The sequence below is a fragment of the Pseudomonas uvaldensis genome, assembly GCF_021271205.1.
GTDB lineage: Bacteria > Pseudomonadota > Gammaproteobacteria > Pseudomonadales > Pseudomonadaceae > Aquipseudomonas > Aquipseudomonas uvaldensis.
In genome coordinates, this window is the sequence record NZ_JAIWKS010000009.1 from 1 (window position 1) to 227,107 (window position 227,107).

Genomic DNA, 227,107 nt, shown 5'->3' on the forward strand with positions numbered 1-227,107 from the left:
TTTCGACCGAGAAGATCGAACCGTCGACTGAGCCAAATACCTGCTCCGCTGACGCCTTCCGCGCTTCGATGACCTGAAGCCCTGCATCGCCGAAACCTACTTAACTCATTGAATTTCAAGAAGTTTTCCGTTTCGACTGCGCCGGAAGTGGGGCGAATTATAGAGACTCAGAATCTGCCGTCAACCCTTAATTTTACTTTTCTATCAATAAGCTGCGTTATCGGGAAAAACCTCTTCTACGCGCGCCGCCTCTATATAGAAAGAACAACTCAGAGAACTCCTGCCTCCCCAAGCGCGATCAATGCGGCCTCATCCAAACCCAACACGCGTTGCAGGACCCCAACCGTATGCTCACCTAGTAAAGGTGGCGCGCTGCGATATTCCACTGGCGTCTCGGACAGTCTGATCGGGCTCGCAACCTGTGGCACTTTACCGGCCAGGACATGAGGCAGCTCGAGCGCCAATCCACGGGCCTGTACTTGTGGATCGGCAAACACTTGGGCCAGATCATTGATAGGCCCGCACGGCACACCCGCCTGTTCCAACAGAGCAACCCATTCGGCCGTCGTCTTGAACACCGTCGCCTGGCGAATCAAGGGAATCAATAACGACCGGTTCGCCACCCGTTGCTTGTTTGTCGCGAAACGAGCGTCATCCGCCCACTGCGGCTGACCTGCCACCTCGGCAAACTTGCGGAACTGTCCATCATTGCCCACGGTAAGAATAAAGTTACCGTCAGCCGTAGGAAAATCCTGATAAGGCACGATGTTCGGATGAGCATTGCCCAGCCGCTTCGGCGCAACGCCTGTGGTCAGATAGTTCATCGCCTGGTTAGCCAGGCAAGCCACCTGGACATCCAGCAAGGCCATGTCTATATGCTGCCCGCCACCGACATGATCACGATGAGCCAACGCTGCCAGGATGGCGACGCTTGAATATAACCCTGTAAGGATGTCCGTCAGCGCGACCCCGACCTTCACCGGCCCCGCGCCCTCATCGCCTTCAGGTCGCCCGGTAAGACTCATCAGCCCACCGAGCCCCTGGATCATAAAGTCATACCCGGCACGCTTGGCATAAGGGCCCGTTTGACCGAACCCGGTGATCGAGCAATAAATCAACTGCGGGTTGATGACTTTCAGGGAGTCATAATCCAGGCCATAAGCCGCCAGCCCGCCCACCTTGAAGTTCTCGATCAGGATGTCGGACTTGGCCGCCAGCTCTCGCACCAATCTCTGCCCTTCGGGTCGCGTGAAGTCGATGGTGACCGATTGCTTGTTGCGGTTGGCTGACAGGTAATAAGCCGCCTCGGTGGTGTTCTCGCCGTCTGCGCCCTTCAGGAAGGGCGGCCCCCAGGCTCGCGTATCGTCGCCGTTGCCGGGACGCTCGACCTTGATGACTTCAGCCCCCAGGTCCGCCAGGATCTGCCCGGCCCAGGGCCCGGCCAGAACTCTAGATAAATCCAGTACCCGCAGGTGCGAAAGCGCGCCCATGACCGCCTCCTATTAATAGAATGCCTGGATACCGGTCTGCGCACGCCCAAGAATCAGCGCATGGATGTCGTGGGTACCTTCATAAGTGTTCACCACCTCCAGGTTCACCAGATGACGAGCGATACCGAACTCATCGGAGATTCCGTTACCCCCCAACATGTCCCGCGCCATACGGGCAATCTCCAAAGATTTGCCACAGGAGTTGCGCTTCATGATCGAGGTAATTTCCACCGCTGCCGTGCCTTCGTCCTTCATGCGCCCCAGGCGCAAGCAACCTTGCAACGCAAGGGTAATCTCGGTCTGCATGTCGGCCAGCTTCTTCTGGATCAATTGGGTCGCCGCCAGCGGACGGCCGAACTGCTGACGATCCAGGGTGTATTGGCGAGCGGTATGCCAGCAGAACTCGGCGGCACCCAACGCACCCCAGGAGATTCCGTAGCGTGCGGAGTTCAGGCAGGTAAACGGACCTTTCAGGCCGCGTACATCCGGGAAAATGTTCTCTTCCGGAACGAAGACGTTGTCCATGACGATTTCGCCGGTGATCGAGGCACGCAGCCCAACCTTGCCATGGATAGCCGGCGCACTCAGCCCCTTCCACCCTTTCTCCAGCACAAAGCCACGGATATCGCCAGCGTCGTCCTTGCCCCAGACGACAAATACATCGGCAATCGGACTGTTGGTGATCCACATCTTGCTACCCGTCAGGCTGTAACCACCCTCGACTTTGCGTGCACGGGTAATCATCGCGCCCGGGTCCGAACCATGGTTCGGCTCGGTCAGACCGAAGCAACCAATCCACTCACCAGAGGCCAGCTTTGGCAGGTACTTCTGTTTCTGGGCCTCAGTACCGAACTCGTTGATCGGCACCATGACCAAGGAGGACTGCACGCTCATCATCGACCGATAGCCAGAGTCGACACGTTCCACTTCACGGGCGATCAGGCCGTAACTGACGTAGTTCAAGCCGCTGCCACCGTATTGTTCGGGAATGGTCGCGCCAAGGAGCCCTACTTCACCCATTTCACGGAAGATCGCCGGATCGGTTTTTTCATGGCGGAACGCTTCCAGTACTCGCGGCGCGAGCTTCTGCTGGGCGAACTGCTCAGCAGTGTCGCGGATCATGCGCTCTTCTTCGGTGAGCTGCTGGTCCAGCAGCAATGGATCGATCCAGTTGAAGCTCGCTTTACCGGCCATGAAAAATTCCTCGTCAATCGATGAAAGAAATGTGGATTGATCCTAGGCGCGGTTTCCTACGAGGGCAAACGAGGATTGCGCACGGTGTTGTGCTAATTTCTCACTCCGTAAACGCCATAAACCCCGTTTACGCAGACAATCAGTGAGGTGCCTGTACATGCGTCGAAAGATTCCCAGCACTGCGGCCCTGGTCAGCTTCGAGGCGGCCGCACGCCATGAGAGCTTCACCAAGGCCGCACAGGAGCTGTCCCTCACCCAAGGCGCCATCTGCCGGCAGATTGCCAGCCTGGAGGACTTCCTCAGCGTGGAGCTATTCCGACGCTCACGCCGCGGCGTCAAACTGACCGAAGCGGGTCTTTCCTATAGTCGCCGGGTTGCCACCCAGCTGGACGCCGTCGAGCGCGACACACTTTCGGTTATGGGCCATACCGGCGCTAACGTGATCGAGCTGGCGGTGGTGCCTACCTTCGGCACCCAGTGGTTACTGCCGCGCCTGAAGGATTTCCAGCAGCAACATCCGGAAGTCACCGTCAACCTGACCAACCGCACCCGGCCTTTCCTGTTTGCGGATACGGAGTTTGACGCAGCCATTTACTTTGGCGATGCGGACTGGTCCGGCACCGAATCCCACAAGCTCATGGGCGAAAATCCGATGCCGGTCTGCAGCCCGTCCTTGTTGAATAATCAGAGTCACCTGACAGCGGATGCAATCGCCGAATTACCGCTGCTTCAGCAAACCACCCGCCCGTACGCCTGGCGCCAATGGTTCAACGCCCAACATCTGAATGTGGCTCGCGACCTGACAGGCCCACGCTATGAACTATTCTCCATGCTTGCCCAAGCGGCCATGCATGAAATGGGGATCGCCTTGATCCCGCCTTTTCTGATCCAGCGCGAGCTGGCAGAAAGAAGATTGGTCGTCGCCAATCGGAACGCGCTGTCGAGCATCAAGGCTTACTACCTGATGATTCCCGAGCGAAAGGTGGAATCCGCGTCCCTTCGGGCTTTCCGCGATTGGTTGATCAAACAAGCCCATGGCTATGCTCTTGATAAATAAGAAAAAGCTATATAACCGACTCCGGTAGTAAGCTAACCAAAAGCGCTACAGATATAAGTTTTTGTCGCATACAGTCAATCTGTTATGGAATCGGTACAGTAGTCTCAGAACCGTTCAAATACGTGGCTTTGAGCCATATTGCGCCAGCCATGGCGGCTTATTCACGCAGCCGATGTTAATTTTTATCGATTTGCGCTTTAAGCCTTGTAATGCACGGCCTGCAAGGGATCAGGCCTGACAGTTGCGACATTCGGTCACAGGGTGACTTGTAGTTAATTTTCCGTCACACGTCATAATTCCTTGAAGGGTCGAAATTTCGCCTGCAAAATGCCGCGCCCCGCCTGATTCGGCGGGATCGTGCTGATCCGCCGCCCCAGTCGCGCCATCCGAAGTGCCTGGGTTTACTCAATAAGATCACGCAGGAGATTTGACGTGCACATTGGTGTCCCTCTCGAAACCCAGACGGGTGAAACACGGGTTGCTGCTACCCCGGAAACCATCAAGAAACTGATCGGCCAGGGTCATAAAGTCACTGTTCAAAGCGGTGCCGGCATCAACGCCAGCGTTATCGACAGTGCCTACGAGGCGGCAGGCGCGACCATTGGCAGCGCCAGTGACGCGTTTGGAGCCGAGTTGATCCTCAAGGTGGTCGCGCCCAACGACAGCGAGTTGGCGTTGATCAAGAGCGGCACCGTCCTGGTAGGCATGCTCAATCCGTTCAACAACGAAATCATCGCCAAGATGGCCGAACGCGGCATTACAGCGTTCGCCCTCGAAGCCGCGCCACGCACTTCCCGGGCCCAGAGCCTGGATGTGCTGTCCTCTCAAGCCAACATTGCCGGCTACAAGGCGGTGCTGTTGGCAGCTCACTACTATCCACGCTTCATGCCGATGCTGATGACAGCCGCTGGCACCGTGAAAGCGGCGCGCGTGCTGATTCTCGGTGCCGGCGTGGCCGGGTTGCAGGCGATTGCGACAGCCAAGCGTCTGGGCGCGGTAATCGAGGCGTCGGACGTGCGTCCGGCGGTGAAGGAGCAAATCGAATCCCTCGGCGCCAAGTTCGTCGACGTGCCTTATGAAACCGATGAAGAGCGTGAATGCGCCGTCGGCGTCGGCGGCTACGCCCGTCCAATGCCCGCGAGCTGGATGCAGCGCCAGGCCCAGGCCGTACACGAGCGCGCCAAGCAGGCTGACATCGTCATCACTACGGCACTGATTCCGGGCCGCAAGGCACCGACCTTGCTCAGCGCGGAAACCGTCGCGCAAATGAAGCCCGGTTCGGTGGTGATCGACCTCGCGGCAGCCCAGGGTGGCAACTGCCCGCTGACCGTGGCCGACCAAGTGGTGGTCGAGAACGGCGTGACCATCGTCGGCCCGACCAATCTGGCCGGCGAAGTCGCAGCCGATGCCTCGGCGCTGTATGCCCGTAACCTGCTGGACTTCCTGAAGCTGGTCTTCACCAAGGAAGGTCAGTTCGACGTGAACCTGGAAGACGACATCGTCGCCGCGTGCCTGATGTGCCGCGACGGCCAGGTCATCCGCAAAAACGCCTAAGCAGGGATTCAGACAATGGAAGAGCTTATCTCCCCCGGTATCTACAACCTGATCATCTTTGTACTGGCGATTTATGTCGGTTACCACGTGGTCTGGAACGTGACACCCGCTTTGCACACCCCATTGATGGCGGTGACCAACGCCATTTCGGCGATCGTGATCGTCGGCGCCATGCTCGCCGCAGCGCTGACCGTGACGCCGCTGGGCAAGACAATGGGCACGCTCGCCGTGGCCCTGGCAGCGGTGAACGTGTTCGGTGGCTTCCTGGTCACGCGCCGGATGCTTGAGATGTTCAAGAAAAAAGCCCCGAAAGCCGTAAAAGAAGAGGCGCCCAAGTAATGAGCATGAATCTGGTAACGACGCTCTACCTGATTGCGTCCGTTTGCTTCATCCAAGCCCTCAAGGGCCTGTCGCACCCCACCACGTCCCGCCGCGGCAACCTGTTCGGCATGCTGGGCATGGCGCTGGCGGTGCTCACCACCGTCGGCCTCATCTATAAGCTGGGCGCTGAGCTGGCCACTGCGGGCATCGGCTATGTCATCGTCGGCCTGCTGATCGGCGGCACCGCCGGTTCGATCATGGCCAAGCGCGTCGAGATGACCAAGATGCCGGAGCTGGTGGCGTTCATGCACAGCATGATCGGCCTGGCCGCCGTGTTCATCGCCATCGCCGCCGTGGTAGAGCCGCAGTCCCTGGGCATCGTCAAGCAACTGGGGGATTCGATTCCGGCCGGTAACCGCCTGGAGCTGTTCCTCGGTGCGGCCATCGGTGCAATCACCTTCTCCGGCTCGGTGATCGCCTTCGGCAAGCTGTCGGGCAGGTACAAGTTCCGCCTGTTCCAGGGCGCACCGGTACAGTTTGGTGGACAGCATAAGCTCAACCTGATCCTGGGTCTGGCAACACTGGGCCTGGGCGTAACATTCATGGTCACGGGCAACTTCGGTGCATTCGCCCTGATGCTGGCCCTGGCGTTCGTGCTTGGCGTGCTGATCATCATCCCGATTGGCGGCGCCGACATGCCGGTAGTGGTGTCGATGCTCAACAGCTATTCGGGGTGGGCGGCGGCCGGTATCGGCTTCTCACTGAACAACTCGATGCTGATCATCGCCGGCTCCCTGGTAGGTTCGAGCGGTGCGATTCTGTCCTACATCATGTGCAAGGCCATGAACCGTTCGTTCTTCAACGTACTGCTCGGCGGCTTCGGCAATAGCGCCGATGCGGGCGGGCCGGCCGGCTCGAAAGAAGCGCGCCCGGTGAAATCCGGCTCCGCTGACGATGCGACCTTCCTGCTGACCAACGCCGACACCGTGATCATCGTTCCGGGCTATGGCCTGGCCGTGGCGCGGGCGCAGCATGCGTTGAAAGAGCTGACCGAGAAGCTGACCCACCATGGCGTGACCGTGAAGTACGCGATTCACCCGGTGGCCGGACGCATGCCCGGCCACATGAACGTCTTGCTGGCCGAAGCCGAAGTGCCTTACGACCAGGTGTTCGAAATGGAGGACATCAACTCCGAATTCGGCCAGGCCGACGTGGTGCTGGTGCTCGGCGCGAACGACGTGGTCAACCCGGCGGCGAAGAACGATCCGAAATCGCCGATTGCCGGCATGCCGATCCTCGAGGCCTTCAAGGCCAAGACCATCATCGTCAACAAACGCTCGATGGCCAGCGGCTACGCCGGCCTGGACAACGAGCTGTTCTACCTGGACAAGACCATGATGGTGTTCGGTGATGCCAAGAAGGTGATCGAGGACATGGTCAAAGCAGTGGAATAAACCTGCTCGATTTACCCAGAACGCCCCGACTTGTCGGGGCGTTTTGATTTGTATCAAGCCCCCCTGTTACCGATCCGGTAATAATGTTTTGCCTGAAACGCCCGTAATAGACGCCTCAAATGCGACTTTTGTAGCGGGACGGGCAAGGAGTGAATTCACTAGACTGCGCATCCTGCTTCCAGCCCGAGATAGCCCTGTATGTACCAAGATCGCATCCGCCTGCCTTCGTTGTTGAACAAAGTGATGAGCGCTGCCGAAGCAGCCATGCTGATCCAGGACGGCATGACCGTTGGCATGAGCGGCTTCACTCGCGCCGGTGAAGCGAAAGCAGTGCCCCACGCCCTGGCCGAACGGGCCAAAGTCACGCCGTTGCAAATCAGCCTGATGACGGGCGCGAGCCTGGGTAACGACCTCGACAAGGAGCTCACCGAAGCTGGCGTGCTCGCTCGGCGCATGCCTTTTCAGGTCGACAGCACGCTGCGCAAGGCCATCAATGCGGGCAAGGTCATGTTCATCGACCAACACCTTTCGGAAACAGTCGAACAACTGCGCAACGGTCAGCTCAAGCTACCTGACGTTGCGGTGATCGAAGCAGTGGCTATCACCGAACAGGGCCACATCGTGCCAACCACATCGGTGGGTAATTCGGCCAGTTTTGCGATCTTCGCCCGACAAGTAATCGTCGAGATCAACCTGGCCCACAATCCGAATCTGGAAGGTCTGCACGACATCTATATTCCGACCTATCGCCCAACCCGCACACCGATCCCCCTGGTGAAGGTGGACGACCGCATCGGCAGTACCGCCATTCCGATTCCACCGGAAAAAATTGCAGCCATTGTCATCACTAACCAAGGCGACTCGCCGTCCACCGTCACACCACCGGACAGCGACACCCAGGCCATTGCCGATCACCTGATCGATTTCTTCAAGCAAGAAGTGGCGGCCGGACGAATGACCAATAAGCTCGGCCCATTACAGGCCGGTATAGGGAACATCGCCAACGCCGTGATGTGCGGGCTGATCGACTCGCCGTTCGAGCAATTGAGCATGTATTCCGAAGTGTTGCAGGACTCCACGTTCGACCTGATCGACGCCGGCAAGCTGAGCTTCGCCTCGGGCAGTTCCATCACGCTGTCGGATCGTCGCAACGCCGATGTGTTCGGAAATCTGGAAAAGTACAAGGACAAACTGGTCCTGCGTCCGCAGGAAATTTCCAATCATCCGGAAGTGGTGCGTCGCCTGGGTATCATTGGCATCAACACCGCGCTGGAGTTCGATCTCTACGGCAACGTCAACTCCACTCACGTCTGCGGCACCCGGATGATGAACGGCATCGGTGGCTCAGGGGACTTCGCGCGCAATGCGCACCTGGCGATTTTCGTCACAAAGTCGATTGCAAAGGGAGGGGCGATCTCCAGCGTCGTGCCGATGGTCAGCCATGTGGACCACACCGAGCATGACGTCGACATCCTCGTCACCGAAATCGGCCTGGCCGACCTGCGAGGCCTGGCGCCACGGGAGCGGGCACGGGTGATCATCGACAATTGCGTGCACCCATCCTATCGCCAGGCGTTGAACGAGTACTTCGAGGCCGCGTGTGCCTTGGGTGGACATACACCTCACATCCTGCGCGACGCACTGAGTTGGCATCTGAACCTGGAAGAGACCGGGCGCATGTTGGCGGTTTGATACAGCTAGAACACCGTTACCGCACACACAGTTTTGATCATCCAGGCAAGCACGACCCGTTTCGTCAAAAACTGTATTGCTGTACCGGTGTTTTCCGTAGGATATTCCTTTCTCCGCGCCGTTAAAACGTGACAAATGCACCAAAACAGCGCAGACAGGTACAGTTGCTTCAATATGGACCAGCACACTGCGGTTTAACAGTTAACTGGTCGCGCACAATACAGGTGAACTGTATCTACAGTGACTGGCCAAACGAGAGGATCATGGGCACCAGTTAAACCACTACCTGATCCCGCCACAAGCGGAAGGATGTCAACCATGGAACGTACACTCAGTTCCGAGCTGTTTTTCGAAGACAAAGCTGCAAAAAACCAGGCTTCCCTGCCTCTTCGCATTATCGCCAACCTGATGCTGTGGCAGCGCCGCATCGCCAGCCGCCATCAACTGGCTCGTCTGGACTCGCGCCTGCTGGCCGACGCCGGTATCAGCGAAGCACAGCGCTACGAAGAGCTGAGCAAGCCGTTCTGGCGCTAATTCAGCGTCGCTGGCCCTGACCCACCGGGTCCACCGCCAGCACCGAATTGAACAAGCAAAACCCGTCGCGGGAAACCGCGACGGGTTTTGTCGTTTCAGGATGATGCTTTCAGAAAGCGCCGAGATAACAGTTATAGAAAACAACCAAATCAACCAGTACAGTTTATTTGAGGCTCCTCCAACTCACTTCATAAAGCTGTCTTCCTTCACGTTCTGACTTAATATCGGATGAACGTGGCGAAGCGAGTCGAGTACGCGTCTCCTCTTTCAGCTACCTGCACCGGCACCACCTCATATCCAAGGAGTTTCATCATGAACCGACTTCGTCTGCTCAGCGCCGCAACCCTGCTGGCCGTCGCCGCCCAAGCCAATGCCAGTAGCTTTATCGTTACCACCGACTCCATCGTAGGGGCGCTCAAGGCGACTTCCGACGTGACGTCCGATGCCACCTCGTCGCTGCGAGACAACAAAATCGTCCAGGCCGCCCGTGACGACGCCGCCAGCTTCGTGGCCAGTGAAGGTGCCATCCGTGGTGTGAAACTCGAAAGCGCCCTCGATTACATCCGTCAGCAGGCTCCCCAGTTGCAAGCCACTGACGCGCAACTGGCCCAAGCGATCCTGGTGATCTGATCCAACATGAAACATCGGACACCCAATGGTGTTCCGATGTTTCAGCGCTGGCTCTGGCCCGCAGGTTTGCGCTAGCCTTTGGACTCGCCATCAACTGTCGAGTCCCATGCGTTTTCACTTCGATCTGTTCATCGCCGTTTTCTTCCTTGCCGGCTGGTCCGTTCCAGCTCATGCCTTCGATGTGTCCACCCAGCAACTGGTTGCCAGTGGCTATGCCACGAGCATGGTGACCTCCGCGCCCTTCGACCATAAAATAGTCGCCGTCGCCCGCGACGACGCTGCGGCATTCGTTGCCAGTGACGGACAATTGCGAGGTGCACGATTGGAGTCGGCCCTGGATTACCTGCGCCAGACCCGGCCAAAACTTCATGCCAGTGACCTTGAACTGGCACAGGCAATTCTCGTCCAATAGTTATCCCTATATTTCGGAGTCGTTCCATGCGTAGCCCGCTGATTGCTGCCGCCCTAGGCCTGTTGGTATTGGCCGATGTGGCCCAGGCACATACCCTGGTAGCCACCAGTAACATCATCGTTCGCGCTTCCCAGCGTTCGATCGATTTCACCTCCGATACCACCACTTCCATCCGTGATTCGAAGATCATTCGTGAAGCCCACGACGATGCGGCCAGCTTCGTTGCCAGCAATGGTGAAATCCGCGGCGCGCATCTCGAAGCCGCTTTCGACACCTTGCGTACCCGCGTGCCGGAAGCTCGCGACGCCAGTGACCAGGTTCTCGCCGAAGCCATCCTCGCATTGTGAGGCGGCTCGCCGCCTGGCTGACCGCCGGGGTGATGCTGCTCATGGGCAGCACCGCCCAGGCCGGTTTGCAACTGCACCTCATCGACGAAGGCCTGAGCCCGGCACAACAGCAGGCCAGCCGGGCACTGCTCGATGAAGCCATGCAGGCCCTGCCGCCACGCTTCATCGAGCGCCTGGATCGACGCATCGATGTCGGCTGGACCGACCAGATGCCGGCCAACGCCTACGGCCAGGCCTCGCTCGTCTCGGAACTCGATCTCAACCGCAACCTGCTGGACAGCCTCACCAACGGCAGCGCCGCCACACAGAAGACCCATCGCCCCCACGGCACCGTACGACGGGAACTGCTCGCCACGGTCCTGCACGAACTGACTCACATTTACGACCGCGCACGCCTCTGGCCGGATGCCGAACGCACACTGATCCAGCGGTGTACCCGGCGCAACAGCAGCGCCGGCTTGATTGGCCTCCCCGACGAGTGCCGGGGCCAGAACGACCGGCGTTTCACCCTCAGCGACGATCCCCGCCTGCTGGATCTCGCCGGCTGGCCGCAATACGTCGGCCGTCGTGGAGAACGGGAACAGCATAACCGGCAGGTCGCCCGCAGCCCGGATCTTTACGAGACGAGCAGTCCGAAAGAGTTCGTTGCGGTCAACATGGAGTATTTCCTCCTCGATCCGAGCTACGCCTGCCGACGCCCCGCCCTGTATCGCTACTACCAGGAACATTTCGGTTGGGCTCCCGCCGCCAAGGACACTTGCGCCAAATCGTTCGCGTTCCTCAACGCCGGTAACGACTTCGCCCGGACGCCACTGGGCAAGGTCGATCCCGAGCGGGTCTATGCCGTCGACTACTTGCTGGCCGAAGCCAACCAGAACTGGGTCAGCCGCTGGGGTCACAGCATGCTCCGGCTGGTGATCTGCGCGCCGGGCCGTCCCCGTGGGCCGGATTGCCGGCTGGATCTGGATCAACACTTGGTGCTGTCCTATCGCGCCTTCGTGGGCGATGTGCAGTTGTCGAGTTGGGACGGGCTGGTGGGCAAATACCCGTCGCGCCTGTTCGTCCTGCCACTGGCCCAAGTCATCGATGAATACACCAAGACCGAATTGCGCAGCCTGGCATCGGTGCCGTTGAACCTGTCGCGTACCGAGATCGAAGAAACAGTTGAACATGCCGCCGAGATGCACTGGAGCTACGACGGCAATTACTACTTCCTGTCCAATAACTGCGCGGTGGAAAGCTTGAAGCTGTTGCGCAGCGGCAGTAATAACGAGCAACTCAAGGGCCTCGACAGCATCATGCCCAATGGTTTGCTGGAGGTGCTCAAAGGGCGGGGCCTGGCGGATACCAGCGTGCTCGACGATCCCAAGGAAGCCTTGCGCCTGGGCTACCGCTTCGACTCATTCCGCGAGCGCTATCAGGCCATGTTCGAAGTCCTGAAAAAACACCTGCCCATCAAGCAGCAAACGGTTGAAGACTGGCTCGCCCTGGACGCTGCAGAACGTCGCATCTGGTTCGAACAGGCAGACCTGCGCACCAGCGCGGCGTTGCTGCTGCTGGAACAGGCCAGCTATCGCCAGCAACTCCTGCTGGCTCAGGATGAAGTCAAACAGCGTTACCTCGGTGCCCGTGAACTTCAAAACGGCGGCATGGAAAGGGCCAACGCGACACTGCAGCAGATTCTCGTCAACAGCGGTTTCCTGAGCCGTCCCGCCGAGCTGCTGGGCAGCAGCGGTTATGGGTTGCCACAGCCTGGCGAATGGCAGCGACTGGAGTCGGAAAGCAGCCTGCGACAGAAACAGCTGCAAACCTTGACCGGTGATCTGGATAAGGAAGTCCGGGCTCTACTGGAGCCGCGTCGCGCCGCTGAAATAGCCGCCTGCGAGGCCAACGTCAAAGAGATCGGCGAACACTTGCGCAAACTGCACAAGGCCGGCGGCGGATTGGTGCTGCCGTAATGCAAAAAAGGGGTTCAAAACCTGGTTCTGAACCCCTTTTTTTGTACAGCTCGATCAGATGCGAGCCTTGCGCACGCCCTCCGCCAAAGCGGAGCACAGGCTCAACACCCCGTCGATCGCCTGCGCTGGCGTGTCGGCACTGGCGATATGGTCGATCAACGCCGAGCCCACCACCACTCCGTCAGCCAACCGTGCAATCGCGGCAGCCTGCTCCGGCGTGCGGATGCCGAAACCGATGCTGATCGGCAGGTCGGTATGGCGACGCAGACGCGCCACGGCTTCTTCCACATGCTCCAGCGTCGCGGCACCGGCGCCGGTCACACCCGCCACCGACACGTAGTACACAAAGCCCGAGCTACCATCGAGCACGGTCGGCAACCGCGCATCATCAGTGGTCGGAGTAGTCAGGCGAATGAAATCCAGGCCAGCAGCCTGGGCCGGTTCGCACAGCTCGCTGTTGTGCTCGGGCGGCATGTCCACGACGATCAAGCCATCGACGCCAGCGTCCAGCGCCTCGCCAATGAAACGCTGCACCCCATACCGATGGATCGGGTTGAAGTAACCCATCAGCACCAGCGGTGTTTCGGTGTTGTCCTGGCGGAACTCGCGAACCATCTGCAGGGTTTTCGCCAGGTTCTGCCGCGCGCCCAGCGCACGAATGTTAGCCAACTGGATCGCCGGACCGTCGGCCATCGGATCGGTAAACGGCATGCCCAACTCGATCACATCGGCACCGGCCGCCGGCAGGCCCTTGAGAATCGCCAGTGAGGTGTCGTAGTCCGGGTCACCGGCGGTGACGAAGGTCACCAGGGCGGCGCGGTTCTGTTCCTTGAGTTCGGCAAAACGGGTTTGCAGGCGGCTCATCAATGTTTCTCCTGCTGGGACTGTTCCATGTGATGCATCACGGTTTGCATGTCTTTGTCGCCACGGCCGGACAGGTTGACCACCATCAAATGGTCCTTCGGCAGATTCGGGGCGCGTTTGAACACTTCTGCCAGGGCATGGGAGCTTTCCAGGGCAGGAATGATCCCCTCCAGGCGGCAGCATTTATGGAACGCATCAAGGGCTTCGGCATCGGTGATCGAGGTGTACTGGACACGGCCGATGTCATGCAACCAGGCGTGTTCCGGGCCGATGCCCGGGTAGTCGAGGCCGGCGGAAATCGAATGGGCGTCGATGATCTGGCCATCTTCGTCCTGCAACAGGAACGTGCGGTTGCCATGCAGCACGCCAGGCACGCCACCGTTCAGGCTGGCGGCGTGCTTGCCAGTCTCGATGCCGTAGCCCGCCGCTTCGACGCCGATGATTTCGACGCTTTTATCGTCCAGGAACGGATGGAACAGGCCCATGGCATTGGAACCGCCGCCGATGCAGGCCACCAGGCTATCGGGCAGACGACCTTCCTGGGCTTGCAACTGATCGCGGGTTTCCTTGCCAATCACGGCCTGGAAGTCGCGAACCATGGCCGGGTACGGGTGCGGGCCGGCCACGGTGCCAATCAGATAGAACGTGCTGTCGACGTTGGTAACCCAGTCACGCAAGGCCTCGTTCATCGCATCCTTCAGCGTGCCGGTACCGGCGACCACCGGGATCACTTCGGCACCCAGCAGCTTCATGCGAAACACGTTGGCCTGCTGGCGCTCGATGTCGGTGGTGCCCATGTAGATCACGCAATCCAGACCAAAACGCGCGGCCACGGTAGCGGTCGCCACGCCGTGCATGCCGGCGCCGGTCTCGGCGATGATGCGTTTCTTGCCCATGCGCCGCGCCAGCAGGATCTGACCGATGCAGTTGTTGATCTTGTGGGCGCCAGTGTGGTTCAGCTCCTCGCGCTTGAGGTAGATCTTGGCACCGCCGCAGTATTCGGTCAGGCGCTCGGCGAAATAGAGCGGGCTTGGGCGACCGACGTAGTCACGCTGGAAGTAGGCAAGCTCCTCGATGAAGGCAGGATCTTCCTTCGCCACCTCATATTCACGGGCCAGATCGAGGATCAACGGCATCAGGGTTTCGGCCACATAGCGGCCACCGAATGCGCCGAACAGGCCGTTGGCGTCAGGGCCACTGCGCAGATTGAAGGGGGTCGTAGACTGGGTCATCGGGCGCTCCAGGCAAAATGCTCACAAGGACAATGAAGGTCACTCTACCCCTGACACTCGCCCCTGAAAACCGATAAGATCGCCATAACCTGTCAGGAAAACTCACATATCAGATGAGCCACGATCTTCCACCGCTCAATGCCCTGCGCGCCTTCGAAGCGACCGCCCGCCTGAACAGCGTAAGCCAGGCGGCGGAACAACTGCATGTCACCCACGGTGCCGTCAGCCGTCAACTGAAGGTGCTTGAGGAGCATTTGGGCGTCAGTCTGTTCGCCAAGGACGGTCGCGGCCTGAAACTCACAGATGCCGGCTTGCGGCTGCGTGATGCCAGCGCCGAGGCTTTCGATCAGTTACGCAGCGCTTGCGCGGAGCTGAGCCAAAGCACGGCTAACTCGCCGTTCGTGCTGGGCTGCTCGGGCAGCCTGCTGGCACGCTGGTTCATTCCGCGCCTGGGCCGGCTCAATGCGGATCTGCCGGACTTGCGCCTGCACCTGTCCGCCGGAGAGGGCGACCTTGATCCCAGACGACCGGGGCTGGACGCGCTGCTGGTGTTTGCCGAGCCTCCGTGGCCGGCGGATATGCAAGTGTATGAGCTGGTCGGCGAACGGATCGGTCCGGTCATGAGCCCGCGTTATGCCGGATTCGTGCGCCTGAAAAGCGCACCAGCCGATGCGTTGCTGGGGGAACCACTGCTGCACACCATGTCCCGCCCCCAAGCATGGCCAACCTGGGCACGGCAAAACGACCTCGATCCCCAAGAACTGAAGTCAGGCCAAGGCTTTGAGCATTTGTATTATTTGCTGGAGGCCGCTGTCGCAGGGTTGGGTGTGGCCATCGCTCCCGAGCCATTGGTAGCCGAAGACCTGCGCGCCGGCCGCCTGGTCGCGCCTTGGGGCTTCGATGAAACCCCGGCGCGACTGGCGTTGTGGCTACCCAAGCGCGCCGCGGACGGCCGCGCCCGGCAACTGGCCCAATGGCTCAGGCACGAGCTGGGCCAGCCGACTCAGTGACCGCGCTTGCACAGCAAGTAGGCAGCCAGCAAACCAATGGCGCCCACTGCTACGCCGGCGGTGGTCCACGGGTGTTCCTGAGCGTAGTCGCGGGTAGCAAGCCCGGTTTCGCGGGTTTTCACCTTGACCTCTTCATACGCATCGCTGAGCAGATGCCGGGAATGTTTCAGTGCGTTCTCGGCATTGGCCTTGAGCGCCTTGAGGGTCTTACGCGACTCGTCCGACGTATCATCCTTCAGGGTCTCCAACGACTTGAGCAGATTCTCGATCTCCGCTTCCATGCTTTGCAACGAGGCTTTACGTAACGAAGTGCTTGCCATGGTGGCTCTCTCCTGCAGTGGTTGAGTGCGTGTGAAAGTTGGGACTCCAGCCGTTTGTGAAAGTGCAGTAAATCTGAACTTTCAAAGCGTAAACAGCGACACACGTAAGGCGAACAATCGCTGCTAGTCTGTTTCAGACAACCTCAGGAGGAACGTCATGAGTGATCACCACACGTACAAGAAGGTCGAGCTGGTCGGCTCGTCTCCTACCAGCATCGAAGACGCCATCAACAATGCCCTGGCCGAGGCCAGCAAAAGTCTCAAGCATCTGGAATGGTTTGAAGTCACCGAAACCCGTGGGCACATCGAGAATGGCCGGGCGGCGCACTTCCAAGTGACTCTCAAAGTCGGGTTCCGGATCGCAAACAGCTGATCGCGATGAACTTGCGCGCTGGCGGAGTGCCATAGGGAATGGCGATGCGCTATTGTCTGCGCGTCACGATTGTCCATACCTGCCTTATTCGATCCGACCAAGGAGTGCGAGCGATGAAAAAGTTGATGGTAGCCCTGGGCTTGTTGAGCCTGGCGGGCGGTGCATTTGCGGCCGGCAAGCCTTGTGAAGAACTGAAAAGTGAAATCGCCGAGAAACTGGATGCCAAGGGCGTGCCAAATTATTCGCTGGAAATTGTCGATAAGGGTGCGGCAGCTGACGGAGACGTCGTCGGCACCTGCGAGGGCGGCACGAAAGAAATCGTTTACAAAAAGTGATGCTCCAGAAACGAAAAAGCCGACGCATGCGTCGGCTTTTTCATGGGCGCGATTCAGCCTTTCATGACCTGCGCCAGCAGTTCATAAGAGCGCAGGCGATCCGTATGCTCATACAGATCGCTGGTAAAAATCAGCTCGTCGGCCTGGGTTTTCTCGATCAACACCTCGAGCCGGGCACGGATTTTCTGCGGGCCACCTACCATCGCCAGCCCCAGGAAGTCGCCCACCGCGTCTTTCTCGTGGGGCAGCCAGAGGCCGTTCATGGTCTCGACCGGCGGACGTTGCACCAGGCTCTGACCACGGATCAGGGCCAGGATCCGCTGGTACACCGAAGTCGCCAGATAATCGGCCTGCTCGTCCGTGTCCGCTGCCACCAGCGGCACCCCGAGCATTACGTAAGGCTTGTCGAGTACCGCCGACGGTTGGAAGTGATTTCGATAAATGCGGATCGCCTCGTGCATGTAGCGCGGGGCAAAATGAGAGGCGAAGGCGTAGGGCAAGCCCCGCTCACCGGCCAGTTGCGCGCTGAACAGGCTTGACCCCAGCAGCCAGACTGGCACGTTGGTTCCGGTGCCGGGCATGGCAATGATGCGCTGGTCAGGAGTACGCGGGCCGAGATAACGCATCAGTTCGGCCACGTCATCGGGGAAATCGTCCGCACTGCCTGAGCGCTCGCGACGCAAGGCCCGGGCGGTCATCTGGTCGGACCCGGGAGCCCGCCCCAGTCCCAGGTCGATTCGGCCTGGATAAAGGCTTTCCAGGGTGCCGAACTGTTCGGCGATCACCAACGGCGCATGGTTGGGCAACATCACGCCCCCGGAGCCAACGCGAATGGTCGACGTGCCCCCCGCCAAGTAACTGAGCAACACGGCCGTTGCGGAACTGGCGATGCCATCCATGTTGTGGTGCTCGGCCACCCAGAAGCGGGTGTAGCCATACTTCTCCACGTGTTGCGCCAAGTCCAGTGAGTTGCGCAGGGACCGGGCGGCGTCGCCGTCCTCGCGTACAGGCACAAGGTCTAGGGTCGAAAATTTCACGTCGGACAGCTGTTTCATCGGCTGGGATCTCCAACGGCATTCCGGGCTTTTCCTACGGGCAAAAGCCTGCCGTTTCTATGGGTGTGTTCCATGCAATGTGGGCATATACCCGAGTTTCAATGGCCGCGTCGAATTTTCCTACTAAATTCGTCAGCTAATCGACAGGATGAACTTTATTTGCCGGTCTATCCTCACAACCCTGACAGCGGAAAACACCCAGGCGCGACTACCTCGCGCCAGCTCTTGAGGAGGAAGACATGGCTATTGTCAAAAAAGCATCGGCTCACTGGGAAGGTGATCTGAAAACCGGTATCGGCTCCATCTCGACGGAAACCGGCGTGCTGCGCGAAGCGCCTTACGGCTTCAAGGCGCGTTTCGAAGGCGGTCGGGGCACCAACCCGGAAGAACTGATTGGCGCGGCCCATGCGGGCTGCTTTTCCATGGCATTTTCGATGATCCTCGGCGAGGCCGGACTCAAGGCCGAGCGTATCGACACCCAGGCCGAAGTGACCTTGGATCAGGTCGATGGCGGCTTTGCGATAACGGCGGTCAAGCTGATTCTGAAAGCGAAGATTCCCGGCGCCACCCAGGCGCAATTCGAAGAATTGAGCAAAAAGGCCAAGGAAGGTTGCCCGGTTTCCAAAGTGTTGAATGCGAACATCACCCTGGACGCCACACTCGAAAGCTAATCCATGAGGAAGATCGCAGCCCCCGCAAGCATTGCCGGAGGCTGCGATCTACCCCTGTCACCCCACCTCCCATTTATGGTCGAATGATGCATGCAGTTTCAGCGCAAAGGCGTTGCGCGCTGCAAAGAGGAAGTCGAGCATGAAACGATTTGCCGTGATGGTCATGGGTTGCGCATTGGCTACATCGGTTCTCGCGGCGCCCAAATCCTGCGAGGAGCTGAAAGAGGAAATCGAAGCGAAGATTCAGGCCAACAACGTGTCGTCCTACACGCTGGAAATCGTCACCAACGATGAAGTCCACGACCGGAACATGGTGGTGGGCAGTTGCGAAAACGGCACGAAGAAAATCATCTACCAGAAGAACGATCGCTGAACGCTAGGCTCTGTACGAAAAGTCTTGAGACGAAGGTCAGGCAGTTTTCAACGCAGCATGAACGAGTATCAAGGCTTTTCGTACAGAGCCTAAGGCAGGCAGTTGGCCCGACGATCCTCTGCAACGACTTCTCGCTTGGCGTTGTAGAGCCGGGCACTTGGTGTGAACGCGAGGTTGCGCGCTTCCAGCCGATAACGCTGGCCGGCCTGGAACTGATCGTAACGCACTAGCAGGTAGCACATCCGCTCTTGCGGCTCGGCTTGCATGCCCAGTCCACCACCGCTGATGACCTCGAAGTCAAAACGGACCTCCAGCTCATGGCTGCCGGGCGGAACCTGGAAGAATCGCCCGTCCCGCAAGCGCTGGCCGTCCAGGCTTTCAGCCATCAATACCTTGCCACCCGGCGCTGGCATAGCGAACTCTACCCAGGCCATGTTCGGGTCTGCCTCGGGTAACGGGCTTGTTGCACAGCCGCCCAGGGAGACGAAGGCAAGTATCAGCATGTTTAGGCGCATGGTGGTTTCCTGAAGTCAGGTCCTGAGCATAGCGCCGATCAGCTTTGCTGGCAGCCCGCCGGGGTCGCCAGACCCACTACTTTGCGCTGCTGATCATAGAGCTTGGCCCAGGGCCGGAACCCAATGTTGCCAGCCTGCAACTGGTAGCGCTGGCCTGCGTTGAAGTCCTTGAACTTCACATTCAACCGGCAATCACGCCACAGCGGCTCGGCGTTGGGACCAATGTTGCCGGGCTCTACGGCAAACTGGTAACGCACCGTCAGTTCATGGCTGCCGGGTTGGACTTCGAAGTAACGTCGGTCAACGGAGGTCTTGTCATCGACTTCCAGCGCTTGCAGCGCCGTGTTTTGATGGTTTCCAAGGTCGATCCACGCTTGCGATGGATCAGGGTCAGGCAAACCGGCACAACCGGTCAGCAACAACAGGCCACTCGTCAGCATCAAGACGCGCATAGCGAAGCTCCGGGCAGGCGGGATAGTCTTGTAGGCAGACTTTTTCCCAAGGTGATTGCAATTGATCAGGCCGCATTCAAGCCATCGGTTACTCGACCGTGTTTTCCGGTTTTTGTTTCCAGGCCTGCTGCTTTTGTTACTCAACGGTTGTTCCAGCGCCGCTTACTACAGCCAGCTTGTCGATGGCCAACTGCGACTGCTGAAGGCTCGGGAACCCATCGACCAGGTCATCGACGACCCCGCCCGCGATCCCGCATTACGGGCCCACCTGGCCCAGGCCCGTGAAGCTCGGACGTTCGCCAGCGTCCACCTGCATCTGCCGGACAATGAAAGCTATCGCCTGTATGCAGACATCGGTCGACCGTTCGTGGTCTGGAATGTCTTCGCCACGCCGGAATTTTCCCTGGCAGCGCAAAACCATTGTTTCCCGATAGCAGGCTGCGTTGCCTATCGCGGCTACTACAACCAGGGCGCGGCCCGTGGCGAGGCTGCGTTGCAACGTTTGAAGGGTATGGACGTGGCGATCGGTGGCGTAGAGGCGTACTCGACCCTGGGCTGGTTCAACGACCCGATCCTCAGTTCGATGATGCATTGGGGTGACGAACGCCTGGCGACGCTGATTTTCCACGAGCTGGCGCACCAGCGTTTCTACGTAAAGGACGACACGGAATTCAACGAGTCCTTCGCCACGTTCGTCGAACAGGAAGGCACACGGCAATGGCGTGCAAGCCGCGGCCTGGCGCCGGATACGGGCTTGCGGTGGCGCCAAAGCGAGCAATTCATCCAACTTATCCTCGACACTCGCCAGCGTCTGGAACAGCTTTACGCCCAGCCCCTGCCGGCCGACCAGATGCGCCAACGCAAGGCCCTGGAATTCGAACGCCTGCGCGCCGATTATCGACAACTGCGCGATAGCCAGTGGGCGGGCGACAAACGCTACGACGCCTGGGTCTATGCGCCCCTCAACAACGCGCGGTTGTTGCCGTTCGGTTTATATACCCGGCGGGTGCCGGCGTTCACGGCGCTGTTCAAGCGGGTGAACGGGGACTGGATTGCCTTTTATGCCGAGGTCGAAAAGCTCGGCCGGCTGCCGGTCGACAATCGCCAAGCGGCGTTGAAGACGCTGGCTGAATCACGTCCCTCGATGCCGCCTCAATGAACGAAAATACAAACCGGCACCGTACAAGCCCCCTGCTTGCCCGTTACGGTGATGTATTTGATAGGGCTGCTTTCCGGAATCATGATGTTGATGGGGACCTGTGGATAACTCAGGCTCTTAAAGCTCTGCGTCGGCTCGATGGGCTCCTGGGCCCGACCTTTCTGGCTGACGACGATAGGTACTTTGCTTTTGTTCCAGACCTGCGCCGTCACTTCTGTCGCCGGCGCCGCGGGCACTTCGCCCTCGGGTGCAACGGCGGGTTGCACCGTCGTATCGGCATGCGTGGGTTGCAGGTAGAACGCAAAGAGCAACACCACCCAACAGAATCTCTTGGTGTCCATTTCCGGTGCCCCTAGTCAGGTTGCAAGTCAGCGAAGCGGAAATCTTTAGTGACGTTGATTTAACCGTCCGTGTAACCGGGTGTCACCTGTAAGGACTAACAGGGCAGGGCTGTTCAGGGCGCGGGCGAATGCACCAGCCCCGTTAACCAACTGCGAAAAGCCACGATCTTTTTCGAGTTGGCATATTCCAGTGGCGTCACCAAATAGAAACCCAGGTCGGACTTCAACTTGAGGTCGAACGGCGCCACCAGCCTCCCGGCTTTCAGATCGTCATCGACATAGGTAGAGCGACCGATGCACACCCCCAACCCGTCGATGGCGGCCTGTACGGCCATCATCGCCAGATCGAAGGTCAGTCGTGTGCCTTCGGCGAGTTTCATCGGTTGCCCTGCCGCGCTCAACCATTTGCTCCAGTCGTTATTGGTCATGCCGCTGACCTGCAACAGCGTGTGACTGGCCAGATCGGCCGGACTCTTCAACGCCTCAGGACTGGCCAGCAGCTTGGGACTGCACACGGGGAAGATCTCATCGGACATGAGCCAGTCCGCCCGCATGCCTTTCCAGGTGCCGGAACCATAGCGGATCGCGGCGTCGATCCCGCCCTTGCGGAAGTCGACCAACTCGGTGGACGCCGTCAGCCGAACATCGATGTCGGGAAATGCCTTCTGAAAGGACGGCAAACGCGGTAATAGCCACTTGGATGCCAGGGAAACCAGCGTACTGACGGTCAACGTGCTGTTGTTGCTCGATTCGTGCAGCATTTGCGTGGAATAGCGCAACTCCTGAAACGCTGCGCGAACGCCCGGAAAATATCCCTGGCCTTCAGTGGTCAATGCCAACCCATCCTTGAGCCGAAGAAACAGACGAACGCCCAGCTCATCTTCAAGCCGGCGGATCTGATGGCTAATCGCAGTCTGCGTGACATTGAGCTCGTCGGCGGCCTTGGTAAAACTCATATGCCGGGCAGCCGACTCAAATGCTTTAAGTCCATTGAGGGAGGGGATTCTGGCGACCATCAGGTTTCGAAAGACTCATGAAATTTTGTCATAACCTAGCATTCGACAAGTCCTTTGCAAAAGGTCAGGTCGGTCGCGGATCCTTGCTTCGTTCTTCAGCCGCAACGGCTTAAACCAGGAGCTCTCCATGAAACTCTACTTCGCCCCAATGACCTGCTCCCTGTCTCCGCATATCGTGCTGCGCGAACTGGGGTTGGCTTTCGAACTGATGCGGGTCAACAACAAGACCAAGGCTACCGCCGACGGCCGTGATTTACGTGACATCAATCCAAAGGGTTATGTAGCTGCGCTGGTGCTGGATAACAGCGAAGTGCTCACCGAAGGTCCGGCCATCATCCAGTACCTCGCGGATCTGGTTCCCGGCAATTCCCTGGCAGCGGCCAACGGCACCTGGGAACGCTCTCGCTTGCAGGAGCTGTTGAACTTCATCGCCACAGAAATACATAGCGGCAGCGCTCCGTTGTTCAACACCGAAATTCACGAGTCCGCCAAGGCAATTTTCCGGCAGAAACTGTTCAAGCGCCTGGATTACCTGAACACAGGCCTGCTGGGCAAAAATTACCTGCTGGGCGACTTCGGCCTGGCCGATGCCTACCTGTTCACCGTGCTCAAGTGGCTCCCGTTCTTCAATATCGAGATCAAGGACTGGCCGGAACTGGCGTCGTTCATGGAGCGCGTCGAAGCACGTCCAAGCGTACAAGCCGCCATCGCCGCGGAAGAGGCAACGCAGGCGGTTTAAAGGAACTGGTCGATGCCGGCGCTTATGAGGACCGGAAAAAATTCAAGACTGTGGGTGACTGAGGGACCTCATCGCGGGCAAGCCTTGCTCCCACAGAGTGAACTGCACCCCACAGGAATGCATCCAGCATGAACAACTGCCTGTTCATATTCCAGGGAGAAGAACCCTGTGGGAGCAAGGCTTGCCCGCGATGAGGCCAGTCCAGACACATCCTGCTCCAACATTCCACATCCGATCCGCTCTTGCTGTCCTAGCCTTGAGATGGAGCCAGATCAAGGAGGATCAGACATGACAACATTGCCCCATTCCCATCGGTTACGGTTCGGGCGCTATTCGCAGCCCGGCCAGATCTACCTGCTGACTGCGATTACGCTGGACCGCGATCCGGTTTTCAATCGCTTCGAGACGGGGCGTCTGGTGGTCGACGCTTTTCGAAAGGCTCAGCAAGAGCAATTTGCTCACTCATTGGCCTGGGTGGTTATGCCAGACCATTTCCATTGGCTAATTGAACTTCAGGGGATAGAGCTTTCGAAATTGCTTGCACGAACGGAGTCCCGGACCACCGTAGCCTGTAATCGACTGATGCAACGTCAAGGGCCGCTTTGGCAGAAGGGCTTTCACGATCGAGCCATTCGTAAGGAGGAGGATTTGCAAACTGTTGCGAGGTATATCGTGGCAAATCCGCTGAGGGCGGGTTTGGTGAAACGGATCGGGGACTATCCGCTGTGGGATGCGGTATGGGTTTGAGTTGGCTCTGATGGCGGCCATAAGGGCCTCATCGCGGGCAAGCCTTGCTCCCACAGAGCTTGCTCCTAAAGAGCTTTGTTCCCATGGAGCCAGCGCCCAAGAGGGGTAAACTCTGTGGGAGCAAGGCTTGCCCGCGATGACGGTGTAACTAACCCCGCAGAAACGCCTGATGCAACTCATCCACCGTCTGGAAGTGAAACGCAGGGTTCTCGGCGCTCAGCTCTTCATAACTGCCAAACCCATACCCCACCGCCGCCGCATCCAGGCCATTGCTACGGGCGCCGATCAGGTCGTGTTTGCGATCACCGATCATCAGTGTGTTCGCCGGGTCGAGCCCTTCTTCAGCCACCAGATGAGCGATCAGCTCGACCTTGTTGGTGCGGGTGCCGTCCAGTTCGCTGCCGTAGATCACTTTGAAATGCCGGGCAAAGTCGAAGTGGCGAGCGATTTCCCGGGCGAAGACCCAAGGCTTGGAGGTGGCGATGTACAGCTGCCGCCCTTGACCTGCGAGGGTTTCCAACAGCGGCATCACGCCGTCGAAGACGCGGTTTTCATACAGCCCGGTGACTTTGAATCGTTCGCGGTAGAAGTTCACCGCTTCCCAGGCCTTGGCTTCATCAAAATCGTAGAACTGCATGAAGGCCTGCAACAGCGGTGGGCCGATGAAGTGTTCGAGGCGGGTGAGGTCGGGCTCGTCGATGCCCAGTTTGCTCAAGGCGAACTGGATCGAACGGGTGATGCCCTCGCGCGGATCGGTGAGGGTGCCGTCGAGGTCGAACAGTACAGTGGGGTGATGCATGGCAGTTCCAGGACTCAAAATGAAGTGTGTGACGAACAGGCCCTCAAATGAACATCAGGCCTATGGCTGGTCGTAGCCTTCAGCCAAGTGCAAATCCTTGAGCTTCACATAGTTCGCCGCACTGTAGGTGAAAAACGCCCGCTCTTTGTCGGTCAGCGGCCGGGCCTGTTTCACCGGGCTGCCCACGTACAGGAAGCCGCTTTCCAGGCGTTTGCCCGGCGGGACGAGGCTGCCGGCGCCAATGATCACGTCGTCCTCGACCACCGCGCCGTCCATGACAATGCTGCCCATGCCAATCAGCACCCGGCTGCCGACGGAGCAACCATGGAGCATGACCTTGTGGGCGATGGTCACGTCGTCGCCGATCAATAGCGGGAAGCCATCGGGGTTGAACGGTCCGGCATGGGTGATGTGCAACACGCAGCCATCCTGGACGCTGGTCCGGGCGCCGATACGGATGCGGTGCATGTCGCCACGGATGACCGTCAGCGGCCAGACGGAGCTGTCTTCGCCGATTTCAACGTCGCCGATCACCACTGCGGTGCTGTCGACGAAAGCGCCCCGGCCCAGCCGTGGCGTGTGGTTCTGGTACGTGCGAAGGGTCACGATAGGCTCTCTCTTTTCCAGTGATAGTCGCTGCTAGCTGCGGTGAAGGTCGATTGTAATTAAGATGGGCCAATGTTTCTTCCAGCCAAGGTGCCCACCGTGAGCGTGAACAACCCTCTTTTGCAGCCCTACGACCTTCCGCCATTCTCGGCGATCCGTGCCGAGCACGTGCAGCCGGCCATCGAACAGATCCTGACTGACAACCGCGCCGCCATCGCTGAAATCCTCAAGACCCAGGGCAGCCAGCCTACCTGGGCCGGCCTGGTGCTGGCGATGGACGAACTCAACGATCGCCTGGGCGCCGCCTGGAGCCCGGTGAGCCACCTGAACGCCGTGCGCAACAGCCCGGAACTGCGCGAGGCCTACGAGGCCTGCCTGCCGGCGCTGAGTGCCTACTCCACCGAGCTGGGCCAGAACCGTGAGTTGTTCCAGGCTTTCGAAGCCCTGGCCAACAGCCCCGAAGCCGCCGGTTTCGACGTGGCGCAGAAAACCATCCTCGAGCACTCCTTGCGGGACTTCCGCCTGTCGGGCATCGACCTGCCGCCCGACCAGCAGAAGCGCTACGCCGAAGTGCAGAGCAAGTTGTCCGAGCTGGGCAGCCGCTTCTCCAATCAACTGCTGGACGCCACCCAGGCCTGGACCAAGCACGTCACTGACGAAGCCGCCCTCGCCGGCCTCACCGATTCAGCCAAGGCGCAAATGGCCGCGGCCGCCCAGGCCAAGGGGCTGGACGGCTGGCTGATCAACCTGGAATTCCCCAGCTACTACGCGGTGATGACCTACGCCGAAGATCGCGCCCTGCGTGAAGAAGTCTACGCCGCCTACTGCACCCGAGCGTCTGATCAGGGCCCGAACGCTGGCCAAAACGACAACGGCCCGGTGATGGAGCAGATCCTCGATCTGCGCCAGGAATTGGCCGGGCTGCTGGGTTTCGCCAACTTCGCCGAACTGAGCCTGGCGACCAAAATGGCCGAGTCCAGCGATCAGGTCCTGAGCTTCCTGCGGGATCTGGCCAAGCGCAGCAAACCGTTCGCCGCCCAGGACCTGGAACAGTTGAAGGCATTTGCCGCCGAACAGGGCTGCCCGGACTTGCAGAGCTGGGACAGCGGTTTCTATGGCGAAAAACTGCGCCAGCAACGCTACAGCGTGGCCCAGGAAGCCCTGCGCGCCTACTTCCCGATCGACAAGGTACTGAGCGGCCTGTTCGCTATCGTGCAACGCCTGTACGGCATCGAAATCGCCGAGCTGAAGGAATTCGATAGCTGGCATCCCGACGTGCGCCTGTTCGAGATCAAGGAAAACGGCCAGCACGTCGGTCGTTTCTTCTTTGACCTGTATGCCCGCGCCAACAAGCGCGGCGGTGCCTGGATGGATGGCGCCCGTGACCGTCGACGCACCCTCGATGGCGTGCTGCAAAGCCCGGTCGCCAACCTGGTCTGTAACTTCACCCCGGCTGACAGCGGCAAACCCGCGCTGCTGACCCACGACGAAGTCACCACCCTGTTCCACGAGTTCGGCCATGGCCTGCATCACCTGCTGACCCGCGTCGAACACGCCGGCGTTTCCGGCATCAACGGCGTGGCCTGGGACGCAGTGGAGCTGCCAAGCCAGTTCATGGAGAACTGGTGCTGGGAGCCGGAAGGCCTGGCGCTGATTTCCGGTCACTACGAAACCGGCGAACCGTTGCCCCAGGACCTGCTGGAAAAGATGCTCGCGGCAAAAAACTTCCAGTCCGGCCTGATGATGGTTCGTCAGCTGGAGTTCTCGCTGTTCGACTTCGAGCTGCACGCCACCCACGGCGACGGTCGCAGCGTGGCGCAAGTGCTCGAAGGTGTGCGCGACGAAGTCTCGGTAATGCGTCCGCCCGCCTACAACCGCTTCCCCAACAGTTTCGCCCACATCTTCGCCGGCGGTTACGCGGCGGGCTACTACAGCTACAAATGGGCGGAAGTGCTGTCGGCCGACGCGTTCTCCAAGTTCGAAGAAGATGGCGTACTCAATGCCGACACCGGCCGCGCCTTCCGCGAAGCGATCCTGGCCCGTGGCGGTTCCCAGGAGCCAATGGTGCTGTTCGTCGACTTCCGTGGCCGTGAGCCGTCGATTGACGCACTCTTGCGCCACAGCGGCCTGAGCGAGGACGCGGCAGCATGAGTGAGGGGCCTGTGATCACCAAGAAACGCTTTATCGCCGGGGCGGTCTGCCCGGCGTGCAGCGAGCCGGACAAGTTGATGATGTGGAATGAAGACGGCGTGCCGCATCGCGAGTGCGTGGCCTGCGGCTACTCCGACACGCTCAACGAACAGGGCCTGTCAGTGCCCAAGGAGCTGGGCACCCGGGTCAATACCTCCGCGCCCAAAGTGCCGGACGCCAAGGTCCAGGCGGTGCAGTTCTTCCCCAATCCCAAGTTGAAGAAAAAACCCGACTGACATCGGCGGCATCACCTTCCGGGCCGTCCGGCCCGGAAGCGATATTTATATACCGCCCGCCTTGTCGCCTTCCTGCCCAGACTGACCCTCCAGTCCAGACAGGAAGCGATCCCATGCCCGACGATGATAATCCGCTCTTGCAGGCTTATGACCTGCCGCCCTTTTCGCAGATCCAGGCCAGACATTTCCTGCCGGCGCTCGAACGGATGCTTGCCGAAAGCAGCGATCAGGTGGCGGCAATCATCAAGACTCAACAGCCCTTTCCTACTTGGGATGATCTGGTGCTGGCCATGGACGAAATCCATGCCCGGCTGAAGCGTTTCGATTATGTACTGGACTGCCTGACTTCGACCCGGACAGGAAAGGCCTGGACCCAGGCCTCACTGGACTGTCACCAACGATTGCAGGATTTCCAGCAGTCGTTGGCGCGCAACCCCGATCTGTTTCGGCTCTACCAGCAGTTGGCAGGCAGCCAGATCGCCCGGCATTTCGAACCGGCGAGAAAACGTGTCCTGGAAAAAATTCTGCAACGTTTCCGCCGAAACGGTTTGAACGGGTTACCCGATGCGGTCCAGACAGACCTGAACCTACTGAAGCGACGTATGCAAGGAGCTCGGCAACTCTTCCTGGAGCACCTGCAGGCAGCCAACAAGGCCTGGAGCCAATCATTCGATGATGAGCGGCAGTTGAGTGGTCTGCCGCCCCCCTACAAACAGCAGATGGCCAACCAGGCACGGGAAGCGGGGCGTACGGGGTGGTTGCTCACGCTCAGTGACGAATCGTTCGGCATCGTGACGAGCTACGCCGACAATCGCCAACTGCGCGAAGACATCTACATCGCCTACAGCACCCGGGCCTCGGATCGAGGCCCCCATGCCCACCAGTTCGACAACGGTCCCGTACTCTGGCAATTGCTGCAGGATCGTCGTCGTTACGCCAGCCTGCTGGGCTACTCTGACTTCGCTCAAATGGCCATCGAACCGGATCAAGCCGAGTCCACCGCTCAGGTCATCGCCTTTTTGCAGGACCAGCTCCAACAGCACCAGGACGTTTTTATCCAGGACACGGAACAGCTGAAGGCGTTTGCCAGGCAACAAGGTTTCAATGAACTTCGTCCTTGGGACTACCCCTACCTGACGGAAAAACTTCGCCAGCACACAGCGGGGTTTTCAATGCACGCAGCCAGCGCCTGGTTCCCCCTGGAATCCACCTTTTCCCAACTGCTGCTGATGGCGAAACAGCTGTTCGCCGTGGACCTCATCGAACGCCGGGACGTCGCGACCTGGCACCCGGAGGTACGGCTTTTCGAGGTCCGGGAACGGGGAGAAGCCATCGGTTACCTCTATTTCGATCCCTTCGAGGACGCCAACGCAGGCGGCTACCCCAGCACCACCGTCTTGCGAAACCGCCACATCACCGCCGAAGGCCGGCCCCGTCACCCCATCGCCGCCCTGCACGCCTGGCTGCCACGCAGCGCCGACGCGAAACCCGTCCTGCTCAATCATCTGCAACTGCGCGTGCTGATGCATGAGTTTGGCCATTGCCTGCATCACCTGTTGAGCCGGGCGGAATATCGCGACGTGTCGGGAATCATGGAGTTGTCCGGCGATACGTCCGAGTTTGCCGGCGTGTTGTTCGAGCAATGGTGCTTTGCCAAAGAGTGCCTGGTTCGCCTGTCCGGGCATTACCAGACCGGCAAGCCCCTGCCTGACGAAACGGCCGACCAGCTGCTGACCTTCGTCAATACCCAGGCCAGTTGGGAAACGGCCGCCCTCTTGCGCAACGCTCTGTTCGATATGGAACTGCACCGCAGCCACAGCGACGGTCGTACGGTTCAGCAAGTGTTCGATCAGGTCAGCGCGCAGATCGGGCACCTGCCCGTGGCCGGTTACGAACGCTGGCCCAACGCGCTGGACTACATGGTGACCGGCTATGCAGCCCGGATCTACGCCTACATCTGGTCGAAGGAACTGGCCCTGAATGCATTTGAGAGATTCAAGCGCGAGGGATTGTTCAACACGGCCACCGGCCGGGCGCTGCGCGAAACGGTCTTCGGCCCGGGCGATTCGCGACCACTGGCCGAATCCATTGCAGCGTTTTCAGCCACACCGGCGGTCATTGCCCGGGAGACGTGAGGTGCGCGTCGAAGTGATGGCTGTCGCCAAAGCCACCACCTTCGATCATTTCGTTCAATGCGTCCTCCTTGCTCCAGCCTTGCATAGTGGGTGCGATAGGACAATTGCACCCGCTCGATGCCGGGCGTGGACAGGCATTGCGCATCCGAGTCCGGCAGAAGGTGATAGCGGGGAATTCGAGTCGCCCAGTGTCGGCTCGATCCGGTTAAAACCCGTCGGCGGGATGTCAAAGCGCCGTGAACGGCCAAACCAGACTGCCGAATGGCACTGGCCTGAATTACAGATAGCGAATACTGTATACCCATACAGCATTCGGAGCATATCCATGTCAGCCTCTCTTCCGCCTCGCGGTCGCGGCACGGCCGCCAACCCGCACAACCGCTTTGCCCCAAGTCGCTCGGTGGTCGAGGACGACGGCTGGTATCAGGAAGTACCGCCGACCCAAGGCACCGAAGTACGCATCGAAACGGCAAAAACCATCATCACCCGCAACACCTCGCCGGACATCGGTTTCGACCGCTCGATCAACCCCTACCGGGGCTGCGAACACGGTTGCATCTACTGCTACGCGCGACCCAGCCACGCCTATTGGGACATGTCGCCGGGGCTGGATTTCGAGACGAAGCTGATCGCCAAGACCAATGCCGCCGATGTGCTGGAAGAACAGTTGTCCAGGCGCGGCTACCAATGCGCGCCGATTGCCCTGGGCGCCAATACCGATCCCTACCAGCCCATCGAACGCGAACACGGAATTACCCGACAGATCCTTCAGGTGCTGCTGCGCTATCGCCATCCGGTGACGATCGTCACCAAAGGCTCGCTGATTCTGCGCGACCTGGATCTGCTGACCGAATTGGCACAGCAGCGCCTGGTCAGGGTCATGATCAGCCTGACCACCCTGGACGATGAACTCAAACGCATTCTCGAACCGCGCGCGGCGGCACCCAAGGCGCGGCTACGGGCGATCCGGGTGATGCGCGAGGCGGGTATTGCGGTAGGGGTGTTGTGTTCGCCGATGATTCCGATGATCAACGACAGTGAGATCGAAAGCCTGCTGACCGAAGCCCATGCCGCGGGAGCGCAAAGCGCCTCCTATATCATGCTGCGGCTGCCGCTGGAGGTCGCCCCGCTGTTCGAGGAGTGGTTGCAGGCCCACTACCCGCAGCGCGCCGCCCACGTCCTGAGCCTGGTTCGCCAGAGCCGAGGCGGCGAGCTCTATGACAGCCGGTTCGGTACGCGAATGCGCGGCGAAGGGCCGTTCGCCGACCTGCTGGCCCAGCGGTTCACCAAGGCCCTCAAGCGCCTCGGGCTCGAGCGACGCGGCGGTTACGATCTCGATTGCGACGCCTTTTGTCCGCCGGGCCGACAGATGTCGTTGATTTGATTAAAGTTGACCTTGTGACATGGGCCCGAAATGATCGCACCTGTACTTTAGGCCATGCCTGTAATCGTTGTTCTAGAGCCATCGATTCAGTTTGAGTTAAGTTTCGGTCGCTACCTTGTTCATCGAGTGACTGACGGGTCGAACCCTTCGACCTGGATGTTTTTTAACCAGCCACTGGCGTTATGAGGATGAATCATGAGTGACAAGGATAAACAGCCGTTGGCTGCGTCGGCTTCAGCCCAACCGGAGGCGGAAACCGCCGATGCAGCGCTGCAGCATATTGTTGACGGCTTTTTGCATTTCCATCACGAGATCTTTCCGCAGCAGGAAGAACTCTTCAAGAAACTCGCCACTGCCCAGAAGCCCCGGGCAATGTTCATCACCTGCGCCGATTCGCGCATCGTGCCCGAGCTGATTACCCACAGCTCACCCGGCGACCTGTTCGTGACCCGTAACGTGGGCAACGTCGTTCCACCCTACGGACAGATGAACGGTGGTGTTTCCACCGCCATCGAATACGCCGTACTGGCCCTCGGCGTGCAGCACATCATCGTCTGCGGCCACTCCGATTGCGGCGCCATGCGCGCAGTGCTCAACCCCGATACCCTGGAAAAAATGCCCACGGTCAAGGCCTGGCTACGCCACGCCGAAGTGGCCAAGACCATGGTTCACGACAATTGCCCGTGCGGCGATGAAAAACAGACCATGCCCATCCTCACCGAAGAGAACGTGATCGCGCAGCTGCACCACTTGCGAACGCACCCTTCGGTGGCCTCTCGCATGGCCAGCGGCCAGTTGTTCATCCATGGTTGGGTGTACAACATCGAGACCAGCGAGATCAAAGCCTTTGACGCGGACCGGAACTGTTTCCTGCCGCTCGATGGCAGCCATCCGATTCCGGTGGCGACGCCCAAAGCGCGCTTCTAACCGCTCCTAAACATCTGCGTGGTACAAGCCCAGTCTGCTTTCGAGCGGCCTGGCCTTGCCATGCCTGAAGAATCTCGGGAGAGTCGCCATGCGTGCTGCTCAATTGAAAGCTGTTCTGCCACGGGAGCTGCTGGCTTCGGTGGTTGTGTTTCTGGTGGCATTGCCCTTGTGCATGGGCATTGCCATCGCGTCCGGCCTGCCACCTGCCAAAGGGTTGATCACCGGTATCGTTGGCGGCCTGGTGGTGGGTTTTCTTGCCGGCTCCAAGTTGCAAGTCAGCGGGCCGGCCGCCGGCTTGGCGGTGCTGGTCTTCGAACTGGTGCGCCAGCATGGCGTAGGGATGCTCGGGCCGATCCTGCTGCTGGCGGGTTTTCTGCAATTGCTGGCCGGGCGTTTTCGCCTGGGCTGCTGGTTCCGGGTCACCGCGCCTGCGGTGGTGTACGGGATGCTGGCGGGTATCGGCGTGCTGATCGTCCTGTCCCAGGTCCATGTGATGCTCGATGCGGCGCCCAAGCCGTCGGGACTGGATAACCTGGCGGCGTTCCCTGGCGCAGTGTCCCAGGCGTTGCCGTCATTCGGCTGGCAGGCCGGTTTGCTCGGTTTGTCGACGATTGCAGTGATGTGGTTGTGGGAGAAGTTTCGTCCGCACAGCCTGCGCTTCATTCCTGGCGCCTTGCTCGGCGTGGGCCTGGCAACCGTTGCCAGTCTGTTATTGGCCTTGCAGGTCAAGCGCGTGGAAGTGCCGGACAACCTCGCCGAAGCCATCGACTGGCTGCGCCCGGCGGACCTGCTGAACCTGGCAGACCCGAGCGTGCTGATCGCGGCGTTCGCTGTGGCCTTCATCGCCAGCGCGGAAACCCTGCTGTCGGCGGCCGCCGTGGATCGTATGCACAGCGGCGAGCGCGCCGACTTCGACCGGGAACTGTCCGCGCAAGGTGTCGGCAACATGCTGTGCGGCTTGCTCGGCTCACTGCCGATGACCGGCGTGATCGTACGCAGCTCGGCCAACGTCCAGGCTGGCGCCACCACGCGCATGTCGACGATTTTCCACGGCCTGTGGCTGCTGCTCTTCGTGCTGATGCTGTCCAGCGTGCTGCAAAGTATTCCGGTGGCGAGCCTGGCAGGCGTGCTGGTGTACACCGGTTTCAAACTGGTGGATATCAAGGCGTTCCGTAACCTGGGCCGTTATGGCCGGATGCCAATGTTCACCTACGCCGCGACGGCGCTGGCGATCATCTTCACCGACCTGCTGACGGGTGTGCTGATCGGCTTCGGCCTGACCCTGGCAAAACTGGCCTGGAAAGCCTCGCGCTTGAAAATCAGCCTGGTCGACCTGCCCCAGGAAGGCGAAATGGAACTGCGGCTGGTAGGCGCGGCCACCTTCCTCAAGGTTCCGGCGTTGACCCAGGTTCTGGACACCATCCCTCCAGGCGTCACGGTGCATGTACCGCTCAACAACCTGAGCTACATCGACCATTCGTGCCTGGAACTGCTGGAAGAATGGAGCCGGGCCAATGCCAGCAAGGGCTCGAAGCTGCTGATCGAATCGCGCGGGCTCAAGCGCCGGTTGGAAGGGCGGTTGCGGACGAATGTTGGGGTTGGCGCGACAGCAGGATAGTCCGCGATCCTGTGGGAGCGGGCTTGCTCGCGAAGGCGGAGTGTCAGGCAACATGTCTGTTAGCCGATACACCGCGTTCGCGAGCAAGCCCGTTCCCACAGTATTTGGTGTTTGCTGTCATTTCCCACTGGGTTCTGTGTGTACCTGGGATGGTTCAGGCCACCGGCTGTTCCAGCTCCAGGCCCACACCCAAGCGGCGGGACATACATGGCCAGCGCTTCCAGGCCTCGCCGGTTTGCGGGCTGCTGAGTTTCTCGCGGTAGGTTTCTACCGACTCCAATGCAAACGTCTCGTCATTGAGCATTTCATCGAAGGCGTGGTGCACCACTTCATCGAGCTGGTTGGCAAATTCCTCACCGATCAATTGATGGGCAATCAGGTTGGCGACCGTCATGTCCAGGGGGATCAGCGGCTGGCCGAAATGCTTGATGTACAGGTCGTTGACCTCTTCCACGAACCGGTGCGCCAGGTAGGCCTCGTCCAACAGGCTGTCGAGCCCGACATGGCCGTCCATGATCGAGGGCGGCTGTAGGAAATACTGCTCGGCAATTTTCAATACCGGCTTGATCTGCGACTCGATGCCCGCCTCCCGGGCGACCTCGTTGGCCGCGTCCAGCAAGTCAGGCACCTCATCGATGTAGGCGGCGACGAAGCGCGTCAGGGCGTCGTTGGCATTGGCGTCCGGCAATTGGATCGCTCGGTGCAGGTTCGGCAACTGGGCTTGCAACTGACGGGTCAACTGGCCGGTCTCGGCCTCGTGTTGTTGGGCTTTTTGGATCTGCTCGCGCAATGCGGCGGTGTTCATGAAAACTCCAGGAAACGAAAGGCAATGAAATAGGGAAGACATAACTTAGCTGGCGTAAAAAAACGCCTAAGACCTATTTGTAATAAATCCTTCGTCCTTGATGCCTGAGCGTTATATCTGTTTGCCATCACTCAGGCTGCATCCTTCTCCATTCGCGGGCTTGAGCGCAAGTCCCGGTCTGTTTCATGTGATTTACGTCATCGCGTTGCGAGGTTGAAGTCGCTGTCTATACTCGGGTTGGAATGGAGTTAGCTGATGAACCCGATGTAAGGCAGCAAGGCACGGCGGTTCGAGTTCGTAGTCTGGTGTAGCCGCTCCCTTGCCGCAGGCGTTAGGCCTACGGGATAACAAGAACGATAAGGGGAACCCGCAATGATGCGACATCCACATGTATGGATGGGCCTCCTGTTGTGTTCGATTTTCAGCCAGGCGCAAGCCGCCTGGACTGTGAATATGGCGCCTGGAGCGACACAGATCAGCAATGCAGTATTCGACCTGCACATGACCATCTTCTGGATCTGTGTGGTGATCGGCATCATCGTCTTCGGGGCCATGTTCTGGTCGATGATGATGCACCGCCGCTCGACGGGCCAGAATGCGGCCCACTTCCACGAAAACACCCGCGTCGAAATCCTCTGGACCATCGTGCCCTTCCTGATCCTGGTGGCCATGGCGATTCCCGCCACTGCCACGCTGATCAAGATGTACGACTCCAGCGAATCGGAGATCGACGTCCAGATCACCGGTTACCAGTGGAAGTGGCACTACAAATACCTGGGCCAGGACGTCGAGTTCTTCAGCAATCTGGCCACGCCTACCGATCAGATTCATAACCAGAGCGCCAAGAGCGAGCACTACCTGCTGGAAGTCGACAAGCCGCTGGTGCTGCCGGTCGACGCCAAGGTGCGCTTTCTGGTGACCTCCGCCGACGTGATCCACTCCTGGTGGGTGCCGGCCTTCGCGGTCAAGCGCGATGCGATCCCTGGCTTCGTCAACGAGGCCTGGACCAAGGTCGACAAGCCCGGCATCTATCGCGGCCAGTGCGCCGAGCTGTGCGGCAAGGACCATGGCTTCATGCCCATCGTGGTCGAGGTCAAGAGCAAGCCCGACTATGAAAAATGGCTGGGCGAACGCAAGGCCGAAGCTGCCCAGCTCAAGGAGCTGACCAGCAAGGAATGGACCCTCGAAGAACTCAAGGAACGCGGCGACAAGGTCTACCACACCACCTGCGTGGCCTGTCACCAGGCCGAAGGCCAAGGCCTGCCGCCGATGTTCCCGGCGCTCAAGGGCTCGAAGATCGCCACCGGGCCCAAGGCTGACCACCTGAACATCGTCTTCCACGGCAAGCCCGGCACATCCATGGCGGCCTTCGGCAAACAGCTATCGGAAGTCGATATCGCGGCGGTCGTGACCTATGAACGCAACGCCTGGGGCAACAACAAGGGCGACATGGTCACACCGAAAGAAGTGCTGGAACTCAAACAGGCGCAAAGCCAATGAGCCGGCCTGACGTGTGTTCCCGCAACCGGGCGGGGCTCGTTGCCCCGCGCCGTCCAGCCCATTCGTTCGAAGGAGACAGGACATGAGTGCTGTGATCGATGACCACGGTCATGCCGGCGCCGACCACGCCCACGGCCCCGCCAAGGGCCTGATGCGCTGGGTGCTGACCACCAACCACAAGGATATCGGCACGTTGTACCTGTGGTTTGCGTTCTCCATGTTCCTGTTGGGCGGCTCGTTCGCCATGGTGATCCGCGCCGAGCTGTTCCAGCCCGGCCTGCAGATCGTGCAGCCGGAATTCTTCAACCAGATGACCACCATGCATGGCCTGGTGATGGTCTTCGGCGCGGTGATGCCGGCGTTCGTCGGCCTCGCCAACTGGATGGTCCCGCTGATGATCGGCGCGCCGGACATGGCCCTGCCGCGCATGAACAACTTCAGCTTCTGGCTGTTGCCGGCGGCGTTCCTGATGCTGGTGTCGACCCTGTTCACCCCTGGCGGCGGGCCGAACTTCGGCTGGACCTTCTATGCGCCGCTGTCCACCACCTATGCGCCGGAAAGCGTGACGTTCTTCATCTTCGCCATCCACCTGATGGGCATCAGTTCGATCATGGGCGCGATCAACGTGATCGCCACCATCCTCAATCTGCGCGCCCCCGGCATGACCCTGATGAAGATGCCACTGTTCGTCTGGACCTGGCTGATCACCGCGTTCCTGCTGATCGCGGTGATGCCGGTTCTGGCCGGGTGCGTGACGATGATGCTGATGGACATCCACTTCGGCACCAGCTTCTTCAGTGCCGCCGGTGGCGGTGACCCGGTGCTGTTCCAGCACGTGTTCTGGTTCTTCGGCCACCCCGAGGTGTACATCATGATCCTGCCGGCCTTCGGCGCCGTCAGCTCGATCATTCCGGCGTTCTCGCGCAAGCCGCTGTTCGGCTACACCTCGATGGTCTACGCCACGGCGGCCATCGCGTTCCTGTCGTTCATCGTCTGGGCGCACCACATGTTCGTGGTGGGCATTCCGCTGGTGGGCGAGCTGTTCTTCATGTACGCGACCCTGCTGATCGCCGTGCCCACCGGGGTGAAAGTGTTCAACTGGGCCAGCACCATGTGGCAAGGCTCGCTGACCTTCGAGACACCGATGCTGTTTGCCGTGGCGTTCGTGATCCTGTTCACCATCGGTGGGTTCTCTGGATTGATGCTCGCCATCGCACCGGCGGACTTCCAGTACCAGGACACCTACTTCGTGGTCGCGCACTTCCACTACGTGCTGGTGCCCGGTGCGATCTTCGGGATCTTCGCCTCGGCCTACTACTGGCTGCCGAAATGGACCGGCCACATGTATGACGAAACCCTCGGCAAGCTGCACTTCTGGCTGTCCTTCGTGGGCATGAACCTGGCCTTCTTCCCGATGCACTTCGTGGGGCTGGCGGGCATGCCACGGCGGATTCCCGACTACAACCTGCAGTTCGCCGATTTCAACATGGTCTCGTCCATCGGCGCGTTCATGTTCGGCACCACGCAGATCTTCTTCCTGTTCATCGTGATCAAGACCATCCGCGGCGGCGAGCCAGCACCGGCCAAACCGTGGGATGGGGCTGAAGGGTTGGAGTGGAGCGTGCCGTCACCGGCGCCGTATCACACGTTTACCACGCCGCCGGAAGTGAAATGAGATGACTCAGAGGCCCCGTGTGGGAGCGGGCTTGCTCGCGAATCAGACGACGCGGTCTAACAGAAACACCGCGTCATCGTTCTTCGCGAGCAAGCCCGCTCCCACAGGGTTCGGTGCAAGGAGCCGCGTCCATGGCTGATTCAATTTCGATGAAGAAACTCGTCACCCGCCTGATGATCGTGGTGGTGGCGATGTTCGTCTTCGGGTTTGCCCTGGTGCCGATCTACGACGTGATGTGCAAGGCGTTCGGCATCAACGGCAAGACCGGCGGACAGTACGAAGGCGAGCAGACCGTCGACGAGTCGCGGCAGGTGCGCGTGCAGTTCCTGTCGACCAACGCCGTGGACATGGTCTGGGACTTCTACCCCAGAGGCGATGAGCTGGTGGTCAAGCCCGGGGCGGTGAACGAAATGGTCTTCGTGGCCCACAACCCCACCGACCGGCCGATGAGCGCCCAGGCTGTGCCGAGCATTTCACCGAGCAACGCGGCGGCCTATTTCCACAAGACCGAATGCTTTTGTTTTACCCAGCAAGTGCTGCAACCCGGCGAACGCATCGAAATGCCTATGCGCTTCATCGTTGACCGGGACATGCCCAAGGAAGTGAAGCACCTGACGCTGTCCTACACGCTGTTCGATATCACCGCTCGTCATCCACCGGTGGCTCAAAACACTGAACGATAGCGTGCCCGATAAGGAGAACAATAAATGGCAACTCATGAGCACTATTACGTTCCGGCCCAGAGCAAGTGGCCGATCATCGCCACGGTCGGGATGTTCGTCACGGTGTATGGCCTGGCGACCTGGTTCAACGACCTGAAAGCCGCGCGCCCGGACTCCCACGGCCCGCTGATCTTTTTCGTCGGTGGCCTGTTGCTCGCCTACATGCTCTTCGGTTGGTTCGGCGCGGTCATCAAGGAAAGCCGCGCTGGCCTGTACAGCGCGCAGCTCGACCGCTCGTTCCGCTGGGGCATGAGCTGGTTCATCTTTTCCGAAGTGATGTTCTTCATCGCATTCTTCGGCGCCCTGTTCTATGTGCGCATGGTGTCGGCGCCGGGCCTGGCCGGCGAAGGCAGCAAGGGCCTGTCGGAGATGCTCTGGCCGAACTTCGAATACGTCTGGCCGCTGCTGAACAACCCCGATCCGAAACTCTTCCCGCCGCCCAAGGACGTGATCAGCCCCTGGGGCCTGCCGCTGCTCAACACCGTGTTGCTGGTCAGCTCCAGCGTCACCGTGACCATCGCCCACCATGCCCTGAAGAAAGGCCATCGCGGCGCGTTGAAACTCTGGCTGGCGATCACCGTGCTACTGGGGTGCGCGTTCCTGGGCTTCCAGGCCGAGGAATACATCCACGCCTATAAAGAGCTGGGCCTGACGTTGGGTTCGGGGATCTACGGTGCGACGTTCTTCATGCTCACCGGTTTTCATGGGGCCCACGTGACCATCGGCACGATCATCCTGTTCGTGATGCTGATGCGCATCATGCGCGGGCACTTCGACAACGAGCACCAGTTCGGCTTCGAGGCCGCGAGCTGGTACTGGCACTTCGTCGATGTGGTGTGGATCGGCTTGTTCATCTTTGTTTACGTGCTCTGAAACAGCCGTCACCAAGGCACGTGAGACACCAACTGGCCGCTGAAGAAACCCCAGGCGATCAAGCCGACGGTGACAGCGGCCAGGCTGACCCGCACCGCCAGGGCGATGACCAGGCGATTGGAATCGCTTTCGTCCTTGACCAGAAAAAACAGGCCACTGAACAGGCTGGCAATCGTGGCAATCAGCATCAGGACGATGGCTGCTTTGAGCATCAGGAACACTCCGGGGGGACGCGATGCACGTGAGTATAGCTATCCCGTTGAACCGCTTTCGGACGGCGCCATGAAGGGCTTCCGGCCGGGCATCGTGCCGTCTTTGGTGGTGGCCGTGCTAGTGCCGGTGATGGTGTGCCTGGGGTTCTGGCAACTGGGCCGGGGCGAACAGAAACGCATGCTCATGGAGAACTATGCCGAGCGCCGCGTAGCGCCGCCGCTGGACAGCACCGAGCTGCAGCACACCGCCGACCCGGCGTTTCGTCCGGTGCAGCTCAACGGCCAGTTCGACGCCGAGCACAGCATCCTGTTGGACAACCGCCAGCACGACGGCAAGGTCGGCGTCGAACTGCTCCAGCCGTTCCTCGATCACGCCAGTGGCCTGTGGCTGCTGGTTAATCGCGGCTGGCTGCCGTGGCCCGATCGCCGCACCCCGCCGGTCTTCGACACCCCCGAACGCCCCGTCAGCCTGCAGGCCTGGGTCTACGTCGCGCCGGGCGCCACCTTCCAGCTGCACGCCGACCCGACCAACGCGCCCTGGCCACGCCTGGTCACGGCCATCGAACCGGAAAAGCTCTGGGCCGAACTGGGCCGCAGCGGTTTCGCCTATGAACTGCGCCAGCAAAGCGGCCCCGGTGCCTACCGCACCGACTGGCCGGTGGTGAGCATGGGCCCGGAAAAACACCTCGGTTATGCCGTGCAGTGGTTCGCCATGGCGACGGCACTGTTCGGCCTTTTTCTTTATCTCGGATGGCATAACGCAGGGAGACACCATGGGAAGCGCCATGAATCCAACCAACACGTCTGAGGCACCCTCGGCCCACAGCCGCCGCAAGGGACGCCTGCAATTGCTGCTGATTGTGTTCGGGGTCGTCGGCCCGATGATCCTCGCCACCGGCATGTATAAATTCCAGTTCTGGGTGCCCGACAGCCGCAGCTACCACGGCGAACTGATCGGCACCGGCCAGACCCGCGCCGAGATCGGCGTGCAGGCCGATGAAAAGCGCTGGCAGCTCCTCGTCACGGCGCCCAAGGACTGTTCCGTAGACTGCCGGCAACTGGTCTATCTTGCCCGCCAAGTGCAGATCGGCCTCGGTCGCGATGCCTCCCGCGCCAGCCACGCCCTGGCCATCGCCCAGCCGCTGGATGCCGAGTACGACGCCCAACTGCAACGCGAATACCCGCAACTGCAACGCTACCCACTGGACCTGCCCGCCTATGAAAAAGGCGCTCAGGGCTCCGGCGGCGCCCAGCTGTGGATCATCGACCCCCACAGTAACCTGGTGCTGCGCTACGACGCCCGCGTCAAAGGCAAAGACCTGCTCAACGACCTGCGCCACTTGCTGAAACTGTCGAACATCGGATGAGGGCATCGACATGGCCAAACCAGGATTTCGCCTCGCGCTGTTTGCCACATTGCTGGCACTGATCGTCGTATTGCTGGGCGCCTACACCCGACTGACCCACGCCGGCCTCGGTTGCCCGGACTGGCCCGGTTGCTACGGGTTCATCAGCGTGCCCAAGAGCGAAGCCCAACTGGCCCATGCCGAGCTGCATTTCCCCGACACCCCAGTGGAAGCCCACAAGGGCTGGAACGAGATGGTCCATCGTTATTTCGCCGGCGCGCTGGGCTTGATGATCGTAGCGTTGGCGGCACGGTCCTGGATGAACCGCCATCGCCCGGGCCAGCCGCTGAAGCTGCCACTGTTTCTGCTGGCGGTGGTGTTCGCCCAGGCGGCGTTCGGCATGTGGACGGTGACGCTCAAGCTCTGGCCGCAAGTCGTCACCGGACATCTGCTGGGTGGGTTCGCCACCTTGAGCCTGCTGTTCCTGCTCACCTTGAGATTGTCCGGCGTACTGCCGGCGCTGACCGTGCCCAAGCGCCTGCAACACTGGGCCACCGCCGGGCTGCTGCTGGTGATCGGCCAGATCGCCCTCGGCGGTTGGGTCAGCTCCAACTACGCCGCCGTGGCCTGCATCGATTTCCCCACCTGCCACGGCCAATGGCTGCCACCGGCGGACTTTGCCAACGGCTTTCACCTGACCCAGCACATCGGCCCGAACTACCTGGGCGGGCAACTCGATAGCGACGCCCGCACCGCCATCCACCTGACCCACCGCATCGGCGCGTTGCTGGTGACGCTGGTGTTGCTCGGGCTGGCCTGGCAGTTGAAAAGAGTGGGCATGACCCGCTTGGCAGGGCTGGTGCTGATTGCTCTGGCCGCGCAAATCACCCTGGGCATCAGCAACGTGCTGTTCCACCTGCCGCTGCCGGTCGCCGTCGCCCACAACGCTGGGGGCGCCGCGCTGCTGCTGACTCTGGTGCTGGTCAACTATCACGCCCGCACCAGCCTGGTCCGGGTCAAGCATCAGGTCCCGCTGCGCTGGCGGTTCAACCCGCATAAACACGGCGTCGCCCCCATCACGATAAAAGGAGAGATGCCATGGCAACCTTGACCGGTGAACGCCACAGCCAGGCGATCTGGCGCGATTACCTGGAGCTGACCAAACCCAAGGTCGTGGTGCTGATGCTGATCACCTCCCTGGTGGGCATGTTCCTCGCCACCCGCGCCGGCGTACCGTGGACGGTGCTGGTGTTCGGCAACCTGGGCATCGCCTTGTGTGCCGGCGGCGCGGCGGCGGTTAACCATGTGGTGGACCGGCGCATCGACGCAGTGATGGCCCGCACCCATAAACGCCCCCTGGCCGAAGGCCGCGTCTCCCCCGCCGCCGCCTTGACCTTCGCCCTGGCGTTGGCCGTGGCCGGGCAAGCGCTGCTATTGGCCTTCACCAACCCGCTGACCGCCTGGCTGACCCTGGCATCCTTGCTCGGTTACGCGGTGGTCTACACCGGCTTCCTCAAGCGGGCCACGCCGCAAAACATCGTCATCGGCGGCCTCGCCGGCGCCGCCCCGCCGCTGCTGGGTTGGGTCGCCGCCACCGGCCACGTCAGCGCCGAACCGCTGTTGCTGGTGCTGATCATCTTCGCCTGGACCCCGCCGCACTTCTGGGCCCTGGCGATCCACCGCAAAGAGGAATACGCCAAGGCCGACATCCCGATGCTGCCGGTGACCCACGGCGAGCACTACACCAAAATCCATATCCTGCTCTACACCCTGGTGCTGCTGGCGGTGAGCCTGATGCCCTTCGTGATCCAGATGAGCGGCTTGCTCTACCTGATTTGCGCCCTGGTACTCGGCGCCCGGTTCCTGCAATGGGCCGTGGTGTTGTACCGTGGCAGTCGGCCGCACGCGGCGATCAACACCTTCAAGTACTCTATCTACTACTTGTTCCTGCTGTTCATCGCCCTGCTTGTCGATCACTACCTATTGTTGAGCCTATGACCCGAACCCAGAAAACCGTCTTCATCCTCGTGGCCGTGATCGCGCTGATCCTCGGCCTGACCATCAACAAGGTGCTGACCGGCAAAGGCCAGGGCGACCAAACGGCCCTGATCGACGCCGGCATCATCCTGCTGCCGCAAAGCCGCACCCTGCCGAACGTGAAAATGACCGACCAGGACGGCCAGCCCGTGGCCGTGAACGCGTTGAAAGACAAATGGAGCCTGCTGTTCTTCGGCTACACCTTCTGCCCGGACATCTGCCCCACCACCCTCGCCCAACTGCGCCAGATCAAAAGCGAGTTGCCGCCCGAGGCGGTGAACAACCTGCAAATCGTCCTGGTCAGCGTCGACCCGAACCGCGACACGCCCAAACAACTCAAGCAGTACCTGGGCTACTTCGATCCCCAATTCAAAGGCCTGACCCCTTCCTCCATCGAAGACCTGCAAAAACTCGCCAACGCCGTGAGCATTCCCTTCATCCCGGCGGACACCAGCAAGCCCAACTACACGGTGGATCACAGCGGCAACCTCGCCGTCATCGGCCCGGACGGCAGCCAACGCGGCTTTATCCGTGCGCCGCTGAACAACCAGAAACTGGTGGCGCAGTTGCCGGAGATGCTCAAGCGCAAATAGCACCCCCAGGGCATGCCGCTCAACCAAGCCATGCCGATCCCTTGTGGTGAGAAAATTCATTGTTGTAGGGAACCTCATTGTGGCGAGGGGATTTATCCCCGCTGGGCTGCGCAGCAGCACCCCAAAAGCTGAATGCGATCTACATGGCACAACGCGATGGCCGGGTTCAGGGCGAGGGGCGAGAGACTTCAGCTCCCAATCTCTCTGTGGGAGCGGGCTTGCTCGCGAAAGCGGCGGGTCAGCTTGCATCAATATTGAATGTGCCGCCCTGTTCGCGAGCAAGCCTGCTCCCACACCGGATGCTGGTGAACACAGTCTCTGCAACAGCCCCCAATCCCGGTGGGAGCGAGCCTGCTCGCGATGAAATCGACACGGTTCCAGACCAAACCAAGTCCCCCGCATCGCCGATAAACCCGGTTCCTACAGCCCCCACCTACACACCTCCACCAACCCACGAATCCTTGCGCCTTTGCCTACAACTGCGCCAGAATCCGCCCGCTTGTGCGCCTTGTCCCTGGGTTCTATTGTCGTTCCTGCCACTGCCCATCAGTGGTCGGGTTTAGTAGCTCGGATGACATCCCGGTTGCATGAGTCTCATCAGTCAGGCGTTCGCCTGCACTTGATGGTGGCTGTGCGCATGGCGCCCTCGGGCGCGCCGGTTTTAGGTATGTCACCGGTCTACTAACCTGCGCACAGCCGCCACCCTATCGTTTAGTAGCGGGATGGTTGCGGCCTCATTGAGGACGACATACCTATGTTCAAAGTAACGCCAAACCCACCAGAAACAGACCCCACCACACAATCCGCAAAAGCCAGAGCCAAGAAGCAAGAAGAAACCACCAAACGCGTGCTCGATCACTACTTGCTGCCGAAGCCGGATCAATCCAAAGACGAACCGAAACCGGGGCAGGTTTTCAGCGTTGTGAAGGGACTCGATAACGAATGTTTGCTCGCTAACCTCAGTGAAACGCTGGCTTCGGCCGATGCGATGGTGAGTGATCTGGCGTTTGATCTGGATGGATCGAGGCGTCATTTGGCGCTGGGGATTCAGCAGATGATTGAGCTGAGTTCGTTGTTGGCGAATCGGGTGTTGGATAACGTGGAGCCGGGGCGGTAAACAAACATCCCAAAAAACCTGGCGCTCTGCGCCAGGTTTTGGTGCGTTCATCCATAGATGCAAACAAGTGACCTCCAAATAAAAGCTCGTCCAGCAGCAATCTTACCCCGCTTGCCATACTGTCCTTTATCTAGCGAAAGGCTGTAGCGGCCAGAAGCGGTCACTTTAACTCGCACGCTGGTAGCAAAGTTCGAAGCGCTCTTGTTCACCGCTGCACTTCTTTTGATACCATCACGCCATCAGTAAGGAGACAAGCATGGCCAATCGGAGCGGATTCGAAAAGGTGATCCGAGCAATTGCTCGGGAGACAGCCAAGCAGCAGCGGCTGAACGAGTCGGAACGTCGCGCTGCACTGCGTGCCTCTGAACGCGCTGAACGTCAGCGGCTCAGAGCGCAGGCAGTTCGCGAGCGTGACCAAGCACGATATGACCGACAATCTGAGCGAGCCGCTAAACAAAACTACATAGAGTTTCGTGAGCAAGAGGTTCGTGACGGTAACGCAACCATTCTGTCCTGGATAGATGGATTACAATCCATCTTATCGTCAGCGCTGATGGTTGATGACACTGTCACATTCGACTCACTTCGTATCACTGACAATCCGCCGCCATTCGCACCAGCAAAATCTTTAACAACCGCAATTGAGGGCCCAGCACTGCAACTCTTTACCTCCAAAGTTGCTCCCTTGCCTTGGTATCTTTCACTGATACCGAAGTTTAAAGTAAGGCATGCCGATCAGTTGAGAGCCGCTAAGGAAAGATTTCAATTAAGCGAGGAAGAGCATAAAGCCCAGGAAGCACAGCGTCTACAAATGCTGAAGAGCGCGCGAGAGACCTATGAACGTGGCGTGTCGGCGTTCCTTGAGAAAAAAGCGCTCCGGGACTCTGAAGTCGACGCCTTCCGCTACTCGTACTATGAAGGAGACTCCGAATCAATTGTCGCTTATTGCAGCATGGTCTTGGAGAAGTCCGATTATCCAGAAGGGTTCCCGCAAAATTTCTCTTTGGCGTTCCTGCCTGAATCGAAACAGCTTGTAGTGGAATACGAGTTGCCCACCTCGGATATAATTCCTGAGGTGGCCGAGTATCGTTACATAAAATCGAAAGACGAGGTCTCCACTAAACAGCGCAAGCCAGCTGAGATCAAATCGTTATATGCGGACCTTATCGCAAGCCTTGCACTCAGGTGCCTTTATGAGCTTTTCGAGGCAGACCAAGGAGAATTCATAGAGGTCTGCTGTTTCAACGGTTATGTGAACACCATTGATCCCGCAACTGGCCGGGGGGTGCAACCTCATCTAGTGTCTGTGCGCACCACGCGTGAAACGTTTATGGAGATCGATCTTACGCGCGTGGATCGTGCTGCGTGTCTACGAAACCTCGGTGCACATGTCTCACGGTCCCCAAGCGAAGCGCAACCGGTTAGACCAATTATTGAATTCAACATGGTCGACAAGCGTTTTGTGGATCAGCAGGATCTGGCCTCAAATCTCAGTTCAGCAACAAATTTAATGGATCTCAACCCCTATGAGTTTGAAGCGCTGGTGGCAAATCTATTCGGAAAAATGGGATTAGAGTCGAAGCTAACCAGGTCATCGCGAGACGGAGGAGTCGATTGCATTGCTTACGATCCTCGTCCTGTATTAGGCGGAAAGGTAGTTATCCAAGCAAAGCGCTACAAGCACACAGTTGGCGTTTCAGCAGTCAGGGATCTTTATGGAACCATGATGAATGAGGGGGCCAATAAGGGAATTTTGGTCACGACAAGCGGTTACGGCCCCGACGCGTTTGAGTTCGCGAAGGACAAGCCCATCGAACTCATCGAGGGTGGTGGGCTGCTTTTCCTCCTCCAAGAAATTGGCATTGAAGCGCGAATTTTGATGCCTGCGGAGTGACCAAAAATTACCAAAACACTGTATTCAAGGATTGGGGCCTAGACTTCTGTGCATCACCGGATGCGCAGCATCCAAGCGCATGCCTTAGAGCAATAAGGGGACAGATTTATTTTCCGTAGCTTTCCCCTTCAAAAGCATTCGCATGAATGCTTGCTCCTGCTTCCCCACCTTCTGTGGGCCAAGCCAGGACCTGAGCACTGCACCTCCATCACGACTTTGCCTACAGCTGCACCAGAATCCGCCGGCTTTGCAGCTTTGCCCTCGGACGCTATCGTTTCCTTACCGCTGGCCGAGCCAGTATCGATGACACTCAGGTACGCTAGGAGCCCTCGGGAAAGTCATTGGCCCGGGGAGTGGAGGAGGGCCCACCCTTTATCCGTAAAGGACGCTAATGCAGCCTAGCCTGGGCAGAAAAGCGCTGCTATCCATTTCGAACACTGCCAATCTGCGGCCTTAATACCTGTAGTAAAAAGGAGATTCACATCGCCATGGAAATCCAGGAAATCAAGCAACGCCTGGCCCGCCCCGCCGTGAAGCTCATTGCCGGCGGCTTTCGTCCTGCCGGCACCGACGAAGAAAGCTGGATGGGCAACGTCTTCCTGTTCCGGCCTGATGAAAGTGTACCCACCAATCAGGCGGGGCAACCGTTGCTCCCCTATGCGCAGTTTTACCTGCCTGCCCTGCCCATCCACAGCCCGCTGCTGGCGGGAGTTCGTATATTGACGGTGTTCATCTCAAACCCGTTCCCCGAGCACTTTGAGCCCATGGGGAATAATTGGGTCATCCGCGAATATGGGCCGGATGATGTGTTGGTGCGCAAGTCTTTGCCGGTGGCAGGTACATTCCTCAAACCCTTCCCACTGACAGCGCAAGCGGTGCCGGAGGACTTTCCACTGTGGGATGGCGGTGGTGTCCCGGAGGACCTTGAGCAAGCAATCCTCAGGTTGGAACGCGCGGGCGAGATACAGAGCTATTACGACTTGATCACCCACACCTACGAACACAAAATCGGCGGTTACCCTTCGTTTTGCCAGTCGGGTGTTAATCCGGGTGAAGGGTTCGAGTTTGTGTTCCAGATCTCATCGGACGCGAAGATCAATCTGAATGTGGTCGACAGTGGGAGCCTGATGTTCTGGAAGCACAACGAAACTGGGGACTGGGCGCTTTATTACGACTTTTACTAGGAATAGGGGAACAGATTTATTTTCAGAAAATAAATCCCCTTTTTGTCCATCGCTGATCCTCAAAGGAAGATGTATGGCAACCGCACTGCATACCGGGACGCACGCCGGCTATAGCACTCTTGACTGGAACGATGGATACGACGTTAACCTGGGCGACCTCATTCGCCAGCTTCCTCAGCTCGTACGTGGCCGTTATGTGGCAATTGCTGCGTCGGATAGCGAGCCCTATAACCTTAGCGCTGCTGAGATTGCTAGCGGATGGCAACGTATAGGTGACTTGGCGATCAGCCCGATCATTACGGATATCGCTCAGCTGCCCACACCGGGCTTTGATGAGTGGTATGTTTTTGAGCGCTTACCTGATCAGGTAAGGCTCTCCAAATTTAGCAGCGCTATCGCATTTCAACCGTTCGGAGAGAGCGATAAGGTCGACGAGTTCTGGTCACAAATTGAAGATTTACAACCAGTACATGCTCTGCTTGGCGGCTGTAGCCTCTTACTGATAACTCAAGACGCCGCAATACATGAGAACGTACTTACGTTCTATTCAACCTAAGCGCTGAGGCGATGTCTTGCACAGATCTGCAGGAATAAGGGGATAGCGCCGTCAGCACTGCGTGCCGGTTGATGTCGGTCGGCACGCGTGTCCATTGTCCTGGCCTTGGTTTGGCCGCTTAACCCAAAGACTCCCCAACCGGCGTAGTCCCCCGCCCAATCAACCGCCCCAGCACCCCACTCTCATCAAACAACGCCCCTTTCGCCGCCGCCGCATCAGAATCCGCCAGCAACGCCGCCAACCCCGCCGGCAACCCGACACTGATCAACACCCCCTCAAACTCAGCCTGCGGCAAATTCTGATAAACCACCGGCTTACCGGTTTTCTCGCTGATCAACGCAGCCAGTTCGGTCAAGGTGTAGCTGCTGTTCCCCGCCAGTTCATAGACTTTTCCCGCCTGCCCTTCAGTGGTCAGTACCACCGCTGCGGCTTGGGCGTAGTCGGCACGGGGCGCCGAGCTGATGCGGCCCTCGCCAGCGCTGCCGAGCAGGACGCCATGTTCCACGGCGCTCGGTACGTTCGCCAGGTAGTTTTCGGTGTACCAGCCGTTGCGCAGCAATACGTGGGGCACGCCCGAGGCTTTCAAGGCGGCTTCGGTATCGCGGTGTTCAGCGGCCAAGCCCAGGGTGGAGGTGTCGGCGTGCAGGACGCTGGTGTAGGCCAGCAGCGTGACACCCGCGGCCTTGGCGGCATCGATCACGGCGCGGTGTTGGGCGGCGCGGCTGCCCAGTTCATTGGAGGAGATCAACAGCAATTTATCGACGCCGTTGAGCGCGGCGGTCAAGGTGGCCGGTTGGTTGTAGTCGGCGGTGCGTACCACCACACCCTGTGCGGCCAGGTCCTGGACTTTGCCGGGGTCTCGGACCAGGGCGACGATTTGCTCGGCGGGCACACGTTCAAGCAGGGACTGGATAACGAGACGGCCCAGTTGGCCGGAGGCTCCGGTGATGGCGATCATGACAAATACCTTGATGGGGAAAGGACGAAAAGCCATCCTAGGGACCAAGGTAACTTTTTGTAAGTACGTACATAAAGGTAAGTATCGTGGACACAGCCACCGGAAATTCCGAGTCGTTCAGCGCCGCTGTTCGACGCGGCGATGTACTGAGCGCCGACTGCCCTTCTCGTGAAGTCCTCAAGCACATGACTAGCCGCTGGGGCGTGCTGGTGCTGGTCATGCTGCTGGACGGAATGCATCGCTTCAGCGAGCTGCGCCGCAAGATCGGCGGGGTCAGTGAGAAAATGCTGTCGCAGACGTTGCAGGAGCTTGAAGCGGATGGGTTGATCAACCGCAAGTCGCTGCCGGTTGTGCCGCCGCATGTGGAATACCGCTTGACGCCGTTGGGTCTGGAGGCGGCGGAGCATCTTGAGGTGATGGTGAATTGGATTGAGGAGAAGCTTCCTCAGATTATGGCGGTGCGGCGGAGTCGGTTAGGAGGTGAGGTGGAGGGGTGATTGGGCTGCTCGGCGGGGAGGCCTTTGCCTATCCACATGATGATGCCCAATTCGGTACTTTTCATCCTGTACGCGTCCAGCTATAAAGCCATTGCGTTGTCCAAGGTGACACAAGACATTTCGCTTAAAACCAATTAGCTATGCATCTTGATACATGCTTTATAACCAGGCTGGCCTTGGTCAAATAGGGATGTTCGCACCGCGGGTAGGGACATAGTTCCAGGACGGACGGCGGGATTCTTATGAAGAGCGAAACCACACGGAAACATAAGTGAGCATGATGCCAGACCTCGACAGCACCGACTTAAAGATCCTCGAAATCCTCACTGCGGACGCACGCACCAGTATTTCGGACATCGCTCGCCGAGTGCACAAGTCTCGGACTGCCGTCGAAGCGCGGGTCGCCCGGATGGAAGCACAGGGGCCCATTCTTGGGTATACCACGCGCCTCGCCGCGCCAACGAATGAAGCACCTTGTCACACCGCGTTCATGCAGTTCACCCACACCCGTCCAAATCTGTGCGCTCAGGTGTGGGACTACATCAAAGACAAGCCTGGAGTAATCGAAGCATTCTCACTGTTCGGCGACGTCGATTTGCTCGTGCGCTACGACCATACCCACATCAGCAACATGATTGAGTTCAAGGAAAGCGCTCTGGCTACCGGACTGGTGAAAAGCGTGACCATTATGCCGGTGTTGCGACATTGGCCGGAGCAGTAACCGGCACCGTCCAAACGCGTAACTGTGGGCAAGTGGCTCTAATAAGCTGTATCGCAAGGCTCAGCAGGTCGTCGCTGAAGGATTCAGCGACCTGGTGGTGATGCCCAAGTGATACGAGCAACACCGCACACCGCTCGGGCCTGTTGGATATTCAATGCCGATTCAATCATGGAAGCACGACTCCAGAATTTGTCGCACGCGAGCTTCGGCCCGGTCGAGCTCGGCCAGTTCGCTTGCGGCCAGCCAGACGATGCCAGGGCAGGTGGCCAGGTCTCGGGTCAGTGGCAGCCGCTGGTCCGCGTCCATGAAACGTTTGAAACCCTGGAAAGCCCCAACGGTGTGCAGTTGTTGCAGCGCTTGCTCGCTGACTTCCAAGCGGGCGCCCTCTCGCTGGGTGATCAGGAATACGATCCGGCCCTGTTGCCGCAGGCGGCTGGTGGCGGGGTATGCAACCGGCTCATGGATATACGTGGAAATCGCCACCGACAGCAGGTCCGGTTCGTAGCACTGTTTGAAAAGGCTAGGTGCCACGCCACCGTGCAGCCGTGCACCGGCCTCGATCATGACCGGCCCTGCCGGGCTGTCGATCAACTCCATGTGCAGGGGTCCGAAGCGTACACCCAAGGCCGAGGCACAAGCCTTGGCGTAGGTCACCAACGCACTGGACCCTGCGTCGGTGGGGTCCAGTACCTCAAGGCCTTCGTACACGAAACGCGAACCGTTGTGCTCAGCCTTACGGTAGCGGCACAGGCTCGACACGTGGATACCCTGAGCTGACACCACCATATCGACCACATATTCAGGACCGGATACAAACTCCTGAATCAGATAGCGACCCTTGGGCTCCCCCAAAGCGTTGCTACCAAGCCAGTCCAGACTCGCCAGTGCCTGTTCGAGGCCACTTCGTCCTTGGACCAGTTCCACGCCATCCGTCATAAACGAATTGACCGGTTTGAGCACGAACTCGCCCTGCTCAGGAAACTGTTTCAATGCGGCTTGTGCATCCTCCGGCGAGCTGACCTCGACGCTGGGGATATGCCGTAAGCCGGCATTAGCAATGGCGTGCTGCATGGCATTTTTGTCTTGCCGCCAGGCCGACGTTTCCGGGGGATTACCGGAAACGCCGAAGTGCTGCGCCAGTTGGTCGGCCACCCGAACGCCCAGCTCACTGCCCGCCACGACCGCACAAACTTGTCGCGGGTCGATCAACGCAACGATCTCCGTCGCGGCGATCAGTTCGGCCTGTTCGAAACCTTCACCCGTGAATGCCTTGATGAAACGCTCGGGAACCGTGGGCGCTGAAAGGACAGCATGGCAGCGGTAGCCTTTGGCCTTGAACAGCGGTGCGTAGAGAGCCCCAGTCGAGAAGGGGTCAACGATCAGAATCACGTTTTTTTCATGCTTCATGGAATTTTCTCTTAGCGCACCATTACAGCGCGAGGAGGATTCAGCCTGGTCATGACGACCGTCAGCATCAACAACACACCAACGCCCACGAACACATAAGGCGCGGCCGTGCGGCCAAACGCGTAGTCACTGACAAGGAAGCCCACGCACAGCGGGGCCGCCGACTGCAATACGATGAAATACAGAGAACTGGTCGCGGCCAGGCTGTTGGCCTGTTCGGGTGTGGTTGCCAGCTCGATCAAGTGTTGGCGTATGGATATACGCAGGGTGTTGATGCTGAATCCCACCAGCACGCATACACCGATGGACAGCAACGGCAGCGGGCTGAACGCGAGTACGTAATCTGCCGCGACCAGCAGCCCCGCGAACAGCAGTGCGTTGAGCCTTGGCAAGGGCAAGATCGCCGCAGCGAAGGCGCCCAACCCGGCTACGCCGCTGGCCAGGCCGAACTCGGCGGAACTCCAGCCGTTCAATCCCTGATACACCAGCGGAACCATGGTATTGAATGAGCCGATATGGAAACCGATCATGCCCAGTGCCAGGCACAGCAGGACCGCGCCACTGCCCACCGATGCCGCCGCCGGGGCAACACCGTTCTGACGGTTGGCCGAAGCCGACGGTTGCCCCGCATTGACCCTGGCCACGGAAGCGAAGGCAGTGACGATAAGCGACACAGCGCCCATGCCGTAGACCAGGGTCGGCAGCGAGGCCTTGTCCAGGATCAGTCCGCCCAGGAACGAGCCTGAAAAAGCCCCCAGCTGAAATGCAGTCTGCATCCAGCGTGCGGAGCGCCCACTATCGATCAAGCCAGCCAGTACTTGCTTGGTATTGGCCGCTTCATACGCGCTAGTAGTGATGTAGTTGAGGATGCCCACCAGCAACGCCGTCAAGACGAAGCCATTCAAAGTTTCCAGTAGGCCACTTGCCGCGATCAGCGCCAGCACTGCATAGACAGCGGTACGCACTAGCACCACGCCGCGTACCGTGAGGCGCGTGCCGTCCAGCACGGGAAACACTCTGCGCAACGTGAACGGGACAAAGGCACTCAGGCCAAGTAACACGCCCAGTAGCAACGGCGAGGAAGTCCCCCGAAGCGCCGCCCAGATCAGTCCAATCAACAGCGCCATATCGGTCAGGGCCGATACGGACACCACGGCATAGAAGCTCATTACATGGCGGTTCATGAGCAGATGTCCTCACGTTAAGCTGCGATGGTTGAAACTCATGGTCTTCATTTACGCCTGCCGCAATTGGCTGGCGATGAATACCCCGTGCTGTTCGCAGCGCACTTCAAACAATCCCTTGTCATGACCACCCACATCTTGAAGATGAATGACGGTGATGAAGGTTGGGGATTCTTCTGGATGGTCCTGCCAATGAGCCATAGCGGCGAGTTCAGCCAGATCCTTGGGGGTACACAAGCCGACGTAACTGGACGGTAACGAAAGCTGACCCACCAGTGTGTTGGCGCTATAGCGAATGATCATGCTTTCCCAAGACCCGCTTTAATGGCCTGGGACCGGGTCAGGCTTATCAGGGGGTGTTTGCGCACGAGATCGAGTGCATTTTCCAGCAGGGCATCGTCCATGTATGTCGCGAGCATCTCCAGAGATCCTTATTTAGCTTGCTGAAACTACGGTTATTGTCTACACATAGCCAGCAAGTTAAATAAGCAAATCTAGAGTTTCATTAGTTAAAACGGCGTAAGTGTTAGTGAATTTCACTACGACGGCGAAAGCTCGCAATAGTGGACTTATCCGCACTGGCGTCCCATTGCGTGGGGCCGGTGCTCGGATAGTTTGGCGGGGAAATTTTTTATGCCGCAGACTCTACCCTACGATTAGGGTCAGCACTTTTGATGCCATAAAGCTGCAACTGATAATAAGTATAAAAACAGGAAGTCGTTAAAAACATCAAGAAAGTTGGCAAATGGTTCGGGTGCAACCAGTAAATCAGGTTTTCAATTAATAGGACTGCCGTTACGATAGTAGCTAGAATGCTTATCAATTTTGCAAGAAGGGTACAGGGCGTATTGTTTAACCTTCTTGATCGATAGCGTCGCTGCAGCCTTAGAGCCAGCAACGATATGAACAGCGTGCCAACAATCGCTGCGAATGGGATGGCAATGATGTCATGCTCGACTGCATACACATCATTCTCAAAGTTTGAATATAAATTGTAGCCACCGATTATCGGTGTAGCTGAGAGACTTGCCAAATACAATAACAACGAATGTCTTATCTTCATACTTCTGTCTTTGTATTACGGCAACAGCGCTATCCATGCCAGGGATGCTTCGCAAAGTTAAATATGCTGTCACCGAAACTGCTTATCTGAATTCCCAATTAAGCACGGAGTAGCAGTACCCTCAATACCTCAATGGCAGCTTAGGAGATGGACTACAAGACTTTCAGAATAAGGGAATAAGGGGACGAATTTATTTCCAATATTCAATCCGTTCCCTTTTCCCGTTCAGCTAATCGGCTCAAACTGCCGACGTTTCAGGCCCAAGGCCACGGCAACGTTCAGCGGAGATGATCCTTTCTCCCTATCACACCACCGAAGCCTCAACCCCTCTGGAACGCCAGGCAAAACCCAGCACCATCAGCAGCCCCACCCCCGCCATCGCCGCGCCGGCCAGGGGGATCGCCGGGTAGCCCAGCCCGGCGTTGATCACCGCGCCACCCAGGGCCGCGCCGATGGCGTTGCCGAAATTGAAGGCCCCGATATTCACCGCCGAGGCCAGGTTGGGAGCGTCCTTGGCGGCTTCCATCACGCGCATCTGCAAGGGCGGTACCAGGGCGAAGCTGGCGATGCCCCAGACCAGGATGGCGACACTGGTCGGCAGCGACCAGCGCATCAGAACGGTGAACGCCAGCAAGACGACGATCAGCACGCTCAGGGAAACGATCAGGGTACGGTCTATCGAACGATCGGCCGCCCTGCCGCCCCACATGTTGCCCAGTGTCAGCCCCACGCCAAACAGCACCAGCATGGCAGTGATGAAGGGGGTGGATGCGTGGGTTTCGCTGCTCAGGATCGGCGCAATGTAAGTGAAGACGGTGAACATCGCCCCCGAGCCGACCACGGTGAGGGCCAGCGCGGCCAGTACCGGGCCCCGGCCGAGTACGCGGATTTCCGCCGCTGCGCCGCCGCTTTTCGGCAGGGGTACATCGGGCAGGGCGAACCACAACGCGACCATGGCCAGCACGCCGAGGCCGGTGATGCCCCAGAAGGCCGTGCGCCAGCCGAACAGATCGCCAAACCAGGCGGCCAGCGGCACGCCGCCGATAGTCGCCAGGGTCAGGCCCATGAACATGGCGGCGACCGCTCCTGCGCGTTTTTCCGGGGCGACCACGCTGGCGGCGACGATGGAGCCGACGCCAAAGAACGCACCGTGGTTCAGCGAGGTCACCACCCTGGCCGCCAGCAGGCTGTAGTAATCGGTCGCCAGCGCCGACATGAGGTTGCCCAGGGTGAAAATGGCCATCAGCCCGATCAGCAGATAGCGCCGGGGAACCCTGCCGGTGGTCAGGGTCATCAGCGGCGCGCCCAACAGCACGCCCATGGCGTAGGCACTGACGAGCAGGCCTGCCGCCGGAATGGAAACGCCGAGGTCCGCCGCGATGCCAGGCAACATGCCCATGGGCGCGAACTCGGTGACGCCGATGCCAAAGGCACCGATAGCGAGTGCAACGAGGGGAGGATTGATCTGCATGGAAGTCTCCTTATCTGTGCCATAAATGCTACGATCCTTGATTTCCTCGCGGTAGACCGGTTTTTCTACATACACTTTTGCCTACGGAGCACAAATGGACATTCAGGGCCGGTCAGGTGAAATGACGGTGTTCGCTACGGTAGCCCAGGAAGGCAGCCTCTCGGCGGCCGCGCGAGCGCTGGGGCTGACCCCCTCGGCGGTCAGCCGGATCATCGCGCGCACCGAGCAACGGCTTGGCACCCGCCTGCTGTTGCGCACGACCCGGGCGATCACCTTTACCATCGAGGGCGAGGCTTACCTGCGCGCCGCCCGGCGGATCCTGGCCGACATGGCCGAGGTCGAAGAAGCCATTGCCGACCAGGGTGTGCCGAAGGGGCGTCTGCGGGTCAGTGCGGCGCTCGGCCACGGGCGGCAGACCATCGTTCCGCTGGTGGCGGCGTTCAGTGCCCGCTACCCGAATATCGTCATCGATCTCAACCTGGGGGACGAAGTGGTCGATATTCTCGCCGGTCAGGCCGACGTGGCGGTGCGCTTCGGCCATCTGCCTGACAGCCCGCTGACGGCACGCAAAATCGGTGAAACCGGCCAGGTGGTGGTGGCCTCGCCGCAGTACCTGGAGCGCCATGGCACACCCCAGGAGCCGGAAGAGTTGCTGAGCCACAACTGCCTGCGCTTCAACTTCCGCCGTGCCGAACCCAACTGGCCGTTCATCCGCAACGGCAAAGCGTTTTCCCTGAAGGTCAGCGGCAACATCGAGTGCAGCAGTGGTGAGGCGCTCGCACGACTGGCACGGGTAGGCGCCGGCATTGCCCGTATCGGCGAGTTCAGCGTGGCCGAAGATCTGCGGCGCGGCGATCTGGTATCGCTGCTGGATGCCTGGAACCCCGGCGACCGGGAACCGATCCATGCCGTGTTCGTGGGCGGCGCGGCCATGCCAGCGCGGGTGCGGGTGTTCGTGGATTTTCTGGTGGAGCATCACCGGATGTAAGCCGACCCAACCCTCTTTGGTCCTCATCGCCGGCAAGCGTCCTCGCCACGAAACGCTTCCCAATGAAAAAACCCGGCCTACCGTGCCGGGTTTTGGGTTCTTCTCGGAGCAACAGGCGGATGAGCGAATCGGGCCTTTGGCGCCAAAGGCCCGGCTCAGCGGAATCAGCCCTTGGAACTGGCCTGCGCCGCTTCAACGATCAGCTCTGCCACTTTATCCGGGTTGGACGTCATCACCACGTGGGACGCGCCCTGGACAGTGACGGTCTTCTTCGAACCTGCACGGTCGGCCATGAACTTCAGGGCAGCCTCGGGAATGTTCTTGTCCGCCGAGCCGTAGATGAACCAGGACGGCGTTTTTTTCCAGGCCGGTTCGCCAGACGCTTCCTTCAAGGCCGCCTCGCTGATGGGCCGTTGTGTGGCAGCCATCAACGCGGATTCGGCCGCCGGCACGTCGGCGGCAAACTGTTGGCCGAATTTGTCCTGCTGGATGTAGAGGTCTTTATTGCCGTCGTCCAGCGGCACCGGAGCGGCCAAGGTCGGCCCGAGGGTGCCGCCAGGGTAGCGGCCGGACAGTTCGATGGCGGTTTCGCCTTTGTCCGGCGCGAAGGCCGCAACGTAGACCAGCGCCTTGACGCGGGGGTTGTCATGCACAGCGTTGGTGATCACGGCTCCGCCGTAGGAGTGACCCACGAGGACGACCGGTCCGGCGGTGTGCTCGACGATGTCGGCGACGTAGTCGGCGTCCTGCTTCACGCCGCGCAGCGGGTTGGCCGCAGCCACCACCGGGTAACCCTGGTTCAGTAACCGGGCGGCAACGCCGTTCCAGCTGGACGATTCGGCGAATGCGCCATGCACCAGCACGACGGTGGGCTTGGCGTCGGGTTGCGCGGCGGCGCTGTGAAGCGAGGTCAGTGCCAACGCAGCGGTAATGGTAGCGGCCAAGAGCGTTTTGATATTGAGCATGATCATTCCTTTTTCTTTATGAGTAGCAGCGGGTGCGATGGGTTTACTGGCCCAGGAAGTCCAACAGGTCCTGGTTCAGACGGTCCTTATGGGTGTCGGTCAGGCCGTGGGGCGCACCCGGATAGACGATCAACTCGGCGTTGCGCACCAGCCGGGCGGCGGCATGGGCTGAGGCGTCAATCGGGACGATCTGATCATCGTCGCCGTGTACGATCAGGGTCGGCACGTCGAACTTGGCCAGGTCGGCACGGAAGTCCGTCGCCGAGAATGCCGCGATGCAGTCATAGGTGTTCTTGTGGCCGGCTTGCATGCCCTGCACCCAGAATGAATCGATCAGTCCTTGGGAGACTTTCGCTCCGTCGCGGTTGAAGCCGAAGAATGGGCCGGAGGCGATGTCGCGATACAGCTGCGAACGGTTGTCCAGGGAGGCCTGGCGCAGGCCGTCGAACACTTCGATCGGCAGGCCGCCCGGATAGTCCTCGGTCTTGAGCATCATCGGCGGCACGGCGCTGATCAGGGCGGCCTTCTTCACCCGAGCGGTGCCGTGACGACCGATGTAGCGGGTGATTTCTCCGCCACCGGTGGAGAAGCCCACCAGGGTGACGTCGTTGAGGTCCAGGGTGTTGATCACAGCGGCCAGGTCATCGGCGTAGTGATCCATGTCGTTGCCTTCCCACGGTTGGCTGGAGCGACCATGACCGCGGCGGTCGTGGGCGATGACCCGATAGCCCTTGTCCGCCAGGAACAGCATCTGCGACTCCCAGCTATCGGAATTCAGCGGCCAGCCATGGCTGAACGTCACGACCTGCCCCTCTTTCGGGCCCCAATCCTTGTAGTAGAGCTGTACGCCGTCCTGGGTGGTGATGTAGCTGCCGGTTTGGGTCGGGATGCGGGTGCTCATTCTTTTGCTTCCTTGTTTTGGGCGGTCGGGATAACCGCTTCTGAGAAATGTATTGAAGAGATAAGTCGTGCCTGAGAAGGCTGCTTCGCTTGCTGCCGATCGCGAGTCTGTCAGGAGGCGACTGCCGCCCGGCGCATCGACGCCTGCCTGGCTTGGCTGCGCTTGTTGGCCTTGGCCAGCTTGCCCACCAGTCGGATCGCCACGGCGGCGCAGGTGATGCCGAAGGGCAGCACGTACCAGTCGCTCATCGGGATGCGTTTGAAGTTGGAGAAGGCGAATACGGCGGCAATGACCCACATGCCGGTGACGTGCAACGTCTTCCATGCCTTGGGCCCCAGCAACCGGGCTGGCCCTTTGAATGAGGTCAATGCCATCAGCAGAATGAAGGCGTAGGCGGTTCCGCCTGGAATGTTGTTCGCCACGGTGCGGGCGGGCCAGAACTCGGTATTGAGTTGCCCATAGGCGTAGATCAGCACGGCATGCACCAGATGCGAGAAGGCAAAGGCGAGGCCGATGAAGCGCCTTTCGCGCACCAGTGCCTTGGAGAATGGTGAAGGCACCAGTACGGCAAAGGCCGACGCGGTGAATGCGATCAGAAACAATGCGAAGGAAGAACGGGCGGTGGCACGAATGGCGCTGCGCAATCCTTCGACTAGATCAGGGTGGACGGCTACGGTCGTGATGCTCATCGCGACCACCAGCGCCGCGATCAGGCCGAACAGTTGCCAGCCCTGGGGGCGGAAGGTTGAGGTATTCATGGCAAGAACTCCTGTCGTGAGGGCTCGCTATTCGGGGATCCGATGGCGAGTCGATGGAGAGAATTCTTGCAGGGGCATGTATACCGGCTATGTTCGACAACCGGCGGTTATACGTTCTTATGAGTATGCGAATGTGCTGGATACAGTGGCTTACAAATGACCCCTGGATCCGGCCGGTAGAGGCTGCACACAAGGTGCAGCCAGCACGGCCTACCGATCGGCGCTGAAGTCGAGGGTCACGCAAAGACCGCCGCCGTCGCGGTTGCGCAGGCTCAGCGACCCACCAATCGCGACAGCCAATTGCTGGGCGATGGCCAGGCCCAGGCCGGTGCCGCCAGTGCTGCGGTTGCGTGAGCTTTCCACCCGATAGAACGGCTTGACCACCTCGGCCAGGACCTCCTCGGGAATGCCCGGGCCTCGGTCGAGCACACTGATCGAAACGCCCGTGCTCGCGTCGCCACCGATCTCCACCTCGGCGGAGCCAGCGTACTTCAGCGCGTTGTCCACCAGATTCACCAGGATACGGCGCAGGGCATGGGGTCTTGTCTCGATGACCGCGCCGTTCTTGCCGCACAGGCTGACCTCGCGACCGGTGTCCTGATAGTCGCAGACCAGGCTGTCGAGAAACGAGTCCAGCCCGATGCGGCAACTGGCCTCGGTCGCGCCATGGACACTGCGAGCATAAGCAACGCCTTCGCGCACCAGGTGCTCGATTTCATTCAGGTCGTTGCCCAGTTTGTCCTTCTCTACCGAGTCGTCCATGAATTCGGCGCGCAGCTTCATGCGCGTGATGGGAGTCTGCAAGTCATGGGAAATGGCCGCCAGCAGTTGCATGCGCTCTTTCAGGTAAGCGGCGATACGCGCCTGCATGCTGTTGAAGGCCCGGGCGGCGTAGGCGACTTCCCGAGGGCCGCTTTCATCCAGCTGTACGGGGTGTGCATTCGGGTCGAGGTTCTCGACCGCCTCGGCCAGGCGGCTGAGCGGGCGTATCGCGATCCGCACCGCCAGCCAGGTGCAACCGATCAGCAACACCAGCTGGCCGACCAGGACAAAGGGCAGCCAGGGCGACAACGGCCTGACCGAGGGCCGCACGTCGATGGTGACCGGGCTGCCGTCAGCCAGTCGCACCTGGGCCTGGAAGTGCTGCTGCGGCCCGGGGATCTGGACGAAGGTCAGGTCATAGTTGCGGCCAAGCGCGCCTTGAAGCGATTGCGCGGCCGTCGCCGCGAGATCGTTCGAGGCCAGTGCAATGCCAGGGTCATGTTCGCGCAGCAAGTAGTCATAGTTGCGCCGCTGCAGACGCTTGGTCCACGCCGGACGCTCGTCGGCAGGCAGACGGTCGAGGATGGCGATGGAGGTCGCCGTGTCGTGCTCGAAGTTGCCCAACATGGCCGTCTTGGTGCTTTGGTAGCGTTCGTAATACTGGGCCGCGAACGTCAGGGACTGGGCGAGTATCAAACCGACCAGGAACACCAGCCATAGCCGCGAGGCCAGTGTGCGGGGCCATTGCAACGCGAGCTTCATGCCTGCTCCTCGAGCATTTCGACCGCAAAGGTAAAGACGTAGCCTTCATTGCGCACGGTCTTCAAATAGAGTGGTTCGCGGGCGTCATCCAGCAAGCGCTGGCGCACGCGGCTGACCAGCAAGTCAATGGAGCGGTCGAAGATGTCCGCGTCACGGCCCTGGGTCAGGTTGAGTAACTGGTCGCGACTCAGCACCCGCTGAGGGTGATCGAGAAATACCCGCAGCAGCCTGTACTCGGCGCCGCTCAGCGAAACGAGGGTGTCATCCTCATCGAGCAGATGGCGGGCGGTGGTGTCCAGGCGCCAGCGGCCGAACTTGAGCATGCGACCACTTTCGCTGACGACGAAGTTGGGTGGCAGCATGCGGGTACGTCGCAGCACGGCATTGATCCGCGCCAGCAACTCCCGGGCAGCGAAGGGTTTGGCCAGATAGTCGTCGGCGCCCATTTCCAGGCCAATGATGCGGTCGGTTTCGTCGGTGCGAGCGGTCAGCATCAGCACCGGAGTTGCCTTGTGCTTGCCGGCGCGCAGTTCGCGGCACAGCAGCAGCCCGTCATCACCCGGCATCATGATGTCGAGGACGATGAGATCCACCTGGTTGGTTTCGAGAAAAGCCCTCATCTGGCGACCATCCGCAACCACGGTGGTGCGCAGACCATTCTTCTTCAGGTAGTTGCCGACCAACTCCCTGATCTCGCGATCATCATCCACGATCAATATGTGATCGACACGTTCCATGCCCTGCTCTCCGAAATGCGCGCAACCATTGCGCAGTGTGGCGATGCCCCGTTGACCAGAGCCCAGACAAAACAGCGGCGATTGTATCGCTGTGTATCGCAACCCGCCTCGGATACGTAACGCATTCAACCGAGGCGTTTCTCGACACAGCCGAGATACTCCACGGGCCTTTAATGAGCGCCATCGAGACAACATGAATCGCCTCGATGAAACCATCGAATTCATTGAAGGAAGACGACCATGAACCTGAAAAATATCGCCACCGCGTGCCTGATCACTGCCTTGGGCGCCGGCGCATTGCCTGCCATGGCCCAGAACACGGCAGCCAGCGAAAGCTACACCTACGGCACCCACCTGGACATCAAGCAAGTGGTCTCGCTGACCGAAGACAGTGGCCAGACCTGCGGGTTGGTGAATGCAAAGATGACCTACCTCGATTCAATGGGTGAGCAGCGAGCCGTGACGTACCTCAAGCATGCGGCCAGTTGCAATAACGAAGGGAGCTGACCTTCAGGAAAAGCATGAAAAAGGGTGAGACCTGTTTTTACGGGCCTCACCCCTTCTCACCTCATTACTCAGAGACTTAGCCTACAGGGCCTTTTCAGCATTAAAACCATCAGCGTTTTCAAACACGCCCATAAAGCCCGCGACAGTCGCTTCCCGCGCCCAATCGCGCTGGAGTTCGCAATACATCTGCACGCGACTGATCAGTTTGGCCCCCGCTTGCTCGATTCGCCGTAACGCCGCCTCATGCGCGGCAACGGAGGTGCCACCGACTGCGTCAACCGGCACGTAGACTTCATAACCCTCCTGTATCGCATCGAGTACTGGAAAGGTCAGGCACGCTTCAGTCCAGAGCGCGGTCATGATGAGTTTGCGCCGGCCAGTGGCTTTGACTGCCTGTTTGAACTCGACGTCTTCCCAACTGTTGATCGAGGTTCGGTCATAAGTGGGCAGATGCCCCAAGACGTTCTGCAGCTGCTCGATGGGCGGTTTATTGCGACCGGTAGCGACGTTGACCGTCGAATGGATGATCGGAAGGTTGTAGTTGATCGCCGCCTTGGCCACGCTCGTGATGTTGAACACCAGTTCGTCACGCGGCATCGAGCGGATCGAGGACACTTGGATGGGCTGGTAGTCGATGATGATCAGCGCCGAGTTTTCAGGCGACAAGAGGTGGTCGGTCAGGGGGTTGCGGATTGCCTCGCTTGTCATGTGCTGCTCCTGCTTCTAGTTGTCGTTTGCGCATGGACGGTTCGAGGGCTCGATTGATGAAGAGCGAGCCCGCTGAAGTCGTCACTGCGTTGGAGGTGCTCACTTTCCGGGCGACGTCGCCAGGAAGCAGGATTGTGCTGTTGCGCCACTTGACTCAGTAGTAGCATCCCGAGGGTTTCTGTGTTGCAGAATGGGGAACGCTGATTTGGATATCGAAGCGCTGCAAACCTTTGTAGAGGTCGCTGATGCCGGGGGTATTTCGCCGGCGGCGCTGCGGCTGGGCCTGTCCAAATCGATCGTCAGCCGCAGGCTGGTGCGGCTGGAGGCGGAGCTGGGTATCCAGTTATTGGCGCGAACGACTCGCGGGGCGGCCCTCACCGAGGCGGGAACCGCTTTTCGCGAACATGCGGCCAGGGTCTGTGCCGAGATCGACATGGCCAAGGAAACGCTGCTGCCCACAGGTCCCCTTCGCGGCCGGTTGCGCATTGCCGCCCCGCTTTCTTTTGGACCAACTCACTTTGCCCCGATGCTGGCGGAAATGGCTCGCCGCCATCCCTCGCTGAATATTCAGACCTGCTACAGCGATCGCTTCGTCGATTTGATCGCCGAAGGTTTTGATTGCGCGATACGCGTCGGCTATCTGCCGGACTCAAACCTGATTGCCAGGGGTATCGGCCCGATTTATACCAAGCTCGTCGCCAGCCCCGGTTATATAGAGGCCCATGGCGCACCCGAATCGCCCGAGGAATTGTCTGCACACGAGGCGCTCATGCAGGGCACCGAATCCTGGCAGTTCATGGACGGCGACAAAGTGGTGACGGTTCGTCCGCACGGACGCTTCAAGGCGGACAACGGCGTCGCTCTGGTCGCTGCCGCTGTCGCAGGGTTGGGGGTCGCCTATCTGCCGGACTGCCTGACCTATGAAGGTGTGAGGTCAGGGGCGCTGGTGCCCATCATGACCCGGTATCCACCGCCTCCGGCAGGCGCTTATGTTGTCCGTCCGCCAGGGCAGCATCCGGCTCGGAAGATACAAGCCCTCACGGAACTCTTGATCGAGTCGTTCGGGCAGTCTCCACACTTCGCAAAGCCGGTTTCCCTATGAGCGGGCCGCTTACATTTCCACCTGGGTGCCCAGTTCGATCACCCGATTCAATGGCAGCTTGAAGTACTTGAGGTTGCTGTTGGCGTTTTTCAGCAAAAAGGCGAACAGGCTTTCTCGCCAACGGGCCATGCCTATGCGTTTGCTCGGGATGACGGTTTCCCGGCTCAGGAAATAGGTGGTGCGCATCGGGCTGAAGTCCAGTTCAGCCAAGTGGCAGAGGCTCAACGCCAAGGGCACGTCGGGCTCTTCGATAAAGCCAAAGTGCAGGCTGACCCGGAAGAATCCTTCACCATAGGCGTGCACCTCGAACCGGCGTTCGGCGCTCACCCGTGGGCTGTCTTCAGACACCACGGTGAGCAACACCACTTGCTCATGCAGCACCTGGTTATGCAGCAGGTTGTGCAACAGTGCGTGGGGGACCGCATCTGTCCTGGCCGTGAGGAATACTGCCGTTCCCTGTACGCGATGGGGAGGTTGCGAACGGATGCTGCCGATGAACAGCGGCAGCGGCAGTGCCGTTTCATCCAACCGTTCGACGACGATGTTGCGGCCGCGCTTCCAGGTGGTCATCAAAATGAACAGGCCAATACCGGCAATGACCGGAAACGCACCGCCCTGGAAAATCTTTGGTGCATTGGCCGCGAAGTACAGGGTGTCGACCAGAAGAAAACCGATCAGCATCGGAATGGCCAACCAACGTGGGGTTTTCCAGAGCAGCAGGACGACAGCCGAGGACAGAAGGGTGGTGATCAACATGGTGCCCGTCACCGCGACGCCATAAGCAGCCGCTAAGGCGCTGGACGATTCGAAACCGATCACCAGCAGCACCACGCCGACCATCAACGCCCAGTTAACCGTGCCAATGTAAATTTGCCCCTGCTCCTGGCTGGAGGTGTGCTGGATGAACATCCGCGGGACGTATCCCAACTGGATGGCCTGGCGCGTCAGGGAAAAGGCACCGGAGATCACGGCTTGGGAAGCGATGATCGTCGCCAGTGTGGCGAGCGCAACCATCGGCAGCAGAGCCCAGCCGGGCGCAAGCAGATAAAACGGATTGCGCACGGCCTCCGGGTTTTCCAGGATCAAGGCCCCTTGGCCAAAGTAATTGAGTGCCAGCCCTGGCAGCACCAGCACGAACCAGGCACGGGAAATGGGTTTGCGGCCGAAGTGGCCCATGTCGGCATACAACGCTTCGGCGCCGGTCAATGCGAGAACCACGGCCCCAAGGATGGCCACGCCGATTCCCGGATGAGCGATAAAAAAATGCACGCCCCAATAAGGATTGAGCGCTTGCAGCACTTCCGGCCGCTGCAAGATGCCGTAGATTCCCAGTGCACCTAACACGACGAACCACAGCACCATCACCGGGCCGAACAGGATGCCAATGCGAGCCGTGCCGTGTTTCTGTATCAAGAACAGCACCACCAGCACGATCACTGACAAGGGCACAACCCAGTGTTCAATTCCGTCAAACGCCAGCTGTAGCCCCTCGACCGCCGAGAGCACTGAAATAGCCGGGGTGATCATGCTGTCACCGTAAAAAAGAGCCGCACCGAAGAGGCCAAGCAGCACCAGTACCTTGCTCAGGTGCGGATAAGGCGCCGCCGCGCGGCGGGCCAGCGCGGTCAACGCCATGATGCCGCCTTCGCCCTGGTTGCTGGCGCGCAGAATGAACAGGACATATTTTATCGAGACGACCCAGATCAGCGACCAGAAGATCAACGACAGAATGCCCAGCACGCCCTCATGATTGGCCTGGATTGCGAAGTGCCCGGAAAAAACTTCTTTCAACGTGTAAAGAGGACTGGTGCCAATATCCCCATAGACCACCCCGACCGCAGCGACGAGCAAGCCCAGCCCTGATGTTTTGGATGACGAGTTTTCATGGGTAAGGGTCGCGGTTTCACTCAAGGTTCGCTTCTCTCGAATGGCGGGGAAGAAGTCGTACAGGCACGGACGATCAGGAGAATCGCCGCCAGTATCTTTGAGGGTGGAAACAGCAGTCGTAAAGAAAGCGTAAAAATCTTTGGCTGATTGAAGCGCTAGCCGTTGCCCCTGGGTGACAAAAAACAGAAACGGGGAGGATTTATTTTCAGAATAAATCCTCCCCGTTTCTGTTTGGACACGCTTAGAAACTGCCCCCCTCAACATGGTAGACCTTCGGTTCTCCCGAGAAATATTCCTCCAGGCCCATCATGAACAGGCGATGGTCTTCACTCGCTTCGAAGCCCGGCGTGTGGTCTTCCAATGATTGCCATCGCACGATCAGGTTGAATTGCTCGGGGCTTTCAATTCCTTGCGCGAGTAGGTGGCCGCCATAGCCCTTGGCGCGGGTGAGCAATGGGGCGACTTCGGCAAATGCACTTCGGAAACCTTCAATGCGTTCTTTGTGAATGGGGAGCACAGCGATTTCATAAACCATGATGCACCTCTGAATTGTCTGCGCAGTTACGGAAAGAGCGACGGCTCGACGGCAATCGCGATTTTGCCTCGCAGGCCGTTGTTGGGACTTTCCAGTCGGGCATGGGCCAGGGGAATGTCGGCGAGCGAGTAGACGGCGCCGACGTGTGGGCGCAGCTGACCGCGGGCGATCAGGGCGCTCAACTCATCGAGCTTGCCGCGGTTTTGCCGGGTGAACACGAAGTGATAGCTCGCGTTCTTGCCCCAGGCCTGGACGAGGTTTTGTGGCTGGGCGATGTCGACGATCGAGACGACGCGGCCCAGTTGGGCGAGCACGTCGGGGCTGCGCGTCAGGGTGTTGCCGCCGATGGTGTCGAACACGACATCAACGCCGTGGCCAGCGGTTTCCCGAAGGACGGCATCGACATAGTCTTCTTTCTCGTAGTCGATGATCACGTCGGCACCCAAGCTACGGACAAACTCGGCGTTCGCGTCGCGCACGGTGGTGAATACCCGGGCGCCCATGGCTTTGGCCACTTGGATCGCGACATGCCCGACGCCTCCAGCGCCGCCGTGGATAAGAATGCTCTCCCCGACCCTGAGCGCCGCACGCACCACCAGCGCTTCCCACACCGTCCCGCCCACCAGGGTCAGGCTTGCGGCCTCAAGATGGCTCAACTCGGGCGGTTTCTTCCCGACAATGCTTTCGGCCGCGACGTGGTACTCGGCGTAGCTGCCTGACCCTTCAAATATCTGCGGGGTGTACCAGACTTCGTCTCCAGGCGCGAAGGTGGTCACACCCGGCCCAACGGCTTCGACCACGCCAGATACGTCGTGGCCGGTGATGGCCGGCAGTGGCACCAGGTCGGGATAGTCGCCGCGTCGAACCTGGTAATCCAGTGGGTTGATGGAAGTGGCGTGCACACGGACCAGGACTTGCCCCGCTTGCGGCACAGGCTTGGGCACTTCACGCAGTTCGAACGATTCAGGACCGCCGAATGATTTCAGCATCATCGCTTTCATGGTAAATCCTCGCATCTAGAAAAAGGGATATCGAGATATCTCGATATATTGCGGCAAAAAAATACTACAGGTCTTTCCCGATGATCTCGGCCAGAGCGCTGATGGTTGCTTCATTGCGTTTGTAGTAGGTCCACTGGCCGATGCGCCGCACTTCCACCAGGCCCACCCGTTGCAGCGTCGCCAGATAACCGGACACCGTTGACTGCGACAGCCCGATGCCTTCCTGGATACTGCTGACGCAGACGCCGACCGTGTGAACGTCACCCTCATCCTGCGGGGGGAAGTTCTTTGCCGGATCCTTCAAACCTTTCAGGATTTGGAGACGTGTCGGGTTTGAGAGGGCTTTGAATATTTCGAGTAGGTCCATGCGGCGAGGATATCGAGATTTTTCGATATGTCAATACATAGGATCGGTCGCTCGTAGCTCAGTGATCCTTATCGTGTGTCGGGAGTGAGATCGTCATCGCGGGCAAGCCTCGCTCCCACAGGACCATCGTCGGCTATTGGCTAATTGGCTTCGATCACTTCATCCTGACAACCACCTTGCCCTTCGCACGGCCCTGGGCCAGGTAATCGAGCGCTTCCTTCGCTTGTTCGAAAGGAAAGACTCGGTCAATCACCGGTTTGATCCGTTCGGCGCTGATCAGGTTGCCAATCTCATTGAGCTGGGCGCCATCCGGATGAACGAAGAGGAACGAATAAGTCACGTCGTGCTTTTTCGCGAGGCTCCTGATCTTGCGACTCATCAGACCGAATACGAAGGCAAGGAAGACGTTCAGCCGGCGGGTCTTGGCAAAGGCCTTGTCCAGCGGGCCGACGAGGGAGACGATCTTGCCCCCCCGATTGAGAATGCCCACGGACTTTTCAATCGCATCTCCTTTGGTGGTGCCGAGTACCACGTCGTATCCGCTTAGCACCCGTTCGAATGCCTGCGTCTTGTAATCGACGATCTCATCCGCGCCCAGGCTGCGAACCAGCTCGATGTTGGCGGCACTGGTGGTCGTGCCCACCTTGGCGCCCAGGTGTTTGGCCAGCTGGATCGCGAAGGTGCCGATGCCCCCTGAGCCTGCGGGGATGAAGACTTTCTGGCCGGGCATCAGATTGGCGCGTTGTTTCAACGCTTGCCAGGAAGTCAGCCCGACCATGGGGATGGAGGCGGCTTGCACAAAGTCCAGGTTGTCCGGTTTCAGTGCGGCGACACGCTCGGGTACGACAGCGAACTCGGCGATTGAACCAGTGCCGAGATCGAAAATGCTGGCGAAAATCGCATCCCCTACTTTGAAGCGAGTCACTGCGCTGCCGATCTGCGTCACCACGCCAGCAAGGTCGCTGCCCATGACGGCCGGGAGCTGGAGCTTGATGACGGGCTTGAACATACCGGTCAGGATCATGTTGTCGATGGGGTTCACCCCGGCCGCGTGAACCTCGACCAACAGCTCGTCAGGCTTGTGGGTCGGGCGCGGAACCTGCTCGAACCCGACCTCCGGCGACTTGCCATAGCGTTTGAATGTGAGTGCTCTCACTGCACGGATTCCGGTTGATAACGCTCGGCGGCATGGGCCTGCCGAATGTCTGACATCAAGCCCTGACGGGCCTGCTCCAAGGCGTTCCAACGTTCCTCTACGTGCAGCGGTGGGATGGTCACCAGCTCCCGGCGGTCATAGCCGATCAGGGCCGCATCGACGAGTTCTTCGACATCCATCACTTCGGGCAAGGCGTTGATATCAAACCCTGCGCGCTCCCAGATTTCGGTGCGGGTGGCCGCCGGCAATACCGCTTGGACGTAGACACCTTTGGCGGACAACTCCAGGTGCAGTCCCTGGGACAGGAACAGGACGAAAGCCTTCGTAGCGCCATACACCGACATGCCGAATTCAGGTGCAAAACCCACCACCGAGCCGAGGTTGACGATGGCGCCCGTACCCGACTGGGCAAAGCGAGGAGCCACCGCAGCCGCCAGGCGAGTGACCGCCAAGACGTTCAGCGAAACAAGCCGGTCGATCGCATCGGCGCTCTGTTGAACGAACCCGCCGGCCTGCGCCAGCCCGGCGTTGTTGATCAGTACACCAATACGAGAGTCCTCACGCAGGCGGGCTTCGACTGCGCCAAGATCGGTGGCGGAGGTCAAATCAGCCTGGAGCACTTCGACAGCAATGCCGTTTTCTTCGCGAAGCTGCGCGGCCAGCGCCTCAAGGCGCTCTTTATCGCGTGCAACAAGGACCAAGTCGTGGCCGCGATGGGCAAAGCGCTTGGCATAAGTGGCGCCGATACCGCTGGAGGCGCCGGTGATGAGAACAGTCGCAAGTGTGGTCATGGTGAGGCTTCCTGATGGCTTCTGTGAGGTGTGTTTCAACCGGAGATGGTCGGCTTCCGATACGGAATGACTTTTATGATTACGACCAAACTCTAAAAAGTCAACGTTTTGATGTTGCTCGACATCAATGTATGATGATGTCCTGTGTGGACAACGTTTGGATTGGATGATGAAAGTCACGAAACAACAGGCGCAGGCCAATCGTGCGCATATCGTGGAAACCGCCTCAGCGCTGTTCAGAGAACGTGGGTACGACGGCGTCGGTATCGCGGATCTGATGGCGGCTGCCGGTTTTACCCAAGGCGGGTTCTACAAGCACTTCAATTCCAAGGCTGATCTGATGGCCGAGTCATCCGCGTGCGGTATCGAGCGTTCGGCCGTGCTGACGACAGGCAATTCCGCCGAGGAGTACATCAGGTTGTACCTGGCGCGCGAGCACCGCGATGACCGCGCCAGCGGGTGCACGCTGGCAGCCTTGTGCGGTGATGCAGCGCGCAAAGAGGAAGGGGTTCGAGCCACCTTTGCCGCGGGTATCGAGACTCAGCTGGCGGTGCTGCTCAAAGGCCGGACCGAAAGCGGCCAAGCAGACGCTGAGGCTGCCCGGGCGCAGTGTCTTTCCAACATGGCCCATGCGCTTGGCGCGCTTGTCATGTCACGAGCCTGTCCGGACGATTCGCCGTTGGCCGATGAAATTCTAGCGGTGTGCCGTGATGCGATTCTGGAAACGCTTGCGTCGAGGACAGCGGTGGTTGAGCAGCCCGTTTAAGAACGGCTGACTTGGCTTGATCGTCGGTTTTTGTGTCAGGAATGGCGGTCCAGTTTTTTCAGGAACACGGTCATTTCCTTTTCAGCCTGCTTGTCGCCGTGGGCTTGGGCGGCTTGCAGGCCTTGTTCCCAGGCGTGGCGGGCGGCTGGGAGGTTGCCTTGGCCCTGGTGGGCCTTGCCCAGAAGCTTCCACGCGGCGGAGTATTTGGGATCGAGTTCAATGCAGCGCTGGAAGTGTTCGGCGGCGCGAGGGTAGTCGCCCAGGTCGAGGTAGCCTTTGCCCAGGCCGAAGCGCAGCAGGGGATTGTCGATGCCCTTGGCTAGCATTTTTTCCAGGGATTCGAGCATGGGGACCTGTCCTTTTTGGGTTGTTCCAGTGGCTGATCTGTTGAATGTTAGATGGCTATCGCGAGCAGGCTCGCTCCCACAGGGGATCGCTGGTAAACACAAATCTTGTGAGCAGCATTGAACCACTGTGGGAGCGAGCCTACTCGCGATGAGGCCCTTGGCATCACTGCAAAACCCGGATCAGAAAAAACTCAACCCCACATGAAACAGCTTCTCGACATCGCGAATGTGCTTCTTGTCCACCAGGAACAGGATCACATGGTCGCCGGTCTGGATCACGGTGTCGTCGTGGGCGATCAGGACCTCTTCGTCTCGTATGATCGCGCCGATGGTGGTACCGGGCGGCAGGCCGATGTCGCGGATGGCTTTGCCGATGACTTTGCTGGACTTGGCATCGCCATGGGCAATCGCTTCGATGGCTTCGGCGGCGCCGCGGCGCAGGGAGTGGACGCTGACGATGTCGCCGCGTCGCACGTGGGCCAGCAAGGTACCGATGGTCGCCAGTTGCGGGCTGATGGCGATGTCGATGTCGCCGCCCTGGATCAGGTCGACGTAGGCCGGGTTGTTGATGATGGTCATCACTTTTCTCGCGCCCAGGCGCTTGGCCAGTAGCGAGGACATGATGTTGGCTTCGTCGTCGTTGGTCAGGGCCAGGAAGATGTCGGCGTCGGCGATGTTTTCTTCCAGCAGCAGGTCGCGGTCCGATGCACTGCCCTGCAACACCACGGTGCTGTCGAGGGTGTCGGAGAGGTAGCGGCAGCGCGCCGGATTCATCTCGATGATCTTCACCTGGTAGCGGCTTTCGATGGCTTCTGCCAGACGTTCGCCGATCTGCCCACCGCCGGCGATGACGATGCGCTTGTAGTTCTCGTCGAGACGGCGCATTTCGCTCATCACAGCACGAATGTTCGCCTTGGCAGCGATGAAAAAGACCTCGTCGTCCGCTTCGATCACCGTATCGCCCTGGGGCAGGATCGGACGGTCACGTCGGAAAATCGCCGCGACCCGTGTCTCCACGTTCGGCATGTGCTCGCGCAGCTGGCGCAGTTGCTGGCCCACGAGCGGCCCGCCGTAGTAGGCCCTGACCGCCACCAGTTGCGCCTTGCTCTCGGCAAAGTCGATCACCTGCAAGGCGCCGGGGTGCTCGATCAGGCGTTTGATGTAGTTGGTCACCACCTGCTCGGGGCTGATCAGCACGTCCACCGGGATCGCTTCGTTGTCAAACAGGTCGGCGCGGGTCAGGTAGGCCGCTTCGCGCACGCGGGCAATCTTGGTCGGAGTGTGGAACAGGGTGTGGGCCACCTGGCAAGCGACCATGTTGGTTTCGTCGCTGTTGGTGACGGCCACCAGCATGTCGGCATCGTCCGCGCCGGCCTGGCGCAGCACGGTCGGCAATGAACCGCGTCCTTGCACGGTACGGATGTCGAGGCGGTCGCCGAGGTCGCGCAGACGGTCGCCGTTCGTATCGACCACGGTGATGTCGTTGGCCTCGCTGGCCAGATGCTCCGCCAGCGATCCGCCAACCTGTCCTGCGCCGAGGATGATGATTTTCATCCGCTCACTCCTATTGAATCGGTCTTAGCCGCGCGCGGCGATTTTTATCAGCTTGGCGTAGTAGAACCCATCATGGCCGCCTTCCTGAGCCAGCAACTGACGGCCATGGGGCTGCTTCAGGCCGGCCTGACTGGCAATGTCCAGCTCCCGCGCGCCCGGCGTGCGAGTCAGGAAAGCCTCGATCACTTCAGTGTTCTCGGTCGGCAAGGTCGAACAGGTGGCATAGAGCAGGATGCCGCCCACTTGGAGGGTCTGCCATAAGGCATCGAGCAATTCGCCCTGCAATACCGCCAGTGCGGCGATGTCGTCCGGCTGGCGGGTGAGTTTGATGTCGGGGTGACGACGAATCACACCGGTGGCCGAACATGGCGCGTCCAGCAGGATCCGCTGGAACGGCTTGCCGTCCCACCAGCTCGCGGTGTCGCGGCCGTCGGCGGCGATCAGCTTGGCGTCGAGGCCCAGGCGTTCAAGATTTTCCTTTACCCGCACCAGGCGTTTGGCCTCCAGGTCCACGGCCACTACACCGGCCAGCTTCGGCTCGGCTTCGAGGATGTGGCAGGTCTTGCCACCCGGCGCGCAGCAGGCGTCCAGTACCCGTTGGCCCGGCGCCAGTTCCAGCAGGTCGGCGGCCAGTTGCGCGGCTTCGTCCTGGACGCTGATCCAACCTTCGGCAAACCCCGGCAGGGTGCGCACGTCGCCGGGGGTTTCCAGGACGATGCCATCGCGGCTGTGCTGGCAAGGGATCGCCGGGACGCCCGCCTCGCCCAGCAACGCCAGGTAGGCATCGCGAGTGTGGTGGCGACGGTTGACCCGCAGGATCATCGGCGGATGGGCGTTGTTGGCCGCGCAGATGGCTTCCCACTGCTCGGGCCAGAAAGCTTTCAGGGATTTCTGCAGCCAGCGCGGGTGGGCGGTGCGTACCACCGGGTCGCGCTCCAGTTCGGCCAGCAGGCTTTCGCTCTCCCGCTGGGCGCGGCGCAACACGGCATTGAGCAGGGCCTTGGCCCAGGGTTTTTTCAGTTTGTCGGCGCAACCCACGGTCTCGCCGATGGCGGCGTGAGCGGGGACGCGGGTGTAGAGCAGCTGATAGAGCCCCACCAGCAGCAACGCTTCGACGTCGGCGTCGGCGGCCTTGAACGGCTTCTGCAACAGCTTGGCCGCCAAGGCCGACAACCGTGGCTGCCAGCGGGCGGTGCCGAATGCCAAGTCCTGGGTGAAGCCGCGATCACGGTCTTCCACCTTGTCCAGCTGGGTCGGCAGGGAACTGTTGAGCGAGGCTTTGCCGCTGAGGACAGCGGCGAGGGCCTTGGCGGCGGCCAGACGCGGATTCATGAGGCGTCCGCCGTTTGGCCGAGGACCGTGCCGAGGGTAAATTTCTCGCGGCGGCTGTTGAACAAATCGCTGAAGTTCAGCGCCTTGCCGCCGGGCAATTGCAGACGCGTCAGACACAGCGCCTGCTCGCCACAGGCAACGACAAGGCCGTCCTTGCTGGCGCCGATGATGTGTCCCGGTGCGCCCTGCCCTTCGGTCAGGCGGGCCGCCAACACTTTCAGGGCTTCGCCGTTCAAAGTGCTATGGCAGATCGGCCAGGGGTTGAAGGCCCGCACCAGACGTTCCAGTTCGACAGCCGGGCGGCTCCAGTCGATGCGCGCCTCGTCCTTGTTCAATTTGTGGGCGTAGGTGGCGAGGCTGTCGTCCTGCACTTCGCCTTGCAGCGTACCGGCGGCCAGGCCGGCGATGGCCTGGACCACCGCTGGCGGACCGATCAGCGCGAGGCGGTCGTGCAGGCTGCCGCCGGTGTCTTCGGCGCTGATGGGGGTGCTGACCTTGAGCAGCATCGGCCCGGTGTCCAGGCCGGCTTCCATGCGCATCACGGTCACGCCGCTTTCGGCGTCGCCGGCTTCCACGGCGCGCTGGATCGGCGCCGCACCGCGCCAGCGCGGCAACAGCGAGGCGTGGCTGTTGATGCAACCCAGACGCGGAATGTCCAGCACCGCCTGGGGCAGGATCAAGCCATAGGCGACCACTACCATCAAATCCGGCTTCAATGCGGCCAGTTCAGCTTGTGCCTGCGCGTCTCGCAGGGTCGGCGGCTGCAGCACTGGGATGCCATTTTCCACGGCCAACTGTTTGACCGGGCTGGGCATCAGCTTTTGTCCGCGACCGGCAGGGCGATCCGGCTGGGTGTAGACCGCGACGATCTCGTGGGGGCTGGCCAGCAGGGCCTTGAGGTGTTCGGCGGCAAATTCGGGAGTGCCGGCAAAGACGATGCGCAGTGGCTCAGTCATGGGAAGCTCTCAATTACAAGGCAGTCGCAAAAAGAAAAAGGCTTGCCGCAGCAAGCCTTTGAAGAGGGGCATCAAGCATTCTGGCGGTGGATTTTTTCCAGTTTTTTCTTGATCCGGTCACGCTTGAGGGTCGACAGGTAATCCACGAACAACTTGCCGTTGAGGTGGTCACACTCGTGCTGGATGCACACCGCCAGCAGGCCCTCGGCAATCAGCTCGTAGGGTTGGCCGTCGCGGTCCAGGGCCTTGATCCTGACCTTCTGGGGACGGTCGACGTTTTCGTAGAAGCCCGGTACCGAAAGGCAGCCTTCCTGATACGGCTCCATCTCGTCGGTTAGGGTCTCGAACTCGGGGTTGATGAACACCCGCGGCTCGCTGCGGTCTTCGGAGAGGTCCATCACGACGATACGCTTGTGCACGTTGACCTGGGTCGCGGCAAGGCCGATGCCCGGCGCTTCATACATTGTTTCAAACATATCATCGACCAACTGGCGCACTTCGTCGTCCACTACGGCCACCGGTTTGGCGATAGTGCGCAGGCGCGGGTCCGGAAATTCGAGGATGTTCAAAATGGCCATAAGCTTGATCAATGCACGTGTGAGGTAAAGTCGGGTGGCTGGCCTGGCGTGTCTTGGGATGCAGGCTACCGTTGTAAAACGCTGCTTCTGAATCGGCGCGAGCCATGGGGGCTCTGGCGTTTTACGCGAACGCACATGATAAAGGGATTCACCGCATGAGGAAATCACTACTCGCCCTGCTGCTCCTGGCCTCGGCCGGCCTTGCGCATGGGCAAGTGCAACTTCGGGAAGGTTTTCCGCAGCAATACACTGTGGTGTCGGGGGACACGCTGTGGGACATTTCCGGCAAATACCTGCGTGAACCCTGGAAATGGCCCGAACTCTGGCAGGCCAACCCGCAGATCGAAAACCCGAACCTGATCTATCCCGGCGACACCCTGACGCTGGTCTACGTCAACGGCCAGCCACGGCTGACCCTCAATCGCGGCGCGTCGCGAGGCACCATCAAGCTATCGCCGCGCGTGCGCAGCTCGCCGGTGGCCGATGCGATCCCAAGCATTCCGCTGCAGGCCATCAACAGCTTCCTGCTGAGCAACCGTATCGTCGACACACCTGAAGATTTCGACAAGGCCCCCTATGTGGTCGCCGGCGATGCGGAACGGGTGCTCAGCGGCATGGGGGACCGGATCTTTGCCCGTGGCATGTTCGACCCGAACCAGACGGCGTATGGCATCTTCCGCCAGGGCAAGGTCTATACCGACCCCGAGACCAAGGAATTTCTGGGTATAAACGCCGACGACATCGGGGGTGGCGAGGTCGTCGCCACCGAAGGCGATATCACCACCCTCGCGTTGCAACGCACCACCCAGGAAGTCCGTCTCGGCGATCGCCTGTTCAGCGGCGAGGAGCGCTCGATCAACTCGACCTTCATGCCCAGCGCGCCCAAAACGGACATCGATGGGCTGATCCTCGATGTGCCACGTGGCGTGACCCAGATCGGCGCGCTGGACGTGGTGACCCTGAACAAGGGACGTCGCGACGGGCTGGCCGAAGGCAACGTCCTGGCGGTGATGAAAACCGGCGAAACCGTGCGCGACCGCATTACCGGTCAACCGGTGAAGATCCCGGACGAACGGGCCGGCCTGCTGATGGTTTTCCGCACCTACGACAAGCTCAGCTATGGCTTGGTGCTGTACGCCTCGCGCTCTCTGGCGATCCTCGACAAGGTGCGCAATCCATAACGGGTTTCACAACTTACCAACAGAGTTATCCACAGCTTGTTCCCGCATGAGCGGGGCCTATTACGATCAAGGACGATCGCATGTCATTACCTGAATCTGCTTCGGTTTCCCCAGCGGAACTGGAGGCTCGGTTACGCCTGCACCGCTTGCCGGAGCTGGGTCCCAAACGTTTCATGACCTTGATGGAGGCCTTTGGTTCGGCCTCGAAAGCCATCAGCGCGCCGGCCAGCGCGTGGCGTGCGCTGGGGCTGCCGGCGACCTGTGCCGGGGCACGGCGCGATCCGGATGTGCGTGACGGCGCCGCCCAGGCATTGGCCTGGCTGGAGCGCGAGGGCCAGCATTTACTGATGTGGGACCAGCCTGAATACCCCGCGCTGCTGGCGCAGATCAGCGATGCGCCACCGCTGCTGTTCGTTGCAGGCGACCCGAGGATTCTGGAGAAACCTCAGTTGGCGATGGTCGGCAGTCGTCGCGCCTCGCGACCGGGCATGGACACGGCGGCGGCATTTTCCCGCAGCCTGGCCAGTGCCGGTTTTGTCATCACCAGTGGCCTGGCATTGGGCATCGATGCGGCAGCTCATCAAGCGGCGCTGGACGTCGGCGGACAGACCGTCGGGGTGCTGGGTACCGGTCTGGAAAATTTTTATCCACAGCGTAATCGTCGCTTGGCCAATGCCATGATCGACCAAGGCAGCGCGGTGTTGTCGGAGTTTCCGTTGGATGCGCCGCCCCATGCCAGCCACTTTCCGCGCCGTAACCGAATCATCAGCGGTTTGTCCCTTGGCGTGCTGGTGGTCGAGGCAAGCGTGGCCAGCGGCTCGCTGATCACCGCACGACTGGCGGCGGAACAGGGCCGCGAGGTGTATGCCATTCCAGGGTCGATCCATCACCCCGGCGCGAGGGGCTGCCACCAATTGATCCGCGACGGCGCGGCCTTGGTGGAAACCGTCGAGCATATCCTCGAAGCGTTGCGCGGTTGGCAACGGATATCGGCGACCTCGGAACCCGCGCCAGTGACTCATCCACTGCTGCGCCTGCTTCATGCCGCACCGCAGAGCAGCGAAGCATTGGCCGACGCCAGCGGCTGGGGCTTGCCCAAGGTCCTGGCCGCACTGACCGAACTGGAAATGGAGGGACGGGCCATCTGCGACAATGGACGTTGGTTTGCACGCTAGGTTTTATGGGGAAGATCGGTAAACTGCGCACAGCCTTATTGTGTGTTGCGGAGAAACTTTCATGGTCAACAGTTGGCGTGTGCAACAAGCCGCGCGAGAAATTCGCGCCGGGGCGGTGATTGCCTATCCAACCGAGGCGGTCTGGGGCCTGGGCTGCGATCCGTGGAACGAGGAAGCGGTCGAGCGCTTGCTGGCGATCAAGTCGCGGCTGCCTGACAAGGGGTTGATCCTGGTGGCCGATAACATCCACCAGTTCGATTTCCTGTTCGAAGACTTTCCCGAGGCATGGATGGACCGCATGGCCAGCACCTGGCCGGGGCCCAATACCTGGCTGGTGCCGCATCAGAACCTGCTACCTGAATGGATCACGGGCGTGCACGACACCGTGGCACTACGGGTCAGCGACCACCCGACCGTGCGCGACCTGTGCTCGCTGGTCGGGCCGCTGGTCTCCACCTCGGCCAACCCCCAGGGCCGCCCGGCGGCGCGTACGCGGATTCGCGTCGAACAATACTTCCGTGGACAGATCGATCTGGTACTCGGCGGCAACCTGGGCGGACGCAAGAACCCCAGCGTCATCCGCGACCTGGCGACCGGCAAAGTCGTCCGCCCGGACTGAGCAGAGTCCACCCTCGGCACCTTGCACACCCTCTGTGGAAGAGGGCTTGCCCGCGAAGGCATCGGCACATTCAGCATAGATGCAAGCCGATCCACCGCATTCGCGAGCAAGCCCGCTCCCACAGGTTTTTTTGTCAGGTGCAATATCTGTGAGCGCCCCACATTAGGTTTGCCACAACCCTCAAGGCAGGAGAATGGTCGACCCCGTCGTCCGCCGCGCCGACAGTTCAGCCTGAGCCTTGGCCGCATCCGCCAGCGGATACCGCTGGTTGATATCCACCGTGAGCTTACCGCTGCTGATCATCCCGAACAGTTCATCCGCCATGCGTTGCAGGTTTTCGGCGTTGTTGGCGTAGGTCGCCAGGGTCGGGCGGGTGACGTACAGCGAACCTTTGGCCGAGAGAATGCCCAGGTTCACACCTTCCACCGCACCGGAGGCGTTGCCGAAGCTCACCAGCAAACCGCGGGGCGCGACGCAGTCCAGGGAGGTCAACCAGGTGTCCTTGCCAACCCCGTCGTACACCACCGGGACTTTCTTGCCGTCAGTCAACTCCAGGACACGCTGCGCGACGTTTTCCTTGCTGTAGTCGATGGTCTCCCAGGCGCCATGGGCCTTGGCAACGGCGGCTTTTTCCGGCGAACTGACGGTGCCGATCAGCTTCACGCCCAGGGCTTTGGCCCATTGGCAGGCCAGGGAGCCCACGCCACCGGCCGCGGCGTGGAACAGGATGGTTTCGCCGCCCTTGAGTTCATAGGTCTGGCGCAGCAAGTACTGCACGGTCAGCCCTTTAAGCATCACCCCAGCGGCCTGTTCGAAACTGATGGATTCCGGCAGGTGCACGAGATTGGCCTCCGGCAGCACATGCGCATCGCTGTAGGCCCCCAGCGGACCGCTGCCATACGCCACCCGGTCACCGACCTTGAAGCGCTTGACCTCGCTGCCGACTGCCTCGACCACGCCCGCCCCTTCGGCACCCAGCCCCGACGGCAAGGCCGGTGGCGGATAGAGACCGCTGCGGTAGTAGGTGTCGATGAAGTTCAGGCCGATCGCCCGGTTGCTCACGCGCACTTGCTGCGGGCCCGGCTCGGCGGGCTGGTAATCCACGTACTCGAGCACTTCGGGACCGCCGTGGGAACTGAACTGGATGCGTTTGGCCATCATCACTTTCTCCATGTCTGAGGACTTTTATCAAGCCTGCTATCGGACTCCTATGCTTGACCGTCGTCAACTGTGGCATGGCCAGCGGCGGTGTTATCCTGTGCGCCCATTTGCCACCGGCTCGTTATACGCCGCGTGGCTCAGACCTGATAAGGGGATGTCATGACCACTCGCACCGAGGCCGTGAAAGCCTATCTGCTCGACCTGCAAGACCGCATCTGCGCTGCCCTGGAGGCCGAGGATGGAGGCACACGTTTCGTCGAAGACGCCTGGACCCGGTCTGCCGGAGGCGGTGGTCGCACTCGGGTGATCGCAAACGGTACAGTCATTGAAAAGGGCGGCGTCAACTTTTCCCACGTCTTCGGCAGCGGTCTCCCACCGTCGGCCAGCGCTCATCGACCTGAACTGGCCGGGCGTGGTTTTGAAGCCCTCGGAGTGTCGCTGGTCATCCACCCGCACAACCCCCACGTGCCGACCTCCCATGCCAACGTGCGCTTTTTCATTGCCGAAAAGGAAGGCGAAGAACCGGTCTGGTGGTTCGGCGGCGGCTTCGATCTGACGCCGTATTACGGCGTGGAGGAAGATTGCGTGCACTGGCACCGCGTGGCCGAGCAGGCCTGCGCCCCCTTCGGCCCCGAGGTGTACCCACGCTACAAGGCCTGGTGCGACAGCTATTTCCACCTCAAGCATCGCAACGAACCCCGGGGCATCGGCGGTCTGTTTTTCGATGACCTGAACGAATGGGATTTCGACACCTGCTTCGCGTTCATCCGCGCCATCGGCGACGCTTACATCGATGCTTACCTGCCCATTGTGCGCCGCCGCAAACATGACCCGTTCACGGCCAAGCAACGGGAGTTCCAGGAGTTTCGCCGTGGGCGCTACGTGGAATTCAATCTGGTCTACGACCGCGGCACCCTGTTCGGGCTGCAATCGGGCGGACGGACCGAGTCGATCCTGATGTCCCTGCCGCCGCAGGTGCGTTGGGGCTACGACTGGAAAGCCGAACCCGGCAGCGAAGAGGCGCGGCTGACCGAGTATTTCCTGCAGGATCGCGATTGGCTGGCGACGGCCTGAGGGATGTCCATGGATCGCTATGTTGTCATGGGTAACCCGATCGGCCACAGCAAGTCGCCGCTGATCCACCGCCTGTTCGCCGAACAGACCGGGCAGGTGCTGGACTACAGCACGCTGCTGGCACCCCTGGAGGATTTTTCCGGGTGCGCGCAGGCTTTTTTCCGCGAAGGTCGTGGGGCGAATGTCACTGTGCCGTTCAAGGAGGACGCCTTTCGCCTGGCCGACAGCCTGACCGAGCGTGCGCAACGGGCCGGCGCGGTCAACACCTTGAGCAAGCTCGACGACGGGCGCCTGTTGGGCGACAACACGGACGGCGCCGGGCTGGTAAGGGACCTGACGGTCAATGCCGGTTTCAGCCTCAAGGGCAAGCGCATCCTGTTGCTGGGGGCCGGTGGTGCGGTGCGCGGCGCCCTGGAACCTCTGTTGGCCGAAGCACCGGCCTCGGTGATCATCGCCAACCGCACGGTGGAAAAAGCCGAATTGCTGGCGCAGTTGTTCGCCGACCTGGGCCCCGTCTCGGCCAGCGGTTTCGACTGGCTGCGGGAGCCAGTGGATCTGATCATCAACGCTACGTCCGCGAGCCTGTCTGGCGCCGTGCCGCCGATTGCCCCTAGCCTGATCGAGCCCGGCCGGACCTTCTGCTACGACATGATGTATGGCAAGGAACCGACCTCCTTCTGCCGCTGGGCCAGCGAACACGGCGCGGCGGTAGCAATGGATGGCCTGGGCATGCTGGCGGAACAGGCGGGCGAAGCGTTTTACTTGTGGCGCGGCGTTCGTCCGGACACTGCACCGGTGCTGGCCGAGCTGCGGCGACAGCTCGCTCTCTAGCGGCTGCGGGGAGAACTGTGGGAGCAAGCTTTGCTCCCACAGGTTGTGTCAGTCGGGCCTGTCAATCTTCGAAGTGAATCGGGCAGTTCTGAGCCCCTTCGAGCTTCTTCAACTCCTCCACCACCTGCGGGCGCGCCCTGCGCAGGGTCAGGCTGCGGCCCTGGCTGCGCAGACGTCGGGCTTCCTGGTGAAGCATTTCCACCCCGGAATAGTCGATAAAGTTGATCTGCGGGGCATCGATCACCACCCGTTGCGCTTGCAGCCGTTGCAGCCGCACTTGCAGATAATGGCTGGCACCGAAAAAGATCGAACCTCCAACCCGTAGGATGTCGGCGTCAGCTTCGTGGGAATGTTGCACCCGTGGCTGTGAGGTGCGCTTGAGGTAGAAAAACAGCGACGCCAGCACGCCCGCGTAAATGGCGGTTTGCAGTTCCAGCAGCAATGTCGCCAGACACGTCAGGCTCATCACCATGAATTCGGACCGGCTCACGCGGTACAGCGCCCGGATGCCGCGATGGTCCACCAGGCCCCAGGCAATCAGCAGGATGCTGCCGGCCATGGCCGGGATCGGGATATGCGCGATCAGCCTCGCGCCGGCGACCGCGAACAAGGCTACCCACAACGCCGAGAACACTCCCGCCAAGGGTGAACAGGCGCCGGCTTCATAACTGAGGCCGGAACGGGTGAAGGAACCGGCTGACAAGGAGCCGGAAAAAAAACCACCAACGATGTTGGAGAGCCCCTGCGCCCGAACCTCTTGGTTCGCATCGAGCAACTGCCCGGAACGTACCGACAGCGAACGGGCGATGGACAAACTGGTCACCAGCCCGAGCATGCCCACCGCAACGGCCCCAGGCAGCAGACGCAGTATCAATTCCAGGTCCAGCGGCAACGCCGTGAGGGGTGGCAAACGCCCGGCAAAAGCGCTGACCAGCCTCACATGCCCGAACATCGCCGGCCACAACCAGACCACCAGGCTGCTGATGACCAACGTTATCAACAGGCTCGGCCAGCGCGGCAACAGCCGCTTGAGCACTACCCCCAGCACCAGCGTCCCCAGCCCCAACAACAAGGAAGGTTTATCCACAGCCCCGATATGGCTGAGCAGCATCAGCAGGCCCTTCAACGCCGTGGCTTCGTTGGGCAGGTCGAGGCCCATCAGGTTCGGCAACTGCCCCATCGCGATCACTACCGCCGCGCCCAGGGTGAAACCCAGCACCACCGAATGGGAGACGAAATTCACCAACGCGCCGAAACGCAACAGCCCTAGCAACCACTGAAAAATGCCCGCCAGCACCGTCAACAGCAGGATCAAGGTGATGTAGTCCTGGGTCGCGGGCACGGCCAGGGGACTGACGGTGGCGTATAAGACAATGGAGATGGCCGCCGTAGGGCCGCAGATCAGGTGCCAAGACGAACCCCACAAGCAGGCGATCAATACCGGCACGATGGCTGCGTACAAACCGTACTCCGGTGGCAAGCCAGCGATCAGGGCATAAGCGATGGATTGCGGCAAGGCCAGGATCGCACCGCTCAGGCCGACGATCAGGTCCCGACCGACACTGGCACGGGTCTGCCGGGGCAGCCAGCTCAGGAAAGGAAAGAGTGAGTGGCGAGACGGGATTGCCATAGGGCCTCAGGGATGGGGTTTGGCGAAAGAGTAACAGTACAACGCGCCGCTCTCTCTGTGGCGAGGGGATAAATCCCCTCGCCACAAGCCGGCCTTACAGCTTGGCCTTCACCGCCGCCAACGCATCCTTGCCATCAACGGTCTTCACACCGTCCAGCCACTTATCCAGCACCGCCGGGTTGGCCTTGATCCAGGCCTTGGCCGCGTCAGCATTGCTGACTTTCTTGTTCACCACCTCGGCCATGATGCTGTTTTCCATCTCCTGGGTGAAACTCAGGTTGGTCAGCAGCTTGCCAACGTTCGGACAGGCCTGTGCATAACCTTTGCGAGTCAGCGTGTAGACACTGCCGGTTTCACCGAAATATTTCTCGCCGCCCTTGAGGTAGTGCATCTTCAGCTGCACGTTCATCGGATGCGGTGTCCAGCCGAGGAAGGTCACGAACTTCTGTTTCTTCACAGCCCGAGACACCTCCGCCAGCATCGCCTGCTCACTGGATTCCACCAGCTTCCAGTCGCCCATGCCGAAGTCGTTGGTCTTGATGATGTCCTTCAAGGACTGGTTGGCAGGCGCACCGGAGCCGATGCCGTAGATCTTCTTCTCGAACTTGTCAGCAAATTTGTTCAGGTCGGCGAAGTTATGCACACCTGCTTCCCAGACGTAATCCGGGACCGCCAGGGTGAACTCGGTGCCGTCCAGGTTCTTGGCCAGTTGCGTGACATCGCCATTGGCCACGAACTTGTCGTAGAAGCCCTGCTGCGCCGGCATCCAGTTGCCCAGGAACACGTCGACCTGACCGTCTTTAAGGCCGCCAAAGGTAATCGGCACCGCAAGGGCATCTACCCTGGGCTTGTAACCCATGCCTTCCAACAGGAAACCGGTGATGGCGTTGGTCGCCGCGATATCGCTCCAGCCCGGATCGGCCATCTTCACGGTTTCGCAGCTCTGCTCGGCCCACGCCGAAGCACTGCCCAACGCCAACAGCCCAGCGGCCAGTACTGTGGATAACTTTTGCATGTGCTTCCCCTTACGTTATTGGTTTTGGCAGGGTTGTGGATAACGTGCCTTGCGCTCCAGATCGTCCAGGTCGATGTGATTGCGCATGTATTGCTGGCTGGCGTCCACCAGCGGCTGGTGATCCCAGCTCTTGAGTTTGCCCAGGGTCAGCGCCTGGGCCACGAAACGACGGCGTCGCTGGCTGGCGAGCACCTGTTTGTGAATAGTCGGGATATCCCACCTGGCCCGCGCCTCGGCGAGAAAATCGGCAAACAGGTGTTGATGTTCGGGCGATTGGCTCAGGTTCTCCTGCTCCTTGGGATCGTTGCGTACGTCGAACAACAGGCACGGATCGTCTTCGCTGTAGATGAATTTCCATGACCCGCGGCGAATCATCATCAATGGGCTGATGGTGCCTTCGGCCATGTATTCGCCAAAGACCTCGTCGTGCCCGCCCTGCCCTTGCAGATGCGGCACCAGCGAACGGCCATCCAGCGGCAGCCCCGGCTCCAGCGCACCGCCGGCCAGTTCGACCAGGGTTGGCAGCAGATCGGCAGTGGACACCGAGGCGCTGACCCGCCCACTGGCAAACTGCCCCGGAGCACTGATCAACAGCGGTACCCGAGCAGCCATTTCGAACCAGTGCATTTTGTACCAGAGGCCCTTTTCGCCGAGCATGTCTCCGTGATCGCCGGAGAACACAATGATGGTGTTTTCCATCAACCCCGTGTCCTCGAGCGTCTGCAGCAGCTTGCCAACGTTGCTGTCGATGTAGCTGCAAGCGCCGAAGTAGGCCCGTCGGGCATCGCGAATCTTATCCACAGGCAGCGGCTTGCCCCATAGATCGTAGACTTTCAGCAGACGCTGGGAATGCGGGTCGAGCTCGGTTTGCGCCGGAGTGTGCGGCAACGGAATGTCGTTGTCGTCGTACAGGTCCCAGAATGCCTTGGGAATTGTGTAGGGGTCGTGCGGATGAGTCATCGACACGGTCAGGCAGAACGGCTGCTCGCCGTCCTCGCGAATGTGGTCGAACAGATATTGCTGAGCCTTGAACACCACCTCTTCATCGAAATCCAGCTGGTTGGTGCGCACGCATGGCCCGGCCTGAAGCACCGAGGACATGTTGTGATACCAGCTCGGCCGCACGTCCGGCTCGTCCCAATTCACGGCCCAGCCGTAATCGGCGGGGTAGATATCGCTGGTCAGGCGTTCTTCGTAGCCGTGCAACTGATCGGGTCCGCAAAAGTGCATCTTGCCGGACAGCGCCGTGCGGTAGCCAAGACGACGCAGGTAGTGGGCATAGGTCGGGACATCGGCGGGGAAATCCGCCGCGTTGTCATAGGCGCCGATCTTGCTGGGCAACTGGCCGCTCACCAGGGTAAAGCGTGACGGTGCGCACAACGGGCTGTTGCAATACGCGGCATCGAACACCACGCCCTGGTCGGCCAGGCGCGACAGGTTGGGCAGTTTGATGGGTGACGGGCCATAGATCGGCAACATTGGCGCGGCCATTTGATCGGCCATGATGAAAAGAATGTTCTTGCGCTTCATGTAATCGCGGCATTCCATAGTGAGCAGTTATGCGAAAGTGCTGCAATCGAGGATGTTCCCCGCGCCTGTTGCGGTAAAGCCCATGCAGGATAATGACTAGGATAAGCACAGCTTATGTATGAAGCATTGGGAGACCTGTCTTTGGATCTGTTCCGGGCGTTTGAAGCCGCAGCACGCCAGCGAAGCTTCACGGCCGCCGCCATTGAGTTGGGAACGACGCAACCGGCCATCAGCCAGCAGATCAAGCGCCTGGAAGAACAACTTGGCACACGCTTGTTCGATCGCATTTACCGGGGCATCGAACTGACCGAAGCCGGCACTATCCTGTTCGAGCAGGTTCAGGTCGGTTTGCAGAGCATCGACGCAGGACTGAGCGCAGTCACGGCCCAGCAGCAGCATGAAGTGTTACAGGTCGCCACGGATTTCGCGTTCGCTGCCTATTGGCTGATGCCGCGATTGCACCGCTTTCATGCCGCCAACCCTCAAGTGGACGTCAGCCTGGTCACTGGCGAGCGCAACCACAATATGCTGCGCACCGACATCGACGTTGCAGTGCTTTTCGGCGACGGTCGTTTCAAGCAAGGTGAAAGTCATTGGCTGTTCAGTGAAGAAGTCTTCCCGGTGTGCAGTCCGCTGCTGCTCAAGGAACGCACCCCGCCTTTGCCCGCCCAGGCCCTGTCGGAATTTCCGCTGTTGCATTTGCGTGGTGGTAACGGCAGCAGTTGGTTCGACTGGAATGGCGTGTTTCGCGAGCTGGGCATCACCTCCCCGCCGGCGCCAGGGCAACTGCGTTTCGACAATTACACCTTATTGATCCAGGCAGCCATTGGTGGCCAAGGCGTCGCCATTGGCTGGCGTCACCTTGTGGATAACTTATTGGCCCAAGGCCTGCTGTGTCGACCGATCGCCGAAACGGTGTTGTCGCGGTTGGGTTATTACGTGGTCTTGCCCCAGCGTAAACGGCGCGGGGCGCTGATCCGGCAGTTCGTGGAATGGTTGATGGAAGAACAAGCCAACAGTGGCGAGTCGCTCGCAGGGTTGCCGTTGCCTTCCATTGCCGTTTGAACATGGGAGGCTTTCAAGCAGCGGGTATAAAACTCACATGCTGGCCCATATGCAGGTTCAAGCGCAGCTCGTCCGCGATGCCCACGGCTACCCTGTTCAGCCGCTCCAGTGACTCGGCCATGCCGGGTTCCAGGCTGGTGCTGACCTGGGTGAAGTGCTCGATGCCCAGCCCCGGTGCGGCGTAAGGCGAATCGATGAGGGTCCACTGCAACGGGCTGTTTTGCAGGGCGTCGAGGATTTCTTCAGCGGCGTGACGCTGCAAATCATCTTCAACCTGCTCCTCGTCGAGCACCGCGAAATCACCCACCAGAAACAGCCGGGGGATGTTGGCCGCCTGCATCCCGGCGATCAGTGCGTCCACGGCCAGTACCTGCTCCACCGGGCCCGGAATGAGCATCCGTTCCACCTGCTCGCTGCTCATTGGCAACCCGGGAGCATTGAGCAGGCATATCACGGCGTTGGCGCCGGCTACGCTTTGCTTGACCCGCTCGGGGTCATAGAGATCTCCGGTCTTGGTCCGCAACCCCGGACGCGGCGCCAGTGCCGTGAGATCGTCGAGGACGGCAATGATTTCATGCTGACGCCGCAGCATCTCAGCCATCAACGCGCTGCCGAGGCTGCTCATGGCACCATAGAGCACCACTTTGACAACCGGGGTTTCGGCGTTTCTCATGACTGTCGACTCCTTTTATGCCGCGTATAAGCCTCTGACCCGCGGAAAATGAAGAGGGTTCGGCCCGTATTGCAAGGAGTGACAGATGCAACGGATCAAGGGCTACCACGCCCATGTGTATTTCGACGCCAGTACCCTCGACCAGGCACGGGCATTGTGTGAAGAAGCGGCACAGCTCTTTCCGCTGACGATGGGCCGGGTCCACCAACGCCCGGTCGGCCCCCATCCGGACTGGAGCTGCCAACTGGCGTTCGATCCGCAATACATCGGCGTGGTCCTGCCATGGCTGGCACTCAATCGCAATGGCCTGGTGATCTTCCTGCACCCCAATACCGGCGACGACCTGAAGGACCACACCGATCATGCTATCTGGATGGGCGCGGTAAGGCCGTTGGATCTTTCGGTGTTTTGATTTCGTGGATGATCACCTATGGGAGCAAAGCTTGCTCGCGATAGGGTCCGCCCCACCTCAAAAGACCGCATCAACTTCATCGCCGACAAGCCGTGCTCCCACAAAGCCTTTGTTTACTGCGAAAGCTGGCTGAAAGCTTGCGCGATTAGCATCACCCGCACTACCGGCAAAGACCGGTGGCCAGAAACGGATTTCCACGACGACCCGTTCGGCCTTTTTAACAACAACAATGGTGATTCTGATGTCCGCTGCTCTACGTCCCGCTGCACCCCCTCCATCCGTCCGCCCCGTGTCTTACGTTCTGCGCTGACCTGTCCGGTTCGCCTTTACCCGCCGCGCCACGCCTGGAGTATTTCCCATGCTGACTTTCCTTGGCTTCGCCATGGTCATCACGTTCATGTTCCTGATCATGACCAAGCGCCTGTCCGCGCTGATCGCCCTGATCATCATTCCGATCCTGTTCGCTCTGTTCGGCGGTTTTGCGCCGAAGATCGGCCCGATGATGCTCGAAGGCATCACCAAGCTCGCGCCCACTGGCGTGATGCTGATGTTCGCCATTCTCTATTTCGCCCTGATGATCGACTCCGGCCTGTTCGACCCGGCCGTGCGCAAGATCCTCAAGCTGGTCAAGGGCGACCCGCTGAAAGTTTCGGTCGGCACCGCCGTTCTGGCGCTCGTCGTTTCCCTCGATGGTGACGGCGCGACCACTTATATGATCTGTGTGGCCGCCATGCTGCCGCTCTACAGCCGCATCGGCATGAGCCCACGGATCATGGCCGGCTTGATCATCCTCGCCGGCGGCGTGATGAACATGACCCCTTGGGGCGGCCCGACCGCTCGTGCGGCCAGTGCACTGCATGTGGATCCATCCGACATCTTCGTGCCAATGATTCCTGCGATGGCGTTCGGCGTCGTGGCCATCCTGGTGATTGCCTATCTGTACGGTAAACGCGAACGTGCACGCCTGGGGGAACTGCACCTGGTGGGCGATGAAATCGACCACAGCGAAATCAGCGTTTCCCAATTCCCCGACGCCCGTCGTCCGAAACTGATCTGGTTCAACGGCGCGCTGACCCTGGGCCTGATGTGCACCCTGATCGCCGGCCTGCTGCCGCTACCGGTGCTGTTCATGGTGGCCTTCAGTATCGCGATGATCGTCAACTACCCTTGCCTGCAGCAGCAGAAGGACCGCGTTGCGGCGCATGCCGGTAGCGTATTGGCGGTGGTCGGGTTGATTTTCGCGGCGGGTATCTTCACCGGCATTCTGTCCGGTACCGGCATGGTCGATGCCATGTCCAAGAGCCTGCTGGCGGTGATCCCGGACTTCCTCGGCCCGTACCTGGCGGTCATCACCGCCCTGGCGAGCATGCCGTTCACTTTCTTCATGTCGAACGATGCATTTTATTACGGAGTGTTACCGGTTCTCGCCGAAGCCGCCAGTCACTATGGCATCTCGCCTGTTGAAATGGCCCGTGCCTCGATCGTCGGCCAGCCCGTGCACCTGTTGAGCCCGCTGGTTCCGTCCACCTACCTGCTGGTGGCCCTGGCCGGGATCGAATTCGGCGATCACCAGCGCTTCACCTTGAAGTGGGCAGTATTGGTTTGCCTGTGCATAATGTTCGCCGCCTTGCTGATGGGGATCTTTCCGCTGTTCAGCACTCTATAAAAGCAATACTCGCTGCGTCGCTTTTTCGTACTGAACGGAGCGACGCGGCCTAACACTCGCTCAAAGGAACTCACATGGAATGGCTGATCAACCCGGAAATCTGGGTTGCCTTCTTTACCCTGACGGCCCTGGAGATCGTCCTGGGCATCGATAACATCATCATGATTTCGATCCTGGTCAGCCGCATGCCCAAGCACATGCAGGCGCGCACCCGGATCTTCGGTCTGGCCCTGGCCATGATCACCCGGATCCTGTTGTTGCTGTCCATCACTTGGGTGATGCGCCTGACCGCCGATCTGTTTGAATTGTTCGGCCAAGGCATTTCCGGTCGCGACCTGATCCTGTTCTTCGGTGGCCTGTTCCTGCTGTGGAAAAGCTCCCAGGAGATGTACCACGCGCTGGAAGGCGAAGATGAAAGCAGCGACGAGCCTTCGGGCAAGGGCGGCAACTTCCTCTACACCATCATCCAGATCGCGATCATCGACATTGTCTTCTCCCTGGATTCGGTCATCACCGCCGTGGGCATGGTTTCCCATGTACCGGTGATGGTCGCGGCGATCATCGTGGCCGTGCTGGTCATGATGCTGGCCTCGGGCACTATCAGCACATTCATCGACAAGCACCCGTCGCTGAAGATGCTGGCGCTGTCGTTCCTGCTGGTGGTCGGTACCGTGCTGATCGCCGAATCGTTCGATGTGCATGTGCCAAAAGGCTATGTCTATTTCGCCATGGCGTTCTCCCTGGCGGTGGAAGCCATCAACATCAAGATGCGCACCACGATTGCACGCAAGCGCAAGCAACAGGATCCGGTGAAACTGCGCAAGGATGTTCCGGGTCAGTAACGGTATGGGGCAATGAACGAAGGGGCTCTTGGAGCCCCTTTTTTCATGCCCGCTGAAAGGCAGGGCTGAATGAATAACCTGTGGGAGCGGGCTTGCTCGCGAATGCGGTATGTACGACCCATTTTCATCAACTGGCCCACCGCTTCGCGAGCAAGCCCGCTCCCACAGGGGTAGTTGCGGTGTTTTTATGACAGATTTGTTTCAATCGATTCTTTAGCTGTGCAATGCTGGCGTCCGGACCTTTCGCCAACTAAATCTTTAAGTACAAGTAAAACGAAGTGGCACCGTCAATTTGTCCCTTTGGGACGCTAACAGGGGGCTTCTCATGCTGACCCTGCTCAATTTGCTCTCCGCCGTGGCCCTGCTGATCTGGGGCACGCACATCGTCCGTACCGGCATCCTGCGGGTCTATGGCACGAACCTGCGGCACGTCATCGGACAGAACATGTCCAGGCGCTGGCTGGCTTTCATTGCGGGAATCATGGTCACGGCCATGGTCCAGAGCAGCAATGCCACGGCCATGCTCGTCACCTCCTTCGTCGGCCAGGGACTGATGGCGTTGACCCCCGCCCTGGCAACCATGCTCGGCGCCGATGTCGGTACGGCGCTGATGGCACGAGTGCTGACCCTGGACCTGTCGTGGCTGTCACCGCTGCTGATCTTCCTTGGGGTGATCTTTTTCCTGTCGCGCAAACAAACCCGTGTCGGGCAGATGGGTCGGGTCAGCATCGGCCTGGGCCTGATCATCCTGGCGCTGCAATTGATCGTCGAAGCCGCCACGCCCATTACTCACGCTCAAGGCGTGAAAGTGATCTTCGCCTCGTTGACCGGCGACATCCTCCTCGACGCGCTGGTCGGTGCCCTGTTTGCGATGATTTCCTACTCCAGCCTCGCCGCCGTGTTGTTGACCGCGACCCTGGCAGGCGCCTCGGTGATCAGCCTGCCGGTGGCCATTGGTCTTGTGATCGGCGCCAACATTGGCAGCGGCGTGCTGGCGTTCCTCAGCACCAGCATGCAGAACGCCGCGGGACGTCAGGTGGCATTGGGTAGCCTGCTGTACAAGCTGATTGGCTTGTTGCTGATCATCCCGGTGCTCGATCCGCTGGTAGGCTGGCTCGATAGCCTGGACTTCAGCCCTCAGGAAACGGTCATCGGCTTCCACCTGCTCTACAACTCGGTGCGTTGCCTGGTGCTGCTGCCCAGCGTCGCCCCCATGGCGAGGCTGTGCGCCTGGCTGCTGCCGGAGCGCCCGGACACCAACGGCACGGTCAAACCACGCCATCTGGACCCGGCCGCCCTCGCCACACCGAGCCTGGCCCTGGCCAACGCGGCCCGGGAAACCCTGCGCATGGGCGATCAGATCGAAAACATGCTCGAAGCCATGCTCGACGTGTTGCACGGCCAACAGACGGCCGTTACCCAGGAGTTACGGCGCGTAAGCGATGACGTCGAAGCCCTGTGCAGCGCCATCAAGTTGTACATGGCCCAGATGCCCCGCGAAGACCTGAGTGAGCAGGACAGCCGCCGATGGGCGGAAATCATCGAGCTGGCGATCAACCTGAAGCTGGCGAGCGACCTCATCGAACGCATGCTGCGCAAGGTCCAGCAACAGAAGACCTCGCAGCGTCGCTCCTTTTCCGACGTGGGCCTGGAAGAACTGGCAGGGCTGCACAGCCACTTGATCGCCAACCTGCGGCTGGGCCTGTCGGTGTTTCTCAGCGCCGACCGGGAAAGCGCCCGTCAGTTGCTGCGCGAGAAACGTCGCTTTCGCGCGCAGGAAAGACGAATGGCCCACGCCCACGTCAGCCGTTTGCATAGAAAGGTCGTACAAAGCCTGGAAACCAGTTCCCTGCACCTGGAGTTGATCGCTGACATGAGGCGCCTCAATTCCCTCTTCTGCGGCAGTGCCTATGTCGTGTTGGAGACCTCGGAGATCGGTGCCCTGGCGGCAGATGAAATTTCGGACATCACCCACTCGCCTTGAACGTCTGGCTCATTGTCCAGTCAACAAGGTTGGACTGTCAGCCGCCAGGATGCTCAACTTATGCGTGGTCTGTTACTCGCCCTCCTCTTGTCAGCCTCGCTGCCCGTGCCGGCCCTGGATCGGTTCCAGGTCGAAGGGTATGCGCTGCCCAACGGTATGCAGTTGCTGCTCAAACCGGGCAGCGAACGCGGGCATGTCGCGATCCGGCTGGTGATCGGCGTGGGCCTGGACGATTTCAGCTGCGCCGACAAGGAACTGCCGCACCTGCTCGAACATGCGCTGTTCAGCGGTGTCGATGGTGAGGACGAGGGAGCGCTGGAGGAGCGCATGCAGGCGTTGGGCGGCGAGTGGAACGCCTTTACGAGCAACGCTGACACCACGTTCGTGATCGAGGCGCCGGCCCGCAACCAGCGCAAGGTGCTGGATTTGCTCCTGTCGGTACTGACCCGCACCCGTATCGACGACAAAGCCCTGGAGGCCGCCAAGCGGGTGGTCGAGCGCGAGGATGGCGGGCATTACACCCACCTGCAACGCTGGCTCGATCGTCAGGATCTCGGCCACAAGGCCAGCAACCAGCTGGCGGTGGAGCTGGGCCTGCGTTGCGCGGAACGGGCCGAGGTGGCGCAGCATACGCTCGCCCGGCTCGAGCAGGTGCGCAAAACCTGGTACGCACCGAACAACATGACCCTGATCGTGGTCGGTGATCTCGACCGCCTGCTGCCGGCCTATCTGGAACGTACCTTTGGCGCGCTCGAACCCGTCGAACCCAGCACCCATAGGCCGTTGCCGCAGATCCGCTACAGCGCCGTCACCAAGCGCAACCTGACTCACGGCCTGGTGGGCGACGGCGCCAAGCTGCACTGGCTATTCCCCGAACCGGTGCTGGACCAGCAACACGACGAAACCTTCGACCTGCTCAAGGATTACCTGGACTGGGCACTCTACCGCCAGATGCGCCTGACGCACGGCCTGTCCTATGGCCCTTGGGCGGAGCGGGAAGTATTCGGTGGTGTTGGCTTCCTCAGCCTGAACGCAGACCTGGCCCGCGAGGACCTTCCGGAAGCCGAACAGGCGCTCGAGGCATTGCGCAACACCTTGCTCAAGGACGGGCTGGATCCCGACACGTTCATGCGCATCAAACGCGCGGCTATCGCCCACCAGTCCTGGGCGGTTCAAGGCAACAGCGCCCTGGCCGACTATTACTGGAGTGCCCTGGCCGATTATGACGACGGCCACTTCGCCAACCCCGCCGTGCGCTTGCAGGCGGTGAGCCTTGAACAGGCCAACCAGGCCCTGGGCGAATTGCTCAAGGATCCGGGTTACTTGCGTATCGAGAAGCCACTGCTCAGCGACGATGAGCTGGTGTGGGGGTTGGGCGGTTTGCTGGGGTTGTTGCTGTTGGGATTGGTGGTGTGGCGGGTGCGTCACAAGAATTGACCCCAGGATAAACCGTGCCACCTCATCGGGGGCAAGCCTTGCTCCCACAAGACAAATCCCTTCTACCCCAAGAGCATGCTCGTCACATCGAGGTTCGGACGATACTCTGTCAGGGATATTTCCTACGACTTACTGTGAAACCGCCTAATGCAGACCCTGACTCACTACATCCAGCGCATCCTTGAATTGATGAAGCGCTACCCAGGGGTCATTGCGCTCGGGGGCTTCATCTCCGGTGTCGGCAGTTTCATGCTGGTGGACCGCCAGCAGAGCCTGGCCAGTTGGATCTCGGTCATGATGCTGGTGAGCTGGCTCTGGCTGATGTTGGAAAACAGCCTGACCCGTCTGTTCACCCGGGTTTTCAAGCGGGAAATACCCCAGCCGCTGTTGCGTTACGCCACGCAAATGATTCACCAGGAGAGTCTGTTTTTCGTCCTGCCGTTTTTCTTCATCACCACTACCTGGAACAGCAGCCAACTTCTTTTCACCGGCCTGCTCGGTGCGGCGGCCTTGGTTTCGATCATCGATCCGCTGTATTACAAATGGTTGGCTCCCCGACGCTGGGCGTTCCTGGCACTGCACACGCTGACGCTGTTCGCCGCCCTGCTCACGGCGCTGCCCATCATTCTTCATCTGACCACCGACCAGAGCTTCAAACTGGCGCTGGGCATTGCGATGCTGTTGTCGTTCCCGAGCCTGGCCTCGATCTTCCCCATCCGCACCGTGCGCAACGCATTGGCGATTCTCTGCATCACCGTGGGCATTGGCGCCGCCGGATGGCTGCTGCGCTCCTGGGTGCCGCCGGCCACGCTGTGGATGACCGAAGTGGCGATCAGCACCCAATTGGAGGACCGTACGCCGGGCGCCAGCCTCAAGGAAGTCCCGGCCGCCCAGATTCGCGGCAACGGTCTGTTCGCGTACACCGCCATCAATGCGCCACGGGGTCTGGATGAGCGGATCTGGCACGTCTGGCAGTTCAACGGCAAGGAAGTGGACCGCATCGCCCTGGATATCCATGGCGGGCGCAAGGAAGGCTATCGCGCCTGGACCCACAAGCAGAACTTCCCGGACAACCCCACGGGCAACTGGCAAGTGCGGGTGCTGACCGACAATGGGCAGATGCTTGGCGTGTTGCGGTTCAAGGTGACGGACTGAAGGCCCTGTGGGCCTTAATCGCGGGCAAGCCTTGCTCCCACAGGTTCAACCAAAGAACCAGTAACAAACCCCAATAGCCCCCAGCACACCGGCCAACTCGGCCAGCAACGCACAGCCCACCGCATGCCTCGCCCGCTGGATACCCACAGCACCGAAGTAGACCGCCAGCACATAGAACGTGGTTTCGGTACTGCCCTGGATCGTGGCGGCCACCAGGGCCGGAAAGCTGTCCACGCCGGACGTCTTCATGGTTTCGATCAGCATCGCCCGGGCGGCGCTGCCGGAGAACGGCTTGACCATGGCGGTCGGTAACGCGTCGACGAAACGGGTGTCCCATCCAGCCCACTGCACCAGGTGCCGGATGCCGTCCAGGCCGAAATCCAGCGCCCCCGAGGCACGCAGCACGCCGACGGCGCAGAGCATCGCCACCAGGTACGGCAACAGGTTCTTGGCAACGTCGAACCCTTCCTTGGCGCCTTCGACGAAGGCTTCATAGACCTTGACCTTGCGCAGCGCGCCGATCACCAGGAACAGGATGATCAGGCCGAACAAGGTCAGGTTGCCCAGGATCGACGACAAACTCGCCAACGCCGTGGCCGAGAGCGTTGCCAGCAGCGCCATGAAACCGCCCAATACCAGCGCGCCAGGAACCAGGTAGGCCAGCACCACGGGGTCCCACAGGCGAAGGCGTTGCACCACCGCCACCGACAACAGCCCCACCAGGGTCGAACAACTGGTGGCGAGCAGAATCGGCAGGAATACCAGGGTCGGATCAGGTGCGCCTTGCTGGGCGCGGTACATGAAGATCGTGACCGGCAACAGCGTCAGCGAGGACGCGTTGAGCACCAGGAACAGAATCTGCGCATTGCTGGCTGCGGTCGGGCTCGGGTTCAAGTCCTGAAGGGCACGCATCGCCTTCAGGCCAATGGGGGTGGCGGCATTGTCCAGCCCCAGGCCATTGGCGGCGAAGTTGAGGGTAATCAGGCCGATGGCCGGGTGTCCGGGCGGCACTTCCGGCATCAAGCGCAAGAACAGCGGGCCAAGGGCCTTGGCCAGCCAGTCGACGATGCCGGCCTTTTCGGCGATCCGCAGGAAGCCCAACCATAAGGTGAGGGTGCCGAACAACAGGACCATGACCTCTACCGACAGCTTGGCCATGGCAAAAATGCTTTCCACCATCGCCGCGAAGATCCCGGCGTTGCCGCCGACCAGCCACTGCATCAGCGCCGACACGGCCGCCACGATAAAGAAGCCAAGCCACAGGCCATTGAGCATTGGTTAATCCCCCGGAAGATGTCGGGAATGATAGCGGGGCTGGCAGAAACGACAAACCCCGGATTTCCCGGGGTTTGTTCAGAGGACCCCTTCGCGAGCAAGCTTTGCTCCCGATGGGCCTTTGAGGCCTTAATGCCTCAGCGGCTCGAAGGCTCGCCCGCCGGCAACGGCTCCTTGCTGCGCCAGTGCGGCAGGGAGTTCCAGTAGCGCTGGCCCTTGGCATCGTCGTACATACCTTCCCAACGCGCGATCACCAGTACGGCCAGGGCGTTGCCGATCACGTTCAGCGCGGTGCGGGCCATGTCCATAATGCGGTCGACACCGGCAATGAAGGCCAGCCCTTCCAGTGGAATACCGACACTGCCCAAGGTCGCCAGCAACACCACGAAGGACACGCCCGGAACGCCGGCGATGCCTTTGGAGGTCACCATCAAGGTCAGCACCAGCATCAACTGCTGGCTGATGGACAGATCGATGCCATACAGCTGGGCAATGAAAATGGCGGCGATACTTTGATACAGGGTCGAACCGTCGAGGTTGAACGAGTAACCGGTGGGCACCACGAAGCTGCAAATGGCTTTCGGTGCGCCGTAGGCTTCCATCTTCTCGATCACCCGTGGCAGCACGGTTTCGGAACTGGCAGTGGAGTAGGCCAACACCAGCTCGTCCTTGAAGATGCGCATGAGCTTGAGCACCGAGAAGCCGAACAGACGCGCGACCAGGCCCAGGACCACGAAGGCGAAGAAGGCAATGGCGACATAAACCAGAATGACCAGTTTCGCCAGCGGCAGCAGGGATGCGAAGCCGAAGTTGGCGACGGTCACCGCGATCAGTGCGAATACACCGATCGGCGCGTAGTTCATGATCATGTGGGTGACCTTGAACATGCTTTCCGACACGCCCTGGAACATTTTCACCAGCGGCTCGCGCAGGTCTGCCTGCAGGCTGGAAAGACCGAGGCCAAACAGTACGGAAAAGAAGATGATCGGCAGCATCTCGCCGCGGGCGGCGGCTGCGAAGATGTTTGACGGGATCAGGTTGAGGATGGTCTGAATGAAAGCATGCTCATGCTGGACTTCGGCGGCCGTGGCCTGGTACTTGGAAATATCCACCGTACCCAGGGTGCTCATGTCGATGCCGCTGCCCGGGTGGAAAAAATTGGCCAGCAGCAGGCCGACGACGATGGCGATGGTGGTAACGATTTCGAAGTAAACAATGGTCTTGAAGCCGATACGCCCGAGTTTCTTGGCGTCCCCGACACCGGCGATGCCGACGATCAGCGAGGAGATCACGATCGGTATCACGATCATCTTGATCAGACGGATAAAGATATCGCCCGCCGGTTGCAGCACGTTGCTGATCCACCAGGCCTTCTCGGCACTGAAATGGTTGAGCAGCGCGCCGAGTGCAATTCCGAGCACCAGCCCGATGAGGATCTGCCAGGCGAGGCTTAGTTTTGCCTTCTTCATATCATTACCCTTACTTCGATTGGACTCGGGCAGACGCACAGACTGGATCGCCATTGCGATTCAAATCAGCGCATCCACCCCCGTATAAGGTCACCCCGAGCGCGCGCTGGCGGCTTACTGGCGGGCGAAAAAAGGCGCAACTATTGCGATGCGAGGTGGGATCGTCTAATGCCGTAAACGCCTAGCCCATGCCGAATCGGCATGAGATTTTTCAAACAGAACATACGTCCCAACCGGTTCGAATGTGCCATTTCAACTGGCAAAAGCGCCGTGAGCCGGCCATTTCAGCGTAGCCTGCACTTTTTTAAGCGCCCTGAAAACCGACGAAGCACAGACAAATTGTCGCAACGTCGACCAAAGAAATAAGGTGAATGTTCTCCGATTAACGGTCAGAGATCGAAAGAAGGAAGCCTTGTCGAGACAATATGCCGCATCGGATAGACGACATCGAAAGGGATGTAACCAGCCGCTCTGGCCCAGGCATTCGCCATTGGCAGCTCTACGCAGGTTCGCCCAGCCGACTCGACTTTGCGAACCTGCGTCGCAGCTTTTACCTGACCCGGCCCTTTCGCAGGCACCCCCTGTGCCCGTAGGTCACTCCGACCCTTAATGGTCAGAACGTCCCGGCCCCCTGGTCATGCACCGGCCCTCTTCGGGCCGTGCAGAGGGAAAAGCAGGGCTGCTTTTCCCTTTGTCGAAACTCAATACCAGTTGGGATCCTTCTTGAGTTGCTCCATTAACAGTTCTTGCATACCTTCGTTGGGATTACCGAGAAAACGGTAGTCCGCATGACGGGTCGGGGACTTGTCGGCAGGGAGCCCGGCGGGCACTTCGACCAACAAGGCATAGGCCTCGTCCTTATCGAAACTGAAGGCGACGAACAAGCGCTTGCTGCGGCATGTCGCCTGGGTTTCACACAGCGGTCCGACCAGATATTTGTCACCGTCTTCCTCGACAGCGTTCATCTGTTCCGAATCGCCAGACAGGTTCATGACCCATTCCGGCAGACGCTCTTCTTTCTTGACGACGCGCTGCCAGGTTTCGCGGTACTGCGGGTCTGCTTCGAGCAGCTGACTGACCCGCATCTGTCCGTCATTGGCAGCCATTGCCAGGGTGCTACCGCCCAGCAAGAGGGCGGCGACCAATCCTTTCAGTGATGCGCCCATGGTCAGCCTCGGCCGCGACGGCCAAAGAAGAAGGAAGCGATGAACATCACCAGGAATACGACAAAGAGAATCTTGGCGATGCCCGTGGCGGTGCCTGCGATACCACCAAAGCCCAGAACGGCAGCGATGATGGCGATGATCAGGAAAGTGATAGCCCAGCTCAACATGGTGATTCTCCTTACGCTTTTCTATTTAGTTCGGGACAGGTAGTGATGGTTCCATGCGCGATAGTCGCGGGCCCATCAGAGTTAAAACACCCAGCGTTCCTGATGGGACATGTCGGCAATCGGCTGTGCCTGATCGACGTCCATCATGCGCATCGAGTCGGACGCCTGCGCAACGCTGCCCATGGGGCTGAAGTGGGTTTGGGGAGTTCTATGGATCGACACCAGTGGCGCTTCGGGCTGTTGGCTGTAATGCCAGAGGAGCAACTGCTGACCGACCGCGAGGGTCACCAGCAGCGCCACAACAGTCCATAGGCCCTGCTGAAGGTGCAGGGACGTAATTGGAAATCGGGCGGCACGTTGACGATTCATCCTGGAATTCCTCCCACCCCGGGTGGTGATCTGGTTGGGGCGCTCAAACGCCACGTTAATCAGACCATTGCAGACGGCATGCCAGAAATTTTTTACTAAAAAATACTTTAAAATCATTTAGTTACAAGATAAGGAAATTGCGGCTTGGGCGCATCCTGCACGATGCCTCAGAAAAAAGTCGTGCGTTATGCACGATCGATCGAGTGGTGGCCAGCCGGTTTTCGCCGGAGTGCCGGGCAGGAATTCTTTTTTGAATTGCCACTCGTGAATGACGGTCGGAATGATCTGGGTCGGTCGTTAAGCGCACCGCGGCGTAGGAAAACGATTAGGATCCACCCGCTACAATCCCATCGCCCACAGCGATACTCCCAATGGGTAGTATTCGCTCAGAATCGACCATGCAACTTGCCCGATTTTTCTGACACTAACCAACATCATTGATTTAAAGGAGCGTAGGAAAAATGGAATCCGCCACTGAGCATCAAGGCCGCATTCTGCTGGTAGACGATGAGTCCGCCATCCTGCGTACTTTCCGCTATTGCCTGGAAGACGAAGGCTATACCGTCGCGACCGCTGGCAGTGCCGCCCAGGCCGAAGCCTTGCTGCAACGCCAGGTATTCGACCTGTGCTTCCTGGATCTTCGCCTGGGTGAAGACAACGGACTGGATGTGCTGGCCCAGATGCGCATTCAGGCCCCCTGGATGCGAGTAGTGATCGTCACTGCCCATTCGGCCGTCGACACAGCGGTCGATGCGATCCAGGCCGGGGCCGCCGATTATCTGGTCAAACCATGCAGCCCGGATCAGTTGCGCCTCGCAACCGCCAAGCAGCTGGAAGTACGCCAATTGTCGGCGAGGCTGGAAGCCTTGGAAGACGAAATGCGCAAACCCAAGGACGGTCTCGACTCCCATAGCCCGGCGATGAAGGTTGTTCTTGAAACCGCCCGCCAGGTCGCCAGTACCGACGCCAACATCCTGATCCTGGGCGAGTCCGGCACCGGTAAGGGTGAGCTGGCCCGCGCCATCCATGGCTGGAGCAAACGAGCGAAAAAATCCTGCGTCACCATCAATTGCCCGTCGCTGACGGCCGAACTGATGGAAAGCGAACTGTTTGGCCACAGTCGTGGCGCGTTTACCGGGGCTAGCGAGAGCACGCTGGGACGAGTCAACCAAGCCGATGGCGGCACGCTTTTTCTCGACGAAATCGGCGATTTTCCGCTGACATTGCAGCCTAAATTGCTCCGTTTCATTCAAGACAAGGAATATGAGCGAGTCGGTGACCCGGTGACCCGTCGGGCCGATGTGCGGATTCTCGCAGCGACCAACCTCAACCTCGAAGACATGGTGCGCGATGGACGCTTTCGCGAAGACCTGCTGTATCGCCTGAACGTCATCACGCTGCACCTGCCACCGCTGCGCGAACGTGCCGAAGATATCCTGACCCTGGCCGACCGCTTCCTGGCTCGCTTCGTCAAGGAGTATGCCCGTCCGGCCCGTGCATTCAGCGACGAGGCCCGGCAAGCGCTGCTAGGCTATCGCTGGCCCGGCAATATTCGCGAGCTGCGCAACGTGGTCGAGCGCGCCAGCATCATCTGTGCCCAGGAAAAAGTGGAAATCAGCCATCTGGGAATGGCCGAACAACCCGTCAACAATGCACCACGCATTGGCGCCCCGCTGAGCCTCGATGAACTGGAGAAAGCTCACATCGGCGCGGTGCTGGCCACCGCTGATACCCTCGACCAGGCAGCCAAGACCCTGGGTATCGACGCGTCCACGCTGTATCGAAAACGCAAGCAGTACAACCTGTGAACGGTACCTTATGAAACTGGCGATGAAGCTGCGCACCCGGCTGTTTCTCAGTATCTCGGCCCTGATCACCGTAGCGTTGCTGGGGCTGTTGCTCGGCCTGGTGAGCGTGATGCAGATGGCCAATACCCAGGAACAATCGGTTCGTGACAACTTCGTTCTACTAGATCTGGGACTCAAACTGCGCCAGAGCCTGGGCGACCAGTTCATGATCATGCTCGATGACAAGCCTGACCTGGCCGCGTTGGAAAACGCCAAGCGGCATTACTTTCAATGGCTGGAGGAGGGCATCACCCACGAACAAAACCAGGACAACCCGACGGAGCGCTTCAGCCAGGCCAAAGTCGACTACCAGAAATTTCTCGACGCATACGCCGGATTTCGCCAGCAATCCCCTCCACTCTCTGGCATCCAGGACCTTACCGAGAAATTCAATGTGCTGCGCAACGGCCTCATCGAAGGGTATCGGGGCGCCCTGAACAACATCGGCGAAGCCCAGACCCACGCACGGGAGCGTGCGCTGCTGATTTCCAGCCTGCTGGGACTGGTGGGGCTGGCGGTATTGATCATCGGCTTCATCACCGCCCATGGCCTGGCCCGACGTTTCGGCGCGCCAATCGAGGCGCTGGCCGCGGCGGCGGATAACATTGGCCAGGGCAATTTCGAAGTGACATTGCCGGTTTCCTCTGCTGCCGAGTTGAATCTGCTGACCCGGCGTTTCGGCATCATGGCCCAGGCACTGCGCGAGCACCAGGCCATGAACGTCGATGAACTGCTTGCCGGCCAGCAGCGCTTGCAAGCGGTGCTCGACAGTATCGACGATGGTCTGCTGATGATCGATCGCCAGGGCCGGCTGGAACACCTCAACCCGGTAGCGCAACGTCAATTGGGCTGGGATGAAGAGCGTCTGGGCCTTGGATTGGGCGAAGCCCTGGGGCGCCAGGAACTGGATGAGGAATTGCAACTGGTCCTGCGGGGCGGAACTCTGGAGCGGGCTCCAGAGGACCTGAGCATCGAGGTGGATGGCGAATCGCGCCTGTTGACTTATAGCCTTACCCCCGTCAGCCATACCCAAGGACACATCCTTGGCGCCGTCATGGTGCTGCACGACGTCACCGAACAGCGGGCGTTCGAACGGGTACGCAGCGAATTCGTACTACGGGCCTCCCACGAGCTACGCACCCCGGTGACCGGCATGCACATGGCGTTTGGCCTATTGCAGGAGCGCGTGCACTTCGCCGAGGAATCCCGCGAAGCCGACCTGCTCAACACCGTCAACGAAGAAATGCAGCGACTGATGCAACTCATCAACGACCTGCTGAACTTCTCCCGCTACCAGAACGGCCTGCAAAAACTGACCTTGGCGCCTTGTTCCATCGAAGACCTGCTGGAAGCGGCCCGATTGCGATTTGCCGACCAGGCCCAAGCCAAGGGCATCGCATTGCTCGTGGAAATCCAGGGCCCGCTGCCACGCCTGCACGCCGATGCCGGACAACTGGATCGAGTACTGGATAACCTGATCGACAATGCCATGCGTCACACAGCCGACGATGGCCAGATCCGCCTGCAAGCCCGACGCCACGGCGAGCGAGTAATCATCAGTGTCGAAGACAACGGTGAAGGCATTGCCTACGGCCAACAGGGAAGGATTTTCGAACCTTTCGTCCAAGTCGGACGCAAGAAGGGGGGAGCGGGTCTCGGCCTGGCACTGTGCAAGGAAATCGTTCAGCTCCATGGCGGACGGATGGGGGTTTATTCACGGCCAGGGCAAGGTACCCAGTTTTACATGGCACTGACGGTCTGAAACCTAGGCTCCGTTTGAAAAGTCTTGAGACGAAGGTCAGGCAAGGCGAAAACCGGCGAGGAAGCGCAGTTTACTGGAGTAAATGAGCATTCCGAGCCGGTTTTTAACGCAGCATGAACGAGTATCAAGGCTTTTCAGACAGAGTCTAGGCTTCATCATCCAGGCGCCGCCCCAGTCGCCGTCGCCCCCGTGTGATCAGTTCGATGAGCTGCACCGCGCTCAGGGCATGGGCAAACAGCCAGCCCTGGCCGAACGTGACTCCTTCGCTGCTCAGGTATGAAGCCTGGGCCTCATGTTCGATCCCTTCGGCAATCACCTTCAGCTGCAACGCATGGGCCATGTGAATGATATGTGGCGCTACGCCACTGCTGGCTGCGTCGTGACCAAGGGCATCGATAAAGGCTTTGTCGATTTTCAGGCAATCCACCGGCAGGGTTTGCAGGTACGCGAGGCTGCTGTACCCCGTACCGAAGTCATCGATCAACACCTGGTGGCCCAGATCGCGCAGCGACTGCAGGTTATCCCGGGCCACGAGCACATCGATCAGCCCGCGCTCGGTCACCTCGAAGGCAATCTGACGCGCCGACACTCGATGCCGCTCCAGCAAGCGAGCGATCACCTCACCGATACGAGGCACCATGACGTCGCAGGCCGCCAGGTTCACCGAAATGTAGAGCTGCGGATTGGCCCTTAACAACTGGCCGAGCTGATCGAACAGTCTCTGTAATACAAAATCGGTGATCTGCCGAATCTGCCCGGTATTCTCCGCCATCGGGATGAAAAGGTCCGGGCTGGTCAACGTGCCATCGGGCCTTCGCCAACGCAGCAACGCTTCGGCACCGACACAGAGGCGACTGCGCAAGTCGAAAATCGGCTGGTACAACACCTGCAATTCACCGCGCCGAATGGCCCTATGCAGCTCCGCGTCCATGGATTGGCGCTGGCGGGCCAGAAGCAGCACCTGGAAACCGATCCCCAGGCCCAATGCCAGGCTGATGGGCAGCATCCACCAGGCATTGGCCGGGAAATGGAGACCACTGCGGGGGGTGATCAGCACCAACTGATATTCAGGGTTGTCGGTTTGCATTCGATAGATCAGCCGCGTGGGCGTCACCTGCAGGGCATTGTCCCTATTGGCTGGCCAGGGCTCTGGGGGTGGCCAGTATCGATCGGTGCCAAGCACGGGAATGGCCCGTTTGCCATGGTCAAGCACCACCAGCAGGCTGCTATCGGGAGGAAGGTCGACTACGTCGGTCAGATGCCCACGAGAAGTGGCAACCCGAAAGTTACCGCGACCGAGCATCAACGCGGCGCGGTTTTCATCAGGTTCGGTCGTCGTGTTGAGCCAGTAACTGTACGTCGGCCCCCGGATATCGGGCGCACGAGCCACAGGCAATCCACTTTGCCGCGGACGATTGGAGCATACGCCGCGGCTGTCGGTATACGCCGCCTCATAGACGAAGCGGTAATTGAAGCTGACCTGCTGCAAGGTCGCGATCATGTCATCGTCGCATCCGCGCAGCGGTTGTGTCTGCAGATCGTCGAGGCTTTCGCGCAGCTGCCCGAACAGCTGTTCCAGCCGTTGCAGAAAGCGCTCGCCCTGGGCATTCATCTGGTCGCTTTCGCGCTGCTTGACCTGCTGCACAGTCACGAACAGGCTCGCCGCCAGCAACAGCACCGTACTCAGGGCAGCCGCTACCATCGCCAGAAAAAGAGGGCGATGGAGCCAGCTTTGCAGGGCTTCGCGGGTAGCCGTCATCTTGGTAATCCGAAAGTTACCAATGAGTTATAGCTTCTGAATTGACTTTAGGCGTTATCGGCAGACAAGCGTCATTATTTTGTCTGGGTAAGCACCTGCAAGATTGCAGCACTTTGCGCGTCCGGCGTGCCGTCGAACCGGGCCGGCCGATAACGCATCTGGAACGCAGCCAGTACACGGTGGGTGGCCACATCCCATTCGCCAGTCTGGGGCGTCGGATAGCCCAGCCGGGCCAATTCCGTCTGAAACCAGCTGGCACTGGGCAACTGGGCCGCGAAAAGGACTTGCTGGCGCGCCACGGCTTGCTCATCCGGCCAGATTCCCAGGCCGGCCTGCGCCAGACGTTTCCAGGGAAACAGCGGCCCTGGATCAAGCTTGCGCAAGGGGGCGATGTCACTGTGACCGATGATATTGCCTGGATTGATTGCGTTACGCCGAGTGATGTCCTTGAGCAGAACGATCAGGGATTGGATCTGGGCTTCGCTGTAGGGGTACCAAAGGCGACCGGTCGGCGTGTCGACGTACCCCGGATTGACGATTTCGATCCCGATCGAGCTGGAGTTGAGCCAGGTCCGGCCTTGCCATTCGCTTTCGCCGGCGTGCCAGGCGCGTCGGCTCTCATCCACCAATTTGTAGATAGTCGCGTTCTTATCGTCACCGATCAGGTAATGAGCGCTGACCTCGCCATGAGTCAGCAGGGCCAGGGACCGCTCCAAAGAAGCCGAGGTGTAGTGAACCACCACGAACTGCACACGATTGTCCTGATTGGCCGAAGGATGACTGGTGTCCAGCCGGGGCCCGCTGGCGCAGCCGGCCAAGGCCAACAGAAAAGCAATGATCGGAAAGAGTTTCATGGGGGCAGGGGCGTTTGCAGGTAGAAAATAATGCAACAGTGTAACGTATCGAATTGCGATGAGCCGATCCGCATTCCTTTATTAAACAAAATGGAACAATTGGATTAGCCAATCTCCACTCGGTTACGCCCGGCCGCCTTTGCCCTGTAAAGCGCCTGATCGGCTCTTTTGAGCACCAGATCACTGCGTTCTCCGGTTTTAAAGCGGGTAAGGCCAATGGACACCGTAATCGTGACCGGCTCACCCTTGAAATGGAATGGGCAGGCCTCGATGGCCGCTCGAAAGTTCTCGGCCAGTCCGCCGCCCGCCGTTAACGGTGTGTCCGGCAGCAGCAGGACAAATTCCTCGCCGCCAAAACGGGCAATGAAATCGCTGCCGCGCAGGCGTTTACGCAATACGGAAGCAATGATCTTCAATACCCTGTCGCCAGCCAGGTGGCCGTAGTTGTCGTTGATTCGCTTGAAGTGGTCGAGATCGAGTATGGCCAGCAGCAAGCTATTGCCATGCCGTTGCCACTGGGTGACTTCATGCTCCAGGCGTTCGCTCCAGGCGGCGCGGTTAGGCAGCCCGGTGAGTGGATCGATCAGGGCTTTTTGCCGCTGTTCTTCAAGATTCTCGCGAACGACCTGGGCTTCCTGCTCCATCACCGCGACGCGCTCCGCCAGGCTCTTCAACCGAGCGGAAACCTCTTGCTCGCGCTGGTCCCGTTGCAGGCGGTGCTGATCCATCGTACCGAGCAAGCCTTCGAGATGGTTCTCCAGCACTTGCTTGAGTCCTTCCAGGTCATCGGCTTCCTGCATGCTGCTTTGCAAGCCATCGACCTGTTCGCGAATCTGCGTGTCCATTTCCCTGGAAGCTGAAAGATTGTCCGCATGGCCTTCACTGGCGGCCCGCAGGCTGCTCTGGAATGACTCCAACCGATCATTGAGGCGCTGTAGGTAGGCTTCGAACTCGTGCTGCCCGCTGTCGGTGATTGCCAGCATGAGCGTCGCAAAATCGTCGAGAATCGGCAGCAACTCATACCAGTTCAAACCGTTTTGCAGCCGTTCACGCATCGCTTCGGCCTGGGGACGGTGGCGTTCGGGCAGCGTCAGGTCACCCAGCAAGCCCAACAATGTGTCTTCGATATGCCTGGCCACTGAGCTATAGGACGGCTCCGGCGAATCGGGCAGGGCATAATGGACATCCTCCAGGTCGACAGGCAGCGCCTCGACGGTTTCGGGCGCATCGGGCTCCGTATCCGGAGCGGATACATGCGGATCGGTCTCGGGCGGCACCTCGGACACCAGCTCATCGGGGTTCTCGAACGCAGGCGCGGGAGCCGGAGCGGGATCAAGCATTGGCGGGATAAAAGGGTCCGGCTCGACGGTTTCGTCGGCGTGCCGTATCGGTTCCGCCGCGGGAGAGAGGGGTACAGGCTCAACGGCCAATTGCTTCGGCATCGCTGGCACAGCCCCAGTTTCAGGCCCCGCGTTGTCGGCGGCAGGTTCAGGGGATGGGGATGGGGATGAGCCATCTTCATGGCCATGGCCGCCAAACAACCGCTGCAACAAGCCGGGACGATGCGCTTGCTCGGGAGCCTCCAACACTTCCAGGGCCTTGCCTTGCAAACCGCTCAGTTCGCTGAGCAGCAATGGAATTTCTCGAGCCTGGCCTACTCGCGCCTCGAGGTGTTTGGCGAACCTCTTGAGCGGCCGACTGACTTCCCTGGGCAACGGCAGGGTTTGTAACTGAGTGACAAGGGCAGTCAGGGCAGTGCTCATCTGCTCGGTTCGGGTCTCGCGGCGCTGCTCGGAATCCAGCACGGCTTTTTCCAGACGAGGCAACAGGGCGGCGAGCGCGGCGTCCATCTCATCGGTGCGCACCACTTCGCGCATTTCCTTCATGCATTGGTCGACGGCCCTGTCGGTGCCTTCGGCGGCCAGCGTACTGCGCACCAGGCCACGCCGCAGCAGGTCGAGCCGCGCATTCCAGCGTCGTTCGAGCTTCTCCTGCTGTTCGATGCTCCTGAGGTATTTCTCTCTCCAGCGTTCGGCGTCGTCGCTCATTCATCGGATCCGCAAGGGCCAGGACTCAACGCAGGGAATGTATCGGCCGTCAGCGAACCCGGCAAACGAATTTCGACCGCGACCGGCAGGTGGTCGGAAATGGGTTGGGCCAGGACTTCGACACGCTCAAGGGTCAAGGTCGGGCTCAGCAGGATATGGTCCAGGCAGCGCTGGGGGCGCCAGCTGGGGAACGTCGCTTCCAGCTGCGGCGCAAGAAGGCCCAGGTCACGCAGGGGCGAGCTTTGCAGCAGGTCGTTGGCATGGGTGTTCATGTCGCCCATCAATACCTGGTGCTTGTAGCCACCGATCATTTCGCGAATGTAGGCCAACTGCATCGAGCGGGTCCGCGCGCCAAGGGCCAGGTGCATCATGACCACCACCAGCGCCTCCGGACCTTCACCGAAACGCGCCAGGATCGCGCCGCGCCCTTTAGGGCCCGGCAGCGGATGATCTTCGATCGCCCAGGGCCGCAGGCGGCTCAACACACCATTGCTGTGCTGAGCGAAGCGCCCGAGGTTGCGATTGAGTTGTTGGTACCAATAGGGAAATGCGCCCAGTTGGGCCAGATGTTCGACCTGATTGACGTAGCCTGACCTCAAGCTGCCGCCGTCGGCCTCTTGCAGCGCCACCAGGTCGAAATCCTTCAGCAGTTCGCCGATCTTCTGCAGGTTTCCGGCGCGCCCGGTGTGCGGCAGCAAATGTTGCCAGCCGCGGGTCAGGTAATGCCGGTAGCGCTCGGTGCTGATGCCCACCTGAATATTGAAGCTGAGCAACCGCAAACGGTTGTCGGCGGGCAGGCCCGTTGAGGCGACATGGTGCTCGTTGACCCGTGGTTCATGCAGGCCAATGATGCGTTCGGTTCTCCAGCGGGCCATGGACGCAGTCCGCGCTTAGTTGGCAGCGGCCTTAGCGGTCGTCCGCTCCTTGGCAATCAGCTTGTCGGCCAGAGCCAGCGCTTCGTTTGCGCCGCCGGCGGAGCCGATATCGAAGCGGTACTTGCCGTTTACGATCATGGTCGGTACGCCAGTGACCTGGTATTTCTTGGCAAGATCCTTGGCCTTGGTGATCTGGGCCTTGATCGCGAAGGAGTTGAAAGTCGCCAGGAACTTCTCCTTGTCGACGCCTTGAGTAGCAAGGAATTCGGCCATGTCTTCAGGATCGGTCAGACGCTTCTTCTCATTCTGGATCGCGTTGAACACCGCGGCGTGAACCTTGTGCTCGACGCCCATGGTTTCGAGGGTCAGGAACATTTGGCCGTGGGCATCCCACGGGCCGCCGAACATGGCGGGGACGCGCACGAAATTCACGTCCGAAGGCAGCTTGTCGACCCAAGGGTTGATGACCGGTTCGAATGCGTAGCAATGCGGGCAGCCGTACCAGAACAGCTCCACCACTTCGATCTTGCCAGGCACCGCCACCGGAACCGGGTTGGTCAATTCGACATAGGGAGCCTTCGACTCCTCGGCGGTGGCTTGAGCGCCAATGCCGAACAGGCTGGCAACGACGAGCGCGGCGCTGATGATCAGATTACGCATGCTTTACTCCTGGACATGGATGGCCTCGCGAGGCGTGTCTTTGAGACAGGCCGTGGCGGGTTCAAGTTCGTAGTGTAACGGCAGCGGCCACAAAAAAGGGCGGCCAAAGCCACCCTTTTGATGTTTACCGCGACAGATAAATCGAGCGTTAACATTGCAAGCTCAGCCACGCAGGTCAATGCACTCAGTGCAAGCCCTGAATGTAGCTGGCCACCGCAGCGATATCTTCGTCACTGAGCTTGCGAGCGATGGTGCGCATGGTCATCGCGTCGCCATCGTTGGCGCGGCCGCCTTCTTCCTTGCGGAAATCGGTCAGTTGCTTGGTGATGTATTGGGCATGCTGGCCACCCAGGTGCGGGAAGCCGGCGGGGGCGTTGCCCTTGCCGTCTGGCGCGTGGCAGCCGGTGCAGGCTGGCAGTCCTTTTTCCAGGTTGCCGCCGCGAAACAGCGCTTCCCCACGGGCCACGAGTTTTGGATCGGCCGCGCCGACACTGCCCTTCTGGCTGGCAAAATAAGCGGAAATGTCCGCCAGGTCCTGGTCGCTCAGGTTGTTCAGCAGGCCGGTCATTTCCAGGACGGTGCGCTTGCCCGACTTGATGTCGTGCAGTTGCTTGTTCAGGTAACGCTCGCCCTGACCCGCCAGTTTCGGAAAGTTGGGCGCCATGCTGTTGCCATCCGGGCCGTGGCAGGCTCCGCATACGGCAGCTTTCGCCTGGCCGGCTTTCGCATCGGCGACGATGGAGGCACTACCGCCAGCGGCGTGGGCAACACCGGATATCCCCAAGGTCAACAGCAGACTCACGATCAGTTTGTTCATCAGCTAATCCAACTACGGCTAAGGGTTAAAGAGTTATGGACCGGGTTCACTCGCTCATCCACTGGATGATGGCTCGGTAATCCTCGGCACTGCAGTCCATGCACAAACCACGCGGCGGCATCGCCTTGAAACCCTGGGTCACGTGTTGCACCAGCGTCTCCATACCTTTCGCCAACCTCGGCGTCCAAGCTTCCTGATCGCCCTTGCGGGGCGCCATGGGGAGTTGGCCGGAATGACAGGCACCACAAACACGGTTGTACACAGCTTCCGGATCCTGTGTAGCCTGAGCGCTGTAAAGCGGCATCAAGACACCGGCAGCTAGCAGCCATTTCGTCATAAAACGACCTTTTCAGGGTTGAGAGCGAGCTGCGTTCTGATGCGCAATTCTGGTCGATCGCTCTCGTGAGCCTCATCCTACGCTGGGACAAAGCGCACACAAAATCTGCGGCATTATATACTGGCGTCACTGAAACGGAAACGACACCGCTTGCCGCGTCCATTCCCGACGCCGCCCACATCGGAAATCCCATGCAACTGAAGAACCCCATCCTTGGCCTGTGCCAACAGTCCACCTTCATGCTCAGCGCCGCCAAAGTCGATCAATGCCCCGACGACGAAGGCTTCGAAGTGGCGTTTGCCGGTCGTTCCAACGCCGGCAAATCCAGCGCGCTGAACACCCTGACCCATGCAAGCCTGGCACGGACCTCGAAAACTCCGGGCCGCACGCAACTGTTGAATTTCTTCAAGCTAGACGATGAACGCCGTTTGGTCGACTTGCCCGGTTACGGTTACGCCAAGGTGCCGATCCCGCTCAAGCAACACTGGCAGCGTCATCTGGAAGCCTATCTGGGCAGCCGCGAGAGTTTGAAGGGATTGATTCTGATGATGGACATCCGCCATCCGATGACTGACTTCGACACACTGATGCTCGATTGGGCAGTCGCCAGCGGCATGCCCATGCACATCCTGCTGACCAAGGCCGACAAACTCACCTATGGCGCGGCGAAGAACACCTTGCTCAAGGTGCAGTCGCAGATACGCAAGGGCTGGGGCGAGGCGATCACTATCCAATTGTTCTCGGCGCCCAAGCGCATGGGCCTGGAAGAGGCCTACGGCGTGTTGGCCAACTGGATGGAGCTGGCGGACAAGGGCAGCGAACCCGCTGAATAAGCCGAATCGCGGGCAAAAAAAACCCCGGACTTCTTATGGGGAGGGGGAAGTTCGGGGTTCAAGTTCCGGACCGCTAGGGCGGGGTCCAGATATCTGCCAACACTTAACACAACATAGGAGCTATTGAAGGGCTTCACCAGCCATTCAGAAACTCTGAGTGCTCTTTCACGGTTTTAGTTCAGATTATTTTTGGAAATAACCTTAGGAATTTTCCGAGCTAACGCCGACGTTGCCCTTTGGGGCAGGCTCTGCCTGCCCAAGGTTCATTGCCAGGCTCAGTGCGCCTCGTCCCAGTTATTGCCCACGCCCACTTCCACCAGCAGCGGCACGTCCAGCGTGGCGGCGGCGCTCATATGCTGGCGGATCTCTTCGCGAACCTGGTCCACCAGGTCTTCGCGCACTTCCAGCACCAATTCGTCGTGGACCTGCAGGATGACCCTGGCATCCAGCCCCGACGCACACAGCCAGCGATCCACCGCCACCATGGCTTTTTTGATGATGTCGGCAGCCGTACCTTGCATCGGCGCGTTGATCGCCGTGCGCTCGGCGCCTTTGCGCAGCGCCGGGTTTTTCGCGTTGATGTCCGGCAGGTACAACCGGCGACCGAAGATGGTTTCGACGAACCCCTGCTCGGCAGCCTGGGTGCGGGTGCGCTCCATGTACGCCAGCACCCCCGGGTAGCGGGCGAAGTAACGGTCGATGTAGGCCTGGGACTGCTTGCGATCGACGCCGATCTGCTTGGCCAGGCCAAACGCGCTCATGCCGTAGATCAAGCCGAAGTTGATCGCCTTGGCGCTGCGACGCTGGTCATGAGTGACGGCGTCCAGCTCGACACCGAAGACCTCGGCGGCCGTGGCCCGGTGCACGTCCAGGTCATTGCGAAATGCATGGAGCAGGCCTTCGTCTTTGGCCAGGTGCGCCATGATCCGCAGTTCGATCTGCGAATAGTCCGCCGCCAGCAGCTTGTAACCCTTGGGCGCGACGAACGCCTGGCGGATCCGCCGGCCTTCGGCGGTGCGGATCGGGATGTTCTGCAGGTTCGGGTCGATGGACGACAGACGGCCGGTCGCGGCGACGGCTTGTTGATAATTAGTGTGGACGCGGCCGGTGCGGCTGTTGATCTGCTCCGGCAGACGATCGGTGTAGGTGCTCTTGAGCTTGCTCAGCGAGCGGTATTGCATCAGCACCTTGGGCAGCGGGTAATCCTGCTCGGCCAGTTCGGCGAGCACGGCTTCGGCGGTGGACGCCTGCCCCTTGGCGGTTTTGCTGAGCACCGGCAATCCGAGTTTTTCGTACAGGATCACTCCCAATTGCTTCGGTGAGCCGAGGTTGAATTCTTCACCGGCGATAGCAAATGCCTCACGCTCCAGCGCCACCAGCTTCTCGCCCAACTCGACACTCTGAACCCCCAGCAGATTGGCGTCCACGAGCGCGCCCTGGCGCTCGATGCGCGCTAGCACCGGCATCAACGGCATTTCGATTTCATTAAGCACTTTGCCCAGGCTCGGGACCGCGGCGAGCTTCTCCTGCAAGGCCTGATGCAGGCGGAAGGTCACGTCCGCGTCTTCGGCAGCATAGGGGCCGGCCAGTTCCAGGGCGATTTGATCGAAGGTCAGTTGCTTGACGCCTTTACCGGCAATGTCCTGGAAGTCCGTCTTGCTTTGGCCCAGGTATTTGAGCGCCAGACTGTCCATGTCGTGGCGGGTTGCCGTGGAATCCAGCACGTAGGATTCCAGCATGGTGTCGAAGGCAATGCCCTGGACGTAAATACCGTTGTCCTGATCGCCATCGATGGCGCAGTTGGCGAGGATGTTGGTCTCGAACTTGGCGTGCTGGCCGACTTTGAGCTTGTTCGGGTTTTCCAGCAGCGGCTTGAGGGCCTTGAGCACTGTGTCGCGGTCCAGTTGCTCCGGCACACCCATGTAGGAATGGGTCAGCGGAATGTAGGCAGCCTCGAACGGCGCCACGGCGAACGACAAGCCTACGAGCTGCGAGTGCTGGGCATCGGTGCCATTGGTTTCGGTGACGAAGGCAAACAGCGGCGCCTTTTCCAGCTTCGCCAGCCAGGTCTCGAAGCTCGCCTGATCGAGGATGACGTCGTACTTGGACTCGGCACCCGATTGCTCCTCGGCCACGTCGACGATTTCCTGGCCGGAGCGCTTGGCTTCGCGCTGGTTCTCCTCGAACCAGCTCTTGAATTCCAGCAGGGTGTAGAGCTCGGCGAGTTTTTCGTGGTCCGGCTCACCCATTTTCAAATCGTCGAGGCCGATATCCAAAGGCACGTCGGTCTTGATCGTCGCCAACTCGTAGGACAGGAAGGCCATTTCCTTGTGTTCTTCGAGCTTGGCGGGCAGGGTCTTGGCGCCGCGAATCGGCAGGGTGGGGACGATATCCAACTGCGCATACAGCTCGGTCAGGCCGCCGTTGACGCCCACCAGCAGGCCGGACGCGGTCTTCGGTCCGATACCCGGTACGCCGGGAATGTTGTCGGACGAATCGCCCATCAACGCCAGATAATCGATGATCTGCTCCGGAGCGACACCAAATTTCTCCTTCACGCCAGCCACGTCCAGCGAGCTACCGGTCATGGTATTGACCAAGGTAATGTGCCCGTCGACCAACTGCGCCATGTCTTTGTCGCCGGTGGAGATCACCACCGGGCGGTCGGCCGCGGCGCTGCTGCGGGCCAGGGTACCGATCACGTCATCGGCCTCGACGTTGTCCACGCACAACAGCGGGAAGCCCAGGGCCTTGACGCTGGCATGCAGTGGCTCGATCTGAACGCGCATGTCGTCGGGCATACTCGGGCGGTTGGCCTTGTATTCGGCGTACAACGCGTCACGAAACGTCCCACCCTTAGCGTCGAAGACCACGGCGAACGGGCTGTCCGGATACTGCTTTCGCAGGCTCTTGAGCATGTTCAACACACCCTTGACCGCGCCGGTGGGCAGGCCTTTGGAGGTGGTCAAAGGTGGCAGCGCATGAAAGGCGCGGTACAGATAAGAAGAACCGTCCACCAGGACGAGGGGGGCTTGGCTCATGAGCAGGATCAACCTTTTCGGCGGGTCCGGGGCTAGAATAGCGGGACCGTTGACGACAAAGGGACAAGGTTATCATGCGTACACTAAATCGCCTGTTACTGGCTGGCTTGTTTGCAATGACACCGCTGGCCGTCATGGCGGCGGACGAAGCACCTTCGGCGGACCCGGACGTGACCATTCGCACGGAAGGCGACAAGACGATCCAGGAGTACCGGCAAAACGGCTTTCTGTACGCGATCAAGGTCACGCCCAAGAACGGCAAGCCTTATTTCCTGGTGCGCGCCGATGGCAGTGATGCAAACTTCATCCGCTCGGATCAGCCGGATATGCTGATTCCGTCGTGGAAAATCTTCGAGTGGTGATGCCGCTCCCGACTTCAACAACCGGCGCCCGCTGAAGGGCGCCCGTACTGGCAGTTTTAACCATGTCTGTGTTCACCCCCCTGGCTCGGCCCGAGCTGGAAACCTTTCTCGCCCCCTACGGGCTTGGCCGTCTGCTTGATTTCCAGGGGATCGCCGCCGGCAGCGAAAACACCAATTTCTTTATCAGCCTGGAGCAGGGCGAATTCGTCCTGACTCTGGTGGAGCGCGGCCCGGTCCAGGAAATGCCGTTCTTCATCGAACTGCTGGACGTGCTGCACGACGCCGACCTGCCAGTCCCTTATGCCTTGCGCACCACCGATGGCGTGGCGCTGCGGGAGCTGGCCGGCAAGCCGGCGCTGCTGCAACCACGCCTGGCGGGCAAGCACATCAAGCAGGCCAATGCGCAGCATTGCGCTCAGGTGGGCGAGTTGCTGGCGCATCTGCACCTGGCGACAAAGGACAAGATGATCAAACGCAAGACCGATCGCGGACTGGACTGGATGCAGGAGGAGGGCACCAAGCTCCTGTCGCATCTGGACACCGAGGCCCGTCGCCTGCTGGAAGCGGCGCTCGATGAAATCGCTGTGCAAAAGACTGCCATTCTGGCGCTGCCCCGGGCCAATATCCACGCGGACCTGTTCCGCGACAACGCGATGTTCGAGGGCACGCACCTGACCGGGCTGATCGACTTTTACAACGCCTGCTCCGGGCCGATGCTGTATGACGTCGCCATTGCCCTGAATGACTGGTGTTCGAATGACGACGGTGTGCTCGATGGCGCCAGGGCCCGGGCATTGTTGGGGGCCTATGCGGCCCTGCGACCGTTCACCGCCGCCGAGGCCGAGCTATGGCCGACCATGCTGCGGGTGGCGTGCGTGCGGTTCTGGTTGTCGCGGTTGATCGCGGCCGAATCGTTTGCCGGGCAGGACGTGCTGATCCACGATCCGATGGAGTTTCAGCAGCGGTTGGGGCAGCGGCAGGACGTTCATACCTTGTTGCCGTTCGCCCTGTAACAGCAAAACCGAGCACTCCCTCGCCACGGGCTTTTGCAAAAAGCAGGGAGTTAGAGTGACTCCAGGCATTGCGCCAGATCATTGCCCAACTTCTCCAACAACTGCTCATACCCCTGCGCCGTCGCCGGGGTATAGCCGCCCAGGGCATCCAGTTCCGCCAGTTTGACCGGCAACCCGGCCACCAGGGTTTCGGCCAGGCGCGGGCGCAGGGGCGGTTCGCTGAAGACGCAGGTCTTGCCTACCGCCTGCAAACGCGTGCGCATCGCCGCCACGTGTTGGGCCCCCGGCTGGACCTCGGCGGCCACGGCGAAAACCCCTGCGTGCTTGAGCCCGTAGGTGTCTTCGAAATAGTCGAACGCTTCGTGGAACACGAAATAGGGTTTGCCCGCGATCCCGGCCAAGCGCGACTTCAGGCGCGCGTCCAAGGCATCGAGGCGCTGGTTGAAACCCTTCAGATTGCTTTGATAGCGAGCCGCATTGGCAGGATCGGCTGCGCTCAGGTCGGTTGCCATTCTGGCAGCGATCACCCGAGCATTGACCGGCGACAGCCACAGGTGGGCGTCGATCGTACCGGGACGATGGTCATGATCATGCTCGTCGCCGTCATCGTCGGCATGGGATTGGCTGTCCTCGGCAAAGTGCCGCAGCTTGAGTCCCGGCAGCTCCTGCACCGCAACGGAGGGCAACGTACGGCCATTCAACACCCGTGGCAGGAAACCCTCCATGTCGGGGCCGATCCAGTAGAGCAAGTCCACCGATTGCACCTTCCGTACGTCGGATGGCCGCAAGGCATAGTGGTGAGGCGAAGCACCGGGCGGCAGCAGCACCTCCGGTACGGCCACGCCGTCCTGCACGGCGGCGGCAATCAGCTGCAGCGGCTTGATGCTGGTGAGGACCTTCACCTCGGCCTGGGCAGGGCAGGTCAACAGGAAACTTGCGAAAAAAGCGACAAACAACGAAAAAAATCGAGACACGATGACCACTCAATGAGGCGAGAACCGGTAACATAATAACGTCTCTCACTGAACACGTCGCTGCCCATGCCTATCACACCCCTCGCCAGTCGCCCCCATGATCACTCTCACTGCGTGCACAGCGCGCTGTCCGAGGCCGACGCCATCTGCGCGCGCCAAGGGTTGCGCCTGACCGCCTTGCGTCGTCGTGTGCTGGAACTGGTCTGGCAAAGCCACAAACCATTGGGCGCCTACGACATCCTGGCCGTGCTCAGCGAGCAGGACGGCCGTCGTGCCGCGCCGCCCACGGTTTATCGCGCACTGGATTTCCTGTTGGAAAATGGCTTGGTGCATCGCATCTCCTCGTTGAACGCCTTCGTCGGCTGCAACCATCCGGAGCACGCTCACCAAGGCCAGTTCCTGATCTGCCGAGAGTGCCACGCCGCCATCGAGCTGGAACAGAAGTCCATCAGTGATGCCATCGTTGCCAGCGCCAAGGAGGTCGGCTTCGTGGTCGACACCCAGACCGTCGAAGTGGTCGGTCTCTGCTCCGGTTGCCAGGGGGCCTGATGAGCAACCCGTTGATCCGTCTCGAACAGGTGGCCGTGACCTTTGCCGGACAGAATGTGTTGGACAACATCCACCTGAGCGTCGAGCCTGGGCAGATCGTCACCCTGATCGGCCCCAACGGTGCCGGCAAGACCACTCTGGTGCGCGCCGTGCTGGGTTTGCTCAAGCCGGACAGCGGCAGCGTCTGGCGCAAACCGAAGCTGCGGGTTGGCTACATGCCGCAAAAGCTGCACGTGGACCCGACGTTGCCGCTGTCGGTGCTGCGCTTCCTGCGCCTGGTGCCAGGGGTCGATCGCACGCGGGCCCTGGCGGCGCTCGACGAAGTCGGCGCCGAGCACGTAATCGACAGCCCGGTACAAAGCATTTCCGGCGGTGAAATGCAGCGTGTGCTCCTGGCCCGCGCCCTGCTGCGTGAACCCGAACTGCTGGTGCTCGACGAGCCGGTGCAAGGCGTCGATGTAGCCGGCCAGGCCGAGCTGTACAGCCTGATTACACGCTTGCGCGACCGCCACGGCTGCGGCGTGTTGATGGTGTCCCACGACCTTCATTTGGTGATGAGCACCACCGACCAAGTGGTCTGCCTCAACCGTCACGTCTGCTGTTCCGGGCATCCCGAGCAGGTCAGCGGAGACCCGGCGTTCGTCGAGCTGTTCGGCAAGAATGCCTCTAGTCTGGCGATCTATCACCACCACCATGACCACGCCCACGACCTGCACGGTTCGGTGGTCATCGGCGCCCCGGTTACCCCCCACGTTCATGGAGATGGCTGCAAGCATGGCTGATTTTCTGTTGTACGCCCTGCTTGCAGGCCTGGCCCTCGCGCTGGTGGCCGGCCCCCTGGGCTCGTTCGTGGTCTGGCGGCGCATGGCCTATTTCGGCGACACCCTGTCCCACGCGGCCTTGCTCGGCGTGGCCCTGGGATTCTTGCTGGACATCAGTCCCACGGTTGCAGTGAGCGTCGGCTGCCTGTTGCTGGCAGTGGTGCTGGTGACTCTGCAACAGCGCCAACCGTTGGCATCCGATACGCTGCTGGGGATCCTGGCTCCCAGCACCCTGTCCCTCGGGCTGGTAGTGCTGAGCTTCATGCACGATGTGCGGATCGACCTGATGGCCTACCTCTTCGGCGACCTGCTGGCGATCAGCCCAATGGATCTGTCGTGGATCCTGGGCGGCAGCGCGGCGGTCCTGCTATTGCTGGTTGCACTCTGGCGCCCTTTGCTGGCCGTCACCGTGCATGAGGAACTGGCGCGAGTCGAAGGCTTGCCCGTGGTTGGACTGCGGCTGGCGCTGATGCTGCTGATTGCGGTGGTCATTGCCGTGGCGATGAAGATTGTCGGTGTATTGCTGATTACTTCATTGTTGATCATCCCGGCCGCTGCGGCACAACGTCACGCCCGTTCGCCGGAGCAGATGGCCCTGGGCGCAAGCCTGCTGGGCATGCTCGCAGTGTGTGGCGGACTGGCGTTATCGTGGTTCAAGGACACCCCGGCCGGACCGTCAATCGTGGTCAGCGCGGCCGCATTGTTTCTGCTGAGTTTTGTCCTGCCTCGCCGAGGGGTGTAGACTTGCTCGCTTTTTGCGCAAATAGAGAGTCGCAGGAATGAAGCCGTTCGCCTCCCGTTATCTGCTCCTTGTCGCATTTTCACTGCTGCTGGGCGCTTGCAAGAGTTCGCCGCCCGTCACTGAGGCTCCCGATACCCGGGGCCCGGCCATCGCGCAGCTGGAACAAAGCCTGGCCAGCAACGAGCTGTCCACCGCTGACGATCAATTGGCAGCGTTGCAGGCCCAGAAGCCTGAAGACCCGGCCCTGGAGCCGTATCAACGGCAACTGGCCGAGGCGTATTTGCGCCGCAGCCAGATCGATCTGCAAAAGGGTGACGTAAACGCCGCCGCAACAGCCTTGAGCCGCGCCCGTGCACTGATGCCAAAGGCGCCAGCCTTGACCGGCGAGGTCAACAGTGCCATTGCCGAAGCCCGCAAGGCCGAGCTGGAAAAAGCCGAAGCCGACCTCAAGGCCGCCGAAACCAAACCGGTCGCCAAGCTGATCGACCCCAGCGCAGAGAGCACCACGGTTGCATTGAATATCGGCGATATTCAGCAGATGCGTCGTCAACTCGACGCAATTGCCGCTGATGTAGTGGCTTACCAGTGTGACGTCAGCATTCAGGTGCCGCGTACCGATGATTACCCTTGGTTGGCTAACTTGCTGACCAAGCGGGTTAAGAAGCTCGATCCCGGATTTGAACTGAAACTGCGCAAACAGATTTTGCGTAGCGTACCGGCGCAGGTGGTGCTGACACCCCGTAAATCTTAAAAGCATCGCGAGCGGGCTCGCTCCCACAGGGGGTTGGTGGCGGATACGAAATCTGTATTCACACCGACCATCCACTGTGGGAGCGAGCCTGCTCGCGATGGCGTCCTAGCGGTCGCCCTTCATCAAGCCGGAACCGCCTTGGCCTTGGGCTCCCGTGCCCAGACTCGATGCTGCGCAATCGCCGCAAAAAACCGCGAAAAACCGCCCGCTTCAGCATCCTCAATCAACCCTGCATCCACCTCCAGCTTCAACTCCACCAGCAACTGCCGAGCCTCACCATGAAGCCCAATGGCCTTCAGATGCTTGTAAGCTTCCAGTACGTAATGCAACGCCACGCCGTCCCGACTCAGGGCCTTGATCGACTCTGCGCCGCCCGGTACGAACACCGCATCGAAGGCAATCGACGGCAAGCCTTCCATGGACGCATCCACCGCCAGCGACTGTCCATCGGCCGTGGTCACCGGCGCCGAAGTCGGGCCAAGCACTTTGGCGTGAGCGCCCTCGGCCTTCAGGGCCTGTTTGAGCGCATCGATAATCGCCCCATCCACCCCGTTCGCCACCAGCACCGCGACTTTGCGGGTTTTGATATCGCCCGACAGTAAGTTCGCCTGGCTCAATGCCGGGGATTTCTCCAGCGAAGGCGTCGGTACGTCCACGGTGCCGGCAGTCGGCGCTGGCAACCCCAGGTTCTTCGCGACCCGCGCCGCCAGCTCAAGGTCGATGTTGGCGAGGATCTCATTGACCTGCCGTGCCCGGATGAACTCGCGCTCCACCTTGCCCAGCTCAAAGCTGTAGGCGGCGATGATGTGCTCCTGCTCATGGGGGCTCATGCTTCGGTAGAACAGCCGCGCTTGCGAGAAATGGTCGCTGAAGGACTCGCTGCGCTGACGGATCTTGTAGGCGTCGATGCGTTCCGGATAGCTCTCGAAGCCACCGTCCTGTGGGCCGGGCGGGGTTTCCTTCGGCCAGCCACCGTCGATGGAGTTGGGCTCGTAGGAGGTCCGTCCCTTGTCGATGGTGCTGCGGTGCATGGCGTCGCGCTGGCCGTTGTGTACCGGGGTAATCGCCCGGTTGATCGGCAGCTCATGAAAGTTCGGCCCGCCGAGTCGGCTGATTTGCGTATCGGTGTATGAAAAGAGCCGGCCTTGCAGCAGCGGGTCGTTGGTAAAGTCGATACCCGGCACGATGTGCCCGGGGCAGAACGCGATTTGCTCGACCTCGGCGAAGAAATTATCCGGGTTGCGATTCAGTACCATCCTGCCCAAGGGGGTGATGGGCACCAGTTCTTCAGGAATCAGCTTGGTAGGGTCGAGCAGATCGAAGTCGAACTTGTGTTCGTCTTCCTCGGCAATGATCTGTACGCCAAGTTCCCATTCCGGGTAGTCCCCCATCTCGATCGCCTCCCAGAGATCGCGACGGTGGTAGTCGGTATCTTTACCTGCCAGTTTCTGGGCCTCGTCCCACACCAATGAACACGTGCCGACCTTGGGCCGCCAGTGGAATTTGACGAAGCTGCTGCGGCCCTCGGCATTGATCATGCGGAAAGTGTGCACGCCGAAACCCTGCATGCTGCGCAGGCTCTTCGGAATGGCCCGGTCGGACATCGCCCAGATCACCATATGAGCCGATTCAGGCACGAGCGAGACAAAATCCCAGAACGTGTCATGGGCGGATCCGCCGGTGGGAATTTCATTGTGGGGTTCGGGTTTCACCGCATGGACAAAATCCGGGAACTTCACCGCGTCCTGGATAAAGAACACGGGCATGTTGTTGCCCACCAGGTCGAAGTTGCCCTCGTCGGTAAAGAATTTCACCGCAAAGCCCCGCACGTCCCGCACGGTATCGCCGGAACCTCGTGGCCCTTGAACGGTGGAAAAGCGTACGAACACCGGAGTTTTCTTCTCCGGGTCCTGTAGGAAACCGGCCTTGGTTAGCGCTGAATGCGCCTCGTAGCACTGAAAGTAACCATGAGCGCCTGTACCACGGGCGTGAACGATGCGCTCAGGGATACGTTCATGGTCAAAATGCGTGATTTTTTCACGCATGATGAAGTCTTCCAGCAGCGAAGGCCCGCGGGCCCCGGCGCGGAGGGTGTTCTGGTTATCGGCGATTTTCACGCCCTGATTGGTGCGCAACGCCTGCTCGGTGGCATCGGCGCGAAATGGCTCCAGGCTCTCGAGCTTGGCGTTGGTATTGCTGCGGTCCAGGGTGTCTGTCCCGGCCAGTTGGCTCTTGTTGAGCGCGGGTTTGTCGATACTCATCAGGCGTAACTCCTCTTTCTATCCCTGCAGGGCCGGGATGCTTGAGTGGTCTAATGAGTGACCTGTACCGCTTCGCTGTGTTCCTTTTTTATGCCCGCTGATCGCGTTATTGCCAAATGACTGGTTCGATTGCAAATAAATGCTAAGAACCTCTATACGGACAGGCTAAAATGCGCGCCCGGCTAACCGCTGATCCCTTTTCCAACGCGCCCCACAAGGTTCGCTACGTGATCGAGTTTCAAAACGTCCATAAAACCTACCGCGTCGCCGGTAGGGACATCCCCGCGCTGCACCCGACCAGCCTGACGATTGAAAACGGTCAGGTCTTCGGCCTGATTGGTCATTCCGGGGCGGGAAAAAGTACCCTGCTGCGCCTGATCAATCGCCTGGAAGATGCCAGCGGCGGCAAGATCATCGTCGATGGCGAGGAAATCACCGCCCTGGATGCCAATGGCTTGCGACGTTTCCGTCAGCAGGTCGGGATGATTTTCCAGCATTTCAACCTGTTGGCTTCCAAGACCGTGGCCGACAACGTGGCGCTGCCCCTGACACTGGCCGGTGAATTGTCCCGCAACGAAATCGACCAGCGCGTCGCCGAGTTGCTGGCCCGTGTCGGTTTGTCCGACCATGCCCGCAAATACCCGGCGCAGCTGTCCGGCGGCCAGAAGCAGCGCGTCGGCATCGCCCGCGCCCTGGCGACCAAACCCAAGATTTTGCTGTGCGACGAAGCCACCAGCGCCCTCGACCCGCAAACCACCGCGTCGGTGCTGCAACTGCTGGCAGAGATCAACCGCGAGCTGAAACTGACCATCGTGCTGATCACCCATGAAATGGACGTGATCCGCCGGGTCTGCGACGAAGTGGCGGTCATGGACGCCGGTGTGATCGTCGAGCAAGGCCCGGTGGCCGAGGTGTTCCTGCACCCCAAGCACGCGACCACCAAGCGTTTCGTCCAGGAAGACGAGCAGATCGACGAAAGCGAACAGCGCGACGACTTCGCCCACGTACCGGGGCGCATCGTGCGTCTGACGTTCCAGGGCGACGCGACCTACGCGCCGCTGCTCGGAACCGTCGCCCGGGAAACCGGTGTGGACTACAGCATCCTGGCCGGTCGTATCGACCGCATCAAAGAAACCCCCTACGGGCAACTGACCCTCGCCATTACCGGCGGTGACATGGAGGCGGCGTTCGCCCGCTTCACCGCGGCCGATGTCCACATGGAGGTGCTGCGCTGATGGAATTTTTTGCAAACATCGACTGGCTGGAAATCTGGCTGGCCACCGGCGACACCTTCCTGATGCTGTTCGGTTCGCTGCTGTTTACTGTACTGCTCGGCCTGCCGCTGGGGGTGCTGCTGTTCCTGTGCAGCCCGCGCCAGTTGCTCGAAGCCCGGGGCGTTTATGCGTTGCTGTCGCTGATCGTCAACATCCTGCGCTCGCTGCCGTTCATCATCCTGTTGATCGTAATGATCCCGTTCACGGTATTGATCACCGGCACCTCGCTGGGTGTAGCCGGGGCGATTCCGCCATTGGTGGTCGGCGCGACGCCGTTCTTCGCTCGCCTGGTGGAAACTGCCTTGCGCGAAGTGGACCGCGGCATCATCGAAGCGACCCAGGCCATGGGCGCGACGACCCGCCAGATCATCGTCAATGCCTTGCTGCCGGAGGCCCGTCCGGGCATCTTTGCCGCGATAACTGTGACAGCGATTACGCTGGTGTCCTACACGGCCATGGCCGGCGTCGTTGGCGCCGGTGGCTTGGGCGACCTGGCGATCCGTTTCGGTTACCAGCGCTTCCAGACCGATGTAATGGTGGTCACGGTGGTGTTGCTGTTGGTGCTGGTCCAGGTGCTGCAAACCGTGGGCGACAAGCTGGTTGTGCATTTCTCTCGAAAATAAGGCCTCGCGCCCATAAACCATGAGCCAGCCATTCGCTGGCAGGCGCCGAGAGCGGGCGCCTCTAAAGGAGTTAGCTGAATGAAGAAACTACTGGTTGCCTTCGCTGCCGCTGCAGCTTTTTCCGCCCACGCCGCCGACACCCTGACCGTCGCGGCCACGCCGGTGCCCCACGCGGAAATCCTCGAATTCGTCAAACCGGCACTGGCCAAGGAAGGCGTAGACCTCAAGGTCAAAGTCTTCACCGACTACATCCAGCCGAACGTACAGGTCGCCGAAAAACGCCTGGACGCCAACTTCTTCCAGCACCAGCCGTACCTGGATGAATTCAACAAGGCCAAGGGCACCCACCTGGTGAGCGTGGCCGGTGTGCACCTGGAACCCCTGGGCGCGTATTCCAGCAAGTACAAAAAACTGGAAGAACTGCCGGGCGGTGCCAACGTGGTGATCCCTAACGACGCCACCAACGGTGGCCGTGCGCTGTTGCTGCTGGCTAAGGCTGGAGTGATCAAGCTGAAGGATTCGAACAACATCCTGTCGACGACCAAGGACATTACCGAGAACTCGAAGGATCTGAAATTCCGTGAGTTGGAAGCGGCGACCATTCCGCGAGTGCTGACTCAGGTAGATCTGGCGTTGATCAACACCAACTATGCACTGGAAGCCAAGCTCGACCCGTCCAAGGATGCGTTGGTGATCGAAGGCAGCGACTCGCCTTACGTGAACATCCTGGTGGCGCGTGACGACGACAAGGACAGCGAGGCAATGAAGAAGCTGGTCGCTGCCTTGCGCACCCCAGAAGTGAAAGCCTTCATTCTGGAGAAGTACAAAGGGGCGGTTTTGCCGGCGTTTTGATCGGGTCGGGTGATGGAAAAACGGGGCTGCGTGGAAATGCAGGCCCGTTTTTTTTGCTCGCCATAAAGACCTGTCCCCTCGTCATAGGATCCGCTTCATTGTTTTACAACCCTCATGATAAATTCCCCGCCGCGACCTCTAATCAATAGAGGGCATTCAGGGAGAGAAGAAAGTGATCAAGTCTTTGTTGGTTGGGGCATTGCTGACAATGGCATCGGCATCGGCATTTGCGATGAGTTGCGATAACCCTAGAAACGCCTATGACAGAACCTATTGCGCGTCGCTGAAAATGGTTCAGTCGGATCAGGACATCAATGATCAATACAAGAAGACGATGAGCGCCCTGAACCCGGATCAAAAGAAAAAAGTGAAAGCCGCTCAAATCGAGTGGATCAAGATTCGTGACAACGCCTGTTCCAACGACGGCCTGCTCTACCTGGACTGTGCCAACGAGAAGACCGAGTCGCGTATCGTCATACTCAAAGCCATCGAGCGCGAATGCCGTGCCGCCGGTTGCGACGATGCCAAGCTGTCGCAAGTCGAGTGATCCGGCCAAGGGTAGCTGGTACCTATCGCTGAGAAGAAGCGATGGGACAAGCGAAAAGCCTGTACCGAAAAACCCGACGTCATGCGTCGGGTTTTTCTTTGGCAGGTTGCCAGTAGGGGTGGTCAGGGCCGCTTAGCAACCCAGCGGGAGCAAGCTCCCTTGCCACGGGGTTTTGATTCAATCAAGGCCGTGGGTGTAATTCATCAGTTGTTCGCGTTGCTGGCAGGATGCCACAATCGCTTTTTTTCAGTTGCATCACGATCAGGTGGATCACATGCATGGCTCAGGATCACGAAGTGACCAGGATTTCTTCATAGCCGAGCAGGTGCGAACTGACCGACTGCAGCAACTGTTCCGCCAATCCGTTTCAGCGGTATTGGGGAGTTACCTCGCCGCTATCATGCTGTGTGGGTTGTGTTGGGATCGTTTCGACCATGACCTCGTTCTTTGGTGGCTGGCGATACTGACCGGATCGACGCTGATACGCATCTCGATGTTCGTGGCCTATTTCCGCAGTGATGAAAGCCAGCGCACGCCCCAACGGTGGGAGCGCAAGTACTGGATCACCCTGGTGCTATCCGCCAGTATCTGGGGCGTTGGCGCATTCGTGGTCATGCCGGCAGACGATCTTCTGTCGCAAGCGCTGGTCATGCTCTTTACCGTCGGCATGTCCGTCAGTGCGGTGTCCTGCTACTCCGCCTACCGCGACATGACATTGCTCTCCATCGGCCTGGTTCTGTTGCCGTCCACCGCCTGGCTACTGTTTCAACCGACCAGAATTCAACTCGGTATCGCCCTCTCGATCATCGTATTCGCCGTATTCGCTGCCCGCGCCACCCACAAAATGTCCCAGGCACTGGAAACCGCCTTCCGCCTCACCCGTGAAATGGAGCAGGCCAATAGCGTTTCCACCCGCGCAGCCCAGACCGATGAACTGACCGGACTGATGAGCCGACGCGCCTTCTTCGAGCATGCCCAACAGCTTTATGACGAATGTGAAGCCAACCGGCTGGGATTGTGCGTGTTCATGCTGGACATGGATCACTTCAAGCACATCAACGACACCTACGGTCATCAGGTTGGGGATCAGGTGTTGCGGCAGATGGGCCTGGTCATCAGCTCATCCTTCCGGGCCACCGATGTCCACGGCCGGTTGGGGGGAGAGGAGTTCGCGATTCTGCTTCCAGACACCTCCCTCGACGCCGCCATCGAGATTGCAGAAGAGCTTATCCAAACGATTGGCGAATTGATGATCGAGCCTGTCCACCGCATTACCGCCAGCCTTGGAGTAGCGTTCACAGAGGCTGGACACAAGGATCTTCATAGCTTGATGAATAATGCGGATAAGGCGCTGTATCGGGCGAAGGCGTTGGGGCGCAATCAGGTTGCGGTTGCCCGGTAAGACTTCGTTTATGCGTCATATAGGGGTGACTAGTTAATGCAAAAGGCCAATCCATGTCGTTGAACCATTGGTGCTACACGATGGCGGCGTGCCTGTTACCCCAACTGTGTATGGCCAGCATGTTGCACATAGACCCTCAGGGTGAAAGCTTCTATCAACAGGCCGTCCCATATCTGCTGCAAGCGAACAGCAAGTTCGAGGCAGTGACAGCCGACACACCTGCCGCAAGCGCAGAGGAGAAGGAACGCTCCCTGGCCCTGGCGGCAGAAGCGGGAGCACTGCTCAGGCCGGCGATGGCGCTGCTTGAACAAGCAGCGTCCCTGAACCATCCGGTGGCCCAATATCGTCTTGGCCTGATCTATGCGGTGTTGTATCCAAGCGAAGTGATAAAGGAAAAGGCCTGTCCCTTGTTCGAACGAAGCCTGGCCCAAGGCTTCGCTCCGCCGGCACTTAACATTTCATATTGGTGCCCGGCATTCACCGACACATCTGAGTACCAAGAAGCACTGCAGGCCGTAGAAGCCAGCATGTCCTTCTATGAAAAATATTTTCCACAACCTGCCGTGAGGCTTGAGTGCTGGCCCGACGAACCTGTAGGTCTGGCCATGCAATGGGGCGGCAGTCGCGATTATCAAGCGGAAATTTATCGGCTACAGGGTGATAGCAATCGTGCGCAGCGCGTGAAGTATTACCAGAAGGCCCTAGAGGTTAACGACTGTTATAAGGCCAAAAAACGCTTGAAGATCCTGCTGAGTCCAAACTGAGACATGGAGCAATTGCCCTCTGCCGATAGCTCAACCGAAGCAGTGGAATTGGCCGCAGCGTTGCGAACTAGTGTTGATCATGCCCAGTGTTAAGCCCAGGAACCTTGGAAAACGCTTCGGCAATAAAGTCCATGAACACAATCGCCCGCTTGGGCAGCAACCGATTGGCGACATAGAGAAACTGGACCGGCACCGGCGGTGCTTCATAGTCGCAAAGTACCTGACGCAACCGGCCGCTCTCCAGCCCTTCCTCGTACAACCACCTTGGCCCGCTGGCGATCCCGAGGCCGGCGATGACAGCTTCTTGTATGGCCTGGGGCGAGTTGACCCGGAATCGCCCCGAAACGTTGATGACGGTATCGCGGAAATGCCAGGTATTTCCGGTGCTCAACAACGAGTACAGGATGCAGTCATGGTTGTGCAGGTCTTCCGGTGTCTGCGGGATGCCACGGCGTTCCAGGTAGTCTATCGCCGCGACATAGACCCGTGTGTAATGGCCAATCCGGCGGGCTCGCAGTGCGCTGTCGGTCGGATGGCCGATGCGGATGGCCAGCTCGGCGCCTTCCTCCACCAGATCCACGAGACGATCACTGAGCTGCAAATCCAGTGACAAGCCGGGGTAGCGCGCCAGAAAAGCGGGGACGTACGGCATCAGGAAGGCATGAGCCAATGCGGTCGGGCAGGCCACGCGCAGCAGTCCGGTCGGCTCGGACTCATCGCTCAAGGACGACTCCGACTCCGCAACGGCATCGAGGATCCGGCTGACGTCCGCGTAGTAGCGTTCGCCTTCCGGCGTCAGCACCAGCCGTCGTGTGGTGCGCTGGAGCAATCGGGTGCCCAGATGGTCCTCCAGCGCGGCCACGTATCGGCTGACGTTGGGTTGACCCATGCCCAGGTCCCGCGCCGCCGCCGAGAAACTGCCCGTCTCGACGGTGCGTTTGAAACACGTCATGAGTAGAAAACGATCCACTTGAAGCCCCCAATTCATGCATATTCAGCATTAAAGATATGCAATGCCGTGATCTTATCAACTAAACGGCATAGATGGATCATGAGCGCCCGCATCCCGCTCTCATGATCTGGAGTTCACTCATGTCTCGCTTACTCAATAAACGCACCCTCATCACTGGCGGTACCAGCGGCATTGGACTGGAAACCGCCAAACAGTTCCTCGCCGAAGGTGCCCGCGTAATCGTCACCGGCGTCAATCCCGACTCTATCGCAGCCGCCAAAGCCGAGTTCGGCAGCGACGTGCTGGTGCTGCGCGCCGACTCGGCCAGCGTCCGCGCACAGAAAGAACTGGCCCAGGCCGTAGAGACGCATTACGGAAAGGTCGACGCTGTCTTCCTCAATGCCGGTGTTTCCGTTTGGCAACCGATTGAAGATTGGTCGGAAGAAATGTTCGACCGCTCCTTCGACATCAACGTCAAGGGACCGTACTTCCTGATCCAGGCGCTTCTTCCCGTGTTCGCCAGTCCCGCTTCGGTGGTGTTGAACACCTCGATCAGCGCCCACGTAGGCTCGACACGCTCCTCGGTTTACGCCGCCACCAAGGCTGCCTTCCTCAGCCTGTCGAAAACATTGTCGAGCGAACTGATGCAGCGCGGAATCCGCGTCAACGCCGTTAGCCCAGGGCCGGTGGATACGCCACTGTATGACAAGATGGGTATTCCGGACGCCTATCGCCAGCAGCTCAACGCCGACATCATCCAGAGCATCCCTGCGGGACGGTTTGGCACGCCGGAAGAGGTCGCCAAGGCAGTGTTGTATCTGGCTTCGGATGAGTCGCGGTGGACGATGGGGAGCGAGATTGTCGTGGATGGGGGGCGGTTGTTGAACGATTGATACCGCTTTTGCCGATCAGTTAAAGACCAAACGGCGGAAAACCTGTAGGAGCATAGCTTGCTAGCGATAGCGGTAGATCAGCAACACCGTTGTCGACTGGCCTGTCTCCATCGCGAGCAAGCTATGCTCCCACAGGTTTGCGTCCATCAGCTACGTATCCACAATGCACGCCCTGCTAAACGATGCTATCCACCACACCGCCATCCACGCGCAACGCCGCACCAGTCGTAGCCGAAGCCTGCTCCGAGCTGGCATAAATAATCATGTTGGCAACTTCCTCGACCCGCGCCGCCCGTTGAATGATCGACGTACTACGGTGCTGTTTGACGAAATCCGCCCCCACTTTCTCCAGACTTTCCCCAGTGCGCTCGACATCCGCCTGAAGCATCTGGGCAACCCCTTCGGAAAGCGTCGGTCCGGGCAGCACTGAGTTCACCGTAACGCCCGTGCCGGCAAGCCGCTTGGCCAAGCCGCGAGCAATGGAAAGCTGTGCCGTTTTGGTGAAGCCGTAGTGGATCATGTCGGCTGGAATGTTCACACCCGATTCGGACGAAACAAACACAATCCGCCCCCAACCGCGCTTGACCATGCCCGGCGCATAGGCCCTGGAAACCCGCACGCCGGACATCACGTTGGTTTCGAAGAAACGCTGCCATTCGCTGTCCGGGGTTTCGAAAAAGTCTTCCAGCTTGAAAATGCCCAGATTGTTGATGACGACGTCGAAGCTCGGATGCTTGGCGAACAAGGCCTGGCAGCCGGCCTCGTTGCTGAGATCACCGACGAAGCCGGTGGCTCTGGAGGCGAGGTCGCCCAGGCGCTGCAAGGCGTCCTCGACGCTGCTGTCGCTGCGACCATTGATGACCACGTGGGCGCCGGCCTCAAGGAAGCCTTTGGCTGTGGCGAAGCCTATGCCGCTGGTGGAACCGGTGACCAGGACGTGACGGCCGGTGAAGTCGATTTTCATGGAAGTGACTCCTTGATGAATGGACTAGGGGGCTGTGGATTATTTCTTGGACGGATGATGATCCGGGGGATTCAAAATGATCTCTCAGGCATTTCGATACACAACCACACGACAGCTCGGATACCGCAGGCACTAATCATGGACACGATTGAGGATTTTCGCCTCTTAGTGAACAACCAGCTGTCAGGAGGCCGACCACACCGCCAGTTCATAACCGTCCGGATCGATGAAGTGGAAGCGTCGACCGCCTGGAAAGGCGAACACGTCACGGCTAATGGTGGCGCCTGCGGCCTTGAGTCTGAGTTGGGTCGCTTGGAGGTCATCGGCGTACAGGATGATCAACGGGCCGCCTGGGCGCACCGGTTCACCGGTCGTGAATCCGCCGGTCAGGCGACCATCGCTGAACTCGGTATAGGTTGGGCCGTAGTCGACGAAACGCCAGCCGAATACGCCTCCATAGAAGGCTTTGCTTCGGCTGATATCGTTGACGTTGAACTCAATGTTATCGATCTGGCGGTCGTTACCTCGAATGCCCATTGGCGCTTCCTTGGCTGGTTGGGGATAGGGGAGGTTAGGCTATTGAGCCTTATTGTGCATGGAGAGTCGGGTTGGCTGGGGGGGAGCTGTCAGGCGGTTGGGGTCAGTTAGCTATGTGGTGGTTGTCAGGGCGCTATCGCGAGCAGGCTCGCTCCCACAATGGGGAGCGGTGTGCCTGAGGTGTTGGTAGCAGATCAATACCAGCGCGCTTCGCCCGGCGGACGCTTCTTGAAGCGTTTCATGCTCCACATGTACTGGCTGGGATAGGCGCGCACGTAGCGTTCGACTACCTGGCTCATGGCCGCGCAGGCGGTTTCGGTGTCGGTGCTGTACATGGCGTCTGGCGCGGCTTCGAGGATAACCTTGTAGCCAGAGCCATCCGGCAAACGCAGGGCGTGGAGGAAGACGCCGACCGCTTTGCCGCCGGCGAGCATGTTCGGGACGAACTTGCTGGTCAGGGCCTGGGTGGCGAAGAAGGGCACGAAGATGCCGGCGGATTCGGCCGGTTCCGGGTCGGCGGGGATGCCGACCTGGCCGCCCTTGCGCACTTCCTTGATGACACTGAGGATGCCTTCCTTGGTGGACGCCGCAACTTTGTTGCCCAGCTGTACGCGCTGCTTTTGCAGCAATTCATCCACCGCCTTGAGCTTGGGCGGGCGGTAGAAAATGATCGGTTTGCACTGGCTGCAATAGAAGTGGTTGAGCACTTCCCAGTTGCCCAAGTGGCTGGTGATGCCGACCACGCCTTTGCCGGAGGCCAGGGCGTCTTTCAGCACGTCGAGACCTTCGACTTCCCGCACCAGTTCGATGGAGCGCTGTGCCGGCCAGATCCAGGCGCAGGCGCTTTCGGTCAGCGACTTGCCGATGTCCTTCAGGCTCTGGCCCACCAGGCGCTCGCGCTCGGCGGGGTCCATTTCGGGAAAACACTTGGCGAGGTTGATCCGCACCACGTCGCGGGAACGGTTCGGCAGTTTCCACATCAGCCAGCCAATGGCCGAACCGACCGATTGCACCGCACGCCAGGGCAGCAGCGCAAACAACCGCAGAGCGCCGACCAGCAAGGCGCCTTTCAACTTATCCACAGGTCACTCCTGAATTCATGGGCGTGTCGCGAGCCGGCTATTCTAACCGCCGTTTGCCAGCTCGGCGTAGCGGTCGCAGTCTTGGGTATGGTCCATGACCATGCCCGAGGCCTGCATGAAGGCGTAGCAAATGGTCGGGCCGACGAAGGTGAAGCCGGCTTTTTTCAGGCCTTTGCTCATCGCCAGGGCTTCGGGAGTAATAGCCGGCACTTCGCTGCGGTCCTTGAAATGGTTGATCAGCGGCTTGTTACCGACGAACGACCAGAGGAATGCCACCGGGTCTTCCAGCGCCATCCAGGCCTGGGCGTTGCGGCGGGCGGCCTTGAGTTTGAGGCGGTTGCGGATGATGCCGGGGTCGAGCATCAAGTCCTCGATTTCCGCGTCGCTCATCTGCGCCAGGCGCTGGACGTCAAAGCCGAACATCACCTTGCGGTAATGCTCGCGCTTGCGCAGTACGGTGATCCAGGACAGGCCAGCCTGGAACCCTTCGAGCAAAAGCAACTCGAACAAACCCTGCGCATCGCGCAGCGGCGTGCCCCACTCCTGATCGTGATAAGCCATGTACAGCGGATCGTCAGAACACCAAAAGCAGCGTGGCATAAGGCTCCAGGGGGCGTGCGCACGAACGAATCGGGTATACTCCCGCTCTTTAAATCGCAGCCCAAGAAACAGGTGAATTTCGTGAGCCAGCCTACGCCAGCCGTGCGTACCTTCCAAGACTTGATCCTCGCCCTCCAGCAATACTGGGCCGAGCAAGGTTGCGTGGTACTTCAGCCCTACGATATGGAAGTAGGCGCCGGCACTTTCCACACTGCCACGTTTCTGCGTGCCATTGGCCCGGAAACCTGGAACGCCGCCTATGTCCAGCCCAGCCGCCGCCCGACTGACGGCCGCTACGGTGAAAACCCGAACCGCCTGCAGCATTACTACCAGTTCCAGGTAGTCCTGAAGCCGAACCCGGAAAACTTCCAGGAACTGTACCTGGGCTCCCTCAAGCACGTGGGCCTCGACCCGCTGGTGCATGACATCCGCTTCGTCGAAGACAACTGGGAATCGCCGACCCTGGGCGCCTGGGGCCTGGGCTGGGAAGTCTGGCTCAACGGCATGGAAGTGACCCAGTTCACCTACTTCCAGCAAGCGGGCGGCATCGAGTGCTACCCGGTGACCGGCGAGATCACCTACGGCCTGGAGCGCCTGGCCATGTACCTGCAAGGCGTGGACTCGGTCTACGACCTGGTCTGGGCCGACGGTCCGTTCGGCAAAGTGACCTACGGCGACGTGTTCCACCAGAACGAAGTGGAGCAGTCGACGTACAACTTCGAGCACGCCAATGTCGACAAGCTGTTCGAACTGTTCGATTTCTACGAGAGCGAGGCCAAGCGCCTGATCGAACTGGATCAGCCTCTGCCGTTGCCGAGCTATGAAATGGTGTTGAAGGCGTCCCATACCTTCAACCTGCTGGACGCACGCCGGGCGATTTCCGTGACCGCGCGCCAGCAATACATCCTGCGTGTGCGCACCCTGGCGCGTTCCGTTGCGCAAGCCTACCTGATGGCCCGTGCCAAGCTGGGCTTCCCGATGGCGACCCCGGATCTGCGTGATGAAGTGTTGGCTAAGCTGGAGGCTGCACAATGAGTGCTCAAGATTTTCTGGTTGAACTGGGCACTGAAGAACTGCCACCCAAAGCCCTGAATACCCTGGCCGATGCGTTCCTGGCCGGCATCGACAAAGGCCTGCAAGCTGCCGGCCTGAATTTCGAAACCAAGCACGTCTACGCCGCGCCGCGTCGTCTGGCCGTGCTGATCACCGGCCTGGCGACCCAGCAGCCGGACCGCAGCATCAATCTCGATGGCCCGCCGCGCCAGGCCGCGTTCGATGCCGACGGCAACCCGACCCAGGCCGCCATGGGCTTCGCCAAGAAGTGCGGCGTAGACCTGAGCGAAATCGACCAGAGCGGTCCAAAGCTGCGCTACAGCCAGAGCATCAAGGGCAAGCCGACCGCCAGCCTGTTGCCGACCATCGTCGAAGACTCCCTCAACGACTTGCCAATTCCCAAGCGCATGCGCTGGGCTGCGCGCAAGGAAGAGTTCGTGCGTCCGACCCAATGGCTGGTGATGCTGCTCGGTGACCAGGTCATCGATTGCACGATCCTGGCCCAGAAGGCCGGTCGCGACTCCCGTGGTCACCGTTTCCATCACCCGCAAAGCGTGCGCATCACCTCGCCGGCCAACTACCTGGCCGACCTGCGGGCCGCCTACGTGCTGGCTGACGCCAACGAGCGCCGCGAGCTGATCAGCAAGCGCACCGAAGAGCTGGCGACCCGTCAGGAAGGCACCGCCATCGTGCCGCCGGACCTGCTCGACGAAGTGACCGCCCTGGTGGAATGGCCTGTGCCGCTGGTGTGCTCGTTCGAGGAGCGTTTCCTTGAAGTGCCGCAAGAAGCCTTGATCACCACCATGCAGGACAACCAGAAGTACTTCTGCTTGCTGGACGCCGACGGCAAATTGCTGCCGCGCTTCATCACCGTGGCCAACATCGAGAGCAAGGACCCGCAGCAGATCATCGCAGGTAACGAGAAAGTCGTTCGCCCGCGCCTGACCGACGCCGAGTTCTTCTTCAAGCAAGACAAGAAGCAGCCGCTGGAAAGCTTCAACGAGCGCCTGCAGAGCGTGGTTTTCCAGGAAAAACTCGGCAGCGTCTACGACAAGGCCGAGCGTGTGTCGAAGCTGGCGGCGTTCATTGCCCCGCGCATCGGCGGCGACGCCCAGCGTGCGGCCCGTGCCGGCATTCTGTCCAAGTGCGACCTGTCCACCGAAATGGTCGGTGAGTTCCCGGAGATGCAAGGCGTCGCCGGCTACTACTACGCCCTCAACGACGGCGAGCCACAAGACGTGGCCCTGGCCCTGAACGAGCAATACATGCCTCGCGGTGCCGGCGCTGAACTGCCAAGCACCTTGACCGGTGCGGCCGTGGCGATTGCCGACAAGCTCGACACCTTGGTCGGCATCTTCGGCATCGGCATGCTGCCCACCGGCAGCAAGGACCCGTATGCCCTGCGCCGCGCGGCCCTGGGCGTGCTGCGGATCCTGATCGACAAGCAACTGGACCTGGACCTGAACGAAGCGGTGGCCTTCGCCGTCAACGCGTTCGGCAGCAAGGTCAAGGCCGCCGGCCTGGCCGATGCGGTGCTGGAATTCATCTTCGACCGCCTGCGTGCGCGTTATGAAGACGAAGGCGTCGATGTCGCGACCTACCTGTCGGTGCGTGCCCTGAAGCCGGGCTCGGCCCTGGATTTCGACCAGCGCGTACAGGCGGTGCAAGCCTTCCGCAAACTGCCCGAAGCGGCGGCATTGGCGGCGGTGAACAAGCGTGTGTCGAACCTGCTGAGCAAGGCAGAAGGCAACATCGCGGCCACCGTCGAAGCCAAGTACTTCGACAACGCCAACGAGTTCTCCCTGTACTCGGCGATCCAACAGGCGGACCAGGCGGTCCAGCCAATGGCAGCGGCACGTCAGTACAGCGAAACCCTGGCGCGCCTGGCAGCATTGCGTGAGCCGGTAGATGCGTTCTTCGAAGCAGTGATGGTCAATGCCGAAGATACCAACGTGCGGGCCAACCGTTACGCGCTGCTGGCGCGCCTGCGCGGCTTGTTCCTCGGCGTCGCCGACATTTCGCTGCTGGGGTAACCATTGAAACTGCTGATTCTCGATCGGGACGGGGTGATCAATCACGACTCCGACGCTTACATCAAATCGGTAGAGGAGTGGCTGCCGATCCCTGGCTCGATCGAAGCCATCGCGCAGTTGAGCAAGGCCGGCTGGACGGTGGCGGTTGCCACCAACCAGTCGGGCATCGCTCGCGGTTACTATGACCTCGCGGTCCTCGATGCCATGCATGAGCGCTTGCGCGCCCTGGTGGCGGAGCAGGGCGGCGAAGTCGGGTTGATCGTCTATTGCCCCCACGGGCCAGACGAAGGCTGCGATTGTCGCAAGCCCAAGCCGGGCATGCTCAAAGCTATCGCCGCGCATTATGACGTGGCGCTGTCGGGTGTGTGGTTCGTCGGCGATAGCCTCGGTGACCTGGAAGCGGCCAAGGCCGTCGATTGTCAGCCAGTTTTGGTAAAGACCGGGAAAGGCGAAAAGACTCTGGGCAAGACCCTACCGGTGGGCACCTTGATTTTTGACGACCTGGCGGCGGTTGCCGCTGAACTTATCCACAATTAGAGCTCCCAAGGCATCCTGATCAAGGACGGTTGGGTAAGCGCTTAAACAGTCGGGCTCTGCCCGCAACGGTAAATGCCGCTATGTCGATATCGCAGGCCATCAGATCTTTTCTCTTTTACCTGCTGTTGGGCACCAGTTCCTTGCTGTGGTGCTCCTTGAGTTTTTTTGTCGCGCCTTTCATGTCGTTCAAGGCGCGCTACCGTTTCATCAACGTGTACTGGTGCCGTTGCGCACTGTGGCTGAGCAAAGTGTTCCTGGGCATCCGCTATGAAGTGAAGGGCGCCGAAAACGTGCCGGACCGGCCCTGTGTCATTCAGTCCAATCACCAGAGCACTTGGGAAACGTTCTTTCTCTCGGCCTATTTCGAGCCTATGAGCCAAGTGCTCAAGCGTGAACTGCTGTTCGTGCCGTTTTTCGGCTGGGCCATGGCCATGCTTCGCCCGATCGCCATTGATCGCGACAACCCCAAGGCGGCGCTCAAGATTGTCGCGAAGAAGGGTGACGAGTTGCTCAAGGACAATGTCTGGGTGCTGATTTTTCCCGAGGGGACCCGCGTGCCCTATGGAACGATGGGCAAGTTTTCCCGCAGTGGTTCGGCATTGGCGGTCAATGCCAACCTGCCGGTGCTGCCGATTGCACACAATGCCGGCAAATTCTGGCCCAAGACGGGCTGGATCAGGAAGCCAGGACTCATCACCGTGGTGATCGGCGCACCCCTGTACGCCGAAGGCAGCGGGCCTCGCGCCATTGCCGATCTCAACGACCGCGTCCAGGCCTGGAATGAACAGGCACAGCGGGAAATGGGTTCATTGCCTTCCGCCCCGGAACCATCAGCGGCCACGGACCAGATCGCTGTCTGATTTCTGTGGATAAGCTGTGTACCGTTTTTTCTGAAAGCGTTGTATTTTTTGCATAACTTGCTGTTTTTTATACATATTTCTTAAACACATAAAACACCGGTGTAGGTGCATAAGTTTTTTATAGCACCGCGCCGGTGCTGCCGATGGTTAAGTTTTTCAGGCCTCCAGCAACGGCAAACCCAGGCTGAACGTTGTACCTTCGCCCACCACACTGCGACATTCGATTCGCCCCTCATGCCGATCCACCACGGCCTTGACCATCGACAGCCCGAGGCCCATGCCATCCACTCCGTGGGCCGACGAGAAGCGCCGATACTGGCTGAACAGATCCGGCAATTCCTCCGGCCCGATGCCTTTGCCCTGATCGATGAGCTCACAGCCCAGCCAACCCTCCGCGCACCGAACCTGCAGGACCACGCGAGAGGCGGGCGGGCTGTACTTGATGGCATTTTCCAGCAGATTGAACAGCGCACGGGTCAGCAAGGACTGGTCCGCCCTTACCATCGCTTCCTCATCGTCAATGTCGTGGCTCAACTGGATGCGCTTGGCCTGGGCAAGCGGCAGGGCCTGATCAAGCACATCCAGGATCAGCATCGCGAACAGTGTGGGGCGAAACTGGTAGACCTCCGATTCGGCCCTCGCCAATTGCACAAAGCCGTCGGTCAGCGCCAGGGCGCGTCGTACCTGACGCTCGATCTGCTCGAACACCGGTTGAGCCCCGCCGTCCTCATGCCGCTGCACATCCAGCAGCGCCAGGATCGCCGAGTGCGGCGCACGCAGGTCATGGGACAGGAAGCGCAGCATGATATTGCGCTGCGCCTCGGCTTCACGTTCAGCGCTCAGATCGATGAGACTGAGTAACCAACCGATCGGCACATCGCCGTCAACCGGTAACAGCGGTTCACGCTCCAGGCGCAGGCTGCGCTCGCGCACATCGCGAAACTCCAGCAACGGCAGTGTGGATAACCTGTGCGAGCAGTCCTGCGCCAACCCCGGGTAACCCAGTTGGATCAGTTGCTCCAGTACTTCTCCGCCCGCCAGGGCATGACCGAAGAGCTCGCGCGCCTTTCGGTTGCCCAGCAGGATACGCCCTTGAGGATCGCTGATCAGGGTCGCCACGGGCAGGTGTTCCAGGCCATCGGCAATGAAGCGGCGAGTATCCCGCGTCCGGCCCATGGCCTGCTCCAGAGCCAGAATCTGGCTTTGTAAGCGATCACTACCGGTGTACGGCACCCGACGGCGCTCCGGGAATACCTTGGGCTCGGCGTCCAGGCGCGCCAGCTCCCAGCCGAAATAAGCCAACACCACGCTCAGGCGCCGCCAGTTCCATATCAGGTAGCCGAACAGCATGCCCAGCACGCTCGCCAACGGCGACCACCATTCACCCTCGGCTCCCAGCACGGCGCTGATCAGCAGCGCCAGGCTCATTCCACCCACGGTCGTCCACAGCGCCAGATGCGGGCGCAGCAGCATCAACCCCAGCACACCGGCCACCAGGCAGACCGACACCAACGCCGCACCGAATCCGTTGCGAGTCGGTTGGGCGCTGAATGACAACAACGCCGTCAACGGCAATAGCAACAAACTTATCCACAACCATTCCCGCACCCACTGCCGAAACAAACGTTGGGCCTGGGTCGGTTCACGGCTTTCCCGGCGGCGCTGATGACTCATAAACACCCAGGACGAAGGGAACAGGAGGAGGTTTTATTCATGGCGATTCAAGGGACCGGCAAACTGCGAAGCCCAAGACTATAGCGGACTCGATGGTGGCGTGCTGCAGCCTTTCCCTAGACGACATGAGCCGGTATTGTCGCAGCCTGCGACAGTAGGCCGAGCCCACTTGCGTGGCCGCCCGAGGATGTCCGTCAGTTTCGAAATCAAGGAATCGCATGCATGCGTGTCGCCATACTGGATGACGAACCGGCTGAATTGCGCCGGGTGGAACAGACACTGCTACAAATCCCCGGCAGGGGCGAGCAAGCCTGGACCCTGCACAGCTTCGAACGGGGCGAAGACCTGCTGCGACAGCTGCGTAGGGAGACGTTCGACCTGTTGATCCTCGACTGGCAGGTGCCCGACATCAGCGGGTTGTCGCTGCTGCGCTGGACGCGCGAACACATGGACTCCCCCCCGGCCGCCATCATGCTCACCAGCCGTGACGGCGAGCACGACATCGTCCAGGCCCTCAATACCGGCGCCGATGATTATGTGAGCAAACCCTTCAGACCCAACGAACTCAAGGCCAGGGTCAACGCCGTGTTGCGCCGCCACAACCTGCTACGTGCTCCGGCCAGCGACGTATTGGTGTTCAACGACCTGGCATTCGACGACGCCGAACTGACCGTCACCCGCGCAGGTGTCCCCATCAACCTGACCGAACGGGAATATCGCCTGGCCCGCTGTCTCTTCTCCAACCTGGGGCGTCCACTGTCCCGTGAGTACTTCTATGAACGTTTTTGGACCCACGAGGAAATGACCTCGTCCCGTCCGCTGGATACGCATATCTATCGCCTACGCAACAAACTCGGGCTGACGGCGGATCGCGGTTGGCAGTTACTGACGATTTATGGGTATGGGTATCGCCTGGAAAGCGTGGCGGTGGGAAGTGAAACGACGGTGGCGAGTTAGAAGACGCTTAACGAAAAGGCCAGCGCAAATGCGTGGCCTTTTCGTCGGGTCAGATCAGCCGTGGCGAATCAGCTCACTGGGCCATCTGTAGCCCCTTGTCGGCCTTTGCGACCCGACGACGCTGCAACAGCAGCCCGGACGCTACGACCAACACGCTGAGCAGACCGGTGGAGAGGATCTCCACACGATGGGCTTCCTGGAACAGCATGATGGTCAACGCCCCGACGATGAACACGATCACCGCGTAGGTCAGCCCAGGGAACAACCACATGCTGAAGGCGATTTTCTCCCCACGCGCCATGCGTTGCTTGCGCATGCGCAGTTGCGAAAAGGCAATCACCAGGTACACCAACAGGGCAATAGCGCCGGAGCTGGCGAGCAGGAACTCGAAGACCGCCGCTGGCGCCACGTAGTTGGCGAATACCGTCAGGAAGGCAGCGCCGGTAGAGAGCATTACCGCCCAGTAAGGCGTGCCGCCCTTGTTGGTGCGCTGGGACACCGCCGGCGCATCGCCGCGCTTGCCCAGCGAGAACATCATGCGCGAAGCCGTGTAGAGCGCCGAGTTCAGACAGCTGGTGACCGCGACCAACACCACGATATCGACGATCAGCTTGGCATTCGGGATGCCCATGCGCTCAAGCACCGTCTGGTAGGAACCCACGCTGGCGAGCATCGGGTCATTCCAAGGCACCAAGGCGACGACCATGAAGATGGACACAAGATAGAACAAGCCGATCCGCCAGATCACCGAGTTGGTAGCCTTGGAAATCTGCTGGCCAGGGTTCTTCGATTCAGCCGCCGCGATGGTCACGATCTCGGTGCCCATGAACGAGAACATCGTGGTGAGGATGGCCCCCAGCACCGCGCCCATGCCGTTGGGCAGGAAGCCTTGGGTATCGAACAAATGCGAAACACCGCTGACCTGACTGGTGGGCAACAGGCCAAAGATCGCCATCGCACCCAAGACGATGAAACCAATGATCGCGATGACCTTGACCAAGGCGAACCAGAACTCGAACTCGCCGTAATTCTTCACGCTGAACAGGTTGGTGACCGTCAGCAGCAGGGTGATGACCAGGGTGAAGGCCCAGATGGCCACGTCCGGGAACCAGGCATGCAGGATGGTCGCGGCAGCGTTGGCTTCCAATGGAATGACCAGCACCCAGAACCACCAGTAGAGCCAACCGATGGTGAAACCGGCCCAACGGCCAATCGCCCGATCAGCGTAAGTCGAAAAAGAGCCGGTATCCGGCGAAGCCACCGCCATCTCGCCCAGCATGCGCATGACCAACACCACCAACGCACCGGCAGCTGCATAGGCCAACAGCACAGCCGGCCCGGCCGCGGCGATAGCGTGGCCGGAGCCTACGAAAAGGCCAGCTCCGATCACGCCAGCGATGGAGAGCATCGTCACATGACGGGGCTTTAGCCCTTGCTCCAGATTATTGGAAGCTTGCGTACCACTCATTGAGACTACCCTTGGTATTGAATTTATTCGTACCGCCTCTTGCCATCGTCTTCTGTAAATTTAAAAAAACGATGTGTTGTTTATTCAGCACGCAAGTTTTACGCCAAAAAACCTGAAGTCCAGTAGTTCCGGGGGTATCGGCGATATGCAAGCTATTGAGAATGAAGGCTTTGTGCCAAGGTGTTACCGGGTTACCCGGTTTTTGACCGTCGGGTCTGTGAAGAGAGCACCTATTCAGGGCGTAAAAAAAAGCCAACGCTGGGCGTTGGCTTTTTTTGTCAGGTGAAGTGCCGCCGAAGGAGGATCAGAAATCCAGGTTAGACACCGCCAACGCATTGCTCTCGATGAAGTCACGACGAGGCTCGACCGCGTCACCCATCAGGGTGTTGAAGATCTGATCCGCGCCAATGGCGTCTTCGATGGTGACTTTGAGCATCCGGCGCGAGCCCGGATCCATGGTGGTTTCCCACAGCTGGTCCGGGTTCATCTCGCCCAGTCCTTTGTATCGCTGGATGGTATGGCGCTTGGTACTTTCGGCCATCAGCCATTCAAGAGCTTCCTTGAACTCGGTCACGGACTTCTTGCGCTCGCCACGCTGGATGTAGGCGCCTTCGTCCAGCAGCGTGCTCAATTGCGCACCAAGAGAGACGACGGTCTTGTAGTCGTTGCTGCCGAAGAAGTCGCGGTTGAAGGTGACGTAGTTCGACAGGCCGTGGGAGATCAGTTCGACCTCTGGCAGCCAGACGTTACGTTCACGATCTTCACGCAGGCTGGCCTTGTAGACCAGACCAGACTTCTCGACGGTACGCAGGCGAGTTTCGTATTGAGCCAGCCAATCCTGCATCGCTGCATGATCGGACAGTTGCTCCAGGCTGACGGCCGGCAGGTAGATGAAGTGCTCGGTCAGCTCCTGTGGATAAAGACGCGACAGACGCTTGAGGGTTTTCATCACCAGGCGGAAGTCGTTGACCAGGCGCTCGAGGGCTTCGCCGGAGATGCCCGGGGCGTCTTCGTTCAGGTGCAGGCTCGCATCTTCCAGGGCCGACTGCGTCATGTACTCTTCCATGGCATCGTCGTCTTTGATGTATTGCTCTTGCTTGCCTTTCTTGACCTTGTACAGCGGCGGCTGGGCGATGTAGATGTAGCCACGTTCGATCAGCTCCGGCAACTGACGGAAGAAGAACGTCAGCAGCAGGGTACGAATGTGCGAACCGTCGACGTCGGCGTCGGTCATGATAATGATGTTGTGATAGCGCAGCTTATCGATGTTGTACTCTTCGCGGCCAATGCCGCAGCCCAGCGCAGTGATGAGCGTGCCGACCTCAGCGGAGGAAATCATCTTGTCGAAGCGTGCCTTCTCGACGTTCAGGATCTTGCCCTTGAGCGGCAGGATGGCCTGGGTCCGGCGGTTGCGACCTTGCTTGGCGGAGCCACCGGCGGAGTCACCTTCCACGAGGTACAGTTCGGACAGGGCAGGGTCTTTTTCCTGGCAGTCAGCCAGTTTGCCCGGTAGACCGGCGATGTCCAGCGCACCTTTGCGGCGGGTCATTTCACGCGCCTTGCGCGCCGCTTCACGGGCACGGGCGGCGTCGATCATCTTGCCGACCACCAGCTTGGCTTCGTTCGGATTTTCCAGCAGGAAATCGGAGAAGTACTTGCCCATTTCCTGTTCGACCGCCGTCTTCACTTCGGAAGAAACCAGCTTGTCCTTGGTCTGGGAGCTGAACTTGGGATCCGGCACCTTCACCGAAATGATCGCCGTCAGGCCTTCGCGGGCATCATCACCCGTGGTGGCGACTTTATGCTTCTTCGCCAGGCCTTCCTGTTCGATGTAGTTGTTAAGGTTACGGGTCAGCGCGGAACGGAAGCCCACCAGGTGAGTACCGCCGTCACGCTGCGGGATGTTGTTGGTGAAGCACAACAGGTTCTCGTTGAAGCTGTCGTTCCACTGCAGGGCGATTTCCACGCCGATGCCGTCGTCGCGCTGGACATTGAAGTGGAACACCTGGTTGACCGCATTCTTGTTGGTGTTCAGGTATTCGACGAACGCACGCAGGCCACCTTCGTACTTGAACAGCTCTTCCTTGCCGCTGCGCTCGTCCTTGAGGACGATACCGACACCGGAGTTCAGGAAGGACAGTTCACGAATCCGTTTGGCCAGGATGTCCCAGCTGAAATGGATGTTCTTGAAGGTTTCGCTGGAAGCCTTGAAGTGGATCTGGGTACCGGTGGTTTCGCTGTCGCCAACGATTGCCATCGGTGCCTGGGGCACGCCGTGGACGTAGGTCTGTTCCCAGATCTTGCCGCTGCGGCGAACCGTGAGGACAAGCTCTTCGGACAGGGCGTTCACTACCGAGACACCCACGCCGTGCAGCCCGCCGGATACCTTGTAGGAGTTATCGTCGAACTTACCGCCTGCGTGGAGGACGGTCATGATGACCTCGGCGGCGGAAACGCCTTCCTCCTTGTGTACGTCTACCGGGATGCCACGGCCGTTGTCGCGAACGGTGATGGATTCGTCCGGGTGGATGATGACGCTGATATCGTCGCAATAGCCGGCGAGGGCTTCGTCGATGGAGTTGTCGACCACCTCGAACACCATGTGATGCAGACCGCTGCCATCGTCGGTGTCACCAATGTACATACCGGGACGTTTGCGTACGGCATCCAGGCCTTTAAGCACTTTAATGCTCGTTGAGTCGTACGTATTTTCTTCGCTCAATGCCTTCACTCCCGATGGTCGTGGGTCTGGGTGATACGGCCCTGTTCCACGTGGAACAGGGCGACTGGCGTTTCCGTCTGCCAGCCTTCCCTCAGTAATTCGTGGTCTACACAGGTAATGAACACCTGGCAGCGTAAGTCTTCCAGCAAACGGCAAAGCGCTCGACGGTGGGCCTCGTCCAACTCGGACGGCAGGTCATCCACCAGATAAATACACTGGCCGCGGCGAGCCTGGCTGACCAGGTGTCCCTGGGCAATACGCAAGGCACACACCACCAACTTCTGTTGCCCCCGGGACAAGATGTCCGCGGCGTTGTGGGCGCCCAATCGAAGGCGCAAGTCAGCGCGTTGTGGCCCAGCCTGGGTATGGCCCATCTGCTGATCACGTTGCAGCGAGCCAGCCAGTACGGCGCTCAGCTCCCGGTCTTTGTCCCAGCCCCGGTAATAGCTGAGCGTCAGGCCCTCGAGCTCAACCAGTTCGCTCAAGGTCTGCTCGAAGACCGGTTTCAGGGCTTTGATATAAGCGCGGCGGTATTCATCGATTTCAGCGCTGGCCTGGCACAGTTCCCTGTCCCAAACCGCTTGCGAAACGGCGTCAAGTGTACCATGCCGAAGCCAAGAGTTTCGCTGGCGCAGCGCCTTCTGCAAGCGCTGCCAGGTTGCCATGAAACGCGGCTCCACATGGAACACCCCCCAATCGAGGAACTGCCGGCGAATCTTCGGGGCACCCTCCAGCAGGCGGAAGCTGTCTGGATTGATCAATTGCAACGGCAGAATCTCGGCCAGTTGCGCAGCGCTGCGGGCGTTCTGCCCATCGATACGTATCTGGAACTCCCCTTGCCGGTCCCGTGAAATCCCCAACGCACTATGACCCCCTTCAGCCAGCTCTACCTGTCCGAACACCGTACAGGCCAACTGATCGTGTTGGATGACAGGTGACAGGCGGGTGCTGCGAAACGATCGGGCAAGTCCCAGCAGATGAACAGCTTCCAGGACGCTGGTTTTGCCGCTGCCATTAGCGCCGCAAAGAATATTGATGCGGGGGGAGGGGGAGAAGGTCACCGGGTGCAGATTGCGCACCGCGGTGACCGAGACGCGACTCAGGGACATCTAGCTGATTACAGACGCATCGGCATGACAACGTAAGCCGAATCGTCGTTATCGGACTCCTGCAGCAGCGCACTGCTGTTGGAGTCCGACAGGATCAGGCGAACCTGTTCGGTGGTCATAACGCCCAGTACGTCAAGCAGGTAGCTGACGTTGAAGCCGATTTCCAGGGAGCCCCCGTTGTAGTCGACGCCCACTTCCTCTTCCGCTTCTTCCTGTTCCGGGTTGTTCGCCTGGATTTTCAGTTGACCGTTGGCCAACTGCAGACGAATGCCGCGGTACTTCTCGTTGGATAAAATAGCGGTACGACTGAAGGCTTCGCGCAACGCCTGGCGATCACCCAGTACCAGTTTGTCGCCGCCCTTAGGCAGAACGCGCTCATAATCCGGGAATTTGCCGTCCACCAGTTTCGATGTAAAGGTGAACTCACCGGTGGTCGCACGGATATGGTGCTGACCCAGGACGATGCTGACGTTGCCGTCCGGCTCGGTCAGCAGGCGCGCCAATTCCAGAATACCTTTGCGCGGCACGATCACTTGGTGCCGATCCGGCTGACCGATATCGGCCTGCATCGAGCACATGGCCAGGCGGTGCCCGTCGGTGGCGACGGCGCGGATCACACCGGCGGACACCTCCAGCAGCATGCCGTTGAGGTAGTAGCGCACGTCCTGCTGGGCCATGGCGAAGCTTGTGCGCTCGATCAGGCGGCGCAATTTGCTTTGCTCGAGGCTGCAGGTCAGCGAGCCCGGGCCTTCTTCCACTGTTGGGAAATCATTGGCCGGCAGGGTGGACAGGGTAAAGCGGCTGCGACCGGCCTTGACCACCAGCTTCTGCTCATCGACCTTGATGTCAATCAGCGCGTCGTTAGGCAGGCTCTTGCAGATGTCCATCAGCTTGCGGGCCGGCACCGTGATGGAGCCCGGATCGGCCGGCTCTTCAAGTTGCACACGCCCCACCAGCTCGACTTCCAGGTCGGTACCGGTCAGCGACAGCTGCTGGCCTTCGACAACCAGCAGCACGTTGGAAAGTACCGGCAAGGTCTGGCGGCGTTCGACGACGCCCGCGACCAGTTGCAGGGGTTTCAACAGGGCTTCGCGTTGAATGGTGAAATGCATGGTCTAGTCCCTTGCCTTAATAAGCTGCGCTGGTCATCAAGTGGTCAGTGTACGCAGCAGGTTCTTGTAGTCCTCGCGGATGTCCGCGTCGGATTCCTTAAGTTCGTTGATCTTGCGGCAGGCGTGCAGCACCGTGGTGTGGTCGCGTCCACCAAACACATCGCCGATTTCCGGCAGACTGTGGTTGGTCAGTTCCTTGGACAAGGCCATGGCCACCTGACGTGGACGAGCTACCGAACGCGAGCGGCGCTTGGATAACAGGTCGGATATCTTGATTTTGTAGTATTCAGCTACAGTTCTCTGGATGTTATCCACAGACACTAATTTGTCCTGAAGGGCCAAAAGGTCTTTCAAGGACTCACGAATCAGCTCGATGGTGATGTCGCGACCCATAAAGTGCGAATGAGCGATCACCCGCTTGAGGGCGCCTTCGAGTTCGCGCACGTTCGAACGGATACGCTGGGCAATGAAGAACGCAGCATCGTGTGGCAGTTCGACCTTGGCCTGATCGGCCTTCTTCATCAGGATCGCCACACGGGTTTCCAACTCGGGCGGCTCGACAGCCACCGTCAGACCCCAGCCGAATCGGGATTTCAGGCGCTCTTCCAGGCCTTCGATTTCCTTCGGGTAACGGTCACTGGTAAGAATCACCTGCTGCCCGCCCTCGAGCAGTGCGTTGAAGGTGTGGAAAAACTCTTCCTGGGAACGTTCCTTGCGAGCGAAGAACTGGATGTCGTCGATCAGCAAGGCGTCCACCGACCGGTAGAAACGCTTGAATTCGTTGATCGCGTTCAGTTGCAAGGCCTTGACCATGTCGGCCACGAAGCGCTCGGAATGCAGGTACACGACCTTGGCATTCGGGTTCTTCTTTAATAAGTGGTTACCCACAGCGTGCATCAAGTGGGTTTTACCCAGGCCCACACCGCCATAAAGGAACAGCGGGTTATAGCCATGCTTGGGGTTATCCGCGACCTGCCAGGCGGCCGCCCGGGCCAGCTGGTTGGATTTACCTTCGACAAAGTTCTCGAAGGTGAACGTCCGGTTCAGGTAGCTGGTGTGCTTGAGCGCACCTTCGACCTGGACGGTGCGTTGTTCGGAACGCACCGGTGCCTGCTGGGAGCTGGCGCCGGCCATAGGGTCGAAACTATCGCGCGAAGGCTCCTCGCTGACCTCTTCCACCTTTTGTGCATTGCGTTTGCTCGGCGCAGGCGTCGGGGCAGTTGGGGCAGGAGCGGCATGGTTGACCGGCGCCGCGGCTGCCTGGGCCTGAGAGGCCGCCGCCGCCAACGGCGCATTGGGCGCAGCCCGCGGCGCTGAGCTGCGCTTGCTGCCTATCAATAAGGATAGGGCAGGCGCCATGCCATTGCCATGCTCGTCGAGCAGTTCCAGGACCCGCCCCAGGTACTTTTCATTGACCCAGTCGAGGACGAAACGGTTCGGAGCATAGACGCGCAACTCGTCGCCTTCGGCTTCGACCTGTAGTGGACGGATCCAAGTGTTGAATTGTTGGGCAGGCAGCTCATCGCGCAAAAGCTCCACGCACTGCTGCCAAAGTTCCACTGACACGGATATCCCCTAAGTTGAAAGCCGGTGAGGCAAAAACAAGCGGCCATTGTAGCGAGCAGGCGTTCACTTATCCACACGCAGGTGGCACATCCTCCAAGGAATTATCAAAGCCTTAACCATAAAAAAGGTGACAAACGGTCGGTGGATAAGCCCTGTGGATAACCAGGCTTCAGGGCGTTGGAAAAGTCCCCTCGAATCCCAGTGGATAACCGGCCTGTGGATAACCACTCATTCCGCACACAGCTTATCCGACAGCGCAGCACAGGCTGATCACGGCTTTCCCTTGTAGTTGTCATTCTCTCTACGCCACGCACCATAAGGGCTGAGGTTAGTTATCCACAGATACCTGCCAGCCTTGCCTTTATAAGCTTCACAAAAAAGCTTTAAATAATTCCCTTCTTTTTATATCTGTGAGCGGTGGCTTTGCGAACCGATTCGCCGGCTCTCATCTATTTAAAGGAAACGTTGGTTGGAAATTGACCTAGGGTCTTGCTTTCTCTAGAATCCCCGGTCTCTTAAAACAGGGGCCATTCCGGCCCGTTGTGGACGAACCAGGTAACACGACATGAAACGTACTTTCCAACCAAGCACTATCAAACGCGCTCGTACCCACGGTTTCCGTGCTCGCATGGCTACCAAGAACGGTCGTGCCGTCCTGTCGCGTCGCCGCGCCAAAGGTCGCGCACGTCTGGCAGTTTGATAATCCGGCATTGGAGGTGAGTCAGGACTTCAGTCGGGAAAAGCGTCTGCTTACACCCCGGCATTTCAAGGCAGTCTTTGACTCCCCTACCGGTAAGGTTCCGGGGAAAAATCTCCTGCTCCTTGCACGCAGCAACGATCTCGATTACCCCCGATTAGGGCTGGTTATCGGGAAAAAGAGCGTCAAGCTCTCTGTGCAGCGCAATCGCCTCAAACGTCTGATGCGCGAATCGTTTCGCCTGAACCAGGATTCACTGGTCGGCTGGGACATCGTTATCGTCGCACGCAAAGGTTTGGGTGACGTAGAAAACCCCGAATTGATTCAGCACTTCGGCAAGCTCTGGAAGCGTCTGGCGCGTAACAAGCCCGCTCCTGCGCCCAATACCGAAACTGTAGGGGTAGACAGTCCCGATGCGTAAACTGGCACTCGTTCCGATCCAGTTTTACCGCTACGCCATTAGTCCCCTAATGGCCAGTCACTGTCGTTTTTACCCCAGTTGTTCCTGCTACGCGTATGAAGCCATAGAAAACCATGGCCTTTTGCGCGGTGGCTGGCTGACCTTTCGTCGTTTAGGTCGCTGTCATCCGTGGAATCCCGGCGGCTACGACCCGGTTCCGCCTATCCCTACCTCCCGTTCTTCTTCGATGGCCGAGTAATCATGGATATCAAACGCACGATCCTGATCGTCGCCCTGGCAATCGTGTCTTACGTCATGGTTCTTAAATGGAACCAGGACTATGGCCAGGCTGCCCTGCCGACTCAGAATGTTGCAGCCAGCAATACCGCACCGAGCCTGCCGGACACCGCTTCCGGCAACAACGCTGCCAGCAGTGATGACATACCGCGCGCGGCAAGCGAAACCAGCGCCCCTGCCGAAGCTCCCGTGGCTGCAAGCAAAGACCTCATTCAGGTCAAGACGGACGTGCTCGAGCTGGCAATCGATCCACAAGGTGGTGACATCGCACAGTTGAAGCTGCCGCTTTATCCACGTCGTCAGGATCATCCGGAAATCCCGTTCCAGTTGTTCGATAACGGCAACGAGCGGACTTATCTGGCCCAGAGTGGCCTGATCGGCACCAACGGGCCGGATGCAAACCCGGCCGGTCGTCCGGTTTACTCCGCCGAGAAGAAGACTTATCAACTGGCTGATGGTCAGGACCAATTGGTTGTCGACCTGAAATTCAGCAAGGACGGCGTCAACTACATCAAGCGTTTCACTCTGAAACGTGGCCTGTATGACGTGACTGTTTCCTACCTGGTCGACAACCAGAGCGCCCAACCGTGGTCTGGCGCTATGTTCGCGCAACTGAAACGCGACGCCAGCGATGATCCTTCTTCCAGCACCGCCACCGGTACCGCGACTTATCTGGGTGCTGCCCTGTGGACAAGTTCGGAGCCGTACAAGAAAGTGTCCATGAAGGACATGGACAAGGCGCAGCTCAAGGAAACCGTTCAAGGTGGCTGGGTTGCCTGGCTGCAGCATTATTTCGTAACCGCCTGGATTCCACAGAAGGGCGAAACAAATATCGTCCAAACGCGTAAGGACAGCAGGGGTAACTACATCGTCGGCTACACCGGCCCGGCATTGAGCGCGGCGCCTGGGGCGAAGGTCGAAACCAGTGCCATTCTGTACGCCGGTCCGAAAAGCCAGGCCGTATTGAAAGAGTTGTCCCCAGGTCTGGAACTGACGGTGGACTACGGTTTCCTGTGGTTCATTGCTCAGCCTATCTTCTGGCTGTTGCAACATATCCACAGCATCGTCGGTAACTGGGGCTGGTCGATCATTTTCCTGACCATGCTGATCAAGGGAATCTTCTTCCCATTGTCGGCCGCCAGCTATAAATCGATGGCTCGCATGCGCGCAGTGGCTCCGAAACTGGCCGCTCTGAAAGAGCAACATGGCGACGATCGTCAGAAAATGTCCCAGGCCATGATGGAGCTGTACAAGAAAGAGAAGATCAACCCGCTGGGTGGATGCTTGCCGATTCTCGTACAAATGCCTGTATTCCTGGCGCTGTACTGGGTTCTGCTGGAAAGCGTGGAAATGCGTCAGGCGCCGTTCATGCTGTGGATTACCGACCTGTCGATCAAGGATCCATTCTTCATCCTGCCGATCATCATGGGCGCCACCATGTTCATCCAGCAGCAGTTGAACCCGACGCCTCCGGACCCGATGCAAGCGAAGGTCATGAAAATGATGCCGATCATCTTCACCTTCTTCTTCCTGTGGTTCCCGGCAGGTCTGGTGCTGTACTGGGTTGTGAACAACGTGTTGTCCATTACTCAACAGTGGTACATCACGCGTAAGATCGAATCGGCTACGAAAAAAGCCGAGGCGTAACTTGCATTGTGGATAACCACACAAAACGCCCCCTCGTGGGGCGTTTTGCTATCTGTCACTTTTGTCTGGATACAGGTTTATGAGCGCACCTCGTGAAACCATCGCCGCCGTTGCCACTGCCCAGGGACGAGGTGGAGTCGGCATCGTCCGTATCTCAGGGCCTTTGGCCAGTGTCGCAGCCAAAGCCATCAGTGGACGTGAGCTCAAGCCGCGGTTCGCTCATTACGGACCGTTTTTCAGCGATGACCAACAAGTACTCGACGAAGGCCTTGCCTTGTATTTCCCTGGACCGAATTCCTTTACCGGAGAAGACGTCCTGGAGCTGCAGGGCCACGGCGGGCCTATCGTGCTGGATATGTTGCTCAAGCGCTGCCTGGAACTGGGCTGCCGCCTCGCCAGGCCGGGAGAATTCAGCGAACGAGCATTCCTCAACGACAAACTCGACCTGGCCCAGGCTGAAGCGATTGCCGACCTGATCGAAGCCAGTTCTGCACAGGCTGCGCGCAATGCCTTGCGTTCATTGCAGGGTGCCTTTTCACAGCGTGTGCATAACCTTACCGAGCAGTTGATCGGCCTGCGGATCTATGTCGAGGCGGCAATCGATTTTCCTGAGGAAGAAATCGACTTTCTTGCTGATGGCCATGTCCTCAACATGCTGGATAAGGTCCGTGAAGAATTATCCACAGTCTTGCGCGAGGCCGGGCAAGGCGCCTTATTGCGTGACGGCATGACGGTGGTGATTGCAGGACGACCGAATGCGGGAAAATCGAGCCTGCTTAACGCCCTGGCCGGTCGAGAGGCGGCGATCGTCACTGAGATTGCCGGCACGACTCGGGATATCTTGCGCGAACATATCCACATCGATGGCATGCCGCTGCACGTTGTGGATACCGCGGGACTTCGCGATACCGATGACCAGGTCGAAAAGATTGGGGTAGAACGTGCGCTGAAGGCCATTGGCGAGGCAGACCGTGTATTGCTGGTGGTCGACGCCACGGCACCGGAAGCGACCGATCCCTTCGCCTTGTGGCCCGAATTTCTCGAAGTCCGACCGGATCCGGCGAAAGTCACGTTGATTCGCAACAAGGCGGATCTGACAGGGGAGGCGATAGCGCTCGAAGTGAGTGACGATGGCCACGTCACCCTCAGCCTGAGTGCAAAGGCAGCAGGCGAAGGGCTGGAACTGCTACGGGAGCACCTCAAGGCCTGCATGGGCTATGAACAAACCTCGGAAAGCAGCTTCAGTGCCCGGCGCCGGCATCTCGAGGCATTGCGTCATGCCAGCGCAGCCCTGGAACATGGACGTACCCAACTGAACTGCGCGGGCGCCGGGGAGTTGCTGGCTGAAGATCTGCGCCAAGCCCAACATTTCCTCGGTGAAATCACCGGGGCTTTCAGCTCCGATGACCTGCTTGGGCGGATCTTCTCCAGCTTCTGCATCGGCAAGTAATCCCTTCTTCAAAAAACCGGGCTGCGCGCCGAATTCTGTCGCGGCAGCCCGACCTCTCTTCTCATCCTCGATTGCCCTTCATGGCGGCTCGCCTGTGGTCGGATGCCATCCGGTCTGTGGATTAAGCTCTGTGAATAACTGCCGCTGAGCCCCGTTGATAACCCCCCTTAAAAACTGGATATAACGGCCTCTGTGGATAACAGGCATTTTCATCCACAGGCTTACACCGGTTATCCAACCCCTTCATTCGTAGATGACCACAGGGTTCAGGATCTCTGTACATCAGGTGAATAAAGGCTTACGTACGTTTATCCACAGATAGGGGCGGACGTAAGAATAAACATAAAAACAAAGGTTTTATAAATTTCTCTCTTTTTTAATTTTTTAACCGCGAGTTCTCCACAGCTGGTTAAATTTTGTGCAAAGGGTTCTTTAGGAAGGGGGAAGTCCCTATACTTGCCGACCTGGTCCAGAAAACGCCCAGGCCAGACTCATAACCTATTTCCGAATTACCTGAATAAGCAGGCACGAGGTGCGTGGTGGATTTCCCTTCCCGTTTTGAAGTGATCGTCATCGGCGGCGGTCATGCCGGTACCGAGGCAGCACTTGCATCAGCACGCATGGGCGCAAAAACCCTGCTGTTGACGCATAACGTGGAAACCCTCGGCGCCATGAGCTGCAACCCTGCCATTGGTGGGATCGGTAAAAGCCACTTGGTCAAGGAGATCGACGCCCTCGGCGGTGCGATGGCCATGGCAACCGATAAGGGTGGTATCCAGTTTCGCGTATTGAACAGCCGCAAGGGTCCAGCCGTTCGCGCTACCCGCGCCCAGGCAGACCGGGTCCTGTACAAGGCTGCTGTCCGTGAAATCCTGGAAAACCAGCCGAACCTGTGGATATTTCAACAAGCGGCCGATGACCTGATTGTCGAGCAGGACCAGGTCCGGGGTGTCGTGACTCAAATGGGCCTGCGTTTCTTCGCCGATTCCGTTGTGTTGACCACCGGAACCTTCCTCGGTGGACTTATCCACATTGGGTTGCAGAATTATTCCGGCGGCCGTGCCGGCGATCCACCGTCCATCGCCCTGGCCCAGCGTCTGCGGGAATTACCCTTGCGTGTCGGTCGATTGAAAACCGGTACTCCGCCGCGCATCGACGGCCGTTCTGTGGATTTCTCGGTCATGACCGAGCAGCCGGGCGACACCCCGATCCCCGTGATGTCGTTCATGGGCAGCAAGGAACAGCATCCACGGCAAGTCAGTTGCTGGATCACCCATACCAATGCCCGCACCCATGAAATCATTGCGGCGAACCTCGATCGTTCGCCGATGTATTCCGCTGCCGGTGAAATCGAAGGCATCGGTCCGCGTTATTGCCCATCGATCGAAGACAAGATCCATCGCTTTGCCGACAAGGAAAGCCACCAGGTCTTCATCGAGCCCGAAGGCCTGACGACCCACGAGCTGTATCCGAACGGAATCTCAACTTCCCTGCCATTCGATGTGCAATTGCAGATCGTGCAATCGATTCGCGGCATGGAAAACGCTCACATCGTTCGCCCGGGCTACGCCATCGAGTACGACTACTTCGATCCGCGTGACCTGAAGTACAGCCTGGAAACCAAGGTCATTGGCGGCCTGTTCTTCGCCGGGCAAATCAATGGCACCACCGGTTACGAAGAGGCCGGCGCCCAAGGGTTGTTGGCCGGTGCCAACGCGGCACTGCGCGCCCAGGGCAAGGACAGCTGGTGCCCACGCCGCGATGAGGCATACATCGGTGTGTTGGTGGACGACCTGATTACCCTGGGTACCCAGGAACCGTATCGGATGTTCACATCCCGCGCCGAATATCGCCTGATCCTTCGCGAAGACAACGCCGACCTGCGCCTGACCGAGAAAGGTCGTGAGCTGGGGCTGGTAGATGATGTGCGTTGGGCGGCGTACTGCAAGAAACGTGAAAGCATCGAACTGGAAGAGCAGCGCCTGAAAAGCACCTGGGTTCGTCCCGGTACCGAGCAGGGCGATGCCATCGCGGCGAAATTCGGCACGCCGCTGACCCACGAGTACAACTTGCTTAACCTCTTGAGCCGCCCGGAAATCGATTATGTCGGGTTGGTGGAAGTGACCGGCCAGGGAGCGGAAGATCCACAAGTGGCCGAACAGGTCGAGATCAAAACCAAGTACGCCGGTTACATCGACCGTCAGCAAGACGAAATCGCCCGTCTGCGCGCCAGTGAAGACACCAAGCTGCCTGTGGATATCGATTACACCGGCATTTCCGGGTTGTCGAAGGAAATCCAGAGCAAGCTCGGTGCAACCCGTCCGGAAACCCTGGGCCAGGCCTCGCGCATTCCCGGCGTTACGCCAGCGGCGATTTCCCTGTTGATGATTCATTTGAAAAAACGCGGCGCGGGCCGTCAGTTGGAGCAAAGCGCTTGAGTTCGATGGTCACCTCGCAACACGCCGAAGAGTTATCCACAGGTGCCCGCCAGCTCGGGGTCAGCCTGAGCGAAGCCCAGCATGCACAACTGCTGGGTTATCTGGCGCTGTTGATCAAATGGAACAAGGCGTACAACCTGACCGCAGTCCGTGATCCGGACGAAATGGTTTCGCGCCACCTGCTCGACAGCCTCAGCGTGATGTCCTTCATCGAAAACGGTCGCTGGCTCGATGTAGGCAGCGGTGGAGGCATGCCGGGTATCCCGTTGGCGATCCTGTTTCCGGACGCGCAAGTCACCTGCCTGGACAGCAACGGCAAGAAGACCCGCTTCCTGACCCAGGTCAAACTCGAACTCAAATTGGATAACCTGCAAGTTATCCACAGTCGCGTAGAAGCGTTCCAGCCTGCACAACCTTTCAACGGGATCATTTCCCGTGCATTCAGCAGTATGGAGAACTTCAGCAACTGGACTCGCCACCTGGGCGACGCCAATACGCGATGGCTGGCAATGAAGGGCGTCCATCCGGCCGATGAGCTGGTAGCATTGCCGGCAGATTTTCACCTCGATAGCGAACACGCCCTGGCCGTACCCGGTTGCCAAGGCCAACGCCATCTGCTGATACTGCGCCGCACGGCATGATTGGGAATACAAGCAAGAATGGCTAAGGTATTCGCGATAGCGAACCAGAAAGGTGGTGTGGGCAAGACCACCACCTGCATCAACCTCGCAGCATCCCTGGTCGCGACCAAGCGCCGGGTGCTGTTGATCGATCTTGATCCACAGGGCAACGCCACCATGGGCAGCGGTGTGGATAAACATGGCCTGGAAAACTCCATCTACGACGTTCTGATCGGTGAATGCGATCTGGGCCAGGCCATGCATTTCTCCGAGCATGGCGGTTATCAACTGCTGCCGGCCAACCGTGACCTGACGGCCGCCGAAGTGGTGCTGCTGGAAATGCAGATGAAGGAAAGCCGTCTGCGCAGTGCTTTGGCGCCGATCCGGGAAAACTACGACTACATCCTGATCGACTGCCCGCCGTCGTTGTCGATGCTCACCTTGAATGCCCTGGTGGCCGCCGATGGGGTCATTATCCCCATGCAGTGCGAGTACTTCGCCCTGGAAGGGTTGAGCGACCTTGTGGATAACATCAAGCGCATTTCCGAGTTGCTGAACCCTGACCTGAAAGTCGAAGGCCTGTTGCGCACCATGTACGACCCGCGCCTGAGCCTGATGAACGACGTGTCGGTCCAGCTCAAGGAGCATTTCGGCGAGCAACTCTACGACACGGTCATTCCGCGTAACATCCGTCTGGCCGAAGCGCCGAGCTACGGCATGCCGGCCCTGGCCTACGACAAACAATCCCGTGGTGCGCTGGCCTACCTGGCCCTGGCGGGCGAGATGGTTCGCCGTCAGCGCCGTAACCCACGCACCGCTGCCGCCCAGCCAACTTAAGGAAACCCCATGGCCGTCAAGAAACGTGGTCTCGGACGTGGACTGGACGCGCTGCTCAGCGGTCCCACCGTCAGTGCGCTGGAAGAACAGGCCGTGCGGGCCGACCAGCGCGAGCTGCAGCATCTGCCGCTGGACCTGATCCAGCGGGGCAAATACCAGCCGCGCCGGGACATGGATCCGCAGGCGTTGGAAGAGCTGGCTCAGTCGATCAGGAACCAGGGTGTAATGCAGCCGATTGTGGTGCGTCCCATCGGCAGCGGTCGTTTCGAGATCATTGCCGGCGAACGCCGCTGGCGCGCCAGCCAGCAGGCCGGTCAGGAAACCATTCCGGCAATGGTGCGCGATGTGCCGGATGAAACCGCCATTGCCATGGCGCTGATCGAGAACATCCAGCGCGAAGACCTCAACCCGATCGAGGAGGCGGTGGCCCTGCAGCGGTTGCAGCAGGAGTTCCAGCTGACTCAGCAGCAGGTTGCCGAGGCGGTGGGCAAGTCTCGCGTGACCGTGGCCAACCTGTTGCGTTTGATTGCGTTGCCGGAAGTCATCAAGACCATGCTGTCCCATGGCGACCTGGAAATGGGTCATGCCCGGGCCTTGCTCGGTTTGCCGGAAAATCAACAGGTTGAAGGGGCGCGACATGTTGTCGCACGAGGTCTTACCGTGCGCCAGACTGAGGCACTGGTTCGGCAATGGCTCAATGGTAAGCCGGCTCCTGTCGAAGCCCCCAAACCCGACCCGGATATCGCTCGCCTGGAACAGCGCCTGGCCGAGCGCCTGGGCTCTGCGGTGCAGATTCGCCACGGCAAGAAGGGCAAGGGGCAGTTGGTGATCGGCTATAACTCCCTCGATGAGTTGCAAGGGGTCCTTGCACACATTCGCTGAAACAATTGCTCTTGTAGCGCGCAGTCGGAAATCACTACCCAGCAGTTGAATAGGGGCAGAACCGCCCCTATACTCTGCGCGCATTTTGTCGGCACAAATTATGCCAAGTTATTGATTTCAGGCAGCCGACCCTTGGAGAGCAAAAGCGATGGAAACCCGCACGCCAAACCGCTTGCCGTTCCATCGTCTGGCAGTTTTCCCGGTCTTGATGGCCCAGTTCGTCGTTGTACTGATCGCCACCTTGGCGCTCTGGCAATGGAAGGGAGTCGTCGCCGGATACTCAGGTCTTTGCGGAGGCCTGATAGCCTTGCTTCCCAATATTTACTTTGCTCACAGGGCATTTCGGTTTTCCGGCGCCCGAGCAGCCCAGGCTATCGTCCGGTCTTTTTATGCCGGCGAGGCGGGGAAACTGATTTTGACGGCAGTGCTCTTTGCACTGACGTTCGCAGGTGTGAAGCCACTGGCGCCGCTGGCTGTATTCGGCGTGTTCGTGCTGACCCAACTGGTCAGCTGGTTCGCTCCCCTGCTAATGAGAACAAGACTTTCGAGACCTTAGGGCGTTTGAGGCAACCATGGCAGAGACAACCGCTTCGGGCTATATCCAGCACCACTTGCAGAACCTGACCTTCGGTCAGCTACCCAACGGCGGCTGGGGCTTTGCCCACTCCGCAGCAGAAGCCAAGGAGATGGGTTTCTGGGCTTTCCACGTCGATACCCTCGGCTGGTCGATCGCATTGGGCCTGATCTTCGTTTTCCTGTTCCGCATGGCGGCGAAAAAGGCGACTTCTGGTCAGCCCGGCGCCTTGCAGAACTTCGTTGAAGTCCTGGTCGAGTTCGTCGACGGCAGCGTGAAGGACAGCTTCCACGGTCGTAGCCCGGTAATCGCGCCGCTGGCACTGACCATCTTCGTCTGGGTGTTCCTGATGAACGCCATCGACCTGATCCCGGTCGACTGGATTCCTCAACTGGCCATCCTGATCTCCGGCGACGACCACATTCCGTTCCGCGCCGTGTCGACCACCGACCCGAACGCGACCCTGGGCATGGCGTTCTCGGTTTTCGCACTGATCATTTTCTACAGCATCAAGGTCAAGGGCATCGGCGGCTTCATCGGCGAGCTGACCCTGCATCCGTTCGGCAGCAAGAACATCCTCGTTCAGGCCCTGCTGATCCCGGTGAACTTCCTGCTGGAATTCGTGACCCTGATCGCCAAGCCAATCTCTCTGGCCCTGCGTCTGTTCGGCAACATGTATGCCGGCGAGCTGGTGTTCATCCTGATCGCTGTGATGTTCGGCAGCGGCCTGCTCTGGCTCAGCGGCCTGGGCGTAGCGCTGCAGTGGGCGTGGGCTGTGTTCCACATCCTGATCATCACCCTGCAGGCGTTCATCTTCATGATGCTGACCATCGTCTACCTGTCGATGGCGCACGAAGAAAACCATTAAGGCCAGTCTCGACTAGTCTGATGTCCTTCCCGGTCAAACGGGAGGGGGCCCGAACAGGCCACGATGAAACGATTTGTTTTACCGCTTTAAATTAAAAAAACCTAAACCATACGACGTAAAAGTCGGGAGGAAAGATGGAAACTGTAGTTGGTCTAACCGCTATCGCTGTTGCACTGTTGATCGGCCTGGGCGCACTGGGTACCGCAATTGGTTTCGGCCTGCTGGGCGGCAAGTTCCTGGAAGGCGCTGCGCGTCAGCCAGAAATGGTTCCAATGCTGCAAGTCAAAATGTTCATCGTTGCCGGTCTGCTCGACGCCGTAACCATGATCGGTGTTGGTATCGCTCTGTTCTTCACCTTTGCGAACCCGTTCGTTGGTCAGATCGCTGGCTAATTACTCGGATTTTTCGAGTAGTTTGATGTGATGGACAACGTAACTGCGAGGTGTTGGCGTGAACATTAATGCGACCCTGATTGGCCAGTCCGTTGCGTTCCTGATTTTTGTATTGTTCTGCATGAAGTTCGTATGGCCTCCGGTCATTGCGGCGCTGCACGAACGTCAAAAGAAGATCGCAGATGGTCTGGACGCTGCCAGCCGTGCAGCTCGCGACCTGGAGTTGGCCCAAGAGAAAGTGGGTCAGCAACTGCGCGAAGCGAAAGCCCAGGCAGCTGAAATCATCGAGCAAGCCAAGAAACGCGGTACCCAGATTGTCGATGAAGCCCGTGAACAGGCTCGCGTCGAAGCTGACCGTGTGAAGGCTCAGGCTCAAGCCGAGATCGAACAGGAACTCAACAGTGTCAAAGACGCCCTGCGTGCCCAAGTGGGTAGCCTGGCCGTTGGCGGTGCTTCGAAGATCCTGGGTGCCACAATCGATCAAAACGCGCACGCAGAGCTGGTTGACAAACTGGCTGCTGAAATCATCTAAGCGAGGGCGATCATGGCAGAACTGACCACGTTGGCCCGACCTTACGCTAAGGCGGCCTTCGAGCACGCTCAGGCCCACCAGCAACTGGCCAATTGGTCAGCCATGCTCGGCCTGGCAGCAGCGGTGTCGAAAGATGACACCATGCAGCGCGTGCTCAAGGCCCCGCGACTGACGAGCGCAGAAAAGGCCGCCACGTTCATTGACGTGTGCGGCGACAAGTTCGATGCCAAGGCACAGAATTTCATCCACGTCGTTGCCGAAAACGACCGTCTCCCGCTTCTGCCGGAGATCGCCGCCCTGTTCGAGCTGTACAAGGCCGAGCAGGAGAAGTCGGTAGACGTGGAAGTGACCAGTGCTTTCGCATTGAACCAAGAACAGCAAGACAAACTCGCCAAGGTTCTCAGTGCACGACTCAACCGGGAAGTGCGTCTGGACGTTACGGAAGACCCTGCCTTGATTGGTGGTGTCGTCATCCGCGCCGGTGACCTGGTTATCGATGGCTCGATTCGCGGCAAACTCGCGAAACTTGCCGAAGCATTGAAATCTTGAGTTTGAAGGGGCAGCAGAGCAATGCAGCAACTCAATCCTTCCGAAATAAGTGAAATTATCAAGGGCCGCATCGAAAAGCTCGATGTGACCTCCCAAGCCCGTAACGAAGGCACTGTCGTCAGCGTATCTGACGGTATCGTGCGGATTCACGGTCTGGCCGACGTCATGTACGGCGAGATGATCGAGTTTCCGGGCGGCGTCTACGGTATGGCCCTCAACCTGGAGCAAGACTCCGTAGGTGCCGTTGTACTGGGTGCCTACACGACTCTGGCAGAAGGCATGAGCGCCAAGTGCACCGGCCGCATCCTTGAAGTTCCGGTAGGTAAGGAACTGCTGGGTCGCGTAGTCGACGCACTGGGTAACCCTGTTGACGGCAAAGGTCCGCTGAACAACACCGAGACCGACGCGGTCGAGAAAGTTGCTCCAGGCGTGATCTGGCGTAAGTCGGTAGACCAGCCTGTACAGACTGGCTACAAGGCTGTCGATGCCATGATCCCTGTCGGCCGTGGCCAGCGTGAGCTGATCATCGGTGACCGTCAGATCGGTAAGACCGCCCTGGCGATCGACGCGATCATCAACCAGAAGAACAGCGGTATCTTCTGCGTATACGTGGCAATCGGTCAGAAGCAATCGACCATCGCCAACGTGGTTCGCAAGCTGGAAGAGAACGGTGCCCTGGCTAACACCATCATCGTTGCCGCCAGTGCTTCCGAATCGGCTGCGCTGCAGTTCCTGGCACCGTACTCCGGTTGCACCATGGGCGAATTCTTCCGCGACCGCGGTGAAGACGCGCTGATCGTTTATGACGATCTGTCCAAGCAAGCAGTGGCTTACCGCCAGATTTCCCTGCTGCTGCGCCGTCCGCCAGGACGTGAAGCCTACCCAGGTGACGTGTTCTATCTCCACTCCCGTCTGCTGGAGCGCGCATCCCGCGTTTCGGAAGAGTACGTCGAGAAGTTCACCAACGGTGCTGTCACTGGCAAGACCGGTTCCCTGACCGCCCTGCCAATCATCGAAACCCAGGCTGGCGACGTTTCCGCGTTCGTTCCGACCAACGTGATTTCCATCACCGACGGTCAGATCTTCCTGGAATCGGCCATGTTCAACTCGGGCATCCGTCCTGCTGTGAACGCCGGTGTTTCGGTATCCCGTGTGGGTGGTGCCGCTCAGACCAAGATCATCAAGAAGCTGTCCGGTGGTATCCGTACCGCCCTGGCCCAGTACCGTGAACTGGCGGCATTCGCCCAGTTCGCTTCTGACCTGGACGAAGCGACCCGTAAGCAACTTGAGCATGGTCAGCGCGTTACCGAGCTGATGAAGCAGAAGCAATACGCACCGATGTCGATTGCTGACATGGCGCTGTCGCTGTATGCCGCTGAGCGTGGGTTCCTGACTGACATTGAAATCGCCAAGATCGGCAGCTTCGAACAAGCGCTGATCGCTTTCTTCAACCGCGATCACGCCGATTTGATGGCCAAGATCAACGTGAAGGGTGACTTCAATGACGAAATCGACGCAGGCCTCAAAGCCGGTATCGAGAAGTTCAAGGCCACCCAAACCTGGTAAGCCGCAGCGGGAGCCGCAAGGCTCCCGCTTGCTAACCTGATAGGTGTTACATGGCAGGCGCAAAAGAGATTCGCAGTAAGATTGCGAGCATCAAAAGCACGCAAAAGATTACCAGCGCCATGGAAAAAGTGGCGGTCAGCAAAATGCGCAAGGCACAAATGCGCATGGCTGCTAGCCGTCCTTATGCGGAGCGCATCCGCCAGGTGATTGGTCATCTGGCCAACGCCAACCCGGAATATCGCCACCCGTTCATGATCGACCGCGCCGTCAAGCGCGTCGGTTACGTTGTGGTGAGCAGTGACCGTGGTCTGTGCGGCGGCTTGAACACCAACCTGTTCAAGGCCCTGGTCAAGGACATGGCGGTAAACCGCGAACAAGGCGTCGAGATCGATCTGTGTGTGGTAGGTAGCAAGGGTGCGGCTTTCTTCCGCAACTTCGGCGGTAACGTCGTCGCCGCTATCAGCCACCTGGGTGAAGAACCGTCGATCAATGACCTGATCGGCAGCGTCAAGGTGATGCTGGATGCTTACCTGGAAGGCCGGATCGACCGTCTGTCCGTGGTATCCAACAAGTTCATCAACACCATGACGCAGCAGCCAACCGTGGAGCAGTTGATTCCACTGGTGGCGACCCCGGAACAGGAACTCAAGCACCACTGGGACTATCTCTACGAACCCGATGCCAAGGAGCTGCTTGACGGCTTGATGGTCCGCTACGTGGAGTCGCAGGTGTACCAGGCGGTGGTCGAGAACAACGCAGCCGAGCAGGCCGCGCGGATGATCGCGATGAAGAACGCTACCGACAACGCCGGTGATTTGATCAGCGATTTGCAGCTGATCTACAACAAGGCGCGTCAGGCTGCGATCACCCAAGAGATCTCGGAAATCGTCGGCGGCGCTGCCGCGGTTTAACGGTTCAAATATTCAGAGGATCCAGCTATGAGTAGCGGACGTATCGTTCAAATCATCGGCGCCGTTATCGACGTGGAATTTCCACGCGACAGCGTACCGAGCATCTACGACGCCTTGAAGGTTCAGGGCGCCGAAACCACTCTGGAAGTTCAGCAACAGCTGGGCGACGGCGTGGTTCGTACCATTGCGATGGGCTCCACCGAGGGCTTGAAGCGCGGTCTGGACGTCAACAACACTGGCGCAGCCATCTCCGTACCGGTCGGTAAAGCGACCCTGGGCCGGATCATGGACGTACTGGGCAACCCGATCGACGAAGCTGGCCCGATCGGCGAAGAAGAGCGTTGGGGCATTCACCGTCCTGCGCCGTCCTTCGCTGAGCAAGCTGGCGGCAACGATCTGCTGGAAACCGGCATCAAGGTTATCGACCTGGTTTGCCCGTTCGCCAAGGGGGGTAAAGTCGGTCTGTTCGGTGGTGCCGGTGTAGGCAAGACCGTAAACATGATGGAACTGATCCGTAACATCGCCATCGAGCACAGCGGTTATTCCGTGTTCGCCGGTGTGGGTGAGCGTACTCGTGAGGGTAACGACTTCTACCACGAGATGAAGGATTCCAACGTTCTGGACAAAGTGGCACTGGTTTACGGCCAGATGAACGAGCCGCCGGGAAACCGTCTGCGCGTAGCCCTGACCGGCCTGACCATGGCCGAGAAGTTCCGTGACGAAGGTAACGACGTTCTGCTGTTCGTCGACAACATCTACCGTTACACCCTGGCCGGTACCGAAGTATCCGCACTGCTGGGCCGTATGCCTTCGGCAGTAGGCTACCAGCCGACCCTGGCTGAAGAGATGGGCGTGCTGCAAGAGCGCATCACTTCGACCAAGCAAGGCTCGATCACCTCGATCCAGGCCGTATACGTGCCTGCGGACGACTTGACTGACCCGTCGCCAGCAACCACCTTCGCCCACTTGGACGCCACCGTCGTTCTGTCCCGTGACATCGCTTCCCTGGGTATCTACCCAGCGGTAGACCCACTGGACTCGACTTCCCGTCAGCTGGATCCGAACGTGATCGGCAACGAGCACTACGAGACCGCTCGTGGCGTTCAGTACGTACTGCAGCGCTACAAAGAGCTGAAGGACATCATCGCGATCCTGGGTATGGATGAGCTGTCGGAAACCGACAAGCAGTTGGTTGCCCGCGCTCGTAAGATCCAGCGCTTCTTGTCGCAGCCGTTCTTCGTGGCTGAAGTCTTCACCGGTGCTTCGGGTAAATACGTTTCCCTGAAAGACACTATTGCTGGCTTCAAAGGCATCCTCAACGGTGACTACGACCACCTGCCAGAACAAGCGTTCTATATGGTCGGTGGCATCGAAGAAGCGATCGAGAAAGCCAAGAAACTGTAATCCCGGCGCCCGGCAACGGGCGCTAATTTAGGTTGAGGCAATCAGATGGCTATGACAGTCCATTGCGATATCGTCAGTGCGGAAGGGGAAATCTTCTCCGGTCTGGTCGAGTTTGTGGTTGCGCATGGTGAGCTGGGTGATCTTGGTATCGCTCTGGGCCACGCACCGCTGATCACCAGCTTGAAGCCAGGTCCGATTAGTCTGACCAAGCAGGGCGGGGAAAAGGAGGTGTTCTACATCTCCGGTGGTTTCCTCGAGGTTCAGCCGAACATGGTCAAGGTCCTTGCCGACACCGTGCAACGTGCTGCCGACCTGGACGAAGCCTCCGCTCAGGAAGCCGTCAAGGCTGCCGAGAAGGCACTGCACGAAAAAGGCGCAGACTTCGACTACGGTTCTGCTGCTGCACGTCTGGCCGAGGCTGCAGCCCAGCTGCGCACCGTCCAGCAGATCCGCAAGAAGTTCGGCGGTTAAGCCGTCAGCTTTCTGTGCGATTGATTAAAAAGGGTAGCCTCGGCTACCCTTTTTTCTTTTCCCGACACTCATCATCTGGTCACAGCCGCTGACCACCCAGGATTGGTAGCCAGTCATGTCTCTCGAAATCGTTATTCTCGCGGCCGGTCAAGGCACCCGCATGCGCTCGGCGCTGCCCAAGGTCCTGCACCCGGTCGCTGGCAACTCCATGCTGGGTCATGTTATCCACAGCGCCCGCCAGCTCAATCCACAGCGCATTCATGTGGTCATTGGCCATGGCGCCGACGCAGTACGTGAACGTCTGGCGGCGGACGATCTGAATTTTGTCCTGCAGGACAAACAGCTGGGAACCGGCCATGCGGTGGCTCAGGCCGTGCCTTTCATCAGTGCCGACACGGTGCTGATTCTTTATGGCGACGTGCCGTTGATCGAAGTCGACACGTTACAACGCCTGCTCAAGCACGCTGCGCCAGAACAGCTGGGTCTGCTGACCGTCGAGCTGGATGACCCCACTGGTTACGGCCGCATCGTGCGTAACGCCGACGGCCAGGTGACGGCCATCGTCGAGCAAAAAGATGCCAGCGAAGCCCAACGCGCCATCACCGAAGGCAACACCGGAATTCTCGCTGTACCAGCCGCACGCTTGGGTGACTGGATGAGTCGTCTGTCCAACAACAATGCCCAAGGCGAGTATTACCTGACGGATGTGATTGCCATGGCCGTCGCGGACGGGCTGGTGGTGGCCACCGAACAACCCTTGGACGCAATGGAAGTGCAGGGCGCCAATGATCGTCGGCAACTGGCCGATCTGGAGCGCCACTATCAGCTGCGTGCTGCTCATCGCTTGATGGCACAGGGTGTGACTCTGCGCGATCCGGCCCGTTTCGATATACGGGGTGAAGTCAGTGTGGGCCGCGATGTGGTGATCGATATCAATGTCATCCTTGAAGGAAAGGTGGTGATCGAGGATGACGTCATCATCGGTCCGAACTGCGTGATCAAGGACAGTACGCTGCGCAAGGGCGCGGTGATCAAGGCCAACACCCACCTCGAAGGCGCGATCATGGGAGAAGGCAGTGACGCCGGGCCGTTTGCTCGTCTGCGTCCCGGTTCCGTGCTGGAAGCCCGTGCCCATGTGGGTAACTTTGTAGAGTTGAAAAATGCTCACCTGGGCGAAGGCGCCAAGGCCGGGCACCTGACCTATCTGGGCGACGCCGAGGTCGGCGCTCGCACCAACATCGGTGCTGGCACCATCACGTGTAATTACGATGGCGCCAACAAATGGAAGACTGTGTTAGGCGAGGATGTATTCATCGGCTCCAACAACTCTTTGGTAGCCCCTGTGGATATCTCCAACGGTGCAACCACCGCGGCCGGTTCGACCATCACGCAGAATGTGGATAACTTGCAATTGGCCGTAGGGCGTGCCCGGCAGAGGAATATCGACGGCTGGAAGCGTCCGGTGAAAATCAAGAAGACCTAAGTTATCCACAATCTCCCCCTGTGGGAGCGGGCTTGCTCGCGAAGACGTTGGCACATTCGAAGTGAATGCGGGCTGACCCACCGCTTTCATGAGCAAGCCCGCTCCCACCGTATCCAATCGTTTCTGAATTTTTCTCCTCTCGTCTTGACGAACCCTTTTTAATAGGTTTTGATTGCTTACGTTATCTTTCGAATCGAAACTTATAAAACACCATGTCGAAGCGCAACACTCCTCAACGCCGCCACAGTATCCTTGCGTTGCTCCAAGAGCAGGGCGAGGTCAGCGTGGATGAATTGGCCAAGCGCTTCGAAACCTCGGAAGTTACGATTCGCAAGGATCTTGCCGCGCTGGAAACCAATGGCCTGTTATTGCGTCGCTACGGTGGTGCTGTACCGATGCCCCAGGAGCTGGTGGCCGATAATGGGCATACAGTCTCTAAATACAAACAGGCCATTGCCCGGGCCGCTGTGAAGCGGATCCGCGAACATGCGCGGATCATCATCGACAGCGGCAGTACCACTGCGGCCATGATTCCCGAACTGGGCTTGCAGCCGGGGTTGGTGGTGATGACCAATTCCCTGCATGTGGCCAGCGCCTTGAACGAGCTGGAGCATGAGCCGGTGCTGCTGATGACCGGCGGCACTTGGGACCCTCATTCCGAATCGTTCCAGGGGCAGGTTGCCGAGCAAGTCCTGCGTTCCTATGACTTCGACCAGTTGTTCATCGGTGCCGACGGCATCGATCTGGTTCGTGGTACCACCACCTTCAACGAACTGCTGGGCCTGAGCCGTGTGATGGCTGAGGTTGCCCGCGAAGTGATCGTGATGGTGGAGGCTGACAAGGTCGGCCGAAAGATCCCCAATCTGGAACTGCCGTGGAGCAGCGTCCATACCCTTATTACCGATGATCGTCTGCCCGTGGAGGCACGCGACCAGATTCAGGCCCGTGGTATCCATGTGATCTGCGCGTCTGTCAGCCAGGAGAAATAACATGTGTGGAATCGTTGGCGCCGTCGCTGAACGCAACATCACCGCCATCCTGCTCGAAGGTCTCAAGCGCCTGGAATACCGCGGCTACGACAGTGCCGGTGTAGCGGTGTTCACCAACGACGAGAAACTCGAGCGCATGCGCCGTCCCGGCAAGGTCAGCGAGCTGGAGCAGGCGTTGGATGCCGAGCCGTTGATCGGCCGCCTGGGTATCGCCCACACCCGCTGGGCCACTCATGGTGCGCCCTGCGAGCGTAACGCCCATCCGCATTTCTCCGGCGACCTGGCGGTGGTGCACAACGGCATCATCGAAAACCACGAAGCCCTGCGCGAACGGCTGAAGGCCTTGGACTATGTGTTCACCTCGGACACCGACACTGAAGTCATCGCTCATTTGCTCAACCATAAGCTCAAGGAGCTGGGAGACCTGACCGTAGCCCTCAAGGCCACCGTCAAGGAATTGCACGGTGCCTACGGCCTGGCGGTAATCAGCGCGAAACAACCGGATCGTGTGGTAGCGGCCCGTAGCGGCAGCCCGTTGGTCATCGGCCTGGGCCTGGGTGAGAATTTCCTGGCTTCCGATCAGTTGGCGCTGCGTCAGGTCACCGACCGCTTCATGTATCTGGAGGAGGGCGATATCGCCGATATCCGCCGTGACAGCGTGCAGATCTGGGATCTGGATGGTAAAGCCGTCGAGCGCGAAACCGTGCAGTACCGCGACGGTGCCGAAGCGGCTGACAAGGGCGAGTTCCGCCACTTCATGCTCAAGGAAATCCACGAGCAACCGGCCGTCGTGCAGCGCACGCTGGAAGGGCGCATGAGCCAGAACCAGGTGCTGGTCCAGGCATTCGGCCCGCAGGCGGCCGAGCTGTTTGCCAAGGTTCGTAATGTACAGATTGTCGCCTGCGGCACCAGTTATCACGCTGGCATGGTGGCTCGTTACTGGCTGGAAGAGCTGGCCGGTATCCCTTGCCAGGTCGAAGTGGCCAGTGAGTTCCGCTACCGCAAGGTGGTGGTGCAGCCGGACACCCTGTTCGTCACGATTTCACAATCCGGCGAAACCGCCGACACCCTGGCGGCGCTGCGTAATGCCAAGGAACTGGGTTTCCTGGCCAGCCTGGCGATCTGCAACGTCGGCATCAGTTCGCTGGTGCGTGAATCCGACCTGACGCTGTTGACCCAGGCCGGTCGCGAAATCGGCGTGGCTTCGACCAAGGCATTCACCACGCAACTGGTGGGCCTGCTGTTGCTGACCCTGTCCCTGGGTCAGGTGCGCGGCACGCTGGGCGAAGGTGTCGAGGCCAAGCTGGTGGAAGAACTGCGTCGCCTGCCGGCCCGCCTGGGCGAAGCCCTGGCCATGGACAGCACCGTGGAAAAGATCGCCGAGCTGTTCGCCGAGAAGAACCACACCCTGTTCCTCGGGCGTGGCGCGCAATTCCCGGTGGCGATGGAAGGGGCCTTGAAGCTCAAGGAAATCTCCTACATCCACGCCGAGGCCTATCCGGCCGGTGAACTCAAGCACGGCCCGCTGGCGCTTGTGGACAACGACATGCCGGTGGTTACCGTAGCGCCGAACAACGAACTGCTGGAGAAGCTCAAGTCCAACCTGCAGGAAGTGCGCGCCCGTGGCGGCCAGTTGATCGTCTTCGCCGATGAAAAAGCCGGCATGACCAACGGCGAAGGCACTCATGTGGTGCACATGCCGCACATCCACGACATCCTCTCGCCGATCCTCTATACCCTTCCGCTGCAACTGCTGTCGTACTACGTGGCGGTGCTCAAGGGCACCGATGTGGACCAGCCGCGGAATCTGGCGAAGTCTGTGACGGTGGAGTGAGTCGTCTACCGAAAGCCAGGTTTTTTGTAATCTACGTAATGAATGTTCGGGTTTAGCGCCGCTAAACCCGCTCATTCTTCCAAGACGCATCGTTCCTTACGCGTGGCTGGCCCTTCGCCAAATAGCTGAAGAATCCGACTCAACATCTGCGCTCATCTTGAGAAACCAAAATTTTATTTTGAAGGTATTTTTTCGATTTTTTTGAGAAGATGAAAAAATATTTTCCTTTTTCTCGTTAGAAATCGATCTCAGGCATCTATGTGCTAGTATTTTTTCAAATTCTCAAGGAAATTGAAAAAATACTGCCATGCCCAAAAAAACAGCACCCCTCATGCCATCCGCTGAGCGGCTCCTGCGGCAGCTTGGCGAACGGATCGAGCTGGCTCGTAAGCGTCGTAAGATAACTGCGACACAAATGGCTGCGCGTGCGGGGATGAGCGCTCCTACGTTGAGGGCGCTGGAAAGTGGCAGTCCTGCTGTGACCATAGGGGCTTACGTTTCGGTATTGGTAGCCTTGGGGTTGGAGAAGGACCTTGAATTGCTCGCACGCACGGATGAGTTAGGCCGCGATCTGCAAGACGCGCAGTTGAAAGGGCGTTCTACAGTCGAGCACATCAAGCCAAAAGCAGGGCTGCCTCAGGTTCATGGGGACAATTTGCTCAGCGTCTCAGCAAAAGAGAATAGTTCTGCATCGCCAACCGCTTACAGCCGAAGCCAGACAAGCTCTGAACTGGCCAAGAAGCTTTTAGGGGAAGACGATGCCTGAAAGGATTTTCGTCTACGCAGACTGGAATGAAACAGCACCCGTACTGCTTGGAACCCTTCATTCCCGCCGACTGGCAGGATCCGAGCGTATGGAGTTCGAGTACACCCGGGCTGTTCTTCAAACCATTCACACTCAGATTGCCATCGACCCTCGGATTCAGCCTTACGAAGGGCGGCAATATCCAGCGAGAAATTGCTTTGGGTGCGTATCGGACTCCTCGCCTGATCGATGGGGGCGACTGCTGATGGATCGTCGCTTGGAGCGGGATAAAAGAGCAGGAGTCGTACCGCAGGACGCACGGCTGTTTGACTCGGACTATCTCATCGGGGTTCACGACGCCTACCGGGTAGGGGGACTGCGTTTCAAAGTCGAGGAAGAAGGAGCGTTCCTTGATGACCATGTGGAGCATGCCGCTCCACCGATGGCTCGCATGCGTGAGCTTGAAGAGGCTTCGCGTCGATTTGAAGCTGGAGAGGATCGGGGGGCTCAGGGTCAGGACTGGATTCGAATGCTCATTGCTCCAGGGGGCTCTCTGGGTGGAGCGAGGCCCAAGGCAAGCGTAGTTGATGACGATCACGCTCTCTGGATAGGAAAATTTCCCAGTAATAGAGACACCCACGACGTGGGCGGCTGGGAGATGGTCGTCAACACATTGGCCCAAGGCTGTGGGCTATATGTGGCTGAAGGAAAAGCGCAACGGTACGCGAGTGAGTACCACTGTTTCATGGTGAAGCGCTTTGACAGAACAGTAAGGGGAGGCCGACTTCACTTCGCTTCAGCGATGACCCTGACCGACCACCAGGATGGTGATGGGCATGAGACAGGGGCCAGTTACCTGGAAATTGCAGAGGTATTGGTAAGGGAGGGGGCCGCTGCCGACGTAGATCTTCCCGAGCTTTGGCGAAGAATTGTTTTCAACATGCTGGTTTCGAATACTGACGATCATCTACGAAACCATGGCTTCCTGTTGGAACCAGGGCGCGGTTGGCGTCTTTCCCCCGCATATGACATGAACCCGGTCCCTGGTGACACTGGCTTGAGGCTCAACGTTTCAGAGGCCGATAACGCCATAGACCTTGATTTGGCAATGAGCGTGGCCGGCTACTTCCGCGTCTCTGCTGACGATGCCAGACAAACCATCCAAAGGTTCCAGGGCGTCGTCGGAAAATGGCCCAGGGTCGCGCGCTATCTGGGCATCTCAAGCAATGAGCAGGAGCGGATGGCGCCAGCATTTGCGCTTGCTCGCTAAGCGCTATTCCAGAAAACACCGATCAAACAGGTAAACACTGCCCGGCTTGAGGTTTTCCACTGTGCTTTGCGGTCGACCGCCGTCGCCGCTTATCTTGCGGCCGGTTTCCCGCAAGTATCCTGCCTCGGTCATTTTCAGCAAACGCTGGCGGATGCTGGTCTTGAGCACCGGGCGGTCGAGTACGATGGAGAAAACACTCACGGCTTGAGGCGCGCTGAATTCTGGTCCCAGGAACATGAGCGGCAGGCTGCTGTAGAGGGCTTTGGATAACAATCGCTCGTGGACAGCCGCTACCAGGCTGTTATGGTCGAAAGGCAGTTTTATCGAGCCGCTGGCGACGCCTTTGAGTGGGAAAAAACCCTGGTGCTCGGCGAGCTGGACCGCCTCGCTGACAATCGCCAGGTAGAACGTTGAGGACGACCAGCAGCGCGGATCGCGGAAGGCGTCGCCGACGGTGCCGACCTGTTCGATCCAGGCCAGCGGCATGCCCACTTTGCTTGAGCTGCGTAGGCGCTCCACGGCGTCGTTCAGCGTGAGATCCTCTACGCCCCCGTTGACCACGATCCCCGGCAGTGCCCAGTGACCGGCGAACGGCTCGGCTTCCCGCCGGTTCAGGAGAATTTCCAGCGCCTGGGTTTCCCGGCAGAAGCGCAGCACACAGAGGTCGATGGTGTGCAAATAATCGCGCATGTGGGCTGTGGGATTTGGCATGTCAGGTTCCGTGGGCAGCATAAAGGTCATAGTTTAACGGGTTCATGCCGGGCGCCATCCAATGGATGGGCAAAGGTTGGCCCAGGGCCAATCGTTCGCGGACCAGTGTGCTGCGCACGTGAATCCTTTCCTCCACGCACAGGATGGAAAACCGCTCCAGCAATGCCTGGCCGCGATAGAACGTCGGTAACAGATCCGCGACGTCCTCACCTACCACCAACGCTATCCGCTTGCCGTCCAGGGCCAGGCTGTCGGCAAGGTGGGCGAGCAGCGTGTAGCTGTAGATGGGGCCTTCAACGCCGCGTGCCACGACTTGCTCCACCCGGCTGGCGCGCACTTCGGCGCGGCACAGTGGCTGGATGTTATCCACAACCGATTCCAGCCAGTTCAGACGAACTTCGTAGTCGATCATTTGCTTGCCGTAGGGGTGCCTGAAACTCGGGGCCACCAACACGCGCCTGGCGTGACGTGAGGCTTCGATCATCACCTGGGCGTGGCCGGAGTGAGGTGGGTTGAAGGCACCGCCATACAGCGCTATCTCAAACATGGATTCAATCTCTATTTGTACACGACATGTACTCTAGCATTTTCTTCAGCTCATTACGCAAGCTTCCATATGGAATGAAAACAGTGTTGAGCTAAATAAAATTTCTTTTCAGAGTGGCTTGCCATGAAAGTACATGTCATGTACTTTTCGGGCCGTGAAGAGGAGAAACCCAGCATGAACAGCCTGACCCGCAAAACTGCTTCCTTCGATGTCGATGCGCAAAAGAGCTTCACACCGCTTTGCCCTGATGAGCTACCTGTGCCGGGCGGTGATCAAATCGCCGGTGAGCTGAATTTCATCGCGTCGCTGGCCAGCCTGCGCGTCGGCAGCAAGGATGCCCACACACCCCTGGCGCCATGGGTGGTCGCCGAGCACTCACAGATGCTCGTGCCCACCGGGCTCGCGCACGCTGACGTTACCTGGGTCAGCCACTGTGTCCCTGGTACCGAGGGGTTCACCCTGCTGGACGAACTGCCGACCCCATACGATTACGACTATTTCGTCTGGAAGGGCGTCGAGCCGGATCTGCACCCGTACGGCGCCTGCTACCACGACCTGCACGGCAAGCTTTCCACCGGTGTCATCGAGTACCTGAAAGGGCTGGATGTGGAACAGGTCATTGTCGGTGGGCTGGCACTGGATTTCTGCGTGAAGACCACAGCCCTGCAACTGGCAGCCGCCGGTTTCAAAGTGATCATTCATCTGCCAGCCTGTCGGGCCATCAGTGAGCAGGGCGCCGTTCAAGCCATTCATGACTTGCAGCAAGCGGGGGTCCTGGTGGCCACCACCCGTGAAGAAACCATTCGCCAGGCAAACGTGTAAGGAGCCGACATGGACAGCGCATTCGATTCAAGCAACGGTGTCATCCAGAGCCTCCTGGATACCGATTACTACACCTTCACCATGATGCAGGCAGTCTTGCACCAGCACCCGAACGTGGAGGTGGAATACCAGTTCATCGTGCGTTCCAAGGAGCGGTTGGGTCACCTGATCCCCGACATTCGTATCGAGTTGGAGAAACTGGCCGGGTTGCAACTACGCGAGGGGGAACAACGGTTTCTGTTCAACAAACGCTTCCGTGAGTACCTGACTCCGGACTTCGAGCAGTTCCTCGGCCTGTTTCGCTTCAACCTGCGTTACATCCACGTTTCGGAAGTCGACGGTCAACTGCACATTCGTGTCCGGGGTCCGATGCTGCACTGCATCATGTTCGAGCAACCGGTCCTGGCAATGGTCAGCGAACTGCGCAACCGTGAAAAGTATCCCGAAGTCGAGCTGGCCGACGTGACCCGCAAGCTGTATCAGAAATTCGAATGGCTGGAGAAAAACGCCAGCCGGGAGGAACTGGCCGAGTTTCGCGTTTCGGATTTCTCCACCCGCAGGCGCTTGTCGTTCAGGGCCCAGCGGGAAGTGGTGAATGTCATGCGCAACGATTTTCCCGGGGTGTTTGTCGGCACCAGTAACGCCCACCTGGCTTACGAATTCGATCTACCGCTGATCGGCACCATGGCCCACCAGTGGCTGATGGTGCACCAGCAACTGGGGCGGCTGCGCGAGAGCCAGAACGCGGCGCTGGAAAACTGGGTGCGCGAATACCGTGGCCGGCTCGGTATCGCACTGACGGACTGCATCAGCACCGATTTTTTCCTCAAGGACTTCGACCTGTACTTTGCCAAGCTCTATGACGGCCTGCGCCAGGATTCCGGTGATCCTATTGTCTGGGCTGACAAGGTGCTGCAGCGTTATCAGGAACTGGGCGTCGACCCACGCACCAAGGACCTGATGTTCTCCGATGGTTTGAATTTCGAAAAATGCCTGCCGATCCTGCGTCATGTTCGCGGCAAGGCCAAATTCGGCTTTGGCATGGGCACCAGCCTGGCCTGCGATGTCGAGGGTGTCGAGCCGTTGAGCATCGTCATGAAACTGGTGCGGGTCCATGGCGAGCCGGTGGTTAAGTTCTCCGACGATCCCATCAAGAATGTCTGTGAAGATGCCTCGTTCCTGCGCTACGCCGCGCAAGTATTCAACGTCGCCCTGATCAATCCGCAATTGGGAGCCTGATATGACTTCGCTTCAGCAAAACACCATCGCCCGGGAACTGGGCATTGACCGCCAACTCAAACCGGGTGGCGAACAAACTGAAATTGCCCGCCGCGTCGGGTTTATAAAACAGGTGATGCGTGAGTCGGGCTGTAAATCTCTGGTGTTGGGCATCAGTGGCGGTGTCGACTCTCTTACCGCCGGACGGATGTGTCAGTTGGCGGTGGAGCAACTGCGGGATGAAGACTACGAAGCGCGTTTTATTGGCGTCCGGCTGCCTTACAAGACCCAGGCCGATGAACAGGACGCCCAGGCTTCCCTGGACTTCATCCGCCCGGACCTGATTACCACCAGCAACATTGCCGCTTGTGTCGACGGGTTGATGGACAGTATCGCCATCGACGGCTTGGAGCCATCGGCCGAACTCACCGACTTTGCCAAAGGCAACGTCAAGGCCCGGGCGCGGATGCTGGCGCAGTATGCGATCGCCAATTTCAGCAATGGGTTGGTGGTGGGCACCGATCATGGGGCAGAGGCGGTGATGGGCTTCTTCACCAAGTTCGGTGACGGCGCGTGCGACCTGGCGCCGCTATCCGGTCTGACGAAGACTCAGGTACGGTTGCTGGCCGAGGCGATGGGCGCGCCCACGCATCTGGTACGCAAGGCGCCCACTGCGGATCTGGAAGACCTGGCGCCGGGCAAGCTGGATGAAGCGGCGTATGGATGCACTTACGAGGACATCGATGCGTACCTGATGGGTGAAGAGGTTTCGCCTCAGGTCCGTCAGATCATCGAACACGCTTACCTCAAGACGGCTCACAAACGAGCGCTGCCGCGGGTCCCGGCGTGTTGAACGAATAATCGAAGAATGGAGCGGGTGAATGACACAGGCTATCAGCACCAAAGACCGCGTACGCATCAAGAACGTCGAAGTCCTCTCGGACAATTGGTACGTGCTGCGCAAGACAACCTATGACTATCTCGGCCGCGACGGCCAATGGCGCGAGCTGACCCGCGAAACCTATGACCGTGGCAACGGCGCCACCATCCTGCTGTACAGCCGGGCCAAGCAGACTGTGGTCCTGACCCGGCAATTTCGCTTCCCTGCCTTCGTCAATGGCCATGACGACCTGTTGATCGAAACCTGCGCCGGCCTGCTGGATAACGACGATCCTCACACCTGCATCCGTAAGGAAACCCAGGAGGAAACCGGCTATGTCATCCAGAACGTGCGCAAGGTGTTCGAGGCCTTCATGAGCCCGGGATCGGTGACCGAGCGCATACATTTCTTCGTGGGCGAATATTTCGACGAGGACCGAAAGCACGAAGGCGGCGGCGTCGAAGCGGAAGGCGAGGAGATCGAGGTGTTGGAAATGTCCCTCGACCAGGCCTTGGGCATGATCGAAACCGGTGAGATCTGCGACGGCAAGACCATCATGTTGCTGCAGTACGCCAAGCTGCACCGGTTGTTGGATTAGATCTTCCTATGGCTCAACTGGACTGGGGCTCGCCCTCATCCTGCATGTCGTCCAGGTACTCTGGTTGGTCCGTTTGATCGGGCAGTTCGGTCACGACGCTGAAATCGGAAATCTCAATGGCGCCGACGCCATGGCCGAGCAGGTGAAAGGAAAACGCCTTGCGTGGTTGCGGGTTGTCGAAGCTGATGTTCATCACCAACGGCTGCTCGGGAGTGACCGCGACGTCTGTCGGCAGGTCCATCGGCACATCCCGTTCGAACTCCTTGGCCTTGAGGGAGATGTAGGCGGCATGGTCTGGCTCCACGGCGCGAATGGTCAGGCTGACGCGCGTTTGCGAACCTTTGGGCATCTCCAGGTATTGGGCGCCGATGAGGTTGTCGGTCCAATCATTGGAGACCTGGGCCGGAAGCGGGATTTTTTCGTTGCTGCCGAACTGATAGCGCTGGTTCAGGGCGGTGGCTGACAGGCTCTGGCCCAAGGCCGTGGCCCGCGCCGCAACCAGTCTTGCACGCTGACCGCTGTATTGTCCGGCATAGTTGGCTTGATCAGCGATGAAACCTTCGCTGCGGTAATCACGGCAGCGCTGCAGGAAGTCGCATTCGGTGAACGTGTCCTTGCCGTCGTGATAGCGCAGTTTGCCGTTGGTGAACGACATGATTTGCCGACCGGTCGTGTAATCGCGGAACATCGAGCGCCCGGACAAGGACGAGGGCACCGGGAAATCGAAATAATCGAGCACCGAGGCAGTCAGGTCCACATGGCCATGAACACCGCGCTTGATTCTGGGCAGGGGCTCTGGCGCCAACATCAGGTTGAACCCCCAGGACGATGCCAGGCGCACGTCTTCCAGCCCGTGGGACTCGTCCGAGGTAATGACCACCAGGGTATTTTCCAGAACGCCCTGTCTCTCCAGGTTCACCAGGAACGCATCCAGCGCATCGTCCAGATAACCGACGGCGGCCTGCTTGGCGGAGTCGTAGCGTTGCAGGTAGTCGTCCGGCGCAGAATAAGGCTGGTGCGTGCCCACTGTCAGCAAGGTGAGCATCCAGGGTTTGTCGGCTTGTTGCAGTTGCCCGACGTAGTCCAGCGCGCCCTCGAAGAAGCTCTTGTCGTCCCTGCCCCAAGGGAACTCCAGATAAGCCGGACGAGTGAACCATTCCATGCCCAGGGTCGTGTCGAAACCGATGTGGGGCATGATCCGGTCCTTGGCCATGAAGCGCAGGCCAGCCCCTTGCAGGAAATGGGTCGAGAAGCCGTGCTGGCGCAGCTGGGCCGGCAGGCACGCCCGGTTGCGATGGGTCTGGTTCAGCATCTCGATGCCTTTGGGCGTACCGTCGTCGAGCTTGTCGTAGTCGCCACATAGCATCGCATAGAGACCGCGGATGGTCTGGTGGCTGTGCAGGACATAATCGGGCGTGTTCATGCCGCGTTCGGCCCAGGCACTGAGGTGCGGCATCAGGTTTTCCCGGTAGCTGCTGTTCAATGCCTGGCGGTTGGCATTGATATAGGCGCCGGGAATGCCTTCCAGGGCAATGATCAGAACGTTGTGCGCCTGGCCTGGTGCGGCCAACAGCTTTTGTCCCTCGAGGTCAAGCCGGGTGAGGCCCTCCATTGACGGGGCGAGGGTGGCTTCATCGCCTTCCAGCCAGAGCTGGGCCCGTTCCTGCCCGGCGGCGATGCCGGCGGTCACAAGCTGATGGGGCAGGTTGAACAGGTTCCACTGGTCTGCCTCACTCGGACGCCAGGATTGCACCGCGCCGTGTACCAACAACAACAGCATCGGCAACGCCCAGGCTTGGCGTGGTAAGGGGGGCGCCAGGCGCGGCGGGCTAGTTCGCTGGGCCGCCAGCCAGAGCACCAGCGTCGCCAGCTGGAGTGTTGCCAGCCAAGGATGGGCGAAACCGCCGCTGGTGGAGTTTTCAACGAATTGTGGGTCAAGCAGGTAATGCAGGTCCGACAGGTTGGGCATTCGCCCGACCGCGCTGATCAGTTCGATATTGGCCAGTGTCAGTGCACTCCAGGCCAGCAGCACAGGCAATACCAGCCACCCGGAGCGGCGGTGAAGCAACGCGATCAGCAACCCGCCGCTGCCCAGGTCCGACAGATAACCCAAGGGATCGGACCAGCCCAATGTCAGGCGCAGCACCAGGGGAACGAGCAATACGCATCCGACCAGGGTTATGAGGGACGCCAGGGGATGGCTTAGAGCACGGTAAATCTTGATCATGAAACAGGCCTTTCGATGAAGTCAGCCACATATCAATCCCGGGAAGCAGGCTTGCTCCACAGGGTTTAACGAGTCATAGGAAAGGGAATGGTAACAAGCGAAGCCGCCAATGGCCGGTCGTGCTGGCGCGTTGCGCTGTGGTTCGCTTGCCCAAGGCTCTACAATGGCCGTGCGGCGCGGCTTCGGGGGCGCACAAAACTTGTATCAGGATTTCTCGTCGGGGGATGGATGGACAGGTTTCAGGAAATGCAGGTGTTTGTCGCCGTCGCCCAGGATGCGGGTTTTTCCGCCGCAGCGCGGCGCCTGGGTCTGTCGGCGGCGAGCGTCACGCGTGCGGTGGCGGCGTTGGAACAACGCATCGGTACGCCTTTACTGGTACGCACCACTCGTAACGTGTACTTGAGCGAGGCAGGTCAGCGCTTTCTTGAAGACTGCCGGCGGATCCTGGGCGATTTGCAGGAAGCCGAAGACTCGGCCGCCGGCAGTCACGCCCAGCCCCGCGGACAGCTGACGATGACCGCGCCCGTGTTGTTTGGCCAGTCATTCGTTACGCCGGTGCTGGTGGACTATCTGCAGCAGTACCCCGACGTCAGCGTCAACGCCTTGCTGCTGGATCGAATAGTCAGCATGGTCGAGGAGGGCATGGACGTAGCCGTGCGTATTGGCGAGTTGCCGGACAGCAGCCAGCACGCCGTACGTGTCGGAGAAGTGCGACGCGTGGTTTGCGCATCTCCAGATTTTTTCACTCGCCATGGCCGGCCGCGGCATCCTGAGGATTTGGAACGAATGCCGATCGTGGCGTCGTCGGCCACTGGCCAGATCAGGAACTGGACTTTCCTCGATGCTGGACAATCGTTGACGGTCCGACCGGCGCCCCGGCTGGTGGTTACGGCTAACCAGGCCGCCATCACCGCAGCCTGCCGAGGCCTGGGGATGACGCGTGTCCTGTCTTATCAGGTTGCAAGTGAAGTCGAGAGCGGTGCATTGGAGATCGTCCTGGCCGATTTCGAACTGCCGCCGCTGCCGATTCATGTGGTGTATCAGGGAGGGCGCAACGCGCCGGCGCGGGTTCGCAGTTTTGTCGACTTCACGGTTAACGCGCTGCGTAAACACCCGGCCTTGAGAGGCTGAAGTATTATTTCTCGTGGTGAAATGATGGATTGCGTTTTCGGGTCATTCTCTAGCTTTCGCTTGAAGGGGAAGATGAGCCCATCGACGCCGTTCTGCTGATGGCGTCACTTTGCAGCGGAGTCGTCCCATGAAACCCATCAAGCTTTATCATTTTCCCCTGTCCGGCCATGCCCATCGCGTCCAACTGATGCTTTCACTGCTGGAACTGCCTGTCGAGGTGGTCTTCGTCGACCTGGCCAAGGGTGCGCACAAACAGCCGGATTTCCTGGCCATCAACCCGTTCGGGCAGGTGCCGGTCATCGACGACGACGGTGTGATACTGGCCGATTCCAATGCCATTCTGGTGTACCTGGCACAAAAATATGGCGCAGGTCGCTGGCTGCCCACCGATCCGGTCGGTGCCGCCCAGGTACAGCGCTGGCTGTCGGCAGCCGCCGGACCGATTCACGCGGGGCCGGCTACGGCGCGCCTGATCACGGTGTTCGGTGCTTCGTACAACGCTGAAGAGGTGATAGCCCGATCTCACGCGCTGCTCAAGGTCGTCGACCAGCATCTGAGCGCCAGTGCCTACCTGGCGGGAAATACTGTGACCATCGCCGATATTGCTGGGTACACCTACATTGCCCATGCACCGGAGGGCAATGTGTCGCTCGAGCCCTATCCCCATGTGCGTGCCTGGCTGGCGCGAATCGAAGCGTTGCCAGGGTTCGTGGGCATGCCGCGTACAGCCGTGGGTTTGCAAGGGCATGCCTGAAGTAGCAGCCATCAGCGGGGTGGGGGATGGTTCCTCTCACCCTTTGGCTTGCCCTCTTGTTGCCATGCCTTCATGCATAGCTGAGCGCTTTTTCCTGCAGCAACCCTTCGTACAACTCCACCCATTTGCGGCCCATTTCTTCAGCGGTAAATAGCTGTTTGTAGCGGGCTTGCGCCTTGATACCCATTTCCTGGGCCCTGGTGGGGTTTTCCCACAAGGTGTGCATCGCCTCCCGGAACGCTTCGGGCTGGCTGGGGGGGACGACAAGGCCGGTTTCGTTGTGGATATTGATGTAGCTGGTGCCCGTGCCAATCTCGCTGGAAATCATCGGCTTGCCGTACATTGCGCCCTCGAGCAGGGAGATCCCGAAGGCTTCGGAGCGCAGGTGCGAAGGAAATACGATGGCGTAGCTCAGCTCCAGCAGGGCTACCTTGTCTTCATCTCCGAGGAATCCAAGGAAATGTACGTTATGCAGGCCCAGCGCCGCGGCTTGGGCGTGCAGCTCTTTTTCCAACGGGCCGGCCCCCACGATAACCACGGGGTAGTCCACGCCTTCAAGAGCATCGAGCAGGATATGCAGGCCCTTGTAATAACGCATCACACCGACGAACAGGAAGAAGCGATCGCCCAGCTTTGCCTTCCACCTCGCCATGCGTTCGGCGTCAGGTTGTGGATAACTCGCTTTGTTCAAGCCATAGGTGATGATCCGGGTCTTATCACGGTACGCCTTGAGTACTTCGCTGGTATGTACGTAGTTGGGTGACGCCGCAACGATGCGATCGGCACCGTTCAGAAAGCGTCGCATCAGGGGGCGATACAGCATCAAAAGATGCTTCTGGCGAATGATGTCGGAATGGTAGGTAACCACGTAGGGTTTCTTGACGGCACTGAAAAAGTGAACCAGATCCATGAACGGCCAAGGGAAGTGGTAATTGATCACATCTGCTTGGGCGGCCAGTTCGCGGAATTTTTTAAGGGCGCTGTAGGAAAATCCCGTGGAAGCGAGTTGGAAGTTCAGTCTGGCTTGATGAACCTCATGCTCCCGTATCCTGATCGGATCGGGGGCGGGGTGCTCGCTCAGAGTCAACACCGTGTTGTCGACGCCCAATCGGTCAGTGCTGTCGCACAGTTGGAATATAACCTGCTCAATGCCGCCCATGGAGTCGGGCAAGTAGGTTCTGTAAAAATGCAGGACTCGCATTCAGCCTCCCAGGACCTGGCGATACGCTTGGACGGTCACCTTCGCACACCGTTCCCAGGAGAAAAGTGCTGCTTGCTGCAAGCCCGCTTCCCGACAGGCCTGCCAGTGCAAGCGGTCTTCTATCAACCGGCACATGGCGTCGCGCATGCCTTGCGGATCGTCAGTTTCGCAATAATTGCCCGCCGCGCCAGCCACTTCCGGCATCGCCGAGCAGCGTGTCGTGATCACTGGCGTGCCACTGGCCATGGCTTCGAGCACCGGCAGGCCAAAGCCCTCATACAATGACGGGAAGATCAATGCCCGTGCGCCCGCAAGCAAATGGGCGACCTCTTCATCAGGCAGATAACCTGCCAGGCAAACATGACCGCTGGCCATGGCGCTTTTCAACTCGTCATTGAGTTGCGACTGTTGCCATCCGCTCATCCCGACAATGACCAATGGAAAAGCCTGACGGATGGATTCAGGTAATTCGGCATGGGCGCGCAGGGCCAGCGGCAGGTTCTTGCGTGGCTCCAGGGTGCCGACACATAGGAAATAACCACCCGCTTCCAGACCATGGGTCTTGAGTACTCTGTCGATGGTTTCGGGGTCGCGCGGATGGAAACGTGCCGAAACCCCCAACGGGGCGACCCTGACGCGTTCGGCTGGAAGTCCGAAATACTGCCGAGTTTCATCGGCGATGAACTGCGAAACGGTCATGATCACTTGTGCCTGTTCTACCGCACGAGTCAGTCGTCGCTCAATTTCCTTGAGCCTTGCTGGCGGTTGTGTCTCGGGATACCGGACATGGGTCAGGTCATGCAGGGTCATGACGGTCGGACCATCAAAGGACAGCGGCCACAGGCTGGGTTCGTGATACAGATCGATGGCCTGGGAGCGGCCCTGATCGAAGCGTTTCTGTTCCATCCAGCGCCGTGCCCGATACGCTCCCGGAACTTGTCGAAGCAGGGGCGTCAGGCGCGAGTAACCCGGCATGGCCGCCTGGGGTAACTGTGAGCTCCAACCCCAGCCATGAAATAAGGACAAATGCACGTCAGGCTCTTGGAACAGGGCAGTTGCCAGTTCGGCCACATACTGGCCGATGCCGGTACGCGGGGCCTGAAGGATTCGCGCGTTGAAGGCTATCCGCATACGGTTTCTCTGTCGGGAACCACAGTCCCGGTATGTCGTTCGATGCGCTCGATCAACTGTTCACTGGCCTGGCTCCAGCTCAACCAATGCCACTGATCGAGGGAGCGATTGGCCGGGAATACCCCGCTGCGTTCCATGTCGACGACCAGGTTCGCCAGGCTTTGGGGATCATCCAGGTCGAAATAGACCATGAATTCTCCACCGATCTCCCGAAACACCTCGATGTCGCTGCCCATCGCCGGCAATCCGCGCTGCATGGCTTCGACCAGTGGCAGACCAAAGCCTTCCACATAGGAGGGAAACACCAGCGCCGTGGCGTGTCGGTAAGCATGCTCCAGGCTCTGGTCCGAAGCATCGTTGAACATGAACAGCCGATGGTCCAGCTGCGGGTGGCGCCGGATGCGTTCAATCAGGGCCTCGCACTTCCAGCCAATCTTCCCGATGATGCACAGTCGTGCCTGTGAGCCGGCCGCCCAGGCGCGCTCGAATGCATCCAGCAGGTACGCATGATTCTTGCGCGGTTCGATGGTACTGACCATGAGAAACACCGGTTCGGGCTGCTCGAACAGTCGTTGTAGATCGCTATCGATGGTGCTGTCGGCGTCAATCAGGTCCAGTTCGCTGCCCAGATGGAAATAGTCGAACCAGCGTTCGCGCACGCGTTGTTCACCAATGCGACGCACCATTTCCTGGCGAACCTGGTCCCGGATAGTGGTGGAGATGGCGATGTAGCCGTCGGCAGTGCTGGCAATCCAGTCGAACCAACGGTTGAACACCTTGACCAATCCTTCGTCACAGAACTGCGGGTGGGTCAGGGGAATCAGGTCGTAGACCACCGAAACGATCCCGACGCCATCGCGCTTGAGCTGTTCGGCCAGCGGAAAGAAATCCGCATGCCAGGAAGAGTCCAGCAACACCAGTGTGTCGCCGTCCCGGTGCTGCAGCGGCACGATGCGCGTTGGGGCCGGTTTATGCTTGAGGAGGCGATCGATCAAGCGAATCGGAATGCTCAGACAGCCGAAGGCAAACAGCCTGCAGCCGATATACAACAGGCGTCGGGCCCACCGCGACTGACTGAAAGGACGCCGGGATTCCAGGGTCCGCTGTCGGAGCCAGAAGAGATTAGCTGCCTGTTCGAGCCGTCCGCGCAGGCTGACCAGGTCCAGCCCTTTGTCAGGCAACGGTGCCAGGCTTTTTACTTCGTACAGCTTGCCCCTGAGCATCACGACGGGCAGGCATTCACGCCCCTGATCGTTCGCCGGCAGTTCGCGGATGACATTGCGCACGACTCGCTGGATCCCGGAATTGGCTTTCGGGTTTTCATAAACATAAGTGCACTCCACCAGCAGGCGGGTCATGGCAGCTCCTTTTGCGGTAATGCTTCGACGGTGGGCAGTGCCTGGCGTTGAATGCTGGTACTGGCCTGAAGCCAGGAACAGCCGACAAAGTCTTCCTGGCGATTGTTGATGACGTGGAACACCAGCCCGTAGTCGCGCCACTCGAAGTTGCGGTCCAGATGCGAATCCAGACGCGACAAGCTCAGCGCAATGGAATAGTTGCCTTTACCCAGGCGCATGTCGAAACTGAAACGGAAGGTGACCTGTTCGCCCGCCATAAGATCGGTAACGGCCTGGTCCTGACGATGGGTGTTGATGCCGTACATGGGCTGCCCGAGGCGATCCTTGATCAGGAAACCCAGCACCAGCCGTTCGATATCCTTGCGGACCTCAACGCGGACCTGCAGGACCATCGGCTGGCCGACTTCAGCCATTTCCACCGGCTGTCCATGGCTATTTAGCAATTGCACATCCAGGATGCCGGCCTCGCCGGTACCGGAAATGGTGCGTACCTGGCCGTTGGCGAGCATTTCCTGGCGGACCACCTGGCCTTCACGCTGGGCCAGCATGGCGTTGTAGTAGTCCATCACTTCTTCCGGCTTGCCGCGCATGGCCATGCGCCCGTGTTCGAGCAGGATGGCGGTGTCGCAGATCGATTGGATCGCCGAGCGGTCGTGGGACACGATCAACAGCGTTGTCCCGGCCTTGCGAAAGCTGCGTATGCGCTCGAAGCTCTTGTGCTGGAAGTACGCATCGCCCACCGACAGGGCTTCGTCGACGATCAGGATATCCGGTCGCCGGGCGGTGGCGACGCTGAACGCCAGGCGCATCTGCATGCCACTGGAATAGGTACGTACCGGCTGGTCGATGGCTTCGCCGATCTCGGCGAACCCTTCGATCTGGGGCATCAATGCTTCGATCTCCTCGACCTGCATACCCAGCAACTGGCCCGCCATGAAAGCATTCTGGCGGCCGGTGAAATCCGGGTGAAAACCCATCCCCAATTCCAGCAGCGCGGCCACGCGTCCTTGGACCTGGATATGCCCGCACGTGGGCTGGGTGGTGCCGGTAATCATTTTGAGCAACGTGCTTTTGCCCGCGCCGTTCACCCCGACGATACCCACGGCTTCCCCGGGCTGGATCTCGAAATCCACACCCTGCAGGACCCAGTGCAACTGGTGGCGTGGCCGGGAAAAGGGAACCAGCCATTCGAACAGCCGGCTCCAGCGGTTCGGATACTGTTTGTAAGCCTTGCCCAGGTCGCTGACGCGTAGCTGTCCCATCAGAGTTCATCCACCATTTCGCCGCCGCGTCGACGAAACATCTGCAAGCCTGTGACGCATAGCAACAAGCCGATGATCAGCAGCGGCGCCAGCGAACTCCAGACGGGCCACTGGTTGTACAGGAACAGGTTCTGGTAACTCTGCATCAGCGCCGTCATGGGATTGAAGGCCAGCAATTGCTGGATCGAGGGTGGAAGGATTGTCATGGGGTAAACGATCGGCGTGAGCCAGAACCAGAATTGCAGGCAAATGCCGAACAACTGCCCGACGTCACGGAAAAACACATTGAGAATCCCCAGCAACAAGCCCAGCCCGGCGGCGAACAGCATCTGCAGGATCAGCAATGGCACCAATGCCAGCAATGCCATGCCTGGCCAACGGCCGGAGATCATCAGGAAACCGAGAAACAGCCCGAGGATGATCGCAAAGTTGATCCCCGCGTTGAGCTGCACGATCAGTGGCAGGCAAATCCTGGGAAAACTGATTTTTTTCAGCAGATTGGCGTTTTCCAGGAACATCCCTTGGCTTCGGGTGGTGACTTCCGCGAAGAAACCCCAGGTGAGCAAACCGGCGCAGAGGTAGATGCTGTAGGCCATGCCATCCTCCACACCCGGCAGACGCGCACGCATGATGTGGGAAAAGATCACGGTGTACACCAGGATCATCGACAGTGGATTGAGCACCGTCCAGAGTGCGCCGAAGAGTGAGTTGCGGTAACGCGCCTGGAACTCACGCTTGACGCTGCCCAGGATGAAGCCGCGATAACCCCAGAATGCGCGATGCAAGGACAACAACATCAGACGGCCCTGCCATGACAGCGCTTCAAGCAGACATTTTTCATTCCTGACGCACCCGCATGTCCCAGTCGGAAAGGATGGTTCGCAGGGATTGATGAGTTGAAATCCGAGGCTCCCATCCCGTGATCTGATGCAGCCTGGCATGGCTACCACAGACGCGACGCTGGCTGACCGCGCGTAGGCGCGAAGGGTCCTGGGTCAATTGTATTTCGACCTGAGCGATATCCGCGAGTTGTTCAATCAGGCTGCGAACACTTTGCTCACGGCCCGAGCAGATGTTGTAGATTCGACCGGACGCTCCTTTCTCCAGCAAAGCGAGGTAGGCTGAAACTACATCGTCAACGTCGAGGAAGTCGCGGGTAACATCGATATCGCCCACGGCGAGTTGCGGCGCCTGCAGGTTCTGCTGGATACGGCATATCTGCCGTGCGACGCTGGAAATGACGAAATGTTCTTTCTGCCCGGCACCGATGTGGTTGAACGGACGCGCCACCACGACCGGCCAGCCTTCACTGATTCCCCACTGCAGGCTCAACAGCTCTGCCGACAGCTTGCTGACCGCATATGGGTTGCACGGAGCGGGGGGCTGGTGTTCGGTAATGGGAAAACCATCATCACGAACCTGCCCATAGACCTCTCCCGAACTGACGTACAGAAATGTCCCGGTAAAACCCCGTGCCTTTAGGGCCTGGAGAAGATTCAGTGTGCCCAGGAGATTGATTTGTAGAGTACGTGCGGGGTCGCGGAAGGCTTCGGGAACAAAAGTCTGGCCCGCCAGGTGAATGACGGCATCGGGGAGCTCTGGCCATAGACCTTCCAGGGTCTTGCTGTCCGTCAGGTCGTAGCGAGCAGCCACGGGCATTAATTTCCAAGCTGAATCGGGGGCATTCAGACGAGACGCGATATGACGGCCTACAAAGCCGCCAAGCCCCGTAACGAACAGACGTTTTTTCAAGCATCAGCCCTCTTGATGCAAAACTTCGTCTGTCGCGAATAAGTAGGAAGTTTCCGTAAGTTCGAAGAAACCTTTCCTTAGTCAGCCCCAGATGAAGCGTTTTTGTTTTAGTTGTTTGGGTATCAATTTGTGCCAATTTCACGACAATTTCAACAGCGCAGACCGTGACTGGTCAGTTCTCGTATTTATAGCTGGTTTATTCGCGCCAAGCGGTTCACGAACAGGCCGCGGATATGTTTAGAATGCCCCTCGACACGATGCCTCCAGGTTTCGATCCTGAATCGAGCAGGGGCATGGAGGTCACTAAAAACAAGAACGAGACGGGTGGGTAGATAATCGAGCAAGGCGGCTACGTGCCGGTTCGCTTCGTGACTCGACCGTCATTAAATGGAGTTGCCGGGATGGCGACTTCATGATGAGGTGCCATGAACTTCATTCTTTACTCGGACGTAAACGATCACTCCATCAGCCATAGCCTTGGTCGTCCTGAGTACAGTTACTACTTTGTGCTCAAGGCTTATCGTCCCGTGCTGGAAAGTCTGGGGCAGGTGCATGTGGTGGCGTCGGTTGCCGAGGTCGATCCGCTGTATCAAACGCTGCGGCAAGCCGGACAGGAATGCCTGTTCCTTTCATTTTCACCGCCGCACAAGACGCCCACCGACCTGCTGTGTCCGATGGTTTGCGTGGTGGCCTGGGAGTTCGACTCGATTCCGGCCGAGCACTGGGACGGCGATCTGCGTCATGACTGGAGCCGCACGCTGGCCCGCCATGGCCGGGTCATTACGTTGTCCAGTCATACGGCCGAGGCGATTCGCAGGTCGCTGGGCGAGGATTTTCCGGTGCTGGTCCTGCCAACGCCCCTTTGGGAACGCTTCGCGGCGATTCGTGAACAGTACCCGAGTGCGCCGGTCAATCCCGGCACCGTCCTACAGATCAAGGGGTGCATCATTGATAGCCGTCCCCTTGGCCTGTCGGCCGACGGCTTGATCGCGCCGCTCATTGAAGAAGAGCCGGTGGCGGAGCCTGATGTACCCGAAGCGCCCGAGCCGATTGACCAGCAGCCGATTGCCGAACCGCCGTCACCCACCTGGCGACGTCGTGCATTCATCAGTCGACATTACCTGCGCGAAATCATCCGCGCCTTCTCCGCCGGGAACGAGCAGGGCCCGCTTTGGCTGATCAAGCACAACCTATTGTGCTGGTATCGCGAAGCGGTTCGCGACCTGGTACCGGTGCCTGTGCGTATCGTGGCGAGCAAGACCCTGAGGGGACCCGTTGCGCCGCCAGTGCCGGACGTTGTCGAACCACCTCCACCCACACCTCTTGCTCCACCCGAACATCCTCAAGCGGTGCTGCCGGACACCAGCCAGGTCGTTGAAACCGAGGTCAGTGGAGTGGTGTATGTCAGCGTGTTCAACCCCGATGACGGCAGAAAGAACTGGCATCACATCATCACTGCATTCTGTTGGGCCCTGCGGGACGTCGAGGACGCCACGCTGGTGTTGAAAATGACCCAGAGCGATCTCTCGACCTATTACGTCGAGTTGCTCACGGTGCTGTCCCAACTGTCGCCGTTCAGTTGCCGGGTCGTGGTGATGCACGGGTTTCTGGAGGACGAGCAGTTTGCCCGGCTGTACGGTGCGGCGAGTTTCTACGTCAATGCCTCCCGTTGCGAAGGGTTGTGTCTGCCCCTGATGGAGTTCATGTCCTGCGCCCGGCCGGCGATCGCGCCGGACCACACGGCGATGCGTGACTACATCGACGCCCAGGTGGCTTTTATCGTCAAGTCCAGCCGTGAGCCGACCATCTGGCCGGAGGATTCGCGCATTTTGTACAGAACCCTGCGCCACCGGCCCGACTGGGGGTCGTTGAAGCTTGCCTACCAACAGAGCTACGCCCTGGCCCGACACCAGCCCGAGACCTACCACGCCATGGCAGCGGCTGCGAACAAGCGCATGCGTGACTATTGCGGCTTCGACCCGGTACAGCGCCGCCTAGCGAATTTCCTGGCGCTGCCGGACTGCGACGATTTGCTGCCGGACGTGATCGAGGCGGGGGCCGCCTCATGCTGATCATCATTTATTCGGAAACCAACCAGAGCAACATCCTGGAAAATCTCGGCAAGCCTGAATACAGCTATTACTTCGTGCTCAAGGAGTTTCGCCCGGTGTTGGAACGCCTGGGACGGGTGGTCGAGGTGACACAGCCCGACGACGAAGTGGATCGGCTTCATGCCCAATGCCAGGAACGCGGCGAAGGGTGTGTATTCCTGTCGTTTTCTCCACCGCACCGCACCGCTGTCCACTACGCCTGTCCCACGGTTCCGGTGTTCGCCTGGGAATTCAGCACCATTCCCACCGAAAGCTGGCAGGGTGAGCCCCGGCATGACTGGCGAACGGTTCTTCGTGCGACCGGCATGGCGATCACCCATTCCAGTTTTACCGTCAACACCGTTCGGGAAACGATGGGCGCGGATTTCCCTGTCGTCGCCATCGCCGCGCCGGTCTGGGATCGCTTTGCTGCCCGCGGTGCGATGCTGGCGCAAAGGCCGACGGTCGAGCACATGCGCCTGCAACTGCGCGGCCTGTTGATCGACAGCCGCACCACCGACCTGCGACCCTACGGCCCGCCGCCCCATCGGGCTGGCACCCCGGTGACGCTTGACGGCCCGGCGCAGGACTGCGAATTGCTGCTGGACGGTGTGATCTACACCTCGGTGTTCAACCCGTACGACGGTCGCAAGAACTGGAAAGACATGATCAGCGCGTTTTGCAGCACGTTCCGGGATGTTCCCGACGCGACACTGGTGCTGAAGCTGACTCACCACGATGTCGCCGAAGCGCTCAATGACATGCTGCACCACGTCTACAAGAATCAGTCGTATCGCTGCCGCATCGTGCTGATCCACGGGTATCTGGCGGACGCGGACTACGAGCGGCTGGTGGAGGCCACCCGCTATGTGGTCAACAGTTCCTACGGCGAGGGGCAATGCCTGCCACTGATGGAATTCATGTCCTGTGGCCGGCCTGCGATCGCGCCGCGGAATACGGCGATGGCCGATTATATCGATCACGACAATGCGTTCGTGGTGGACTCCACCGAAGAGCTGACCGCCTGGCCTCATGACCCCCGCGCGGCATTTCGTACCCTGCGCTATGTCACGGATTGGGACTCGCTGTGTTCAGCCTATCGCGCCAGCTATGACGTGGCGAAGAACGATCCCGAACGCTATCGCCGCATGTCGGCCCAGGCAGTGCGCAGCCTGGAGAAATTCTGCAGTCAGGCTAACGCCGAGCAGCGTTTGCGGGGCTTTCTGGAGCAGTTGCCCGAGCGTACTCGGAACGCACAGCAGCCATGATCCAGCGATTGCTTACCTGGTTCAGGCCCCCCGTTGAACCCCCTCCGCCAGCGACAGTGGCTGTATCGCCTCGCGATGTGGGGCTCTACGATGCGATGCTCGATGGCTGGTTTCGCAGCGAAACCGGCGAATTGCTAAAGGGATTCGCCATCACCGCCGAGGATACCTTGCTGGATGTCGGGTGCGGCGAGGGGGTGGCGACGCTGTTCGGTATGCGCCAGGGGGCGTCAGTGATCTTTACCGACAGCGAGTACGACAAGGTGCGCGACCTGGCCCGTCGGGTGGAAGACCATGCCAGGACGAGCACAACGCCGTTCTTGGGATTGGTCAGCAACAGCCTGCCGCTACCCTTGGCCGATGGTTGTGCAAGCAAGATCGTGTGCATGGAAGTCCTTGAACATGTCGACCAACCGGCGCCGTTCATGGCCGAACTGGTGCGCATGGGGCGTCCGGGGGCGCAGTATCTGCTCAGCGTGCCGGCGCCGGTGGGCGAGCGTTTGCAGCAAGGCATCGCGCCGCCGGCTTATTTCCAGACCCCCAATCACGTGCAGATCTTCAACGCCGAGCAGTTTGCCGCGCTGGTGGAGGGCGCCGGGCTGGTCATTGAACACCGCCAGGCCAGCGGCTTTTTCTGGGTCATGGGCATGATCTTCTTCTGGGCCAGTGAACGAGCGGCCGGGCGCGTGCTCGAAGGCGCCGTTCGGGACCGAATCCAGGCCCCGTATCCGCCGCTGATGCAGGCGTGGGCGAGCGCCTGGCAGTCCCTGCTGGCGCAACCCGATGGCCTGGCGATCAAACAGGCACTCGATGGGTTCATGCCCAAGAGTCAGGTCATCATTGCCCGTAAACCCGACCTTTCATCCGGGGGCCAGTCGTGAACAGCAAGCGAATCATGGACATCGAGTTGCTGCGTGCCGTTGCCGTGATGGGCGTGCTGTTCCATCACATACAAGGCATGCCGTTCCCGGGGGGATGGCCAGGCCTGGCGGCCCTATCCGGTAGCTTCCAATTGTGGTGGGGCGTGGACCTTTTCTTCGCGATATCGGGCTTCGTCATCGGTCGTAGTTTGATCCCGCAACTGCGCGGTTGTGACAGCTCCCGGCAATTCTGGGCCGTCACGCGTGCGTTCTGGATTCGCCGGGCATTCCGTTTGTTGCCGTCGGCCTGGCTCTGGTTGCTGCTGGTGCTGCTTGCGGTGTGTTTCTTCAACCGCTCCGGTGCGTTCGGTAGCGTGCAGGCCAACGTCCAGGCCACCCTGGCCGGTGTCCTGCAGTTTGCCAACCTGCGCTTTGCCGACGCGTTCATGCGCTATGAATACGGCGCAAGCTTCGTGTACTGGACGCTCTCGCTGGAGGAACAGTTCTATCTGATCCTGCCCCTGCTGGTGTTCGTTTCGCGTCGGTACCTGGTCTGGGTGTTATTGGCGGTGGTGCTGGTGCAATTCTTCACCTGGCGTGCGGTGTGGTTGTCGGTCATACGCACCGATGCCTTGGCGCTGGGGGTGTTGCTGTCTATCTGGAGCCTGCGTCCCGGTTATTGGCGATTCGAGCCCAAGTGGTTGCGCCGGCCGGGGCTTGGCGTGGTGTTGCTGGCAGGCCTCGGTAGCATCATGGCCTGGCTTGCCACCGAGCAGTTCAATCTGTCGTTCTACCGCCTCGGGGTCATCGCCGCGCTGAGCACGGTACTGGTCTGGGTCGCGTCGTACGACCAGGATTACCTGCTTCCCCGAAGCCCCCTGAAAACAGCGCTGGCCTGGGTCGGCAGCCGTTCCTACGGGATTTATCTGATCCACGTCCCGGTATTTTTCCTGCTGCGCGAACTGTGGTTTCGTTTTGCCCCCTGGGGGTCGCCGGACATGTCCAGCCATCCGTGGCTGGCCCTGGCCTGTGGTTTGTCGCTGATCGGACTGCTGAGCGAACTCAACTACCGGCTGGTGGAAATGCCCATGCGTAATCGTGGCGCTCGACTGGTCGACCGCCTTCGAGTCACCCGTTCCGTCCTTCCCGTCTCTGGAGCCCCTTCATGCTGAGCCTTCTGAAGAAACTCACCACGGGCACACCCGCGCCCGCAACGCCAGCGGCTGACAAGGTCGATCCTTACATGCTCGGGCTGCACGATGCGATGCTCAGCGGCTGGTTCAACCAGCAGAGTGGCGAACTGTTCACCGGCTTCCCGGTGACCCCTGAGGATACGCTGCTGGACGTAGGCTGCGGCGATGGGGGCAACGTGCACTTCTGCGGCATGCGTGGCGCGAAAATCATCATCGCCGACATCGACGCCGCAAAAGTCGAGGCCACGCGCCAACGCTTGAGCGATACGCCGGCGCGAGACATCGAATGCTACGTGACCGACTGCAATCCGCTGCCCATCGCCGATGGTACGGCTACCCGCGTTGTGTCCACCGAGGTGATCGAGCATGTCGACGACCCGGCGCAGTTCCTTCGCGAATTGGTACGCGTCGGTCGGCCCGGTGCGCTGTACCTGTTGAGCGTGCCGCACCCCAGCTCCGAGGAATTGCAGAAGGACATTGCCGCACCGGAGTATTTCCAGAAGCCCAATCACATCCGCATCATCGGAGAGGAGCAGTTCAAGGCGATGGTCAGCGAGGCCGGCCTCGAAGTGTTGAGTCATAGCCAATATGGCTTCTACTGGTCAATGTGGATGCTGCTGTTCTGGGAGGCCAAGGTCGATTTCAGCAATGCCGATCATCCGCTGCTCAATCATTGGGCCGACACTTGGCAGGCGGTGCTCGACTCGCCTCGAGGCGCGCAGATCAAGCAGGCCCTGGATGGGGTGGTGGCCAAAAGTCAGGTGATCATCGCCCGCAAGCCTTGATCGCTGTCTGATTCCCCATAAAATGCCGCGGGGTGCCGGTACGGGTCCCCCTTGGTATCGATGCGACGCGCAATGCAGTGAATTCTCATGAGCTATTTATCCCGGCTGTCGCTGGCGCTCGCCGTTTTACTTTTATCGGGTTGTGAGCAACCTCCGGCTCGCCCTCTCGATCAGCAGCTGTACATCTGGCAACGCCAATGGATCCCGGCCCACGGGCCGGCGCTGCGCCAGAGTCGCGAGGATTTTTCCGGACTGCGGATACTGGCGCTGCAGGCTTTTCCACAGGCTGGCTGGAGCCGGGCGCGGATCGATGCGGCGTTGCTCAGGGCTGATGGTCGACCGCTGATTGCCGTGATTCGGCTGGATGGCCAGCTCAGGGCATTGGATCAGGACGAAATCGTCGCGCAGATCCAGCAGGTCCTGGAGGACTGGCGGGCCCAGGGTTTGGCGCCGACCGGGGTAGAGATCGATCACGACGCCGGTAGCGCACGACTGCCGGCCTACCGGATATTCCTGGCCCGGTTGCGACAAACCCTGCCGGCCGACCTGCAGCTGAGTATCACCGCGCTACCGGCCTGGCTCGACAGCCCTGTGTTGCCCGGTTTGCTGGAAACGGTGGACAGTAGCGTGCTGCAAGTTCACGCAGTCAGCGATCCGCGGCAGGGACTGTTCGACCCGAAGCAGGCCAGGCGTTGGGCCGAACGCTGGAGCCGTGTCACAACGCGACCTTTTTATCTGGCCTTGCCGGCCTACGGTGTGGCGCTGTTGAGCCAGGAGGACGGCGCGGCGGTGGTGGAAAGCGAGGTGCCGATCGACCGGGGCGGCGAGCGCAAGGAGTTACTGGCCGACCCGCAACAAGTGGCCGGGCTGACCGCCGGCCTGCGGGCCGATCCGCCGGAACATTTGGCCGGCTTGATCTGGTTCCGCTTGCCCTTGAGTGGCGACCGGCGTGTCTGGAGCCTGACAACCCTGGGGGCGGTAGCCCGCGGAGACAAACTCGAAGGACACCTGGGTCTGGAGCTTGAAGAGAAGGGCGGTTTGTCCGACATCCGCCTGGTTAACCTGGGAAATCTCGACAGTCCCTGGCCCCGGCGCCTGACGCTGGCCGCCGATGGGTGTGATGGTGTCGACGCCCTGGCCGGTTACACGTTGCAACAATCTCCCGGACTGCTTACCTTCACCCGCATTCAGGAGGGCCGCCTGGCCGCCGGTGCCCGGCGTCCTGTCGGCTGGGCACGCTGTACAAAAATTGAACAAGGAACTTTCAATGTCCACCCCTAAATGGCCTCATTTTCTGCTCGGCCTGAGCCTCAGCCTGCCATTGAACGTAGCATTGGCTTGCGGTCCGGAATTTCCCGTGCGCCTGCTGGATAACCGTGCCCAGTCGCTGAGCGAATTGCCCGAAGGCAGCTTTCGCTTCGAGGTCAGTCGCCTCGGCAAGGCCATCGCCGGGCTCAAGCCGGCCAGCGAGGCGACTCTGAACCCGGACTACAACTATGACGATCAGCCTGCCTACGTCGTCCAGCGCGACCAGGCCGAACGGATTGGCCTGACTCCGCCGCAGCAAGCAGTGGTGGAACGGGTTCGGGCGTTGAACGATATCGAACAGGTCGCAGCCGAAGCCGCTAATCTGCCTGCCGAGCTGCGCCTGTATGCCATCGGCGCGGCGGCGTTCAATCTCGGTGAGCATCAACAGGCGGCGCAGGCCTTTCAGCAATTGCTGGCATTACCGGCCGACCAGCGCCCGCTGCGCAGTACTTGGGCCGCATACTCCTTGGGCCGGTCGTTGTTCGCGATGAGTACCGAGGCGGGACGCGGAGAGCCGGCGACGTTGCGTGAACAGGCGAGGGCGGCGTTTCGCCAGGCCCGCGAACTGAGTATCGGCGGCTTCAGCGACCCGCTGGAACTGGGTATCGCCAGCCTTGGCGAAGAAGCCAGGGTGGCCTATACCTCCGACGACTGGGACAGTGCCATTGAGTTGTACGCGAGCCAGCTACTGCAAGGTTCGCAGGTCGGCTACAGCTCGTTGTTGTACCTGGCGGTCGACCTGACGGGGCAGCCGGACGAGCGCCTGGACTCGCTGCTCGAAAACCCAGGAGTGCAGCGGCTGCTGACCGGTTATCTGCTCAGTCGGGTCGGCTGGTGGGATGGCGAGGAGCCGTCAGGGGAAAAGCGCCTGGTCCAGCGGCTGCAAGCCAGTACCCGTGGCAGCCTGGACAACGCCGACCGGCTGGCGGCGGTCAGTTATCAGCACGGCGATTACGCCAGCGCCAAGGCTTTCGTGGACAAGGCCGGCGACACTGGGTTGGCTTGGTGGGTACGGGCGAAGCTGGCATTGCGCGACGCTGATAAAGCAGCGGCGGCAGCGGCCTATGCCAAAGCGGCCCAGGCCTTTCCACAAGAGGAAACGTGGGGGGGCCGGCGCAACGCGGATTGGGATTACGAGGTCGTACAGCCCAAGTGCCGGATCGAGGGCGAAAGTGCGATTCTGGCGCTGCAACGGGGCGACTATCTGCAAGCCTTCGATCAGCTTTATCGTGGCCAGAGCAATTACTGGTACGACGCCGCTACCGTCGCCGAACGGGTGCTGACGGTGGATGAGTTGAAACAATATGTCGATCAGCAAGTCCCGGCTCCGCCGCCGTTGAGCCAGCAGGACCGTGACAATTACGTGCCACTACCGGTGGCTGCGAGCCTGCGCAACCTGTTGGGTCGCCGCTTGCTGCGCGAAGGACGCTACGACGAGGCTCCGGCGTACTTCGATAACACCGATCTGCAGGAGAAAGCCCGGACCTACGGCCAGTTGCTCCAGCAGGCCGAGTCCAAGTGGTGGCCGACCCGCCGGGCCGAGGCTTATTTCAATGCTTCCTGGATAGCGCGCCGATGGGGCATGGAACTGCTCGGCTACGAGATGGCCCCGGACTATGCGTCCTTGGGGGGCAGCTACAGTCTTGAGCCAGTCGAGCTGAAGGTCGGGCCGCTGGTGGCCGAGGGTGAGGTGCAACGCCAACAAGCCAGCGCCGCCCAGCCAGACATGCGCTATCACTACCGTTTTGTCGCCACGGCGTTGGCGAGTCGGGCGGCGGACAACCTGCCCCATACCAGCCAGGCGTTTGCTGCGGTGTTGTGCAAGGCCGTGGGGTATAACTCCAGCCTGGAAGATCAGCGCGCGTTGTATCAGCGGTATGTGAAGGAAGGGCCTTACGTGACCTGGGCCGGGGATTTCGGTCATCAGTGCCAGGAGCCGGATTTCCGCAAGGCGGACAAACGTTATGCGACCCAGGCCCTGGAGTCGATTCGTTCAACACTTCGGCCCTACAAGTTCTGGCTGCAGGCCGGTGGTGTGGTGTTGGTGATCGCGATAGCGCTGGGGTTGATCAGTCGGCGCCGGCGCAAGAACCGGGTATAACCAGCGCGAGGTGAGTGCCCCGGCTTTGGGAGCGGGCCTGCTCGCGATAAAGCGATCACGAGCAGGTGTTGCCGGGGGTTGACTCCGCTACATCTGCGTCGCCATTCCCTCCACGTTCATCGCCGCCTGGCGTAACGCCTCCGAGCGGGTGGGGTGTGGGTGACAGGTCAGGGCGATGTCTTCGGCCGAGGCGCTGAACTCCATGGCTACGCAATATTCCCCAATCATCTCACTGACGCTGGGACCCACCAGGTGCACGCCGAGAATCTGGTCGGTCTGCTCGTCGGCCAGCACCTTGGCGAAACCTTCGGTCTCATGGTTGATTTTCGCCCGGCTATTGGCCGTGAATGGAAATGTGCCAACCTTGTAGGCGCGGCCTTGGGCCTTGAGCTGTTCCTCTGTCTTGCCGACGCTGGCCAGTTCCGGGCGGGTGTAGATGACGCTGGGAATCAGCTCATAGTTGACCTCACCGGTCTTACCGACGATCTGTTCGACGCAGGCCATGGCCTCGTCTTCGGCCTTGTGCGCCAGCATGGGGCCGGACGTCACGTCGCCGATCACCCAGATGCCAGGCGCTTCGGTGCGATGGTGCTTGTTGGCAAGCATGCCGCGTTGATCGGTGCTCAATCCGACATTTTCCAGCCCCAACCCTCGAGTGTAAGGCCGACGGCCGATGGCGACGAGCACGTAGTCGGCCTCCAGTACCTGCATCTCGCCGCCGGTTGCCGGTTCGACTTCCAATTGCACGCCATTTGCCGAAGTGACGGCGCGGGTGACCTTGGCTCCCAGCTTGAATTGGATGCCTTGTTTGCCCAAGGCCCGCTGCAGGGTTTTCGCGGCTTCGACATCGGTGCCAGGGCAAATGCGATCCAGGTATTCCACGACCGTTACCTGGGCGCCCAGCCGCCGCCAGACCGAGCCCAACTCCAGGCCAATGACACCCGCGCCGATCACCACCAGATGCCGCGGCACTTCGCTCAGGGAGAGGGCGCCAGTGGAATCGAGGATGCGCTGGTTATCGATCTCCACCCCCGGCAGGGGCATGGGTTCGGAGCCGGTCGCGATGATGATGTCTCTGGCGCCCAGCTGGGTTTTGCTGTCGTCGTCGCCGGTGACGGTCACCTTGCCCGGACCATCGATATGGCCCCAGCCTTTGATCCAGTCGACTTTATTCTTGCGGAACAGAAACTCGATGCCTTTGGTAAGGCTGGCTACGCTTTCGTCTTTCTGTTTCATCATTTGCGAAAGATCGAGGGTCGGGCTGACCTGGATGCCGAGCCTGGCGAATTCCGGACCCGTGGCCGCTTCGTAGAGTTCCGAGGCGTGAAGCAGGGCTTTGGATGGCATGCAGCCAACATTCAGACAGGTGCCGCCCAAGGTGGCCTGACCTTCGACGCAAGCAGCCCTCAAGCCCAGCTGGCCGGCCCGAATCGCCGCGTTATAGCCGCCGGGCCCGCCGCCCAGAATGACAACGTCATAATTGCTCATCTCAGCTCTCCCGCCCGGTCATAAAAATTACGTTCGTAATATGAGCGTTTTCGACAATTACGGTCAAGGCTTCAAAGGAGGTCCGTGGCGAACTGTCCATGAAGAAATCAAAACAGAAATTTCACAGAAACCGTTATAGGGTAACGTCCTATAACGAAGCGGCCATGGTTTTGCCCACAGGCCCGATTTTGATCCCGTGAACGCTGGGGTGGTATGCAGATCGATTTAGGTGACGAAGGGGGGAGGGCGGACGGATTACCGCGCTTCCAGCGAGCGCAGTTCCAAGGTCGGCGCTTGAAACGTATGGCCTTGGTGCTGGGCGTGCTGGCAGGCATGGGCCTGGTGCTGGCATTTTTTATCGGACTGTTTGCACCGCAATCGTTATGGCCGGCACTGCTGGCAAGCCAGTGCGCGGCCTTGGTGGTGCTGGTGGCGGGCTTGCAATCGGCCTGGTGGGTGACGCAGTGGCGTACCCGGGTCCTGTCGCCGGTCGCAGATAGCTCGGCCGCTGTCCCGCCGTCCGTGGAAAATCCTGGCTGGTATGAACGGTTGCTCGAAGGTATCAGCACCCGTTGCGTTCGCCTGCTGGGTTATATCGGTGCGCCCGCGTTGTGGCTGTTCGGTTGGGCTGCGCTGGTGCTGTTGATTCTGGAGCAGGCCTGGAACCTGGAATTGCCACCCGCCACGCTGGGTGTCTCAGCGAGCATCGGCGCGATATGTTCTTTATTGCTGGCGTTCGGGTTGCTGGTTTTCGAACGCCAGTTGGGACAGCAATCCATCCTTGAGTGGCCTGAGGCACCGCCGCTGGCACAGCTGGCTCGGCTGGCAATCATTGTTCTGGTGTTATGCGCGCTGTGCCTGTTGTTCGCCACGCAAACGTCCCTTTGGCCGGTTCGCATGGCGGTGCTGGCAGGGGTGTTGCCGGGAGCGGTGGCGATGGAGTTGCTACTCAGGGCGTTGCTGTCGTTGTTCAGTCCACGCCGGGACGCGCTGGAGCCAACCCTGCTGGCTCGCAGTGTCATCGCCGATCTGCTGCGCTGGCCGCCGCGACCCTTGCAGGCGTTGCAGCGTGAGTTGTACAGCCGTTTCGGCATCGACCTGCGGCAGGCCTGGGCTTTCAGCTACATGCGTCGCGCCTTTTTTCCGGTGCTGGTACTGGTCTCGCTGGTGGGTTGGCTGTTGACCGGCGTCCATGAAGTACCGATGCAGGGCCGTGGTATCTACGAGCGATTCGGGGAACCGGTGAAGGTCTTCGGTCCGGGCCTGCATATCGGGTTGCCTTGGCCGTTGGGTCGGGTGCTGAATGTCGAATATGGGGTGGTGCACGAATTGGCTACCAGCGTTGGCAACGAACGCACCCTCGTACAAGCCGAACCGGCGGAGGGGCCCGCACCAGAGGTTGCCAACCGGCTATGGGACGCCAGCCATGTGAACGATAAATCCCAGGTGATTGCCAGCCGCCGCGCCGACCAGCAGAGCTTCCAGATCGTCAATATGGATGTGCGTTTCATCTACCGCATCGGCCTGGACGACGCCGCGGCCCTGGCGGCGACATACCATAGCACCGACGTGCCCGCGCTGATTCGAAGTACGGCCAGCCGGATCTTGGTACACGAATTTGCCTCGCGCACGCTGGACGGTTTGCTGGGTGCTGACCGTATCAGCCTGGCCGATGAGATCGGTCGTGCGGTTCAAGCGGATTTGCAGGCGCTCGATAGCGGCGTGGAAATCCTGGCCACGGTGGTGGAAGCGATTCACCCACCGGCAGGTGCAGCCAATGCTTATCACGCTGTACAGGCGGCCCAGATCAGCGCCCAGGCGCTGATCGCCCGGGAACGCGGCGCTGCGGCGGAGCAGACCCAACAGGCGCAATTGCAGGCCGCCATGGCATATGACCAGGCTCAAGCCAAAGCCCATGAAGTCAATGCCACCGCCCAGGCCGGCGATTTGCGCTTCGATGCAGAACGTAAAGCCTATGCCAGCGCAGGCCACGCGTTTGTGCTGGAACAGTACTTCAGCCAATTGATTCAGGGGCTGGGCAACGCAAGGCTCTTGATCCTTGACCATCGCCTGGGCGGCCGTGCAAACGCGCCGACCATTGATCTGCGAACCTTTACGCTACCGGCGGACCCTGCCTCGCCGCGTAATCTTGCCCAGCCAGGAGCTGCCCATTGAGCCCTTCTTCTCACGGTAATCATGACCATATCGGTCACGATCACGATCACGATCACGATCACGATCACGGCCATGCCGGCCATCATCACGGGCATCATCACCATCACGGCAACCCGCAGCATGCCGGACCATTCCCTTGGCGGCGGATGGGCTGGGCGGCGCTGCTGGTGGCATTTGCGGTTGCGGCCGCAAGCCTGGTGCAGGTGCGCTCGGGGGAAGCTACCGTCATCACTCGTTTTGGTGATCCTGCGCGGGTGTTGTTGCAACCGGGACTGGCTTGGCGTTGGCCGGCGCCGTTCGAGGCGGCGATTCCAGTGGATCTGCGGCTGCGTACGACCTCCAGCGGTCTGCAAGACGTCGGGACCCGCGATGGGTTACGCATCATCGTACAGGCCTATGTAGCGTGGCAGGTTCAGAGCGAACCGGACAACGTACAGCGTTTCATGCGGGCGGTGCAGAACCAGCCGGACGAAGCTGCGCGGCAGATTCGCACCTTTGTCGGCTCGGCCCTGGAGACAACCGCTGCCAGTTTTGATCTGGCGAACCTGGTCAACACCGATGCGGACCAAGTGCGGATCGGCGATTTCGAGGCGCAATTGCGTCAGCAGATCGAGCAGCAACTGCTCACCACCTATGGCGTGCGGGTGTTGCAAGTGGGCATCGAACGATTGACCTTGCCTTCAGTAACGTTGACCGCCACGGTGGACCGCATGCGTGCCGAGCGTGAAACCATCGCTACCGAGCGCACGGCCATTGGCAAACGCGAAGCCGCACAGATTCGCTCCGCAGCCGAACGTGATGCGCGGATCGTGCAAGCCGATGCCACGGTGAAGGCGGCCGATATCGAAGCTCAATCCCGGGTCGAAGCGGCGAAAATTTATGGCCGGGCCTATGCCGGCTCGCCCCAGCTCTATAACGTGCTGCGCTCCTTGGACACCTTGGGAACCATCGTCGGTCCCAGCACCAAGCTGATCCTGCGCACAGACGCGGCCCCGTTCAAAGTGCTGGTCGATGGCGTGCCTGTTGTGGAGCCCAAGGGTGGAACACAACGATGAATAGCGTTCCACGTGGAACAAACGAGTTGTCCAGCCCATGGGTTCAGGCGGGACGCTTGGCTTTTCTGGCGCTTTATGCGGTAACGGCTCTGGCCGCTGTGACCTGGGTGTTCTCCAATGTACGGCAGATAGCCCCCCAGGACCGTGCTGTGGTGCTGCACTTTGGCACGCTGGACCGGATTCAGAACGCCGGGCTCCTGATGGCCTGGCCTCGTCCCGTGGAACAGGTGGTTCTGCTACCGGCGGCGGATAGGGTTCTGGACAGGCGCGTGGAAACCTTGATGCGTTCGGACGCCGCTCTACAGGCGGATCGGGTTGCCAGCTTCGCCACGCCGGTCAGCGATGCGCTGGCCGGTTCGGGTTATTTGCTGACCGGCGACGCAGGGGTGGTGCAACTGGACGTGCGAGTTTTCTACAAGATCACGGAGCCATATGCCTTCGTGTTACAGGGTGAGCATGTGCTGCCAGCCTTGGACCGTTTGGTCACCCGTAGCGCCTTGGCATTAACCGCCGCTCGGGATCTGGACACTATTCTGGTGGCTCGTCCAGAGCTGATCGGCAATGACAGTCAGGCCGCCGAGCGCCGCGAACGCCTGCGGGGCGACCTGGTTCAAAGCGTCAACCATCGTCTGGCCGAGCTGGCATCCACGGGGCAGGGGCTGGGGATCGAAGTGGTGCGGGCCGACGTTCAGTCGAGCCTGCCGGGCCCTGCAGTGAGTGCGTTCAATGCGGTGCTCACGGCCAGTCAACAGGCCGATAAGGCAGTCGCCAATGCACGCACCGAAGCCGAAAAGCTGACCCAGACGGCACGACAGCAAGCTGATCGGGTCTTGCAGGTCGCCCATGCCCAAGCCAGTGAGCGGCTCGCCAAAGCCTCGGCCGACACTGCGACGGTGCTGAGTCTGGCAAAGGCCCAGGCCGGCGATCCGCAGATGTTGCTGCGCCTGTATCGCGAGCGCGTGCCAGCCATTCTCCGCCAGGCCGGCTCAGTGACGACGGTCGATCCTGAAGACGATTCCCGTCTGATCATCCAGGGAGCTGAACAATGACCCCACCTACCGCCGACGCTCCGATGCTGTCTCGCGCCGAGCAACGTACCGCTGCGCGGCAACTCACCCTGGCCATGGTCGCCCTGGGCTTGCTCGCGTTGGGCCTGGTGTGGCGGGGATGGTCACCGGAGCAGGCGGGCGTCAGCCAGTTGCTGCTGGGAGTCGCCTCGTTGCTGGTGGCCATGCCAGTGATGCGTTCCGCCTGGTACAGCCTGCGCTATCCGAGTCTGCATGGAATCACCGATCAACTCATCGCCCTGGCCATGCTGGGAGCGTGGGCCACCGGCGATCTCATGACCGCCTCGCTGTTGCCAATCATCATGATCTTTGGCCATGTGCTGGAAGAACGCAGTGTCATCGGCTCCCAGGAAGCGATTCACGCCCTTGGCCAATTGACCCGTAGCCAAGGCCGCAAGGTGCTGGCGGACGGTTCGATTGTCGATGTTGATAACGCGACGCTCAAGCCGGGCGATCTGGTGGAGGTTCGGGCGGGGGACCGTGTGCCTGCGGACGGACGTGTGGTAGCCGGTCAGGCGAGCCTTGATACCGCTCCCATCACCGGTGAGTCGGTCCCGCTGGACGCGGTGGTGGGTACGGAAATCTTTGGCGGCGCGATCAATCTCGATGGGTTGCTGCGCCTTGAAGTGACGCGCACCGGCAACGAATCGACGCTGGGCAAGGTCATCGCCCTGATGCAGAACGCGGAACGTTCCAAGCCCCCCATTACTCGGTTGCTGGAACGTTATGCGGGCAGCTATCTGGTGCTGGTGCTGATGCTGGCTGCGGTGACCTGGTTCATTACCAATGATGCCCAGGCGATGCTGGCAGTGCTGGTAGCCGCGTGTCCATGCGCGCTGGTACTGTCGGCACCGGCGACGGCTATCGCGGGCATAGCGGTGGCGGCGCGTCATGGCATCCTCATCCGCAGCTCGGCTTTTCTGGAGGAACTGGCGGACCTGACGTCACTCGTCGTGGACAAGACCGGCACACTGACGTTCGGTGCCTTGCGCCTCAAATCCATCGAAGGTGACGAGGATCCTGCCTTTTTACTGCCGTTGGCTGCCAGCCTTGGTTCGGCCAGCAGCCATCCGGTCAGCCGTGCATTAGCGGGACTGGTGGAACAGGAGAGACGGCCTTCGCTGACACAGATTCAAGAACGACAAGGCTTGGGTGTAGTCGCGATGACCTCGCAAGGCGAGGCGGCACTGGGCCGACCGGAGTTGTTCGAGCGGTTGGGAATCGCGACCTCGCCAATCCCCAACCATGATGGCCCGATTGCCGGCCTGGCTCTGGATGGGAAGTTCCTCGCCTGGTTGTTGCTGGCCGACAGCGTCAAGCCGGAAGCGCAAATGGCCTTGAGCGAACTACGGGCGCTGGGCCTGGGGCGCCAGTTGCTGTTGACCGGTGACCGCGAGAGCGTGGCGAATGCCCTGGCGCGGGATGTCGGCATTGGCGATGTACAGGCCCAGGCGTTGCCGGAAGACAAACTCAAACGGGTCATGGCGGAGATCGATCACGGTTTCCGTCCCATGGTCGTGGGTGATGGCATCAACGATTCCCTGGCGCTCAAAGCCGGAGTGGTCGGGATCGCGATGGGGGCGGGCGGCGCGGACATTGCTCTGGCGTCCGCCGATGTGGTGCTGATTGGCAGCGACCTGAGGCGGCTCGGTACCTGCGTGCGACTCAGCCGCCAATGTCGCCGTACCCTGCAGGTCAATGTGATCATCGGCCTGGGCTGGACTATGGCGATCGTCGCCTTCGCGGCCTTTGGTTGGCTCGGCGCGGCAGGGGCAATGGTCGCGGCGTTGCTGCATAACCTGAGTACTCTGCTAGTGTTAGGTAATGCCGGGCGCTTACTGCGGTTCCATGAGCCTCTATCGAAAATTTCGCCGGAGCCAGGCCAGTAAGACAGCGCGAGCGACATGCAATCAAGGGTGGAAGAGGGTGCGCACCAGGGCAGTCCCCGGCGCAGGAGCGGATTCGGGAGGTAATAGAAAAAGGCTATATATTCGATAGGCAGCTATTTTTCTACAATGGTCTACCCTCATTTCAGACGTCTGAAACAAGGGGGACATCTCATGCTCGCGCAACTTCCACCGGCCTTACAAAATCTGCACTTGCCGCTTCGGCTCCGACTCTGGGATGGTCACGAATTCTCGCTGAGCGCCGACCCCAGTGTCACGATCGTGGTCAAGGACCCGCAGATGGTCGCGCAATTCACTCACCCCAGCCTGGATGCACTTGGAGCAGCTTTCGTGGAGGGCAAGCTCGAGCTTGAGGGCTCGATCAACGAAGTGATCCGGGTGTGCGACGAACTGAGCCAGGCACTTGTGGACGAAGACAGCGATAACCTGCCGGTGCGCTCGGTTCACGACAAGGAAACCGACGCCAAGGCCATCTCCTACCATTACGACCTGTCCAATGCGTTTTACCAGCTGTGGCTCGACAGCGACATGGCTTACTCCTGCGCCTATTTCGAGACGGGTAGCGAAACCCTTGAACAGGCCCAGCAGGCAAAATTCCGCCACCTGTGCCGCAAGTTGCGTCTGCAGCCGGGCGACTACCTGTTGGATGTGGGTTGTGGGTGGGGCGGCTTGGCGCGCTATGCGGCGCGTGAGTTCGGTGCCCGAGTCTTTGGCATCACCCTGAGCAAGGCGCAATTGGAGCTGGCCCGGGAGAGGGTCAAGGCCGAGGGTCTGGAAGGCCAGGTGGAATTGCAGTTGCTCGATTACCGGGATCTCCCCCAGGATGGCCGGTTCGACAAGGTAGTCAGCGTCGGCATGTTCGAGCATGTTGGCCACGCGAACCTGGAGCAGTATTGCAAGACACTGTTCGGCGCCGTCCGCGAGGGTGGGCTGGTGATGAACCATGGCATCACGGCCAAGCACACCGATGGACGTCCGGTCGGTCGCGGTGCAGGTGAATTCATAGAGAAATACGTCTTCCCCAATGGCGAGCTGCCCCACTTGGCGATGATCTCTGCCCATATCAGCGAAGCGGGCCTGGAAATTGTCGACGTGGAAAGTTTGCGTCTGCATTACGCACGCACGCTGGATCACTGGAGCGAGCGGCTGGAAGACAATCTGGAGGCCGCTTCGAAGGAAGTGCCGGAGCAGGCCCTGCGAATCTGGCGTCTGTACCTCGCCGGATGCGCCTATGCGTTCGCCAAGGGCTGGATCAATCTGCACCAGATCCTGGCGGTGAAAGCTCATGCGGACGGCAGTCATGACTTGCCTTGGACGCGCGATGACATCTACCACCCTTGATCGGACGCGTTCTACAGTATCGGGGAAATGAGCCGGGCGACCCGCATGCCGATTTTTTGCAGGCGATGGGTTTCCCGGCTTTCCTGTTTGGCGATTTCATGAGCCTGGGCGAAGTCCGTCTCAAGCATCTGCTCGACTTGAGCGGCGAACGGAATATCCACCGTTAACAGCATCACCTCGAAATTCAACCGGAACGAACGATTGTCCAGGTTCGCGCTGCCGATGGCGCTGATCTCACTATCGATCAATACCACTTTCTGGTGCAGGAAGCCCGGCTCATAGCGGAACATCCGGACGCCAGCCCGAACAGCTTCAAACGCATAGAGGCTGGAGGCGGCGTAGACGATCTTGTGGTCGGGCCTGGACGGCAACAGGATGCGCACGTCCACACCGCGCAACACTGCCAGGCGTAACGCAGCGAACACCGCTTCGTCAGGAATGAAGTACGGCGTTGTAATCCAGACCCGTTCGCTCGCCGCATGGATCGCTTCGACAAAAAAAAGGGAGCAGGTCTCACAGGTATCGGCCGGCCCACTGGCGAGTAACTGGCAGAGCACACCGTCCTCTGGATAGACGTCGGGCAGTATCAAAGGCGGCAGTGAACGAGCCACCCAGAACCAATCTTCGGCAAACGACTCTTGCATGCTTGCCACCACTGGACCGCTGACCTGGACATGGGTGTCCCGCCATGGGGCGAGGGGCGGCATTTCTCCCAGATATTCATCGCCCACGTTATGGCCGCCGACGAATCCCAGGACGCCGTCCACAACCACGATCTTGCGATGGTTACGAAAGTTGACCTGGAACCGGTTGAGCCAGCCGCTGCGGGTCGCGAAGGCTTTGACGTGAACACCGCCGTCGCGCAGGGCCTGGACATAGCGATGGGGCAGGGAATGGCTGCCGATACGGTCATAAAGCAGATAAACCGCTACGCCTTCAGCGGCCTTCTTCATTAGCAAAGATTGCAGTCGCTGGCCCAGGTGATCGTCATGGACGATGAAGAACTGAACCAGCACGGCTTCCCGAGCATTATCGATGGCCTGAAAGATGGCCTCGAAGGTGGCATGACCGTTCACGAGCAAGCGTACCTGATTGTTTGCCAGGCAAGGGGTACGTCCCAATTTGGGCATGGCGCGTAATGAGGCGTACGCCTGGGAGGCCCGTGCGGCCAGCGCCTCTTCGACCCATGGACGCCAGTTAAGCTCGGAGACGGCCTTGCGCATCTCTTCGTTGGCTTGTCGGCGCGCCTGGATGTATCCGTCGAAGGTACTGCGACCGAAAATCAAATAGGGGATCAGTGTCAGGTACGGGATAAATACCAGTGACAGGGCCCATGCAATAGAGCCTTGGGCGGTTCGCACCGTCAGCACTGCATGAAGCGCAGCGATGGAACCCAGTGTGTGAAGCAGCGCGATCAGGTAACCGAAAACATGCGGGCCAAAATAGTCCATCGGGTTGCCTTGCTCCTGAATTCCAATTGCTTAACAGACCATGTTCCAGCAGGAATGTCGCTGATTAATTCAGCGGTGCCAAGCTTGAACCGAAGCCGACGGACGACGTCTAACGGCCACTTGTCCTCTGGAGTTCTTGCAATGAATGTTCGTCTGCTGGGTTTGGCCTTGGCGGTTGGCTTGTCTGTTCCTATGGCAGCTCAGGCGCAGATGCTTCAGCCAGGTTTGTGGGAACTGACGACGAGCAATATGAAAGTCGATAACCAGAACCTGCCGGACCTGCAACTTATTCTTGGGCAGCTGCAGAACCAGATGACCCCGGAGCAACGGGCGATGCTGGAAAAACAAGGCATTACCATGGGCGGGAAAGGGATTCGGGTATGCCTGACGCCTGAGCAAGTCCAGACCAATGACATCCCTTTGCAAGACCCGCAGTCGGGATGCAAACAGCAGATCACCGAGCGCACCGGTAATCAGTGGAAGTTTCGCTTCAGTTGTCCGAGAGCCCAGGGTAACGGTATCGCAATATTCCAGAGCGATCGTGAGTTCACTACCAAGGTCAACGGCACGTTCAACGCCACCGGAGTCCAGCAGAACGGTAGCCTGGATACCCGAGCCGTCTGGTTGGGACAGGATTGCGGAACGGTCAAGCCAAGGGGGTGACCGTTAACAGGCGGCGAGGTGCTTCACCTCGCCGGACCTCGAAGCGTTGGCTCAAGGCTGTCCCAACGCGTCGTACAGGGTCTTCAGGTTGTATTCGAACAGTCCGATAAAAGTGCTGGCCGGCCCGCTGCCAGCGAGGGCATCGGAGTACAGTGTGCCGCCGATCCGCGCGCCGCTTTCGTTGGCTATCTGCTTGAGCAGGCGCGCATCCTTGATGTTTTCCAAGAACACGGCTTTGACCTTTGCCTGGCGAATCTGGGTGATCAGCGCTGCGACCTCGGCGGCTGATGGTTCACGCTCGGTGGACAGCCCTTGGGGCGCCATGAACTCGATGCCATAGGCTTGGCCCAAGTAACCGAACGCATCATGGGAGGTCACGATCTTGCGATTGCCTGGTGGCAGCGACCCGAACCGGGCCTTTGCGTCGGCAAGCAAGGCGTAGATCTTTTTCAGATAGGCCTGACTGTTGCGCTCGTAATCCGATTTGTTTGTCGGGTCGGCGGCTTCCAGTGCCTTGCTGATGTTACGCACATAGAGCTCAGCGTTGGCCAGATTGTGCCAGGCGTGGGGATCGGGCACCGTCTCGCCGTCTTCCTCCAGCGAGCGCGGAATCACTCCACGACTGGCACTGATCACCGGCGCACCGGTTTCGGTACTGGCGACCAGGCGATCCAGCCAAGGCTCAAAGCCCAGTCCGTTCTTGATGATCAATTTTGCACCCAGTAGCGCCTTGGCATCATCGGGCGTGGGTTCGTAAGTATGCGCATCGGCGTCCGGCCCTACCATATTGATGATCTGGACATGCTCGCCGCCGACCTGCCGGGTCATATCGGCGAGGATGCTGAAACTCGTGACTACCTGTAGCTTTTCGGCGGCGGACGATGACAAGGACAGCAGCAGACTGAACAGCACGAGCAGAACGCGCATCGGGGCATACCTCATGGGGATGTGAGCAAAGGCGGACGGCGCAATAAGCCATGCACCGGACCGAGTACCACGGATAACAAGTAGAGCGCGCCCGACACCAGCACGATGGCCGGTCCGCTGGGCAGCGAAAAGTTGAAGGACAGCAACAGGCCGATCCCTACCGAGAGGCAGCCCAGGAGCGCTGCGATCAGCATCAGCACCGGTAGGCGACGACTCCAGAATCGTGAAGCCGCTGCCGGGAGCATCATCAGGCCCACAACCATCAGTGCGCCAATGGCCTGGAATCCGATCACCAGATCCAGGACTACCAGCGTCAGGAATACGCCATGGGCCAACGGGCCTAGCCGGCTGACGGTTTGCAAGAACAGCGGGTCCAGCGTGTCGAGCACCAAGGGGCGGTAGATCAATGCCAGGGTCCCCAGGCTAATCGCCGAGACCCAGAGCATGCCCGTCAGTGTTGATTCATCGACCGCCAGGGCTGAACCAAACAGCAGGTGCAGCAGATCAAGGCGCTTGCCCGCCACCCCAAGGATCAGCACGCCGGCTGCCAGGGAGATAGGATAGATCGCCGCAAGGCTTGCATCCTCCCGCAGACCGGTGCGGCGGGTGATCCAGGCAGCCAATCCGGCCATGCCCAGACCCGCGCCGAGCCCTCCCACGGTCAAGGCGGGCAGACTCAGACCGGCGAACCAGAATCCCAGAGCAGCACCGGGCAGTATGCCGTGAGCCACGGCGTCTCCGATCAGGCTCATGCGGCGCAGGATCAGAAACACGCCTAAAGGAGCGGTGCTGCATGCCAGAACCAAGCCGCCGAGCAGGGCGCGCCGCATGAACATGAACTCCTGGAAAGGTTGCCAGAAGTGAAGGGCTGCCTGCATCACGCCACCCTTGTGCAGGGTTGCTGAGCGATCAATTCGCGGCTACGACCCAAAGTACAGCCCGACTGTTTGATCACCAGCGTGAGAGGAATGTGCTGGCGCACCGCAGCCAAGTCATGGCAAACCACCACGAGCGTTCGCCCCTCGGTATGCCAATCGTGGATGTGTTTCCACAACAGTGCCTGGCCTTGTTCATCGAGGGCAGCATGGGGTTCGTCGAGCAGTAATAGCGGAGCCTCCGTCAAACTCAGACGCGCGAGCAGGGCGCGTTGCAGTTCGCCTCCTGACAGCGCCATCAGCGGTCGATGTTCCAGGCCGCACAGCGCCCATTCATCCAGCACGGTTTTGAGTCTCTGGCTTCGCAGGACAGGCGCGTCTCGACGCCCCCAGGCTCCGGCTGCCACCAGCTCTTGCAGGTTGATGGGGAACTGTCGATCCAAATGTTGCTGCTGTGGCAGGAACGAAACCCCACCGCGGTGAGGAACCTTCAGTCGGACTTTGCCGGACAGAGGTTTTTGCAACCCTGCGATCACTTTCAGCAGGCTGCTTTTGCCCGAACCATTGGCACCCACAATCGCCGTCAGGCTGCCGGCAGAACATTCCAGATGCAGCGCAGGCGTGAGCGGTCTTCCCGGAGGTCCCCAGCACAAGGCTTGGCAGCTGATCATGATGGATCCCGCCCCCACCGACTTTCAGCGACAGCATCATGGGCATGAAGGCTCTCGGCATGAACAACGCGAACGTCCAGCCCGACGATATCATCTGACCGTCGCAAGGCCAGGCTGAGTCGCCTGGCAGCATCTTCACAAAACATCAGGTTCTGGCCATTTGCGAGGGCGAATGCCTGTTCGTCGGCACGCTTGACTGCAGTTTGCACAGCGGTACCGAGTGCAGCTTCGGCTTCATCGATGAGAAACAGCAACGGCAGTTCAGCGACGCCCTTAGCCAGACGTACGTTCAGTGTGGCCGTGCTGCGCTGGCTATGGGGCGTCGCCACAACGCCTTTGGCAGAGCCCAGCCATGCACGTACGTCTTCGTGCTCAAGGGCCTTATTGGCGAAGTCGTTAACAAACTGCTGCTGAATAAGCTGACGGGCGAGTGCAGCCGAACAGGGGCAAGTGGAGGAGTAGGAAACGTCGACACTGAGTTCCACGTGGAACATTTGATTCTTTAGGTGGGCGCTGATGCTGACTGGATAGCGTTTCCAGCCGCTCAGTGGGCTTACAAGGGCCGGTCTTCTCAGTAGCCATTCGGTACGAATGGTCAGCGCAGCGGATTGAGAGAGGCCTTCATGACTGTCTAGAAATTGCTGCAAGATACGCCGCAGCAAGGGCGGTGAGAGTGTCTCTGTCTCTAGCATCTCCAGCGCAAGATACAAACGTGACATGTGAATGCCGCGGGCCTGACTGTCGTCCAGGCTGACACCTGCATCGGCCGTCGCGCTCAGTTGTTGACCTTGGATCAATACCGGTACTGCAACGCCATGCATGCCCACCCAATCGAGAGGCAGAGCTTGGCGGGAAGTCTGCGCGGCAACGTCCGGCAGCGGCAGCGTTAACGCATTCATGAGTGTGGTCCATCGTGGAATCGGATTTGATGTTATAATGTAACATCAAATCCTGCCAGACTTTCATGAAGAGATTTTTATTTGTCTGTTCCACGTGAAACATCACTCGGCGGCTTGGCAGCCGCTAACCCGTCCGCAGACGAATTTACCGGCACTGCCACCTGAACTGGAAAAGCGGTTAAGCGTCGTCCAGCCGACACGTCTGCTATAGCCAATCCAGGTCTCGCCATCGGATGCCAGCCCGGTAAAAAAGGTCAACTGTCCATAGCGGCTGGTAGTTTGCGCCCAATAGCGACGTCCTTCCGCTTCAAAGCCGCGAATATAGACAGTGTTTCCAGCCGTCATAACGCTGTAGGCGTTGCCTTGCCTGTCAACGCACGCCAGCAAATTCGCGCTACGTGTGCAGTCTGCCAATAAGGCTTTGTCTTGGCCCGCCGCAAAGGATGAGAAAAGTATCAGCGCGGCGCAGGGGAGTAGAGCTCTGACGAAATGGCGCATAGAGAAATTCTCAAGAGGGGCATTTCAAGCTAATATGAACAATATCGTTATACTATAACGTTGTTTTGTGATGTCACGCAGCATGCACAACGAGTCGCTGCAACGCTGATACAGCGTCAGCAGCGGCCGCCCGATGAGGATATACCTAATGCCCAATCGCCTTCCCGTTACAGTACTGTCCGGATTTCTCGGTGCCGGTAAAAGCACCTTGCTCAACTACGTCCTGCGCAATCGCGAGAAGCTGCGTGTCGCTGTGATCGTCAACGATATGAGCGAGATCAACATCGATGGCAGCGAGGTCCAGCGCGACGTCAGCCTGAGCCGTGCTGAAGAAAAGCTGGTGGAGATGAGCAATGGCTGTATCTGTTGCACGCTGCGCGAAGATCTGCTGGCTGAAGTTGGGCAGCTTGCCAGGGATGGGCGCTTCGATTATCTGCTGATCGAGTCCACCGGCATTTCCGAACCCCTGCCCGTAGCAGAAACGTTTACGTTTCGTGACGAAGAGGGCCGTAGTCTGGCTGACGTCGCTCGCCTCGACACAATGGTGACCGTGGTCGATGGCGTGAACTTTTTGCCCGATTATCAGGCAGCAGAGAGTCTGGCGACGCGAGGTGAAACCCTTGGCGAAGAAGATGAGCGCTCGATTACGGACTTGCTGATTGATCAGGTTGAGTTCGCCGACGTGATCCTGATCAGCAAGATCGACCTGATCGGTCGCCATGAGCGGGAAGAGCTGATCGCGATTTTGACCCGTCTGAACCCTCAGGCACGGATTCTTCCCATGGTTATGGGGCAGGTGCCGCTGGAAGAGATCCTCGACACTCGTCGTTTCGATTTTGAACGTGCAGCCCAGGCACCTGGATGGCTACAACAATTGCGAGGCGAGCACGTCCCTGAAACCGAAGAATACGGTATTGCCTCGACAGCCTACCTGGCACGCCGCCCATTTCATCCGCAGCGTTTTTTCAGCCTGATCGACCGTCCATGGACCAACGGCAAACTCCTGCGCTCCAAAGGCTTCTTCTGGCTGGCCAGTAGGCCGGAAGAGGCGGCCAGCTGGTCCCAGGCCGGAGGTCTGTTGCGTCATGGGTATGCCGGGCGTTGGTGGCGATTTGCTCCAAAAAGCCAGTGGCCACGGGACGAGGAAAGCATTGCCGCCATCATGAAGAACTGGCTCCCTGAGATGGGTGACTGCCGCCAGGAGTTGGTCTTCATCGGTCAAGGCATTGACTTCGACCGCCTCACCGCAGCCTTGGATGCCTGCCTGCTCACTGACGAGGAAATGGCCTTGGGAATCGAGGGTTGGCGACTGCTGCCAGATCCATTCGGTGCCTGGCATGACGAGGCTGCAGCGTGATGTCGGGCCTCTGCTTGAAACGCGCACAGGTTCGCCAGGTCCAGGGCGATACCCCTGGAGTCCTGACGCAAATTTTGGATGATGGCGTCAATCTGGCGGTCTGGCAGCGTCAACTTCCGCTGCATATCAGCGACTTTGCCGCGATCATGCTTTCCATGGATCAGTCACTGGCGGAATCATGGGTACTTGATCTGCCGGAGGAGGACTCCCAGCCGGAGCTGAACGGTTTGGCTGTCGGTTTCAATGATCTGCACGGCTACGAAGGGTTCGTGGCCGACGTCACTTGGCTGGTCGGTGCGTTTGCCTGCTTGCTGGGTGCCCAGCGTGTCGGTCTGCGCCTGCGAATCCTGGACAAGGCCATGTGCCCGCGCTTTCACGTCGACCACGTACCGGTGCGGCTCGTCACTACTTATGCCGGCCCCGGCAGTCAGTGGCTGGCGGAGGACGCCATGGTCCGCCAGTGCCTCGCCCGCCCGGAGGCGGAGCCCCGCGATCCGCGGTTGATCCAACAGTTTCGCAGTGGTGACGTAGCCTTGCTCAAAGGTGAGAAGTGGCAGGGCAATGAGGGCTTCGGCCTGATTCATCGTTCGCCGGAGCCGGCTCCAGGGGAGCGCCGATTGATTCTGACACTGGACTGGCTGGCCTAGTGGCCTGTGTGGCTAATTCGAGTACTCGAATTAATCATACAGGCCACTAGGGTTTGAGCCAGGTCCCTTGGTTCTTTCCTTCACAGAACGGTTGGAGGTACGCCGCATCACCGGCCACGCCGTAATAGTGAATATCCTGGCGGTAGGGCATATTGGTGACCTGGGCGTTGCTGCAGACGCCGAACGCGCCGCCGGGACATTGATCGACGTATTGCACATCGACTTTCTGTCCGGCAAGGCTTGGCTGGCAGAATCCGTCGGCGAAGAGCTTTGGCGGAATACTACGGTTCTGCTGGCATACCTTGACGTCGAGCCGTTCCGCCTGGCTATGGACCACACAAGCCTGGGCCAGTACTTGGTTCGAAGTCAGTGCCAGTAATAACCAGACAATCATCCGCATTTTCACCTCCATCGAAGCTGTCGATCATGTTGCAGAACATTCCCACCCATGTCGTTGCAGGGCCATTGGGGGCTGGCAAGACCAGCCTGATCAGGCAATTGCTCGCCCAGCGCCCCGCTGAGGAGCGCTGGGCGGTGCTGATCAACGAGTTTGGTCAGATCGGACTGGATGCCGCGCTACTGACCCAGGCGGCCGATGGTATCGCACTGGGGGAAGTTGCCGGAGGCTGTTTATGCTGCGTCAACGGTGCGCCGTTTCAGATCGGCCTCGGTCGTTTATTGCGCAAGGCGCAGCCGGACCGCCTGTTCATCGAACCTTCAGGCCTTGGTCATCCGGCGCAACTGATGCGGCAATTGCAGCAAGCACCCTGGCTCGGGGTGCTGGCGGTACAGCCATGCGTGCTGGTGCTGGACGCCCGGGCGATGGCAGACGGCAGACCTTTGGCTGAGGCACAACGACAAGCGCTCGCCACTGCCGGACTGCTGGTGCTGAACAAATCTGAAAGCCTCACCGACGACGAACGTGCACGCCTCATCAAGCAGCTACCGACGATTCCATCGTATTGGACGCAGCAGGCTGCGTTGCCCATCGACCAATTGCCGGGGGTGTCCGCCTGGGGAAGCGGGGCTGTGGACAACTTGGATGTGCCAACGGACGTGGGTCAGCTCCCGGCAATCTGGAGCGATCCAACGTTGCCGATCTGCCTGCATGGCCAGCAGGAAGGAGGCTGGAGCATTGGCTGGCGGTGGCATCCGAGCCAGCGTTTCGACAAGCAGGCATTGACCCGATGGTTGGAGGGCGCAAGCTGGCGACGGGCCAAGTTGATCATTCACAGTGCCGACGGTTGGGTATCAACCAACGCCCTGGAAGGCGAAGCGCCGCAATGGCAAAGCAGCGAGTGGCGGCAGGACTCCCGGCTCGAATTGATTTTCAGCGAGCCGCAAGATGTGACCATCCTGCACAGTGGTCTGGCGAACTGCCGACGGCCATGAATCATTCCTGATTCAAGGCTTCCACTTGTTGTGTTCCTGTCGCCACTGGCTTAATTCGATGACTTCGGCCCGGTGCTTGGCCTGGACCGGTTCGGCCAGTGTCTGTGGCGATTCTTCGAACGGCATGGGGTACGGCGCCAATTCGATCTGCGCGCTGTGGGCTCCGAACTGGGTGATGGTGCCCGAATGGCGCGATTCGCCGGTGACGGTGAATTCGAAATTGTAGATTCGCGCCAGGCGCCTTCGCCCGCTGGCATCCTTCACGAATCCGATTTTCTTCAGCGCAACGTTGCCGTCCAGCAGTTCGATTTTGAGATTGGCGCAATGCTGCATGACCCTCGCCAGTGCCCGTTCGCGCAAACCGTGGTTGTGCCACAACCAGGCGCCACCGGTAGCCAGCAGCATCAGCACGAAGATATTTCCAAGAGTCAGCATGAACGAAGTGCTCCAACAAGTTGCTATCAGCTTAACTGTGTCGCCGGTCTGTCGTACAGGCTGTGTTTAGTCGCATACTGCGCGGCTTGAATTTCAATCGTTTTACGGAAACATTCCCCATGAAACGTACGCCTCATCTGCTTGCCATCCAGTCTCACGTGGTATTCGGCCACGCCGGCAACAGCGCCGCCGTGTTTCCCATGCAGCGGATCGGGGTCAACGCATGGCCGCTCAATACCGTGCAGTTTTCCAATCACACCCAGTATGGCCAATGGGCCGGGGACGTTCATGCGCCCCACCAGATACCGGCCTTGATCGACGGTATCGCGGCTATCGGTGAATTAGGCAATTGCGATGCGGTGCTCTCCGGTTACCTCGCAAGCGCGGCTCAAGGGCGGGCGATCCTGACGGGAGTGTCCCGCATCAAAACCGCCAATCCCAAGGCGATCTACTTGTGCGACCCGGTCATGGGGCACCCGGAGAAGGGCTGCATCGTGGCGCCCGAAGTGAGCGAATTCCTGCTGGAAGAGGCCGCTGCGGTGGCGGACATCCTGTGCCCGAACCAACTGGAGCTGGACAGTTTCTCGGGTCGAAAGGCGCAGTCGTTGCTGGACTGCCTGGGTATGGCGCGTGCGTTGTTGGCGCGCGGTCCGAAAGCTGTGCTGGTCAAGCACCTGGTTTATCCCGGCAAGTCCGAGGACAGCTTCGAAATGTTGCTGGTGACCGCCGAAGGCAACTGGCATCTGCGCCGGCCATTGCTGGCATTTCCGCGTCAACCGGTGGGGGTGGGCGACCTGACGTCAGGTCTGTTCCTGGCGCGGATACTGCTGGGCGACGGCTTGGTGGCGGCGCTGGAATTCACTGCGGCGGCGGTGCATGAAGTACTGCTGGAGACCCAGGCTTGCGCCAGTTATGAACTGCAACTGGTACGTGCCCAGGATCGGATCGCTCATCCACGGGTGCGGTTCGAGGCAGTGCCCATCAGCCTCTGATCACACCGCTCCCGGACATCAGCTGACCCCGTCCTCTTTGATCTCCTGATAACGCTTCTCCAGTTCCTGACGAATCTGGCGACGCTGCTGGGCTTGTTTGTAGCGGCGCTTGGCTTCGCTGTTCTGTGGCTGCAAGGGCGGTACGGCAGCGGGTTTGCGCTGGTCATCCACCGCTACCATGGTGAAGAAACAGCTATTGGTATGGCGGACCGAGCGCTCGCGGATGTTTTCAGTCACGACCTTGATGCCCACTTCCATCGATGTGTTACCGGTGTAGTTCACCGACGCCAGGAAGGTCACCAATTCGCCGACATGAATCGGCTCGCGAAAAATCACCTGATCCACAGACAAGGTCACCACGTAGCGTCCGGCGTAGCGGCTGGCGCAGGCATAAGCGACTTCGTCGAGGTACTTGAGCAGCGTGCCACCATGGACATTGCCAGAAAAATTGGCCATATCGGGGGTCATCAACACCGTCATCGACAGTTGGGCGTTTCCGGGTTCCATAACGTTCTCACGGTCAAGGCAGCAATTAAGGAGGTGCACCTCTGCGGGCGCTGGTGGTGGCCTGTGCGACCTTTTGCAAACCCACCGATATCCGGACGCTGCGCCTGTGGCTGCCGTCACGCTCCGGTGGATCTGTTTCCATATATTGCACCGTCTTTTTGTCGGAAGTCGCGGTGTTAACCTGCAAAAGCCCATCGCGAGGGCATTTCCTACAAGGGAAACGGACTTATTCAGTCATCGACAGGGAGCCTCATAGATGCATGCCATCAATTTTATTCAAGACCTGGCGATCATCATGTTGGCAGCGGGGTTGGTGACGGTTCTGTTTCATCGCCTCAAGCAACCGGTGGTGCTGGGCTACATCGTGGCCGGCTTCCTGATCGGCCCGCATACGCCTCCGTTTGGCTTCATCCATGACGAGGACACTATCAAGACCCTCGCTGAGCTCGGGGTGATCTTTCTCATGTTCTGCCTTGGCCTGGAGTTCAGCCTGCGCAAATTGTTCAAGGTAGGCGCGACGGCATTCATCGCGGCGTTCCTCGAAATCGTATTGATGATCTGGATCGGTTACGAAATAGGCCGTTGGTTCAATTGGAGCACCATGGATTCGCTGTTCCTGGGGGCGATCCTGGCTATTTCCTCGACCACCATCATCGTCAAGGCGCTCAATGACCTGAAGATGAAGAACGAGCGCTTCGCCCAACTGATTTTCGGCGTGCTGATCGTCGAGGATATTCTCGGCATCGGTATCATCGCCTTGCTGTCGAGCATAGCGGTCAGCGGCACGGTGAGCTCCGGCGAGGTGTTTTCCACGGTGGGCAAGCTCTCGCTGTTCATGATCGTCGCGCTGGTTATCGGTATTTTGCTGGTACCCAGGCTCTTGGCTTATGTGGCGAAGTTCGAGAGTAACGAGATGCTCCTGATCACCGTGCTGGGCCTGTGTTTCGGCTTCTGTCTGCTGGTGGTGAAGCTTGAATACAGCATGGTGCTCGGCGCCTTCCTGATCGGTGCGATCATGGCCGAATCCCGGCAACTGGTGAAAATCGAGCGGCTGGTCGAGCCAGTGCGTGACCTGTTCAGTGCGATTTTTTTCGTGGCCATCGGCTTGATGCTCGATCCGGTCATTTTGCTGCAATACGCCTGGCCGATTGCGGTGATCACCGCAGCGGTGGTGTTGGGCAAGATGCTGTCCTGCGGCCTCGGTGCCTTTATCGCCGGCAATGACGGACGCACCTCACTGCGGGTGGGGATGGGCCTTTCGCAGATCGGCGAATTCTCCTTCATCATTGCTTCGCTGGGGATGACTTTGCAGGTCACCAGCGATTTCCTCTATCCGGTTGCAGTCGCCGTTTCTGTGCTGACCACGCTGCTGACGCCTTACCTGATCCGCGCAGCCGATCCGTTATCCGTCAAGCTGGCGACGGCGATGCCGCAACGGCTGACGCGTGTACTGGGGATGTATGGCGAGTGGCTGCGAAGTATCCAACCCCACGGTGAAAGTGCGCTGGTCGCATCCATGATCAGGCGGATCTTGCTGCAGGTCGGCGTCAACTTGGCGCTGGTCATCGCGATCTTTGTCTCGGGCGGCTATTTCGCCGAGCGGATGTCGGTTTATATGCAAACCTGGATCAGCGACCCGAGCTGGCAGAAGGCGTTGATCTGGGGCGCAGCGTTGCTGCTGTCGCTGCCCTTCCTGATTGCCGCGTACCGCAAGCTCAAGGCGCTGTCGATGCTGCTGGCGGAGATGGGCGTGAAGGCGGAAATGGCTGGGCGTCACACTCAGCGTGTGCGTCGGGTGATCGCTGAAGTGATTCCGCTCCTGTCGCTGCTGGTGATTTTCCTGCTGTTGGCAGCCTTGTCGGCCAGCATTTTGCCGACCAACAAGTTGCTGGTATTGATTGCCGTGGTGGCGATTGCGGTGGCGGCTTTGCTCTGGCGCTGGTTTGTCCGCCTGCACACCAGAATGCAGGTGGCCTTGCTGGAAACCCTGGACAATCACAAGGAGTCGTCCGGGCATTGACGGCGGCTTCGGGTATCAGCTCTCCAGCCAGACGTCCCGTGCCCAGTGCCAGACGGATTCCCAGGTTTCCTCGGCGATCAACTCGTCCTCGGCCTGCCACAACACCACAGTTCCGTCTTCTTCCACGCAATAGTAGTCGTCGCCGTCCTGGCAGATCGGGATCAGGCTGCGATCCACGCCGGCATCCCAAGCGTTGGCGGCGACTTCGGGCAGGTAGGTGTGGGAGTGGGGATCGGTCACGGTGACCGGCTCCAGGCTGCCGTAAACGACGTCGCTGACGGTCAGCAAAAACTCTCTGAAGACGAACGGGATATCGATGAAAAGTTGCTCTTCGATCTCGACCAGCAAGTCCGCGTCGGGCAACTCCAGTGGAACCGGTACCGGTTCGTTGGCTTCACGCAATTGTTCGATGATTTCTTCCACGTCCGGGGATCCTCTTTCTCGTTGGCGCGGTTTTACATGAGGCGGTTTATACAGTAGCTCGCTGTAGATGCAACCGCGAAAATAGAAAACCCCGGCTTGAGCCGGGGTTCCTTTATTTCAACCTGCGAAACGCGCAAAGGTTCAACCGTTCTGGCGGATACCTGCCACCAGCCAAGGCTGGTTTTCGCCTTGGGCACGCTCCATGTTCCAGCTTTCGCTGAACGCTTCGCCCTGGTCGAAGCGGGAATCCTTCGACACACCGCTGAAGGTCAGGGTGGCGATGGTCTTGTCGGCGCGATCATCGACACCGTCCAGTTGCACATGCAGGTTATCGATGTAGGTGGACTGGTAGCCATCACCCAGCTCGGCCCTTTCGCGCTTGAGGAACTCCAGCAATTGCGGGGTCACGAACTCGGCGATCTTGTCCATTTCATTGCCGTCCCAATGCTGTTGCAGGGACATGAAATGGCTGCGCGCGGCTTCGATGAAGCGTTGTTCATTGAACCAGGCCGGTGCATTGATGACCGGACGGGTGACCACCGGAGCGGCCGAACCACCGAAGATCGAGCCAGCGGAAGGCTGTTGGTTGAACACTTCACGCTGCATCGGTGCATGACCGGCCGGAGCGAATTGCTCTTGCTGCTTGCGACGACGGGCGGCAATGAAGCGGAAGACCAGGAAGGCGATGACCGCCATGATCAGGATGTCGAAGATCTGCATGCCCTGGAAGCCGTCGCCCATGAACATGGAGGCGAGCAGACCACCGGCTGCGATGCCGGCCAGGGGGCCGAGCCAGCGCGATGCACCGCTGGCCTTGGTGGCGGCGCCAGCAGCACCGGCAGCGCCCGCAGTGGCAGCTGTGGACCCGGCCGCGGAGGACGGTGCCATCTGGCTGGTCTGGTGAGTCGGGGCCGCGCCCGAGCTTTTACCACCGCCAAAACGCTTGGCGGCATTGGCGTCGATGGCCATTGTCAGGCCGATGCACAACGCCATGGCGATGCTAAGAAAACGTTTCATATAAAGGCATTCCCATTTGTGAGTAGCACGCGCGCCATGTTGCACAGGTGAATTGTTACTGGCTAGCGGCAGAGTGTTTCGGGCTTTTACCTGACAGCTCAGGTTCAGCTTCAGGTGCGCAAGAGGGCTTGTTCGCTTTGGGCCGTAGGAAAGAGGAGCAAGTTCTATCGGAAAGGGTATTAAGCGCGAAAAAACCGACCTGTGGGAGCGAGCCTGCTCGCGATTGCAGTGTGTGAGCCAGCAATGGCATCGACTGAAATTCCGCTACCGCGAGCAGGCTCGCTCCCACATCTACAACCGCTGCAAAGGTTCAGATCGCCTCGAGCTTGGCATATCCCAGCATCAGCCACTTGCTGCCTTCGCTGAAATTCACCTGGACCCGGGCTTGGGCTCCCGCGCCTTCGAAATTGAGGATCACGCCCTCACCGAACACAGAATGCCGCACCGCCTGGCCGAGGGTGAACCCGGTTTCGGGGATGTCGCTGCCGCCAAACAGGCTGCTGGAGCCGGTTTGCTGGCTGCCACCGAACGGACGGCTGACGCTGTTGGACAACCGCACTTCCTGGATCAGACCTTTCGGTACTTCACGTACGAAACGCGACACCTTGTTGTAGGTTTCGCTGCCATACAAACGACGGGTTTCAGCGTAAGTCAGCACCAGGTTCTGCATGGCGCGGGTAATGCCGACATAGGCCAGGCGCCGTTCTTCTTCCAGGCGTCCCGGTTCTTCCAGGCTCATCTTGTGAGGGAACAAGCCTTCTTCCATGCCCACCAGGAAGACATAGGGGAACTCCAGGCCCTTGGCGCTGTGCAGGGTCATGAGCTGGATGCTGTCTTCGTGTTCCTCGGCCTGGGTATCGCCGGCCTCCAGGGAGGCATGGCCCAGGAAGGCCGAGAGTGGTGACAGGTCGGCGTCTTCTTCGGTGTTCTCGAAGTTGCGCGCGGCGCTGACCAGTTCTTCGAGGTTTTCTACCCGAGCCTGGCCTTTTTCGCCTTTTTCAGCCTCGTGATAAGCAATCAGTCCGGACTGTTCGATGACGGTCTGGGTCATCAAGTGCAGCGGCATTTCCCCGCACTTGGCCGCCAGCTCGTCTATCAGGTCCATGAAGGCCTTCAGCGCGCCGGCAGCGCGACCGGTCACGCCTTTGTTGGCGACCAGTTGGCGCATGGCTTCCCACATGGAGACATGGCTGTGACGTGCGTGATCGCGAATTGCTTCGACGGTTTTCTCGCCGATGCCACGGGTCGGCACGTTGATTACCCGCTCCAGGGCGGCATCGTTGCCACGTCCCTCGATCAGGCGCAGGTACGCCATGGCGTTCTTGATCTCGGCGCGCTCGAAAAAGCGCTGGCCGCCGTAGATCCGGTAGGGGATCCGTTCGCGCAGCAAGGCCTCTTCCAAGACCCGCGACTGGGCGTTGGAACGATACAGGATGGCGATATCGCTGCGGGCGAGGCCTGTTTTCAGCGCACTCTGGATGGTTTCCACCACATAGCGGGCTTCGTCGTGTTCGTTGAATGCGGCATACAGGTTGATCGCCTCGCCTTCGCTGCCGTCGGTCCACAGCTCCTTGCCCAGGCGCCCGGTGTTGTTGGCAATCAGCGCGTTGGCAGCCTTGAGAATACCGGCGGTGGAGCGGTAGTTCTGCTCCAGGCGGATGACCTCGGCATCGGGAAAATCCGCCGAATACTGATGGATATTCTCGATCTTGGCACCGCGCCAGCCGTAGATCGACTGGTCGTCGTCGCCCACCACCATCAGGCTGTCGCCGCCCTTGGCCAGCAGGCGCAACCAGGCGTATTGCACGGCGTTGGTGTCCTGGAACTCATCCACCAGGACATGCCGGAAGCGCTTCTGATAGTGCTCCAGCAGGCCCGGATGATCGCGCCACAGGTCCAACGCACGCAACAGCAGTTCGGAAAAGTCGATGACCCCGGCACGCTGGCACGCCGCCTCATAGGCTTCGTAGATACTGCGCATGGTCGCCAGGAACAAGTCGCCGCTGGCCTGAATGTGTTGCGGACGCAGGCCTTCGTCTTTTTGGCCATTGATGAACCACTGGGCCTGGCGTGCCGGCCAGCGTTGTTCATCCAGGCCCAGCTCGCGGATCACTCGCTTGACCAGTCGCTGCTGGTCATCGCTGTCCAGAATCTGGAACGTCTGGCTCAGGCCGGCTTCCTGCCAATGCGCCCTCAGCAAGCGGTGCGCCAGGCCGTGGAACGTTCCGACCCACATGCCGGCCGGGTTAAGGCCCATCAACTGCTCGATGCGATGGCGCATCTCGGCAGCGGCCTTGTTGGTGAACGTCACCGACAGGATCGAATGGGGCGAGGCGTTCTCGACCTGGATCAACCAGGCGATACGGTGCACCAGCACTCGGGTCTTGCCGGAGCCGGCACCGGCCAGGACCAATTGACGACCCACGGAGGCGGCTACGGCCTGGCGTTGGGCATCGTTGAGGGAGTTCAGCAGAAGGGAGAGATCATCGCGCATCGGGGCATTCTAGGGCGCGGCGCCACCTCGGGCAAACCAAGCTTTGCAGCAGCCGATAAAAGACCGGCAGGGGACGACCGGTCAGTCATGGGTCAGGGCCGTTGCCGGGGCTCGTTCGGCACCTTGGCCGCTCATTGAAGCAGCGAGTTTTTTGCGTATTTTTATGAGCTACAGCAGTGTGGGATGGCCCCGTGCTTGTGTATGCTCGTGGTCGCTTCGGGTTCTCCGTGCCCTCGTGATAAGAACAAGAACAGTGCCTATGACCCTCAATTCCGATCTGGCGGGCCCCTGTGTGGAACCACGGATCATCTGCAAGCAGTACGCCACGGAGATGGCGGTGGAGCGTACACGGTTGTTGTACCAAGGCTCGCTGCTGCCAACGTTGTTCATGCTGGTCAATGGCCTGGTCTGCGCAGTGCTGTTGTGGGAGCCGTCGCGCTATTTCCTGGTCACTGTCTGGCTGGTCTGGTTGTTGTCGCTGGTGGCATTGCGGGTGATACAGGTGGCGGCCTTCGACTCTGCGATGCCAAGCCGCCAGGCACACCCCATGTGGCTGCGCATGTTTTTGCTGGGTTCGGCGATGACCGGACTGACGCTGGCCGGTGCTGGCATCGCCCTGGTACCCGCCGACAGCTTCCAGCAGCAGGCCTGGGTGTTTGGTCTGATCGGTGCGGCTACCTTGTCCGCCAGTGTGGCCTATGCCGTCAGCCTGCCGGCGTTCCTGTCCTTTACCTTGCCCTGCCTGTTGCCGGCGATCGGCTTCCTCTTCCTGGGCGATGATGAACAGCAACACGGTTGGGGTTGGCTCGGGCTGGTGGTGCTGGTTTCGTTGAGCGTGGTGGCCTGGCAGGTCAACCGTTTGATGCAAAGCGGCATGCTTCGACGGTTTCAGAATCAGGCGCTGATCGAGCATTTGCAGCAAACGCAAACCCGTAGTGCCCAGCTCAACGAGGCGCTGGCCAGAGAGGTGGAGCAACGTCGTCTCGCCGAGGAACAGTTGCGCGCCGCCCAGGTTGGCCTCGAAGCGAGGGTGGCTCAGCGGAGCCTTGAGCTGGAGGTGGCCAGCCAGGCCCTGAGCAAGAGCGAAGCCCGCCTGGCGCTGGCCCTCAAGGCCAGTGAGCTGGGGCTGTGGGACTGGAACCTGCAGACCGATGAAGTCCACCACACCCAGCTCAAGGAGCTGTTCGGGCTGGAGCATGAATACGTCACGGCCATGCTCAGCCATCTCACGCCTCGCCTGCATCCGCAAGACGTGCCGGCACTCAAGCGGGCTCTGATCGAACACCTCAAGGGCCGCAGCGAGGATTACCAGATCGAATACCGCATCCGCCACAGCGATGGGCACTGGGTCTGGATCGAAGACCGTGGTCGGGCCGTGGAGCGCAGCGCCAGCGGACGAGTGTTGCGCATGGTCGGTACCCGACGGAACATCAGCGCCAGTAAAGAGCTGGAGCAGCAGCAACAGTTGGCGGCCACGGTGTTCGAAGCCGCCAGTGAAGGCATCGTGATTTTCGACCCTCATTACGCATTGCTTGCCGCCAACCAGGCGTTCACTCGGGTTACCGGTTTCAATATCGATGACATGCTGGGGCGCAATGTGGTGGATCTGCCATGCAGCCGGGATGCGCGTCGGCACTACCCTATCATTCGCCAGGCCCTTAAGGCACATGGCACCTGGCAGGGCGAGCTGGTCGAGGCACGGGCCAACGGCGAACTGTATCCGCAATGGCTGCAACTGAATGTCGTACGCGATATTCGAGGAAAGGTCAGCCATATTGTGGGCTTCTTCGCGGATCTTTCTGCCCGGCGCCAATCCGAGGAGCGGATGCGCTACCTGACCCACTACGATGATCTGACAGGACTGGCGAACCGTTCGCTGTTCCGTGAACGCTTGCATGAGGCCCACCAGCGTGTGCGACAGGGAGGGCGGCGCAGCCTGGCCTTGCTGCATATCGATCTGGATCGTTTCAAGTTGCTGAACGACAGTCTGGGGCATGACATTGCCGACCAGCTATTACAGAAGATGGCCCGGAGGCTGATCAACGCACTGCCCGAGGCCGATACCATCGCCCGGCTTTCGGGTGATGAGTTCGGGGTGCTGTTCGATGCCTATGGCAATCTTTCGAGCCTCGCACGGGTGGCGACCCGCCTGTCCGCCAAGTTGCGCCTGCCGCTGACCATCGAAGGCCATGAACTGGTAGTCAGTGCCTCCATCGGCATCAGCCTATTACCCGACAACGCGCGCGAGATCGCGACATTGGTCAGCCAGGCGAACATGGCCATGCAACATGCCAAACATTTGGGAGGCAATAATTTCCAGTTCTACACCGACAGCCTCCAGGCCAGCACGTTGGAGCGCCTGCAACTGGAAAACCAATTGCGCAAAGCCCTGGAAGAGCAGCAATTGAAGGTGTTCTACCAACCCAAGCTGTGTCTGGAGACCGGCCGTCTGAACGCCGCCGAAGCCTTGGTACGCTGGGATCATCCGACCATGGGCCGGGTGCCGCCGGCGGAGTTCATCGGTTTGGCCGAAGAGACCGGGCTGATCGGACCGATTGGCGAGTTCGTGCTGCGTCAGGCCTGCTGGCAGGCCTGCGAATGGCTGCGCCAGGGGCTGGCACCGATCAGGGTATCGGTGAATCTGTCGGTGCATCAGTTACGTCAGGGCAAGTTGGTCAGCCTCGTGCGGCAAGTGCTGGAAGAAACCGGTCTGGCGCCTCATTACCTGGAACTGGAACTGACCGAGAGCCAGTTACTCGACAGCGTCGAACACATCATCGCCACCTTCCAGCAACTGCGTGATCTCGGAGTCAAACTGGCGATTGACGATTTCGGCACCGGCTATTCTTCCCTGAGCTACCTCAAGCGTATCCCGGTGGATTACGTGAAGATCGACCAGGCATTCATTCGCGGGTTAGAGGAGGGCGGTGAGGATGCCGCGATCACCCGGGCGATCATTGCGATGGCCCATGGGTTGTCGCTCAAGGTCGTGGCCGAAGGTGTCGAGCGGCAGGAGCAGCTTGAGTTTCTGAAGGCCGAACACTGCGACGAGGTCCAGGGCTACCTCATCAGTCGGCCGATTGAGGCCGAGGGCCTCGCCCAAATGCTGCGGGAGCAGCGCTTGGAGTGAGACTGCCCGCCAGGTGTCGTGCACGGTGCCACTCCGACGGGAGGATTACTGGTATGCGCTGAAGTAGCCGGACGAGTTGCGGCTATCGCGCCGCTGGTTAATGTTACTTTGGCGCCGATTCCCAAGCGCTATTTCAACTCCTCACAGAATTGCGTTATCCAAAAGTCATCGTCTTCAAAACTATCGTATTCAACCGAAACGATTTTATATACGCCGGATGTCGGTTTGTACCTGAGTATGTCTCCCGCTGCCATGAAAGCAGTGGCAAAAGTTTGCTTGTTGCTCCAATAAAATTTGATAAGTTCATCATTGACTTTTATGACGGCCAGGGGCTCTTCTTGGCTGCTATCTTTGTTTGAATCTGGTTCTGGTATGTCTGGCGTGGGTGAAGCGTCTTCCGTGCTGGAGCTCGCCACACTGGCGAAATTCACTCGATAACGTCTATCGGCGATGGCGAGGGCCGATGTAACATCTTTGTTGATGGCTCTGTATCTTCTCCCTCCGATAGTTATGACCTCTCCAGCTTTCATTCTGACGAGAGCCATTTCATATAATTCCCGCGGCGCGGGTAACGTAATGGGTGTGCTGCCAAGATAAGCCTCTATGTTCCAGGCAGTTGGATTGGTACTCATAATCGGTGCTCCTTCACTTGGTTAACAAACGTTTGAGAAAAAGGTTCTTTGATTTTCCAACCGTAGGTTAGTGAGGAGTCCTGGCTCTACTGTCAAACCTGACAGTGGCGACAAGCGGTATACGGAGAGTACCGTCAGGAGAAGGCTGGCGGCCATGGACCGCTTGCCGACCAAAGCTGATGTGTGGGAGGTGTGGGAGCAGGATGGGAGCCTTTCAGGCTGCGGGGCTTGCCACGCTTCCGTGTCGCTACAGGGCCTGATCGTTTGGAAAATCAGGGCCTGAATGATGGATTTGAGCGGGTAATCCTCCAATTCTTGTAGTATAACTACAAGACTGCTACATCCTAGGCGTTCGCCCATAACAATGAGTCCAGTCCCTTGAACCTGTTGCAACACATCGCCCAGTCACGTCACCTGCTGCGTAAATCGGAGCTGAAAGTTGCCGATCACGTACTGCTCGATCCCGCGGCCGTGATGCACAGCTCCATGGCTGACCTGGCCCACAGCGTCGGCATCAGCGAGCCGACCATCGTGCGGTTCTGCCGTGCCATCGGTTGCTCGGGTTTCCAGGATTTGAAACTCAAGCTGGCGCAAAGCCTGGCGGCCGGCGCGAGCTTCGGTCAGTTTGCGATTCATGAAGACGATTCGGTCGCCGACTACAGCCTGAAAATTTTCGACACGACCCTGCATACCCTGATGGAGGTTCGTGAGAAGCTCGACCCGGTGGCCTTGCAAAAAGCCGTCACGGCCATGTCCCAGGCCCAGCGTGTCGAGTTCTATGGCTTCGGTGCATCGGGGGCGGTGGCTGCTGATGCGCAACACAAGTTTTTCCGTCTGCTGCTCACGGCGGCTGCCTATTCCGACCCGCACATGCAGGCGATGTCGGCGGTCACGTTGAAACCCACCGACGTGGCGATCTGCATTTCTCAGTCGGGTCGCTCCAAGGATCTGCTGATCACCGCCAACCTGGTGCGCGAAAGCGGCGCCTCGCTGATCACCTTGTGCCCGAGCCAGACGCCATTGGCCGAGCTCTCGACGGTGAACCTGGCCATCGACGTACATGAAGACACCGAAATCTACACGCCCTTGACCTCGCGCATCGCGCACCTGGTGGTCATCGATGTGCTGGCAATGGGGGTCGCCATGGCTCGCGGCCCGAGCCTGGTCAACCACCTCAAGAGCGTCAAGCGCAGCCTGCGCAGCCTTCGGCTGTCTCCCAAGTCGGTGAAAGCGTTGGATGATTGAAGCCTCAAGCCTCAAGCTTGAAGCTCAGTAACATTCATCGTTCTGTAACCGACGCGCCGCCAAACCGTCATCCCGTGCCTTCATCTTGAAACTCCCGTATACGTCTTGGGAGTCTCGACATGACCCAGTCCTACGAAGAACGCAGCGCCGTCAAAACCCGTCGTCAGCAGGAAGACCAGCGCCGCATGGCGTTCCGTCGTGCAATCGAAGACCGCTTTGAACAGCGCCAACTCCTGGCCGAAATCAGCGAATTCCCTGACGCAGTGGAATTCAATTACTGGCAGGCAACGCCGGTGGCTTCCCGTCGAAACGCTCAACCAGGCCAATGATCTGAGCCCGTTCGCCGCGAACGAACGCCAGGAAGGCGTGGGCCACCGGTGACAACCGTTTCGCCCTGGCCTGTACCAGGCACCAGCTTCGATACAGTGGCAGTTCCTCCACCGGCAGCTCGATGAGTGCGCCGGACGACAGTTCTCGGCTCACGGCGTGGCGCGTCAACAGCGCCACGCCCAGTCCGGCCACCACGCATTCGCGTTGGGCCTCCGCTGAGGCGACTTCCAATGTCTGAGTGAAATGCACCCGCTTCTCCTTGAAGTATTCTTCGCAGGCCAGCCGCGTGCCGGACCCAGGTTCGCGCAGCAGCAGCGTGTAGGGCTCCAAGTCCTGCAAGCGCAGCGGCCCCACGTGGCACAGCGGATGATCCGGTGGCGCAACGGCCACGATGGGATTGTTGAGAAACGGCAAGAACTCCAGGCCCATGTCCTGGGGCACCATGGACATGATCACCAGGTCGTCACGGTTATCCGAAAGCCGGCGTATCACCTGGCCACGGTTGACCACCGTAAGACTCAGATTGACCTCCGGATGCTGGCGCTTGAACGCGGCAAACAGATGCGGCACGAAATATTTAGCGCTCGATTCCACCGCCAGCTTCAGTTGGCCTTGCAAAGA

217 protein-coding genes (1 of these 217 cut by a window edge) are annotated in these 227,107 nt (G+C 59.7%); 126 read left to right on the forward strand and 91 right to left on the reverse strand.

All coding sequences use genetic code 11. The features are described from left to right. Positions 1–269: 269 nt before the first annotated feature. Both LCU97_RS19755 and LCU97_RS19760 read right to left on the reverse strand, forming a co-directional pair. Positions 270–1,490: a CaiB/BaiF CoA transferase family protein gene (locus tag LCU97_RS19755; RefSeq protein WP_232777537.1), complete on the reverse strand. Its 1,221-nt coding sequence runs from the start codon at positions 1,488–1,490 to the stop codon at positions 270–272. Between the two features lie 12 nt (positions 1,491–1,502). Continuing rightward, positions 1,503–2,684, reverse strand: coding sequence for an acyl-CoA dehydrogenase (locus tag LCU97_RS19760; RefSeq protein ID WP_232777538.1), 1,182 nt, complete (start codon positions 2,682–2,684; stop codon positions 1,503–1,505). A gap of 157 nt (positions 2,685–2,841) precedes the next feature. On the opposite strand from LCU97_RS19760, the gene LCU97_RS19765 reads away from it, so the two are divergent. The 10 genes from LCU97_RS19765 to LCU97_RS19810 all read left to right on the forward strand — a co-directional run bounded on the left by LCU97_RS19765 (position 2,842) and on the right by LCU97_RS19810 (position 12,643). After that, complete coding sequence (locus tag LCU97_RS19765; protein WP_053149640.1) at positions 2,842–3,741, forward strand: LysR family transcriptional regulator; 900 nt, start codon at positions 2,842–2,844, stop codon at positions 3,739–3,741. Between the two features lie 432 nt (positions 3,742–4,173). After that, on the forward strand, positions 4,174–5,295 hold the full coding sequence (locus LCU97_RS19770; protein ID WP_232777539.1) for a Re/Si-specific NAD(P)(+) transhydrogenase subunit alpha: 1,122 nt from the start codon (positions 4,174–4,176) through the stop codon (positions 5,293–5,295). 15 nt (positions 5,296–5,310) lie between these two features. Beyond that, entirely contained in the window at positions 5,311–5,634 is a 324-nt protein-coding gene (locus LCU97_RS19775; protein ID WP_003187010.1) for an NAD(P) transhydrogenase subunit alpha, read from the forward strand. Further along, positions 5,634–7,070 (forward strand): NAD(P)(+) transhydrogenase (Re/Si-specific) subunit beta, encoded by a 1,437-nt coding sequence (locus tag LCU97_RS19780; protein ID WP_232777540.1) that lies wholly within the window; start codon positions 5,634–5,636, stop codon positions 7,068–7,070. The genes LCU97_RS19775 and LCU97_RS19780 overlap by 1 nt, the downstream gene beginning before the upstream one ends. Positions 7,071–7,268: 198 nt before the next feature. Beyond that, entirely contained in the window at positions 7,269–8,762 is a 1,494-nt protein-coding gene (locus tag LCU97_RS19785; RefSeq protein ID WP_053149634.1) for an acetyl-CoA hydrolase/transferase family protein, read from the forward strand. A 318-nt stretch (positions 8,763–9,080) separates the two neighbouring features. Further along, positions 9,081–9,296: a DUF1127 domain-containing protein gene (locus LCU97_RS19790; protein WP_053149631.1), complete on the forward strand. Its 216-nt coding sequence runs from the start codon at positions 9,081–9,083 to the stop codon at positions 9,294–9,296. Positions 9,297–9,608: 312 nt separating this feature from the next. Further along, positions 9,609–9,926: a DUF2388 domain-containing protein gene (locus LCU97_RS19795; RefSeq protein ID WP_053149628.1), complete on the forward strand. Its 318-nt coding sequence runs from the start codon at positions 9,609–9,611 to the stop codon at positions 9,924–9,926. 106 nt (positions 9,927–10,032) lie between these two features. Beyond that, positions 10,033–10,338, forward strand: a complete 306-nt coding sequence (locus tag LCU97_RS19800; RefSeq protein WP_053149625.1) for a DUF2388 domain-containing protein — start codon at positions 10,033–10,035, stop codon at positions 10,336–10,338. A 26-nt stretch (positions 10,339–10,364) separates the two neighbouring features. Continuing rightward, the gene (locus LCU97_RS19805) at positions 10,365–10,685 is read left to right on the forward strand and encodes a DUF2388 domain-containing protein (RefSeq protein WP_053149622.1); all 321 of its coding nucleotides are present in this window, start codon (positions 10,365–10,367) and stop codon (positions 10,683–10,685) included. Continuing rightward, positions 10,682–12,643: a DUF7844 domain-containing protein gene (locus tag LCU97_RS19810; RefSeq protein ID WP_232777541.1), complete on the forward strand. Its 1,962-nt coding sequence runs from the start codon at positions 10,682–10,684 to the stop codon at positions 12,641–12,643. The genes LCU97_RS19805 and LCU97_RS19810 overlap by 4 nt, the downstream gene beginning before the upstream one ends. A 54-nt stretch (positions 12,644–12,697) precedes the next feature. Here the strand turns inward: LCU97_RS19810 and trpA are convergent, their stop codons facing one another. After that, positions 12,698–13,507 (reverse strand): tryptophan synthase subunit alpha, encoded by an 810-nt coding sequence (trpA, locus tag LCU97_RS19815; RefSeq protein ID WP_053149616.1) that lies wholly within the window; start codon positions 13,505–13,507, stop codon positions 12,698–12,700. Continuing rightward, positions 13,507–14,739 (reverse strand): tryptophan synthase subunit beta, encoded by a 1,233-nt coding sequence (gene trpB, locus LCU97_RS19820; protein ID WP_053149612.1) that lies wholly within the window; start codon positions 14,737–14,739, stop codon positions 13,507–13,509. The genes trpA and trpB overlap by 1 nt, the downstream gene beginning before the upstream one ends. Before the next feature lie 113 nt (positions 14,740–14,852). Here trpB and LCU97_RS19825 point away from each other — a divergent pair, with 113 nt between their 5' ends. Then, a complete protein-coding gene (locus LCU97_RS19825) occupies positions 14,853–15,749 on the forward strand; it encodes a LysR family transcriptional regulator (RefSeq protein ID WP_232777542.1) in 897 nt (298 codons plus the stop codon). Here LCU97_RS19825 and LCU97_RS19830 read toward each other — a convergent pair. Continuing rightward, positions 15,743–16,069 (reverse strand): DUF883 family protein, encoded by a 327-nt coding sequence (locus LCU97_RS19830; protein ID WP_232777543.1) that lies wholly within the window; start codon positions 16,067–16,069, stop codon positions 15,743–15,745. The genes LCU97_RS19825 and LCU97_RS19830 overlap by 7 nt on opposite strands. Before the next feature lie 157 nt (positions 16,070–16,226). On the opposite strand from LCU97_RS19830, the gene LCU97_RS19835 reads away from it, so the two are divergent. Both LCU97_RS19835 and LCU97_RS19840 read left to right on the forward strand, forming a co-directional pair. After that, the gene (locus LCU97_RS19835) at positions 16,227–16,442 is read left to right on the forward strand and encodes a dodecin (RefSeq protein ID WP_053149602.1); all 216 of its coding nucleotides are present in this window, start codon (positions 16,227–16,229) and stop codon (positions 16,440–16,442) included. Positions 16,443–16,555: 113 nt separating this feature from the next. After that, a complete protein-coding gene (locus LCU97_RS19840) occupies positions 16,556–16,777 on the forward strand; it encodes a DUF1161 domain-containing protein (RefSeq protein WP_232777544.1) in 222 nt (73 codons plus the stop codon). 53 nt (positions 16,778–16,830) lie between these two features. On the opposite strand, the gene LCU97_RS19845 is transcribed toward LCU97_RS19840, so the two are convergent. Further along, positions 16,831–17,832: an LLM class flavin-dependent oxidoreductase gene (locus tag LCU97_RS19845; RefSeq protein ID WP_053149596.1), complete on the reverse strand. Its 1,002-nt coding sequence runs from the start codon at positions 17,830–17,832 to the stop codon at positions 16,831–16,833. A gap of 239 nt (positions 17,833–18,071) precedes the next feature. Here LCU97_RS19845 and LCU97_RS19850 point away from each other — a divergent pair, with 239 nt between their 5' ends. Together LCU97_RS19850 and LCU97_RS19855 are read left to right on the forward strand one after the other, a co-directional pair. Continuing rightward, the gene (locus LCU97_RS19850) at positions 18,072–18,503 is read left to right on the forward strand and encodes an OsmC family protein (RefSeq protein ID WP_232777545.1); all 432 of its coding nucleotides are present in this window, start codon (positions 18,072–18,074) and stop codon (positions 18,501–18,503) included. A 139-nt stretch (positions 18,504–18,642) separates the two neighbouring features. Then, entirely contained in the window at positions 18,643–18,876 is a 234-nt protein-coding gene (locus LCU97_RS19855; protein ID WP_053149585.1) for a DUF1161 domain-containing protein, read from the forward strand. A gap of 89 nt (positions 18,877–18,965) precedes the next feature. On the opposite strand, the gene LCU97_RS19860 is transcribed toward LCU97_RS19855, so the two are convergent. Both LCU97_RS19860 and LCU97_RS19865 read right to left on the reverse strand, forming a co-directional pair. Next, entirely contained in the window at positions 18,966–19,391 is a 426-nt protein-coding gene (locus LCU97_RS19860) for a PA0061/PA0062 family lipoprotein (protein ID WP_053149583.1), read from the reverse strand. Positions 19,392–19,429: 38 nt separating this feature from the next. Further along, positions 19,430–19,843 carry a PA0061/PA0062 family lipoprotein gene (locus LCU97_RS19865; protein ID WP_053149575.1) on the reverse strand — a complete coding sequence of 138 codons (414 nt, stop codon included), beginning with the start codon at positions 19,841–19,843 and terminating at the stop codon, positions 19,430–19,432. A 61-nt stretch (positions 19,844–19,904) separates the two neighbouring features. Between LCU97_RS19865 and LCU97_RS19870 the strand changes: the two genes are divergently transcribed. Next, positions 19,905–21,002 carry an aminopeptidase gene (locus tag LCU97_RS19870; RefSeq protein WP_232777546.1) on the forward strand — a complete coding sequence of 366 codons (1,098 nt, stop codon included), beginning with the start codon at positions 19,905–19,907 and terminating at the stop codon, positions 21,000–21,002. Here the strand turns inward: LCU97_RS19870 and LCU97_RS19875 are convergent. Further along, entirely contained in the window at positions 20,996–21,343 is a 348-nt protein-coding gene (locus tag LCU97_RS19875) for a hypothetical protein (protein ID WP_232777547.1), read from the reverse strand. The genes LCU97_RS19870 and LCU97_RS19875 overlap by 7 nt on opposite strands. A 113-nt stretch (positions 21,344–21,456) precedes the next feature. Then, positions 21,457–22,359 (reverse strand): transcriptional regulator GcvA, encoded by a 903-nt coding sequence (locus tag LCU97_RS19880; protein WP_232777548.1) that lies wholly within the window; start codon positions 22,357–22,359, stop codon positions 21,457–21,459. Positions 22,360–22,486: 127 nt separating this feature from the next. On the opposite strand from LCU97_RS19880, the gene gstA reads away from it, so the two are divergent. Together gstA and LCU97_RS19890 are read left to right on the forward strand one after the other, a co-directional pair. Beyond that, positions 22,487–23,098, forward strand: coding sequence for a glutathione transferase GstA (gene gstA, locus LCU97_RS19885; protein ID WP_053149566.1), 612 nt, complete (start codon positions 22,487–22,489; stop codon positions 23,096–23,098). A gap of 288 nt (positions 23,099–23,386) precedes the next feature. After that, positions 23,387–23,845 carry an REP-associated tyrosine transposase gene (locus LCU97_RS19890; protein WP_232777549.1) on the forward strand — a complete coding sequence of 153 codons (459 nt, stop codon included), beginning with the start codon at positions 23,387–23,389 and terminating at the stop codon, positions 23,843–23,845. Positions 23,846–23,993: 148 nt separating this feature from the next. On the opposite strand, the gene LCU97_RS19895 is transcribed toward LCU97_RS19890, so the two are convergent. Both LCU97_RS19895 and LCU97_RS19900 read right to left on the reverse strand, forming a co-directional pair. Then, complete coding sequence (locus tag LCU97_RS19895) at positions 23,994–24,644, reverse strand: HAD family hydrolase (RefSeq protein WP_232777550.1); 651 nt, start codon at positions 24,642–24,644, stop codon at positions 23,994–23,996. A 60-nt stretch (positions 24,645–24,704) separates the two neighbouring features. Beyond that, complete coding sequence (locus LCU97_RS19900) at positions 24,705–25,250, reverse strand: gamma carbonic anhydrase family protein (protein ID WP_053149557.1); 546 nt, start codon at positions 25,248–25,250, stop codon at positions 24,705–24,707. A 72-nt stretch (positions 25,251–25,322) separates the two neighbouring features. On the opposite strand from LCU97_RS19900, the gene prlC reads away from it, so the two are divergent. The 6 genes from prlC (at position 25,323) to LCU97_RS19935 (ending at position 33,740) form a co-directional block, all read left to right on the forward strand. Beyond that, complete coding sequence (gene prlC, locus LCU97_RS19905) at positions 25,323–27,401, forward strand: oligopeptidase A (RefSeq protein WP_232777551.1); 2,079 nt, start codon at positions 25,323–25,325, stop codon at positions 27,399–27,401. After that, the gene (locus tag LCU97_RS19910) at positions 27,398–27,676 is read left to right on the forward strand and encodes a YheV family putative zinc ribbon protein (protein ID WP_053149554.1); all 279 of its coding nucleotides are present in this window, start codon (positions 27,398–27,400) and stop codon (positions 27,674–27,676) included. The genes prlC and LCU97_RS19910 overlap by 4 nt, the downstream gene beginning before the upstream one ends. 113 nt (positions 27,677–27,789) lie before the next feature. Then, a complete protein-coding gene (locus LCU97_RS19915; protein ID WP_232777552.1) occupies positions 27,790–29,811 on the forward strand; it encodes a M3 family metallopeptidase in 2,022 nt (673 codons plus the stop codon). 325 nt (positions 29,812–30,136) lie between these two features. Further along, positions 30,137–31,195, forward strand: a complete 1,059-nt coding sequence (locus tag LCU97_RS19925; RefSeq protein ID WP_053149548.1) for a PA0069 family radical SAM protein — start codon at positions 30,137–30,139, stop codon at positions 31,193–31,195. 195 nt (positions 31,196–31,390) lie between these two features. Continuing rightward, on the forward strand, positions 31,391–32,122 hold the full coding sequence (locus LCU97_RS19930; RefSeq protein WP_053149546.1) for a carbonic anhydrase: 732 nt from the start codon (positions 31,391–31,393) through the stop codon (positions 32,120–32,122). A gap of 88 nt (positions 32,123–32,210) precedes the next feature. Continuing rightward, entirely contained in the window at positions 32,211–33,740 is a 1,530-nt protein-coding gene (locus LCU97_RS19935; RefSeq protein ID WP_053149544.1) for a SulP family inorganic anion transporter, read from the forward strand. A 154-nt stretch (positions 33,741–33,894) separates the two neighbouring features. Here the strand turns inward: LCU97_RS19935 and LCU97_RS19940 are convergent, their stop codons facing one another. Beyond that, on the reverse strand, positions 33,895–34,545 hold the full coding sequence (locus LCU97_RS19940; RefSeq protein ID WP_053149542.1) for a hypothetical protein: 651 nt from the start codon (positions 34,543–34,545) through the stop codon (positions 33,895–33,897). Between the two features lie 372 nt (positions 34,546–34,917). On the opposite strand from LCU97_RS19940, the gene coxB reads away from it, so the two are divergent. The 4 genes from coxB (at position 34,918) to LCU97_RS19960 (ending at position 39,315) form a co-directional block, all read left to right on the forward strand. Continuing rightward, complete coding sequence (gene coxB, locus LCU97_RS19945) at positions 34,918–36,045, forward strand: cytochrome c oxidase subunit II (protein WP_053149539.1); 1,128 nt, start codon at positions 34,918–34,920, stop codon at positions 36,043–36,045. Between the two features lie 82 nt (positions 36,046–36,127). Further along, positions 36,128–37,720, forward strand: coding sequence for a cytochrome c oxidase subunit I (ctaD, locus tag LCU97_RS19950; RefSeq protein ID WP_053149536.1), 1,593 nt, complete (start codon positions 36,128–36,130; stop codon positions 37,718–37,720). Positions 37,721–37,851: 131 nt separating this feature from the next. Then, a complete protein-coding gene (locus tag LCU97_RS19955) occupies positions 37,852–38,403 on the forward strand; it encodes a cytochrome c oxidase assembly protein (protein ID WP_232777553.1) in 552 nt (183 codons plus the stop codon). 24 nt (positions 38,404–38,427) lie between these two features. After that, the gene (locus LCU97_RS19960; RefSeq protein WP_053149528.1) at positions 38,428–39,315 is read left to right on the forward strand and encodes a cytochrome c oxidase subunit 3; all 888 of its coding nucleotides are present in this window, start codon (positions 38,428–38,430) and stop codon (positions 39,313–39,315) included. 8 nt (positions 39,316–39,323) lie between these two features. Here LCU97_RS19960 and LCU97_RS19965 read toward each other — a convergent pair whose 3' ends face one another. After that, positions 39,324–39,527, reverse strand: a complete 204-nt coding sequence (locus tag LCU97_RS19965; RefSeq protein WP_232777554.1) for a twin transmembrane helix small protein — start codon at positions 39,525–39,527, stop codon at positions 39,324–39,326. Between the two features lie 70 nt (positions 39,528–39,597). On the opposite strand from LCU97_RS19965, the gene LCU97_RS19970 reads away from it, so the two are divergent. From LCU97_RS19970 to LCU97_RS20010, 9 genes are all read left to right on the forward strand, one after another. Next, entirely contained in the window at positions 39,598–40,335 is a 738-nt protein-coding gene (locus tag LCU97_RS19970) for an SURF1 family protein (protein ID WP_232777555.1), read from the forward strand. Then, positions 40,301–40,894: a hypothetical protein gene (locus LCU97_RS19975; protein WP_053149519.1), complete on the forward strand. Its 594-nt coding sequence runs from the start codon at positions 40,301–40,303 to the stop codon at positions 40,892–40,894. Before LCU97_RS19970 ends, LCU97_RS19975 begins: the two co-directional genes overlap by 35 nt. A gap of 10 nt (positions 40,895–40,904) precedes the next feature. Continuing rightward, on the forward strand, positions 40,905–41,984 hold the full coding sequence (locus LCU97_RS19980; protein ID WP_232777556.1) for a COX15/CtaA family protein: 1,080 nt from the start codon (positions 40,905–40,907) through the stop codon (positions 41,982–41,984). Then, positions 41,972–42,871 carry a heme o synthase gene (gene cyoE / locus LCU97_RS19985; protein WP_232777557.1) on the forward strand — a complete coding sequence of 300 codons (900 nt, stop codon included), beginning with the start codon at positions 41,972–41,974 and terminating at the stop codon, positions 42,869–42,871. Before LCU97_RS19980 ends, cyoE begins: the two co-directional genes overlap by 13 nt. Then, complete coding sequence (locus LCU97_RS19990) at positions 42,868–43,503, forward strand: SCO family protein (protein ID WP_232777558.1); 636 nt, start codon at positions 42,868–42,870, stop codon at positions 43,501–43,503. Before cyoE ends, LCU97_RS19990 begins: the two co-directional genes overlap by 4 nt. Before the next feature lie 754 nt (positions 43,504–44,257). Further along, a complete protein-coding gene (locus LCU97_RS19995; RefSeq protein WP_232777559.1) occupies positions 44,258–44,620 on the forward strand; it encodes a DUF6124 family protein in 363 nt (120 codons plus the stop codon). A 256-nt stretch (positions 44,621–44,876) separates the two neighbouring features. Continuing rightward, positions 44,877–46,514 carry a restriction endonuclease gene (locus tag LCU97_RS20000; RefSeq protein ID WP_232777560.1) on the forward strand — a complete coding sequence of 546 codons (1,638 nt, stop codon included), beginning with the start codon at positions 44,877–44,879 and terminating at the stop codon, positions 46,512–46,514. 488 nt (positions 46,515–47,002) lie between these two features. Further along, on the forward strand, positions 47,003–47,698 hold the full coding sequence (locus LCU97_RS20005) for a DUF1963 domain-containing protein (protein ID WP_232777561.1): 696 nt from the start codon (positions 47,003–47,005) through the stop codon (positions 47,696–47,698). 73 nt (positions 47,699–47,771) lie between these two features. Further along, positions 47,772–48,254, forward strand: a complete 483-nt coding sequence (locus LCU97_RS20010) for a hypothetical protein (RefSeq protein WP_232777562.1) — start codon at positions 47,772–47,774, stop codon at positions 48,252–48,254. 118 nt (positions 48,255–48,372) lie between these two features. On the opposite strand, the gene LCU97_RS20015 is transcribed toward LCU97_RS20010, so the two are convergent. Then, complete coding sequence (locus tag LCU97_RS20015; RefSeq protein WP_232777563.1) at positions 48,373–49,212, reverse strand: SDR family oxidoreductase; 840 nt, start codon at positions 49,210–49,212, stop codon at positions 48,373–48,375. A gap of 86 nt (positions 49,213–49,298) precedes the next feature. Between LCU97_RS20015 and LCU97_RS20020 the strand changes: the two genes are divergently transcribed. Together LCU97_RS20020 and LCU97_RS20025 are read left to right on the forward strand one after the other, a co-directional pair. Beyond that, positions 49,299–49,709, forward strand: coding sequence for a winged helix-turn-helix transcriptional regulator (locus tag LCU97_RS20020; protein WP_232777564.1), 411 nt, complete (start codon positions 49,299–49,301; stop codon positions 49,707–49,709). 277 nt (positions 49,710–49,986) lie between these two features. Further along, entirely contained in the window at positions 49,987–50,430 is a 444-nt protein-coding gene (locus LCU97_RS20025) for an Lrp/AsnC family transcriptional regulator (protein WP_053149498.1), read from the forward strand. A 162-nt stretch (positions 50,431–50,592) separates the two neighbouring features. On the opposite strand, the gene LCU97_RS20030 is transcribed toward LCU97_RS20025, so the two are convergent. The 4 genes from LCU97_RS20030 to LCU97_RS20045 form a co-directional block, all read right to left on the reverse strand. Then, positions 50,593–51,837 (reverse strand): ATP-grasp domain-containing protein, encoded by a 1,245-nt coding sequence (locus tag LCU97_RS20030; RefSeq protein ID WP_232777565.1) that lies wholly within the window; start codon positions 51,835–51,837, stop codon positions 50,593–50,595. A gap of 11 nt (positions 51,838–51,848) precedes the next feature. Beyond that, positions 51,849–53,021, reverse strand: coding sequence for an MFS transporter (locus tag LCU97_RS20035; protein ID WP_232777566.1), 1,173 nt, complete (start codon positions 53,019–53,021; stop codon positions 51,849–51,851). 51 nt (positions 53,022–53,072) lie between these two features. Next, positions 53,073–53,324 carry a hypothetical protein gene (locus LCU97_RS20040; protein ID WP_053149490.1) on the reverse strand — a complete coding sequence of 84 codons (252 nt, stop codon included), beginning with the start codon at positions 53,322–53,324 and terminating at the stop codon, positions 53,073–53,075. 1,064 nt (positions 53,325–54,388) lie between these two features. Further along, complete coding sequence (locus LCU97_RS20045) at positions 54,389–55,555, reverse strand: MFS transporter (RefSeq protein WP_072398141.1); 1,167 nt, start codon at positions 55,553–55,555, stop codon at positions 54,389–54,391. 94 nt (positions 55,556–55,649) lie between these two features. Here LCU97_RS20045 and LCU97_RS20050 point away from each other — a divergent pair, with 94 nt between their 5' ends. Then, positions 55,650–56,543, forward strand: a complete 894-nt coding sequence (locus tag LCU97_RS20050; protein WP_232777567.1) for a LysR family transcriptional regulator — start codon at positions 55,650–55,652, stop codon at positions 56,541–56,543. A gap of 164 nt (positions 56,544–56,707) precedes the next feature. Here the strand turns inward: LCU97_RS20050 and LCU97_RS20055 are convergent, their stop codons facing one another. The 5 genes from LCU97_RS20055 to LCU97_RS20075 all read right to left on the reverse strand — a co-directional run bounded on the left by LCU97_RS20055 (position 56,708) and on the right by LCU97_RS20075 (position 61,428). Continuing rightward, on the reverse strand, positions 56,708–57,514 hold the full coding sequence (locus LCU97_RS20055; RefSeq protein WP_232777568.1) for an alpha/beta fold hydrolase: 807 nt from the start codon (positions 57,512–57,514) through the stop codon (positions 56,708–56,710). Positions 57,515–57,551: 37 nt separating this feature from the next. Continuing rightward, positions 57,552–58,409, reverse strand: a complete 858-nt coding sequence (locus LCU97_RS20060) for an alpha/beta fold hydrolase (RefSeq protein ID WP_232777569.1) — start codon at positions 58,407–58,409, stop codon at positions 57,552–57,554. Positions 58,410–58,519: 110 nt separating this feature from the next. Beyond that, complete coding sequence (locus LCU97_RS20065) at positions 58,520–59,167, reverse strand: ferric reductase-like transmembrane domain-containing protein (RefSeq protein ID WP_053149475.1); 648 nt, start codon at positions 59,165–59,167, stop codon at positions 58,520–58,522. 210 nt (positions 59,168–59,377) lie between these two features. Then, a complete protein-coding gene (locus tag LCU97_RS20070) occupies positions 59,378–60,691 on the reverse strand; it encodes an ATP-binding protein (protein WP_053149472.1) in 1,314 nt (437 codons plus the stop codon). Beyond that, complete coding sequence (locus LCU97_RS20075) at positions 60,688–61,428, reverse strand: response regulator (protein ID WP_053149468.1); 741 nt, start codon at positions 61,426–61,428, stop codon at positions 60,688–60,690. The genes LCU97_RS20070 and LCU97_RS20075 overlap by 4 nt, the downstream gene beginning before the upstream one ends. A 240-nt stretch (positions 61,429–61,668) precedes the next feature. On the opposite strand from LCU97_RS20075, the gene LCU97_RS20080 reads away from it, so the two are divergent. Further along, positions 61,669–61,935, forward strand: a complete 267-nt coding sequence (locus tag LCU97_RS20080) for a DUF2790 domain-containing protein (protein ID WP_053149465.1) — start codon at positions 61,669–61,671, stop codon at positions 61,933–61,935. Between the two features lie 81 nt (positions 61,936–62,016). On the opposite strand, the gene LCU97_RS20085 is transcribed toward LCU97_RS20080, so the two are convergent. Next, the gene (locus LCU97_RS20085) at positions 62,017–62,643 is read right to left on the reverse strand and encodes a hydrolase (RefSeq protein WP_232777570.1); all 627 of its coding nucleotides are present in this window, start codon (positions 62,641–62,643) and stop codon (positions 62,017–62,019) included. 205 nt (positions 62,644–62,848) lie between these two features. Between LCU97_RS20085 and LCU97_RS20090 the strand changes: the two genes are divergently transcribed. Continuing rightward, positions 62,849–63,745 carry a LysR family transcriptional regulator gene (locus tag LCU97_RS20090; RefSeq protein ID WP_232777571.1) on the forward strand — a complete coding sequence of 299 codons (897 nt, stop codon included), beginning with the start codon at positions 62,849–62,851 and terminating at the stop codon, positions 63,743–63,745. A gap of 9 nt (positions 63,746–63,754) precedes the next feature. On the opposite strand, the gene LCU97_RS20095 is transcribed toward LCU97_RS20090, so the two are convergent. The 6 genes from LCU97_RS20095 to LCU97_RS20120 all read right to left on the reverse strand — a co-directional run bounded on the left by LCU97_RS20095 (position 63,755) and on the right by LCU97_RS20120 (position 69,482). Then, on the reverse strand, positions 63,755–65,656 hold the full coding sequence (locus tag LCU97_RS20095) for a potassium transporter Kup (protein ID WP_232777641.1): 1,902 nt from the start codon (positions 65,654–65,656) through the stop codon (positions 63,755–63,757). Between the two features lie 217 nt (positions 65,657–65,873). Then, entirely contained in the window at positions 65,874–66,167 is a 294-nt protein-coding gene (locus LCU97_RS20100; protein WP_053149451.1) for an antibiotic biosynthesis monooxygenase family protein, read from the reverse strand. Positions 66,168–66,193: 26 nt separating this feature from the next. After that, entirely contained in the window at positions 66,194–67,168 is a 975-nt protein-coding gene (locus tag LCU97_RS20105; RefSeq protein ID WP_232777572.1) for a zinc-dependent alcohol dehydrogenase family protein, read from the reverse strand. Positions 67,169–67,232: 64 nt separating this feature from the next. Beyond that, positions 67,233–67,535 carry an ArsR/SmtB family transcription factor gene (locus tag LCU97_RS20110; protein ID WP_003177098.1) on the reverse strand — a complete coding sequence of 101 codons (303 nt, stop codon included), beginning with the start codon at positions 67,533–67,535 and terminating at the stop codon, positions 67,233–67,235. 154 nt (positions 67,536–67,689) lie between these two features. After that, the gene (locus LCU97_RS20115) at positions 67,690–68,691 is read right to left on the reverse strand and encodes an NADP-dependent oxidoreductase (RefSeq protein ID WP_232777573.1); all 1,002 of its coding nucleotides are present in this window, start codon (positions 68,689–68,691) and stop codon (positions 67,690–67,692) included. After that, entirely contained in the window at positions 68,688–69,482 is a 795-nt protein-coding gene (locus tag LCU97_RS20120) for an SDR family NAD(P)-dependent oxidoreductase (protein WP_232777574.1), read from the reverse strand. The genes LCU97_RS20115 and LCU97_RS20120 overlap by 4 nt, the downstream gene beginning before the upstream one ends. A gap of 169 nt (positions 69,483–69,651) precedes the next feature. Between LCU97_RS20120 and LCU97_RS20125 the strand changes: the two genes are divergently transcribed. Further along, complete coding sequence (locus LCU97_RS20125) at positions 69,652–70,248, forward strand: TetR family transcriptional regulator (RefSeq protein ID WP_232777642.1); 597 nt, start codon at positions 69,652–69,654, stop codon at positions 70,246–70,248. A gap of 35 nt (positions 70,249–70,283) precedes the next feature. Here the strand turns inward: LCU97_RS20125 and LCU97_RS20130 are convergent, their stop codons facing one another. The 5 genes from LCU97_RS20130 to def all read right to left on the reverse strand — a co-directional run bounded on the left by LCU97_RS20130 (position 70,284) and on the right by def (position 75,015). Next, positions 70,284–70,595 carry a tetratricopeptide repeat protein gene (locus LCU97_RS20130; RefSeq protein ID WP_053149436.1) on the reverse strand — a complete coding sequence of 104 codons (312 nt, stop codon included), beginning with the start codon at positions 70,593–70,595 and terminating at the stop codon, positions 70,284–70,286. A 180-nt stretch (positions 70,596–70,775) separates the two neighbouring features. Continuing rightward, entirely contained in the window at positions 70,776–72,149 is a 1,374-nt protein-coding gene (trkA, locus tag LCU97_RS20135; RefSeq protein ID WP_053149433.1) for a Trk system potassium transporter TrkA, read from the reverse strand. Positions 72,150–72,173: 24 nt separating this feature from the next. Beyond that, positions 72,174–73,481 (reverse strand): 16S rRNA (cytosine(967)-C(5))-methyltransferase RsmB, encoded by a 1,308-nt coding sequence (gene rsmB / locus LCU97_RS20140; protein WP_232777575.1) that lies wholly within the window; start codon positions 73,479–73,481, stop codon positions 72,174–72,176. Continuing rightward, positions 73,478–74,437 carry a methionyl-tRNA formyltransferase gene (gene fmt, locus LCU97_RS20145; RefSeq protein WP_232777576.1) on the reverse strand — a complete coding sequence of 320 codons (960 nt, stop codon included), beginning with the start codon at positions 74,435–74,437 and terminating at the stop codon, positions 73,478–73,480. The genes rsmB and fmt overlap by 4 nt, the downstream gene beginning before the upstream one ends. 71 nt (positions 74,438–74,508) lie before the next feature. Next, on the reverse strand, positions 74,509–75,015 hold the full coding sequence (def, locus tag LCU97_RS20150; protein ID WP_053149424.1) for a peptide deformylase: 507 nt from the start codon (positions 75,013–75,015) through the stop codon (positions 74,509–74,511). 155 nt (positions 75,016–75,170) lie between these two features. Between def and LCU97_RS20155 the strand changes: the two genes are divergently transcribed. The 3 genes from LCU97_RS20155 (at position 75,171) to LCU97_RS20165 (ending at position 77,990) form a co-directional block, all read left to right on the forward strand. Then, entirely contained in the window at positions 75,171–76,196 is a 1,026-nt protein-coding gene (locus LCU97_RS20155; protein WP_232777577.1) for a LysM peptidoglycan-binding domain-containing protein, read from the forward strand. An 80-nt stretch (positions 76,197–76,276) separates the two neighbouring features. Beyond that, positions 76,277–77,371, forward strand: coding sequence for a DNA-processing protein DprA (gene dprA / locus LCU97_RS20160; protein ID WP_232777578.1), 1,095 nt, complete (start codon positions 76,277–76,279; stop codon positions 77,369–77,371). Between the two features lie 61 nt (positions 77,372–77,432). After that, positions 77,433–77,990: an L-threonylcarbamoyladenylate synthase gene (locus LCU97_RS20165; RefSeq protein ID WP_134922222.1), complete on the forward strand. Its 558-nt coding sequence runs from the start codon at positions 77,433–77,435 to the stop codon at positions 77,988–77,990. A gap of 180 nt (positions 77,991–78,170) precedes the next feature. Here the strand turns inward: LCU97_RS20165 and LCU97_RS20170 are convergent, their stop codons facing one another. Continuing rightward, entirely contained in the window at positions 78,171–79,148 is a 978-nt protein-coding gene (locus LCU97_RS20170) for an NADPH:quinone reductase (RefSeq protein WP_232777643.1), read from the reverse strand. A 162-nt stretch (positions 79,149–79,310) separates the two neighbouring features. Here LCU97_RS20170 and hemF point away from each other — a divergent pair, with 162 nt between their 5' ends. Further along, positions 79,311–80,225 carry an oxygen-dependent coproporphyrinogen oxidase gene (gene hemF / locus LCU97_RS20175; RefSeq protein WP_053149401.1) on the forward strand — a complete coding sequence of 305 codons (915 nt, stop codon included), beginning with the start codon at positions 79,311–79,313 and terminating at the stop codon, positions 80,223–80,225. Positions 80,226–80,234: 9 nt separating this feature from the next. Continuing rightward, positions 80,235–81,056, forward strand: coding sequence for a shikimate dehydrogenase (gene aroE, locus LCU97_RS20180; RefSeq protein WP_232777579.1), 822 nt, complete (start codon positions 80,235–80,237; stop codon positions 81,054–81,056). Between the two features lie 61 nt (positions 81,057–81,117). Here the strand turns inward: aroE and LCU97_RS20185 are convergent, their stop codons facing one another. The 3 genes from LCU97_RS20185 to betC all read right to left on the reverse strand — a co-directional run bounded on the left by LCU97_RS20185 (position 81,118) and on the right by betC (position 85,231). Next, positions 81,118–82,686, reverse strand: a complete 1,569-nt coding sequence (locus tag LCU97_RS20185) for a SulP family inorganic anion transporter (protein ID WP_232777580.1) — start codon at positions 82,684–82,686, stop codon at positions 81,118–81,120. Positions 82,687–82,780: 94 nt separating this feature from the next. Then, positions 82,781–83,701, reverse strand: a complete 921-nt coding sequence (gene choX / locus LCU97_RS20190) for a choline ABC transporter substrate-binding protein (protein ID WP_053149393.1) — start codon at positions 83,699–83,701, stop codon at positions 82,781–82,783. Between the two features lie 15 nt (positions 83,702–83,716). Continuing rightward, positions 83,717–85,231, reverse strand: coding sequence for a choline-sulfatase (gene betC / locus LCU97_RS20195; RefSeq protein ID WP_232777581.1), 1,515 nt, complete (start codon positions 85,229–85,231; stop codon positions 83,717–83,719). 114 nt (positions 85,232–85,345) lie between these two features. On the opposite strand from betC, the gene LCU97_RS20200 reads away from it, so the two are divergent. Continuing rightward, the gene (locus LCU97_RS20200; protein ID WP_232777582.1) at positions 85,346–86,296 is read left to right on the forward strand and encodes a choline sulfate utilization transcriptional regulator; all 951 of its coding nucleotides are present in this window, start codon (positions 85,346–85,348) and stop codon (positions 86,294–86,296) included. 13 nt (positions 86,297–86,309) lie between these two features. Here LCU97_RS20200 and LCU97_RS20205 read toward each other — a convergent pair whose 3' ends face one another. Continuing rightward, positions 86,310–86,969, reverse strand: coding sequence for an NAD(P)-dependent oxidoreductase (locus LCU97_RS20205; protein WP_053149385.1), 660 nt, complete (start codon positions 86,967–86,969; stop codon positions 86,310–86,312). An 85-nt stretch (positions 86,970–87,054) separates the two neighbouring features. Here LCU97_RS20205 and LCU97_RS20210 point away from each other — a divergent pair, with 85 nt between their 5' ends. The 6 genes from LCU97_RS20210 (at position 87,055) to LCU97_RS20235 (ending at position 94,465) form a co-directional block, all read left to right on the forward strand. After that, positions 87,055–87,381, forward strand: coding sequence for a DOPA 4,5-dioxygenase family protein (locus LCU97_RS20210; RefSeq protein ID WP_232777583.1), 327 nt, complete (start codon positions 87,055–87,057; stop codon positions 87,379–87,381). Between the two features lie 358 nt (positions 87,382–87,739). Next, entirely contained in the window at positions 87,740–89,047 is a 1,308-nt protein-coding gene (locus LCU97_RS20215) for a CitMHS family transporter (RefSeq protein ID WP_053149379.1), read from the forward strand. Positions 89,048–89,121: 74 nt separating this feature from the next. Further along, on the forward strand, positions 89,122–89,889 hold the full coding sequence (locus LCU97_RS20220; RefSeq protein ID WP_053149376.1) for a TerC family protein: 768 nt from the start codon (positions 89,122–89,124) through the stop codon (positions 89,887–89,889). Between the two features lie 325 nt (positions 89,890–90,214). Beyond that, entirely contained in the window at positions 90,215–91,873 is a 1,659-nt protein-coding gene (locus LCU97_RS20225; protein WP_053149374.1) for a Na/Pi cotransporter family protein, read from the forward strand. Positions 91,874–91,933: 60 nt separating this feature from the next. Beyond that, complete coding sequence (locus LCU97_RS20230) at positions 91,934–93,310, forward strand: M16 family metallopeptidase (protein ID WP_232777584.1); 1,377 nt, start codon at positions 91,934–91,936, stop codon at positions 93,308–93,310. A gap of 147 nt (positions 93,311–93,457) precedes the next feature. Continuing rightward, positions 93,458–94,465 carry a DUF5924 family protein gene (locus tag LCU97_RS20235; protein ID WP_232777585.1) on the forward strand — a complete coding sequence of 336 codons (1,008 nt, stop codon included), beginning with the start codon at positions 93,458–93,460 and terminating at the stop codon, positions 94,463–94,465. A gap of 45 nt (positions 94,466–94,510) precedes the next feature. Here the strand turns inward: LCU97_RS20235 and LCU97_RS20240 are convergent, their stop codons facing one another. The 5 genes from LCU97_RS20240 to LCU97_RS20260 form a co-directional block, all read right to left on the reverse strand. After that, positions 94,511–95,740, reverse strand: coding sequence for a nucleoside recognition domain-containing protein (locus LCU97_RS20240; protein WP_053149365.1), 1,230 nt, complete (start codon positions 95,738–95,740; stop codon positions 94,511–94,513). Between the two features lie 137 nt (positions 95,741–95,877). Further along, the gene (gene gltP / locus LCU97_RS20245; protein ID WP_053149711.1) at positions 95,878–97,209 is read right to left on the reverse strand and encodes a glutamate/aspartate:proton symporter GltP; all 1,332 of its coding nucleotides are present in this window, start codon (positions 97,207–97,209) and stop codon (positions 95,878–95,880) included. Positions 97,210–97,910: 701 nt separating this feature from the next. Next, the gene (locus tag LCU97_RS20250; RefSeq protein ID WP_053149362.1) at positions 97,911–98,375 is read right to left on the reverse strand and encodes an inhibitor of vertebrate lysozyme family protein; all 465 of its coding nucleotides are present in this window, start codon (positions 98,373–98,375) and stop codon (positions 97,911–97,913) included. A gap of 2 nt (positions 98,376–98,377) precedes the next feature. Beyond that, positions 98,378–98,542 (reverse strand): DUF1328 domain-containing protein, encoded by a 165-nt coding sequence (locus tag LCU97_RS20255; RefSeq protein ID WP_003177151.1) that lies wholly within the window; start codon positions 98,540–98,542, stop codon positions 98,378–98,380. A gap of 81 nt (positions 98,543–98,623) precedes the next feature. Beyond that, positions 98,624–98,911 carry a hypothetical protein gene (locus LCU97_RS20260; RefSeq protein WP_053149359.1) on the reverse strand — a complete coding sequence of 96 codons (288 nt, stop codon included), beginning with the start codon at positions 98,909–98,911 and terminating at the stop codon, positions 98,624–98,626. A 461-nt stretch (positions 98,912–99,372) separates the two neighbouring features. Here LCU97_RS20260 and algB point away from each other — a divergent pair, with 461 nt between their 5' ends. Beyond that, positions 99,373–100,719 carry a sigma-54-dependent response regulator transcription factor AlgB gene (gene algB, locus LCU97_RS20265; RefSeq protein ID WP_053149356.1) on the forward strand — a complete coding sequence of 449 codons (1,347 nt, stop codon included), beginning with the start codon at positions 99,373–99,375 and terminating at the stop codon, positions 100,717–100,719. Positions 100,720–100,729: 10 nt separating this feature from the next. Next, positions 100,730–102,520: an ATP-binding protein gene (locus LCU97_RS20270; RefSeq protein WP_232777586.1), complete on the forward strand. Its 1,791-nt coding sequence runs from the start codon at positions 100,730–100,732 to the stop codon at positions 102,518–102,520. A 145-nt stretch (positions 102,521–102,665) separates the two neighbouring features. Here LCU97_RS20270 and LCU97_RS20275 read toward each other — a convergent pair whose 3' ends face one another. From LCU97_RS20275 to LCU97_RS20305, 7 genes are all read right to left on the reverse strand, one after another. Continuing rightward, on the reverse strand, positions 102,666–104,279 hold the full coding sequence (locus LCU97_RS20275; RefSeq protein WP_232777587.1) for an EAL domain-containing protein: 1,614 nt from the start codon (positions 104,277–104,279) through the stop codon (positions 102,666–102,668). Positions 104,280–104,353: 74 nt separating this feature from the next. Beyond that, positions 104,354–105,133: an N-acetylmuramoyl-L-alanine amidase gene (locus LCU97_RS20280; protein WP_053149347.1), complete on the reverse strand. Its 780-nt coding sequence runs from the start codon at positions 105,131–105,133 to the stop codon at positions 104,354–104,356. Positions 105,134–105,237: 104 nt separating this feature from the next. Next, the gene (locus LCU97_RS20285; RefSeq protein WP_232777588.1) at positions 105,238–107,181 is read right to left on the reverse strand and encodes a GGDEF domain-containing protein; all 1,944 of its coding nucleotides are present in this window, start codon (positions 107,179–107,181) and stop codon (positions 105,238–105,240) included. After that, positions 107,178–108,056, reverse strand: a complete 879-nt coding sequence (locus tag LCU97_RS20290; RefSeq protein ID WP_232777589.1) for an endonuclease/exonuclease/phosphatase family protein — start codon at positions 108,054–108,056, stop codon at positions 107,178–107,180. The genes LCU97_RS20285 and LCU97_RS20290 overlap by 4 nt, the downstream gene beginning before the upstream one ends. Before the next feature lie 15 nt (positions 108,057–108,071). Continuing rightward, positions 108,072–108,716 (reverse strand): thiol:disulfide interchange protein DsbA/DsbL, encoded by a 645-nt coding sequence (locus LCU97_RS20295; protein WP_053149338.1) that lies wholly within the window; start codon positions 108,714–108,716, stop codon positions 108,072–108,074. A gap of 184 nt (positions 108,717–108,900) precedes the next feature. Continuing rightward, the gene (locus LCU97_RS20300) at positions 108,901–109,533 is read right to left on the reverse strand and encodes a c-type cytochrome (protein WP_053149335.1); all 633 of its coding nucleotides are present in this window, start codon (positions 109,531–109,533) and stop codon (positions 108,901–108,903) included. Positions 109,534–109,579: 46 nt separating this feature from the next. Further along, a complete protein-coding gene (locus tag LCU97_RS20305; protein ID WP_003196231.1) occupies positions 109,580–109,870 on the reverse strand; it encodes a c-type cytochrome in 291 nt (96 codons plus the stop codon). A 191-nt stretch (positions 109,871–110,061) separates the two neighbouring features. Here LCU97_RS20305 and yihA point away from each other — a divergent pair, with 191 nt between their 5' ends. Then, positions 110,062–110,703, forward strand: coding sequence for a ribosome biogenesis GTP-binding protein YihA/YsxC (yihA, locus tag LCU97_RS20310; protein WP_053149331.1), 642 nt, complete (start codon positions 110,062–110,064; stop codon positions 110,701–110,703). A 275-nt stretch (positions 110,704–110,978) separates the two neighbouring features. Here the strand turns inward: yihA and polA are convergent, their stop codons facing one another. Beyond that, positions 110,979–113,744: a DNA polymerase I gene (polA, locus tag LCU97_RS20315; RefSeq protein ID WP_053149328.1), complete on the reverse strand. Its 2,766-nt coding sequence runs from the start codon at positions 113,742–113,744 to the stop codon at positions 110,979–110,981. Between the two features lie 74 nt (positions 113,745–113,818). Between polA and LCU97_RS20320 the strand changes: the two genes are divergently transcribed. Beyond that, positions 113,819–114,106 carry a DUF2782 domain-containing protein gene (locus LCU97_RS20320; protein WP_053149325.1) on the forward strand — a complete coding sequence of 96 codons (288 nt, stop codon included), beginning with the start codon at positions 113,819–113,821 and terminating at the stop codon, positions 114,104–114,106. 62 nt (positions 114,107–114,168) lie between these two features. Then, complete coding sequence (locus LCU97_RS20325; protein ID WP_053149322.1) at positions 114,169–115,119, forward strand: homoserine kinase; 951 nt, start codon at positions 114,169–114,171, stop codon at positions 115,117–115,119. Positions 115,120–115,169: 50 nt separating this feature from the next. On the opposite strand, the gene LCU97_RS20330 is transcribed toward LCU97_RS20325, so the two are convergent. Next, complete coding sequence (locus LCU97_RS20330; protein WP_053149319.1) at positions 115,170–116,093, reverse strand: zinc ABC transporter substrate-binding protein ZnuA; 924 nt, start codon at positions 116,091–116,093, stop codon at positions 115,170–115,172. 66 nt (positions 116,094–116,159) lie between these two features. Here LCU97_RS20330 and zur point away from each other — a divergent pair, with 66 nt between their 5' ends. From zur to LCU97_RS20350, 4 genes are read left to right on the forward strand one after another with little or no spacing between them, the layout of a single operon-like run. Further along, complete coding sequence (gene zur, locus LCU97_RS20335) at positions 116,160–116,642, forward strand: zinc uptake transcriptional repressor Zur (RefSeq protein WP_039593466.1); 483 nt, start codon at positions 116,160–116,162, stop codon at positions 116,640–116,642. Further along, a complete protein-coding gene (gene znuC, locus LCU97_RS20340; RefSeq protein WP_053149316.1) occupies positions 116,642–117,424 on the forward strand; it encodes a zinc ABC transporter ATP-binding protein ZnuC in 783 nt (260 codons plus the stop codon). The genes zur and znuC overlap by 1 nt, the downstream gene beginning before the upstream one ends. Beyond that, positions 117,417–118,205, forward strand: coding sequence for a zinc ABC transporter permease subunit ZnuB (gene znuB, locus LCU97_RS20345; protein WP_053149313.1), 789 nt, complete (start codon positions 117,417–117,419; stop codon positions 118,203–118,205). The genes znuC and znuB overlap by 8 nt, the downstream gene beginning before the upstream one ends. A gap of 37 nt (positions 118,206–118,242) precedes the next feature. Continuing rightward, the gene (locus LCU97_RS20350) at positions 118,243–118,956 is read left to right on the forward strand and encodes a PA5502 family lipoprotein (RefSeq protein ID WP_232777590.1); all 714 of its coding nucleotides are present in this window, start codon (positions 118,243–118,245) and stop codon (positions 118,954–118,956) included. Between the two features lie 122 nt (positions 118,957–119,078). Here the strand turns inward: LCU97_RS20350 and katE are convergent, their stop codons facing one another. Beyond that, positions 119,079–121,217, reverse strand: a complete 2,139-nt coding sequence (gene katE, locus LCU97_RS20355) for a catalase HPII (RefSeq protein ID WP_232777591.1) — start codon at positions 121,215–121,217, stop codon at positions 119,079–119,081. A gap of 227 nt (positions 121,218–121,444) precedes the next feature. Between katE and LCU97_RS20360 the strand changes: the two genes are divergently transcribed. From LCU97_RS20360 to LCU97_RS20385, 6 genes are all read left to right on the forward strand, one after another. Next, positions 121,445–122,452 (forward strand): methionine ABC transporter ATP-binding protein, encoded by a 1,008-nt coding sequence (locus LCU97_RS20360; RefSeq protein ID WP_232777644.1) that lies wholly within the window; start codon positions 121,445–121,447, stop codon positions 122,450–122,452. Further along, positions 122,452–123,114 (forward strand): methionine ABC transporter permease, encoded by a 663-nt coding sequence (locus LCU97_RS20365; RefSeq protein ID WP_053149304.1) that lies wholly within the window; start codon positions 122,452–122,454, stop codon positions 123,112–123,114. The genes LCU97_RS20360 and LCU97_RS20365 overlap by 1 nt, the downstream gene beginning before the upstream one ends. A gap of 78 nt (positions 123,115–123,192) precedes the next feature. Next, complete coding sequence (locus LCU97_RS20370; protein WP_053149301.1) at positions 123,193–123,966, forward strand: MetQ/NlpA family ABC transporter substrate-binding protein; 774 nt, start codon at positions 123,193–123,195, stop codon at positions 123,964–123,966. A gap of 172 nt (positions 123,967–124,138) precedes the next feature. Beyond that, entirely contained in the window at positions 124,139–124,513 is a 375-nt protein-coding gene (locus tag LCU97_RS20375; protein WP_082339682.1) for a lysozyme inhibitor LprI family protein, read from the forward strand. A gap of 274 nt (positions 124,514–124,787) precedes the next feature. Then, positions 124,788–125,915, forward strand: a complete 1,128-nt coding sequence (locus tag LCU97_RS20380; protein ID WP_053149298.1) for a GGDEF domain-containing protein — start codon at positions 124,788–124,790, stop codon at positions 125,913–125,915. A gap of 53 nt (positions 125,916–125,968) precedes the next feature. Beyond that, positions 125,969–126,679: an SEL1-like repeat protein gene (locus LCU97_RS20385; protein WP_232777592.1), complete on the forward strand. Its 711-nt coding sequence runs from the start codon at positions 125,969–125,971 to the stop codon at positions 126,677–126,679. A 67-nt stretch (positions 126,680–126,746) separates the two neighbouring features. On the opposite strand, the gene LCU97_RS20390 is transcribed toward LCU97_RS20385, so the two are convergent. Beyond that, positions 126,747–127,649, reverse strand: a complete 903-nt coding sequence (locus LCU97_RS20390) for a LysR family transcriptional regulator (RefSeq protein ID WP_232777593.1) — start codon at positions 127,647–127,649, stop codon at positions 126,747–126,749. 122 nt (positions 127,650–127,771) lie between these two features. Here LCU97_RS20390 and LCU97_RS20395 point away from each other — a divergent pair, with 122 nt between their 5' ends. After that, on the forward strand, positions 127,772–128,524 hold the full coding sequence (locus tag LCU97_RS20395; protein WP_232777594.1) for an SDR family oxidoreductase: 753 nt from the start codon (positions 127,772–127,774) through the stop codon (positions 128,522–128,524). A gap of 175 nt (positions 128,525–128,699) precedes the next feature. Here LCU97_RS20395 and LCU97_RS20400 read toward each other — a convergent pair whose 3' ends face one another. The 4 genes from LCU97_RS20400 to tag all read right to left on the reverse strand — a co-directional run bounded on the left by LCU97_RS20400 (position 128,700) and on the right by tag (position 131,707). Then, positions 128,700–129,488 carry an SDR family NAD(P)-dependent oxidoreductase gene (locus LCU97_RS20400; RefSeq protein ID WP_232777595.1) on the reverse strand — a complete coding sequence of 263 codons (789 nt, stop codon included), beginning with the start codon at positions 129,486–129,488 and terminating at the stop codon, positions 128,700–128,702. A gap of 183 nt (positions 129,489–129,671) precedes the next feature. Beyond that, positions 129,672–130,025 carry a VOC family protein gene (locus tag LCU97_RS20405; RefSeq protein WP_232777596.1) on the reverse strand — a complete coding sequence of 118 codons (354 nt, stop codon included), beginning with the start codon at positions 130,023–130,025 and terminating at the stop codon, positions 129,672–129,674. A gap of 194 nt (positions 130,026–130,219) precedes the next feature. Further along, on the reverse strand, positions 130,220–131,107 hold the full coding sequence (locus LCU97_RS20410; protein WP_053149284.1) for a lysophospholipid acyltransferase: 888 nt from the start codon (positions 131,105–131,107) through the stop codon (positions 130,220–130,222). 42 nt (positions 131,108–131,149) lie between these two features. Continuing rightward, the gene (gene tag, locus LCU97_RS20415) at positions 131,150–131,707 is read right to left on the reverse strand and encodes a DNA-3-methyladenine glycosylase I (RefSeq protein ID WP_053149281.1); all 558 of its coding nucleotides are present in this window, start codon (positions 131,705–131,707) and stop codon (positions 131,150–131,152) included. Between the two features lie 81 nt (positions 131,708–131,788). On the opposite strand from tag, the gene glyQ reads away from it, so the two are divergent. The 4 genes from glyQ (at position 131,789) to LCU97_RS20435 (ending at position 136,190) form a co-directional block, all read left to right on the forward strand. Continuing rightward, positions 131,789–132,742 (forward strand): glycine--tRNA ligase subunit alpha, encoded by a 954-nt coding sequence (gene glyQ, locus LCU97_RS20420; RefSeq protein ID WP_053149703.1) that lies wholly within the window; start codon positions 131,789–131,791, stop codon positions 132,740–132,742. Further along, complete coding sequence (gene glyS / locus LCU97_RS20425) at positions 132,739–134,793, forward strand: glycine--tRNA ligase subunit beta (protein ID WP_232777597.1); 2,055 nt, start codon at positions 132,739–132,741, stop codon at positions 134,791–134,793. Before glyQ ends, glyS begins: the two co-directional genes overlap by 4 nt. A 3-nt stretch (positions 134,794–134,796) precedes the next feature. Then, on the forward strand, positions 134,797–135,330 hold the full coding sequence (gene gmhB, locus LCU97_RS20430) for a D-glycero-beta-D-manno-heptose 1,7-bisphosphate 7-phosphatase (protein ID WP_232777598.1): 534 nt from the start codon (positions 134,797–134,799) through the stop codon (positions 135,328–135,330). Positions 135,331–135,410: 80 nt separating this feature from the next. After that, positions 135,411–136,190, forward strand: coding sequence for a lysophospholipid acyltransferase family protein (locus LCU97_RS20435; protein WP_053149272.1), 780 nt, complete (start codon positions 135,411–135,413; stop codon positions 136,188–136,190). A 156-nt stretch (positions 136,191–136,346) separates the two neighbouring features. On the opposite strand, the gene LCU97_RS20440 is transcribed toward LCU97_RS20435, so the two are convergent. Then, positions 136,347–137,864, reverse strand: coding sequence for a sensor histidine kinase (locus tag LCU97_RS20440; protein ID WP_232777599.1), 1,518 nt, complete (start codon positions 137,862–137,864; stop codon positions 136,347–136,349). Positions 137,865–138,086: 222 nt separating this feature from the next. Between LCU97_RS20440 and LCU97_RS20445 the strand changes: the two genes are divergently transcribed. Further along, positions 138,087–138,821, forward strand: a complete 735-nt coding sequence (locus LCU97_RS20445; protein WP_053149265.1) for a response regulator transcription factor — start codon at positions 138,087–138,089, stop codon at positions 138,819–138,821. 73 nt (positions 138,822–138,894) lie between these two features. Here LCU97_RS20445 and gabP read toward each other — a convergent pair whose 3' ends face one another. The 5 genes from gabP to dnaA all read right to left on the reverse strand — a co-directional run bounded on the left by gabP (position 138,895) and on the right by dnaA (position 146,798). Beyond that, complete coding sequence (gene gabP, locus LCU97_RS20450) at positions 138,895–140,289, reverse strand: GABA permease (RefSeq protein WP_232777600.1); 1,395 nt, start codon at positions 140,287–140,289, stop codon at positions 138,895–138,897. A 304-nt stretch (positions 140,290–140,593) separates the two neighbouring features. Beyond that, positions 140,594–143,011, reverse strand: coding sequence for a DNA topoisomerase (ATP-hydrolyzing) subunit B (gene gyrB / locus LCU97_RS20455; protein WP_053149259.1), 2,418 nt, complete (start codon positions 143,009–143,011; stop codon positions 140,594–140,596). A 5-nt stretch (positions 143,012–143,016) separates the two neighbouring features. Beyond that, positions 143,017–144,120, reverse strand: a complete 1,104-nt coding sequence (recF, locus tag LCU97_RS20460) for a DNA replication/repair protein RecF (protein WP_232777601.1) — start codon at positions 144,118–144,120, stop codon at positions 143,017–143,019. A gap of 8 nt (positions 144,121–144,128) precedes the next feature. Then, positions 144,129–145,232 (reverse strand): DNA polymerase III subunit beta, encoded by a 1,104-nt coding sequence (gene dnaN, locus LCU97_RS20465; RefSeq protein ID WP_053149253.1) that lies wholly within the window; start codon positions 145,230–145,232, stop codon positions 144,129–144,131. 36 nt (positions 145,233–145,268) lie between these two features. Continuing rightward, positions 145,269–146,798 (reverse strand): chromosomal replication initiator protein DnaA, encoded by a 1,530-nt coding sequence (gene dnaA / locus LCU97_RS20470; protein WP_053149250.1) that lies wholly within the window; start codon positions 146,796–146,798, stop codon positions 145,269–145,271. Positions 146,799–147,363: 565 nt separating this feature from the next. On the opposite strand from dnaA, the gene rpmH reads away from it, so the two are divergent. The 23 genes from rpmH (at position 147,364) to LCU97_RS20585 (ending at position 169,654) form a co-directional block, all read left to right on the forward strand. Next, positions 147,364–147,498, forward strand: coding sequence for a 50S ribosomal protein L34 (gene rpmH / locus LCU97_RS20475; protein WP_003213577.1), 135 nt, complete (start codon positions 147,364–147,366; stop codon positions 147,496–147,498). A gap of 16 nt (positions 147,499–147,514) precedes the next feature. Next, positions 147,515–147,916: a ribonuclease P protein component gene (rnpA, locus tag LCU97_RS20480; RefSeq protein ID WP_232777602.1), complete on the forward strand. Its 402-nt coding sequence runs from the start codon at positions 147,515–147,517 to the stop codon at positions 147,914–147,916. Then, positions 147,909–148,154, forward strand: coding sequence for a membrane protein insertion efficiency factor YidD (gene yidD, locus LCU97_RS20485; RefSeq protein WP_010465488.1), 246 nt, complete (start codon positions 147,909–147,911; stop codon positions 148,152–148,154). Before rnpA ends, yidD begins: the two co-directional genes overlap by 8 nt. 2 nt (positions 148,155–148,156) lie before the next feature. Further along, complete coding sequence (gene yidC, locus LCU97_RS20490; RefSeq protein WP_053149247.1) at positions 148,157–149,839, forward strand: membrane protein insertase YidC; 1,683 nt, start codon at positions 148,157–148,159, stop codon at positions 149,837–149,839. Positions 149,840–149,918: 79 nt separating this feature from the next. After that, positions 149,919–151,289: a tRNA uridine-5-carboxymethylaminomethyl(34) synthesis GTPase MnmE gene (gene mnmE, locus LCU97_RS20495; RefSeq protein ID WP_232777603.1), complete on the forward strand. Its 1,371-nt coding sequence runs from the start codon at positions 149,919–149,921 to the stop codon at positions 151,287–151,289. A 539-nt stretch (positions 151,290–151,828) separates the two neighbouring features. Beyond that, a complete protein-coding gene (gene mnmG, locus LCU97_RS20500) occupies positions 151,829–153,727 on the forward strand; it encodes a tRNA uridine-5-carboxymethylaminomethyl(34) synthesis enzyme MnmG (RefSeq protein WP_053149241.1) in 1,899 nt (632 codons plus the stop codon). 5 nt (positions 153,728–153,732) lie between these two features. Then, a complete protein-coding gene (gene rsmG / locus LCU97_RS20505; protein WP_172679604.1) occupies positions 153,733–154,368 on the forward strand; it encodes a 16S rRNA (guanine(527)-N(7))-methyltransferase RsmG in 636 nt (211 codons plus the stop codon). Between the two features lie 18 nt (positions 154,369–154,386). Next, positions 154,387–155,184 (forward strand): ParA family protein, encoded by a 798-nt coding sequence (locus LCU97_RS20510; protein WP_024777783.1) that lies wholly within the window; start codon positions 154,387–154,389, stop codon positions 155,182–155,184. 9 nt (positions 155,185–155,193) lie between these two features. Continuing rightward, on the forward strand, positions 155,194–156,066 hold the full coding sequence (locus LCU97_RS20515) for a ParB/RepB/Spo0J family partition protein (protein ID WP_053149233.1): 873 nt from the start codon (positions 155,194–155,196) through the stop codon (positions 156,064–156,066). 148 nt (positions 156,067–156,214) lie between these two features. Continuing rightward, positions 156,215–156,622 carry a F0F1 ATP synthase subunit I gene (locus tag LCU97_RS20520; protein WP_053149230.1) on the forward strand — a complete coding sequence of 136 codons (408 nt, stop codon included), beginning with the start codon at positions 156,215–156,217 and terminating at the stop codon, positions 156,620–156,622. A gap of 16 nt (positions 156,623–156,638) precedes the next feature. Continuing rightward, on the forward strand, positions 156,639–157,508 hold the full coding sequence (gene atpB / locus LCU97_RS20525) for a F0F1 ATP synthase subunit A (RefSeq protein ID WP_053149227.1): 870 nt from the start codon (positions 156,639–156,641) through the stop codon (positions 157,506–157,508). 134 nt (positions 157,509–157,642) lie between these two features. After that, on the forward strand, positions 157,643–157,900 hold the full coding sequence (gene atpE, locus LCU97_RS20530; protein WP_003097235.1) for a F0F1 ATP synthase subunit C: 258 nt from the start codon (positions 157,643–157,645) through the stop codon (positions 157,898–157,900). 58 nt (positions 157,901–157,958) lie between these two features. After that, positions 157,959–158,432, forward strand: coding sequence for a F0F1 ATP synthase subunit B (locus LCU97_RS20535; RefSeq protein WP_053149224.1), 474 nt, complete (start codon positions 157,959–157,961; stop codon positions 158,430–158,432). Between the two features lie 12 nt (positions 158,433–158,444). After that, positions 158,445–158,981, forward strand: a complete 537-nt coding sequence (locus LCU97_RS20540; RefSeq protein ID WP_053149221.1) for a F0F1 ATP synthase subunit delta — start codon at positions 158,445–158,447, stop codon at positions 158,979–158,981. 21 nt (positions 158,982–159,002) lie between these two features. After that, entirely contained in the window at positions 159,003–160,547 is a 1,545-nt protein-coding gene (gene atpA, locus LCU97_RS20545) for a F0F1 ATP synthase subunit alpha (protein ID WP_053149218.1), read from the forward strand. A gap of 50 nt (positions 160,548–160,597) precedes the next feature. Further along, positions 160,598–161,458, forward strand: a complete 861-nt coding sequence (atpG, locus tag LCU97_RS20550; RefSeq protein ID WP_030139034.1) for a F0F1 ATP synthase subunit gamma — start codon at positions 160,598–160,600, stop codon at positions 161,456–161,458. A gap of 27 nt (positions 161,459–161,485) precedes the next feature. Further along, a complete protein-coding gene (gene atpD / locus LCU97_RS20555; protein ID WP_053149215.1) occupies positions 161,486–162,862 on the forward strand; it encodes a F0F1 ATP synthase subunit beta in 1,377 nt (458 codons plus the stop codon). 45 nt (positions 162,863–162,907) lie between these two features. Continuing rightward, positions 162,908–163,333 (forward strand): F0F1 ATP synthase subunit epsilon, encoded by a 426-nt coding sequence (locus tag LCU97_RS20560; protein WP_024777790.1) that lies wholly within the window; start codon positions 162,908–162,910, stop codon positions 163,331–163,333. 115 nt (positions 163,334–163,448) lie between these two features. Then, the gene (glmU, locus tag LCU97_RS20565; RefSeq protein ID WP_232777604.1) at positions 163,449–164,816 is read left to right on the forward strand and encodes a bifunctional UDP-N-acetylglucosamine diphosphorylase/glucosamine-1-phosphate N-acetyltransferase GlmU; all 1,368 of its coding nucleotides are present in this window, start codon (positions 163,449–163,451) and stop codon (positions 164,814–164,816) included. A 212-nt stretch (positions 164,817–165,028) separates the two neighbouring features. After that, positions 165,029–165,805, forward strand: a complete 777-nt coding sequence (locus LCU97_RS20570; RefSeq protein ID WP_053149209.1) for a DeoR/GlpR family DNA-binding transcription regulator — start codon at positions 165,029–165,031, stop codon at positions 165,803–165,805. 1 nt (position 165,806) lies between these two features. Beyond that, positions 165,807–167,639 (forward strand): glutamine--fructose-6-phosphate transaminase (isomerizing), encoded by a 1,833-nt coding sequence (glmS, locus tag LCU97_RS20575; RefSeq protein WP_053149206.1) that lies wholly within the window; start codon positions 165,807–165,809, stop codon positions 167,637–167,639. Positions 167,640–167,946: 307 nt separating this feature from the next. Then, positions 167,947–168,405, forward strand: coding sequence for a helix-turn-helix domain-containing protein (locus tag LCU97_RS20580; protein WP_053149204.1), 459 nt, complete (start codon positions 167,947–167,949; stop codon positions 168,403–168,405). Beyond that, positions 168,398–169,654 (forward strand): type II toxin-antitoxin system HipA family toxin, encoded by a 1,257-nt coding sequence (locus tag LCU97_RS20585; RefSeq protein ID WP_232777605.1) that lies wholly within the window; start codon positions 168,398–168,400, stop codon positions 169,652–169,654. Before LCU97_RS20580 ends, LCU97_RS20585 begins: the two co-directional genes overlap by 8 nt. Before the next feature lie 3 nt (positions 169,655–169,657). Here the strand turns inward: LCU97_RS20585 and LCU97_RS20590 are convergent, their stop codons facing one another. Beyond that, complete coding sequence (locus LCU97_RS20590; RefSeq protein ID WP_232777606.1) at positions 169,658–170,365, reverse strand: NUDIX hydrolase; 708 nt, start codon at positions 170,363–170,365, stop codon at positions 169,658–169,660. A 1-nt stretch (position 170,366) separates the two neighbouring features. Beyond that, positions 170,367–170,912 (reverse strand): adenylyltransferase/cytidyltransferase family protein, encoded by a 546-nt coding sequence (locus LCU97_RS20595; RefSeq protein WP_232777607.1) that lies wholly within the window; start codon positions 170,910–170,912, stop codon positions 170,367–170,369. Between the two features lie 174 nt (positions 170,913–171,086). On the opposite strand from LCU97_RS20595, the gene LCU97_RS20600 reads away from it, so the two are divergent. The 4 genes from LCU97_RS20600 to nudK are packed head-to-tail and all read left to right on the forward strand — an operon-like array spanning position 171,087 to position 174,430. After that, a complete protein-coding gene (locus tag LCU97_RS20600) occupies positions 171,087–171,734 on the forward strand; it encodes an isochorismatase family protein (protein ID WP_232777608.1) in 648 nt (215 codons plus the stop codon). 9 nt (positions 171,735–171,743) lie between these two features. After that, positions 171,744–172,973 carry a nicotinate phosphoribosyltransferase gene (gene pncB, locus LCU97_RS20605; RefSeq protein ID WP_232777609.1) on the forward strand — a complete coding sequence of 410 codons (1,230 nt, stop codon included), beginning with the start codon at positions 171,744–171,746 and terminating at the stop codon, positions 172,971–172,973. A 1-nt stretch (position 172,974) separates the two neighbouring features. After that, the gene (nadE, locus tag LCU97_RS20610) at positions 172,975–173,805 is read left to right on the forward strand and encodes an ammonia-dependent NAD(+) synthetase (protein ID WP_232777610.1); all 831 of its coding nucleotides are present in this window, start codon (positions 172,975–172,977) and stop codon (positions 173,803–173,805) included. Positions 173,806–173,833: 28 nt separating this feature from the next. Then, on the forward strand, positions 173,834–174,430 hold the full coding sequence (gene nudK / locus LCU97_RS20615) for a GDP-mannose pyrophosphatase NudK (protein WP_232777611.1): 597 nt from the start codon (positions 173,834–173,836) through the stop codon (positions 174,428–174,430). Positions 174,431–174,443: 13 nt separating this feature from the next. Here the strand turns inward: nudK and LCU97_RS20620 are convergent, their stop codons facing one another. Further along, a complete protein-coding gene (locus LCU97_RS20620) occupies positions 174,444–176,657 on the reverse strand; it encodes an LTA synthase family protein (RefSeq protein ID WP_232777612.1) in 2,214 nt (737 codons plus the stop codon). A 228-nt stretch (positions 176,658–176,885) separates the two neighbouring features. Between LCU97_RS20620 and LCU97_RS20625 the strand changes: the two genes are divergently transcribed. Together LCU97_RS20625 and LCU97_RS20630 are read left to right on the forward strand one after the other, a co-directional pair. Continuing rightward, on the forward strand, positions 176,886–177,788 hold the full coding sequence (locus LCU97_RS20625) for a LysR family transcriptional regulator (protein ID WP_053149180.1): 903 nt from the start codon (positions 176,886–176,888) through the stop codon (positions 177,786–177,788). A gap of 127 nt (positions 177,789–177,915) precedes the next feature. Further along, positions 177,916–178,542, forward strand: coding sequence for a glutathione S-transferase family protein (locus LCU97_RS20630; protein WP_053149178.1), 627 nt, complete (start codon positions 177,916–177,918; stop codon positions 178,540–178,542). 70 nt (positions 178,543–178,612) lie between these two features. Here LCU97_RS20630 and LCU97_RS20635 read toward each other — a convergent pair whose 3' ends face one another. The 6 genes from LCU97_RS20635 to LCU97_RS20660 are packed head-to-tail and all read right to left on the reverse strand — an operon-like array spanning position 178,613 to position 185,246. Next, positions 178,613–179,743, reverse strand: coding sequence for a glycosyltransferase family 4 protein (locus LCU97_RS20635; protein ID WP_232777613.1), 1,131 nt, complete (start codon positions 179,741–179,743; stop codon positions 178,613–178,615). Continuing rightward, positions 179,744–180,874 (reverse strand): glycosyltransferase family 4 protein, encoded by a 1,131-nt coding sequence (locus LCU97_RS20640; RefSeq protein ID WP_232777614.1) that lies wholly within the window; start codon positions 180,872–180,874, stop codon positions 179,744–179,746. Further along, entirely contained in the window at positions 180,865–182,232 is a 1,368-nt protein-coding gene (locus LCU97_RS20645) for a glycosyltransferase family 4 protein (protein WP_232777615.1), read from the reverse strand. Before LCU97_RS20645 ends, LCU97_RS20640 begins: the two co-directional genes overlap by 10 nt. Next, positions 182,229–183,494, reverse strand: coding sequence for an ABC transporter ATP-binding protein (locus LCU97_RS20650; protein ID WP_232777616.1), 1,266 nt, complete (start codon positions 183,492–183,494; stop codon positions 182,229–182,231). Before LCU97_RS20650 ends, LCU97_RS20645 begins: the two co-directional genes overlap by 4 nt. Continuing rightward, positions 183,494–184,291 carry an ABC transporter permease gene (locus LCU97_RS20655; protein ID WP_232777617.1) on the reverse strand — a complete coding sequence of 266 codons (798 nt, stop codon included), beginning with the start codon at positions 184,289–184,291 and terminating at the stop codon, positions 183,494–183,496. The genes LCU97_RS20650 and LCU97_RS20655 overlap by 1 nt, the downstream gene beginning before the upstream one ends. A gap of 40 nt (positions 184,292–184,331) precedes the next feature. Then, on the reverse strand, positions 184,332–185,246 hold the full coding sequence (locus tag LCU97_RS20660) for a GDP-mannose 4,6-dehydratase (protein ID WP_232777618.1): 915 nt from the start codon (positions 185,244–185,246) through the stop codon (positions 184,332–184,334). A gap of 425 nt (positions 185,247–185,671) precedes the next feature. Here LCU97_RS20660 and LCU97_RS20665 point away from each other — a divergent pair, with 425 nt between their 5' ends. The 7 genes from LCU97_RS20665 to LCU97_RS20695 all read left to right on the forward strand — a co-directional run bounded on the left by LCU97_RS20665 (position 185,672) and on the right by LCU97_RS20695 (position 194,848). Then, positions 185,672–187,318 carry a glycosyltransferase gene (locus LCU97_RS20665; RefSeq protein WP_232777619.1) on the forward strand — a complete coding sequence of 549 codons (1,647 nt, stop codon included), beginning with the start codon at positions 185,672–185,674 and terminating at the stop codon, positions 187,316–187,318. Further along, a complete protein-coding gene (locus LCU97_RS20670) occupies positions 187,312–188,604 on the forward strand; it encodes a glycosyltransferase (RefSeq protein ID WP_232777620.1) in 1,293 nt (430 codons plus the stop codon). The genes LCU97_RS20665 and LCU97_RS20670 overlap by 7 nt, the downstream gene beginning before the upstream one ends. Beyond that, a complete protein-coding gene (locus LCU97_RS20675) occupies positions 188,601–189,482 on the forward strand; it encodes a class I SAM-dependent methyltransferase (RefSeq protein ID WP_053149146.1) in 882 nt (293 codons plus the stop codon). The genes LCU97_RS20670 and LCU97_RS20675 overlap by 4 nt, the downstream gene beginning before the upstream one ends. After that, the gene (locus LCU97_RS20680) at positions 189,479–190,633 is read left to right on the forward strand and encodes an acyltransferase family protein (protein WP_232777621.1); all 1,155 of its coding nucleotides are present in this window, start codon (positions 189,479–189,481) and stop codon (positions 190,631–190,633) included. Before LCU97_RS20675 ends, LCU97_RS20680 begins: the two co-directional genes overlap by 4 nt. Next, on the forward strand, positions 190,627–191,439 hold the full coding sequence (locus LCU97_RS20685; protein WP_232777622.1) for a class I SAM-dependent methyltransferase: 813 nt from the start codon (positions 190,627–190,629) through the stop codon (positions 191,437–191,439). Before LCU97_RS20680 ends, LCU97_RS20685 begins: the two co-directional genes overlap by 7 nt. Positions 191,440–191,526: 87 nt before the next feature. Next, complete coding sequence (locus LCU97_RS20690) at positions 191,527–192,720, forward strand: DUF3142 domain-containing protein (protein WP_053149137.1); 1,194 nt, start codon at positions 191,527–191,529, stop codon at positions 192,718–192,720. Next, the gene (locus tag LCU97_RS20695) at positions 192,707–194,848 is read left to right on the forward strand and encodes a hypothetical protein (protein ID WP_053149134.1); all 2,142 of its coding nucleotides are present in this window, start codon (positions 192,707–192,709) and stop codon (positions 194,846–194,848) included. The genes LCU97_RS20690 and LCU97_RS20695 overlap by 14 nt, the downstream gene beginning before the upstream one ends. Before the next feature lie 87 nt (positions 194,849–194,935). Here LCU97_RS20695 and lpdA read toward each other — a convergent pair whose 3' ends face one another. Continuing rightward, positions 194,936–196,336, reverse strand: a complete 1,401-nt coding sequence (lpdA, locus tag LCU97_RS20700) for a dihydrolipoyl dehydrogenase (RefSeq protein WP_232777623.1) — start codon at positions 196,334–196,336, stop codon at positions 194,936–194,938. Positions 196,337–196,549: 213 nt separating this feature from the next. Here lpdA and LCU97_RS20705 point away from each other — a divergent pair, with 213 nt between their 5' ends. The 5 genes from LCU97_RS20705 (at position 196,550) to cfaB (ending at position 203,881) form a co-directional block, all read left to right on the forward strand. Beyond that, positions 196,550–198,511, forward strand: coding sequence for a protease modulator HflK (locus LCU97_RS20705; protein ID WP_232777624.1), 1,962 nt, complete (start codon positions 196,550–196,552; stop codon positions 198,509–198,511). After that, on the forward strand, positions 198,508–199,566 hold the full coding sequence (gene hflC, locus LCU97_RS20710) for a protease modulator HflC (RefSeq protein WP_232777625.1): 1,059 nt from the start codon (positions 198,508–198,510) through the stop codon (positions 199,564–199,566). The genes LCU97_RS20705 and hflC overlap by 4 nt, the downstream gene beginning before the upstream one ends. Further along, entirely contained in the window at positions 199,563–200,615 is a 1,053-nt protein-coding gene (gene hflK, locus LCU97_RS20715) for a protease modulator HflK (RefSeq protein WP_232777626.1), read from the forward strand. Before hflC ends, hflK begins: the two co-directional genes overlap by 4 nt. Beyond that, the gene (locus tag LCU97_RS20720) at positions 200,612–202,522 is read left to right on the forward strand and encodes a cation-translocating P-type ATPase (protein WP_232777627.1); all 1,911 of its coding nucleotides are present in this window, start codon (positions 200,612–200,614) and stop codon (positions 202,520–202,522) included. The genes hflK and LCU97_RS20720 overlap by 4 nt, the downstream gene beginning before the upstream one ends. A 171-nt stretch (positions 202,523–202,693) precedes the next feature. Then, entirely contained in the window at positions 202,694–203,881 is a 1,188-nt protein-coding gene (gene cfaB, locus LCU97_RS20725; RefSeq protein WP_053149115.1) for a C17 cyclopropane fatty acid synthase CfaB, read from the forward strand. A gap of 11 nt (positions 203,882–203,892) precedes the next feature. On the opposite strand, the gene cls is transcribed toward cfaB, so the two are convergent. Then, entirely contained in the window at positions 203,893–205,332 is a 1,440-nt protein-coding gene (gene cls, locus LCU97_RS20730) for a cardiolipin synthase (RefSeq protein ID WP_053149111.1), read from the reverse strand. A 141-nt stretch (positions 205,333–205,473) separates the two neighbouring features. Here cls and LCU97_RS20735 point away from each other — a divergent pair, with 141 nt between their 5' ends. Beyond that, positions 205,474–205,995, forward strand: a complete 522-nt coding sequence (locus tag LCU97_RS20735; protein WP_232777628.1) for a DUF3617 domain-containing protein — start codon at positions 205,474–205,476, stop codon at positions 205,993–205,995. A 51-nt stretch (positions 205,996–206,046) separates the two neighbouring features. Here the strand turns inward: LCU97_RS20735 and LCU97_RS20740 are convergent, their stop codons facing one another. From LCU97_RS20740 to LCU97_RS20760, 5 genes are all read right to left on the reverse strand, one after another. Then, positions 206,047–206,922, reverse strand: a complete 876-nt coding sequence (locus LCU97_RS20740; RefSeq protein WP_232777629.1) for a metal ABC transporter substrate-binding protein — start codon at positions 206,920–206,922, stop codon at positions 206,047–206,049. 11 nt (positions 206,923–206,933) lie between these two features. After that, positions 206,934–207,800, reverse strand: coding sequence for a metal ABC transporter permease (locus LCU97_RS20745; protein WP_232777630.1), 867 nt, complete (start codon positions 207,798–207,800; stop codon positions 206,934–206,936). Then, positions 207,800–208,468, reverse strand: a complete 669-nt coding sequence (locus tag LCU97_RS20750) for a metal ABC transporter ATP-binding protein (RefSeq protein ID WP_232777631.1) — start codon at positions 208,466–208,468, stop codon at positions 207,800–207,802. Before LCU97_RS20750 ends, LCU97_RS20745 begins: the two co-directional genes overlap by 1 nt. Beyond that, positions 208,465–209,367: a GTP cyclohydrolase FolE2 gene (gene folE2 / locus LCU97_RS20755; RefSeq protein WP_232777632.1), complete on the reverse strand. Its 903-nt coding sequence runs from the start codon at positions 209,365–209,367 to the stop codon at positions 208,465–208,467. Before folE2 ends, LCU97_RS20750 begins: the two co-directional genes overlap by 4 nt. Before the next feature lie 102 nt (positions 209,368–209,469). Beyond that, a complete protein-coding gene (locus LCU97_RS20760) occupies positions 209,470–209,865 on the reverse strand; it encodes a glutamine synthetase (protein WP_156315917.1) in 396 nt (131 codons plus the stop codon). 148 nt (positions 209,866–210,013) lie between these two features. On the opposite strand from LCU97_RS20760, the gene zigA reads away from it, so the two are divergent. Both zigA and LCU97_RS20770 read left to right on the forward strand, forming a co-directional pair. Further along, a complete protein-coding gene (zigA, locus tag LCU97_RS20765; RefSeq protein ID WP_232777633.1) occupies positions 210,014–211,222 on the forward strand; it encodes a zinc metallochaperone GTPase ZigA in 1,209 nt (402 codons plus the stop codon). Further along, entirely contained in the window at positions 211,222–211,869 is a 648-nt protein-coding gene (locus tag LCU97_RS20770) for a DUF1826 domain-containing protein (RefSeq protein ID WP_232777634.1), read from the forward strand. Before zigA ends, LCU97_RS20770 begins: the two co-directional genes overlap by 1 nt. Positions 211,870–211,915: 46 nt before the next feature. Here the strand turns inward: LCU97_RS20770 and LCU97_RS20775 are convergent, their stop codons facing one another. Further along, on the reverse strand, positions 211,916–212,269 hold the full coding sequence (locus LCU97_RS20775) for a hypothetical protein (RefSeq protein WP_053149087.1): 354 nt from the start codon (positions 212,267–212,269) through the stop codon (positions 211,916–211,918). Between the two features lie 26 nt (positions 212,270–212,295). Here LCU97_RS20775 and LCU97_RS20780 point away from each other — a divergent pair, with 26 nt between their 5' ends. After that, positions 212,296–213,261: a CobW family GTP-binding protein gene (locus tag LCU97_RS20780; protein ID WP_232777635.1), complete on the forward strand. Its 966-nt coding sequence runs from the start codon at positions 212,296–212,298 to the stop codon at positions 213,259–213,261. A gap of 12 nt (positions 213,262–213,273) precedes the next feature. Here the strand turns inward: LCU97_RS20780 and LCU97_RS20785 are convergent, their stop codons facing one another. Continuing rightward, positions 213,274–213,696: a DUF3301 domain-containing protein gene (locus LCU97_RS20785; protein ID WP_053149081.1), complete on the reverse strand. Its 423-nt coding sequence runs from the start codon at positions 213,694–213,696 to the stop codon at positions 213,274–213,276. 119 nt (positions 213,697–213,815) lie between these two features. On the opposite strand from LCU97_RS20785, the gene pdxY reads away from it, so the two are divergent. Continuing rightward, positions 213,816–214,688 (forward strand): pyridoxal kinase PdxY, encoded by an 873-nt coding sequence (gene pdxY / locus LCU97_RS20790; protein ID WP_232777636.1) that lies wholly within the window; start codon positions 213,816–213,818, stop codon positions 214,686–214,688. An 18-nt stretch (positions 214,689–214,706) separates the two neighbouring features. Here the strand turns inward: pdxY and LCU97_RS20795 are convergent, their stop codons facing one another. Further along, positions 214,707–215,195: an acyl-CoA thioesterase gene (locus LCU97_RS20795; protein ID WP_053149076.1), complete on the reverse strand. Its 489-nt coding sequence runs from the start codon at positions 215,193–215,195 to the stop codon at positions 214,707–214,709. Between the two features lie 256 nt (positions 215,196–215,451). On the opposite strand from LCU97_RS20795, the gene LCU97_RS20800 reads away from it, so the two are divergent. Next, on the forward strand, positions 215,452–217,215 hold the full coding sequence (locus tag LCU97_RS20800) for a cation:proton antiporter (protein ID WP_053149072.1): 1,764 nt from the start codon (positions 215,452–215,454) through the stop codon (positions 217,213–217,215). 15 nt (positions 217,216–217,230) lie between these two features. Here the strand turns inward: LCU97_RS20800 and LCU97_RS20805 are convergent, their stop codons facing one another. From LCU97_RS20805 to uvrD, 3 genes are all read right to left on the reverse strand, one after another. Continuing rightward, entirely contained in the window at positions 217,231–217,638 is a 408-nt protein-coding gene (locus LCU97_RS20805) for an SMI1/KNR4 family protein (RefSeq protein WP_232777637.1), read from the reverse strand. Positions 217,639–217,779: 141 nt separating this feature from the next. Beyond that, complete coding sequence (locus LCU97_RS20810; RefSeq protein ID WP_053149066.1) at positions 217,780–218,655, reverse strand: Tim44 domain-containing protein; 876 nt, start codon at positions 218,653–218,655, stop codon at positions 217,780–217,782. Between the two features lie 310 nt (positions 218,656–218,965). After that, a complete protein-coding gene (gene uvrD / locus LCU97_RS20815) occupies positions 218,966–221,149 on the reverse strand; it encodes a DNA helicase II (protein WP_053149063.1) in 2,184 nt (727 codons plus the stop codon). 259 nt (positions 221,150–221,408) lie between these two features. Between uvrD and LCU97_RS20820 the strand changes: the two genes are divergently transcribed. Next, positions 221,409–224,279 (forward strand): EAL domain-containing protein, encoded by a 2,871-nt coding sequence (locus tag LCU97_RS20820; protein WP_232777638.1) that lies wholly within the window; start codon positions 221,409–221,411, stop codon positions 224,277–224,279. A gap of 128 nt (positions 224,280–224,407) precedes the next feature. On the opposite strand, the gene LCU97_RS20825 is transcribed toward LCU97_RS20820, so the two are convergent. After that, positions 224,408–224,911, reverse strand: coding sequence for a hypothetical protein (locus LCU97_RS20825; RefSeq protein WP_232777639.1), 504 nt, complete (start codon positions 224,909–224,911; stop codon positions 224,408–224,410). A 378-nt stretch (positions 224,912–225,289) separates the two neighbouring features. Between LCU97_RS20825 and hexR the strand changes: the two genes are divergently transcribed. Next, positions 225,290–226,156, forward strand: coding sequence for a transcriptional regulator HexR (gene hexR, locus LCU97_RS20830; protein WP_003187110.1), 867 nt, complete (start codon positions 225,290–225,292; stop codon positions 226,154–226,156). Positions 226,157–226,275: 119 nt separating this feature from the next. Further along, on the forward strand, positions 226,276–226,485 hold the full coding sequence (locus LCU97_RS20835) for a PA3496 family putative envelope integrity protein (RefSeq protein ID WP_082339680.1): 210 nt from the start codon (positions 226,276–226,278) through the stop codon (positions 226,483–226,485). On the opposite strand, the gene LCU97_RS20840 is transcribed toward LCU97_RS20835, so the two are convergent. Then, a protein-coding gene (locus tag LCU97_RS20840; RefSeq protein ID WP_053149057.1) for a LysR family transcriptional regulator crosses the window boundary here: on the reverse strand, positions 226,427–227,107 show its 3' portion. 282 nt of this gene lie beyond the right edge of the window; only the last 681 of its 963 coding nucleotides appear in the window; the start codon falls outside the window, past its right edge; the stop codon is at positions 226,427–226,429. The genes LCU97_RS20835 and LCU97_RS20840 overlap by 59 nt on opposite strands.

Excerpts from the sequence above, each read along its gene's own strand:
- trkA (WP_053149433.1), bottom strand. The coding sequence starts at position 72,149 with ATGAAAATCATCATCCTCGGCGCAGGACAGGTTGGCGGATCGCTGGCG.
- znuC (WP_053149316.1), top strand. The coding sequence starts at position 116,642 with ATGAGCAACCCGTTGATCCGTCTCGAACAGGTGGCCGTGACCTTTGCC.
- LCU97_RS20600 (WP_232777608.1), top strand. The coding sequence starts at position 171,087 with ATGAACAGCCTGACCCGCAAAACTGCTTCCTTCGATGTCGATGCGCAA.
- LCU97_RS19990 (WP_232777558.1), top strand. The coding sequence starts at position 42,868 with ATGACCCGAACCCAGAAAACCGTCTTCATCCTCGTGGCCGTGATCGCG.
- tag (WP_053149281.1), bottom strand. The coding sequence starts at position 131,707 with ATGCCACGCTGCTTTTGGTGTTCTGACGATCCGCTGTACATGGCTTAT.
- LCU97_RS20100 (WP_053149451.1), bottom strand. The coding sequence starts at position 66,167 with ATGGTTTATGAAATCGCTGTGCTCCCCATTCACAAAGAACGCATTGAA.
- def (WP_053149424.1), bottom strand. The coding sequence starts at position 75,015 with ATGGCCATTTTGAACATCCTCGAATTTCCGGACCCGCGCCTGCGCACT.
- LCU97_RS20130 (WP_053149436.1), bottom strand. The coding sequence starts at position 70,595 with ATGCTCGAATCCCTGGAAAAAATGCTAGCCAAGGGCATCGACAATCCC.
- LCU97_RS20205 (WP_053149385.1), bottom strand. The coding sequence starts at position 86,969 with ATGAGAAACGCCGAAACCCCGGTTGTCAAAGTGGTGCTCTATGGTGCC.
- atpB (WP_053149227.1), top strand. The coding sequence starts at position 156,639 with ATGGCAGAGACAACCGCTTCGGGCTATATCCAGCACCACTTGCAGAAC.
- LCU97_RS20165 (WP_134922222.1), top strand. The coding sequence starts at position 77,433 with ATGGTCAACAGTTGGCGTGTGCAACAAGCCGCGCGAGAAATTCGCGCC.
- yidC (WP_053149247.1), top strand. The coding sequence starts at position 148,157 with ATGGATATCAAACGCACGATCCTGATCGTCGCCCTGGCAATCGTGTCT.
- LCU97_RS19855 (WP_053149585.1), top strand. The coding sequence starts at position 18,643 with ATGAAACGATTTGCCGTGATGGTCATGGGTTGCGCATTGGCTACATCG.
- LCU97_RS20220 (WP_053149376.1), top strand. The coding sequence starts at position 89,122 with ATGGAATGGCTGATCAACCCGGAAATCTGGGTTGCCTTCTTTACCCTG.
- dprA (WP_232777578.1), top strand. The coding sequence starts at position 76,277 with ATGTCATTACCTGAATCTGCTTCGGTTTCCCCAGCGGAACTGGAGGCT.
- LCU97_RS20120 (WP_232777574.1), bottom strand. The coding sequence starts at position 69,482 with ATGACCACACTTGCGACTGTTCTCATCACCGGCGCCTCCAGCGGTATC.
- LCU97_RS20635 (WP_232777613.1), bottom strand. The coding sequence starts at position 179,743 with ATGCGAGTCCTGCATTTTTACAGAACCTACTTGCCCGACTCCATGGGC.
- polA (WP_053149328.1), bottom strand. The coding sequence starts at position 113,744 with ATGAGCCAAGCCCCCCTCGTCCTGGTGGACGGTTCTTCTTATCTGTAC.
- LCU97_RS20225 (WP_053149374.1), top strand. The coding sequence starts at position 90,215 with ATGCTGACCCTGCTCAATTTGCTCTCCGCCGTGGCCCTGCTGATCTGG.
- LCU97_RS20350 (WP_232777590.1), top strand. The coding sequence starts at position 118,243 with ATGAAGCCGTTCGCCTCCCGTTATCTGCTCCTTGTCGCATTTTCACTG.
- cyoE (WP_232777557.1), top strand. The coding sequence starts at position 41,972 with ATGGCAACCTTGACCGGTGAACGCCACAGCCAGGCGATCTGGCGCGAT.
- LCU97_RS19850 (WP_232777545.1), top strand. The coding sequence starts at position 18,072 with ATGGCTATTGTCAAAAAAGCATCGGCTCACTGGGAAGGTGATCTGAAA.
- atpD (WP_053149215.1), top strand. The coding sequence starts at position 161,486 with ATGAGTAGCGGACGTATCGTTCAAATCATCGGCGCCGTTATCGACGTG.
- LCU97_RS20705 (WP_232777624.1), top strand. The coding sequence starts at position 196,550 with ATGCAGATCGATTTAGGTGACGAAGGGGGGAGGGCGGACGGATTACCG.
- LCU97_RS20440 (WP_232777599.1), bottom strand. The coding sequence starts at position 137,864 with ATGAGTCATCAGCGCCGCCGGGAAAGCCGTGAACCGACCCAGGCCCAA.
- LCU97_RS20750 (WP_232777631.1), bottom strand. The coding sequence starts at position 208,468 with ATGATCAGCTGCCAAGCCTTGTGCTGGGGACCTCCGGGAAGACCGCTC.
- LCU97_RS20210 (WP_232777583.1), top strand. The coding sequence starts at position 87,055 with ATGCAACGGATCAAGGGCTACCACGCCCATGTGTATTTCGACGCCAGT.
- LCU97_RS20785 (WP_053149081.1), bottom strand. The coding sequence starts at position 213,696 with ATGCTGACTCTTGGAAATATCTTCGTGCTGATGCTGCTGGCTACCGGT.
- gabP (WP_232777600.1), bottom strand. The coding sequence starts at position 140,289 with ATGAGTGGTACGCAAGCTTCCAATAATCTGGAGCAAGGGCTAAAGCCC.
- LCU97_RS20585 (WP_232777605.1), top strand. The coding sequence starts at position 168,398 with ATGCCTGAAAGGATTTTCGTCTACGCAGACTGGAATGAAACAGCACCC.
- LCU97_RS20110 (WP_003177098.1), bottom strand. The coding sequence starts at position 67,535 with ATGGACCTACTCGAAATATTCAAAGCCCTCTCAAACCCGACACGTCTC.
- LCU97_RS20075 (WP_053149468.1), bottom strand. The coding sequence starts at position 61,428 with ATGGAACGTGTCGATCACATATTGATCGTGGATGATGATCGCGAGATC.
- gltP (WP_053149711.1), bottom strand. The coding sequence starts at position 97,209 with ATGAAGAAGGCAAAACTAAGCCTCGCCTGGCAGATCCTCATCGGGCTG.
- yihA (WP_053149331.1), top strand. The coding sequence starts at position 110,062 with ATGCAACTGAAGAACCCCATCCTTGGCCTGTGCCAACAGTCCACCTTC.
- atpA (WP_053149218.1), top strand. The coding sequence starts at position 159,003 with ATGCAGCAACTCAATCCTTCCGAAATAAGTGAAATTATCAAGGGCCGC.
- LCU97_RS20305 (WP_003196231.1), bottom strand. The coding sequence starts at position 109,870 with ATGACGAAATGGCTGCTAGCTGCCGGTGTCTTGATGCCGCTTTACAGC.
- LCU97_RS20025 (WP_053149498.1), top strand. The coding sequence starts at position 49,987 with ATGATGCCAGACCTCGACAGCACCGACTTAAAGATCCTCGAAATCCTC.
- LCU97_RS20300 (WP_053149335.1), bottom strand. The coding sequence starts at position 109,533 with ATGAACAAACTGATCGTGAGTCTGCTGTTGACCTTGGGGATATCCGGT.
- LCU97_RS20030 (WP_232777565.1), bottom strand. The coding sequence starts at position 51,837 with ATGAAGCATGAAAAAAACGTGATTCTGATCGTTGACCCCTTCTCGACT.
- lpdA (WP_232777623.1), bottom strand. The coding sequence starts at position 196,336 with ATGAGCAATTATGACGTTGTCATTCTGGGCGGCGGGCCCGGCGGCTAT.
- LCU97_RS20015 (WP_232777563.1), bottom strand. The coding sequence starts at position 49,212 with ATGATCGCCATCACCGGAGCCTCCGGCCAACTGGGCCGTCTCGTTATC.
- LCU97_RS20650 (WP_232777616.1), bottom strand. The coding sequence starts at position 183,494 with ATGGGACAGCTACGCGTCAGCGACCTGGGCAAGGCTTACAAACAGTAT.
- LCU97_RS20010 (WP_232777562.1), top strand. The coding sequence starts at position 47,772 with ATGGCAACCGCACTGCATACCGGGACGCACGCCGGCTATAGCACTCTT.
- LCU97_RS20810 (WP_053149066.1), bottom strand. The coding sequence starts at position 218,655 with ATGAAACGTTTTCTTAGCATCGCCATGGCGTTGTGCATCGGCCTGACA.
- LCU97_RS20770 (WP_232777634.1), top strand. The coding sequence starts at position 211,222 with ATGTCGGGCCTCTGCTTGAAACGCGCACAGGTTCGCCAGGTCCAGGGC.
- betC (WP_232777581.1), bottom strand. The coding sequence starts at position 85,231 with ATGAAGCGCAAGAACATTCTTTTCATCATGGCCGATCAAATGGCCGCG.
- rsmG (WP_172679604.1), top strand. The coding sequence starts at position 153,733 with ATGGTCACCTCGCAACACGCCGAAGAGTTATCCACAGGTGCCCGCCAG.
- LCU97_RS20080 (WP_053149465.1), top strand. The coding sequence starts at position 61,669 with ATGAACCTGAAAAATATCGCCACCGCGTGCCTGATCACTGCCTTGGGC.
- rpmH (WP_003213577.1), top strand. The coding sequence starts at position 147,364 with ATGAAACGTACTTTCCAACCAAGCACTATCAAACGCGCTCGTACCCAC.
- LCU97_RS20735 (WP_232777628.1), top strand. The coding sequence starts at position 205,474 with ATGAATGTTCGTCTGCTGGGTTTGGCCTTGGCGGTTGGCTTGTCTGTT.
- LCU97_RS20630 (WP_053149178.1), top strand. The coding sequence starts at position 177,916 with ATGAAACCCATCAAGCTTTATCATTTTCCCCTGTCCGGCCATGCCCAT.
- LCU97_RS20745 (WP_232777630.1), bottom strand. The coding sequence starts at position 207,800 with ATGCAGGCAGCCCTTCACTTCTGGCAACCTTTCCAGGAGTTCATGTTC.
- algB (WP_053149356.1), top strand. The coding sequence starts at position 99,373 with ATGGAATCCGCCACTGAGCATCAAGGCCGCATTCTGCTGGTAGACGAT.
- trpB (WP_053149612.1), bottom strand. The coding sequence starts at position 14,739 with ATGACCCAGTCTACGACCCCCTTCAATCTGCGCAGTGGCCCTGACGCC.
- prlC (WP_232777551.1), top strand. The coding sequence starts at position 25,323 with ATGTTTCTTCCAGCCAAGGTGCCCACCGTGAGCGTGAACAACCCTCTT.
- LCU97_RS20040 (WP_053149490.1), bottom strand. The coding sequence starts at position 53,324 with ATGATCATTCGCTATAGCGCCAACACACTGGTGGGTCAGCTTTCGTTA.
- LCU97_RS20170 (WP_232777643.1), bottom strand. The coding sequence starts at position 79,148 with ATGGCCAAACGCATCCAGTTCAGTTCCCACGGCGGTCCCGAAGTGCTC.
- LCU97_RS20580 (WP_053149204.1), top strand. The coding sequence starts at position 167,947 with ATGCCCAAAAAAACAGCACCCCTCATGCCATCCGCTGAGCGGCTCCTG.
- LCU97_RS20835 (WP_082339680.1), top strand. The coding sequence starts at position 226,276 with ATGACCCAGTCCTACGAAGAACGCAGCGCCGTCAAAACCCGTCGTCAG.
- LCU97_RS20665 (WP_232777619.1), top strand. The coding sequence starts at position 185,672 with ATGAACTTCATTCTTTACTCGGACGTAAACGATCACTCCATCAGCCAT.
- LCU97_RS19930 (WP_053149546.1), top strand. The coding sequence starts at position 31,391 with ATGAGTGACAAGGATAAACAGCCGTTGGCTGCGTCGGCTTCAGCCCAA.
- LCU97_RS20035 (WP_232777566.1), bottom strand. The coding sequence starts at position 53,021 with ATGAACCGCCATGTAATGAGCTTCTATGCCGTGGTGTCCGTATCGGCC.
- LCU97_RS19845 (WP_053149596.1), bottom strand. The coding sequence starts at position 17,832 with ATGAAACAGCTGTCCGACGTGAAATTTTCGACCCTAGACCTTGTGCCT.
- LCU97_RS20510 (WP_024777783.1), top strand. The coding sequence starts at position 154,387 with ATGGCTAAGGTATTCGCGATAGCGAACCAGAAAGGTGGTGTGGGCAAG.
- LCU97_RS19965 (WP_232777554.1), bottom strand. The coding sequence starts at position 39,527 with ATGCTCAAAGCAGCCATCGTCCTGATGCTGATTGCCACGATTGCCAGC.
- LCU97_RS20445 (WP_053149265.1), top strand. The coding sequence starts at position 138,087 with ATGCGTGTCGCCATACTGGATGACGAACCGGCTGAATTGCGCCGGGTG.
- choX (WP_053149393.1), bottom strand. The coding sequence starts at position 83,701 with ATGCAAAAGTTATCCACAGTACTGGCCGCTGGGCTGTTGGCGTTGGGC.
- LCU97_RS19915 (WP_232777552.1), top strand. The coding sequence starts at position 27,790 with ATGCCCGACGATGATAATCCGCTCTTGCAGGCTTATGACCTGCCGCCC.
- LCU97_RS20065 (WP_053149475.1), bottom strand. The coding sequence starts at position 59,167 with ATGAATACCTCAACCTTCCGCCCCCAGGGCTGGCAACTGTTCGGCCTG.
- LCU97_RS19775 (WP_003187010.1), top strand. The coding sequence starts at position 5,311 with ATGGAAGAGCTTATCTCCCCCGGTATCTACAACCTGATCATCTTTGTA.
- LCU97_RS19795 (WP_053149628.1), top strand. The coding sequence starts at position 9,609 with ATGAACCGACTTCGTCTGCTCAGCGCCGCAACCCTGCTGGCCGTCGCC.
- LCU97_RS20655 (WP_232777617.1), bottom strand. The coding sequence starts at position 184,291 with ATGTTGTTGTCCTTGCATCGCGCATTCTGGGGTTATCGCGGCTTCATC.
- LCU97_RS20295 (WP_053149338.1), bottom strand. The coding sequence starts at position 108,716 with ATGCGTAATCTGATCATCAGCGCCGCGCTCGTCGTTGCCAGCCTGTTC.
- LCU97_RS19835 (WP_053149602.1), top strand. The coding sequence starts at position 16,227 with ATGAGTGATCACCACACGTACAAGAAGGTCGAGCTGGTCGGCTCGTCT.
- zigA (WP_232777633.1), top strand. The coding sequence starts at position 210,014 with ATGCCCAATCGCCTTCCCGTTACAGTACTGTCCGGATTTCTCGGTGCC.
- LCU97_RS19830 (WP_232777543.1), bottom strand. The coding sequence starts at position 16,069 with ATGGCAAGCACTTCGTTACGTAAAGCCTCGTTGCAAAGCATGGAAGCG.
- LCU97_RS20595 (WP_232777607.1), bottom strand. The coding sequence starts at position 170,912 with ATGTTTGAGATAGCGCTGTATGGCGGTGCCTTCAACCCACCTCACTCC.
- uvrD (WP_053149063.1), bottom strand. The coding sequence starts at position 221,149 with ATGCGCGATGATCTCTCCCTTCTGCTGAACTCCCTCAACGATGCCCAA.
- LCU97_RS19755 (WP_232777537.1), bottom strand. The coding sequence starts at position 1,490 with ATGGGCGCGCTTTCGCACCTGCGGGTACTGGATTTATCTAGAGTTCTG.
- LCU97_RS19955 (WP_232777553.1), top strand. The coding sequence starts at position 37,852 with ATGGCTGATTCAATTTCGATGAAGAAACTCGTCACCCGCCTGATGATC.
- LCU97_RS19910 (WP_053149554.1), top strand. The coding sequence starts at position 27,398 with ATGAGTGAGGGGCCTGTGATCACCAAGAAACGCTTTATCGCCGGGGCG.
- LCU97_RS19800 (WP_053149625.1), top strand. The coding sequence starts at position 10,033 with ATGCGTTTTCACTTCGATCTGTTCATCGCCGTTTTCTTCCTTGCCGGC.
- LCU97_RS20620 (WP_232777612.1), bottom strand. The coding sequence starts at position 176,657 with ATGATCAAGATTTACCGTGCTCTAAGCCATCCCCTGGCGTCCCTCATA.
- LCU97_RS20825 (WP_232777639.1), bottom strand. The coding sequence starts at position 224,911 with ATGAGTACCAATCCAACTGCCTGGAACATAGAGGCTTATCTTGGCAGC.
- LCU97_RS20795 (WP_053149076.1), bottom strand. The coding sequence starts at position 215,195 with ATGGAACCCGGAAACGCCCAACTGTCGATGACGGTGTTGATGACCCCC.
- LCU97_RS20230 (WP_232777584.1), top strand. The coding sequence starts at position 91,934 with ATGCGTGGTCTGTTACTCGCCCTCCTCTTGTCAGCCTCGCTGCCCGTG.
- LCU97_RS20325 (WP_053149322.1), top strand. The coding sequence starts at position 114,169 with ATGTCTGTGTTCACCCCCCTGGCTCGGCCCGAGCTGGAAACCTTTCTC.
- LCU97_RS20400 (WP_232777595.1), bottom strand. The coding sequence starts at position 129,488 with ATGAAAATCGACTTCACCGGCCGTCACGTCCTGGTCACCGGTTCCACC.
- LCU97_RS20370 (WP_053149301.1), top strand. The coding sequence starts at position 123,193 with ATGAAGAAACTACTGGTTGCCTTCGCTGCCGCTGCAGCTTTTTCCGCC.
- glmU (WP_232777604.1), top strand. The coding sequence starts at position 163,449 with ATGTCTCTCGAAATCGTTATTCTCGCGGCCGGTCAAGGCACCCGCATG.
- LCU97_RS20045 (WP_072398141.1), bottom strand. The coding sequence starts at position 55,555 with ATGCAGATCAATCCTCCCCTCGTTGCACTCGCTATCGGTGCCTTTGGC.
- LCU97_RS20685 (WP_232777622.1), top strand. The coding sequence starts at position 190,627 with ATGCTGAGCCTTCTGAAGAAACTCACCACGGGCACACCCGCGCCCGCA.
- LCU97_RS20085 (WP_232777570.1), bottom strand. The coding sequence starts at position 62,643 with ATGACAAGCGAGGCAATCCGCAACCCCCTGACCGACCACCTCTTGTCG.
- LCU97_RS20270 (WP_232777586.1), top strand. The coding sequence starts at position 100,730 with ATGAAACTGGCGATGAAGCTGCGCACCCGGCTGTTTCTCAGTATCTCG.
- LCU97_RS20740 (WP_232777629.1), bottom strand. The coding sequence starts at position 206,922 with ATGCGCGTTCTGCTCGTGCTGTTCAGTCTGCTGCTGTCCTTGTCATCG.
- LCU97_RS20285 (WP_232777588.1), bottom strand. The coding sequence starts at position 107,181 with ATGAGCGACGACGCCGAACGCTGGAGAGAGAAATACCTCAGGAGCATC.
- LCU97_RS19760 (WP_232777538.1), bottom strand. The coding sequence starts at position 2,684 with ATGGCCGGTAAAGCGAGCTTCAACTGGATCGATCCATTGCTGCTGGAC.
- ctaD (WP_053149536.1), top strand. The coding sequence starts at position 36,128 with ATGAGTGCTGTGATCGATGACCACGGTCATGCCGGCGCCGACCACGCC.
- rsmB (WP_232777575.1), bottom strand. The coding sequence starts at position 73,481 with ATGAATCCGCGTCTGGCCGCCGCCAAGGCCCTCGCCGCTGTCCTCAGC.
- LCU97_RS19980 (WP_232777556.1), top strand. The coding sequence starts at position 40,905 with ATGGCCAAACCAGGATTTCGCCTCGCGCTGTTTGCCACATTGCTGGCA.
- LCU97_RS20185 (WP_232777580.1), bottom strand. The coding sequence starts at position 82,686 with ATGGCAATCCCGTCTCGCCACTCACTCTTTCCTTTCCTGAGCTGGCTG.
- LCU97_RS19825 (WP_232777542.1), top strand. The coding sequence starts at position 14,853 with ATGAGCCACGATCTTCCACCGCTCAATGCCCTGCGCGCCTTCGAAGCG.
- LCU97_RS20385 (WP_232777592.1), top strand. The coding sequence starts at position 125,969 with ATGTCGTTGAACCATTGGTGCTACACGATGGCGGCGTGCCTGTTACCC.
- katE (WP_232777591.1), bottom strand. The coding sequence starts at position 121,217 with ATGAGTATCGACAAACCCGCGCTCAACAAGAGCCAACTGGCCGGGACA.
- hemF (WP_053149401.1), top strand. The coding sequence starts at position 79,311 with ATGACCACTCGCACCGAGGCCGTGAAAGCCTATCTGCTCGACCTGCAA.
- LCU97_RS20255 (WP_003177151.1), bottom strand. The coding sequence starts at position 98,542 with ATGTTGAGCTGGGCTATCACTTTCCTGATCATCGCCATCATCGCTGCC.
- LCU97_RS20640 (WP_232777614.1), bottom strand. The coding sequence starts at position 180,874 with ATGCGGATAGCCTTCAACGCGCGAATCCTTCAGGCCCCGCGTACCGGC.
- LCU97_RS20720 (WP_232777627.1), top strand. The coding sequence starts at position 200,612 with ATGACCCCACCTACCGCCGACGCTCCGATGCTGTCTCGCGCCGAGCAA.
- LCU97_RS20515 (WP_053149233.1), top strand. The coding sequence starts at position 155,194 with ATGGCCGTCAAGAAACGTGGTCTCGGACGTGGACTGGACGCGCTGCTC.
- LCU97_RS20240 (WP_053149365.1), bottom strand. The coding sequence starts at position 95,740 with ATGCTCAATGGCCTGTGGCTTGGCTTCTTTATCGTGGCGGCCGTGTCG.
- LCU97_RS19925 (WP_053149548.1), top strand. The coding sequence starts at position 30,137 with ATGTCAGCCTCTCTTCCGCCTCGCGGTCGCGGCACGGCCGCCAACCCG.
- LCU97_RS20005 (WP_232777561.1), top strand. The coding sequence starts at position 47,003 with ATGGAAATCCAGGAAATCAAGCAACGCCTGGCCCGCCCCGCCGTGAAG.
- LCU97_RS19940 (WP_053149542.1), bottom strand. The coding sequence starts at position 34,545 with ATGAACACCGCCGCATTGCGCGAGCAGATCCAAAAAGCCCAACAACAC.
- LCU97_RS20155 (WP_232777577.1), top strand. The coding sequence starts at position 75,171 with ATGAGGAAATCACTACTCGCCCTGCTGCTCCTGGCCTCGGCCGGCCTT.
- folE2 (WP_232777632.1), bottom strand. The coding sequence starts at position 209,367 with ATGAATGCGTTAACGCTGCCGCTGCCGGACGTTGCCGCGCAGACTTCC.
- LCU97_RS20290 (WP_232777589.1), bottom strand. The coding sequence starts at position 108,056 with ATGGCCCGCTGGAGAACCGAACGCATCATTGGCCTGCATGAACCACGG.
- znuB (WP_053149313.1), top strand. The coding sequence starts at position 117,417 with ATGGCTGATTTTCTGTTGTACGCCCTGCTTGCAGGCCTGGCCCTCGCG.
- yidD (WP_010465488.1), top strand. The coding sequence starts at position 147,909 with ATGCGTAAACTGGCACTCGTTCCGATCCAGTTTTACCGCTACGCCATT.
- LCU97_RS19960 (WP_053149528.1), top strand. The coding sequence starts at position 38,428 with ATGGCAACTCATGAGCACTATTACGTTCCGGCCCAGAGCAAGTGGCCG.
- LCU97_RS20200 (WP_232777582.1), top strand. The coding sequence starts at position 85,346 with ATGTATGAAGCATTGGGAGACCTGTCTTTGGATCTGTTCCGGGCGTTT.
- LCU97_RS20260 (WP_053149359.1), bottom strand. The coding sequence starts at position 98,911 with ATGAATCGTCAACGTGCCGCCCGATTTCCAATTACGTCCCTGCACCTT.
- LCU97_RS20055 (WP_232777568.1), bottom strand. The coding sequence starts at position 57,514 with ATGATCATGCTCAATATCAAAACGCTCTTGGCCGCTACCATTACCGCT.
- pdxY (WP_232777636.1), top strand. The coding sequence starts at position 213,816 with ATGAAACGTACGCCTCATCTGCTTGCCATCCAGTCTCACGTGGTATTC.
- LCU97_RS20235 (WP_232777585.1), top strand. The coding sequence starts at position 93,458 with ATGCAGACCCTGACTCACTACATCCAGCGCATCCTTGAATTGATGAAG.
- LCU97_RS20405 (WP_232777596.1), bottom strand. The coding sequence starts at position 130,025 with ATGGGCATTCGAGGTAACGACCGCCAGATCGATAACATTGAGTTCAAC.
- LCU97_RS20690 (WP_053149137.1), top strand. The coding sequence starts at position 191,527 with ATGAGCTATTTATCCCGGCTGTCGCTGGCGCTCGCCGTTTTACTTTTA.
- aroE (WP_232777579.1), top strand. The coding sequence starts at position 80,235 with ATGGATCGCTATGTTGTCATGGGTAACCCGATCGGCCACAGCAAGTCG.
- LCU97_RS20520 (WP_053149230.1), top strand. The coding sequence starts at position 156,215 with ATGGAAACCCGCACGCCAAACCGCTTGCCGTTCCATCGTCTGGCAGTT.
- nadE (WP_232777610.1), top strand. The coding sequence starts at position 172,975 with ATGACTTCGCTTCAGCAAAACACCATCGCCCGGGAACTGGGCATTGAC.
- LCU97_RS20760 (WP_156315917.1), bottom strand. The coding sequence starts at position 209,865 with ATGCGCCATTTCGTCAGAGCTCTACTCCCCTGCGCCGCGCTGATACTT.
- LCU97_RS19995 (WP_232777559.1), top strand. The coding sequence starts at position 44,258 with ATGTTCAAAGTAACGCCAAACCCACCAGAAACAGACCCCACCACACAA.
- glmS (WP_053149206.1), top strand. The coding sequence starts at position 165,807 with ATGTGTGGAATCGTTGGCGCCGTCGCTGAACGCAACATCACCGCCATC.
- LCU97_RS20380 (WP_053149298.1), top strand. The coding sequence starts at position 124,788 with ATGCATGGCTCAGGATCACGAAGTGACCAGGATTTCTTCATAGCCGAG.
- atpG (WP_030139034.1), top strand. The coding sequence starts at position 160,598 with ATGGCAGGCGCAAAAGAGATTCGCAGTAAGATTGCGAGCATCAAAAGC.
- LCU97_RS19880 (WP_232777548.1), bottom strand. The coding sequence starts at position 22,359 with ATGGTCGCCAGAATCCCCTCCCTCAATGGACTTAAAGCATTTGAGTCG.
- LCU97_RS20820 (WP_232777638.1), top strand. The coding sequence starts at position 221,409 with ATGACCCTCAATTCCGATCTGGCGGGCCCCTGTGTGGAACCACGGATC.
- LCU97_RS20125 (WP_232777642.1), top strand. The coding sequence starts at position 69,652 with ATGAAAGTCACGAAACAACAGGCGCAGGCCAATCGTGCGCATATCGTG.
- LCU97_RS20365 (WP_053149304.1), top strand. The coding sequence starts at position 122,452 with ATGGAATTTTTTGCAAACATCGACTGGCTGGAAATCTGGCTGGCCACC.
- mnmE (WP_232777603.1), top strand. The coding sequence starts at position 149,919 with ATGAGCGCACCTCGTGAAACCATCGCCGCCGTTGCCACTGCCCAGGGA.
- LCU97_RS20320 (WP_053149325.1), top strand. The coding sequence starts at position 113,819 with ATGCGTACACTAAATCGCCTGTTACTGGCTGGCTTGTTTGCAATGACA.
- LCU97_RS20780 (WP_232777635.1), top strand. The coding sequence starts at position 212,296 with ATGTTGCAGAACATTCCCACCCATGTCGTTGCAGGGCCATTGGGGGCT.
- LCU97_RS19790 (WP_053149631.1), top strand. The coding sequence starts at position 9,081 with ATGGAACGTACACTCAGTTCCGAGCTGTTTTTCGAAGACAAAGCTGCA.
- LCU97_RS20280 (WP_053149347.1), bottom strand. The coding sequence starts at position 105,133 with ATGAAACTCTTTCCGATCATTGCTTTTCTGTTGGCCTTGGCCGGCTGC.
- LCU97_RS19970 (WP_232777555.1), top strand. The coding sequence starts at position 39,598 with ATGAAGGGCTTCCGGCCGGGCATCGTGCCGTCTTTGGTGGTGGCCGTG.
- LCU97_RS20250 (WP_053149362.1), bottom strand. The coding sequence starts at position 98,375 with ATGGGCGCATCACTGAAAGGATTGGTCGCCGCCCTCTTGCTGGGCGGT.
- trpA (WP_053149616.1), bottom strand. The coding sequence starts at position 13,507 with ATGAGCCGCCTGCAAACCCGTTTTGCCGAACTCAAGGAACAGAACCGC.
- cls (WP_053149111.1), bottom strand. The coding sequence starts at position 205,332 with ATGGACTATTTTGGCCCGCATGTTTTCGGTTACCTGATCGCGCTGCTT.
- LCU97_RS20645 (WP_232777615.1), bottom strand. The coding sequence starts at position 182,232 with ATGACCCGCCTGCTGGTGGAGTGCACTTATGTTTATGAAAACCCGAAA.
- hflK (WP_232777626.1), top strand. The coding sequence starts at position 199,563 with ATGAATAGCGTTCCACGTGGAACAAACGAGTTGTCCAGCCCATGGGTT.
- LCU97_RS19875 (WP_232777547.1), bottom strand. The coding sequence starts at position 21,343 with ATGGACACCAAGAGATTCTGTTGGGTGGTGTTGCTCTTTGCGTTCTAC.
- LCU97_RS20670 (WP_232777620.1), top strand. The coding sequence starts at position 187,312 with ATGCTGATCATCATTTATTCGGAAACCAACCAGAGCAACATCCTGGAA.
- LCU97_RS20590 (WP_232777606.1), bottom strand. The coding sequence starts at position 170,365 with ATGCCAAATCCCACAGCCCACATGCGCGATTATTTGCACACCATCGAC.
- LCU97_RS19765 (WP_053149640.1), top strand. The coding sequence starts at position 2,842 with ATGCGTCGAAAGATTCCCAGCACTGCGGCCCTGGTCAGCTTCGAGGCG.
- zur (WP_039593466.1), top strand. The coding sequence starts at position 116,160 with ATGCCTATCACACCCCTCGCCAGTCGCCCCCATGATCACTCTCACTGC.
- LCU97_RS20050 (WP_232777567.1), top strand. The coding sequence starts at position 55,650 with ATGGACATTCAGGGCCGGTCAGGTGAAATGACGGTGTTCGCTACGGTA.
- LCU97_RS20625 (WP_053149180.1), top strand. The coding sequence starts at position 176,886 with ATGGACAGGTTTCAGGAAATGCAGGTGTTTGTCGCCGTCGCCCAGGAT.
- cfaB (WP_053149115.1), top strand. The coding sequence starts at position 202,694 with ATGCTCGCGCAACTTCCACCGGCCTTACAAAATCTGCACTTGCCGCTT.
- LCU97_RS19935 (WP_053149544.1), top strand. The coding sequence starts at position 32,211 with ATGCGTGCTGCTCAATTGAAAGCTGTTCTGCCACGGGAGCTGCTGGCT.
- LCU97_RS20540 (WP_053149221.1), top strand. The coding sequence starts at position 158,445 with ATGGCAGAACTGACCACGTTGGCCCGACCTTACGCTAAGGCGGCCTTC.
- LCU97_RS20105 (WP_232777572.1), bottom strand. The coding sequence starts at position 67,168 with ATGAAAGCGATGATGCTGAAATCATTCGGCGGTCCTGAATCGTTCGAA.
- LCU97_RS19865 (WP_053149575.1), bottom strand. The coding sequence starts at position 19,843 with ATGCGCGTCTTGATGCTGACGAGTGGCCTGTTGTTGCTGACCGGTTGT.
- LCU97_RS20800 (WP_053149072.1), top strand. The coding sequence starts at position 215,452 with ATGCATGCCATCAATTTTATTCAAGACCTGGCGATCATCATGTTGGCA.
- LCU97_RS19860 (WP_053149583.1), bottom strand. The coding sequence starts at position 19,391 with ATGCGCCTAAACATGCTGATACTTGCCTTCGTCTCCCTGGGCGGCTGT.
- LCU97_RS20070 (WP_053149472.1), bottom strand. The coding sequence starts at position 60,691 with ATGAAGCTCGCGTTGCAATGGCCCCGCACACTGGCCTCGCGGCTATGG.
- LCU97_RS20695 (WP_053149134.1), top strand. The coding sequence starts at position 192,707 with ATGTCCACCCCTAAATGGCCTCATTTTCTGCTCGGCCTGAGCCTCAGC.
- LCU97_RS20060 (WP_232777569.1), bottom strand. The coding sequence starts at position 58,409 with ATGAGCACCCGCATCCCGACCCAAACCGGCAGCTACATCACCACCCAG.
- LCU97_RS20570 (WP_053149209.1), top strand. The coding sequence starts at position 165,029 with ATGTCGAAGCGCAACACTCCTCAACGCCGCCACAGTATCCTTGCGTTG.
- nudK (WP_232777611.1), top strand. The coding sequence starts at position 173,834 with ATGACACAGGCTATCAGCACCAAAGACCGCGTACGCATCAAGAACGTC.
- LCU97_RS20000 (WP_232777560.1), top strand. The coding sequence starts at position 44,877 with ATGGCCAATCGGAGCGGATTCGAAAAGGTGATCCGAGCAATTGCTCGG.
- dnaN (WP_053149253.1), bottom strand. The coding sequence starts at position 145,232 with ATGCATTTCACCATTCAACGCGAAGCCCTGTTGAAACCCCTGCAACTG.
- LCU97_RS20435 (WP_053149272.1), top strand. The coding sequence starts at position 135,411 with ATGTCGATATCGCAGGCCATCAGATCTTTTCTCTTTTACCTGCTGTTG.
- fmt (WP_232777576.1), bottom strand. The coding sequence starts at position 74,437 with ATGACTGAGCCACTGCGCATCGTCTTTGCCGGCACTCCCGAATTTGCC.
- LCU97_RS20215 (WP_053149379.1), top strand. The coding sequence starts at position 87,740 with ATGCTGACTTTCCTTGGCTTCGCCATGGTCATCACGTTCATGTTCCTG.
- LCU97_RS20560 (WP_024777790.1), top strand. The coding sequence starts at position 162,908 with ATGGCTATGACAGTCCATTGCGATATCGTCAGTGCGGAAGGGGAAATC.
- LCU97_RS20275 (WP_232777587.1), bottom strand. The coding sequence starts at position 104,279 with ATGACGGCTACCCGCGAAGCCCTGCAAAGCTGGCTCCATCGCCCTCTT.
- LCU97_RS19780 (WP_232777540.1), top strand. The coding sequence starts at position 5,634 with ATGAGCATGAATCTGGTAACGACGCTCTACCTGATTGCGTCCGTTTGC.
- LCU97_RS19975 (WP_053149519.1), top strand. The coding sequence starts at position 40,301 with ATGGGAAGCGCCATGAATCCAACCAACACGTCTGAGGCACCCTCGGCC.
- glyS (WP_232777597.1), top strand. The coding sequence starts at position 132,739 with ATGAGTGCTCAAGATTTTCTGGTTGAACTGGGCACTGAAGAACTGCCA.
- LCU97_RS20395 (WP_232777594.1), top strand. The coding sequence starts at position 127,772 with ATGTCTCGCTTACTCAATAAACGCACCCTCATCACTGGCGGTACCAGC.
- LCU97_RS19785 (WP_053149634.1), top strand. The coding sequence starts at position 7,269 with ATGTACCAAGATCGCATCCGCCTGCCTTCGTTGTTGAACAAAGTGATG.
- atpE (WP_003097235.1), top strand. The coding sequence starts at position 157,643 with ATGGAAACTGTAGTTGGTCTAACCGCTATCGCTGTTGCACTGTTGATC.
- gstA (WP_053149566.1), top strand. The coding sequence starts at position 22,487 with ATGAAACTCTACTTCGCCCCAATGACCTGCTCCCTGTCTCCGCATATC.
- LCU97_RS19895 (WP_232777550.1), bottom strand. The coding sequence starts at position 24,644 with ATGCATCACCCCACTGTACTGTTCGACCTCGACGGCACCCTCACCGAT.
- LCU97_RS20775 (WP_053149087.1), bottom strand. The coding sequence starts at position 212,269 with ATGCGGATGATTGTCTGGTTATTACTGGCACTGACTTCGAACCAAGTA.
- coxB (WP_053149539.1), top strand. The coding sequence starts at position 34,918 with ATGATGCGACATCCACATGTATGGATGGGCCTCCTGTTGTGTTCGATT.
- LCU97_RS19890 (WP_232777549.1), top strand. The coding sequence starts at position 23,387 with ATGACAACATTGCCCCATTCCCATCGGTTACGGTTCGGGCGCTATTCG.
- recF (WP_232777601.1), bottom strand. The coding sequence starts at position 144,120 with ATGTCCCTGAGTCGCGTCTCGGTCACCGCGGTGCGCAATCTGCACCCG.
- pncB (WP_232777609.1), top strand. The coding sequence starts at position 171,744 with ATGGACAGCGCATTCGATTCAAGCAACGGTGTCATCCAGAGCCTCCTG.
- LCU97_RS20675 (WP_053149146.1), top strand. The coding sequence starts at position 188,601 with ATGATCCAGCGATTGCTTACCTGGTTCAGGCCCCCCGTTGAACCCCCT.
- LCU97_RS19805 (WP_053149622.1), top strand. The coding sequence starts at position 10,365 with ATGCGTAGCCCGCTGATTGCTGCCGCCCTAGGCCTGTTGGTATTGGCC.
- LCU97_RS19840 (WP_232777544.1), top strand. The coding sequence starts at position 16,556 with ATGAAAAAGTTGATGGTAGCCCTGGGCTTGTTGAGCCTGGCGGGCGGT.